We start from the raw sequence: 228,315 nt of genomic DNA on the forward strand, positions 1-228,315 counted from the left end.
TGAAGCTCGCCGACACCCCCTACTCCTACCTGCTGGAGTCCGTGCAGGGCGGCGAGAAATGGGGCCGTTATTCCATCATCGGCCTGCAGAGCCGTACCGTCCTGCGGGCCCATGGCCTGAAAGTCGGCGTCAGCGTTGATGACGTCGAGGTCGAGTCCCACGACTGCGAAGACCCGCTGGCCTTCGTCGAGGCATTCAAGGAGCGCTACCAGGTGGCGCCGATCGCCGGCCTGCCGCGTTTCAATGGCGGTCTGGTGGGCTACTTTGGCTACGACTGCGTGCGTTACGTGGAAAAACGCCTGGCCAACTGCCCGAATCCCGATCCGCTGGGCACCCCGGATATCCTGCTGATGGTGTCCGATGCGGTGATCGTGTTCGACAACCTGGCCGGCAAGCTGCACGCCATCGTACTGGCCGACCCGAATCAGCCCGATGCGTTCGAACAGGGACAGGCGCGTCTCGCCGAGCTGCGCCAGAAGCTGCGCCAGCCGGTGGTGCCGCGCCTGGGCGTGGACCCGAGCCAGCCGGTGGGCGGCGAGCCGGACTTCCGCTCCAGCTTCACCCGTGAGGACTACGAGCAAGCGGTGCGGGAAATCAAGGAATACATCCTGGCCGGCGACTGCATGCAGGTGGTGATCTCCCAGCGCATGTCGATTCCCTTCAAGGCCGCGCCCATCGATCTCTATCGCGCCCTGCGCTGCTTCAACCCCACCCCCTACATGTACTTCTTCAACTTCGGCGATTTCCACGTGGTGGGGAGTTCGCCGGAGGTGCTGGTGCGGGTCGAGGATGGCCTGGTCACCGTACGCCCCATCGCCGGCACCCGCCCGCGTGGCGCCACCGAGGAGGCCGACCGGGCCCTGGAAGCAGACCTGCTGTCCGATGCCAAGGAACTCGCCGAACACCTGATGCTGATCGACCTCGGCCGCAACGACGTCGGCCGTGTCTCCAGCACCGGCTCGGTGAAAGTCACCGAGAAGATGGTGATCGAGCGTTACTCGAACGTGATGCACATCGTTTCCAACGTCACCGGCCAGCTCAAGGACGGCGTTTCCGCCATGGCGGCACTGCGCGCCATCCTGCCGGCCGGCACCCTCTCCGGTGCGCCGAAGATCCGCGCCATGGAGATCATCGACCAACTCGAACCGGTCAAGCGCGGCGTCTACGGTGGCGCCGTGGGCTACCTGGCCTGGAACGGCAACATGGACACCGCCATCGCGATCCGCACCGCGGTCATCAAGGACGGCGAACTGCACGTGCAAGCCGGCGCCGGCATCGTCGCCGACTCGGTCCCGGCACTGGAATGGGAGGAGACGCTGAACAAGCGCCGCGCCATGTTCCGTGCCGTGGCCCTCGCCGAACAGCCCGCCAAGACCGACGCTTGAGGATTGCACCATGCTGCTGATGATCGATAAGCAGCATTGGCTTCTATTGATGTCCGTAAGAGTCTATTCGCCTTCGTAAGGCCCAGCAAAACCAGTAGCTTAACGTCCCTTGTCGTCCATGGCGTTCGTTGGCATCTACGAATAATGCGGGTATCGTTGCGGGTATCGAAATTCGGATACCCGCAGATATGCCCCTGACAGATGCCAAGGTTCGCAACGCCAAGCCTGCCGAGAAACCGCTCAAGCTGACCGACGGTGGCGGGTTGTATCTTGAGGTGCGTCCTACCGGTGCCAAACTCTGGCGACTCCGCTATCGCATAGATGGCAAGGAGAATGTGTTTGCCATTGGCAGCTACCCGGAGTTCGGACTGGCTGATGCGCGCAGCGAGAGGGAAAAGACCAGGCCACTGATTCGCCAGGGTATCCATCCGTCACACAACAGGCAGGCCGAACGGCTGGCTATCAGCGCTGCGAACGCGAACACCTTCGAGGCGGTTGCACGCGAGTGGATCAAAAAGAAGGCGCCAGGCTGGACGCCTTACTACTTGCGCCAGGTTGAGCGATTCATGGCGGCAGATGTTTTCCCCTTCGTGGGGAGGCTGCCGATACGCAATGTATCTGCCGCGCATCTGTTGGAGATTCTCGATCGAATTGAAGCCCGAGGCGCTTCAACGGTGGCGCTGCTCGTAAGGCAGTGGTCGTCGGCGGTCTTTCGATACGCCGTCGCGACATTACGCGCCGACGCCGATCCGGCGGCAGCCCTGAAAGGCGCTATCCACCGGCCCAAGGTGCAGCATCACAAGCCGCTCAGTCGTGAGCAGGTAGTCGACTTCTCCAGGGCATTGGAACAATACGGCGGCTACAGGACTACAGTGATCGCGCTGCGCCTTATGCTGCTCACCTTTGTTCGCACCGTAGAGCTCCGCAAGGCGGAGTGGAGTGAATTCGATCTGGATCGGGCTGAGTGGCGTATTCCTGCGGAGCGCATGAAGATGCGAGAGCCGCACATCGTTCCGCTATCCAGGCAGGCGGTCGATCTGCTGCGTGAACTGCACACCCACACGGGCGGTCGTCGGCTTCTATTTCCCAACTATCGCAGGCCGAACGAGTGCATGACTGCCACGACGCTGAACCGGGCGCTTGAGCGCATGGGATTCAATGGCAAGGACAGCATCGGCTTTTCGGCGCATGGCTTTCGTGCGACAGCCTCGACCATGCTGAACGAAATGGGATATCGCTCAGACGTGATCGAGCGTCAGTTGGCACATGCCGAGAGAAACAAGGTGCGCGCAAGCTACAACCAGGCTGAGTATCTGGAAGAACGACGCCAGATGATGCAGGCGTGGGCCGACGAAGTTGATGCTCAAGTTGTGGCGAAGGGGTGCTCCTGAGTTTTTCTTAATTCGCTGGTTGTGCTCGAAAATTTATTGCTCTCGCATGGGTATTTGGTAAACCTCTGGCAGCCTTGCTAATAATCTGGATGCCTCTGTGGAATATTTTTGGCGCGGCTATGGATGTATCTTTCTGTCCGCGAAGTGTTTAGCTGTCGATCAGCGGTTTTAGTCTTTCTGGGATGTAAATTCCTTTTTCTTCCTCCATTTGTAGCAATATATCTAGGACTTGAGTTCGCTTCAGGTTATGTTTATCGGCTAGATTGTCAAGTCGCTTGATGGTCTTGTCGGATAGGATGAAATTGTATTGCTTCTTGCCTGTCATTTTGGCGCGGTATTTGTTTTGGCTCCATCGTTTCTTGATGGATTCCATAAGCAGGGTTTTGTCTGATGCTGTGAGGAATTGCGAGTCAAAAAAAATAATAAAGTCGTTTTTTTCTTGAAATGGGGTTTGCTGGAAAAGCAAGGATGAATATTTGTTTTTGGCCATTTCCCATGCGGTATTCAGTTTTTCGCGCTCATCTGCATCATCGAACCATTTGAACATATGGTCTGAGCTTGTATGGAGCTCCCATTCCCATTTTATCTGGCTTACTAGCGCTGACTTTTGAGTCTGATCCGTTTGCCAGGTGTCAATTGTCGCAATGGTTAGATCTCTTCCGGTTAGATTGGCGGGGCTGACTAAGTAGTTATTTCCATTCTTCTCGGCAAGCTTCCTGATTAGAAAAATATTTTGTCTTTTGTCATTTGTTATCCACTGCAGGCTTTGCGCGGGTAGGAGGGAAATAGCACTTTGCGCTTCTATAAAGTCGGCGCGATGGGGGTCCTGGTTGATTACCTCTGCCATTCGGTCACGCATGCCGGGGCTTCTGAATTCTCCTAAGTAGGCTTGCGGGGAGTGGAACTTTATAAAGAACCATAGCCAGGTGGTGAATCGGCTGTCGGCATTTAAGCCGCGAAATGTTCTTTGGAGTTTGTCGTTTATGTGGATTGCCATGTCTGCGGCTCTTACTGGTAGTGATGCAAGTGATGGAATGGGAGTATTTGACCAATCTCTAGTAGATTAATAGATGATAAATAGTCGTTTTCCAGATGTTTTATAGATGTTTTCTAGTGTAATCCTAGCGCTTTCCTAGAATGTCAAAGGTAGCTCTAATGCTAGTATACACGGGGCTTTCATGAGGTAAAACTTGTGCTCAGGGCATGGTGGGATCTGTCACCGGTGCTCCCTGCGAGTGGAAAGGCCTGTGTCTGGTGTCCAAATGAGGTGATCGGCAGGCGACAAGTTGTGACTACGGCTGAGGAGGGTGAGCGTCGAGTGCTCGGTCGTTCATTTATCTGCGAAATGTCCCCTCTTCAGTTGGAGTCGCATGTTGGGTGGTGCGTCTGCATTTCTGCTGTCAGTGCGGGGCGGAGTTGCTGTGAGTGTGCTGGATTGAAGTTTCTGCCCTGTATTCTGGGGTGGACGCTGCTCGCTGAATGTAAAGAATTACGCGCAAGCCAGATCTGATGAGTCAAATTAGGAGCTCATCATGAAAGTAATTCGACTGCAGCAGGTGATGGAAATGACTGGTCTGGGGCGCTCGACGGTTTACAAATATGTCTCCGAAAACTGGTTCCCGAAGCCGATTTCCTTGGGAGGGCGGAGTGTGGGCTGGCTAGAGAGTGAGGTCAAAGAGTGGATCCTAGATCGAATTGAAGAGCGCGACACGCAAAGGGCTGTTTCGGTTTGACTTTAAAGTTTGCTTTGGCTTTGAGGACGGAGGTTGTCACGGTCAGGTTAGCTGGCTGTGGCAATTTTTTTCCAGAGTTTATTTTTGACGTTTTGCATGGTTATTTTTAGGCGTCTACCTGATGGCTCTGGGTGCTTTAATTGTTTGGTCTTTCGGTATTGGTAGTATGCTTTATTGTTGATATATCAAGTGTCGTTAGGAGTGGGTGTGTATAGGTGATGGATTTCAGGCATTCACAGATGCCTGAGTGATGTGTTCGATGGTGTGCTGTTAAAAAGTACTCATCGCTAGAAGGATATGAAACTAGCACTGGAGTATTTGGAAATGCAGCGTCATCCTCAAAACAAAAATCTGATGATTCATGATGCAAGCAGCTATTGTGGAATGCCTATTCAGGTCGATAAAGGGCCTTTTATTCGGCAGTATCTAGAAAGACTCCGCAGCACTACGGAGCGGGCTGTTCAGCAGTATTCTCGTGTGTTCGCATTTAGGGTTGATCTGAGGTTCCCTGCGGGCGTTGATCTACCTGAAAGCCATTGCACGAATCAGGTAATTGATCGATTTGTCGAGTCGTTCAAGGCCAAGATACGGCACAATCGTCGAATGGCGCGCATGCAGAACAAGAATGCGCATGACAGTAACGTCCGGTGCGTCTGGGCTAGGGAGACTGGGCAGCATGGAAGGCCTCACTATCACGTGGCTTTCCTGCTGAACTTCGACGCCTTCAATGCCCTTGGCAAGTTCGAGGCCGGAAGGGACAACATGTTCAACCGTCTTGAGGGGGCATGGGCCAGTGCCTTGGGGCTGTCAGTCGAAGCGGTCAGGGGGCTGGTCGAGATACCGACCAATTCAGCCTACTGTCTGCGTCGCAATGACCCGCAGAGTCAGGCCGACTTTTTCTACAGGGCCAGCTACCTCTGCAAGGCAGCCACCAAGGTTTATGGGGATGGCCAGCATGGCTTCGGTGCGAGCCGGCTCTGACAGCCCTTCGCAATGTCTTACGTGCTGCCCCTCCAGCAGAGTGGTTGTCAGCAAAACGGAACGGGCGGCGGCAGGGGCACCATTGGCTCAGAGAGCGTGGAGACTTCGCTGCTCGTCCCAGCTGGAAGGGGCTATACCACAGAGGTTTTGCTGGGCGACAGCTTTGCTCCCGCAGAACAGGTGGGCATGATGCAGTCATTGAAAATGGAAGCCCTCCTGATCGGGACAAGGAGTGCGGTGTGCTGGATCTGAAGAATGGCGATGGCTTGAAGGAAGCCTGTGAGCATGCAATGGACGCCAAGTACCGTAGCAGTCGGAGTGCGGTGCTGGATGCCATGGCTTCCGCCCACTTATACGGACGATGCCGGGGAGCCTGGTGTCGGAGGAGCTCGTGCGCATGGACGGCAAGTTGAAAGCTGCTCAGTATTTTCTCGGAGGGTAGGTTTTTGGACAGTCCGTCGGGTAATCCACTGGGACTGTCCAAAAGAATGTCCGAAACGCCTGAGAAGGTAGGCAGGCGAAGGAAGTTTTTGGCCAGCAGGCATTGCGCTGGCCATATCGGGGAAGGGAAATGGCTAAAAAGAGTACTCCGAGGATCAACTTATCCAGGCGCCTACCGTCGAACTGCTACAGAAGCAGCTCGGCTGGCAGGGGCTGTCCGCCCAGGACGAGGAAGGCTTTGGATAGGACGGCCTGCTGGGGCGCCGCAGCGACAGCGAGGTGGTGTTCACCCGCGAGGTGCAGGCCGCGCTCAAACGCCTGAACCCCGGTTTGCCGGAAGATGCGTACAGCCAGGCGCTGAGGCAGGTGGTGCAGGACGACATCACCAAGACGCTGCTGCAGCTGGCCGTGACTTGCTGGGACGACAAAAAAATAAGGAGAGGACATGACCAGCGTGAGCAGCTTGGCGTGCTGCTCACGCTGGTCCATGCCATTTTGTCAGTGGGGTGGTTCGTCTGCAGTCTGTTGTAATCGGCTGAAGATCCAGCAGGTCAGCAGCACGGCAATCAGCAGCGGTGGAAAACGGACCATCATAATCACCAGCAGCAGAAGGCCCAGGCAGCCCGCGAGGATGCCGGCGAACATGAACACGGCAGCCAAGGTCCGCAGTAGCTTTTTCATGGCTTTTTCCTCACAGGTAGCCTTGTTCTGCCAGCGACACGCAGCTCTCGTGGCCCACCACGATATGGTCCAGGGTTCGCACACCGACCAGATTCAGGGCCTCTCGCACTTTGTGCGTCAGGTTGAGATCCGCTTGGCTGGGTTCTGGATCACCGGATGGGTGGTTATGAACCAACACGGCTGCTGCGGTGTTGTGTTCCAGCGCGACCTTGACGATTTCTCGAGGATAGACGCTGGCGCCATCGAGCGTGCCTCTGAACATCTCCTGGAAGGTAATCACCCGATGCCGGCTGTCGAGCAGAAGCAGGGCGAATACCTCATGCTCATGGTCGGCGAGCAGCGCCTGCAGGTGGCTGAACACCTCCTTCGGTGAGGTCAGTGCTCGTCCTCGGCGCAGACGCAAATTGGCCAACTGGCGGGCCATCAACAGGATGTCGGTTTCGGTGACCGGTGACTCGACCAGGTAGGTGCCGGTCGATTCACCGGCCTTCAGCTTGTGCAGGCGCATGCTGGGCTCCTTGATGGTCATCAGTCGGTGGGGTATGGCGCTGGGCTTGGGCCTCCAGCTTCTCGGCCAGTCTGGCTTTCGAAGCCCCCTGGATTGTCTGGGGGAATGCCGATGGGCTTTCCTCGGCGGGGTAGAACTCCTCGGCGACGGCACCAGCATCTTCCTCGCTGTCCTCGAACGCGCCATTGCCAAAGCCACGCTGCGCCGCTTCATCCAAGGCGGTCTGGTCGAAGCCTGCGGCCTGTCGCTGCACATCGAGCTCATTGGCCGATAACAGAGCCTCCGTCATGTCCATACCGGCGCGTACCGTCAGATCGACGTAGAAGATCGGTGTGCCATGGCTTTGCCGGGTGGACTTGCCGCGCAGCCGCAGCTCCAGCGGCAGGCACGCCAGGCGGTTGCCGGAGATGGCCTGGAAGTAATGCAGGCGAGCCGCCAGGGTGCGGATGCTGTTGAAACCGGTGGTGCGGAACACGAAGCTGCCCAGCGGATCGTCGTCGCCAATGACCACATTCAGCCGGCCGTAGGGCTTACACAAGCCGCCCCTGGCCAGCGGGCAGGCATCCGGCGAAGGGCAGGACAGCGACTGCATGCCGTCCTGGGTGATGCGCTTGCAGGTCTCGCCATTGCCCACGCAAAGCGGGCGTCCGGACTGCCGGTCGAATAGGGTGTAGTCGGCGCGAAAATTCAGCTCTGGCTCGTTGAACAGCAGGCGCACCGGTATGCTGCGCAGCTTGTCGTCCTTGCCCTGGCGCAATTCGTCGTTGAGTGGGTGCAGCAGCCAGCCGTCCTTGCCTTGTACCTGGGAGGTGATGGTGAACTGGTCATCCTTCTCCGGCAGACGCTTGCCGTTTTTCTCGATGACCTTGCCGATGGAGATGCGCCCGAGCACCGGCGGGGTGATAGCCAAACCTTTGAGCATGGTGGTTCTCCTGGAAATGAAAAAAGCCAGCCACACAGCGCTAACTGCATGGACTGGCCAAGGGGAGGGAGGGGTGAAAGAGATGGAAATCAGCCGACCAGGAAACGCCGCGCACCGGGTTTCAGCAGTGGGTACTTGGCCTGCAGGTAAGGCTTGTCCTGGAGCAGCTGAGCGACATCGAGGCCGACGCTGTCCTTGGCTTTGCGCCAACTGACGTAGCCGCTGGAGAACTCTGCCCGGCTGGCATCGCCCATGGCCTGTTGCAGCATCTGCTTGAGCTCGGCCTCGCGCTTTTCCTTGTCGGCAATCGACTGGCGAACGGCCTTGAGCTCAATGAAGGCAGCGGTCAGTCCGGCGTGGTGGCTGAAGTCGACGACCTGGCCGTTGTCCTCCGGATAGAGGCAACGCAGGGCCGTTTCGGCGGAAGCGGTGCCATCGGCCGGCGGTGGCGTATCGGCCTCCACGTAGTGCCAGAACTTGCGTTCCAACTCGATCAGGCGCGCGATCATCTGCTCGTCCCGTTCGATGCGGTGGATCTCCAGCGTCTGGCCGCCGAGCAGCACGGCCACATCCGCGGCCTGCTTGCCGGTGACCGCTAGCTGGTGCATGACCTGCAACTGCACATACTCAGGCACGCCTTCCTTCCAGAGGCGTGCGCCGTTTATGCCGGCGGTCTTGCATTCGAGGATCTGCACATCGTCGGCCCCGATCACCTCGCGGTCGATGTTGGCCAGCATCCAGGGCAGCGCCGGATCGGGATGCTGCAGCACGGCGTTGATGCGCCGCACCTTGTTCTTCGTGCGCTTGCTGTAATGCCAGGCCACGATGGGCTCCAGGACGTTGCCCCAGTACATCGGGCTTTCCTCATCCTGGGGATCGGCCTTCGGCAGCGTGGTATCCCGGCCGGTCTTCTCCAGCCACAGTTCCAGCTGCGACTTGTAGGGATTCAGGCCGACCGCCGATGCAGCATCCGAACTGCCGATGCCTTGCTTGCGGATCTGCAGCCAGTCCTCGCGCGGCAGCTCCTTGGTGCTGACCAGACGCAGGGCAGGGCGTTTCTTGCTGGTGCTGCCGTTCAATGACGTTGCTTTCATGGTATTCACCTGCAGACATAAAAACGCCCGACCAGCACAAGGCTGACCGGGCGCGAGGGTTGAGGTAATTGAGGGTTAAGCGGCGAGTTGCAGCGCGGCATCCAGGGCGCGTTGCTTGATCTGCGCACCCTGGCCGAACCAGGCCGAGTCCATGCGGTACTCGTTGCTGCGCGCACGGCGCTCGTGGTCGACGTACTCGGTCACGGCATTGAGCAGGCCCCAGGCGGTGCCGCGTGCCGAGTCCAGCTGGCTACCGCGACCACGACCTTCGTACAGCTCCTGGACCTTACGCAGGGCGCGCTCGTTGGGTAGTTGCTCGGGTAGAGCGCCGGTCGGGCTGGTCTCGCACATCACGTTCATGAAGAAGCCCAGCGCCTCATGCCATTGCACCTTGCGTTCGGCCAGCGCACGCATGCGGTACATAAACTCATCCCACTGGGATACCGCGATACCGAGTTGCTTCTTCACCACCTTGGGATCGAAGCGGGTGTTGTGCGGCACCTTGATCGCCCGGCTGGTGCCGTCCAGGGCGATGGTCAGGGTGTTGTTGCAGACCACGCGCACCGTGGTCGGCGTTGCCGTGGTGGCCAGGGTGCCGTCGCAGGAGGTCGCCAGCAGCAGGTAGCCGTTGACCTGGTCGTTGCCCTTGAGCGCTGCGCCTTGCCCGGTACGCGCCAGCGCCCAGAACTTGCGGCCACCCTTGAGTACGCCGGCGGTTTCCAGCTCGTAGCCGGACACCTCGGTAAGGTCTCGGTAAAACTCCAGCACTTCCCTTGGCTGTACGGTGTGGTAGCGCTGCGAGACCACCGACAGCGGGGCCTTGGTGTCCGAACGGAATAGCACCTTTTGCTCGGGGAAGGAATGAATCGCGCCCAGGTGGCCGACGGCATCGGATTTGAAATGGACGGGGCTCTCCAAAATTTGCCAATCCATGCCGGCTTCGTGTTGCCAGACCTCGATGGGCTGTTTCTGAGTGAGCTGGTTGCCCAGGCCGTGCCAGGGGGTGGCGCCGGCGTAGGCCATAGTTTCGATGAAATGAGCCATTGATAACTCCTTGCCCACAGGCAATATGTGACGCCGGCCAACTGATGGTGGCCAGTTCTCGGCGCGTAGAAGATGTAGAGAGGAGAGCTTCAGGGAAGCGGGCTTTGAGCCCAGAATCTGCGACTGCTGGGTGGGGTCAGTCGCGGTTGTGCGAAAACGCTAATCCGCAGTCCTGGCACTCGTAGTTGTCGAGCACACGGGTATCAAACTCTTCACCCATTTTGGCGCCAGCCAGGCCACCGGCTACTCCGCCGGCCAGGCCACCCAAGATCGCACCGGCGAGGCCGCCGAGTGTCATTCCAACTGGACCCGCGAAGGCCCCCAACGCGGCGCCACTTTGCGCGCCAGCCATGGCGCTGGCAGCACCGCTGGCCGTTCCGCCGACGGCCCCGACGACGCCTCCAATCTTGCGGGCATGGTTGCGGGTTGCGATGCGAAGGGAACCACAAGAAGGGCAGCAAACTGTCATCTTTCAGACTCCTGTTCCAAGGGAAGGGCTGAAGAGGGCGATACCTGCCCATCTTCCCTTGAGTAATACAGGTCTGAAATTTTTTTGGATCCGATGTTCTATAGAATTACTACTGTGGTGAGCACGGCAGCTGCGGGGCGTCGACCCGAGCCTGAAGGCCTTTGCCAGCTATGCCCGCCTGAACGTCGGTATAGCAGCTAGGGATTCGGGGTTTGGAGTAGGAGTGGCGTTGGCCTGCCACGAGAGATCCTCCGCAAGGGGCTTTAAATGGTGTCCACCCAGCAGGTGGACACCATACCGCCAGTTGGAGGGACTGGTAGGTGCGTCGGCCGGAGACATACTTACTGTTATTTTTGAAGCATCACACGAGGGAGGGAGTGGCGAATACCTACTAAGAGGCATTCTCTCTACTACGTTGTGACTGCGAATCTGGCGTCTCCGAGGGGCATCCCCTTCACAGGAGGCGCTATGAGATTAAGAACAATAAAGACAATACGGCGACAACCCATATTGCTGTCGCTGATTTCTCTGACCCTGGGCACTCAGGCACAGGCTCTGAACTTTGATGTCGGGGCGATCCAGGGGAGCTTCGACAGCACCCTTTCCGTCGGTGCGAGCTGGGCCCTGCGTGATCCGGATCGGGACTTCGTTGGCGTCGGTAACGGCGGGACGGCATCGACCCTGTCGTCCGACGACGGTCGCTTGAACTTCAAGAAACACGACCTGATCTCCAATACCTTCAAGGGCGTTCACGATCTGGAGCTGAAGTACGGCGACAGCGGTGTATTTCTGCGGGGCAAGTACTGGTACGACTTCGAGCTGAAGGATGGTCACCAGCGGCTTTACGACATTGACGACAGCGGCCGGGCCCGCAGCGCCAAAGCCTCGGGTGCGGAGATTCTCGACGCCTTCGTCTATACCGGCTACGAAATCAACGAGCTGGCCGGCACAGCGCGCCTCGGCAAACAGGTGGTCAGCTGGGGCGAGAACCTGTTCATCCGCGGCGTCAACCAGATCAACCCCATCGACGTGGCCGCCTTCCGCCGCCCAGGCGCGGAGATCAAGGAGGGCCTGATCCCGGTCAACATGTTCTATCTCGGCCAAGACTTGGCCAACAATCTGTCCATGGAGGCCTTCTACCAGCTCGAATGGGACAAGACCGTGGTCGACAACTGCGGCACTTTCTTCTCGGGTACAGATGTGGTGGCCGATGGCTGCAATGATCGCAATCTGATCTTCGGCAGCGACTTCAACCCGAACAATGCCGGCAACCTGTTCATCCCGCGCCTTAAGGACCGTGATGCTCGCGATGGTGGGCAGTACGGTGTGGCGCTGCGCTGGTTCGTGCCTGAGCTGAACGACACCGAAATCGGCCTCTATGCCATGAACCTGCATAGCCGGATGCCCGTTTACAGCGTCGCGAGCAGTTCGGTGCTGGATGTGACCGATCCGGGCTTTGATCCCAACCTGGTCGGCAACTCGCCCAAGGCCGGTTACCTCATCGAGTACCCCGAGGACATGCGCCTGTATGGACTGAGCTTCCAGACCACCCTCGGGAGCACTTCGGTTAGCGGGGAGTTCAGCTACCGGCCGAACATGCCGCTGCAGCTCAATAGCACAGACCTCACATTCGCCGCACTCGGGCTCGACTCGGTGACCGGCCTTCCGCCGGCCTGGGGTGGGGTAGGGCAGCCAATCAGCCCCTCGGTGATCCAGAACGGTCCTCTGCGACCCGGCGCCTACATGGCGGGCTACAAGCGTATGCCGGTCAGCCAGGTGCAACTGGCAGCGATCCACTTCATTGATCAGATCGCGGGTGCGGAGCGTATGTCGCTCCTGGGAGAGGTGGCTTACAACCGCATCAGTGGCCTGAAGAGCGGGCCCGGAGAACTGCGCTTTGGCCGCGACTCCATTTACGGCTACGGGGAAGTGGGTGTCCCGGGTCTCTGCGAGGGGCTTCTGAATACCGACAACTCCGACAACTGTAATGGCCACGGTTTCTATACCAGTGGCTCCTGGGGGTACCGCCTGGCTACCAGCCTGGAATACAGCAACGTCATTGCCGGCATCAACCTCACGCCTGAGATTGCCTGGTCCCACGACGTAGATGGCTATGGCCCCAACTTCAACGAGGGCGCCAAATCGGTGTACCTGGCGCTCAACGCCAGCTACCAGAACCGCTACAGCGCCACGCTTTCCTACACCGATTTCTTCGGTGGCGAGTTCAATCCGACTACTGACCGCGACTATGTCGCAGCCAGCGTCAGTGTCAGCTTCTAACTAGAGGAAAACGCCATGAGAATGCATTTATGGTTGCCTTTCGCCTGGCTGGTCATGGGCGGCTCCAGCCTGCCAGTGGTTGCGGCTGATTTCACTGGCCTCACTCCCCTGGGGGCCGAGAAGGCCGGCAACAAAGAGGGGACTATTCCCGCATGGACCGGAGGTTTGCCAATCGACGCGGCCAGTGTCGATGGCAAGGGCTTTCTTTCCAACCCTTTTGCCGGCGAGAAGCCGCTGTTCGTGATCACTGCACAGAACGCCGATCGATACAGCGAGCACCTCAGCGAAGGGCAGTTGGCGATGCTGCGCCGCTATCCGGAAACCTATCGCCTGCCCGTGTATCCGACCCACCGCACGCTCGCCTTGCCTGAGCGTCTTTATAGGGCTGCCGCCACCAATGCCGAGGTCACCAAACTTGGTTCGAACGGACTGAGCATCGAAAACTTCACCACCAGCTACTACCCGTTCCCGCTACCTAAGACGGGTACCGAGGTGATATGGAACCACCAGGCCCGCTATCACGGAGGCAATTTCCGGCGCTGGATCACCCAGGTAACGCCCCAGGTGAATGGCGACTTCACCACCGTGCATTTCGAGGAGGAAATTGTCGAACCGGCTCAGGCCGAGGGCATCGAGCCTGCGCGAGCACAAAACCTGCTGCAACTGTTCAAGCAGAAGGTGACTGCCCCAGCGCGCCTGGCCGGAAACGTGCTGCTGGTGTACGAGACACTCGACCAGTTGAAGGAGCCGCGTCTTGCCTGGGTCTACAACTCTGGCCAGCGCCGCGTCCGGCGAGCCCCGCAGGTGGCGTACGACGGTCCCGGTACCGCCTCGGATGGACTGCGCACCACCGACAACTTCGACATGTTCGGCGGGGCAATGGATCGTTACGACTGGAAGCTGCTGGGTAAGCGCGAGGTTTACATCCCCTACAACAGCTATGAGTTGGACTCTCCCGCGCTCAAGTACGAGCAGGTCATCAAGGCTGGCCACATCAACCAGGATCTGGCGCGCTACGAGCTGCATCGGGTCTGGGTGGTCGAGGCGACTCTCAAGGAAGGCCAGCGCAATATCTACGCCAAGCGAGTGTTCTACGTCGACGAGGACAGCTGGCAGATCGCTTTGGCCGATCACTTCGACGGGCGGGGGCAACTGTGGCGCGTAGGTGAAGGGCATGCCCAGCAGTACTTCGACCATCAGCACATGGGTTACACCCTCGAAGCCCTCTACGACCTGCAGGCAGGCCGCTATCTGGCGCTGGGCATGAAGAACGAGGAGGCGCGCAACTTCGAATATGGCTTCAAAGCGCGGATGAGCGACTACACCCCTTCGGCGCTGCGCAAGAGCGGCGTGCGCTGAAATCACTCCATCAGGCCGGAGCACTTCGCTTCGGCCAACCAATCGCAATCAGGCAGGAGAGGCCTAATGAAAGTTTTGTCCATCGGTGGCGGCGGCGGCATGGGAAGAACCACGGCCCGCACCGCACTGGGATTCCCGTTCGTCGAGGAGATCGTCCTGGCCGGCATCGACCATGAGCGTGCCGACCGCTTCGCCCGGTCGTTGAACGACCCGCGCATCCGCGCAATCTACCTGGACATCACCGACGAGAACGCCCTGCGCCAGGCGATCCGCCAGTGCGACGTGGTCCTCAACTCCGCCGGCCCGTTCTTCCGGTTTGGCCTGCCGGTGCTGCGTGCAGCCATCGCCGAAGGCAAGAACTACTGCGACATCTGCGATGACTGGGAGCCGACCCTGGACATGCTCGCCCTCGACGAGGAGGCGAGGCGCCAGGGCGTCACAGCGGTCATCGGGCTCGGTGCCAGCCCTGGCATCGCCAACCTGCTGGCAGTCAAGGCTGCCGAGCAACTGGACGAAGTGCACGAACTGTACTCGGCCTGGCGCCTGTCCAATGCCCACAACGAGGATGATGGTTTCTTCGACGAGAACGAGGCCAATACCGACGCGGCGGCAGTGCACCTGGTGCACTGCCTCACCGAGAGGATTCCGCTGGTGCGCGACGGTCGCGTCGAGGACCGCTTGCCGCTGGAGCATTGCGGCTTCGACTACCCGGGCGTCGGCAAACTGGATATCTGGACCATCGGCCACCCGGAGGCGGTCACCCTGCCGCGCCACTACACCGGTCTGCACCACTGCCTGAACGGCATGCTCGGTGTCGAAACCATCATCGACGACCTGCGCCAGTTGGCGGAACAAGTACGCGCCGGCGCGATGAGCTTGGAGCAGGCCGCTGCCCTGCTGACCAGCGACGGTGGCCGCGAGAAGCGCCGACAGCGCCTGCAGGAGCATGAAGGTCCCGACGCGCCGGGCATCCTGGCTTATGCCAGCGGCCTCAAGGACGGCCGGCCGGCGCGCGCCGGAGCGCGCCTGAAGCATGTGCCAAGCGGAGGCATGAGCGCGGTCACCGGTATCCCCCATGCGTTGTTCCTGCCGCTGCTGCATCAGGGAGCGGTGAAGGGAGCTGGGGTATTCTCCCCCGAGCAGGTCGTCGATGCCGATGCCTTCTTCGCCTTGTTGAACGGCTTCGTCGAAGGGCAGGACTGCGGCCTGACCGTGACATTCGCCCACTGACCCCGCGACCGGAGGACGAGCAGTATGACCACGTCAAGCGACACCTCGAGAATGCCGGGCCTGGTCGTGCGCACTCGTCTGCTGGAACGGCTCGAGCCCGAACGTTGTCGGCGCATCCGCCTACTGCATGCGCCGGCCGGCTTCGGCAAGAGCGAACTGGCCCGCCAGTTCGCCGAGAGGGCCCGGCAGCCGCTACTGTGGCTGGACCTGCACAGTTCGACGGACGGGCTCGGGCACCTCTGCAGTCGGCTCGCCGAGCTGCTCGGCCTCGCCGCCGGGGTCTCCCCCGGCCAGGTGGAGGAGGCCCTGCAACGGCATGCCGATGCCCTCGTCGTGCTGGACGGTTACAGCGCCGAGGCCGCTGCGGACAAATGGCTCGAACGCCTGGTCGAGACCTCCCCGCTCAACCTGCAGTGGCTGGTCTGCGCCCGCCGCCGACCCGCCTGGCAGATCGGCCGCTGGCTGCTGGCCGACGACCTGCTCATGCTGGATGGCGATGAGCTGGCTTTTACCGGCGGCGAGACCGAATTGCTGCTGTCGCGGTTGAACATGACCCGCAGCATTTCCGCCGAGGGCCTGCAGCGGCAGAGCGACGGCTGGGTTGCCGGTATCCGTCTGCACCTGCTCTCGTTGCAATCGGCCGGCCAGCGTGCCAGCGGCCTGCTGCACCGAAATGCGCTGATCCAGGACTACCTCGACCACGAAGTGCTGGACGGCCTGTCGGCGCGGGCGCTCGACCTGCTGCGGGTCATCGCCCAGGCACCCTTCGTCGACGGCCCGCTCTGCGCCTTCCTCGCCGACGACCCGCTGGCGCTCAACCGGCTGCTCGAACAGCAGCTGTTCCTGCGCCGCCTGCCCGGCTCCGAGGACCGCTTCACGCTGTACGCGCCACTCAGGCGGATCCTCCGGGAGCGCTACCCGGACCAGGCCGCTCAATTGCTCGCCGCCAGCCACTGGCTGCATCTTGCCGGCGCTCACGTCGAGGCCTTCCGCTATGCGCTGGCCGCTGCGGACACCGCGCGGGCGCTGATTTCCCTGGGGCAGGCCGCCCCGCGCGAGTTGTATACCGGGCAGAACCTCAACTACCTCCTGGAGGGCATCGATCAACTGGGCCCGGACTGGCTCGAACAACACCCGCAGGCCCTGGAGATCATCGCCAGGTCCCTGCTGCTGGGGGGGCGCCTGGATCAGGCCGGAGCCGTCGTCGAACTGCTCGGGCAGCGAGACGGCGACCTATGCCTGGCCCTGGGCGCCGAACTGGCGCTGCAACGTGGCCAGGCGCAGAAGGCCTGCAGCCTGGGCTTGCAGACGCTCGACGGGCTGGCTCAAGACGGCCGCTGGGCGCAGATGATCCTCTGCCTGTCATGTCTGGTCCGCGCCAGCCTTGCCCTCGGCGACATCGTCACGGCCAGGCGGCTGCAGCAGCAGGGGCTCGAATTGTCGCGGCGCAAGGGCGAGGCGCTGTTCGAGTGCCTGCTGATGCTCGACCAGGCGCAGATCGACGAACTCGCCGGCGACCTGCCCCAGGCGCTCAGGGTGCTCGACCAGATCGACCTGCTGCTGGCCCAGAACCCGGGTTCCGCGCTGCTCAAGGGCGGCAAGTCGATCCGCCGCGGCTGGCTGCTGATCCTCACCGGTCAGGAGCAGCAGGCACGCCTGGTGCTCGAGGAGGGACTGCTGCTGACCCAGGCCTGCCGCAGCCCGGTGAGCCTCTACGGCCATGCCCTGCTGGCCCAGCTCGATGGCAACGCCGGCGACTTCGTTGCGGCGCAGCAGCGCCTGGCCAGCGCGCAGCGCCAGATGCATGCGTGGAACGTCGCCGAAGTCATCTACCGTGGCGTCCTGAGCATGAGCACTGCCAGGCTCTGGCTGCGCAGCAACCATTCCGGCCCGGCAGGCCAGCTGCTGTCGCGGCTGCGCGAGCAGTACGAGGGCGAGCGCGCCCTCACGCCGCCCAGTTCGTTCCCCGAGCTGCACGCCCTGCTGGGCTTCCTGCAGGCCGAGGTGCTGTGCTCCAGGGGCTCCTTCGGGGATGCGGGGCGCCTGCTCGATGCGGTTCTGAAGTGGGCCGAGGGAAATGCTTTCGACATCCTCGTCTGTCAGGCCCGCTACGCCCTGGGAGAGGTGCGCCGGATGAAGGGCGACATGCTCCAGGCGGAGCGTCTGCTCGCCTCGGCGGCGGCCATGGCCCTGCATCAGGGGCAGCACAGCCTGCTCACGGGCATTCAGTCCGCAGCGGCCGAGCCCAGGGCTGAAACCGACCCCGACAGCGCACCTGCCGGCATGCCGGCACAGGAAGGGGAGTTGCTCAGTCAGCGCGAACTGGTGGTACTCGGCCTGATAGCCAAGGGTTACTCCAACAGCGAGATTGCCTCAATCCTTTCGCTGTCCCTGCACACCGTGAAAACCCACGCCAAGCACATCAACGCGAAGCTGAAGGTCGGCAACCGGACGATGGCGGCGGCTCGAGCCAAAGCCCTTGGCTTGCTGTTGTGACTCTTTAAGGAAACGCCATGCCCAGCACTTCTGATCTCCCGTCGCGCTACTTCGCCCCAGCCTATGGCCTGGGTAGTTTCGGCCCGGCCATCTTCATCCTGACGCCCCAGGTACTGCTGCTGTTCTTCATGACCGAAACCCTGGGCATTCCCGCCGGCATGGCGGGCGGGGGGCTGTTGATACCCAAGCTGTGGGAGCTGCTCAGCGATCCGCTGATCGGTCGCTGGTCCGATCGCCTGCATACTCGCTGGGGGCGCCGCCGGCCGCTGATGGCCGTCGGCAGCCTGATGTTCCTGGCCGCCTTTGCCCTTACGTTTGCCCCGCCGAGTTTCAATGACTGGCGGTATTCGCTGGCCTGGGTGATCGCCTTCTATACCCTGACCTCCACCGCCTACTCGCTGTTCACCGTGCCCTATGCGACGCTGCTGGCCGAGGCAACCGAAGACCCGCACGCCAGAACCCGGGTCGCCGCCTGGCGCAGTGGCTTCCTGGCCGTCGGCTTCGTGCTCGCGGGGAGCCTGGCGCCCTGGCTGGTGGGAGCGAGCGGAGGCGGGGAGCAGGGCTATGCACAGATGGGAGTCCTGATCGGCCTGATCGCGTTCGCCGGCATGGCCGGGGCGGTCGCCGGCACCGGCGGCGTCCCCACTCATCGCCCAGTCGCCCATCCGCCGAGGAACATGCTGGCGCCGTTTCGCAACCGGGCATTCACCTGGCTGTGGCTGGGCTTCATCGTCCAGATGGTCTCCGTGAGTATTGCCACGGCGATGTTGCCGTTCTACGACAAGTACTGGCTGGGCAATAAGGACAGCACCATTCCCAGCATCTTCGCCGGCATGGCCCTGCTCACGGTCGCCACCACCTGGTGCTGGACCCTGCTGTCCAGGCGCGTAGGCAAGCATCGCGCCTTCGTCCTGGCGACCGTGCTCTACGCGGTGGCCACCGCCTCCCTGTGGCTGGTGATGTACGGCCCCCTCGGCCTGGCCGTCGCCATCATCCTGTTCGGCATCGCCAATGCCGGCCAGCAACTGTTCTGCTTCGCCATAGTCCCCGACATCATCGCCCTGCAACGCGCGGAGACCGGGATCGCCGAGGAAGGTGCCTTCACCGGGCTGTGGATCTGGGGCGAAAAGATCGGCCTGGCTATCGGTGCCGGGCTCAGCGGCCTCGTCCTGCAACTGGCCGGGTTCCGCCAGGGGGCGGGCACCCAACTGCTGGAGCAAAGCGATAGCGCGCTGCAGAGCGTGCTGCTGATGGCGACACTGGTGCCCGCGCTGGTCTGCCTCCTGTCGATTCCGGCGCTGCTGCGCTCGGCCAGGGCCATGGCCAGACGGAGCCAGCCCGGGCACCCTTTGGGGGCGGCAACGAACACCTCGGTGGCGAATAGCTAACCGGGTACGGCAGTCGTCATCTGCGGCGCGGGCAGCGCGTGCCGCGCAAGGCCTGCACGAAGCGCCGCAGGCGTAGCCGTCGCGGCAGAGGCGTGCTCAAGCCTGCAACGCCGCCTCGATGGTCAGGTTTTCCAGATCCCGTCCAACCGAGGCTGCCGCGACTAGTACTCCTGCACGGAAGTAGCGGGCGGTGAAATCCCGCTGCGTCAGCGTACCGTCGATGCGGACTTCGTCCCAGCCGTGCGCGTATCCGCTGTAACGAAGGTCCAGTCCGTAGTGGTGAGTCCAGAAGTACGGCACATCCGTGAACGCCTGTGCGGCTCCCAGCATGTTGGCTGCGGCAGCCTGGCCCTGGCGCTGGGCATGGACCCAGTGCTCGACCCGGATCAGGTCGGCGCCGTACCGATAGCGCGCGACATCGCCCGCGGCGAAGTGGCCGGCAACCGAGGTCTGCAGGTAGGTGTCGACGAGGATGCCGTCCTGCACTGCCAATCCGGCTGTAGCGGCGAGCTCGGTACGCGGCACGACACCCGCGCCGACGATCAGCAGGTCCGCTGATATCCGCGCCCCGTCGGCCAGGGTGAGCGTCTTGCCGTCGAAGCCTTTGGCCGCCGCGCGAAGGTGGAACAGCACGCCCTGCTCTTGGTGCAGGCCGGTGATGAAGCCCCCCACTTCTCGACCCAGCACACGCTCCAGCGGCACTTCCTCGGGTGCCACCACATGTACCCGGAGACCACGAGCACGCAGGGCTGCAGCCACCTCCATACCAATGAATCCGGCACCCACCAGGGCCACCGACGTCGCGCCCTGGCTAGCGTCGATGATTGACCGGGCATCGGCCAGCGAGCGGAGCACGAATACGTTGGGCAGCTCGAATCCGGGGATGGGCAGCCGCCGCGGCTCCGCGCCGGTGGCGATGAGCAGAGCGTCATAAGCCAACTGTTCGCCTGATCGGGTTAGCACCCTTCGTGCGCCGGTATCAATCGCACTGACGTCGCAGCCGAGGCGCAGGTCAATCTCACGATCGGCATAGAACTTCGGATCTCTCAGCGGAATCCAGTCTTCCGGGGCTGTTCCGGCCAAATAGTCCTTAGACAGATTGGGCCGGTCATAGGGCGCCGAAGCGTCGGCGCTCAGCATCGACAATGCGCCGCAGTAGCCCAGTTCGCGCAGCCGCTCGGCGGCCGCGAACCCTGCGGCGCCGCCACCGATAATCAGGATGCGCCCGGGCTGGTTGGATGCTGCATGGGGTCGCGCGGGGCGCACGGTCGTTTCCTCCTCTCGCACGAAGGCAGATTCGCCGACGATCTCCACTCGCCACCTCGCCAGTGCCGCGAAGGCGGGCGCCCGCAGCGCGGCCCCCGTACGCAGGCTGAAACAGGCGTGGTGCCACGGGCAGCGAATCTCGTCATTGACCACCAGGCCATCGGCCAATGGCGCGCCGTAATGAGTGCAGAGTCCGCTGACTGCATGCAGGCCATCGTCCAGTCGCACTAGCAAGACGGGACTGCCTTCGACGTGGCCGACAAGCACGCCGTCGGCCGGCACCCTCGACAAGGGCACGCCCTTTGTCAGGTCGGGGCCGGCGGGTCGAATATCGCTTTGAGCCATGATGCGACTCCTCTGGTGTGGGCTATCTGCCTGGGCGCAACCATTTGGCAAGGGGGCAACCTGAAGATCTCGGCTCTCGGCAGGTTGTGCGGGAGACCCCGCATGCCACGCACCGGCTACCTCGAGTCGCTCGCCCCTGCCTTGGAGGCGCGAGGCGTCCGCCTTAACGAGGCCGCTGCTCGGGCAGATCCAAACTTCATTGGCGTTGTCCGCTGCGGATCATGGCGGTGCGGCCCCAGATTTTTCCAGTTCCCGCGCGGTCAGCCCGCGAACGCCGCGACGACGATCAAGACGGCTACAACCAACAGGAAGCCTATCAACACGATCGCAATGCTGCGCAGGGATTGTCGATCTTCGGAACTCAGTAGATGCATTTTGACCTCCTCGGCCGGGGCCGTTTTTGGCTGTCACTTCCGACGTTACGCCGCCCCAATGAATTTGAATAACGATAAAAAATGGCCATAAATATCGAAGATACCGAATCTATTTGGTAAACGATGGCACGCCGCCCGGTGGGGGCTGGGGCGAGCCAAAAGGCCGGTGTGACGGTCTGGCCCCCGACGGGAGGTATAGGTCTGATGGATACGGAACTTGCCCGAACCTTTCTAACGGTCATTGCGGCAGGCAACTTTCGCAACGCCGCCGCGCGGCTGTTCGTTACGCAATCGACCGTTAGTGCCAGAATTGCCGCCCTGGAGGAGCAGCTCGGCTGCCGCCTGTTTGTGCGCAATAAGGCCGGCACTGTGCTGACCCCGGCAGGTCGCAACTTTCAACCTTACGCAACCACGCTCGTACGTACCGTCGAACGTGCCCGCCAGGACATTGGGGTAGCCTTGGGTTTTCGGGCATCGGTGACAATCGGCGGACGTTTCGGGCTGTGGGATGAACTGCTGTTTGCTTGTCTGCCGCGGATTCGAAGGGCGGTGCCTGACATTGCCATCCGCGCCGAGATGGGTTTTGAAGATGAACTCATCCAAGGTCTGATCGAGGGGCGCACCAGCCTCGCGGTGATGTACACGCCGCAAAGCCGGCCGGGCCTGATAATTGAGGCGCTGCTCGAAGAGCAACTGGTTTACGTGAGCACGAGCGACGAGATGCTCACCCCGCCAGATGAGAGCTATGTGTATGTCGACTGGGGGCCGGAGTTCGCCAGCAGGCACAGTGCCGCGTTCCCCGACTTCCTCGGGGCGGGGTTAAGCGCCAATATCGGCTGGCTGGGGCTGACGCATATCCTGGCTTATGGCGGCTCCGGGTATTTCCCATTGCGCCTGGTCAGGCGTGAGCTGGACGCAAGGCGACTGCATCGGCACCCGGGTGCGCCGGACTTCCGGCTGCCAGCCTATCTGGTGTATCCAGCCGATCCGCCATCGGAGGAGCTGAGCCTGGTACTGCAAGTCGTACGTGAGGTCACGGCAGAAATACTGGGTCAGCATGTGTAACACGTCGATGCCAGGACGCGATCCAGATGGCATTGCGGCGGCGCAACCCATGACGGTCGCGCTGCCTATCCCGTCCCGATGGCTCAACTCACCCGCTGATAGCCTCCAATTACTCCTTGCTTGGCCAACACCCACTGCCAGAGTTGAATATCCCGGGCACGGAAGGCTCCGGCGCAGGACAACAGGTAGTAGCGCCACATGCGTCGGAAGCGCTCACCCAGCTCCACTGCGAAGCGCGGCCAGGCTTCTTCGAAGTGCCGGTGCCAGGCCATCAGTGTCTTGTCGTAGTCGGCGCCGAAATTGTGCAGATCCTCGACCACGAAGAGTCCGTCTACGGCGTCTCCGATCTGGCCGATGGACGGCAGGTCCCCATTGGGGAATATGTACTTGTCGATCCAGCGGTCGGGTGTGCTGTGCCGGTTGTTCTTGCCAATGGTGTGGAGCAGGAACAGGCCCTCGTCATCCAGGCACCGCTCGACAGTTTCCATGTAGACGCGATGATTCTTGCGTCCGACGTGTTCGAACATGCCGATGCTGACGATTCGCTCGAAGCGCTCGTCGAGCTCGCGATAGTCCTGTAGGCGGAACTCCAGCGGTAATCCGGCATGACGTGTCTTCGCCCACTCGCATTGCTCCCGCGAGATGGTCACGCCCACGCACTCGACCTCGTAATGTTTCGCCGCGTAGGCCATGAAACTGCCCCAGCCGCAGCCGATGTCCAGCACGCGCATTCCGGGCCGCAGATTAAGCTTGCGACAGACAAGGTCGAGTTTGGCCTCCTGAGCCTGGGCAAGATTCTCGGCGTCTTTCCAGTATCCGCAGGTGTAGGTCATGAGCGGATCCAGCATGGCCGCATAGAAGTCGTTGCCCAGATCGTAGTGCCGCGTGCCAACGTCCCAGGCCCGCCGCCCGGTTTGTCGGTTGAGCAGGCGTGCCTGCAGGGCATGGAAGATCAGCGCGGCGGGGCTGACCCGATCGGCTACGCCCGAGCGAAGCAGGCGGGAGAAGAATTCGTCGAGTTGATCGCAATCCCAGTCACCATCCATGTAGGCTTCGCCCAGGCCGAGGTTGCCTTCGGCTAGAGCTCGCTGCGGAACATCCGGGTTGTTCAGGCGCATATCCCAGTGCGCCTGTCCCTCTAGGCTGAGGCCGGCCTGATTGAGCAGGGTTTCAGCGAAGCGGTGCGCGCGGCTCACTCCCATTGCAGAACCGGACGGCGTGGAAAGTTCGGAAGGCATGGTAATCCCTTTGTTGTCGTCAGAAACTCGGTGTGCTCAGGCGTCGTCGGTACCCTGATGCAGGCGCAGTACGAGCTGCAGCTCTTGGCGCAACCAGGGTTGACGGATGTGCGGCAGGCGTTCGGTCAGTTGGCGTGCAACCCAGCGTTGGCCGCGAGCGATAAAGCGCAGGCGTTCGGCGAGATCATCGATGGCCATGGCCTTTTGGTAGAAGTCTCCCACCCCGTTGCCTGGCTCTGCGCCCAAGCCCTGCAGGCAAATGCGCAAGCGCCGGCAGCTTTCCGCCTCGTCACGGTGCAATTCGTTCAAGCGCTGCAGCAGGGTTGGATCAAGGGTCTGGCGAGCGCTATCGAGCATCAGGCGAGCGCCGGCCCGCTCGGCCCGTAGCAGTTCTTGCAGCCATTCGATCAGACCGGGGGCGGTAGTGGTCGAGGGGCGCGTCTCACGCTGCAGGCGTTGCAGGCACTCCTGGGCCTCGTCGACCAGCTGTGCGACACGTTCTCCTGCGGTACAGATGTCGTTGATCTGTCCGCAGGATTGCCCAGCATAGATCGGCATGTCGCCCAGCGCGCCGTGCGCATCGCGCAGGGGCGAGTCAGTGGAGAACAGGTAAATCGGCCCGCCATCCTGCTCGCCAATCACGGGGGTGCTGCGCGAGGCCTGCAACTCGGCGTATTCGCCGCGTGTTACCGCGTTGGGTAATACGCGTGCCGGAGCTGCCATCGGCCAGTTGCGGAAGAACGCGACGCTCAGCACGGGGTCGTCGGCGTGCGCCGTGACCACCTGTGCCTTGTGAAAGTCGTGGGCATAGGACTCGTGGGTTGCGAGGAACGCCGAGCCACAGGCGACGCCCTGGGCTCCCAAGGCCAGGGCCGCCACGAGCGCCTGGCCACTGGCGATACCTCCGCAAGCCACCACCGGAACCGCGGATAGCGCGACCAGCTCCGGGACCAGCGTCAGTGTCGAGACCTCGCCCCAGACATGTCCGCCCGCTTCGATGCCCTGGGCAACCAGTACATCGGCTCCAGCCTCCAGGGCTTCCTCCGCATGGCTGCGCCGACCGACCTGCTGCAGGACAAGCACCCCGGCATCCTTCAGGCGCCGGATGAGATCTTGTTGCACATCCCAGAACAGCGCTATTGCCGGTACCTGCAGTTGCAGGCAGACGCGCACCTGTTCGGTGAGCAATTCGGTTGGAGTGGCAGCGGGAATCAGATTGACCGCGAAAGGTCGCTCACTCAAGGCGCGGTAAGCCCGCACCTCGTGCCGAATCAGCGCCACCGGTTCACGCACCATTCCCAGGCAACCGAAGCCGCCAGCGTTGCTCACCGCGGCAGCCAGTTCATGGCGGGCGACACCGCCCATTCCGGCGGAGATGATCGGGACACTGCAACCCAGCAGGTCGACCAGTGGAGTGTGCAGGGCAGCATGCATGGCGTTCTCCTCGGCGCCGCGATGCGATGTGCACGACAGCGACAGGGGAAATACTAGGCATGCCCGCCAATTGAAATTAAATGAATTTTAATGGCCGAATGGCTCATTATTTTTTATCTAAAAGCCACTCTCAGCCAACTGATCGGAGCGATCAAGGCTCGAAAACTCTGGTGGTGATATCAGGGCATCAGCCATGCGGTCAGAGTGTTCGACCATTTTGTATAAAAATAAATGCACTGATGCTTCATTATTATTAGTTTGTTGCATTCATTCCGGCTCTGCAGACTGTTACGGCTCCCTTCGATGCCGTCGTGATTCTCACTCCTCACGGTGCTCGTTCCTGTCGCCACCTTTCACGGCGACGGGAGGGGGCTGTTCGCAAACCAGGAGTACGACGGAACCAAGATGGCCAGTGCGATTCCCCCTGCAACTTCCGACCTCTACAACTACGAGATCGTTCGCCGCTTTACGCTCACCACCCTGTTCTGGGGCATTTTCGGTATGGGCATGGGTGTATTCATCGCAGCCCAACTGGTCTGGCCCGAACTGAACTTTGGCGTTCCCTGGCTCAGTTTCGGGCGTATCCGCCCCGTGCATACCAACCTGGTGATCTTCGCCTTCGGCGGCGGTGCGCTGTTCGCCACCTCCTTCTACGTGGTGCAACGGACTTGCCGGGTCAGGGTAATCTCGGACGGGTTGGCGAACTTCGTGTTTTGGGGGTGGCAGGCGAGTGTGGTGGCTATGATCGTCAGCTATCCGCTGGGCATCACCACCTCGAAAGAGTACGCCGAGATGGAGTGGCCAATCGCCCTCTGGGTGACCCTGGTCTGGTTGGTCTACTCCTACCTGTTCTTCGGCACCATCGCCCGGCGCAAGGTCAAGCACATCTACGTCGGCAACTGGTTCTACGGGGCCTTCATCATCGTCACCGGGATGGTTCACGTGATCAATCACGTCTCGGTCCCGGTCAGCTTGCTCAAGTCCTACTCGGCATATTCCGGCGCCACCGACGCCATGATCCAGTGGTGGTACGGCCACAGTGTGGTGGGATTCATCCTCTCCGTGGGCTTTCTCGGGATGATGTATTACTACGTGCCCAAGCAGGCGGAGAAGCCCATTTACTCCTACCGCCTGTCCATCGTGCATTTCTGGGCCATCATCAGCCTCTACATCTGGGCCGGTCCGCACCATCTGCACTACACCGCCCTGCCGGACTGGGCCCAGTCGCTCGGCATGGCCATGTCGGTCATCCTCCTGGCTCCGAGCTGGGGCGGCATGATCAACGGCATGATGACCCTGTCCGGCGCCTGGCATAAGCTGCGCTCTGACCCCATCCTGCGCTTTCTGGTGGTGTCCCTGGCCTTCTACGGCATGTCCACCTTCGAAGGTCCGATGATGGCCATCAAGACGGTCAACTCGCTGTCGCACTACACCGACTGGACCATCGGTCATGTTCATGCCGGCGCGCTAGGTTGGGTGGCGATGATCTCCATCGGAGCCCTGTACCACATGATTCCCAAGCTCTATGGGCGCAGTCAGATGCACAGCGTCGGGCTGATCAATGCGCACTTTTGGATGGCCACCATCGGCACGGTGCTCTATATCGCTGCCATGTGGGTCAACGGCATTACCCAGGGACTGATGTGGCGTGCGGTGAACGAGGACGGCACGCTGACCTACTCCTTCGTTGAGGCGCTGGAGGCCAGTCATCCGGGCTATCTGGTACGCCTACTTGGCGGCGCGACCTTTGCTTTCGGCATGCTGTTGATGGCCTGGAATGCCTGGTTGACCATCCGTGCCGGTGAGCGTGTCAACGAGCTTCACGTCGCTGCCGAGGCCTGAGGAGTTGCCGATGTCCATCTTCCCTATTCTGGCTGCTCTCGCCAGCCTCGTTTGTATCCTCGGTTGCTGGTGGTGCTGCAGGCAACCGCGGAACCTGGAGCAGGCGGCGCTGCTGCCGTTCGCCGACGACCCGGAGGCCGCCGCCCGGATGACGGCGGCTACCGGCCGGCGCTGCGAGAGTGTGATTAGGCCGATACCCGAAGCACTCGAAGAGTCGCCGCTGGACCGCTTCGAGGCCTGAGTGCTCCTCATCCAGGGATGGATGCTCCCGCGTGCCGTTAGCGGCACCTTGCTGGGCTCTTCAGACAATGTCGAGCCCGCTTTTTTTGCCGGATCCTTATGACGCTTCTAATTCACCTGCCACGACGGATCGTCGCGCTTCTTCCGGAAGCCCCACATACCCGGCCGCGCGAATGGTTACGTGCCGCGCTTGGCGCCTCTCTGGGTTTCCTGTTCAGTACCTGGCTGTGCGTCCAGTTTTTCGGGCCGCAAACGGCGCTCCATTTCGCCGGCCCTCTGGCTGCTTCTGCCATCCTCCTGTTTGCCGTATCGTCCGGCGCCCTGGCGCAGCCCTGGTCGATACTCGGCAGCTATCTGTGCGCATCACTCGTGGCGCTCCCGGTCAGTCAGCTGCTTGGCCACAACCTGAGCGGGGCGGGACTGGCCCTCGGCCTGAGCCTGTTGCTGATGTACCCGCTACGCTGCCTTCATCCGCCTGGCGGGGCCCTCGCTTTCTGTATGGTGTTCGCCGCCCCGCAACCGGGAGATCCGGCCTGGTTGTCTGTACTGCCGGCACTGGCGGGAAGCACTGGCCTGCTGGGCTGCGCGCTGCTGTACAACAATCTGACGCGGGTTCGTTATCCTCGCCAGCGCACCGTTTCGGCGGTTCCGGAACCCTACTAACTATTAGCTGAGATTTATCTGTTATAAATTAACCACTTACCTAATTTAACTTTTTTCCGTTTTTTTGTGCGGAGCGGATGAGTGGCAGTCAACCTGGCCAGTTGCGATCCGGCCACGAGAAGCTGTCGCTTGAAGTGCTGGATAACGACCCCAAGAGCCGGGCTTTTGCGCTAGTGATTTTGAAGATGCTAACGATGGCCACCCTGGCCAGGGTCGTGTACGTAGCTGAGTTGAGGATCTCGAATTTCCGAGAACCGGAGGGTCTTAGAGGGGCTGGCCATACAGTCAGCTGGCTGTGCCGAGCTTGCGGCCGGCTCGACCCCATGAAATTCTCCCCACATCCCTCTGCGGTGGAGGTCGCTCATGCAACCTAAGGATCGTCACGCTCTACCCTTGGCAATCGAGCTGTATGAAGCTGAAGCCCGCCGTTTGGCCGGACAAGTTTCCGCCAATCAGCGTCGTTTCCTTAAGGTCGGTTTGGAGAAGGGCAAGGAGTGTGAACCCACTGGGCGGTTGGCTGGCCCATACGCCTAAACGTCTACTCAAAAGGGCTTCTTGAGCACCGCTCTCGATCAGATGCTGGGCTACAGCTCTGACATTTGAGGCAGAAGGCAGGACGGTTCGCAGGCGAGCTGGCTTGCGATCAGATACAGTTTCTCGACGGTGATGCTGACTTCACCACGCTCGATCCGGCCCATGTAGCTGCGGTCGATACTGCAGGCCAGCGCTAGAGCTTCTTGCGAAATCCGGCAGGCCTTCCTCTGCGTTCGGATGCGTTTCCCTAACGCCTTCGCCAAGTTATCCATGACCGTCTCAATTTCACTTGAGGCGGCACTATCGTGCGTTTGCGGACGCACAGACCACGGATTATAATCCGCATTTCTTCCGCGTTAACTCTTCTGGTGCCGCAATGAAATCGGCCTCGTTTATCTTCGACAGGCGACTGTATGAGCTGCTTCAGGAGGAAGGGCGCGTACGGTTCACGACTCGTGAACTGCGTGATGCCTATGCCAAGCGCCTGGAAGGCATGACTTTCCGTATCGGCGATGTGCGTCGCTACGTGTATGACCAGATTCGCCGAATGCTGCGCACGGGGTGGGTTGTACTCGATGACGAGCGACGTTCGCGGGGACAGGTCTACCGCCTGCAACCCACACCGGCTCATCTGCAACTGGAGCTGATCGATAACGGGTTCGAGAACAGTTTCCAAACTGCATCCGAGCCAAAGCAGCAGTCTTCAGTTCTGGATGATGCGACCGTGCCGCTCGAACCGTCATCCGATGCGGAGCAGCACTTGGAAGCGCTCCATAACGAAGTCCGGTTGGACTTCCTGTCGTCGATGGGCGAGGCGGAGCGATACAAGCTGCTCCTGGATGATATGCCGCATCTGCGTGACAAGGTCGAAGCCGAGTATCTGGAGGCTAGAGACCGCAGTTCACGCCTGCTGGGACATCTCCGCGCTATCGAGAAGACCCTCAAGACGCTTGCCGCTGCACGATGACCCGATCGCTACGAGACTGGCAATTCAGCTGCATCAACATGGCGTTGGAGCACTTTACCGTCACGCCGCACTTCTTTTGTCAGGCAACGCCAGGGGCCGGCAAGACGCGTATGGCGGCAGAGCTGGCCCGCAGACTGCTTGAGCAGGACAAGATCGATCTGGTGTTGTGCTTTGCACCATCTTGCCAGGTTGTTGAGGGCTTTCGCTCGACCTTTGCGGCGGTGCTCGGCAGACGTCTGGACGGCCAAATAGGCGCAGTGGGAGCGGCGTTCACCTACCAGGCCATGGAATACCGAGATGAGGGGTTCTGGCAGCTTCTCGATGACTATCGAGTGCTCGTGGTCTTCGACGAAATTCACCACTGCGCCGGTCATGACCTACTGCTCAGCAACGCCTGGGGTCAACAGATACTGCACCGAATTCAAGACCGGGCTGCCTTCACCTTGGCGCTCTCCGGCACACCTTGGCGTTCGGACGACAGGGCCATTGCCTTGGCACGTTATTCAATGCCCGAGAGGCAGCTGATCTGCGACTACCGTTACGGCCTGAAAGAATCCATTGCCGACGGCGTGTGCCGTTCTCCTCGCATTGTCCTGCTCGACAATCAGAAGGTGAAACTCACCGAGGAGCTGGGCACTGATAGCACCGTGACGATGTTTCCCAGCATTGCGAAGCTGTTGGGGGAGTCCCCCGTCACCTACGAAGAACTGCTGAGGCACGACGAGGTGATCGATCAACTGCTCGACCTCAGTTGCAGCAAACTGGATGAGCTTCGCCAGATCAAACCTGATGCGGCTGGCTTGGTGGTTGCCACCGACATTGAGCACGCCCAACAAATTGCTCAAGCCCTGGGCGTCAGGGGGGAGGCTTGCCGCATCGTGACCAACAAAACCCCCGATGCGCAGCAGGTGATCAATGCATTCAGACATGGCGTCTGCCGGTGGATTGTGGCGGTTGGAATGATCAGCGAAGGCACGGACATCCCCCGGCTGCAAGTGTGCTGCTACCTCAGCCGCATCCGCACCGAATTGCATTACCGGCAAGTGCTGGGACGAGTGCTCCGACGCACCGGCGAATCCGATGATCAGGCATGGTTGTTCATGCTGGCGGAACTGACCTTACAGGGTTTTGCCGAGCGCATTGCGGATGACCTGCCGGATGACCTGGCGGTACTAAACGCGGTACAGGCCCCAGCCTTCACTGCCGATGCCAAGCCTGGTTTGGTTGATCCTGTCGGCAATCTCAATGGGCTGGATTTCAATCCTGGAAGTAACACGGATCAGACGATTGCAGCAGTCGCTACCAGCATGATTTCGCTTGGGGGCGTTACAACCGAGCCAAGTTATCAGGTGAGCTTTTCCCAGCATTACAGGCAGCAGTTACTAGCTTGTTTTTAACGCTGCGACGCCATGCTCACTTCCCGTCCTGTTCACATTGCGATCGGACAGGATCGACTGCTTCATTGGCTAGTACACCAGGGGCAATGCATGGAAATCAAAATTCAGGCGTCGTCAGCCGTTGAGCCAGGAGATAACTGAATTGACCGTTTCATGATGCCTGCCCTCCGACGATTGCGTGGTGTGTTGTGGAGTATGGAAGTACGACGGTATCGACCGCGGGCTTCCGCGCGGAGAGTCAGCCGAATTAGCGCTTGAGAAGCGGGCATTCTCAAACCTCAGCGTCAGTGGCGCCCAAAATGGGCGGTTTTTCCGGTACGCCGGAGGGCAGTGCGATGACAGAGAAGGTGGATCACTATCGGCAGGCCGCCCGGCGCGCGAGTACCCAGCGTCGCTATCAGCAGGCGCTCGAGCATTTCGAGGGCACCTGGGGCGGCTTCTTGCCCTCCTACAGTGCCGGCGGGATCGCGCTCTGATCCTGCTGGGCTTCTGGCGCGCCTTTCGCAGCGATGACCTGTGCCGGCTCCGGGTGGAGTTTGTCCAGGCGCGGCCGGGGGAGGGGATGGAGCTGTTCCTACCCAGTGGCAAGGGCGACCGTGACAACCGCGGTCGTTCGTTCTCGGTGCCGGCGTTAACGCGGCTGTGCCCGGTGGAGGCGTACCTCGACTGGATCGCCGCGTCGGGCTTGCGCCAGGGCCCGGTGTTTCGCGCGGTGGATCGCTGGGGCAACCTGGCGGAGGAGGGGCTGCACGCGTACAGCGTCTCGCGCATCCTCCGTCGGGTCATGTTGTGCAGTGGCTTGGAAAGCGAGCGGTTCAGCAGCCACTCATTGCGCCGGGGGTTTGCGACCTGGGCCAGTCGCAACCAGTGGAGTGCCAAGGCCTTGATGAGTTATGTCGGCTGGCGCGATGCCAAGGCCGCCCTGCGCTATATCGAACCGGACATGCCGTTCGGCGAACTGCGCCGCTCCTAGCGACGCAGTTCGCCTCGGCCCACATGTCCTGCCTCACTGCCTCAGCGGCTTCGGATGGGCGGGGGCTAGGTTGGACTCACGAGGAGAGAAGACCACCATGACTAGCAGCTACGACGTGCAATACGCCCACATCTTGGAACATGCAGAGCGGGTCTTTGGGAGTCGGGAGAAAGCTGAGCGCTGGATGACCACGCCGGCGCTCGGGCTGGATGGGCGGCGACCCGTCGACCTGCTTGCCAACGCAGATGACCTGGAACTGCTCGAGGTGTTTCTCACGCGTATCGAGTATGGGGTCTACCACTGACGTGGGCGATTGGTGTCCCCTCCACGCCCACGCGTGGAGGGCCCCAAATTTGCGGCCGATTGGCCGACCTGGACGCGTACCGAACGAATAGGGGCTTCGACTGCCCTGAGGAGGTATCAGGATGCGTGAACGTTCCGATCCATCGTCATCCGTACTGCTAGTCCGTCCAGTCGATCGCGCGCTGCTCGATGCGGTGACCGCTTTGGTGCTGGAGGCGGGACACCGGATCGTTGCGGAACTGCTGCGACCGGGTGGGCCGAGGGGGGCCGGGGACAAGGCCGAGATCGACGTCGAGGTTGAGGTCATGCTGCGCCAGGGACTGACCCGGTTGCTGGCCTGCGACTTTGTCGGTGAGGAAACTGGCGTCCTTCTGACGGGCCATCGTTATTGCTGGGTGGTGGATCCCAATGATGGCACCCGCGACTTCCTGCAAGGGCACCCGGGCTCGGCAATCTCGGTGGGGCTGCTGGATGACTGTGTGCCGGTACTGGGTGTGGTCTATGCCCCCAGGACGGACCGCGGACCGGATTGCATCGCCTGGTCCCGGGGGCTGCCCTCCCTGCTGCGCAATGGCGCATTGACTGCGCCGAACGCATCAGCAGGCGGCTTGAAGGAGGGGGGCCAGGTCTTTGTCAGCCTCGCGGCGCGTGCTCGACCGATCGAGAACGCCGCGCTCTGTGCGCCTGCGACTTTCCACCCGATGCCGAGCATTGCTTATCGCCTCGCCCGCGTGGCCGCTGGGGATGGGATAGCCGCGGTGTCCTTGTACGCGGTGTCGCCCCACGACGTGGTGGCGGGCCACGCGCTGCTGCGGGCCTGTGGAGGCGGTCTGTGGAACGAACAGGGACAGGCCGTGGGTTACGCAACACCCACCGCATTCAATCAACCAGTCAGGTTTTGCTTCGGCGGCACAGAGGCTGCTTGCCGGGAGCTGGTCGCGCGCCCGTGGCAGCTCGCTCTTCGTGCCTGCGATTGACTGCGACCAAGCCCTCTCTTTCCTTCCGTTGGTAGTTGGGGCCAATCGTACTGCTGGATTTGTAAGGGGTGGCAGGGGGCGGTGAAGCGCCTCGATCGGGGCTGCATCACCTGACCGGAGCTTGAACACTTAACTCCTCGCGGAGCAGTTCCACTGATCTTTCGGCGACTCCGCTTGAGATGACGAGGAATGGAATTCGTCTTCCTTCAGCGCACCCTATCCAGGCGAAATGCAGGCAGGTTAGAGTCAATTCAATGTTGTAGTGATATCAACTTTGGGCGACGTGCGCGCGAGGTTCCTTTCCTCGGTGATGAGTACCGCACGTTCCGGCTGTGCGTCAGGTCAGTAGCAAGGAGGCAGGGTGAGCGATTACCAGGGCATGCGTTGGTTCAAAACGGATTTTCAGGTCCAAACGCCCGAGGACAACAAGCATTGGGCGGATGATGATCTGCGCCTGTTGAGCCCTCGACATCCAATAGTCAACGGCGAGCCTGACGAAGCGGATATCCAGGGCAAAGCCAAGTGTTTTCTACGCCGCTGCCATGAGCTGGAGCTGGAAGTCATTGGTATCACCGATCACAACTTCTCCGAGAAAACGGAGCCGCGTGATTGGTTCCTCACCCATCTCGTTGAGCAGAACAAGACTGTTGCCCGGGAGCTTGGACGCCCCCCGCTGTACATCTTGCCGGGCTTTGAAGTGGATATTGGCTACCACGTTCTCTGCCTGTTTGATCCTGCCACCAAGGTGAGTCACCTGCGGCGCGTCAACATGATCTTGATCAAGCTGGGCTTGGCAGAGAATCAGCGTTTTCGTGGTGGGATACCCACCGCACTTCGTCGCGGCGACGAGTCGATCAGCCTGAAGACGTTGTTGGACACGGTGCAGAAGGAGCATGGCGGTATCGTAATCGCTGCGCATGCCGACCAACAGGATGGTTTGCTGTCGGCTCCACGCAACATTGACGATTACAAGTTGCCGGGTCTGTTGGCCCTGGAGCTGACTGGCTATCCGATGTCAGAGAAGTATCGCGCCATCCTGGAAGGGCGTAACAAGGACTGGTCGCGTGTTGGACGACAACCGGCCTATGTGCAGTCATCGGATGCGAAGTCGTTAAAAACTGATGCAGAGGGCCGCCCGTTGCAAAATGCGCTGGGCTACCGACACACCTGGGTCAAATCGTCGAAGCCTTCGATCACATCACTCCGGCAGGCTTTCCTTGATGGCAAGTCTCGCCTTCGGCTGCAGACCGTCCGACCTTCGGACGAGCAGACACATCCTCGGATCGTCTTTCTGAGGTGTCGCGGACTCAAGTTCCTCGACGACCAGGAAATTCACTTCTCGCCCAACCTCAATACGCTGATCGGCGGGCGGGGTACGGGTAAATCCACAGCGTTGGAACTGCTGCGGTTTGCGTTCAGTCGCGATCACGGCGACGCGATTTCCGACTCAACCCGGTCGAAGTTCGATCGGGTGAAGGCCACCTATACCGACAATGCGGAGATACAGGTCGGGTGGGAGAGTCTGCCGGGTCAGGTAGATATCATTTCGCTGAAGCCACACGAGGGCCATGCCCTGCTGCAAGGAGAGGTACACGACCTTGCCGTCTATCTCCGACAGCTACCAGTGCAGTTCTACAGTCAACAGCAGCTCAGTGAACTTACCGACGCGCATGGCGGTGGCCGACTTCTGGCCATGATCGACGAATCGTGTGCGGCAGAACTGCAGGGACTGAAGGGACAAGAAGACACACTGCGGGCCGAGATCCAGCAACTGTTTGCGGCCATGGATCAGCTCGGAGCTCTACACGAGGAAGTCACGGTTCTGAAGCAGGAGATCCAGGAGCTGGATCGACAGTGGCAGGCGCGAAGTGAGGTTCAGGATGAGGCCCAGCGATATCAGCGTGCAGAGGGGGCCCGGCGGTACTTTGATCAGGTTCAGACTCAAGTATCGGAGGACATCAATCGGCTGATCAAGGTGGTCGGTGAACTGTCGTCGCAGGGCGTGCTCAACGATGGAAAAGTTGAGGTGTGGCCTAGGGCTTCTTGGTTCAACGAGTTGACGCTAGGGGCGTCGCAGCTGCGAGACGTTTACAAAACCAAGGTCGAGGCGTTGGTGGTTGAAATGCGCCAGGATGCGGCGGAGCTTCTGGCACAAGGCGATGGTTGGGAACAGGTACTGAAGGATCTGGAAGGTACCAAAGAGGCGTTTCTCGTGGCCTGCCGTGAGCGTGGTCTACAGCCACAGGATGTCACGCGCCTCCAAGAGATCGACAAGGTACGCCAGACAAAGCTCCATTCGCTCAAGGAAAAAGAAGCGCGGCTGAACGTTCTCAGGCCGCAGCGTGATCGCTTGAATACAGCTTTGAATGACATGAACCTGTTGTGGGAACAGCAGTGTGCGGTTCGGCAGCTTGCTGCGGCAGAAATCAGTGAAAAGGCTGACGGTTCTATTCGAGTGTTGGTCCAACCTATGGCTGAAGGTCGGGACTATTTCAACGCTTGGGACGAGATGATTCCTGATGGACGCAGTCGATTGGGGCGAGCGTGGGATCACATTGGCAAGCTGCTGTTCGCGGATTTTCTTCGGTACCAGCACGAGGTTCAACCAAAGGCGGACTCACCTTGGCTTCACATCCAACATGTGGTGGCTGGCACCCGTGAGTTGCCATTGGCACTTCTGGAATACAAGGCTGAGCTGGTCACCTACTTCAACGAGCAGAAGGCAGCGTGGCGGGTAGCAAGGTTGACCCGAGTGGAAGAGCGCGTAGACATTGAATTGTACCGGGCGGACCGGACTCTGGTCGGGAGCGTGCTGAGCAATGCTCTGTCGGAAGGACAGCGCAATACAGCGGTGTTGAATTTGCTGCTGGCCAAGGGAGAGGGGCCCATTATCATCGACCAGCCGGAAGATGAACTGGATTCGAACTTCATCTATCGCGAGTTGGTACCCCTGCTGCGGAAGGTGAAGAACCAGCGACAGCTAATTCTTGCCACGCACAATGCCAACCTTCCTGTAAACGCCGATACTGACCTGGTATATGCCCTGGAGGTAGCTCAGGGCCGAGGCGTGAAACTTGCGGTAGGGGGGCTCGATCGGGCAGACACGTCGACTGCTGTACTGGATATCATGGAAGGATCCGCCGAAGCCTTTAAGCGTCGATTCGACAAGTACCATTTTTAACATCCCAGACCGGCGACTTAGGAGGGGCGAGTAGTACCCGATCACGTCAGGCAGAAGCTTCGTGATAGGGTTACTTGGAAGGCCCCACCAAGGTCGACGAGATCACTGGAGCCAGGACTTAACTGCCTCAGCGCCGTATTCGGCTTTCCAGGCGTTCAGAACCTTGTTGTTGCCACCTTTGGTCTCGACCACTTCGTTGGTGTGTGGATTCTTGTAGACCTTGACAGTGCGCTCGCGCCGTCGGCCTTTCTGAGCAGGCATTGGCGCTCGTGCACGACCTGGATCAAGGATATTGATTACCACCTTGAGCCCGAAGCCGTACTCATTCAGCAGTGCTCTGAGTTTGGTTTCGAACTCAATTTCGCGCTTGAGTTCTGCATCGTTCTTGAGGCTGTTCAGCGCGGCCAGTTGTTCCGCGAGCTGCGCTTCAAGACGTTTGAATTCCGCTAGTTTGCTCATCGTGTTCTCCGTGATGTCATGTAGGGCAGCCGTACGGTTTACCAATAGTGCTTGGTTACCATTGCGCTCGTCATTTATGAGGATAGCCTTATCCCCGACCTGCTCAGTCCAGGTTCTCCGCTATGTACCTGACAAGCTGGAGTGGCTCTGAGCTGTCGATGATCGAGAACATCAAATCTCGCTTGCTGCGGGGCAGGCGCTTGGCGCAGCGTTTGGCAGTGGCCTTGATGGCGCTATCCGAACAGTGAATCTGGGCAGCGAGCAACAGGGCGAGTGTGGCGTCCAATAAAGTCAAACTGCAGTGCCTTGTATCAGTAAGCACTCCAGTATTCGGCATTAAGTGAATGGGTTCAAGTCCGTCAGTTGGACCACAAAAGCAATCTCGTTTCACTATTCTGCCCACATGCCTCCCCGCGTCTACCGAACGTTTCGGTTGCCCAGTGATGGCGATATGATTCTGCTTCGGTTATTCGGACACGAGCGACTGATAGGGAATCGACAAGGGGGTCAAAATCATGGGCTGGAAGGGAACATTGCGCTCCATGCAGGCTGCATCTCGCCGAGCAGAACGGAATGCGCAGCGTAAGCAGAGAGAGTTGGAGAAGCGCGGCAAGGAATACGCCAAGATGGAGGCGCTTGAGCAGGCGGCTTACGAAGTGGAGGTCTACGACAACTACATCGAAGTCCTGCAGTCGGTCCACAAGGAATGCTCTGAGCAGGTCGATTGGGCTAGTTATCTGGCACGACCTGAACCACGAGAACCAGAGCGGGTTGCCTCTTCGGAAGTGGCGGCACAATCGCGCTTGGACAGCTACCAGCCTGGCTTCTTTGCGCGCTTGTTCGGCTTACAGCAGCGCCAGCTAGCGTCGCTGCGAAATGCCGTCGATAAGGGCCGTGCGGAAGACTCCGATCGCTTCAAGAAGGAGAGGGAGGCCTGGCACACCGAATACTCAGAATGGCAAACGGATTACGCATTGGCCCAGCGATTGTTGAGAGGGGAGGGCCAAGCCAAGTTGGATGCGATCGAACTGCTGAACCCGTTCGAAGACATTTCCATGCTGGGCACCTCAGTCAAATTTGTCATCCAGGAGGGCGGGCTGGTTGAGGTTTTCCTCAGTGTCCACGGGGATCGCGTCATCCCGGCAGAGAGCAAGAGCCTGCTGCAGAGTGGCAAGCTATCCACGAAGAAGCTCCCGGCGGGGAAATACAACGAGTTGCTGCAGGACTACGTCTGCAGTTGCGTATTGCGGGTTGGTCGAGAACTCCTGGCGATACTCACTGATGAGCTGGTCATCGTCACCGCTACCGACCGGCTCCTCAACACGTCCTCGGGGCATCTGGAAGAGTTGCCCTTGCTCAGTGTGGCGATCTCCCGGCGGACGATCGTGTCGCTCAATCTTGATGCGATTGACCCGTCGGACTCGATGAGGAATTTCGTTCACAACATGTCGTTCAAGAAGACCGCGGGATTCGCGCCGGTTAAGGCTCTTCAGGCGAAGGATTTTCTCACCGCGACACTTTAACGGCGAATCAGCACGCGGATTTCTCTAGTTGTGCTTAGCCGGCCTTCGCTGGTAAGCAAGGACCTTCTCCTGGGGCTTGGTCCCTGCAGTTTGGATACGCATGGCACTGAGGCGGCGGAGGGAACTCCCTCCGCCTCGATTCCTACAGAGCGGCGGCCTGGTTCACGTTGGCAATGACCTGTTCAAGTCGCTGCTTGCTCTGAGCAGAGACTTTCTGCAGCCCTATAGCACGTGCCATGGCGTAAAGCAGATTGTCGGCGAGTTCGCCTCGAGCCAAGACCTCACGCGCCAGAGCCTCAAGCTCTTTCTGGCTGATCTCATCCACGCCGCGCAGGCTGTCACTATCGGCCGCCTTTCGGAACGATACTGCGCTGTCATCTTCGAGATGGGATGGCCAATAGAAGTCGCCGACATCTTCTGCCGTCTTGCGGTGGGTCTGCTCCGCCAGTCGGCTGACGCGATCACGAATGCGGTTGCCGGTGCGTACCCAGCCATGCGCTCGCGCAATTCGCTGGGCCAGGATAACGTCGAGCACCGGGCCTTCGTGAACCACGACGTGAGCAATCATGGAGGTCAGGACGTTGTTGTAATGGTCCTCGAAGAACGCCTCTGGGTCGACGGTCTCAACCGCGGCAAGCGGGTCCACCTTACGGTACACAGCCGACTGCTGTTCGGGGACGGCAGTAGCCTCTGGCGTGAATGCCCTCGCGTACTGGCCGCTGACCTGTGGGGCGTCAGTCATACGGCCAACAGGTAAGGCAATTTCCTCCATCGGTTGCACGTCGTCGCTGGCGACTTCTACTGCTTCTTTCACCTCTTCAACCGGGTAGGTCAAATCGGCTTGCGCACTGGCTTGGCGGGCACGGCTTTCAGCCAGCAGCGTTTCCAGGCGTTCGTGAAGTTTTTCGGCGGTTCCGATGGGGTTGATCCACCAGTCGGTTGACCAAACGCGCAGAATCTCCCAGCCGAGGCCACGCAGCACCTGTTCGCGGAGCTTGTCGCGGTCTCGGGCAGTGGCGCTGCGATGGTAAGTGGCGCCGTCACATTCAACGCCCGCGAGGTAGCGGCCCGGAGCGTCCGGGTGAACCACGGCAAGGTCGATCCGAAACGCAGAGACGCCAATCTGCGTCGCGACATGCCAGCCCTTGCGACCCAACGCTTTGGCGACCTGTTCCTCGAAGGGGCTGTCGAAGCTCCCAAGGCTGTTAGCAGTTGCCTCGACGATTGCCCGCGGTCCGCGCTCGGCGAACTCGAGGAAGTGCTTCATGTCTCGCACGCCAATGGACTGGGTGCGGGCCAGATCGATGAGGTCCGGACTCATGGTGGAGAAAACCAGTAGCTCATGGCGAGCACGGGTAACCGCTACGTTCAAGCGACGTTCACCGCCTGGACGGTTCATCGGCCCGAAGCTCATCGTCATATGGCCTGCGGCATCTCGGCCATAGGTGATGGAGAAGTAGATGATGTCCCGCTCGTCGCCCTGGACGCTTTCCAGGTTCTTAACGAAGACCGGTTCCAACTGCGTGTCAGCGAAGTAGCTTTCGAGTGACGGGTCGTTGCGGCGCTCGGCATCGAGCAAGTCTTCAATGAGGCGTTGCTGTTCGCCGTTGAAAGTAACGACGCCGAAGGTCAGCTTGTTCTCCTTCACCTCGCGGGTGCGCAGGCGCGCCACGAGATGTGCCACAAGGGCTTTGGCTTCGCCCAGGTTGGTGCGCGAGCCACCCCTGTCGTAGACGCCTTGAACGAGGTTCAGGCTTACCGCGCGATCGGATGTGACCGGTGCCGGGAAGGTAACCAGATTGCCTTTGTAGTAACGATGGTTGGAGAAAGTGATCAGGCTCTCGTGCCGACTGCGGTAGTGCCAATTCAGGTCGAGGGTAGGCAGGTTGGCACTCAGGCACTCGTCCAGGATGCTCTCCAGATCCGGCTCGACATCATCGTCTTCGTTCGTCGTTTCGGCGCGGTCGAAGAAGGAGGTGGGCGGCATCTGTTTCGGGTCGCCAACCATGATCACCTGGCGCCCCCGTGCGATGGCGCCAATGGCATCCCACACGGGGATTTGCGAGGACTCGTCAAAGATGACCACGTCGAACACGGTCGATGTTGTCGACAAATACTGGGCGATGGACAGCGGACTCATCAGCATGCACGGCGTGAGCTTTGCCAAGGCTGCCGGAATGGTCGACATCAATTCGCGAAGTGGCTTGTGTCGGGTTTTCTTCGAAAGCTCGTGGCGCAGCACGCCCCACTCCGAGGCTTGAGTGACACTGTCGGGCGTCGGCAGGCCTGCACACAAACGGGCCCGCAGCAAATCTCGGGTGAGGGCAGTGAGCTTCTCATCGAGGGCGCGGAAATCCCGGATACGTTGCTCATGCTCGACGCTGACGAAGTTGCGAATAGTCGGCTCCTGATCGACCGTTGCGTTCAACCACCAGCGAGCGTAATTGGCTTGGAACACCTTCTTGATCGTGCCCTGAGCCAGGAGCCCATTCTCAAGAGCTTGAATGAGAGGCCGGAGTCCGAGGCCGGATGCCTCGTCACGGACTTTGCACCATGCGCTCCAATCATGCAGGTTGTGTTCAGCCTGAATGATGCCTTCACACTGCTGACGTTGCTCATCAAGGGACAGGCCGCCAACACGTTCGCTGCCGTCGTTGCTGAAGTGTCCCGTAGAGGCCAGCCGGTCCAAGCTGTTTTTGAGTTGGGCCACGGACGCCAGGTACTGCCGACCATATTGGTTCACCAGACCTTGTGACTCGAGGAGGGCGTTGCCATCACCCAGTAGCTGCGTCAGCGCCGACTTGAGTGAGGTGATTTCATCCGGAGTACGTGCCAACTGGGAGACGGCAGTAGCGATGTGTCCTTGGAAATTCACTGCGGCCAAAGCCACGTCGGTCTTGGTGTGTAAACCTGTCCAGAGCCCGGCGGCGAGGTCGCGTAGGTCAGCGAACTCCTTCAGCGTCCGCTCGTTGTTTGCCCGCTGTTCGAGCAGGTTGTGCTCTGCCCGCAGGGTCGGTCCACATTTGCCGGTGGCGATCAGTTCATGGTCTTGCTCGAGGCGGCCTTCCTCGACTATTGCACGACGTTCTTTCTGAAACGCAATCGCGGCAGCAAGGTTGGTTTTGCTTGTGCTGAGATCCTGCCACAGGCCAGCAGCGGCTGATTTCAGAGGCTCACCGTGGGCAGTAATCTTCCGATGAAGCACACGTTGTTCACGCATGGCGTCAAGCGTGCCTTTCAATGCGGAGCCGGCCGCGCCCTGAGCGATCAGTTCAAAACCTTCATCCTCCCAGCCACGGTTCTCCTTGGCTGCTTGAATGGCGACTTGGAGTGTTTTCACCTGGAGCAGTACGGCAGGATCCGAGTTCGCTCCTCGCCAGAATTCGGCGGTGTCGGAACCGAGTCCCAAGCCCTCTATGTGCTGACGCACGGTTCGAATCGAAACCAGATTCTGGAGGTCGACGGGGATGTTGGGTTCGGCGTTGCCGTCGATGAGCTGACTCAGTTGCTGCCTGATTCGTCGTTTCCCCAGCCAGGACTTAGGCCAAAACGACTGCTCGGCCCGGTCCCACTCTCCAAGCAAGGCGGCGACATCCAGATCTTCAATGCCAGGGGTGTAGGAAACCGATAGGCATTGGCGCAAGGCTGCAATTTCGTCAAACAGCTTGATTGCTTGCGACAGCACGACCATGTTCGACACCGCGAGTGGCTCCGGTAACGACTGCGTCAGCTGGGCGTGCTGTTCGAGTAGCTCCAAGCCATCCTGGCAGGCAGTGATTGTGGTTTGCGACCAAGGCGCGGGAAGCTTGCCGTTGATCTCGCGATGCACCTTAACCAGTTCACAGCCTTGTTGTAGGCGTTGCGCGATGAGGCGGGCATCTGGCCGAAGGACGAATCTCCAATCCTGGCCGGCCGCCTGGGGCAGGGTTGCGGCAAGCGTCGAGAGACCCTCGCGCGTCGTACGAGTGAGCTCGATATTGGGGAGGTTAGCCGCTTCGATGAAGTGCGCTGCGTCTTTCCCCATCGAATTGATTGCTGGGATAACGTCGCGCGCGGCCTGGATCACCTGTTGCTGCCAAGTTGGCGACCAGTCGTGCTGACTAATCGCGCCTAGGGGGTGTTCGGTAAGCTTGGAATACCCAACTGATTGCGCATTGACTTCCAGGCGATCCGTGAGCTCCAGCAGGCGATGCAACGCCTCACGGTCGTGCATCAGTGGTGTCGGCCATGACAACGAGACGACAGGCAAGTCTTGGCCGGCGATGGTGGCGCCGATCGCATCGTAGATGCTCAGCCCATTTGGATAACGGTGGTGCAGTCGATCGACGTAGACGTTAAGGCTCTTGCGCAGTGACTCAAGGCGCTCGGCTTCAGTTTTCCAGGTTTCTGCGTCCACCTCGCCACGAGCTTGCCAAGCGGCATTGAGTTGCGACAGCACATCCGTCTTGCTCGCCTTGTTGGAGTGGACTTCCAGGCAGAACTCGCCCAGGCCCACTTCCCGTAGGCGGCGGTACACGACATTGAGCGCCGCGATTTTCTCCGAGACGAAAAGCACGCGCTTATCCTCGGCGATGAACTGGGCGATCATGTTCACGATGGTTTGGCTCTTGCCAGTCCCCGGCGGACCGATCAGCACGAAGTCCTTCTGCTGTGAGGCAGCTAGCACCGCCGACAGCTGTGAAGAGTCATAGGGGAGGGGGCAGAACACCTGCTTCGGGCTGTACTCAGCGTCGAGTTTGTTGCTGGCGGGGAATGGGGTATTAGTGGCCGAGCTGTACGCATCGCGGGGCGTGTCCAGCAGATGACGCACTACGGGGTTATCCCGCAGGGCATCGGTGCGCTCGCTGAGATCCTTCCACATCAGGTATTTGGCGAAGGAGAACATTGAGAGGACAACGTCCTCACTCACTTCCCAGCCTTTGATGTCCTTCACCGCGTGCGCGACATTGCGCCAGATCGCGTCGATGTCCAGGCCCGATTCGTCCCGCGGCAACTCACCTTCCGCCACGCCAAGGTTCAGTTCGTAGTCCTGGCGCAGCATCTCAATGAGTGTCGGGTTAAAGCGTGGCTCGTCATCATGCAGGAGGATCGTAAAGCCCGAGCGCGCACTCTTACGCTCCAGGGTTACCGGAACCAGGATCAGCGGTGCACGATAGCGTTGGTTGTCACGGTCTTCCCGTGTCCACGAAAGGAATCCAAGGGCGAGGAACAGGGTGTTGGCACCCCCTTCCTGGAGGTTGGTTCTGGCGCCGCGGTACAACTCGATCAGGCGGCTGTCGAGTTCTGTTTGCGACAGGGCGATGAACACCTCGTTGCGCTTGAGCGCATCGAGGGCATGCTGTCGCCGGACGTTTTCGCGTTCGCGGGATTCGTAGAGCTCCTTGTCGCGCGGATCAGCACCATCCATCAGATCCGGCCGTGTCATCAGCTTGATTTGCTTGCCGGTGGCCAGCAGATCTTCGAGCGCACTGGGATTAGGCGCCTCGAGTTTCAGCGCTTTCTTGCCCGTCTTGAAGTTGAGCAGGTTGTTGCGCAGGGACAGGTCCAGCAGCTTGCGCTGCCAGCGGCCTAGGCGATCCTTGGGATCAAGGCTCGCGACATCGACTGTGTCCGCGACATCGCTCGGCAACGCCATCGGCGCTTCGATCTCGGGTGCAAGCGCTGCGGAGGCTTCTTCTTGAGCTGTACCGCTGCCAACTGCCTGGGCTTCCCCGCTGGCCATCGGCTTGATTCGCTGAAGGCGTGCCCGACGGATATCCAGCGCCATTTCGAACGTGGCTTCCTTACCTTCGGCAAGGTGTTCCGCACCGCGCTCGATGGCGTAGCGCAAACCCACGGATGGGCGCTGGGTGACAAGTGTGGTTTCGAACAGCACGAGTTCGTTGAGCTTCATGCGCTTCCGCAGCGCAGTGATATCGTCGACGACCGTTGTCGTGAACTCTTCGTTTTTTAGCCATAGGCCAACAAATGCGTGGCCACGGGTAAAGATGATCAGCGGATTAAGGCCTGCTTGCTCAAGCAGTGCACAGAACAGCATGGTGGTGTCGAAGCAGGTTGCAAGGCCGTGTTCAGCCAGGTGGCTGGGGCTGCGCACCTTCTGACCATCTCGCTCGAAACTTGCCGGCGGCAGGGCATAGTCCAGCCCCATGGACACCACCGTACTCCAGATGGCGGAAACGATTTCCCAGGCATGCTCGGAGCCACTGGAGTAACCGTCCAGAGCTGCATTTTTCCCATGCTTGCGCAGCAGTTCGGCCGCTTTCTTAAGCAGGGTCTCCACGGCTAGATCATTGGGCTGTACGAACGCAGCCGTTAACTCCGGAAGGTGGGCCAGTCCTCCCCACTGATTCCGCGGCAGCACCTCCAGCGGGAGATCAGTCTGAGCAATGACTTCGCGGCGCGCCTCGGGGGATTCCCCTCTACAGGTCAGAACGAAGTTGAGTGTCGAGTGCTCGGCCTCGGTCAGTTTGGCGAGCATGCTCCCATCAACGGCTAGATCGAGCCCCGGGATTTGCCGAAAAACCTCCGCGCTGAGCTCAGAGATGTGCCAGGTCTTCGGCTTGAATACGGCCGGATCGGAAGACAGCGTAAGTTCGAGATCGCTGTACTTTGTCGCGGTCTCGTTGATGACTCGCAGCTCACGGATCAGCGGGACAGCATTCTGGTAATCAGCGAGGTTGAGCTTGGCAACGACGGTGGCTTGGATCTTAACGGCTTTGACTGGCACCGGCTCGGTCGATTCGTCGGGCGATTTGTCCTCGGCAATCAGGGGCTCGGACGTGGTCGGAACCATCTCAATGCTGAGCAGACCGGTGCTGCCTTTTTCAACTGCGTCGTCGCTCATCTGAGCCTCCCTGCTGTCTTGGTTGTTGCGTGGAGTCAGCCTTTGCCAAGCCAAATTCACTGGGGTCGATTTTCAATGCGTTCCTGTGACAACGCTGTCGGTGATTCCGCTCATTTGGCCGTGAACATATAAGCTAGCTGGCGGATCATTAGAGTGCTTGACCGTAGGTCAAGCGTGTAGGTATGGAAATCCTGCTGCTGCCCCTGGGGCTATTGCACAACAAGAATGGCCGTTCCGGCCTGATGGTACCTGCTTGCTGGGGTAAATGGCCATGTGCCACACAGGGCGGGCATTTCCGCTTTACCGTCGCGCGTTAGCGCGTAATCACTCTACGCCAGCGCCATGATCTCTGCGGCTCAGCTGGCCCGAAGCCTGGCTCGCCAAGCAATTCTGCGATAGCTCTTGCTTGTCTCGGCAAAATTCACCACAAAAACCTCAAAATCGCAGTGTAATTTCATGGTTAATGCCGCGAGAATCATCAAATTAGCGCGCTCTTCACCCGAACAATCGGTGTTAAACAGTGAATTTCACTGCTGGCGGGTACCTATACTGCGCTCCCTGATAATCAATAAAAGATCCGTCGGCTTCGCCGAGGACAAAGGGGTGAAAGCTATGCGTGTTCTGGTGCTCGGCAGCGGTGTAGTCGGTACGACAAGTGCGTACTACCTGGCTCGTGCAGGTTTCGAGGTAGTCGTAATCGATCGTCAGAATGGCCCTGCTGAAGAGACCAGTTTCGGAAATGCCGGTCAGGTTTCCCCCGGATACGCTTCACCGTGGGCGGCGCCCGGTGTGCCGCTGAAAGCCATGAAATGGATGGTCCAGCAGCATGCGCCGTTGGCGATCAAGCTGACCTCCAATATGGATCAGTACATTTGGATGACCCAGATGCTGCTGAACTGCACTGCTGCGCGCTACGCCGTGAACAAGGAGCGCATGGTCCGCCTGTCCGAGTACAGCCGGGACTGCCTCGATGAACTCCGCACTGAAACCGGCATCGCCTACGAAGGCCGCCAGCTCGGCACCACTCAACTGTTCCGCACCCAGGCCCAGGTTGACGCTGCCGTCAAGGACACCGCCGTGCTCGAAGCTTCGGGCGTGCCCTACGAGCTGCTCGACCGCGATGGCATCGCCCGTGTGGAACCCGCGCTGGCCAACGTCAAACACAAGCTGGCGGGTGCGTTGCGCCTACCCAACGACCAGACCGGCGACTGCCAGATGTTCACTACCCGCCTCGCCGAGATGGCAGTGCAGCTGGGTGTGGAATTCCGCTTCGGTCGGAACATCGAGCGCCTGGACTTCGCCGGCGACCAAATTACCGGCGTATGGGTCGATGGGAAGCTCGAGAAAGCTGATCGCTATGTCCTGGCCCTTGGCAGCTACAGCCCGCAGATGTTGGCGCCGTTGGGGCTCAAGGTGCCAATCTATCCGCTTAAAGGTTACTCCCTGACGGTACCAATCATCGATCCGGCCATGTCACCGACCTCGACCATCCTCGACGAGACCTACAAGGTTGCCATTACCCGTTTCGATAACCGCATTCGCGTAGGAGGCATGGCCGAGATCGCTGGTTTCGACCTGTCGCTGAACCCGGCCCGTCGCGACACCTTGGAAATGGTCACCGCTGACCTCTATCCGAAGGGTGGCGATCTTAGTCAGGCAACCTTCTGGACAGGGCTGCGTCCCGCGACTCCGGATGGCACGCCGATTGTGGGCGCCACGCCTTACCGAAACCTGTATCTCAATACCGGGCATGGCACCCTCGGCTGGACCATGTCCTGCGGGTCCGGCCGCGTCCTCGCTGACGTGATGTCGGCGAAGAAGGCTCAAATCAGCATCGCTGGGCTCGACATTTCTCGCTACGACACTACGAGTGCCTAGCTCATTCACTGCACGCTAAAGGGCCCACGTCCGTTCACGAGGCCTTGAAGGGCTCAGCGCCGGGAAAGTGCCGGACAGCTTGCGCGACGTGCTGCTAACTCTCATCGAGAAGGCAGAGGCCCCAAGGCACAGATTCCGTCATTTTGGGCGGCACAGAAATTTGCCTGATTCTCGATGCCGACAAATTGCCGTTGCCCGGTTCGACTTCCCGTGGGTTCAGCGGTGAAGTGCGCATCGGGTGATGGTTTCTGGTTAACAACCCGCAATTAAAGGTGCATCACGATGAAAAAGATTGAAAGCGTCGAAGCTCCCGCAGCCATCGGTCCATACTCGCAGGCGATTGCCCATGGAGGCTTCCTCTTCATCTCCGGGCAACTCCCGTTGGACCCTGCTACCGGTGCCATCGCTGGTGACGACGCTGCGCAGCAAATCCACCAGTGTCTGACCAATCTGCGCGCCATTGCGGAAGCTGCTGGAACCAGCATCACCAGGACGGTTAAGACCACCGTGCTGCTTACTGATCTCAGTGAGTTTGCTGCTGTGAACGAGGTTTATAGCGGGTTCTTCGCAGATCCATATCCTGCGCGTGCTTGCTATCAAGTGTCCGCCATTCCGAAGGGCGCGCGTGTAGAAGTTGAAGCAGTAGTTGCTCTGGATTGAGTCCCATCTGAAACGGGGCGGAATGGTACGAATGCATGTCACCGGCCCGCCCTTAGAAGGGAAAGCACCTGATGCTACTGCCTCAAGATGTGAGTCGCCCCGGGTTGGGAATACCTAGTGGGCGCATAAATTAGCGTCACATCAACGATGGCGCCTTGGCGCAGCGACAGACCGCGATCACTCAGGTAGCCATTAATCACGGCCAGAATCCTTACGGCCAGTTCGTGCTTCTCCAGCAAACGACGGAAGTTGAGGATGACAATCTCGTCGGGAATGCGCTGCAGGCTCAGCCCGGAAAACTGGCGCAAGAGGGGCTTCTCGTACAGCGCTTCCTCCATCGCCAGATCGCTGTGGCCGAACCAGTTCTGCATCAGATGCTCGCGCAGCATCGCCATCAGCAAATATGCCGGACGACCACCTTCGCCCTTCGGGTAACGCGGCTTGATCGGGGCGATCAAGCCCTACCACGGCACCACCTGATCCATTTCGATCAGAAACAACTCCTTGCGGGTCTGCTTGCCTTGCCGGCGTACTCGGCGTCGGCAAAGGGCATCTGCTTCATGAGGCAAGGGGATCGGCGTATTGCACCAGAGACGGGAAGTCTTCATCAGGGTTTCCCCAAGGTGCCTTACATGGCCGAAAACTGGATCAGTGAGCCTGACTCGGCGCTACCTCACTCGCTTTGATGTTGGCTATTGGGCCCAGGATTGTCGGGTCGAAATCGGCAATTGGGTGATTCTCTGCGAGGCGATTCGGAAAGTCAGGGTTTGCCAAGGCCGCCTTTCCGAGGGCGATGATGTCTGCGCCATCTCTTAGAGCGCGTTCGGCGTGCTGGATGTCGTGCAATCCGCCATTGGCGATCACGGAAACACTTGGAGCGTATCGGCGCGCCAAAGTTACCAGACTGGTATCTCCCTGCCTGAATGCTGGCTTCCACGCTTCAAACTCGGTGACATGGATGAAATTGACACCTGCGTCGGCCAGCGAGCCGAAAATTACTTCTGCGGCCGCTTCTCCCTCCGCCCATTTGTGCTCGTAGTCGTTGACCTTGCTCTGCGAAATCCGAACACCTACAGGAACGCTCTCTGCCACAGCTCTCACGGCCTTGATCACCTCAAGTGTCAGGGCAATTCGATTTTGCACATTACCCCCCCAGCGGTCGCTACGTTGGTTGGTGTAGTCAGTGATGAATTGATCGAGCAGATAGCCGTTCGCGCCGTGTATCTCGATACCGTCGAATCCCGAGGTGTTTATGGCCAGTTGCGCGGTATGAGCGAACCCTGCGATGGCGTCAGCGATGTCTTCATCCGTCATTGCTTTCGGTATCGGGTACTCGCCCTGGCCGTAGTAGAAATTCATTTGTGTTCCCTTGGGGCGAATCGTCGATGGCGCGGCAGAATTGCCCAGAAAGCGATTCCCTTGGCTTAGCGCTCCTGCATGCATGATCTGCGCGAACACTGCGCCCTGATGGCTGTGAATCAGGTCAGTGATTGCTCGCCACGCTGTGGCTTGCGCTTGATCGGTGATGCCGGGCTGGAAAGGATAGCCCTGAGAGAATTTTTGGTCCGTGTAGATGCCTTCTGTGATGACCAGCCCGAAGCCACCTTTGGCGAAGCGCTCGTAGTAGCGGGCCATTTCCGTCGTGGCGCTCCCACTTTCCGTAGCACTGACACGGGTCATCGGGGCGACGGCTAGCCTGTTACTCAATTGGACGCCGCCAATATCGTATCGAGTTAGAATCTGGAGGGGGGATGTCTTCATGCTCTGATGTCCTGGTCCCGAAGGGGGCTGATTTTCAGGAATGAGCGAGGAAGATAAGCCCTTGCTGGGCGAGCCAGAAGACGGTGAGATGGATAAGCCGCTTTAACCGAATGAGATATAAAGCATGCAAATCCCTGAGGTGGAGGTATTTTCCGCGATAGCTGCCAGCGGCAGTCTTTCCGGCGCGGCGCGACGGCTGGGGTTGTCTCCCATGACAGTTTCACGGCGGTTGGCTTCTCTGGAGCGAGAGCTGGGTGTGCGCCTTGTTCACCGGACCACCCGCTCGGTGTCGCTCACATCAGAGGGGGAAGTGTTCCTCCCCTATGCGAATACGATTCTGGAGGCTGAAGAGTCGGCCAGGACAATGCTGAAGGCTAATGCAGGAACGGCTAGCGGTGTATTGCGAGTCACGGCGCCAACGGTGTTTGGTCAGGCTGTGATCATGCCTCTGATTCCCTCGTTGCTGGCCGATAATCCGGCGCTGGAAGTAGACCTGACGCTGTCGGATAGCATCGTCGATATTGTTGGCATGGGGATTGACTTGGCCATTCGGATCGCGACTCTGCAGGATTCAGAATTAGTAGCTCGCCCCTTGGCACCCAATCCGCGCGTGCTTTGTGCCAGTCCCGACTATCTGGCCCGCCATGGTAGGCCGAGCACGCTCGACGAGCTTAAGACGCACCAGTGCATCGCTCTGCACGGTATGCCTTGTTGGTCATTTGTGCAGCGAGGAGAGGTTGTCGCTATCCGAGCAGAGGGGGCCTTTTCCGCAAATAGTGTCGAAGCGGTTCGCGCAGCCAGCAAGAACGGCTTGGGGCTGGCGATGCTGACCTACTGGGATATCCGCAACGAGTTGAGCGACGGCAGCCTGGTTCAGGTTGAGTTAGATGATGCTGTTTCCGAACAGCTTTCTATCACTGCTGTATTACCCACGCGCCGGCAGATACCTTACCGAGTACAAGCTTTTTTGGAGCGTCTCGAAGTTGCTCTAGATCGCCAGGCGCAGTGAACGGTTTTTACTTCTGTGCCAATACGTCCGCTTCGACTGCGGATTCAGCCGGTCGGCCATCGATCTCGCGGCTTCGGGGTTCACAATGCAAGTGCAAAGCTACCGACCACCTCCCCCCACCGCGGGGATTGATCCCGGCATTGTTGAGCAGGATGTCGATGCCGCTGAAGACTACGACCGCGCGAACGATGACACCGCTTCATCGTATCCTTCACCCGCCGATTGCCCGCCAGTTGGCCAGCGTGGGCACCAGACTCGCGGGCTTTATCGGTCATGGCCTAAGCCGGCAGAGTTGATGACTGAGAGCATCAGGCGCGCAGCTTCTGCGATGAAAAGCCGGACCAGGGACCGACCGGCGCCTCCAGAAATGACGGCAACTTTGTTGTTGAACCTCATGGCTTCGCTTTGCTACCTCTGGGGGGATTTGAGGTCAATGATCGATAGTCCGCGAACCGATGGCGAACGAGTTTTCGCGGCCTTCACTTAGCTTTTGGTGAAGTGGGTTCCGGTCGCGTTCACCGAAATATTCACAAGTCCAGCCGGCTCCTATCATTTCCAGTTGCGCTTTGGTTAACTGCTTGAAGTGTCCGGCTCAGACGTACCCAATGACTAACCTCAGGCAGCTACTCCCGCCATTGAACGCACTGCGCACTTTCGAAGCGGCGGCTCGCCATGGCAGTTTCAAGATGGCGGCGGAGGAGCTCTGTGTGACTCAGGCGGCGGTCAGTCGCCAGATCCAAACGCTGGAAGACTTTTATGGCTTGAATTTGTTCCTGCGCAGCAACCGCAAGGTCCAGCTCACCAGCGACGGACATGCGTTGTACCTCGCGGCATCTTCCGCCTTGCATCACATTGCTACGGCGTCCCGCGAGCTGCTGCGACGCAACAGTCTGGATTACCTGGCCCTGACAACCACTACCGCTTTCGCTCAGCTATGGCTGATGCCGAGGCTGAAGCAACTGCGAGCCCTGCACCCTGAACTGCACTTGCATCTGATTAGCTGCGAGGAAAACCCCGACTATCAGGTGAGTTTCAGTGCTGCGGTGACTCTGGGACTCGAAGAGCATCCGCACTATGTGGCCGAGTACCTCTTCACTGAAGAGATATTCCCAGTCTGTACACCCGGTTTTCTCCAGCAGAACCCCCAGATCACCACCCTGGAAGGGCTGATGAGCGTCACGCTACTGAACCTCAGGGCCGACAATTGGAAAGCCAGGCTTTGCGTGCCCGTCGATTGGTCGTTCTGGCTGAAGCAGTTTGGCTTCGATGCTGCGATGTGTCGGGAGACGATGGATTTCAGCCATTTCTCCAAGCTGCTGGATGCGGTCCAGAAGGAGGTGGGTGTCGGCCTGGTCTGGCGTCATTTGGTCCAGCCGCAGTTGGACGCGGGCAAGCTGGTAAGGCCGTTCAGCGAGACTTATCTCGCCGAAGATCGAAAGCACTACTTTGTCTGTCGTCGCGATCTGGCCGAGTCGGTGGAAATGCAGGTGCTCCGCGATTGGTTGGTTGAACAGACTCAGGATTTGAGGGCGCGGTCCATTCGCGGTTAGGTCACGGCCTTACGCATCCACGCCTCCAGGGGCGTTCCGGTTTGCTCGGTGATTTCAGATTGTACTTGCCGCTGCGTGTTCTGCTGCATCGCGATGGCTCGTGACGACACATGTTTTCCATGGGCTATGTCCCGCACACGGAGCTTGGTTAGGTCACAGGCTCGCAGCTTGCTGTTGATAGCCAAATTGAAGAGCGCCAGATCGCGACTCCTCTCCGTGAGCTGAGGTCTTACTCGAATGGCCCAAATTTCTTTAAGCCGGAGCGGGGCTTTCTGCCCGACAAGATTTCTCTTGTTCCAGGGTTGATGGCTGCACGTAGCAATGATGTTCATGACCTGTCCTCCGCGTTGAGGGAGGGCAGGGGGCATTAGCTATGGTGCGCGGTCGCTAAGGAAACTCCGAACAAGCCAGCGCCAATCCGCCAATAGCCTGTTCAATGTGTTCTCAGTACAGCCGCAACGAGCCGATTCGTCCGGAAACCCGGTTTTGTCGGGGTTTCTGCGATTTACAGGCGCACCACTCCTGCATCAGCCAGTAACTGTCGGCGGGCCATCCACAGGTTCGAAAGGGCGAACAAGGTGACAAGTTGCGCAGTGTTCTTGGCCAGTCCTCGGAAGTCCGCGCTCACTCAGGTGGTCATTGATCACCGCCAGAATGCCCGCTGCCAGATCGTGCTGCTCCAGCAGGTGGCGGAAACTCATGATCGTCGTGTCTTCCGGGATACGGCCCTGGGTCAGCGACAGCTTGGCGAACTGACGCAACGAGGTGATCTCGTACAGCGCTTCCTCCATCGCCGGATCGCTGAGGGCGAACCAGTTTTGCAGCAGGTGGATGCGCAACATGGTGTCCAGCGGATACGGAGGACGGCCATTGCCAGCCTTGGGGTAGAACGGCTCGATCAGTGCCAACAGCCCGGCCCAGGGCACCACCCGTTCCATCTCCGCCAGAAAGCGCTCGCGCCGGGTCTGTTTGCGTTTGCCGGCGTACTCGGCATCGGAAAAGCTCATCTGGTTCATGCGGCAGGGCTCAGGTTCAGTGAGAACGCCATTTCAGCAGATCGCCCAGGACTCTTCCGGAGTTTCCCTAACTGGCGATTGACCCTGCCCTAGAGCCGCATGGACCTTTCTTGCTGCTATTTGGAAAAGAAGCACTTGGCGCATTTGGACCACGGTTATAGGGAAATTAGCAAAATTATCGATTTTACATAAACAATAATAAGAATCCTTATCGCGCATGCTCTTGCCGCTGACACCACCGCTGAATCTCTGGACGGTGCGTCGACAGTTGCTGGCGATGCGGGCCAGGTGCGTCCGTAACCGCTGAAGCCTGTGCAAAACCCTGGTTCTTGGTGAAGTCAGCCCCCGAAGATATAGGCTGATAAGCGATCAGGTCGCCATTCGGCTGCGCGTTGCTGACTTATTCGGAGTTTCCCTAACCGACCCGAAGTGGACATTGGCAACTTTGCATCTGTACCGCATGCTTAGCTGATGCGAAAGTTGATTGCTTTGGGAGACAAGCATTGCAGACTGTAAGAGCTATTCGCCGGGCTCATCAGGACGATGCCGAATGTATCGCCTCGCTGGTCAGCGAGGCAAACACACCCTACATCTCCAGAATTGGCAAAAGACCGGCCCCTATGCTTGATGACTATCGGCAGGTGGTAATTGATACCCCTACGTTCGTGCTGACAGAGCGTACGGATATCGTGGGGGTGATTGTAATGAGCCAGGAGAACACAGAACTGCTCCTTATCAATATCGCTGTGTTGCCTCGCTGCAAAGGCAAAGGTTTTGGGAAAATGCTGATGACGTTCTGTGAGAACTATGCGCTGCGTACTGGATGCGATGCTATACGGCTATACACTCATGAACTGATGAGTGAAAACATTGAAATCTACAAAAAACTTGGTTACCAAGAAACCCATAGAGCCGCAGAAAATGGGTTCGCTCGGGTGTTCATGCGCAAGGTGCTTCAGGTTCGGTGAACGGGGGGGGGGGCGGAACTGGATTATTTGCTGTGTCACGCTCGACAACGCCGTTTCCTGTTGAGCGAAATCGGTCGAGAGCATTGGTAGAAAATGGCGGCATACGTTATCGCGTGGGCCATTACCAGTGCTTCTAATCGTAGAGTCCGATGAGCAGTTCCCGCCAATCTCAAACGTGAAATTGATAAATTCGCAATTTCATCGAGTCTGAGAATGGCGAGCACCTGTTTATTTATTGGTAGACTTATTTGTTCAGGTAGCTTTGCACAGTATCAAGATACCAGTTCACAAAATCCACGACCTTTTTCTCATCGCTCGAGGAATAAGGGCCTGGAACATATCCTGCGCCTTGAACGCCGAGGAAGTTGTTTTCTGCCAGCCATTTGTCCTGATCGTTGGTGGCATTCCAGAGTGCCGTCAAGTGTGGAAGTTCGTAGTCCTGACCTTCGACTGCATCTTTATGGACAAGCCATTTCGCCTTTACATGTGTGATCCCAACACTGATTGGCCAGCTCTCAAAGGTAAAGGCATGGTCTCTCAGCGCGTGGCTGAATGCGCTTGGCTCCGTGGCCCAGCGAAGGGTTCCGATATTACCTTCGCCAGAAGGAATCAGCAGTTTGGAGCAACCGTATCTTCCGTCCAGGGTTAGGGAGTTAACTCCTTCTTTAATCGGGAAGCGTAAGATATCGAACCAAGCCCCCTCCGCAGGACCATTGATCAGCCCGTTGTTTTTGCAGACGTCCTCAAAGGTTTTCATCCACTCAGGCTGACCTTCGAAGTAATCGTCTTCAGTTGGGTCACGGAAGGAAGACAATAGTTCAGGATGCCTTGCACTGCAGTGATAGCACTCACGGCCATTCTCCATGACCAGCTTCCAGTTGGCATACTCAGGAAGAACAGCCGAATGAGCGATCTTGGCATTTTCCAGGTCATGAGGCGCCAGCATCGGCTCAATGTGCCTGCGGAACTCGGAAAAATCAGGTACATCGTCGGACAGCGCAATAAAAATGACGCCGGCCACCACTTCGCAGTGAACTGGAATCAATCCGTGCTGGCTCGAGTCAAAATCAGACGGCATATTCTTGGCAAAAATAAGATTGCCCGTCAGGTCATAGGTCCACTGGTGGTATGGGCACACCAGTCGCCGCGCTGATCCTTTTTCGCTTGTACAGATGATGGCGCCGCGGTGCCTGCACGAATTGAAGTACGAGCGAACCGAACTTTCCGACTCCCTGATTATCACGACGGAAGTTTTCGCCAACTGGACGGTTATGTAATCACCGACCTTTGGGATTTCGGCCAAATGACCTGCCTGCAGCCAGGAACGACCGAATACGGCTTTCATTTCAAAATCAAAAACTTCCTCAGAAGTGTAGAGCTCCTGAGGCAGGGTGTACCCCCGCTTGCACTGGCTATATATATCGGCCAATGCACAAAAATTGATGCCGCTTTTGTTGTTGTGGCTGCAGGCTGTCATTTATTTTTCCTCATCAATTATTCGTCAGTGGCGAGAGCCAGCGCGAGCGTTCAATATTTTTATGAGCCTAACCTTAAGCTGCTCGCAATGAGCGAGTCGGTTTTCGTCTTGCGCTCATGTTTTATAAGACAAATCAATCTCGGCACCAAACGAAAGTCAGGAATGACCAGTATTCCTTTTTTCATGGGCTCGACGAGGCATTCCGTCAGGGAATCGGCGCATGACAAAACATCCATTGCGATGATCGGGGCGCAAATTACTATTGGTCTTGTAGAGCAACCGCAATGGCTGGCACATCAGGCAAGAAATGGCAGGTGAGTGCTGCCGCATCTGCCTGGAAATTTTGTCCGTGTGTGAAAGTGCTGGTCACCATGAAAACAACAAAGAGCAGAGCGGAATAGAGATGAATACCTTCGCGCAATCCATCAATACGCAAACGTGGACCAATGGCCGTCACCTCGTTCGTTGCGTCAAGACGGTCCAGGAAACCTCGGACGTGCGCACATTCTGTTTCATGGCTGACCAGCCCATGGTGTTCTTCTTCAAGCCGGGGCAGTTCGTGACCCTGGAACTGGAGATCGACGGCCAGCCGATCATGCGCTCCTACACCATTTCCAGTTCGCCCTCGGTGCCTTACAGCTTCTCCCTGACCATCAAGCGCGTGCCGGGCGGCAAGGTGTCCAACTGGCTGCACGACAATCTCAAGGAAGGCGACGTACTGCCGGTGCACGGTCCGGTGGGCCGGTTCAATGCCATCGATTTCCCGGCGGACAAGGTGCTGTTCCTGTCCGGCGGCGTCGGCATCACCCCGGTGATGTCCATGGCGCGCTGGTTCTTCGACACCAATGGCGCCGTCGACATGGTGTTCGTGCATAGCGCGCGTACGCCGAAGGACATCATCTACCATCGCGAGCTGCGCCATATGGCCTCGCGCATCAACAACTTCAAGCTGCACCTGATCTGCGAGAAGTACGAGATCGGCGAGACCTGGTCCGGCTACCGCGGCTACCTCGGCCGGGCGATGCTCGACCTGATCGCCTCGGACTTCATGGAGCGCGAGGTCTTCTGCTGTGGTCCCACGCCCTACATGTCGGCGATCAAGCGACTGCTGGAAGCCGCCGGCTTCGACATGAAGCGCTACCACGAAGAGGCCTTCGGCCCGACCCCGCCGGAGGTCAGCGAGGAGGTGCGCGAACACGCCGCCGAGGCGGCCGAAGCCGCTGCCGAGGTGCCGGCCGGCGCGATGAACCTGGTGGAATTCACCGGCACCGGCAAGAGCATCCGGGTCGCTCCTGGCGAGACCGTGCACGCCGCCGCTGCCAAGCTCGGCCTGCACATTCCCAAGGCCTGCGGCATGGGCATCTGCGGCACCTGCAAGGTGATGAAGACCGCCGGCGACGTGGAGATGGAGCACAACGGCGGTATCACCGACGAAGACGTGGCCGAGGGCTACATCCTGTCCTGCTGTAGCATTCCCAAAGGCGACGTGGCCATCGACTACTGATGGTCCTCTGAAGACTTGCTTTAGGTGCTTCAGTTGCACTCAACCGGTGCCAAGAGGTTGAGCCCAATGCTGTTCGGTTACGTCTGAGCGGGTCGATTGGGGCCGACAATCCCTGCCAGAGCGGCAGTAGCCACCAGGCGTCATCAGAAGGTGGCGCTTCGGTCCCCTCCGGTAAGAAGGCCTAGGCTCGGAATCCTTCGGTGCAAAAAGACGAGGATCCCAAGCTCGAAACGAAGGCTCATTCAAAGCACACATGCAGGATATTTTCTCAAGCGCTGCCTCCACTTTCCTGCAACGTGAATCTCCTCGCATTCCTTCCTCAACAACGGTATACCGTCGCGTCCTGCGGCAAATTGCGCCATAAACGGTTTGAATGTACCCTGAAGTGCATAAGGTCTATAGCGCTTAACAAAAGCATTCGTTCAAGACGGTACTACTCCATGAGCTCGAAAAAGCTGCCACCCTTAAGCGCCATCGTGGCATTTGATGCAGTTGTACGGCTCGGAACTTTTACCAAGGCGGCAAGCGAGCTTCATTTAACGCAAAGCGCTATCAGTAAACAAATTAAGCGACTTGAGTTGAGTCTAGGTGCGCCTCTTTTTGAAAGAAAAGGGAATGAAGTTATTCTGACCAATAGTGGGTCTATTCTTTACAGGGCAGTCACCCAGAGTTTGCAGTGTATTAAAGAAGCAGTCCTGCAAATAGATGGTTCCTTGGTGCCCACTTTGTCAATAAGTGCCACTTCGGGGATAGCCAGCTATCTCGTAATACCGCTAATTTCACGTTTCAGGAAGCTTCACCCTAAAATCAATGTTCGAGTTATTGGGGCAGAGGACAGGTCAAGCATAGACTTTGCTGATGCGGATTTTGCAATTTTATACGGAGATGGCAATTGGAAGGATCTCAGAATTCATCGGATTGCTGAAGAAGAGATATTTCCGATCTGTACTTCCAGTTACAAGAAAGAACATAATATCGAACGCCTCTCAGATCTGGCCAACTGTGATCTGATAGAGCTTGAATCCAACGACCCAGCGACGATTTCCACTCGGCAATGGATGCGACAGGTTGGGTTTCAGGGGCAACACAGTGGTTCGATAATTAAAGTTTCAAGCTACGATTTAGCGATCAAGGCCGCGCTTGCCGGCGAAGGAGTCGCCCTGGCTTGGGCAGAAGCGCTCCCTGACGAGTTCAGAACAAATAAGTTATGCAGGGCGTGTGATGAGACTTACAAGACGGGGCACGGTCAGTACATCGCCTACCCTATGTCTCGGGATCTCTCTCCGATGGCAAAAACCTTATGGGACTGGGTGCTTGCCATTTCATCTGGACAGCCAGCCCAAGCTCACTCCTCCTGAATGCGATTAGCTTTCACCCTGCCTGGACTGGGGCCAGGGTACTTCTCATTCGCAATCGTCTTCTAGCTGCCTCCGTCGTTCGCCGGCTAGCGCTTGGACTGACGAGGCTAGGCGCCTTGCAGGCTATCTACAACTGTCCCGCTAGCTTATCTGGCATTAGAGACCACGAAGTAATGCCAGTCCGCTTCAGTGGGATCGGACGGGGCGTTTCAAACTGCGCACTGACTGCCATTTTTTCAAGCAAACGTCGGAGCAACCGCGGTCCAGTCGGTCGTGCATGCGCCCGCTGCATGCATGGCAGAAAGAAAATGCGCTTTTGCCCGCCTGGTGCAGGGCGTATTTTTAGAACCGCAACCGGACTACTTCGTCCATCCCTTCAAACAAAAACAAGTCCGAGGGAACGCCATGACTGCTCAATACCACCCCATCAAAGCTCCATCCGACCGCCATAAACGATCTGGGTAATTCCGGCGTTTCTACTGCTACCCCTTCCACCCCAAAAACAATAAAGAAGCTGGCGGAACCGCCGAGTGCGCCCATCAGCAACTGGAGGTTAAGATGTCAGTGCAGTCGACTAGCATTGGTGGTTCGTTGTCACCAACCACTTCTTCCGTAGTAGCAAGTTCCGGCGCCTGGACCACGCTACTTATTCTCATGGCGGTATACGCAATTAATATTGCGGACCGCTATGTTCTTTCGACGCTGATTGAGCCGATTAAGCATGAGTTTCAGCTCAGTGACGCATCTGTTGGATTTCTGACCGGTGTTGCGCTGGCAATCTTCTATGTGAGCGCCGGGCTGCCGCTGGGCGCATTGGCGGATAAGACCAACCGCAAGCGCATGATCGGAACTGCGGTGGCGGTATGGTCCGCCATGACAATATTGTGTGGCTTGAGCACGGGCTTCTGGCAGTTACTGCTTGCCCGCATTGGCGTCGGTATTGGCGAGGCCGGTGGCACCCCTCCTAGCCATTCCATTGTTGCAGACAAGTTCCGTCCAAAATTGCGAGCCTTCGCCCTCTCGGTATACGGGATTGGTGCAAGTGTGGGGGCTTGGTTCGGCGCATCGGGTGCGGGGTATCTGAACGATGCATATGGCTGGAGAACTACCCTGATTGTGTTCGGGCTTTGCGGATTGCCATTCGCCCTCTTGGTGTGGCTGTGCATCCGAGAGCCCAAACGCGTCCATGACGATGTGCATGGCAAGTCCAGTGAAAATGCAGCGTTCAAAGATACTGTCAAATATGTCCTCCAGCACAAAGCTTTGTTTCATCTGATAGCCGGCGCAACCGTCATTACCTTCTGGGGCTGGGGCATTCTGTGGTGGACAACTTCATTCCTCGTGCGCACCTACTCACTTTCTGTGGGTGAGGCTGGCGCAATTCTTGGTCCGATTCACGGTATTGCCGGCACAGCAATGATGCTGATTACCGTATTCGTGATGCTTCAGTTGAGAAATAAAGAGATGTCCAATCAGTCAGGCTTCATTGCTTGGACTACGCTGCTTGGTACTGCATTCTCAATTGCACTGTTCGCCACCACTAATTTGGATGTTGCCCATATTCTGCTGTGGCTCTTTATTCCGATTACTTATATCTACATCGGTCCCTCGATTGGCATATTGCAAAACCTTTTCCCTGCAGGTATGCGTGCCAAAGGTTCGGCAATTCTACTGTTCACGGCCAATATCGCTAACCTTGCAATTGCGCCGCAACTTATTGGCTTGCTGTCAGACTTTGTTGCGCCCCGTATCAGTAATCCAGACGAGTCACTTCGATATGTACTGCTTGGCTGTGCCTTCACTGGTCTCTGGGCTACTTATCACTACTGGGCTTGCGCTCGACATATGAAAAGTGAAGCACGATGACTAATGAAATTGTCCCGCTGAGCGTTAAAGAGTCGCAGGTCGTCCTAAGTCAGCGCCCACTTTCCGGAGGTTCGGCGGTGGAAATGGGCTGGAGCATCCCGGAATCGGATGAAGGGCCTCTCCTGGCAGGGTTTGCCAAATGGGATGGTGATAACTCCCCCTATAAAACGCTGAATTATGACGAGGTCCTGTTGGTACTGGAGGGGACTTTCGGATTCCAGGTTGAAGACGGAGAGCGCTTCGAAGGTGGGCCCAATACGACTTTGCGTATTCCGAAGTATACCCGCGTGAAGTACTTCGGATCGAACGCGAAAGTCTTCTTTGTCATCACGCCTCCATGCGAGTGAACGAAATTATGGAAGCACAGCAAATGGACATCAAACTTAGACCTCACGATGACCATACCAATGGCTGGTCAGCCATTCTTCCACCACGTCGCCCGCATGCGACCTTGCGCCAACTCATAAATGCCGACTGGCTGATCATTGGGGCTGGCTATGCAGGGCTTGCTGCTGCTAGGCGCTTGGCTCACAACCGGCCGGACGACAAGATTGTCGTGCTTGAAGCCGGTGAAGCAGGGGACAACGCTTCTGGCCGGAACTCCGGCTTCGCAATTGATGTCCCCCACAATGTTGGGAGCTCCACGGCAGAACTGGAAAAGGCCGCTAACTATAAGCGGCTGATGAAAGCAGGTATCGCCTACCTAGACGGTATCGTTAACGAGCACCAGATCAAGTGCGATTGGAGCGTAAAGGGTAAGTACCACTGTGCTGCTGCTCCACACCTGGCTGATACCTTGCTTAAGCAGCATGCGCATGAGCTTGAAACGCTAGGTGAACCCTACGAATGGCTGGAGCAAGCACAGCTTAGAGCGCGTCTGGGAACCTCTTTCTTCCATGCTGGAATTTATACACCAGGGTGCATACTCCTGAATCCATCAGCATTGACCAGGGGGCTGGCTGACTCCTTGCCTCAGAACGTTTTGATATTCGAAAACAGTGCTGTGACAAATTTGGAGTACGGAAAGCTTATATTGGCAAGTACTGCGCATGGTTCTGTCAGTGCGCGTAAGCTGATTTTGGCAAACAATGGGAGCGCGTCCCAGTTACCTGGGTTCGAGCGGCAGATGTTCAATGTTGCGTCCTATGGCAGTCTGACTCGCCCATTGACGCCGGAGCAGCGTTCTCGCCTCGGCGACATTGAGGAGTGGGGGGTGACGCCTGCGAATGCAGTTAGTGGCGCGACGATGCGATACACGCAGGACCATCGCATCTTGATACGTCAGCAATTCGATTTCACGCCGAACCTGCAGGTCACTGAATCTGTTCGATCTCGCGTCCGAGAGCAGCACAGGGACGTGTTTCTTGCGCGATTCCCCGAACTCTACGATGTATCGATGGATCACTTCTGGATGGGCTTTTTCAGCATCACCCGGAATGGTGCGCCGTGTTGGGGGAAAATCGACAAAAACGTATACGCCGCGGTCGGCTGTAACGGTGTAGGTATTGCGAAGCAAACAATCGCAGGTTTGACGCTTGCTGATCTTGCTTGCGGCGTGGAAAACAGCTTGATTGACGATATGCTGGAGTTGGGAAAACCAGAAAAATTGCCTCCAAGGCCGTTCTTGGATATTGGTGTGAAGGCTTACCTGGCGAAGGAGCGCTGGGTTGGGAGGCAGGAGTACTAACAGTAGGAGTCCGTGGGGCGGCCATGAGCATTTTACGTAAACGTCTTCCTCCTTTGCAGAATCTTGAAGCTTTTGAAGCTGCGGCCAGACATCTCAGCTTCACTAAAGCGGCCGAGGAGATAAATCTTTCGCAAAGTGCTGTCAGCCGCCAAATCAAACACCTGGAAGACTGCATGGGTGTCCAGTTGTTCACGCGGACGCACAAGACTCTTGATCTAACCAAAGCAGGAAGAATGCTGTTAGGTGGGATTGAGAGAAGTTTGTCCGAACTGCGTAGGACAGTAGAGACCATTGAAAATGAAAAGAGTCCGACTGTCACCATTAGTGCGAGCATGGCGATTGCCAGTTTTTGGCTTCTACCCGGTATAGCTGAATTCAAGGAGCAGCACCCGGACATAAGAGTCAGAGTCATCGCTGGTGACGGCGAAGACTATGCTGCCATACAGAATAATGAAACGGATTTTACTATTCTGTATGACCAGGGTCAGCGAGGAGGCTATGTCTCCATCGGGCTATTCGAAGAGGTCATCTTTCCGGCCTGCACTCCGGACTATTTAAAAGGTCGAGCAATTGGCAGTATTGAGGACCTTTCTCGTGAAAGCTTAATTGATTTTGAAGTTAAGCACTTGCGTACCGTGAAAGGATGGCCGGATTGGTTTAGTCGGGTTGGCTGCGAAACTAGAGGTATTAATTATACTATTTCGGTTTCGAATTACGATCTTGCTTGCCGTGCTGCCTTTGCTGGGCAGGGGGTCGTACTCATGTGGGCTTATGTTGCACCACTCGCCGAGCTTAAAAATGGCGCTCTCGTTAGACCCGTCAAGGAGGTGGTGAATACCGGGCACGTTGAGCACCTCGTGTATAGCAAGCCACTTGAAGAGTCTCGCGCGCATATGGTTTTCAAAGACTGGATTTTGGATTATGCGAGAAGGACTAATGAAGCAACCCAGGATTATCTGAAACAGGTTTAATCCAACCAGTCAGTTATCTCTAAACTGGATAGATCCGCAAGTTTCAACGCAACAAAAACTTCTCATGGCCTTTACGAGAGGCTCGCGGCTGTCCGCTTCGGCAATAAACGCATGACACAATCGAGCGTAGATAAACTATGAATCGACAAGAACCGCTACGTCTGCATGTCCCCGAACCACCTGCTCGTCCAGGATGTACTTCCGACTTTTCCTACTTGCATTTATCGGATGCAGGTACAGCTCGAATGCCAGCACTCGATGTCACCGCCGTAGAGACTACTGACTTGGCCTATGGCTTGGTGCGCATCCTCAACGAACAAGGCGAGGCCGTAGGGCCTTGGGCTGAATCCCCCATAGCGCCAGAGGTCCTGCGTGAAGGTCTGCGCGTCATGCTGAAGACCCGCATCTTCGATGCGCGGATGGTCATGGCCCAACGTCAGAAAAAGATCTCGTTTTATGTCCAGTGCCTGGGCGAAGAAGCCATCGGCAGTGGTCAAGCCCTGGCTTTGAATCGCGATGACATGTTCTTTCCCACCTACCGTCAGCAAAACATCCTGATGGCGCGGCAGTTCCCGCTCACGGACATGATTTGCCAATTGCTCTCGAATGAACGCGACTCCCTGAAGGGACGTCAGCTGCCTGGTATGTATTCGTCGCGGGACGCGGGTTTTTTCAGTATCTCAGGCAATCTGGGTACGCAGTTTGTTCAAGCTGTTGGATGGGGAATGGCGTCGGCCATCAAGGGCGATACAAGGATCGCCTCTGGCTGGATTGGTGACGGTTCAACCGCCGAAACGGACTTTCAAACGGCCCTGACATTTGCTCACGTGTATCGCGCTCCAGTCATTCTGAACGTCGTCAACAACCAGTGGGCAATCTCTACTTTCCAAGCAATTGCCGGTGGAGAATCCACGACATTCGCTAATCGCGGCGTTGGCTGCGGCATCGTTTCTCTCCGCGTAGATGGCAACGATTTCCTGGCGGTTTACGCGGTATCTCGGTGGGCGGCTGAGCGCGCGCGTCGAAACCTCGGGCCGACATTGATTGAGTGGGTGACCTACCGGGCTGGCCCGCACTCCACCTCGGATGATCCGTCCAAATACCGCCCTGCTGACGATTGGTCGAACTTCCCGCTGGGGGATCCAATTGAGCGCCTCAAACAGCATCTGGTTCGAATCGGCCATTGGTCCGAAGAAGAACATCAGCAACTCTCCGTGGCGCTGGAGGCTGAGGTTATCGCTGCTCAGAAGGAAGCTGAACGCTACGGTTCGCTCAACGATGGCCACATGTCCAGCCCTGCCACGATCTTCGAGGACGTTTACAAAGAAATGCCAGATCACCTGCGTCGTCAGCGCCAGGAACTAGGAGTGTGACTCGATGAATGCTACTAACAACAACCTTCAGACAGATCACGCCAATGCGACCAGCACGATGACCATGATCCAGGCCCTGCGGTCGGGCATGGAAACGATGTTGGAGCGCGACGAGAACGTGGTGGTCTACGGCGAGGATGTCGGCTATTTCGGTGGGGTCTTCCGTTGTACCGAAGGGCTTCAGAACAAGTTCGGCACCTCGCGAGTTTTCGATGCACCGATCTCGGAAAGTGGCATTGTGGGAACCTCCGTTGGCATGTGCGCCTACGGTCTTCGCCCCGTCATAGAAATCCAGTTCGCCGACTACGTTTACCCCGCCTTCGACCAGATTGCTTCAGAGGTTGCCCGTATACGGCATCGGTCAGCCGGCGAGTTCACGGCCCCTCTGACCATCCGTATGCCCACTGGTGGTGGTATCTACGGCGGCCAGACGCATAGCCAAAGTCCAGAGGCGATCTTTACTCACGTGTGTGGTCTGCGCACGGTGATGCCATCGAACCCCTATGACGCGAAAGGGCTACTGATCTCTGCCATCGAATGTGATGACCCAGTGATTTTTCTCGAACCAAAGCGCCTGTACAACGGCCCGTTCGATGGGCATCACGATCGCCCGGTCGTGCCCTGGTCGAAGCACGCGGCCAGTGCAGTCCCGGAAGGCTACTACACGGTACCGCTCGACAAGGCCGCCATTGTCAGGCCGGGCGAAGCCGTCACTGTCATTACGTACGGCACTACTGTTTATGTCGCTCTCGCAGCAGCAGCGGAGACTGGAATCGACGCTGAAGTGATCGACCTGCGCAGCCTCTGGCCCCTGGATTTGGACACGCTGGTCGAGTCGGTCAAAAAGACCGGCCGCTGTGTTGTGGTGCATGAGGCCACTCGTACCTGCGGCTTCGGTTCCGAACTGATATCGCTAATCCAAGAGCATTGCTTCCACCACCTGGAAGCTCCTATCGGGCGTGTTGCGGGCTGGGACACTCCCTATCCCCATGCACAAGAGTGGGCGTATTTCCCCGGGCCGAGTCGGGTTGGGGCGGCACTGAAGCGGGTGATGGAGGTTTAAATGGGCACCTATGTGATCAAGATGCCGGACATCGGCGAAGGCATTGCCGAAGTTGAGCTGGTTACCTGGAATGTGGCGGTTGGCGACATCGTCACGGAAGACCAGCCTCTGGTAGACGTGATGACCGATAAAGCCACGGTGGAAATCCCTTCGCCGGTGAACGGCAAGATTCTTGCGCTAGGCGGCAAACCCGGTGATGTCTTGGCTGTTGGCAGTGAGCTGATTCGCTTGGAGGTAGAGGGTGCGGGCAATACTCAGGGTGATCTACCACCTCCCGCTCCAGAAGCCGAGCCGGCTCCGGCTCCGGCACAAAACCCAGTGGCAGCCGCGCCTGCTCCGGCGGCGCCAGAGCAGCCAAAGGCTGCTGGGGCACCGGTGAAGGCAGCATCTTGCCAGGCCTCCAATCCCAAGCCCTTTGTGCCACGCAATGAGAATGAGTGCCCGCTGGCATCTCCTGCTGTGCGAAAGCGTGCCTGGGATGCCGGTATTGAGCTGCGCTTCGTCCAAGGCAGCGGTCCAGCCGGAAGAATTCTGCACGAAGACCTCGATGCTTATGTGAGCCAGGCTGGACTGCCATCCACTTCACTCGGCATCTATACCGCTCGCACGGATGAGACCCAGATCCCGGTGATCGGACTGCGCAGAAAAATCGCCCAGCGCATGCAGGACTCGAAGCGGCGCATTCCGCATTTCACTTATGTGGAAGAAGTCGACGTCACTGCCTTGGAAGAGCTGCGCATTCACCTGAATGGCAAGTACGGAAACAGCCGCGCGAAGCTGACGCTCCTGCCCTTTATTGCCCGGGCCATGGTGGTCGCCTTGCGCGATTTCCCGCAGATCAACGCTCGCTACGACGATGACGCGGACGTGGTGACACGTTTCGGTGGCATACACCTGGGTATTGCCACACAAAGCGACGCCGGGCTGATGGTGCCTGTGGTGAGGCATTCCGAAGCCATGGATATCTGGGCTTTTGCCCAGGAGGTCGTTCGCTTGGCCGACGCTGCTCGCAGCGGCAAAGCTCTACGCGAGGAACTTTCGGGCTCCACCATCACGCTTACCAGTTTGGGATCCCTGGGTGGCATCGTTTCGACCCCGGTGATCAATGCTCCCGAGGTAGCCATCGTTGGGGTGAATCGAATCGTGGAGAAGCCTGTAGTGCTGAAAGGGCAGATAGTAGTTCGCAAGACCATGAATCTCTCCAGTTCGTTTGACCATCGTGTGGTCGATGGAATGGATGCCGCCCAGTTCATCCAGGCTATCCGCAGTCTGCTGGAGCAGCCGGCCACCTTGTTTCTGGAGTAAGTCATGCAATCGAATCAACGAACCACACTGCTGATCATCGGCGGCGGGCCTGGCGGCTATGTTGCGGCAATTCGTGCAGGACAACTCGGCATTCCTACGATACTGATCGAGGGCCGAGCACTGGGTGGAACCTGCCTGAACATCGGCTGCATTCCTTCAAAGGCACTGATCCACGTCGCAGAAACCTACCACGCGACCCAGCATGCTCAGTCGTTGGGGATCTCCGTGCCGCAAGTGAGCCTGGACATCAGCCAGAGCATCAGTTGGAAGGATGGCATCGTAGATCGTCTTACCAGCGGGGTTGCCGCTCTGCTTAAGAAGAATGGCGTTTCCGTGATTCACGGATGGGCCAAGGTGCTAGATGGCAAGACCGTTGAGGTGAACGGACAACGGATCGAGTGTGAGCATCTTCTGCTGGCAACTGGCTCGACCAGTGTTGCGCTTCCGATGCTGCCATTCGGCGACGGAGTGATCTCTTCCACTGAGGCTCTCTCTCCCAGCAAGTTGCCCAAGCGCCTGGCCGTAGTGGGCGCCGGTTACATTGGTCTGGAACTGGGTACGGTGTATCGCAAGCTCGGCGTTGAAGTGCTGGTCGTTGAGGCCAAGGAGCGAATCCTCCCCGCCTATGATGCGGAACTGACTGCACCGGTTGCGCAATCGCTCAAAGCACTGGGTATCGAGGTCTATCTACAGCACAGCGTGGAAGGATACGACCCTGTAAGCCAGCAACTGAAGGTCAAAAACAACAGCGGCGAGGTTGTGGTGCTTGAGGCGGATCAGGTTCTGGTCGCAGTTGGACGCAAACCCAATACGCAAGGCTGGAATCTTGAAACGCTAGATCTTGCACGACAGGGTTCAGCAGTTGCAGTCGATGATCAGTGCCGGACGAGTATGCGCAATGTCTGGGCGATTGGTGACCTGACGGGCGAGCCTATGCTTGCGCACCGCGCCATGGCCCAGGGCGAAATGGTGGCGGAACTTATTGCCGGCAAGACGCGGCATTTCCAGCCTGCCGCTATCGCAGCTGTTTGCTTCACCGATCCTGAGTTGGTGGTTGCAGGGTTAACACCTGAGCAGGCCAAGGTACAAGGACTGGACGTCATCACCGCGACCTTCCCGTTTGCAGCGAACGGTCGGGCGATGACACTTGAGTCGAAATCAGGCTTCGTGCGAGTCGTCGCTCGTAAAGACAATCACCTGATCTTGGGCTGGCAAGCCGTGGGAACCCAGGTGTCGGAACTGTCCACCGCGTTTGGGCAATCGCTCGAGATGAATGCTCGACTGGAAGACGTAGCCGGGACAATCCACGCGCATCCGACCCTTGGCGAAGCCATTCAGGAAGCCGCGCTCAAGGCCCTGGGACACGCACTGCACATCTGACGGGAAGTTTCGGCACCAGCAGATAGGGGCGGAAAACACCTATCTGGATGTTGTGCCGAACCTATCTGCGAACCCGCCCTCGCTGACTTCGTGAAGCAGGGCGGTAATTCGCAGTAGCAATGTCCGAGGAGTGCCGTCGTTTGCCTTGGGCGGTTGGACAACGGCTCTTCTCGTACTCACGGATCACGTCAGTGCTCCGTGCGCTTCCATGCTTTGGCTGCGAGTTGAAGCATGGGGTTACCCTCCTAGTCGACGGCTCAGTGCCTGAGACCTCGCCGCCGCATGCCGGCGGTTTTTTTATGTCTCGCGATCGCTCAGCTGCAGGGTTTAGTCCATTGAGAAACACTACGCCCTGGCAAAGTTCAGCATGCAAATTCAACATGCAGTGCCCTAAAAATGATCGTTTGTTCGGCCTGCCCGCGAAAGCAACACTGGCGCCTCCTCATACAAAAACAATAGAGGTTTGCCAAAGTGTCCCACCGTACCTGCGCCCTGACCGGGCTATCCGCGACCGCACTGATCCTGCTCAGTCTGCCTCTCATGGCAGCCACTGATGCCAAGCCGGCGGAGGGCTTCGTCGAAGGCAGCTCGCTGAAACTGATCAACCGCAACTTCTACTTCAATCGTGATTTCCGCAGCCGCGGCGACGGCCTGTTCAATGGCCGCCAGCAAAGCTATCGCGAGGAATGGGCCCAAGGTTTCCAGGGGTTCTTCAGCTCAGGATACACTCAAGGGTCGGTCGGAGTCGGGGTCGACGCCCACGCTCTGCTCGGTGTGAAGCTGGACAGCGGCGGCGGTACCTCGGGCACCAACCTGCTGCCGCTGGACAGCCAACGCCGTGCTGAGGACAACTATTCCGCAGCCGGCGGCGCCCTCAAGCTGCGTGCTTTCGACACTGAGCTGAAACTGGGCGACCTGTTCCCGGTCACTCCGGTTTTCCAGCATGGCGATGGCCGCCTGCTGCCCCAGAGCTTTCGTGGCGTGTCGATCCAGAATACCTCCATCGACGGCCTGGTGCTCCAGGGCGGTCGTCTGCATTCGGCGCGCAACAAGGCCAGCAGCAACCACGACGGCGAGTTGACCACCGAGTACGGCGGCACCACCTATGACTCCGCCAGCTATCTCGGTGGGGACTACGAGTTCGCCGACGGCACACTGCTGAGCCTCTATCAGGCACAGTTCGAGGACGTTTGGAACCAGACCTACGTCAGTCTGGGCAAGACCTTCACCTTCGACGATGCCCGCGCCCTGTCCCTCGGGGCCACCCTCTACAGCACCCGCGACGAAGGCAGTGCCCGGGCTGGTGAAATCGATAACGACAGCTGGAGTGCATATGCCCGTCTCCGTGTCGGCGCCCACTCAGTCATGCTGGCCCACCAGCGCATCAACGGTGACCAGCCCTTCGACTACCTGGGAGACGGGGATTCCATCTACCTTGCCAATTCGGTGTTGTACTCCGACTTCAACTCCCCCAACGAGCGTTCCTGGCAACTGCGCTACGACTTCGACATGGCTGCCATTGGCCTGCCCGGCCTGAACTTCATGACGCGTTACCTGCGCGGCACTGACATCGACAACTCGAAGGTCGACCCCAACGGCGCCTACGCCTACTACGCCGTGCTGGGTGATGGTGGCAAGCACTGGGAGCGCGACTTCCAGCTCCAGTACGTGGTCCAGAGCGGCCCGGCGAAGGACCTTTCCATCACCCTGCAGCAGACCATCCACCGATCCAACTCGGCCCAGGCCGACGGCGATGTTGATCAGGTACGAATCATTACCCAGTACCCGCTGGACTTGCTGTGATGGGGCATGACCCGGCTCTTCCGGGTCAGGAGGCTGGCCACTGCTCGGCAGGTTATCGCGAGCATGCTTCATTCAGCTTCCGCCCGGACACCGGCACCAAGTGCCTGTTGGGCCACGCTCAGGCTCGGTCCGATGTCGCACAACCAACCACAAGAAAGGAGATGGTTTCACATGTCAGGTAATCGCGGTGTCGTTTATCTCGGTTCGGGCAAGGTCGAAGTCCAGAAGATCGACTACCCCAAAATGCAGGACCCTCGTGGCAAGAAGATCGAGCACGGGGTCATCCTGAAAGTCGTCTCCACCAACATCTGCGGCTCGGACCAGCACATGGTGCGCGGCCGTACCACCGCCCAGGTCGGCCTGGTACTCGGCCACGAGATCACCGGCGAGGTGATCGAGAAGGGCAGTGACGTGGAGAACCTGAAGATCGGCGACCTGGTTTCCGTACCCTTCAACGTCGCTTGCGGCCGCTGCCGCTCCTGCAAGGAAATGCACACCGGCGTGTGCCTGACCGTCAACCCGGCCCGCGCCGGCGGCGCCTACGGTTATGTCGACATGGGCGACTGGACCGGCGGCCAGGCCGAGTACGTGCTGGTACCCTACGCCGACTTCAACCTGCTCAAACTGCCGGATCGCGACAAGGCCATGGAGAAGATCCGTGACCTGACCTGCCTCTCCGACATCCTGCCCACCGGCTACCACGGCGCCGTCACCGCTGGCGTTGGCCCGGGTAGCACCGTATACGTGGCCGGCGCCGGTCCCGTCGGCCTGGCCGCTGCCGCCTCCGCCCGCCTGCTGGGCGCTGCCGTGGTCATCGTCGGCGACCTCAACCCCGCCCGCCTGGCCCACGCCAAGGCCCAGGGCTTCGAGATCGCCGACCTGTCGCTGGACACCCCGCTGCACGAGCAGATCGCCGCGCTGCTGGGCGAGCCGGAAGTGGACTGCGCCGTCGACGCGGTGGGCTTCGAAGCCCGTGGCCACGGCCATGAAGGCGCCAAGCACGAAGCCCCGGCCACCGTGCTGAACTCGCTGATGCAGGTCACCCGCGTGGCTGGCAAGATCGGTATCCCCGGCCTCTACGTCACCGAAGACCCGGGTGCGGTGGATGCCGCCGCCAAGATCGGCGCCCTGAGCATCCGCTTCGGCCTCGGCTGGGCGAAATCCCACAGCTTCCACACCGGCCAGACCCCGGTGATGAAGTACAACCGCGCGCTGATGCAGGCCATCATGTGGGACCGCATCAACATCGCCGAAGTGGTGGGCGTGCAGGTCATCAGCCTGGACGACGCGCCGCGTGGCTACGGCGAGTTCGATGCCGGCGTGCCGAAGAAATTCGTCATCGACCCGCACAAGACCTTCAGCGCCGCCTGAGTCGCCGTCCTACCCCGACGCCGTGGGTGTGTCAGCCGCGGCGTCTGTCCCTCAAGGAGCCTTCGGGCTCCTTTTTTTCTTGTCGAGAAGAGCTTTCCTGTAGGGCGAATTCATTCGCCAAGGGCAGCGCAGGTGCCCCCAGGGGTGTCCCGGCAATGGCAGACCTTCGGCCTGCTTGGCGAATGAATTCGCCCCTGCAGGTTATCTCGCCCCGCATTACTCCTCCTCCAACTCCACGAACCGCTCCAGGTCAACCACATCCAGCTTGATCCGCCCGACAAAGGCGGAAAAGGCCAAGGCGGCGGCCACGCGGCGCAGGTCGGCGGCCCAGGGCGGCACGTAGCGCGGCTGCTCCAGCCAACCGGAGTCGAACAGCGGCGCCAGGCGCACCACGTCGCCCGCGCTCATGCCCCCGGCGAACAACTGGCGCAGCAATTCCAGCTGGTTGTCGCGCCTCGCCACCCGCAGCAGAGTGTGCACGCCGAGCATGCCGATCATGTAGCAGGCGTCCTTGTTCGAGCTCAACTACCCGAAGAGCGAAAGTACGCGTCCGTCGTATCCGCTGATAGCGATGCTGCGTGTGCATCTGATGCAGAACTGATTCGGCTACACCGATCCTGCGATGGAGGAGGGCTGTTCGAGGCACCCATCCTTCGCCAGTTCGCGGGGCTAAGCCTGGAGCACATTCCCGACGAAATAATCATCCTGAACTTCCGTCGTTTGCTGGAAAAGCACGAACTGGCTGCAGGGATTCTGGCCGTGATCAATGGCTACCTGGGGGATCGCGGCCTGTCGTTGCGCCAAGGCGTCATTGTGGATGCGACGCTTATTCACGCGCCGTGTTCGACTAAGAACAAGGACGGTATGACGCGCTGGAGCCGGAATCGATGCGCGCTGGCTAAACTACTGCATGTATCCATCGGACAAGATCCATGGACAAGATTCGCACCTTGGCATTCGTTGCACTCTGGCTCGCGATTGGTGTTGCTGTGCCGGAGGAACTGCGCCTGGTTGCAAATAGCTGGCCGCCATTCACCGACCAACGCTTGCTTAACAATGGCCTGGCGGTTGATCTGGTAAACAGCGCGCTGCAGCGCGCCGGTTATACGGTCACGTACACTGAGGTACCCGGAGCGCGCGCCCTGCGTGGCTTACAAGACGGTACCTATGATGTATTGGTCGGAGCTTGGTATAGCAGCGAGCGCGCCCAATTTGGCCGGTTCTCTGAACCCTATCTGATCAACCGCATCCTCTTTGTCCAGCGCAAGGGAAGAAAAATTGGTTTTGAGCGCCTGGAAGACTTGCGCCACTACAGCATCGCGGTGGCGCGCGGCTATGCCTATGACGCCCGCTTCGACAGCGACCCGCTGCTGCACAAGCAAAAAGTGCTCGACTTTCGGATGGGCGCGCGGATGTTGGCGGCCGGGCGGGTCGACCTAACCTTGGAAGACGAATATGTGGCGCGCTATTACCTCAATCGCGAGCTAGTCGACTTGCGTGACCAGTTGGAGTTTCTGCACAAGCCGCTCAGTGAGAATGGCCTGCATATCCTGGTGCGCCGCAGCCACCCTCAGAACACGGCTATTGCCGCGGCCTTCAACCAGGCAATCCGAGCCATGCGCGACGACGGGAGCTACGCGGAAATCTTCAAGCGCCACGGGTTTTAGGTCCAGTTACCCGAAAGCAGCCGAAGTCACCATTGGGGGACTGGCCCACAGGCTTGGGCAACGCTCTACTGCAAGATGAGAGTGGATGGTCTTGGTGTTTGGGGTCGATTGGCTGCTTTCAACGATCGACGAGGGCTGAAGTTAGCCAGAAGGTATGACTACTTCAGACGATTCTTAGCCGCGTACATACCCCCAGCAAGCACTAAGGCTGCGCCTGTTAGCGTCCAAATGTCGGGAAACTCTCCGAACACGATCAAGCCAACTAACGTAGCAAAAACAAGAAGTGAGTAGTTGAACGGCTGAAGGAGCGCAGCAGGTGCATACTCCAGCGCCTTAATTAAAAGCAGATGCCCAATCATCCCGGCTACTGAAAGAGCACTGAGTAGCACCCATTCTTTAGGTGATGGCGGCAGCCAAGCAGGAATGCCGAAGCAAGTGGATGCAATTGCTCCGACCAACGCCATGTAAAGCATGTTTGTGGAAAATGAATCAGTCTGACTGGTCTTACGGGAAAGCAGGTTGTAAACGGCGAAAGTAAAAGCAGCCAGTAGTGGTATCAACGCTGCAGAATCAAAAACGCCGAAGCCGGGGCGCAGGATCACCAGAGTACCGGAAAAGCCCACCATAGCGGCAATCCAATGGCGTAGCCCAACAGTTTCGCCGAGGAAAGCTCTCGCTAATGCTAGTGTTATCAGTGGAAATATCGCCAAGAGAGCGTGGCTCTCAGCTAGTCCAAGATAGTGAAGGCCCCAACCGAACAGTGCCGACTCCCCGACGGCCAATAGGGAGCGTAGAATCTGCGTCCAAGGCAGTGAACTGCGCACTGCAGTCCTCAAAGAACTTTTCCACACAGCGAAGCCAACGGAAACTAAAAGAAAAACCCAATAGCGCATCATCACCAGTTGTGCGATTGAGAAGTCTTTAACGAGATATTTTGTTATTCCATCCTGGGAAGCAAATACCAACATTGCCAATAAGCAAAAAAATACCCCGCGACGAGTCTTGTCAGCCTCCGATGTGCATTCTGATTTCACCTGGGTATTCATAAATTAGGTGACCTTGGGATGGAGTATGTGTGCCGGTGTAGTTTTCTTAGGAAGGTTGACCCTCCCTGGTCTTCGATAGAGATGAAAGAGTTACTGAGTAGTTCGCCACTACCTTTTGGTGGTGTGCGTTACCGAACGCTGAACTGAGAACGAGCGCGAAATTGACCTGGGGCGATGTCAAATTTCTCGCGGAAACAGCGGCTGAAATGCGGGAGGGTAGCAAATCCACTTGCTACAGCTATTTCGGTCAAAGACTTGTTGGTGTGCTGCAACAACTGGCGCGCGTGGGTGAGCCGCAATTCCATGTAGTAGCGTGGTGGTGTGGCCTTCACGTATCGGCGGAACAATCGCTCAAGGTGTCGCCGGGATATGCGAGCGTAACGGGCTATCTCACCGATATCTATCGGATCCTCGATATTGCTGTGCATCAGCTCTAAGGCAAGCTTAAGGGTTCTCGGCAACGTTGGGTCAAAGTCTATCGACACAACTGAAACATCAACAGCCTCCCGCATTTTATCGCAGCCCAAAACCTCCTCGACAGCATTCAGAAGTTCCTGGCCGCCACTATGCCCAACCACTTCAAGCATCATACCCAGCGAGCTGTTTGCGCCGGCACAGCTCATTCTCTTGCGATCCAGCACATGGGAGTGAGTAGTCACACTTACTTTTGGAAAAAGCTCGGTCATCATAGCCCGGCCGTCCGGATGAAAAGCACATTCGTGGCCATCCAATAATCCAGCCTCGGCAAGGAAGTAAGCACCGTTCCAGAGTCCGCCAAGCACTGAGCCGGCAGCATCGGCGTGGCGTAATTTCGATCGTAATAAAGGATCGCTTTCAAGGCGGACCCGGAAACCACCGCACACCACGATGATGTCTTCGTGTCTTTCATCCAGTTCAGCCAGCGAGCAGTCTGTGGAGATAGCGATACCCAGGTCGCTCACGACCAGGTTACTCTGGCCGCCAACCACCTGGACTTCGAATACGGGCATCGAACTCATGAGGTTGGCAGTCACCAAGGCATCTACCGCCCCAGTAAATGCCATCATTGAAAAATGCTCGCGCAGAACGAAGGACACTCGACGTACGGGAGTCGTCAGGCCAGCTCGACTAGCCCTGTCCAGATGCACTAAGTTCTTGCACTTCAAGACACTTTCGAATGAAGTTCTCATATCTCAGCTCATTGGCAATGAATACCATTAATAATCTATTTATTCATGCGCGCGTGACTGGAATTTGGTCCTGGTCACGCGAATATGCTCGGTTAGTCGATTAAAAATGAGTCCTCAAATGGGTAAGAAGTTAGATTTTCAAATCCATCATCAGTGACGAGGATTTGATTCTCAAGCTTTATGCCATCCCTACCACCGACAGCTCCCACATAAGCCTCAACGCATAATGCCATTCCGGCTTGAAGCTCCCCTTCGTAACCATACGATTCAAAGTCTTCTGGGTATCGAATGGAGGGATACTCGTCGCACAATCCAACTCCATGGAAAATCACGCCATAGCGCTGCGCCCGGAACTCTTCTGGTAGGCGATGGGCTTTTTCAGTTAGCTCGGAGAATCTAACGCCAGGTTTCACCAGGGTCGCATTGGTCGTGATATGTTCGTATGCGATTCGATACAATCGTTTCTGCTCTGCAGTAGGCTCACCACCACCGCAAATCCAGCTACGAGAAATATCCACGCACACTCCATAGACACTGATGAGATCTGTGTCGAATGAGAGCAAATCACCATCACTGATGACCCTAGGTCCCGACTCTTGGAACCAGGGATTCGTACGTGGGCCTGAGCTGAGAATTCGAGTCTCGATCCACTCACCACCGCGTCGTATGTTTTCTGCGTGCAGAACGGCCCAAACATCATTTTCAGTAGCGCCCGCACGAAGCTCTTTGCGCATCACGGCAATGGATGCCTCACATGATGCAATCGCACAGCGCATTGCTTTTATCTCATCTGGCCCCTTTATTGATCGCGCGAACTCTGTAACTTCTTGTCCATTTAAGACTTCAATACCCAGACCTTGTAGAGCGCGAAGCCCCGCCATCTCGATCTTATCAACTGCTAAGCGACGATTACTTCCGGCATGCTGACGAAGTAAATCATCAACTTGAGCCGCAAATTTACGAGCGTGCTCTTCAGTTCGATCGCCTGACTCAAAGTAGAAAAAAGAAGCTCCGCTACGCAGTTCGTTGATAAGTGGCAGATGGGCAGATAAGTGATCACAACCATGAAAATCCCACAGCACCACGTATCCAGCAGCCGAGACAAAGCAAGCCCTGGCAGGGTTATGAGCAGTCCAAACCTGCATATTCGTGGTGTCAGTCACATAACGAATATTCAAAGGGTCAAAGATGAGAGCGCCGCCCAAGTCGCGTGCTACAAGCTGCTCGCGAATCCGTCGCAAACGATATTCGCGCATGGCGTGCAGATTTGGCACTTCCAGATTCAGGCTTGCCCATTCAGAGAAAGCCAGTGGGGTAGGGCCAATTTCAACACGATCATTATTGTCTTCAGAGCCATCCGCCTTGACTGCTGAAATTCGCCGCTTGGCAGGATCTATTTTTCGCGCGTCTGGATGAATCGAGTACGGAGAAGTAGTCATGATTATTTTATGTTCCTGGGCTAGAGGAAAATCACGGACGAGCGGGTAGAGTGATCAACACTCCACAGACAGGATCAGGTAAGGAAAAAGGTGCCCGCGTTGCGGGCACCTTGAACATGAACTACTTGGAGGCGTGATTTGCTGCTGCGGCACGGGAGGCCTGCAGCCACTGATCCCACTGCTGGCGGTGAGCAGCGATCCACTCCTGAGCATGGCGGCGGATATCGGCTGGCTTGTTTTCGCCTTGCTGCATCTTCAAGTTCTGTGCGCTTTCGTCAGCGGCGGAGATCTGCACCAGCGAGAAGAACTTCAGCGCAACTGGATTCTTCTCGGCGAATTCCCTGTTCAGGGTTGACTCGACCGTGTCGATGGCAAAACCGAGGTTCTTGCCTTCGTACATGGTGTTGGCATCGTTATTGCCATCCGGGAGGTCAGTTTTTGGTACTTCCAGCCAGACCACGTCACGCCCCTCGACCAGTACGTTGGAAATCCATTGTGGCGTCCAGGTGTAGTACAGGACCGGCTTGCCTTCCTTGTAGCGGCTGATGGTGTCGGCCATTAGGGCGAAGTACGAGCCCTGGTTGACGTGCACGGTCTTGTCCAAGTCGTAGGCCTTCATATGGTGCTCGATGACCAGCTCACAGCCCCAGCCGGGGTTGCAGCCGGTCAGGTCAGCCTTACCGTCGCCGTCGGTGTCGAACAGCTTGGCGATCTCGGGCTTCTGCAGGTCGGTGACGTACTTGATGTTATGGGCTTCGGCGGTCTTCTTGTCGATCATGTAGCCTTGGAGGATTCCTGGCATGAACACCCCGGCCTTAATCAGATTGGTGTCGCCGCCTGCTTTTTTGTAGAAGCTAGCATGTAGGATGTCATCCAAATGCACGGTGAAGTCGGCATCACCATAAGCAACCGCCAGAATGACGGTGGCGTATTCGGCCTCCTTGGGCTCTTGGACGTTGTAGCCAAGCTCTTCCAAGCCGGCCATGGCGATTTCGCCACGGAAGCGCTCTTCGGCAACCGTAGAGAACATTGGTGTGACCTTGACACCATCTCCCGGCTTTTCAGCGGATGCGTTGCCATGCAAAGACATCACCGTGAACGCCAAAGCCGAGGCGCATTGCATGAATTTGCGGGAAAAACTGAACTGATGCATTGTCACATACCCTCTTCTGGTTTTTGTATTCAAGTACGGCAGATCAAGATGGGTTTGGAATTAGGCGGTCTTGCGCCGCCCGGCTGATTGCCCGGCACCGCACAGACGCAGCAGCACGCCAACGGGGCCGGTGTGGTACCAACGCAGGCTCGGGTCGGCGCTGGAACGTTTGCCCATGGCCTGGGTCAGGCGGTCCAGGAAGATCGCCAGCAACACCAGGCCGACACCACCGACCGTGGCCAGGCCCATGTCCAGACGGCCGATGCCACGCAGCACCATCTGCCCCAGGCCACCGACGGAGATCATCGAGGCGATCACCACCATCGACAGTGACAGCATCAGGGTCTGGTTCATGCCAGCCATGATGGTCGAGGTGGCCAGCGGCAGTTGCACGCGGGTCAGCATCTGCCGCGGGGTGCAGCCGAAGGCGCGGGCGGCCTCGATCTTGTCTTCGGGTACCTGGCGAATCCCTAAGTTGGTCAGGCGCACCAGCGGTGGCAGGGCGAACACGATGGTTACCAGCACACCCGGCACGTTGCCGATGCCGAACAGCATCACCACGGGCACCAGGTAGACGAACGCAGGCAGGGTCTGCATGGCGTCGAGCACCGGCCGCACCATCCGTTCCAGGTGGTCGCTGCGGGCGCAGAGAATGCCCAGCGGGATACCGATCACGGCGCAGAAGAACACCGAGGTCAGCACCAGCGCTAGGGTGGTCATGGACTCCGACCACACGCCGATGAAGCCGAGCAGGGTCAAGGTGACGAAGCACAACAATGCCATGCGCTTGCCGGCCAGCTGCCAGCCCAGCAACGAGGACAGGATGATGCCGATGGTTGGCGGGATACTCTGCAGGACGAACTCGATGCCATTGAGCACCTGATCGATCGGCCAACGGATGGCACGGAACACATCGCGGAAGTTGTGCACCAGGAAATTGAGGGTGGTTTCCACCCAGTCACCCAGGGGAATGACTGCGCTCTGGAAAGGATCGAGAAGACTGAACTCTGACATGCTGGTTACCTATTCTCCGAAGTTGCGGCTGTTGCGTGATCGAGGGGGCTCAATGGCGGCTCAGAGTGTGCAACAGCTGATTCTTGGAAATGGTGCCTTTCAAGGCACCGTCACGGTCCAGAACGGGCACGGGGTAAGGCAGTGCCGCAACGATATCCAGCACGTCATGCAAGGGCGTGTCGGTGTAGACGGGGCTCTGCTTGTGCAGGCTGAACTGCTCCTCCGGCTGGCCGATCGCCACGCCACCGGACTCATCCGCGCCCACCACGGCCAGGAGCTGGTCACGCTCGTCGATCAGGTAGCCGTAGGGCACACCCGCTTGAAAGTGTGGGGCTTTGCCATTCACTCGGCAGACCATCGCCGGGTCGAGTTGGGCGACGTCGCCGGCCTTGAGCACCCGGGAGCTGTCGAAGCCCTTGAAGAAGGTTTCGACGTACTCGTTGGCGGGCTGGTTGATCAGTTCCTGCGGGGTACCGATCTGCACCACCCGGCCGCCCTCCATGATCGCGATGCGATGACCGATGCGGATCGCTTCCTCAATGTCATGGGAGATGAAAATGATCGTGCGCTGCTGCTCGGCCTGAAGGCGGATCAGTTCGCCTTGCATCTCGCTGCGAATCAGCGGATCGAGGGCGGAGAAGGCTTCGTCCATCAGCAGGATGGTCGGGTCGTTCGCCAGGGCCCGGGCTAGGCCGACGCGCTGCTGCATCCCGCCGGACAGCTGGTGGGGGTAGCTGTGCTCATGGCCGGCCAGGCCCACCTGCCGCAGGGCTTCGGCGGCTCGGGCGTGGCGTTCGCGCTCGCTGACACCGGAGATTTCCAAGCCGAAGGCGGTGTTTTCCAGGACGCTCATGTGCGGCATCAGCGCGAAGGACTGGAACACCATGCCCATTTCCTTGCGGCGCACGTCCAGCAATGCCTTGTCCGAGAGGCCGGTGATCTCGCGTCCGTTCAGGTGGATACTGCCCGAGGTGGGTTCGATCAGACGGTTGAACAGCCGCACCATGGTGGACTTGCCCGAACCGGACAGCCCCATGATCACGAAGATCTCACCGCGCTTGACTGAAAAGCTGGCGTCGAACACCCCGACGACATGACCGGTCTTGCGGAAGATCTCGTTCTTGTCGGCGCCTTTGCGCAGCATCTCCATGGCAATATCCGGATTAGGTCCGAATACCTTGAAGATGTTCTTTACCGAAAGAATCTCATCGGCCTGACTCATACAAACCTCATTCTTATGTTTATAACCAATCAGTCAACTTTTCACTGTTCATGATCGGACGGTGATCAGTGCGAAAAAAATGCCGGAGATCCGTTCAAACTCGAACATCGGTAAGCCGGCGCGCAGAAATTCCTGCTCCATAAATGCGGCATCGTTTTTAGATGCCACGCGATAGCTAAAAATTAGGTTTTAGCTGTCTCAGCGTCCAACTACATTTACAAGGATCTTGTAATAACCTCATGTTATCGATTTGAGGCGGTTTCGGTCTGCGCGTCGCTCAAGCCTTGATCAACGACTCCCCGGCGCGCCAACAGCAAAGCCGCCAGAACTACCATTCCGCCTCCGCAGATCATTGCAGAGGTTAGCTGCTCGCCCATGAGTGCAACCGCAATGGCCACTACCGGCTCTAGCGTTGAAACAGTTGCCGCTGACGACGGGCCGATTCGCGAGGCCCCGGCCAGGAATGCTGTGAGCGGTATCAGGGTCGAAAACAAGGCTAAGCCCACTGTTGACCACCAGCCAAGGGCTGAAGACGGTAGGGACGCGCCCCGAAAAAGGGCGACCAGAACGAATACAGTTCCGCAACCTAGGAGCACTATTACGGCTGAGGCCAGCGGATGTTCATGCAAGATGCGATGGGTTCCATACAGGACGGCGATGCTGTAGCAAATTGCGGAGAACAACGCCCAAAGCACCCCTGTCGGTGATCCAGATATCGTGAGCCCAGTCGCCATAAGGACCCCGCCCAGCGCCAATGTCAGGCTCACTAGCTTGAGGGAGTTGGTGCGCTCACCCAGAAGCGCGATGGATCCTGCTGTGACGAAGGTTGGAAAGGTGAACACCAGAATCACCGCCAAGCCTACGGATACATAGCGGCTGGCGACGTAGTAACCGAGTGCCGATACCCCATATCCAGCGCCCAGCAGAAAATTCTGTATTGCCAGGTGCCGACTCGGAAGCGGAATTCCTCGGCGGCGGAGGATCAGCAGCAATACTCCAGCGGCAATTGAGTAGCGCGCTAGCAGTAGCCCTACAGGATCGGCGCCGCCTACGTATGCGTACTTGGCGAAGAGGGGTTGCAGTCCGTAGCAAAGCGCGGCCAAGAGCACCAGGAGTAATCCCTTGCCATGACCGCTATGGCGAGAAGCGGATTTTATGGGCTGCGTACGAGCTCTTGAGCAATTGGTCCTTCAAATAAAAGAAACCCCGTTTCACCAACAAAATGAAACGGGGTTCAGCCGAAGCGCTACGAGCAGGAGTCAGTCAGCAAGTCGACTAATCATTTTTGAGCAGTACCAATCCACGAATTGACTGACCCCAATCTCGACGAGCGACGAGAATGGGCCGGGCTCGTATGCGGGAGATGTCACGCCAACCTGAGTGCCTTCAACTAGGCGCCGATCCTGGTCGTTGGTGGCAGTCCAGACACGGGTCAGGCGATCGAGGTCGTAGTCGATGCCTTCCTGAGCGTCTTTGTGTACCAGCCACTTTGTAGTCACCAGGGTCTCGCCGGGCCCCAGGGGCAGCACTCGGAAACTCAGGGCGTGATCACCGAGGAAGTGGTTCCAGGTGGAGGGATAGTTGAAGTACAGGAGCGCGCCGATGTTGTCTTCGCCACTTCGGTCCAGGCGACTGGTTACCGCAGGTCTGCCGTCCATTGTGTAGCTGACGGCTCCGTTGGTGAGTGGAATGCGTGTCATCCGGAACTGCCCGGCTTCATCCATCACCAAGCGGCTAGGCAGGCCGGCTGCCTCACAACGATTCCAGTATTCCGTTAGTTCGGGGGGCTCCTCACCGCCAACGCCCTGTACTGAAGGATCTTCAACATAGGATTTGAGCAGCTCAGGATGGCTGCCATCGCAGTGGTAGCACTCGCGGTTGTTCTCGAAGACCAGCTTCCAATTGCCCCGTTCCACCAGGTTGGACTCGAATGCTACCTTGCAGTGATCCAGGTTGTGCGGACCGATGAAGGGCGATACGGCGCTTCGGAATTTATCAAAGTCCGGTGCCTTGTCGGCCACGCAGACGTAGATATAGCTGTTCACCACCTGACAATGGGCGGGCTTCAGGCCATGGTCGGCAACGTTGAAGTCGGGCCCCATGTTCCCGGCGAACAGCAACTTACCATCCAGATCGAAAGTCCATTTGTGGTAGGGGCAAACCAGCTTGGCTACCTTACCGCTGTTTTCAGTACAAACCTTGGAGCCTCGATGCCGGCAAGCATTGTGGAACGCACGGACTTGGCCGTCGCCGCCACGGACCACTGCAATCGGATAGTCGCCGATTTGCAGGGTCAGGTACTGCCCGGGTTTTTCCAGCTCGAAGGTATGACCTGCGAAGATCCATTCCTTGTGCCAGATTTGCTCAAGATCCTGACGATAAACCTCCGGATCTTTATACGCCGCGGAAGGAAGTCCATGTTGCTCTTTGCGTTGGCGAATCAAGGCCAATACATCGGTACGGTTGTTCATTGTTATATGCACTCCTAAGCTGGCGCGGGATTTGTTGGTGCGTCCTTGAGTCAGAAAGCATTGGAATCTCGGACTCAGGGCCCTGCGCACGACAAGGCTAGGGCTTTTGTGTTGATGCCCTTTCGGATAACCTCGGGTTATCTAAAGCTACCGAGCTACGGTGGCCATTGGTGGCAGCTGGATGCAGTCTAAATTGCGCACGCCAGGGGCCAAACCTACTTTTTATTCAGGAATCTGATGACTTGTAGTTATGGTTAAGCACAGCGAACCCGATCAAAGCCTAATCAAGATGCCATCGCTTCGAGCCGTAAAGGCTTTTGTCGCGGCGGCCAAATACCAGAATTTCACTCGTGCCGCCGAGGCCTTGTGCGTGAGTCAGGCGGCCATCAGCCGACAGATTCGCGAGCTGGAAATCTATCTCGGCGACGAGCTGTTCACGCGCGTGGGGCGAACCGTAGAGCTTACGAATGCCGGCTCGATATTCTTCGATGCGGTGCAGCTGTCTTTCGCCAACATCTCTCAGGCTGCTGAGCGAATTCGCAGAAAGAGCACCTCAAAGCGCGTTCTCACTCTCTGCTGTTCACCCGCATTTTCCGCACTCTGGCTGGCCCGTCGGCTGCCCAGTTTCTTCAGCGCGAACCCGGACGTTGATCTGAACCTCATCACTACGCAGAACTTCCTCTCCATGGAGCCCGGCGTGAGTCCCGACATCTTCGTCACCAAGATTGCCAAGGTTCGTGAGGGTTATCGCAACTACCCGCTGGTGCACGATGTGATCTACCCAGTGTGTACGCCCAAGTATCTAGAAGAGCACCCGGAGATAAGCAGCCTGGAAGGTCTTCGCGACAGTGTGCTGCTGAACCTCAGTCCCTACGGCCGTTCCCAGGTAGCCGAGCATGTCGACTGGAATCTTTGGCTGGCCTACCACGACATCGATCTGGGGACGCGTCCCCCCAACGCACCTCATTTCTTCAATGCTAACGACTACAACCTGCTGATACAGATGGTTCTCAGCCACCAGGGCGTCTCTCTCGGCTGGCATTACCTGGTCAACCATCTGATCAATGAAGGATTACTTGTTCGTCCGGTCGAGCAGGAGCTGGTGCACACGAACAGCGTGCACTACCTCGCTTTCGATGAAGAAAAAGACTTTGATGATGCGTGTTGCCGCCTGCGGGACTGGCTAATCAATCAGTTCTGATAACCACACGTTATTGTTTGATCGGCTTTTTTGTTGGTTATCGCCAGAAATTGAATTTGATAAAATACTTTGTGAACTTGTGCTATTAAAGCTCGTCGACGACGGGCTTTTTATTTGTGAGCATCTGTTGGGCGGAATCCATAACTTCCGTTTATCAATTGATCTCCCTAAATGTTGCTTGTTGGTGACAACACCTCGTCATTAACCTTCACGTCGAAATCCACAACAAATACAAATTGTTCGACGTGGTGATTACATGAACTTTGATGGCGTCTGGACCCCTGTCGTAACTCCTTTCACCCAAGAGGGTTCCATTGACTTCCCTGCCTTGACCCCGGTGATCGACAGCCTGATCGGTCATGGCATTCGCGGTCTGATTGTCGGCGGTACTACCGGTGAGTACTACGCGCTGAGCAACGGCGACCGCAAAAAACTCTTCGATGTGATTGCAGAGTTGGCCGGGGGGGCGCATCACCTTGATGGCGGGGATCAACGCCACCACCACGGAAGAGAGCCTGGACCTTGGCCGCAACGCCAAGGCCGCCGGCTTCGACTGCAGCCTCCTAGCCGATCCCCACTACTGTCAGCCGACCCAGGACGAGCTGCTATCCCACGCTTGCGCCGTGGACGACGCCCTCGACCTGCCGTAACCCGCCCGGGCTCTTGCTGCGACTTGGCATGCGTTTGTCCATCGCCTGAACGGAGTGGACTGCAGGCGCAGAGCTTTGAGCAGCGCCTATTAGCGAAAAACTTATGCGTGCGCACCTCGATCTCGGCAAGCGCCAGATGACCATGGGCGCCATGCCAAAGGGAACTGAAGTTCAGCTCGATAAGTACGAGGCCGACTCGGCCAGGAGAACAAGATGACCGAAATGCTGACAAAAACTGACTACGAGAAGATCGCCCGGCATCTGAAGCTGCCAAGTGCGGCCATTATCGACGGCGAGCCGTACCTCGCAAAATCCGGGGATACATTCGCCACTACCAATCCTGCGACTGGCGAGGTTCTTGTTGAGCTCACGGCATGCTCGGCAGCCGATGTGGACGTCGCCGTCGCGAGCGCGCGTGCAGCCTGGGCCGACGGTCGCTGGGCGAAGCTTCATCCTTCCAGCCGGAAGCAGGCGCTTCTGCGGTTGGCTGCACTTATCGAAAAGAATGCTCTCGAACTGGCCGTTATGGAGAGCCTAGATAGCGGGAAAACGATCCTTGATTGCCAGACGGTTGATGTTCCCGAAACGATCAACTGCCTCAAGTGGCACGCAGAAGCCATCGACAAGATCTACGACCAGGTGTCTCCACCGTCGGACAGCCACATCGCTCTGATCGTACGCGAGCCGGTGGGCGTCGTCGGTTTGGTATTACCGTGGAACTTTCCGCTTCTAATGCTGGCCTGGAAGATTGGCCCGGCACTGGCCGCAGGCTGCTCTCTGGTGGTCAAACCGGCCGAAGAGACTTCTCTTACCGCACTTCGTGTTGCTGAGCTTGCTCTCGAAGCAGGTATCCCTGCAGGCGTCTTCAACGTAATCACCGGCACGGGGCCGGGCGTGGGTGAACCTATCGGTCGGCACCCGGATATCGATGTCATCTCCTTTACCGGTTCGACCGAAACTGGTCGTCGATTCCTGAAGTACTCCGCTGAAAGCAATCTCAAGGAAGTCGTCCTGGAGATGGGCGGCAAGAATCCCTGCATCGTCCTGGATGACGTTGGTGATATCGATGCAGCCGCCGCTCACATCGTGAACGGCGCGTTCTGGAACATGGGGGAGAACTGCTCCGCAATTTCCAGGCTGATCGTTCACAAGGACATCAAGGCACAGCTTCTCCAGCGCATCAGCGAGCTCGCTGATGATTGGCACGTTGGTGATCCACTCGATCCGGCCAACCGCATTGGTCCGCTGGTGTCTCGGGACCATTTCAACAAGGTCAGCTCCTATCTGGGCAATGGCGAAAAGGTGCTCTACGGCGGGGAAACCAGCAACGAGCGCTACGTTCACCCAACCATCCTTGATGTCGCGAGCAATGATGCCAAGCCTGCCCGGGAAGAGATCTTTGGTCCGATCCTGTCGGTCATCACCGTTGACAGCCTGCAAGAGGCCGTGGCTGTGGCGAACGATACGGACTATGGCCTCGCAGCTTCCGTGTTCACTGCCGACGGCAAGCGTGCCATGCGAGTTGCACGTGCATTGCGAGCCGGCACCGTCACCGTGAACTCTTTCGGCGAGGGAGACATCACCACGCCGTTTGGCGGCTTCAAGCAGTCAGGTTTTGGCGGTCGCGACAACTCCCTCCATGCCCATGACCAATACACACAACTGAAAACCATCTGGCTGGATCTGTCCGGCGAAGAATAAGAAGGAGATCAAATCAATGTCCGCTTTTGCCTTTTCTGGTGTGAACCTTGCGATCACCACTCCGTTTGATAGCGCGGGGAAAATCGACTTCGGTCGACTGGAACAGTTGATCGAGCGCTACCTTGCTGCCGGCGTTCACGGGTTCGTTCTGAGCTCCGGGACCGGGATGCATGTTTACCTCTCGAAAGAGGAATCCAAGGAACTTGTCGCCTTCGGCGCCAAGGTGATAGGTGGCCGCGCCAAAGTCATTGCGCAGACATCTGCCTTGCTGGTCGACGAAGTCGTTGAACGGACACGTCATGCCGCCGACTGCGGCGCAGACGGTGTGATGGTGTTGCCTCCGTTCTTTGAAGGTCCTACCGACGATCAGGGGATCATCGATTTCTATACTACCGTCGCCTCGGCGGGCCTGCCCGTCATCGGCTACAACGTGCCCCAGGCTGTCGGCGTCGAAATTACCCCTTCGCTTCTGCGCCAGCTCTGCGAAATCCCCAACTTCGTTGCGGTCAAGGACAGCAGTGGTGATCTGGGCAGACAGGCCTCTCTGATTCGCACCGGACTCTCGGCAATGAACGGCGCCGACCCGCTTGTGCCGTACGCGCTCTACGCTGGCTGCGCCGGTCTGATCTGGGGCGGGGCGAACATGGCACCCAAGACCTGTGTCGCTCTGGTCAACGCAGCAATGGAGCGCAAGTGGGACGAAGCCCGCGAAATCTGGAAGGTGCTGGAGCCGGTCATGTCCCTCATCTGGGAGGGTGACTACGTCCAGTCCGTCTACGCGGGTGCGGAGATCACTGGCTACGGCGCTGGCAATCCGCGGCGCCCGCTTTCCCGCCTGGCGCCCCAACGAGTTGAAGTTTTGCGCGCCGCGCTTGGCCAACTCGTAGAACTAGAAGCTGACGCATCCTGATCCCGGAGAGCAGAGAAATGTTCGTAGCCTCCAAATTACCTAAGAACACCGGGGTATCCGGCTGGGTCGCGATGCTGCCTGCCCGAGCTCCGAAACCGCCCCTCGAAGGATCCATTACGGCGGACATCGCGATCATTGGGGGCGGCTTTGCAGGTCTATCCGCAGCCCGAAGACTTTCTCAGCTCGATCCTGGATTACGCGTAGCAGTGCTGGAAGCAGGTGTTATCGGTGAAGGTGCGACCGGGCGCAACTCCGGTTTCATCATCGATCTGCCGCACGAGGTGTCGTCGGATGATTACGGCGGCACCTCGGCCGACCGCGCCAGACGCGACATCACGATGTACCGGACGGCGATCGGTCTAGCGACCGAGATGGCCGAAGAGCAAGGTTGGGGACGTGACGTATTTGACCCTTGTGGAAGGTACAGCGTCGCGATTAGCTCACAGGGAGATGAGCACATACGGTCCTATGCCAAGCAGCTCGAATCCTTGGACGAGGCCCATCACCTGCTCAGCACAAAGGAAATCTTCGATGTTACGGGTAGCCACGCCTACACCTCTGGGCTGTACATGCCGGGAACCGTGATGGTGCAACCCGCGGCCTACATCCGTTCATTTGCGGACGGATTGCGAGATCCCGTGAAGGTTTTCGAAAGGACGCCCGCTCTGTCCTTCGAGAAAGTCTCTGGCACCTGGTTGATCAAGACCCCGAATGGCTCCGTCAATGCGAAGAAGATTATTCTCGCCAACAACGGACATGCGCAGAGCTTTGGATTCTTCAAGGGGGTTTTCCTGCACATCTTCACCTATGCCTCCATGACAGAGGAGTTCGATCCGAAGCTTCTTTCAGGCCACCGGAATTGGGCCGCGACACCGGCGCTTCCGATGGGAACCACCGTGCGCCGTATCAGCGGAAGCAAAGGGGATCGTGTTCTCATTCGCTCGAGATACACCTATCAGTCCAATATTGAAATCACTGAGGGTGATATCAAAAGTGCCGGGCGGGTTCATGATCGCAAATTTGCCGATCGCTTCCCTGGGCTGAAAGGCACCCGTATGCAGTACCGGTGGGGCGGAGCAATGGCTCTTACCTGGAACGGCGTCCCCGCATTCGGTGAAATTGAGCCGGGCATCATTGCCGCTTGTGCGTGTAACGGGCTTGGTGCATCCAAATCATCTGCAGCAGGAATTGCCGCCGCAGAGTCGGCACTGGGCTTGAGAACTCAGCTCGTGGAAATCTTCAACAGCTATGCCCCGCCCAAGAACTTGCCGCCGCAACCATTTCTCAGTATCGGTGCGAAGGCAAACCTGAGCATTCGCGAGTGGAGTGCAGGACGCGAGTAATAGACTGGCGGCCGCAGTAAAGCAACTAATTACTGCGGTCGCCCCAACAGGCACGCTCGATCTCGCCGATGCGGTGGGTGACGCTGCCCAGGCGTTCGCTGGCCTGGTTGGCGATCTCCACTCTCTGCTCGCTGTAGCGCTGGCTCTCGGTCATGGTGGTGACCGTCTCGCGGGCGCCGACCTGCAGTTTCTCGATCATCTGCTGGATTTCCTGCGCCGACTCCTGGTTACGGTGGGGGAGGTTGCGCACCTCGCCGGCCACCACGGCGAAGCCGCGACCGTCTTCCCCGATGCAGGTGGGGTCGCAGCGTTGGTGCTAGGTAGTTCGTAAAAGTAATTACCCAATAAGAAATAATCGCTTTACCGAGCTCCGCTAGATCGAAGGACAATAGCGCGTTAGGTATCCGGCAGTTTTGATCAGTTGGCTGCGCAGCGGAACAAATGAGGTTTTCTCATGAAGTACATTCTGCCGGCAGTTGCATCAGCTCGCGCTTGCATCAGGTACTTATCGGCTCGAAAAGCCTTGATCATGCCGGTCAGCAGCCGCTTGAACTCTATGTCCAAGAGAAGCCTGAAAACGGCGATAGCATCGTCGACTAAGTCTTCTCCAAGGATGCTCTTCACGAATTGATTGCGAGGGGGATGCCGCCGATCAGGATGGATTGCAAGGTGCAAGTGATCCCCCTGACTTCCTGGCTATGCCCTTCAAGGATTTATATGTCTGTCGCGCAATTTTCAGGATCCATTCCTGCCCTCATTACGCCTTTGTTGGATGGTCAGTACCACCAGCCGACCTTGCAACGCTTGGTAGATTGGCATACGGATCAGGGGTCATCGGGGCTTGTGATTTGCGGCACCACTGGTGAGTGCCCCACCTTGAGCCATGAAGAGCATGTGCAGGTGATTGCGGACGCAGTGCGCTTTGCCGCCGGCCGGATCCCCATCATTGCCGGGGCTGGCTCGAATAGTACCCAGGAAGCGATCGCGCTCACACTTGCCTCTGAGGAGGCGGGCGCGGATGGCGTGTTGCATGTCACAGGCTATTACAACAAGCCAACCCAGCAGCAGGTTGTGCAGCACTTCGCGGCGATTGATCGCGTCACTCGACTTCCGATTCTTGTCTACAACATCCCTGGGCGTACTGGCCAAGAGCTTACCGTCGACACCATCGTGGAACTTGCGCAGCTCGAACATGTGGCCGGCGTGAAAGACTCGACCGGCAACGTGGCTCGCGTCACCATGGAGCGGGCAAGAATTCGCAAGCCATTCGCGTTTTTGTCTGGTGATGACAGCACGAGCTTGGGATACATCGCCCATGGGGGAGACGGATGCATCTCGGTCACGGCGAACGTCGCACCAGCACTATTCGCGCGAATGATTGCCGCCGCACGTACCAATGACTTGCCAGCGGCCCGCGATTTACAGGATCGCCTCATGGCATTGCATATGTCTCTGTTTCTTGAGCCCAGCCCTGCAGGCATCAAGTACGCAATGTGGCGATTGGGTCTATGTGCCAATGAATTGCGCGCTCCATTGTCGACAGCTACCGCTGCTGCTTGCGCGGCCATAGATGAGGCGATGGCAACCGCTGACCTTGGCTGACTATGTAGTTTTTCCCTCACGAGCCGACCTTCTACGTCCGACTTGGTGACCTGTTCATCACTGTCATGTTCCAACAGCGGCTCGCTCTTCTTCTCGTCTGCGGGCGGCGCATCTGCCGCCTGGTGGCTCCCCTGCAATGGATCCGTCTTCTTCCGCTCGTGGTCTGGCCGCGCTGGCCTTTGCTCTGGTGCTGAGCCAGTTCTTTCGTAGCTGCCTGGCTGTAATGGCGCCGGAGCTGCAGCACGACCTGCAACTCTCGCCAGCCGGTTTTGGATCCCTCTCATCATGCTTTTTCCTGGCCTTCGGATTGGCGCAGATTCCGGTGGGCATGGCCTTCGACCGATTCGGCGTGGGGGTACCGACGCGCCTACTACTGATGCTCGGCGTGGCTTCGGCTGCGCTCTTCGTCTGCGCGCCCGACGGCCTCAACGCGATGCTGGCACAGGCGGGGCTGGGCCTGGCCTGCGCACCGGTTTTTATGGGGCTGATGCACTATGCCTCCGAGCAATTGCCACCGCAGCGCGCTGCCGCCTTCATCAGCCGAGCCAATGCGGTCGGCATGCTCGGTTCGCTGTGTGCGACGGCGCCACTGGGCTGGGCGGTGCAAGCGTTGGGCTGGCGGCCGGCGATCGCGGTTGGGGCACTGTGCATGGCGCTGGCCTGCGTGGGAGTTTGGCGCACCGTGCGCGACCACGGACATGCCCAGGTGCTGCAGGAAAGCCCAGCGGCCATGCTGAACGCTAGCGCCCGCCTACTGGCCATTCCTGCGCTGTGGACGCTGATTCCTATGTGCATGGCGATGGCGGCAGGTACTTCCTTCCGCAATGCTTGGGGTGGTCCCTACCTGGCCAGTGTGTTTGGGCTTCAGGCCGGTCCGCGCGGCCTAGCTCTGGCCGCACTGAGTCTGGGCGCGTTCTGTGCTGCGATGGCGCTGCCTTGGTTAGTGCACCGTTACTCGATACGGGGTACCGTGCTGGGCTGGTCTTGCGTGACGCTCGTCGCAGGCGTTGCGCTGGCGGCCTTGCCCGGTGCCGGGCTACTGCCCGATGTGGCATTGCTTACCATGCTGGCCACCTTGGGTGTGCTGCACCCACTGGTCATGGCGCATGGGCGCTTGTTGCTCGCACCCGCGATGAGGGGACGTGGATTGGGCTTTCTCAATACCTTTGTCTTCCTGGGCTTCGCGCTTACGACCTGGGCCTTTGGCCTGATTGCTGATGCCGGCCAGCGTGCGAACACTCCGGCTCCAGCCGTCTACGCTTACATCTTTGCCTGCGCGGCAGCGATGGTGCTGGTTGGTTTGCTGGCCTATGCGTTCAGTCCAAGTATGCCGTCTGCTGAGCCGCGCGATGCCCTGAGATCGTCAACACGCATTCAAGAAGAGTAGGCCTGCGGACAACGGCCGTATGAGCTGTATTACGCGTGACGGGGGCCGCTGTTCACTCGGAGGCCTTGGAAGAGCTGCCGCTCCGACTGCTCGACTGGATCTGGGAACTGTTGGTCGTTCGCACAGTGCCGTGCCGCTGGATATGGTGGTGCCGTCCGTTATTTAAGGCGAGCTATCGAGCTTAGCGGCAGGTGCCGGTGTTACGGCTGCCGAAAGGGCAGTGGTATTCGAAGCTTTCGTTGCGGCTGTGAGAGCGGGGTTGCATCTCTCACAGCTTTTGGTGCTAACACTGCAACGACCGCGGCTTCGGCACCTTGGCGGGCGAGAGACGGTTTGGTCAAGTCTCTCGCCGTATTCATCAAAGGTGCGGAATGCTTCTAATCAGATGCGGAAACTGCCTACCAGCTGCTGCAGGCGTGCAGCCTGCTGGTCTAGGTCGGCACAGGCGCGCAGGGTCGCCTGGAGGTTTCCCACGCCTTCCTGATTGAGGGTGTTGATCTCGGTGATGTCCATGTTCAGCGAGTCGACCACGGCGGTCTGTTCCTCGGTGGCGGTGGCCACCGACTGGTTCATGCCGTCGATCTCGCCGATGCGGTGGGTCACGCTGCCCAGGCGCTCGCCGGCCTGGTTGGCGATTTCCACGCTCTGTTCGCTGTAGCGCTGGCTCTCGGTCATGGTGGTGACAGCCTCGCGGGCGCCGACCTGCAGCTCCTCGATCATCTGCTGGATTTCCTGCGCCGATTCCTGGGTGCGGTGGGCCAGGTTGCGCACCTCGTCGGCCACCACGGCGAAACCACGGCCGGCTTCACCGGCGCGGGCGGCCTCGATGGCGGCGTTGAGGGCGAGCAGGTTGGTCTGTTCGGAGATGCCTTTGATCACTTCGAGGATCTGGCCGATGTTCACCGTCTTGCTGTTCAGCGTCTCGATGTTGCCGCAAGAGGCGCGGATCTTGCCGGACAGCTCGTTCATCGCCTGGATGGTGCGCTCTACCACCTGGCGGCCGTCTTCGGCCAGGGTGCGGGCGGAGGAGGCCTGGTGCGAGGCATCGGCGGCGTTGCGGGCGATTTCCTGGGCGGCGGCGCCCAGTTCGTTGATCGCGGCGGCGACGCTGTTGGTGCGGTTGGCCTGCTCGTCGGAGTTGCTCATGGACGAGTTGGAGGCATTCAGCACCAGGCGCGCCACCTGGTTGACCTGGGCGGTGGCCGAGGACACTTCGCTGATGGAGCCGTGGATACGCTCGACGAAGCGGTTGAAGGCGCCGGCTAGCTCGCCGAACTCGTCCTGGGCGTGGATCACCAGGCGGCGGGTGAGGTCGCCTTCGCCCTGGGCAATGTCCTGCATGGCGCGACCCATGGTGTGCAGCGGTTGCATCAGCACGCGGATCAGCATGCCCAGCAGCATGATGATGATCACCACAGCGATCACCGTGGCGACGATGGCCGAGGCTCGGAACTCGCTGAGCATCCCGTAGGCCTTGGCTTTGTCCACCGACACGCCGATGTACCAGTTCACCGAGGGCAGGCCCTTGATCGGCGCGAAGGTGAGGATGCGGGTAGCGCCGTCCTGCTCTACTTCGCTGAAATTGGCACTGATGGCCGGGGTGTTCTGCGGGAACACATCCTGCAGGCTCTTCATCACCAGGTCCTTGTCCGGGTGGACCAGGATCTTGCCGTCCGCGCTGACCAGGAAGGCGTAACCCATGCCGTCGAAGTCCAGGGCGTTGATGATCTTCACCAGAGTATCCAGGCCCAGGTCGCCGCCGGCCACACCCTGGGTCTGCACCGGCGTGGCGATGGTCACGGTTAATTGGCCGGTGCTAGCGTCGACGTAGGGTTCGGTGAGGGTGGTGCCGCCGGCGCTTTTGGCGCCTTGGTACCAGGGGCGGGTGCGCGGGTCGTAGCCTTCGGGCATGGGGTCATCGGAGCCTGGGATGAACTGCCCCTCCTGGCCGCCGAAATAGGTGGCGGTGAAGGTGGAGACCTGCGTCCGCTGTTTGAGCAAGGTCTTAACCGCGTCAGGTGAAGGGTTGACTGCAATGGATTCGGCCACGCTTTCCACCAGCAGAATCCGACCCGAAAGCCAGTTCTGGATATTGCTGGCGGTGACATCGCTCATCTCCTGCAAATAGTTCCCCAGGTCGTCGCGGAGCGCATTCCTTTGCAAGTAATCGTTGTACAGGGTGAACAGTGAGAAGGCCGCAATTACCACCAGTGAGGCGGCAAGCAGAATCTTGTGGCTGAACCGTAGGTTTTTGATCATGTTTGCTTGCCCCCGTCAGATGTTCACGGAATGGAAGACAATGCGAGCGACCTTCCTGACGCCACACTGTTTGATGCCAATTTCGTTTTTGTATTTGTTGTTCGTATTCATGGTCTTGGCCCAAATTGCACAGCAATATGCTCAGTCGTGACACCTGCTCAGCAGGCAGTGACGGAATAGGAGCGACATTCCCCCTGAAATCCAGAGGATTTCCGAAATAGGTGCTGTAGAAGTCCAGAACTCGTTGAGGCTGTGCGCCGACACATAGTGAAACCTCAACGAGCCCCGAACGCTCTGGGAGCGCGCACCTGCGTTGCCTATTGGCCGGGCGCCTAGTAGGCGCAACCAAACGACAGTTATGCCTAACCAGAGGCCGCAAAGTGCACCTCCAACGAACCTGGCTACATGACTGCGCCCTTTACAGCAGCTGGCGGCCTTTGCCTGAAGCAATGCGCATGCGCAGGGCATTGAGCTTGATGAAGCCCGCTGCGTCGGCCTGGTTGTAGGCGCCGGCATCGTCCTCGAAGGTGGCGATGTTGGCGTCGAACAGGGAGTCGTCGGACTTGCGGCCGACCACGATGACGTTGCCCTTGTACAGCTTCAGGCGCACGACACCGTTCACGTTGGTCTGGGAGGCGTCGATCATCTGTTGCAGCATCAGACGCTCCGGGCTCCACCAGTAACCGGTATAGATCAGGCTGGCGTATTTCGGCATCAGCTCGTCTTTCAGGTGCGCCACTTCGCGGTCCAGGGTGATGGACTCGATGGCGCGGTGGGCCCTGAGCATGATGGTGCCGCCGGGGGTTTCGTAGCAGCCGCGGGACTTCATGCCGACATAGCGGTTCTCGACGATATCGAGGCGGCCGATGCCGTTCTCGCCGCCGATGCGGTTCAGCTCGGCCAGCACCTGCGCCGGGGTCATGTCCTTGCCGTCGATGGCGACGATGTCACCGTTACGGTAGGTCAGCTCGATGTAGGTCGGAGTGTTCGGCGCGGCTTCCGGGGACTTGGTCCACTTCCACATGTCCTCTTCGTGCTCGGTCCAGGTGTCCTCCAGCACGCCACCTTCATAGGAGATGTGCAGCAGGTTGGCGTCCATGGAGTACGGGGACTTCTTCTTGCCGTGGCGCTCGATCGGGATACCGTGCTTCTCGGCATAGTCCATCAGCTTCTCGCGGGACAGCAGGTCCCACTCGCGCCAGGGAGCGATCACCTTGACGCCCGGCTTCAGGGCGTAGGCGCCCAGTTCGAAGCGAACCTGGTCGTTGCCCTTGCCGGTAGCACCGTGGGAGATGGCGTCGGCGCCGGTCTCGTTGGCGATCTCGATCAGGCGCTTGGCGATCAGCGGACGGGCGATGGAAGTACCCAGCAGGTACTCGCCTTCATAGATGGTGTTGGCGCGGAACATCGGGTAGACGAAGTCGCGGACGAACTCTTCGCGCAGGTCATCGATGTAGATTTCCTTGACGCCCATGGCCTTGGCCTTGGCGCGGGCCGGCTCGACCTCCTCGCCCTGGCCGAGGTCGGCGGTGAAGGTCACCACTTCGCAGTTATAGGTATCTTGCAGCCACTTGAGGATCACCGAGGTGTCCAGGCCACCGGAATAAGCCAGGACAACCTTCTTTACGTCCGCCATGCCATCAACTCCACGCGAGTGTAGGAAAGAGAGAGAAACCAAGCGTCTGCTTGAAATTCTCCTGTTGCTGTTCAGAGCACCTGGACGATGGCGCGGGTAACGCGTTCCAGGTTGCTGTTGTTGAGAGTGGCTACGCAGATGCGGCCGGTGCTGACGGCGTAGATGCCGAACTCGTTCTTCAGGCGTTCCACCTGCTCGGCGGTCAGGCCGGAGTAGGAGAACATGCCGCGCTGGCGGGCCACGAAGCTGAAGTCACGCTTGGCGCCTTGGCTAGCCAATTGCTCGACCATGGCCAGGCGCATGCTGTGGATACGGCTGCGCATTTCGCCCAGTTCTTCTTCCCACATGGCGCGCAGTTCGGGGCTGTTCAGCACCGCAGCGACCACGGTGGCGCCGTGGGTCGGCGGCTTGGAGTAGTTGGTGCGAATCACGCGTTTGACCTGGGACAGCACGCGGCCGGCTTCTTCCTTGGAGCTGGTCACCACGGAGAGGGCGCCGACGCGCTCGCCATAGAGGGAGAAGGACTTGGAGAAAGAGCTGGAAACGAAGAGCTGCAGGCCGGATTCAGCGAGCAGGCGCACTGCGAAAGCGTCTTCGTCGATACCAGCGCCAAAGCCCTGGTAGGCGATGTCGAGGAAGGGCACGTGCTCACGCTCGCGCAGGACTTCCAGGACAGCTTTCCAATCGTCCAGTTCCAGATCCACGCCGGTGGGGTTGTGGCAGCAGGCATGCAGGACCACGATGGAACGGGCGGGCAGGGCCTTGAGGTCTTCCAGGAGGCCGGCACGGTTCACGCCATTGGTGGCGGCGTCGTAGTAGCGATAGTTCTGCACCGGGAAGCCGGCGGACTCGAACAGGGCACGGTGGTTCTCCCAGCTCGGGTCGCTGATGGCGACGACGGCGTTCGGCAGCAGGCGCTTGAGGAAGTCGGCGCCGGTCTTCAGCGCGCCGGTACCGCCCACTGCCTGGGTGGTGACCACGCGGCCTTGTGCCAGGAGTTCGGAATCAGCACCGAACAGCAGCTTCTGCACGGCCTGGTCGTAGGCGGCGATGCCTTCGATCGGCAGGTAGCCACGGGGTGCGTGGGCTTCGATGCGGACATTTTCCGCTTCCGCTACAGCGTGCAGGAGCGGCATATGGCCTTGCTCGTTGTGATAGACGCCCACGCCCAGGTTGATCTTGGTGGCCCGGGGGTCGGCGTTGAACGCTTCGTTGAGACCCAGGATGGGGTCGCGCGGAGCCATTTCGACGGCAGAAAACAGACTCATGATGCGGCAGCTCGAAGTAGGGAAGTTTGGATGGCCGCCGGAGAGCGGCGACATTCTAGGCGGGTTATTCGGATGCGAAGCCTGTCAATGTCGCTTGCGGATCACGCGCTTTCCTCCGGCCATAATCCCGACCCGTAGAGTTATCCAATACCGGGCAGGACAAGGCTCGGCAGAGGCATCGAAGAGCAAAGGAGATGTGGCTGCGCATGGCGCCGCAGCCCTGGCCGAGAGATACGAGACGCCCCAGTCCTAGGCTTAAGGACGAAACTCGACCCGATCCAGAGCCCGCTAGGCCACAAACATCGGTCCTCACTTTGCGGCGTTCCACGCCTGCTGCACAGCTCGTGCACGCCGCTAACGATGTCCGCCAATATGGTCAGTGCAGGATCTTGTTGAGGAAGTCGCGTGCACGCTCCGAACGAGGGGTGCTAAAGAACGTGTCGCACTTTGCATCCTCAACGATCACCCCGCTGTCCATGAACAGCACGCGATTCGCCACCTTGCGCGCAAAGCCCATCTCGTGAGTAACGCAAACCATGGTCATCCCGTCGCGCGCAAGCTCAACCATTACATCAAGCACCTCATTGATCATTTCCGGATCCAGTGCAGACGTAGGCTCGTCGAAAAGCATCGCAACCGGGTTCATCGACAAGGCGCGGGCGATTGCCACACGCTGTTGCTGGCCGCCAGACAACTGTCCCGGGTGCTTGTGTGCATGGGCCCTCATCCCGACACGGTCGAGGAGACGCATGCCAATCTCATGCGCTTCATCGCGGCTTCGTCGCAGCACCTTGATTTGAGGAAGCGTGAGGTTTTCTGTCACGGAAAGGTGCGGGAACAGCTCAAAGTGCTGAAATACCATACCAACACGCATGCGCAGCTTATTCAGCTCGGCGGGAGAGGTACTCAGGGGAATGCCGTCGACCGTGATGCGGCCTTTCTGGATTGGCTCCAGCCCATTAATCGTTTTGATCAGTGTCGACTTGCCGGAACCCGAAGGGCCGCAGACGACCACTACCTCACCCTTGGTAACAGCAGCATTGCAATCGGTGAGAACCTGATGATTGCCGTACCATTTCGACACGCTTTCGAGAGTAATCATTTTTTGATCTTCAGCAGTATTTGTTTTCATGGGCGTTCAGGGTGAGTGCAGTTCTCAATGATTCGCGACGAGTGCGCACCGCTTCTCGACCCGTTCCTGTAGCCATGAAAGAGCGGTACTCAGAATCCAATAGATCGCGGCAGCTGCCACATACAGAGGCAGGGGCTGGAACGACGAGGCGATAGCCTCCTGGGTAGTGCGCAGCAGCTCGGTCACAGTGATGACAGACACGAGCGAAGTATCTTTGATGAGACCAATAAGGGTGTTGCCCAGACTCGGTACGGCGAGACGCAAGGCTTGCGGGCACACGACGTAGCGCAATGTTTGAACGTGCGTGAAACCGAGGCTATTAGATGCAGCCCACTGGCCGCGGCTGATGCCAAGGATCGCGCCGCGCATACTCTCGGACAGATAGGCACCGGTATTCAGCGTTAAGGTAAAGATACCGGCAGCCACCGGCTCTAATGAAATTCCAATGCTCGGAAGTCCATAATAAACGACGAAAATTTGGACAAGTAGGGGAGTTCCACGCATCAGGCTGACATATACCCGTGCGATGCCGGAAAGGAATAGGTTGTCACTGATCCGCATGATCGCGACAACCAGTCCTACGATTAGGCCCAGCACCATCGACGCCACGGCGAATTCCAACGTAATCAACGCCCCGTTCAGCATGATGGGAAGCGTGTTAACAACAAGCGCTAGGCTGTCCATGGTTATCTCCAACTTATTGTCAGGCTCGCCTTTGCGGCGAGCCCCTTACTTTGATCTGGCAGGCTTCAGCGGGTAACGGGGACAGATGTGTCAGTACCGAACCACTTCATTGCGATGTTCTTGAGCGTTCCGTCCTGTCTCATCGAATCGAGGGCGGAATTGATTGCCTCCGCGAACTTCGGATTACCCTTGCGGAATGGGATGCCGAGTTCTTGGCCGCCATCCGGCAGGGAAGCACCCGAGCGGAGCGGAAGTCCGGAGGTTTGGATCAGATACGGGTTCATCAGGCGGTCATTGAGCACCGCGTCGATTCGGCCAGACACCAGATCGCTCAGTCCTTCCGGGGTGCCCGAATAGGTCTTAACTACGACTCCGGGCTGTGCCTTGACTACATCAGCAAACACACTGCCAATCGTCACGCCAACCTTGTGCTCCTTCAGATCAGCCAGGGACTTGAACTCCCGCTCGTCACCCTTGCGTTGCAGAAGCTGAACGGAGGAATAGACATAGGGTTGGCTGAAATCGAGCGCCTTCTGACGCTCCGGTGTGATCGTGACCTGGTTGATGATTACGTCGAACTTGCCTGCTTGAAGCCCCCCGAGAATGCCGGCCCATTCAGTGGTTATGAACTGGGGTTTCACCTGGAGGCGCTCTGCAAGAGCCTTCGCAACGTCCACGTCGAAACCCTCGAGTTCGCCTTTCGAGTTTCGATAGTCAAAGGGCGGGTAGGTGCCTTCCATTGCGATCTTTAGGACTCCGGCTTGCTTGACCGTGTCGAACAAATCTTCGGCACTTGCAAAAGCTGCAGCCAGGGAAAGCAACACTGCAGCGAGTCCGGTCACGAGAGTCGGTTTGAGTTTTTTCATTTTTGTCTTTTCTCCACAAATGGAATTGCAAAGCCGATGATTTCCCGGCAATTCGAGGGGAATCGAGCGTGGTTGGCCGGGGCCGCGCCGTTCCGGGGCCTTACGCCAGTAGTTTGCCGATGCGGTAAACAGCTTCTTGGAGTTCATCCATGCTGGTGCAGTAGGAAAGCCGCATGGAGTGACTGCTTTGGGGGGCGGAACCGAACTCCACGCCGGGAAGGGTGGAGACGCCAGCTTCGCGCAGGAGTCGATAAGCAAGGCTGACGCCATCGGTCCCGAGCTCGCTAATATCCGCGTAGATGTAGAAGGCGCCGTCAGGCTTGACCGGGATGGAGAAGCCCAGCTTCTCCAGGGCGGGAACCAGATAGTCCCGTCTCTGGCGGAAGGCGTCACGACGCTGCTCGTAGATGGACATTGCCTCGGGCTCGAAGCATGCAAGTGCGGCATGCTGGGCCAGGGTCGGGGCGCAAATTGCCATGCTGGAGGCGATGGGTTCGACCACGCTCACCATATTCTGGGGCACGATCATCCAGCCAAGACGCCAACCGGTCATGTGGAAGAACTTGGAGAAGCTGCTGATGACGATGATGTCGTCATCATAGGTGAGCGCCGACTTCGCTTGGCCGTCGTAGGAGAGACCCAGGTAAATCTCATCCATGATGGTGAAGCCATCCTGGGCTCGGACCTCACCAAGCAGATCGCGTAGCTCGGAGCCCGTGATCGAGGTTCCGGTCGGGTTGCTAGGTGAGGCAATCAAGACACCTCGCGTAGCGGGGCCCCAGTTGTTCCGTACATCCTGTGCCGAGAGCTGGAAGCGATTTGCTGCGCTGGTTGGTACGAATTTGGGTTTGCCGCCGGATGCGATGATGAAACTGCCATTACCCGAGTAACACGGATCCGGCAGCAGCACTTCCGATCCGCTGTCGACCAGGACAGAGCAGGCGAGGATCAACGCGCTGGATGCTCCTGCGGTAAGAATGACGCGGGAGGGATCGAGCTGGGTGCCGAAGTTCTCGTCGTAATAGCGGGCGATTGCTTCGCGTAGCTGCATGATGCCGGCAGGCGCGGTGTAGCCGCTCAGACCATTTCGAGCAGCTCGCTCCAGTGCTTCGACAACTGTCGGCGGGGCGGTGAAGTCAGGCTCACCAATACCCATGTTGATGATATGCCGGCCAGCGGCGGCCAATGCCATTCGCTCCCTAAATAAAGGAACGGAATGAGAAGTCGGATATGTTGTGGAGCGAGTTGCAAGCCGGGGCATGATACTCTCACCTAGGTTGTTGTTGTTTGGGCAGATTCCTAGGAGGCCAGACTGCACATTAAAATGCTTTGGCCTAGCGGTTTATCCCGCATGCGACATCTTGGAAACACTGGTAGTGGGTCATGTTAAGTTGCACTAAATGATCAGTGCAGCTTTTGCTTGATTGATCCGTTCCCTATGTCGCCGAGCTGGTTTCAGGCTTATTTAAACCTTTTTCCTTTGTCACCAGAGTCGCATTAACTATTAAATCGTTTGATCCAGCGATTTCGAATTTATGACCAGAGATCAGGGTTTCGTCTCAGGCGTACATTCGCTTCGCTGAGTCACAGTCAGGAGATACATACGATCACCTGATGGGCACAGTATTTTTCTTTACCAAGGTCCGGTAAAGCGATTAATAGTGGCTACATGATGAGTTTTGCGAACAAAGCAGCCCATGGCTACGATGCTTGGCAGGAGCAGCCTTTGACTCTGGTTCATCAAGCGCGTTTAGAACGGTGAAATAGGGGGGGCATGGATCAACCCGCCAGAACCTGCGTTGCCTCGGGCGCTTGTACCAGGCGCAGAACCTCGGCGGGAGAAGTGAATCGAAAGCACCCAGGTTGCGTGTCCCGGACGGGGAGACGACTGCCCTTTGCGGCAGCCAAAAATAGCGGGGGTGCCCCAAACCATTGGAGCTATGCCAACAGCTTGCCCGTCGATATGGGAAATGGATATGAGAAGTGAGCGCTGGTTGCCGCTGCGAGGGAGGATTGGAATGCACTACCTTGGCCGCATTCTGAGGGCGTAGTAACGTTCCTAGCAGGAGGGCAGGGTGGTGACTTTCAAGAATGGCTCAGCGCCCCGCCAGAGCAACCCGCCAATTCGGCATGTCCCGGTTCAGCGTTTCAACTTGTTGCGCTAATTGAACCAGCATCGAGACGGTCCACCATCGGGACGTAACAGAGGGCGTGGCTAGCAACGACTGGCTGTTCATAGGGTCCGGCTTGCGATTGAGGGCGTAATCCAGGGAAAGCAAGCGATAGGCTTGTTTCGTGGGATTCCCCTTACGAGATGCGCGATCACTGGTGCTAGCCGATGTGGGCGGAGAGTTTGCCGAGGAGCGATAGGGAGAAAGACTTGTCTCCATGTTGCATTTCAGTGTTTGAGGCTTCAAGCAGAGGCCTCTGCGTTTTGGGCGCAGAGACCTTGCTTTTCAGCATGAGCTTTGCACTGGTGACTGAAGACCCGATGCCGGGCTGTCACCAGTGCAAGCAAGGGACTCAGCAGTTCCTTACCACGACAGAGCGGACGTTCAGGTAGGCCTCGAGAGCCTCCGGGCCGCCCTCGGACCCGTATCCGGAATCCTTGATGCCTCCAAAAGGTAGTTCGGGACTGGTCGAGGCCGGCATGTTCATCCACAACATGCCCACTTCAACCCGACGAGAGATCAGGTCGGCATTCTTCAGGGAGCTGGTGAAGGCATACCCGGCCAGGCCGAACGACAGTCGATTCGCTTCCGAAATGGCGTCATTCAAGTCGGTAAAGCTGCGAATCGGCGCAATGGGTCCGAAAGGCTCTTCATTGAAGATCTTGGCGTCGAGTGGCACGTTCATCAGTACGGTAGGGGCCCAGAAGTTGCCTTCTTCGCCGATTCGTGAGCCCCCCGCCAGGATTTGCGCGCCCTTGGTCTCGGCGTCCTGCAGGAATTCCTCCATCGCGGTCACCCGGCGGGAGTTGGCAAGGGGGCCCATTTCGGTCCCTTCCTCAAGGCCGTTGCCTACCTTCAGGTTCTGCGCATGTTTGCTCAGCGCCTTCGCAAAGGTATCCGCGACACTCTCGTGGACCAGGAACCGCGTCGGCGAGATGCAGACCTGGCCAGCATTTCGGAACTTGGCGAATGCTGCGGATTTGGCGGCCAGCTCGATGTCCGCGTCCTCACAGATGATGACCGGGGCGTGGCCGCCCAGCTCCATCGTGCAGCGCTTCATATGGGTGCCTGCCAGCGCCGCCAGGTGTTTGCCAACGGGGGTCGAGCCAGTGAAAGTGACTTTGCGGATTGCCGGATGGGCGATCAGATAGCTGGAAATCTCGCCTGGATCGCCATACACCAGGCCAAGAACGCCCGGCGGAAGACCTGCATCGGCGAAAGCGGCCACCAGGGCAGCGGGTGCCGCTGGCGTTTCCTCAGCAGCTTTGGCGACGACGGAGCACCCCGCAGCCAATGCCGCGCTGACCTTCAGCACCAGTTGGTTGATGGGGAAGTTCCAGGGCGTGAAGGCTGCTACCGGGCCTACCGGGTCTCTGACCACGGTTTGGCGAATTGCCGGGTCATTTCGAGAAGGTACAACCCGCCCATAAACTCGGAAGCCCTCTTCTGCGAACCATTCGATGATGTCCGCACCGGCGAGCACCTCGCCCTTCGCTTCGCGAACGGGTTTGCCTTGTTCCTGGGTCAGGACCTGCGCGATGGTTTCGGCACGCTCGCGAAGCAGGCCGGCTGCGCGGCGCATGATCTGGCTGCGCGCAGCCGCGGTCATGTCGCGCCATACCTTGAAGCCTTCAAGTGTTGTGGCCGTCGCCCTGTCGAGGTCGGTCCTGCTGGCGTGGGCTACGCGGCCAATTTCCTTGCCCGTGGCCGGATTGAGGACGGCTATGGTCCGGCCGTCTGCAGCATCCTGCCACTTGCCGTTGATGAAGAGTTGAGTATTTGGATATGTCATTGGTTTACGCTCCCAAATGGACGTCGCACTGAAGGCATGCCCCCAGTGGTTGTTGCAAAAAAGAAAAAATTCCGGCCTGCCGAAGGCAGGCCGGAACTGGTCTCCAGTAGTCTTAAACCATCAACTCGATCAAGAAGGGACCTTTGCGATTGAAGCTGCTCTTCATGAGGTCAGCGCACTCGTCGAGCGTCGTGGCACGTGCAGCTTCGACGCCCATGCCGTTGGCCAGCTTGACCCAGCTGAGGAATGGATTGCCAAGGTCCAGCATGCTCATTGCGGTGTCACCCGGAACCGCGCCCACATTCTTGTACTCGCCGATCAGAATGTTGTACTTGCTGTTGTTGAGAATGATGGTCGTGACCGGGAGCTGTTCGCGCGCCTGGGTCCAGAGGGACTGCAGGGAATACATGGCGGAACCATCCGCTTGCAGGTTGATCACGCGACGCTGCTTGCCGGCACCGAGCGCAGCACCAGTAGCTACTGGCATCCCGTCGCCAATGGCGCCGCCGGCCAGGTGGAGCCAGTCGTGTGCGGGGGCGGAATGAGTGAATTTGTAGAACCCACGACCGTAAGAGATGCTTTCATCAGAGATGATTGCATTCTCGGGCATCAGCGCCGCCAGCGTTTGAGCCAGGCCTTCTGGAGTGGGATTCCCGCTGACAGCTTCCGGGCGGGGACCGGCATTGGGAATCGCAGCCTCGGGGGCGCCCAGGGCATCAACCAGCGCTTTCAGAGCACCCACCGCATCCTGGTCGGGCCGCGTGAGCACATGCAGTTGGGCGGTGGGGGAGTACTGCTTCGAGGGCAGATCCGGATATCCGAAGAAGCCTACCGGCGCCTTGGCGTTCACCAGGATGATGTGCTCGTAGGGCTTAAGGGCGGTGATGGCTGCATCCATCCCATAGGGGACCCGTTCCAGTTGCAACCGGCCGTGGCCCCGGGCCAGGTGGGAGGTAACGTAGTCGGCCATGACTTTCGCGCCGGTCGCGCTTGCGATGCGCCATGCAAGAGCCTGTGCCTCGCTGAGGACTCCGTGGCCTGCAAGCAGAATTAGCACGTTCTGGCTGTTGTTACGCAGGATGCGGGCAGCGTTCTCAATCGCATGCCCGTCGACTGCGGGAGGCGTCGGTGGAGTCATCGGCGCGCCTACCACGCCACCTTCCTCCCAAGAAACGTCGGCAGGCAGGATCAGCGTCGCAATTTGACCGGGATAGGTCTTTGCAGCGCGCACAGCCAAAGCGGCATCGCGACCGAGATCAGCAGAATGGGTGCTTGTGTGAACCCATTGGGAGACAGTCCGAGCCATGCCGTCGGTATCCGCAGTGAGCGGTGCATCGAAGGGGCGATGGTAGGTGGCTTGATCACCAACGATATTCACAATACCGCTGCGTGCGCGGCGAGCGTTGTGGAGGTTTCCCATGCCGTTTGCCAGGCCGGGGCCGCAATGAAGAAGCGTACAAGCGGGCTTGCGGGCGATACGGAAGTAGCCGTCGGCCATCCCGGTCACAATGTTTTCCTGCAGGCCCAGCACGCATTTCATTCCAGGAATTTGGTCGAGCGCGGCGACAAAGTGCATTTCACTGGTCCCGGGATTTGCAAAGCAAGTATCCACACCCGAGGCCAGCAATGTCTCAACCAAACTCTTAGCACCGTTCATCTTTCATTACTCCGCAGTTCAATCTTTTTGATTGCTGAATGACATATATCCAGTCGAAGGAAGTGCACAAACCCTGTGTACTATTTAGTTCACTACCGCTCTTCAATTCGTTCGGGCAGTTGCATGAACCGCATTGATCGCTTTCGCCAGCCTGCGAACCCCTTCGGAAATGTCATCCAGGCTTGGCGCGGCGAACGAGAGTCGCAGCGTTGACGGATCAGGGTTCTCTGCATGGAAACCTGTTCCGGGGACGAAAATGACTTTGCGAGGAATCGCTTCTTTGAGCAGGTCCGCCGCTTTGTAGCCACCGGCGAGCTTGGCCCAAATGAACATGCCACCCGCTGGCTCGTGGAAAGAAATCGCATCCCCTACCAGCTCTTTCAGCCCGTGGCTCAGGGCACGGCATTTCGCCCCGTAGGCCTGGCGGATCTTGTCGAGATGCACCTCGAGCTTGCCGCTGGCGAGGTACTCGGCAGCAATACCCTGAGTCCAGGGCGAACTGCCCACGTCAGCGCTCTGCTTCGCAACATAGAGGCGGCGGGCGATTTCGCTCGGCGCAATTGCCCAGCCGATGCGGATGCCGGGAGCAACAATCTTCGAAAGGCTCGCGAGGTGAACGATCCAGTCGGAGGCACCAGGCACTTGTTCCGCCAGCGCAAGCAAGGAAGGTACGGGCTCACCCGAAAAGCGCAGATCGCCGTACGGGTCGTCTTCCACGATCACGAACTTGTATTGAACTGCGAGCTCGAGCAGTCGGCGACGACGCTCCACCGAAAGAGTTGCTCCCGAGGGATTGCCGAAGGTCGGAACTGTGTAGACCAGCTTAGGCAAGTCGGCAGCAGCCTCTGCGGACTCGAGGAGGCGCTCGAGCGACGTGACATCCAATCCGTCCGCATCCACAGGCACGGGCGTCATTCGCGCCTGGTGGGTACGCAGCGCTTGGATATTGGTTGTGTAGGTGGGTTGCTCGACAAACACGTGATCACCAATGTCCAGAAGCACCCGCAGGAGCAAGTCGAATGCCTGTTGCGAACCCGTCGTGACGATGACGTTCTCCGGCTGGGCGCTCACGCCTCTACCCTGCATGAGTCGGACGATTTGGGCCTTTATCTCCGGACCTCCATCAGTGCTGCCATATTGGAGGCAGGTGCGGCTGTTTGCGAACGCTCGTACCGAAGCCTCTTGTAGGCCTTCCACGTCGAACAGAGCCGGATCTGGGTATCCGCCCGCAAAGGAAATCATCCCTGGCTCGCTGAGATACTTGAACAGCTCCCGAATGGGAGAGCTCATGGGGTTAACGAAGGCAGGGGAAAAGCTGTACATGAGCAGTCCTCTCGGGCCGAAGTAGGGGCAATGGCCGTATTGGTTTTATTGGGCAGGCAGGAAACATCTGTTTGGCGGTGTCGGACTTGCGATCCTGTGGTGCTATGTCAGATGCATCCTTTGCTTTGTCTACCCTGTACCGCTTGGCGCGAGATCGCGTCCTCAAGGAGAGGTCGTCCTGGTGACATGGAAGCTGTTGCCACCAGGACGTCTTGCGAAAAACTCATCTTGCGCTGTTGGTTCGCGGTGTTAGGGTTACGCCGATCGGGACATCGCTGCCTGCGGTGTACGGGCCAAGTTTTTCGATCTACCCTCTTCGCGTAAAGCGATTTAAAATTGCTACTTGATGACTTTTTGGAACAGAGCCATGCAGCGCACACGAATTCCACCTATGTCCGCATTGATCGCTTTCGAAGCCGCAGCTCGTCACGAGAGCTTCACCCTCGCTGCCCGGGAGTTGTCATTGACCGAAAGCGCAGTGTCTCGGCAGGTCAATGGACTCGAGGCGAATCTCAACATTCGGCTGTTTGTACGAGTCAAGCAGCGGGTAATGCTGACCAAACCTGGAAGGCTGTATAGCGAGCAGGTGCGAGCCGCGCTGCGAAAAATCGAACGAGACACTCTGTCTATCGCCGCCCACGGCACGGGAGAGGGGAGTCTCGAGTTAGCAGTGTTGCCAACCTTTGCCACGGAATGGCTGATACCACGACTTCCAAGCTTTTACGCACAACATCCGGGAATGAAAGTGAATATGGGGGTACGGACGAACCCATTTTCTTTTGATGAAGAGCACTTTGAGGCTGCTATACACCATGGCAAGCCTGTCTGGCCACGCGCGACTTCAGATCTCTTGTTCGGCGAAACAATGATTGTAATCGCTCGGAGTGATCTAATCGGCGATAGCATCAAGGAGCCAGCTGACGTTCTAAAGTTTCCACTTCTATATTCAACAACTCGCCCTGAGTCATGGCGGCAGTGGTTCGATGCAGCGCAAATTCCAGAGGATGCAGTTCCCGTGCAGAGCGTTGGATTCGAGCTACATTCAATGGTGATCCGAGCGGCAGAGGCTGGCTTGGGTATAGCATTGGTGCCGGAGTTTTTTATCTCTGACGCTGTTTGGGCGAGTGGTGTTGTTCGTGCGCACCAATTATCCATCCCCGCTGCTTATTCTTACTATTTGGTCTATCCGAACGACATGCGGCATAGCGGCCCGTTAGAGGCTTTCCGGGAGTGGCTTCTCGATGAGGCTAAGATATTTGACGAGAAGCTAAAAGGTCACTGATCAAGTTTGTTACCGGGTACATGTTTAAACGAGGGAGTGCGATGTCCTCGCGCAAGGCTGATAGTGCTCAAAGTGGCAACTGATTCTGAGCTTGAATGCTGGCGCCCTGCACATTAGTCCAATGATATTTGGCCACTTCGAATGAAAGACGCATCCATGTAAAAAAGGCCAGTCAACCGATAAGTCTTCCGGCCTTGAGGGAACCAATACAAGCGAACAGCTAAGTCCATCAAAGAGAGAGCTATCTCAATTTGACCAGGTACCAGCGGCCCATCAATCACTCCTGTTGCGGATCATATTACGTGCAGTGATCGTTCATGGGCCGGGACTTCCGGTACATCGGTAAGCTTCTTGAGCACCTTCGCAGGCATGAGCTGGTGCGCCGAATTGGCGACCGGCTCTAGCCAGAAGCGATGGTGGTTATAGCTGAGCGTCGCGAATCATATTGCGAGCGATGACGACCTGCTGGATCTGCGTGGTGCCTTCGTAGATTCGGAACAAACGTACGTCGCGATAGAAGCGTTCGATAGCGTATTCGCTTACGTAGCCGGCGCCACCATGGATCTGTACGCAGCGATCAGCTACGCGGCCGCACATCTCGGTGGCGAACATCTTGGCACAGGAGGCCTCAGTGCTGACATTGCGGCCGTCGTCACGCTTGCGCGCTGCATCCAGAACCATGCAGCGAGCGGCGTAGAGTTCGGCTTTGCTGTCGGCCAGCATGGCCTGGATCAGCTGGAACTCGGCGATCGGCTTGCCGAACTGTTTACGCTCGACGGCATACCGGAGTGCATCGTCAAGCATGCGCTCAGCTGCGCCTACACTAAGCGCGGCAATGTGCAGGCGCCCTTTGTCGAGTACTTTCATGGCGGTTTTGAATCCGACACCTTCGACGCCACCGATGAGCTGGCTGGCAGGGACACGTACGTTGTCGAAAATCACATCGCAAGTGTGCGCACCTTTCTGGCCCATCTTGTGGTCGGGCTTGCCCAGCGAGATGCCTGGGGTGCCGCGCTCGACAATGAACGCGCTGATACCGCCAGCGCCCTTGATTTCAGGGTTGGTGCGCGCCATCACAGTGTAGATGCCTGCGTGCGGTGCATTGGTGATGAAGCGTTTGGTGCCGTTGAGTACGTAGCTATCGCCGTCGCGTACTGCCGTGGTCTTCAGCGAGGCTGCGTCGGAACCAGCGTCCGGCTCGGTGAGGCAGAAGGAACTGAGCAGCTCGCCGCTGGCCAGCTTCGGCAGGAAGTGGCGCTTCTGTTCTTCGGTACCGTCGACCAGGATGCCAATCGAGCCGATCCCATTGTTGGTACCGATGTAGGAGCGGAAGGCCGGAGAGGTGCGCCCAAGTTCGAAGGCAATGTTCACCTCCTCTTCCATGGTAACGCCAAGGCCACCGAATTCTTCGGGGATGGTCAGGCCAAACAGACCCATTTCCCGCATCTGATCGACGATGTCTTGTGGAATGGCGTCGGTTTCCGCCACTTCGTTTTCGCGAGGGATCAGTTCCTGGTCGACGAACTGGCGAATGGAGTCCAGCAGTATCTGCAGGGTTTCGGGGTCACGGATCATGTGCTCTCCTCAAGGCCCAAAATCGGGCCGGTGTGGCTGGGCACCGTCACCCCTTGGGGTCAGCGAGCGGCGGCGCCAATGTTGTTAACCATGTTGATCAGGCGAGGCCCGATATCGTCTTCGAGCTTCTCGCGTGGTAGCTGGAAGCTCGGTCCGCCGCAGTTGAAGGCCAGCAGCCCATACTGCGGATGTACCAAGGGCACAGCGACAGAGTTGACGTCGCGGTGCCACTCGCCGATCGACAGGCAATAGCCGTAATCGGCGTAATCCCTGAGCGCGCGCTCCAGCCCTTTGCGCAGGGCTGGCCACTGTTCAACTTCGCGCTGACGCATATGTTCAAGCAGGAATTCCCGCTCGTTCTCCGGCATCGCGGCCAGGCATGCTCGGCCTACCGAGCTCTGCGCTAGCGGCAGGTAGGTTCCGATCTGCCTGCGCATCGTCATGTTTCCCTGGCCCTGTACTACATCCAGGTAAACCATCTGCAATCTGTCGCGGGCTGCCATGGCAACGGCAGCCTGCGCATGGTTTGCCAGCTGTTCCATCAGTGGATGCGCGACAGTCCTGATCGACAGGTTGGAGAGCATCGCGTAGCCAAATCCGAGCACGCCTACATCCAGCTGATACTTGCCCGAGTGCAGCTCTCGCTTCAGACAGCCCAAGCGCATCAGCGTGTTGGTCAGCCGCGTCACGGTCGGCTTGGGTAGGCCGGTCATACGAGCCAATTCCTGATTTCCGAGCACGTTTTCGCGTGGGCTGAAGCAACGCATCAGTTCAAGACCACGGGCTAGCGCAGTGACGAACTGACCACTGTTCTCCTCCTCGTTCATCGCTGTGATGGGGTCAAGCAGGCCCTTTTCCAGGAGGGCAAGTTCGCTCTCATGGCTAGATTGCCCGCCGTCATCCCGATCCACCCTGTTGCGACGCATGGTAGAACCCTCCTTTTCAAGAAATCAAGAAAATAAAATTGAGTTTCGTCAGGCGAAATTCTAACGTTTTCTGCTGATTGCGCCAATCGCTCATTCAGATATTTGTTTAAGTTATTGATATATATGAAATTTATATTTTGTCAGACGCTTGGCGTTTACATCCAGGTTGACCTGTCTCTATGATGATCACAAATACGAAATCGCGTTTCGTCTGACGAAACTTGGTTGGAGGCAGTATGAGTTCCCAAGAAGACACCCTCGTCCATGTGCAGATTCAAGAGAACGGCGTGGCGATTGTCCGCATTGACCGTCCTGAGGCGCGTAACGCGCTTAACACCCGCGTGCGTCAGCAGTTGGCCGAGCATTTCCGTGCTCTTGCCAGCGACTCGCGAGTGCGGGCAATCGTCCTGACCGGTGGCGAGAGTTGCTTCGTCGCCGGAGCTGACATTCGCGAGTTCGCCCAGGCTACCCCGATCGAGATGTACCTTCGGCATACCGAGTACTTGTGGGAGGCGATCAGCCGCTGCCCGAAGCCAGTCATTGCAGCAGTGAATGGCTTCGCCTTGGGCGGAGGCTGCGAACTTGCCATGCATTGCGATCTCATCGTTGCCGGTGAGTCGGCCCGATTCGGTCAGCCTGAGGTGAAGCTGGGGCTCATGCCCGGGGCCGGTGGCACCCAGCGCTTGATTCGCGCGGTAGGCAAATTCCATGCGATGCGAATCGCCCTGACCGGCTGCTTAGTTAAGGCCCCTGAAGCGTTGGCCATCGGCATGGTCAGTGAAGTTGTGAGCGATGATCGGACATTGTCGCGAGCGCTTGAGCTCGCCTCGGAGATTGCAGCACTACCGCCGTTGGCAGTAGCGCAGATCAAAGAGGTGCTGCTGTGCGGTGCCGATCTGCCGTTGGACAGCGCGCTGACGCTGGAGCGCAAGGCTTTCCAGCTGCTGTTTGACTCGCAAGACCAAAAGGAAGGCGCAGCCGCCTTCCTGGAAAAACGTGAAGCCATCTTCAAGGGGGAGTGACATGACACGCAGTATCGAGCGTATGGCCATCGTCGGTACCGGTGTCATGGGCACCGGCATTGCCCAGATCGCCGTACAGGCTGGCATCCAGGTTCAACTATTCGATGCCCGGGAGGGCGCTGCACAGGCTGCCTGCGACAACCTCAAGAGGACCTTCGACAAGTTGGTGGAGAAGGGCAAGATTCCGGCTGACGAAGCACAGGCAGCAGTGGAGCGACTACAGGTCGCGACCGCCTTGGAGCGACTGAGCGATGCCCAATTGGTGGTGGAAGCCATCATCGAGCGGTTGGACATAAAGCAGAAACTCCTCGCTGAGCTGGAGGTAGTAGTTGCCGCCGAATGCATTTTGGCTACCAATACATCGTCGCTGTCGGTGACCAGTATTGCCCGAAACTGCCGTCATCCCGAGCGCGTGGCTGGTTTCCATTTCTTCAACCCGGTACCGCTGATGAAAGTCGTCGAAGTGATTGACGGCTTAGCTACCGATCCGGCCGTAGGTGATTGCTTGCAGGCGCTTGCGACGCGCATGGGGCACCGTGGCATCCGCGCGAAGGATACTCCCGGATTCATCATCAACCACGCTGGCCGCGCCTACAGCACAGAGGCGCTGCAGATCCTCAAGGAGGGCGTGGCTGAGCCAGCCGATATCGATCGCATCCTGCGCGAGGGTATGGGCTTCCGTATGGGGCCGCTGGAGCTCTTCGATCTCACTGCTCTTGATGTCTCGCATCCAGTAATCGAGTCGATCTACAACCAGTTCTATCAGGATCCTCGCTATCGGCCGGCCGCGCTTACACGCCTGATGCTTGAGGCAGGGCACGTAGGGCGCAAGGTTGGACGCGGCTTCTACCGCTATCAGGATGGGCAGATGATCGATGCTCCCGCCCCGCAGTTGGTGCCGACGGTGCAGGTTCTACCACCGGTTTGGATCGGGGCAGAGAATGAGCAAGATGGCGTCACCCTGGGCGCGTTGGTGCAGAGATTGGGCGGGCGTTTGGAGCGGGGCGAGCACCCCTCCGAGGAAGCACTCTGCTTGTTGGCGCCTTATGGCCGTGATGCAAGCAGCGCCTGTCTGCGCTTCGGCACCGATCCGGCACGCACTATATGCATCGACATGCTGCTGGACCTACAGCGCCACCGCTGCCTGATGCAGACGCCCGCGACTGCACCAATCATGCGTGAAGCTGCTCATGCATTGTTGGCTGGGGACGGCGTCGGCGTGACCGTTATCAACGACAGTGTTGGTTTCGTCGCCCAGCGCGTAATGGCCATGATCGTTAACTTGGCTGGCGACATCGTTCAGCAAAGGATCTCCACCGTGGATGACCTGGATGAGGGGGTGCGTCGTGGTCTGGGGTATCCGCATGGGCCACTTGCTTGGGGTGATGAGTTGGGCGCGAAGCGCCTGCTGGAAATTCTTGAGCGCATGTCCTACCTGACTGGTGATCCGCGCTATCGCCCCGGACCCTGGCTGCGGCGCCGAGCTGAGCTGGGACTTTCCCTGCGCCAACCCGAACCGGCGCTTGCCTAAACCTTCATTCAACTGACCTGGGAACATTTCATGCTCAATGCATTTCTGTATGCCGGCCTGCGTACACCCTTTGGGCGCCATGGCGGTGCACTTGCTCCGGTTCGTCCGGACGATCTCGCTGCTCTTGTGATTCGTGAACTGCTGGCCCGAAATGGCGTGCCGGGTGACGCTGTTGAGGATGTGATCCTCGGCAACACCAACCAGGCCGGCGAAGACAGCCGAAACATTGCCCGTCATGCCGCCTTGCTGGCCGGCCTGCCAGTGACTGTGCCGGGGCAGACGGTTAACCGCCTGTGCGCCAGCGGCTTGGCGGCGGTAATCGATGCCGCGCGGGCGGTGACCTGCGGTGAGGGCGATCTGTTTGTCGCCGGTGGCGTGGAAAGCATGTCTCGCGCGCCATTCGTGATTGCCAAGGCCGAAGCGGCCTACAGCCGTGACTTCACAGCGTTCGACAGTACGATCGGTGCACGCTTTCCCAACCCGCGAATCGTTGAGGCTTTTGGCAACGACAGCATGCCGCAGACTGGCGACAACGTGGCTCATGAATATGGCATCAGCCGCGAGGAGGCCGACCGTTTCGCCGCAGCTTCCCAAGCGCGCTACGAAGCGGCTCGAAGTCTCGGTTTCTTCGCCGACGAGATTATGCCTGTCAGTGTGCCCACCGGCCGTAAGACGCCGCCCAGAATCGTCGAGCATGACGAGCATCCTCGTCCCGAGTCCGACCAGGCTGCCCTGGCACGGCTGCGGCCACTGTTCGACGGTGGGGTTGTCACCGCAGGCAATGCATCTGGTGTGAACGATGGTGCAGCAGCTTTGCTGATCGGTTCTGCTGCAGCAGGTGAGCGCTTCGGCCTTAAACCAATGGCCCGCATTCTCTCCGCAGCCGCGGTCGGTGTAGAGCCGCGCATCATGGGCGTCGGACCGGTTGAGGCGATCAACAAGGCGCTTCAGCGCGCCGGGCTGAGTCTGGCAGACATGGACATCATTGAGATCAACGAGGCCTTCGCCTCCCAGGTACTGGTTTGCCTGCGCGGACTCGGCGTTGCCTTCGACGATATTCGCGTAAATCCCAATGGTGGTGCAATTGCAGTGGGGCACCCGCTGGGTGCTTCCGGTGCGCGGCTTGCCCTAAGTGCAGCACGAGAGTTGCAGTGCAGTGGTGGGCGCTATGCGGTTGTGAGTCTGTGCATCGGTGTCGGCCAGGGGCTGGCGATGGTGATCGAGCGTGTGTAAGCGCGCAGTAGCGAGGGTGTAAAAAATGGGTGCACTAACCGGATACCGCGTACTGGACCTGAGTCGAGTTTTGGCCGGCCCCTGGTGTGGCCAGCTGCTGGCTGACCTGGGAGCGGAAGTCATCAAAATCGAACGGCCTGGCGTGGGGGACGACACCCGAGGGTGGGGGCCTCCCTACATGAAGAACGCTGACGGTTCTGACAGCTCCGAGGCGTCCTACTACCAGTCCGCCAACCGCAATAAGCTTTCGGTAGCACTGAATCTCGCCACGCCTGAAGGGCAAGAGTTGGTTCGTGCGATGGTTTGTGAGTGCGATGTACTGATCGAAAACTATAAGGCTGGTTCACTGGCGAAGTACGGACTCGACTACGACAGTCTGTCGAAGCTCAATCCGCGGCTGGTGTACTGCTCGATCACCGGTTTTGGTCAGACCGGCCCGCGTTCGGAAGAGCCTGGCTATGACTTCATCATCCAGGGCATGGGTGGGCTGATGAGCATCACCGGCGAGAAGGATGGGATACCGGGCGCCGGTCCCCAGAAGGTCGGGGTTGCCGTGGCTGATTTGATGACTGGTCTGTATTCCACCATCGCGATTCAGGCTGCATTGCTCGCGCGTCAGAAGACTGGCCGTGGGCAGCACTGTGACATGGCACTGTTGGACGTGCAGGTCGCAGCACTGGGTAATCAGAGCCAGAACTACCTGAGCACCGAGCGTTCCCCCGGGCGTCAGGGCAATGCGCACGTCAACATTGTCCCTTACCAAGTATTTTCCGCCCAGGACCGGGACTTCATCATCGCTTGCGGTAACGACGGCCAGTTCGTTGCCTTGTGCAATGTCATCGGCCTTCCTGACCTGCCGAGTGATCCGCGCTTCGCGAAAAATGCCGATCGAGTACGAAACCGCGAGGCGATCGTCAGCATGCTTGCCGAACACTTCCTTAGTGATACCGCCGACAGCTGGGTAGCCAAAATTCACGCGGCCAAGGTACCGGTAGGAGTCATCAACGATATCGGTCGGGCACTGGCCGAACCACAAGTGGTGGCTCGTGAAATGCTGGTCGATATCCCCCATGCGCTGAATCCCGAGTTCAGGATGGTTGGTAGTCCGGTGAAGCTGTCCGATACGCCCGTCCAGTACGTGCGCCCAGCACCACGTCTTGGTGAGCACACCGACGTAGTACTGAAGCGTCAGCTTGGTCTCAGCGATGCCCGTCTGAGTGAGCTCAAGGCGGCTGGGGTGATCGAACAGCTCGGGGAGCTCTGACTTCCCCCTATTGTTAGAGCACATCTCCGGGTTTGCTCCGCTCATATTGTTTTTGGAGACTCTTATGAAAGTCCTCGTTGCCGTTAAACGAGTGGTCGACTACAACGTCAAAGTCCGCGTCAAGGCGGATAACTCCGGCGTCGACCTCGCCAACGTGAAGATGTCGATGAACCCCTTCTGCGAAATTGCCGTGGAAGAAGCCGTTCGTCTGAAAGAAAAAGGCGTAGCGAGTGAAATCGTCGTCGTCACCATCGGCCCGAACACCGCTCAGGAGCAGCTGCGTACTGCCCTGGCCCTGGGCGCCGATCGCGCCATCCTGGTCGAGTCCGCCGACGAGCTGAACTCCCTGGCCGTGGCCAAGCTGCTCAAGGCCGTGGTCGACAAGGAGCAGCCGCAACTGGTCATCCTCGGCAAGCAGGCCATCGACAGCGACAACAACCAGACCGGCCAGATGCTGGGCGCCCTCACTGGCTACGCCCAGGGCACCTTCGCCTCCAAGGTCGAAGTGGCTAGCGACAAGGCCAACGTCACCCGTGAAATCGACGGCGGCCTGCAGACCGTGGCGCTGAACCTGCCGGCGATCGTCACCACCGACCTGCGCCTGAACGAGCCGCGCTACGCGTCGCTGCCGAACATCATGAAAGCCAAGAAGAAGCCGCTGGACGTGGTGACCCCGGACGCCCTGGGCGTTTCCACCGCGTCCACCGTGAAGACCCTGAAAGTCGAAGCACCGGCCGCCCGCCAGGCCGGTATCAAGGTCAAGTCCGTGGCCGAGCTGGTCGAGAAACTGAAGAATGAAGCGAAGGTGATCTGAGATGGCCGTCCTTGTAATCGCTGAACACACCAATGCCGCGCTGGCGGCCGCCACCCTCAACACCGTTGCCGCCGCCCAGAAGATCGGTGGTGACATCCACGTGCTGGTCGCGGGTGCTGGTGTAGGTGCTGCCGCTGAAGCCGCTGCCAAGATTGCCGGTGTGGCCAAGGTCCTGGTTGCCGATAACGCAGCCTACGCGCACCAGTTGCCGGAAAACGTCGCGCCGCTGATCGCTGAGCTGGGCAAGGGCTACAGCCACGTGCTGGCACCCGCCACCACCAACGGCAAGAACTACCTGCCGCGCGTGGCCGCCCTGCTGGACGTCGATCAGATCTCCGAGATCATCGCCGTTGAAAGCGTCGACACCTTCAAACGCCCGATCTACGCCGGTAACGCCATCGCCACCGTGCAGTCCTCGGCTGCCGTGAAGGTGATCACCGTGCGTACCACCGGTTTCGACGCCGCTTCCGCTGAAGGCGGTGCCGCTGCCGTTGAAGCGGTGGGTGGTGCTGCCGATGCGGGCAAATCCGCTTTCGTTGGTGAAGAACTGGCCAAGTCCGATCGTCCGGAACTGACCGCTGCCAAGATCGTCGTCTCCGGCGGTCGCGGCATGCAGAACGGCGACAACTTCAAGCACCTGTACGCCCTGGCCGACAAGCTGGGTGCTGCCGTCGGTGCTTCCCGTGCCGCGGTCGACGCCGGTTTCGTACCGAACGACATGCAGGTCGGCCAGACCGGCAAGATCGTTGCCCCGCAGCTGTACATCGCCGTGGGCATCTCCGGTGCCATCCAGCACCTGGCCGGTATGAAAGACTCCAAGGTCATCGTCGCGATCAACAAGGACGAAGAAGCCCCGATCTTCCAGGTGGCTGACTACGGCCTGGTGGCTGACCTGTTCGAAGCCATCCCGGAACTGGAAAAGCTGCTGTAACAGCGCTTCCCGGCCGGCCGTACAGAAACCCGCTCCTCGAAGCGGGTTTTTTTATTGCACGATGACTCCGACATTGAAGCACGCTGAGCTACGTGTCGATGCGATGCAGCGCTAGGTGCAAGACGTCGAGTTCCGGGACATTTTATGTGCCCGCCAACAATCCTTCTATCAACAGGGATCCACTTCAGACCGGCAGCAGCGACGTGAGAAGAAACCGTTCCGTTATAGCGAGGCTGGACTCACGCGTCAGAGTGCGCCTGCAAAGGCAGTGGAGCCGGTGGCGACGACGTCCCGCTCATTGCGTCATAGTTCGATCGCGCGCCCTGAATGACCACCTTGTTCTGTTCTGCCCAGGCAACGAGGGCGAGCACCGGTTCCAACAGGGTCTGACCAAGATCAGTCAGTTCGTAATCCACTCGCGGCGGGATCGTTGGGTACATCTTGCGCTTAATTAATCCGTCGCGCTCCAGTCCACGAAGTGTGAGAGTCAGCATGCGCTGAGAAATGCCCTCGACGGCGCGCTTGAGCTCATTGAAGCGTTTGGGCCCCGCTCGCAAGGCGCCCACGATGCAAAGACTCCACTTGTCACCGACCCGGTCGAGGATTTCGCGTACGAAAAGGCACTCGTCCGGCATTTGGGTGTTTCTCGGTGACATGGATGTGCCTTCTTGTGGGTAGCGCGACAGTGCCAATATTATCCTAAGGAACAAAAGAGAACTAAGTCCCTTTTCTACTCTTGGATTGAAGTTGTCCGAAGCACCCGCCATCTCGCGGTGTTCCTATGGTCTTCACGTCACCTTGTAGCTCGTAAAGGTAGGGCTGCTGGTGTTCAACGGCAGGGGCGTGAGCAACACGCCATCCCCCCATCAACCCAACCGTCAAGGCAGATCCACCATGTCCCAACGTCTCTTAGTAACCGGCGCTTCCGGCAATCTTGGTCGTCGCGTAGTCGAGTCACTGCTGGAAATAAACGCCGGTCCCATCGTTGCCAGCACGCGCGATCCGTCCAAGTTGGCTGACCTTGCCGCTAAGGGGGTCGAAGTCCGCGCTGCCGACTTCGACCACCCGGAATTCCTGTCTTCGGCTTTTGCTGGTATCGACCGCATGTTGCTGATTAGCACCGATGCCATCCACGTGCCCGGTCGGCGTCTGGCCCAGCACAAGGCTGCTATCGCCGCGGCCGAGAGAGCTGGAGTCAGGCACATCGTCTATACATCGTTGCCGTCGCCGCAACCTAGCAGCGAGAGTGCCGTGGAAGACGATCATTTCTGGACTGAGCAGGCCATCGCCGCAAGCTCGATGAGTTGGACCTTCATGCGCCATGGGCTCTATGCCGAAAACATGCTGTGGATGCTGACGCAGGCAATTGCCAGTGGCGTATTGACCACCGCGACGGCCAACCGAGGGCGTCACTGGGTTACGCGTGAAGACTGCGCCCGGGCCGATGCGGCGGTACTAGCTTCGGGCGACAGCTCTAACCGGATTATCGAGGTCACCGGACCGGCAGCCGTGACCGCAGAAGAAATTGCCGCGTTCGTGTCAGAGCTGACGGGTAAGCAGTTGGTGCATGAGGAAGTCACGGCGGCTGCACTGCGTGATGTCATGGCTGGAACTGGCCTGCCACGTACGTTAATTGGTGCGCTGGTCGGGTTCGATCAGGCCACGGCCATTGGCTTCCATGCCACTGTCACGCAGGCCGTCGAAGAGTTGACGGGCCGCAAGCCTACGACCATGCGAGATTTCCTTTCTGCCAACAAGGTAGCGCTGCAAGCCACGAGGGAGTCTGCGTAAGGGCTATGCCACGAAAGGTTGCGTTAGTCTCTGGCGTCAACTTCGCAGTTGGTGTCGGAACCTTAAGCTAGGGCAGCTGCTCGGGACTACTTTCAGATGGTCTGTTTGGATGTGGTGCAAAGACAAGGGAGCGTCATCACGCTTCGGCAAATTGGTAGCGATCCGCGAATAGCTCAGAGCCCGGTTGGGAGAGCACGTCTCGCTGCTCTGCCGGAGAACGAGAGGGCGTCTTTGCTCATGCGCATCCGCCGGTGCGATCCGGAGCAGTGACCTGCAGCGCGAGGCCCTTTGGTCTGCGCGGCTATCCATTGTTGGCGTCAGTTCTGTCGAGCCAGGAATTCGTAGAGTCGCGCGTCCAATGAGTGGCCAACATTGAAGCGCATCCAAGGTACATTGCGGCCATCAGGCATAAACAGCTGGCCAGGGAACAGAAGGATCTTCGCTTCCTTGGCTTGCCGGGCGAGTTGCGTCGCGTCAGCCACTGCCCTGTGGCGGGCCCAGAGGAACATGCCGGCGTGCGGTTCGTGGAAAAGCTCCAGACCGGCCGCCTCAAGGCGCCGCGCCACGCTTTCGTGAGCCTCGCTGAGCTGTTCGCGCAGCTGGCGCACGTGTTTGCGTTGGCGGCCCTGGAGCAGAATGTCCAGAGCCAGAGTCTCGGTGAGCTCCGAACTGGTCAGGCCGCTAACGATCTTCAGCGGCACCAATTCCTCAATCAGCTCCGGGTGCGCTGCTATGAAGCCAACCCGCAGCGCAGGGGCAATTACCTTGGACAGGCTGCTGATGTAGATCACCCGTGCCAACTGATCGAGGTTAGCCAGCACCAATTGACCGGAGGGATCGAGGTCAGCGTAGATGTCATTCTCGACAATCAGGAAATCGTATTTCTCCGCCAATTGCAGCAAGCGATGGCTTGCAGCAAGGGACAGGCTGGTCCCGGTAGGGCTATGCAGTCGTGCCTGAGTGAAATAGACCTTCGGCCGGTGCTCGCTTGCCAGTTGCTCCAAACGCTCCAGGTCCAGGCCATCGACGGTGCGAGGAACACCCAGCAGCCGGGCACCCTGCAGGCGCAGGTTGAGGAAGAGGTGCTGGTATCCGGGCTCATCCACCAATACCGGATCGCCGCGTTGCACCAGGTACCGAACTGCCAGATCAAGCGCCTGGCTGGCACCGCTGGTCAGCAGTAGTTGTTCGGGACCGGCGGCAACTCCTGCGTCAGCCAGGCGGTCGGCAAGCTTGCCACGAAGGCGCTGGTTGCCTTTGCTCTGGCCGTAGTTGCCGTACTGAATAGGATTCTCGCGCGCCAGGCTCCGCAGGCCGCGCAACAGACCCTCACTGTCTATCCAGTGCTCGGGCAGAAGGCCAATGCCGGGGCGCAGTTCCATTCCAAGCGGCTGGAACGCCTTGTGCAACAGCAGGTGGGCATCGAAGTCAAACTCCGGAGCATCCTCCGCGTCGCGCGCATCCTCAGCGACCTGGCCGCGCACGTAATAGCCGGCATTGGGCACGGTGTTCAGGCAGCCGCGGGCCACGAGGCGATCGTAGGCCTCGGCAACGGTGAAGTGGCTAACGCCGTGGCTCTCGGCGAACTTGCGGATGGAAGGCAGCTTGGCCCCCGGACGTAAGCGCTGCTCCTGGATGGCCAGCGCTATCCCCTCCACGATCTGAGACACCAGAGGAGTGACCGAGGTGGGATCAAGCATTAACAACATAAAAACGTCCGTCGGCTGAATGTCAGAACTGTACAGGCTTGGCGACATGACAGCTCTGCTAGCAGTCCATCGTCGCTGTACATGGCGCGCCACGAGAGGTGGCAGCATTATCCAAGTCGTGCAGCGGCCTTACCGCAAGCTTGAGATGGAGGATCTGCCATGCGCGACACAGCTTACATTTTCGCTAAAGAATGGCCGGTCCACCATAACCTGGTCGCGTTGGGCTGCGCGATCTCACGCTGTCGCCGGATTGACCAGTTCTCTGCTTGGTTCCCGGGCGAGGTGTCGCGCCTGGTTCGCGGCTTCATTCCGCACCTGGCAATGATTCTGCGTAATCGAGGCGAGCCCGTCACCTAGCTTCGAATCGCCAAAGCCTTAAACAAGGCCCCCCTTCTCGAGCGTAAGCGCCCGGCTCAAATCCACGCCCAGTCACGGCCAGTTATGCCTCCGGCAGGAGGTGGTGCATCTGCTCGTGGCAGTGCGGGAAGGAGGATCTGAGGGACTACATCGCTGGCCCGGAAAGTCAGCGTCAAGGATGAACACCAGCGGCAACGTCAGCAACCTCGGCTGAGCCGTTTTCTATGTCCTGACCCAAATGGGTTGGGGTGATTGCAATCTGCCGACAACAATATCTAGAGGTGGACATGAAAAAAACGCTAATTGCGACCCTGATGATGGGCCTGACTTCTTACGCCTTGGCCGCTGACGTGACGGTGATTTCGTTTGGCGGCACCGCCAAGGAAACGCAGACCGAGGCGTACTACAAGCCTTTTGAAAAGGCCTCCGGCAACAAGGTGATCGCCGGCGAATACAACGGTGAGATGGGCATGATCAAGGCCATGGTCGATGTCGGCAACGTCTCCTGGGATGTGGTCCAAGTCGAGGGATCAGAGGTGCTCCGTGGCTGCGACGAGGGGTTGTTCGAGCAACTGGATCAGAAGCGGCTGGGCAACTCCAGCGACTTTATTCAAGGAACCTTTTCCGACTGCGGTGCTGGCCTGTTGGTCTGGTCGATGGTCATGGCCTACGACGCCAAGCGCCTACCCACCGCACCGACCGGTTGGGCAGATTTCTGGGACACGCAGAAATTCCCTGGCAAGCGTGCGCTGCGCAAGGGTGCCAAGTACAACCTAGAGATCGCCTTGTTGGCTGATGGCGTGCCAAAGGAAGACTTGTACAAGGTGCTGTCCACTCCCGCAGGCATAGATCGTGCCTTCCGCAAGCTGGACCAAATCAAGTCGTCGGTCCAGTGGTGGGAATCTGGCGCACAACCCTTGCAGTTCCTGGCCAGCGGCGACGTGGTAATGAGTGCAGCCTACAACGGCCGGGTGTTTGCTGCGCAGGGGGAAGGTGCGCCAATGAAGATGGTGTGGAACGGCAGCATCTACGCCATCGACTATTGGGCAATCCCCAAAGGTAGTCCGGACAAGCAAGCGGCCGAGGATTTCATAGCCTTATCGTTGCGTCCTGAGCAGCAGAAGATCTTCACCACGAAAATGGGCTACGGCTCAACCAACCTGAAAACCACTGCGCTACTCGATCCAGCTCTACAGGAACGTCTGAATACTTCCCCGGAGAACTTGGAGCAGGCGGTGCCGCTGGACTTCGCCTTCTGGGTTGACCACGGCGAGGACTTGGAAGAGCGCTTCAACGCTTGGGCTGCCAGGTAATACCAACGTCATGTAATGCCCTGCTGAGTTGCCGATAAGAGGTGACTCGGCGGGGTACTAGTCCGACCTTCTCGTTTTCAGCCGCTTAATCACCTTTTTGCAGGGCGGCCGCACGGCTCTGATCTTGCCTACCGGCATAAGCGTGAAACTCGGATGGCCATTTTTATGAAGCCCCCTGAATCAAGCAGCATGGAGAGAACATAATGCTCAGCAATCCGATCTTGTTTCGTCAGCAGGCCTATATTGATGGCGCCTGGGTTGATTCGAGCAATGGTCTAACCATCAAGGTCAATAACCCTGCCACTGGCGAATTCATCGGTACTGTTCCCAGGCTGGGGGCTGCAGAAACTCGTTTGGCAATTGAGGCCGCGGATCGCGCATTACCTGCTTGGCGAGCCTTGACGGCCAAGGAGCGGGCAGCAAAATTGCGCCGCTGGTTTGAGTTGCTGATGACAAACCTTGAGGATCTTGCGCGTCTGATGACGATGGAGCAGGGGAAGCCTCTTGTTGAGTCCCGAAGCGAGATTGCATACGCGGCCTCATTCATTGAGTGGTTTGCTGAGGAAGGTAAGCGCATTTACGGTGACACCATTCCTGCGCATCAGTCCGATAAGCGTCTGCTTGTCCTTAAGCAGCCAATAGGTGTTACCGCAGCTATTACGCCGTGGAACTTCCCGGCTGCGATGATTACCCGAAAGGCAGGGCCAGCATTAGCGGCCGGTTGCACTATGGTCATCAAACCCGCATCCCAGACGCCTTTCTCTGCACTGGCGATGGCTGCTTTGGCTGAACAGGCCGGAATTCCGCGCGGTGTACTGAGTGTGGTGACTGGCAGCGCTGGTGAGGTTGGCGGTGAGCTGACCAGTAATCCCATCGTGCGCAAGTTGTCTTTCACTGGCTCCACCGAGATCGGTCGGCAGCTTATGGCTGAGTGCGCGAAAGACATCAAAAAGGTGTCCCTGGAGCTTGGCGGAAACGCGCCCTTCATCGTTTTTGAGGATGCGGATCTGGATGCGGCGGTGGAGGGGGCTCTAGCGTCGAAATATCGCAATGCTGGCCAGACATGTGTATGCGCCAATCGTTTGTACATCCATGATGGTGTTTATGACGCATTCACTGACAAACTCAAACTCGCTGTGGCAAAGCTGAAGATTGGCAATGGCCTCGATGAAGGTATAACAACTGGCCCTCTTATTGATGAGAAAGCCATTGCCAAAGTGGAAGAGCACATTGTGGATGCAGTCGCTCTGGGAGCATGTGTCGTCGCTGGTGGCAACAGGATTGGCGGGAATTTCTTCGAGCCTACGATCCTTGTAAATGTCCCCGCCAATGCAAAGGTTGCCAAAGAGGAAACCTTTGGGCCGCTCGCGCCGTTGTTCCGCTTCACTAATGAGGCCGATTTAATCGCTCAAGCGAATGACACCGAATATGGCTTGGCTGCGTATTTTTACTCGCGCGATCTGGGTCGAGTTTTCCGCGTTGGTGAAGCCTTGGAGTACGGAATTGTCGGGGTTAATACCGGGATAATTTCATCTGAAACAGCACCCTTTGGCGGTATTAAGGCATCTGGTATTGGGCGTGAGGGATCCAAGTATGGGATTGAAGATTATCTAGAGATCAAATATCTCTGCCTTGGCGGAATTTGATTTTACGCTTCACCATAGCCGAAGGAACTAGGTTGTCCCGGCTTCCGGGGTAACCTCGGTATTCCTAAAAAGCTGCCGCGAACAGATTAAATAATTTATTTTGAGTTGCCACTTGTGGGCTTTGGTTCGTCAAAGTCCCGTGAATAGAGTAGTTGATAATGAGCCAATCAAATATTTTGCTTGCTAAAAAGGACGTACAACATCATCTCCATCCTTACACCGATGCACGCCTGCACCAGGACGTGGGTCCGCTGATCATTGATCGCGGTGAAGGTGTTTATGTCTTTGATGTCGAGGGTAAACGCTACATCGAGGCTATGTCTGGCCTGTGGAGTGTTGCGCTAGGTTTCAGCAATGAGCGCTTGGTTAAGGCTGCCGAGCAGCAAATGCGTAAGTTGCCCTTCTATCATATCTTTACCCATAAGGGACATGGTCCAAGTATCGAGCTTGCGGAGAAGCTGATAGAGATCGCTCCTGTGCCAATGAGTAAAGTGTTCTTCACAAACTCTGGCTCTGAAGCGAATGATACCGTCGTGAAAATGATCTGGTATCGAAACAATGCTCTTGGTAAGCCTGAGAAGAAAAAATTCATCAGCCGACTGAATGCATATCACGGCATCACCGCTGTTAGCGCCAGTCTGACAGGGCTTCCGGTTAATCAGCGTGGCTTTGATGTGCCGCTGCCTGGTTTTCATCATGTTAGTTGCCCGCATTTTTATCGTAATGGCCAACCAGGTGAAACTGAAGAGCAGTTTGCAGATCGTATGGCTGCTGAACTGGAGAGCGTCATTCTCCGAGAAGGACCGGAAACTATCGCTGCCTTCTACGGCGAGCCGCTTATGGGGGCGGGTGGTGTCATTGTGCCGCCGCGTACCTATTGGGAGAAGATGCAGGCTGTTTGCAGAAAATATGACATTTTGATCGTTGCGGACGAGGTTATCTGTGGCTTCGGTCGTACAGGAAAAATGTTTGGCTGCGAGACATTCGGGATCCAGCCTGATGTTATGGTTATCTCCAAACAGATGTCTTCTTCGTATCAACCGATCGCTGCAATCTTGATTAACGAGAAGGTATTTGAAGGTATCGCCGATCAGAGTCGTGCTCTTGGTACTCTGGGACACGGATTCACGGCTAGTGGCCATCCGGTCGCAAGCGCTGTTGCATTGGAGAATATTAAGATTATCCAAGAGCAAAATCTCGTTGGGCATGCTGCTGAAATGGGCGAGCTGCTACGAGCTAAGTTGGCGGGCTTCGCGGATCATCCGATGGTAGGTGAAGTGCGCGGGTGTGGCTTGATTGCTGCCGTGGAACTTGTCACAGATCGTAAAACTAAAGCTCCATTCGAAACCGTAGGTCGACTGGGTCGCTTCTTGGCCGCTCGTGCTCAGGCGCATGGCATGATTACGCGGCCTATCGGTGATTCGATCGCTTTCTGCCCACCTTTGATTTCGACGAAACAGGAAATCCAAGAGATAGCAGATATCTTTGGCAAAGCGTTTGAGGACACCGAACGCTGGTTCAGTCAAGGTGGCAAGTAAGGAGTTCGTTACAGTGCAGGTGGTGACGAGAGTCTCTTGCTTTTGAGCTGTCCAGACTTGATAGGCTCTGGAATCCTGCTCTCTGTCACCATCTTTTGCCCCGCATTAGCGGGGCTTTTTTACTGGATTCTTGAAATTTTGGAGGCCGAGATAACTTATCCATCTTGCGGGGCATAAATCTCAAAGCGATACGGACATTGATTTGGTAATTAAATAGGGAAGGCCCTGGGGCCTTATTTCACAACGCCCACTGCATCAAACTCGCCGGAAGCATCCTGAAGTAATTCAGGGCGAACAGAAATCGAATGCCCATGAACTGACTGGCAGGCCAACTCCGAGAGTGCCGAAACCCAGTGGAGAGACGAAGTAATACAGTGCTGCACCTAATTGTCATGGGTGAGCTAAAAACCGCTTCATAGTATTAAATCGAAAAAACTAGAGTCCTTTGTAATTATTTGGTAAGAGAGCAAAATTAAATTTTTTATTCTGTCGAACTGCATGTCGAGGCCCGCTGTGACTAATACAGTCAATAGTCTACCAGTCTTATTGCTCGCTTTAACGATTGGCGCCTTTGCAATCGGCCTTGACACTTTCGTAGTTATAGGTTCGTTGGCCGAAATCTCTCGCAGCCTAGCGATTTCTATTGACGCAGCTGGGTGGATAATTTCCACTTACGCCTTTTGTTATGCCGTATTTGCTCCGTTAAACGCATGGCTATTCCGTGGTTGGAAACGCAGAAATGTCCTGCTGCTCTCAACGTGTATCTTTACGATCGGGAACCTTCTGTGCGCAATCGGCCTTAACTTTGAAATGGTTATTCTTGGTCGCGTAGTTTCCGCCTTCGGAGCTGCGATGTTCACGCCGGCTGCAACCACACTTACAACAGTACTTCTGCCTCCTGAACGAAAAGGCTTTGCACTATCGCTAATATTCGGTGGCATGACGGTCTCACAAGCCGTTGGTGTGCCAGTGACGTCCTGGATTGCCGAGGCTTTCGGCTGGCGCTATGCGTTTTACTTTGTCACGCTGTTCGGTTTGATCGCCCTGATGCTCCTCACAATCATCTTGTCCGGAATCTCCCACGCTAGCCCCCAGATCAAAAAGCAGGCCCTACAGATGGATGTTCCGAAGGTGATATACGGATTACTTTCCGTTACCTTCATGATCGTGGCAGCAGAATTCGTCGTTTATTCTTATCTCAGCGTTCTGTTGTCTGATACAAAATTTGGAATCATTCCGGTCTTACCGAGCGTGCTGTTCGCCTATGGTGTCGGCGCCGTGGTTGGTAATATCGCCACCGGCTACCTGACGGACAGGATCGGCCCGGCCAACGTTCTTCTTGGTGCAATCCTGACACAGACCGGTCTGCTGATTGCGCTGGTTACTCTCCGGGACAATGGGCCTTTGGTCATCGGAATCGGCCTCCTATGGGGCATTGTCAGCTACATGTACCTGGTTCCGATTCAGCATCGCTTGTTGAGTTACGCCGGCAAGCAGTCGAGTATTTTTCTAGCGATCAACAGTTCGATCATCTACATCGGCATCGGGGCCGGAGGCTGGATAGGCGGTCTATTGCTCACGAGGCTGGGAATCCCCTTCCTTGCGATATTTACAGGCATTGTCGGGCTGTCGGCCCTGGCAAGCGCTGTCATAGTGATGCGGCGTCCAGTTAACAACTCCGCCACAGGCGACGCTCTGTCGCAAGTATCCTGAACCCTGTTGCGCTTCTGGCTAAATCGCCCGAAGAGTCATGCGCTCTTCACGAGACCTTGTAGCTCGTAAAGGTAGGGCTGCTGGTGTTCAGCGGCAGGGGCGTGAGCAACACGCCAGAGCATGTCTCGCTGCTCTGCCGGAGAACGAGAGGGCGTCTTTGCTCATGCGCATCCGCCGGTGCGATCCGGAGCAGTGACCTGCAGCGCGAGGCCCTTTGGTCTGCGCGGCTATCCATTGTTGGCGTCAGTTCTGTCGAGCCAGGAATTCGTAGAGTCGCGCGTCCAATGAGTGGCCAACATTGAAGCGCATCCAAGGTACATTGCGGCCATCAGGCATAAACAGCTGGCCAGGGAACAGAAGGATCTTCGCTTCCTTGGCTTGCCGGGCGAGTTGCGTCGCGTCAGCCACTGCCCTGTGGCGGGCCCAGAGGAACATGCCGGCGTGCGGTTCGTGGAAAAGCTCCAGACCGGCCGCCTCAAGGCGCCGCGCCACGCTTTCGTGAGCCTCGCTGAGCTGTTCGCGCAGCTGGCGCACGTGTTTGCGTTGGCGGCCCTGGAGCAGAATGTCCAGAGCCAGAGTCTCGGTGAGCTCCGAACTGGTCAGGCCGCTAACGATCTTCAGCGGCACCAATTCCTCAATCAGCTCCGGGTGCGCTGCTATGAAGCCAACCCGCAGCGCAGGGGCAATTACCTTGGACAGGCTGCTGATGTAGATCACCCGTGCCAACTGATCGAGGTTAGCCAGCACCAATTGACCGGAGGGATCGAGGTCAGCGTAGATGTCATTCTCGACAATCAGGAAATCGTATTTCTCCGCCAATTGCAGCAAGCGATGGCTTGCAGCAAGGGACAGGCTGGTCCCGGTAGGGCTATGCAGTCGTGCCTGAGTGAAATAGACCTTCGGCCGGTGCTCGCTTGCCAGTTGCTCCAAACGCTCCAGGTCCAGGCCATCGACGGTGCGAGGAACACCCAGCAGCCGGGCACCCTGCAGGCGCAGGTTGAGGAAGAGGTGCTGGTATCCGGGCTCATCCACCAATACCGGATCGCCGCGTTGCACCAGGTACCGAACTGCCAGATCAAGCGCCTGGCTGGCACCGCTGGTCAGCAGTAGTTGTTCGGGACCGGCGGCAACTCCTGCGTCAGCCAGGCGGTCGGCAAGCTTGCCACGAAGGCGCTGGTTGCCTTTGCTCTGGCCGTAGTTGCCGTACTGAATAGGATTCTCGCGCGCCAGGCTCCGCAGGCCGCGCAACAGACCCTCACTGTCTATCCAGTGCTCGGGCAGAAGGCCAATGCCGGGGCGCAGTTCCATTCCAAGCGGTTGGAACGCCTTGTGCAACAGCAGGTGGGCATCGAAGTCAAACTCCGGAGCATCCTCCGCGTCGCGCGCATCCTCAGCGACCTGGCCGCGCACGTAATAGCCGGCATTGGGCACGGTGTTCAGGCAGCCGCGGGCCACGAGGCGATCGTAGGCCTCGGCAACGGTGAAGTGGCTAACGCCGTGGCTCTCGGCGAACTTGCGGATAGAAGGCAGCTTGGCCCCCGGACGTAAGCGCTGCTCATGGATGGCCAGCGCTATCCCCTCCACTATCTGAGAAACCAGAGGCGTGACCGAGGCGGGATCAAGCATTAACAACATAAAAACGTCCGTCGGCTGAATGTCAGAACTGTACAGGCTTGGCGACATGACAGCTCTGCTAGCAGTCCATCGTCGCTGTACATGGCGCGCCACGAGAAGTGGCAGCATTATCCAAGTCGTGCAGCGGCCTTACCGCAAGCTTGAGATGGAGGATCTGCCATGCGCGACACAGCTTACATTTTCGCTAAAGAATGGCCGGTCCACCATGACCGAGTCGCGTTGGGCTGCCTGATCTCATGCGGTCGCCGGATTGACCAGTTCTCTGCTTGATTCCCGGGCGAGGTGTCGCGCCTGGTTCACGGCTTCATTCCGCACCTGGCAATGATTCTGCGTAATCGAGGCGAGCTCGTCACCTAGCTTCGAATCGCCAAAGCCTTAAACAAGGCCCCTTGCCCTCTCGTGCAGCGGTCTTCTACCTGATTGGAGATAACAATAATGAGCCAGCGTAGAACTTTGGTTCTGTGCGTCTGCCGTTCTTCGGGGGCGCGTCATGTCTGAAGCGGTTGCTCGACCCCAGCTTGCGCGTGCACTGAAGAGTCGCCACATCTTCATGCTGTCTTTAGGGGGGCGTGATCGGTACCGGGCTGTTTATGGGGGCCGGAGTCACTATCAACCAGGGTGGTCCAGCTGGGGCCGTTTTGGCTTATCTGGTAGCTGGCCTATTGATGTACCTGGTGATGGCTTGTCTTGGTGAGTTGTCGGTGGAAATGCCCGTATCCGGGTCATTTCAGGCTCATGCAACGCGCTTTATCGGGCCGGCAACTGGTTTCATGATCGGTTGGGTTTACTGGATGAGTTGGGTTAGCACTGTCGGCTTGGAGTTCACTGCGGCCGGTATGCTCATGACTCGTTGGTTTCCTGATGTGCCTATCTGGGCCTGGTCGGGCTTCTTCGTTGTTGTGTTGTTCTCTCTCAATGCCTTGGCCACTCGCGCCTTCGGTGAGGCCGAGTACTGGTTTGCTGGTGTAAAGGTCGCAGCCATTCTCGCCTTCATTGTGATTGGTGTTCTGGTGATTTTCGGCGGCTTGCCGCTCAAGAGCGGCGAGCCAGCTCCGATGATGACAAACCTCATCGGCGACCAGCTTTTTCCCAATGGGCTGTCCGCTGTGTTCGCGGTGATGATGACCGTCGTATACGCCTTCCAGGGTTGCGAGATCATGGGTGTTGCTGCTGGAGAGACCGACAACCCAGAGAAAAGCATTCCGCGCGCGGTGCGTAATGTGGTTTTCCGCGTATTGATCTTCTACGTTCTGGCTGTTCTGGTATTGGCGGCCATTATCCCTTGGCAGCAGGCAGGGCTTGTGGAAAGCCCCTTCGTCCAGGTATTTGATCTGGTAGGAATTCCCTACGCCGCTGACATCATGAACTTTGTGATTCTCACCGCGATTCTCTCGGTGGGTAACTCCGGCCTGTACGCTTCCACCCGTATCCTTTGGTCCATGTCCAATTCTGGCATGGCCCCGCGCGGACTGTCGAAGCTCACCTCTCGCGGAGTGCCGATTTACGCGCTTCTGATCAGTTTGGCCTTCGCGCTGCTCTCACTGCTGACCAGCGTGGTAGCTGCTGACACATTGTTCATGGTGCTTATGGCGGTGAGTGGCATGGCCGGCACAGTGACTTGGATCGTCATCGCGCTGGCGCAATACCGCTTTCGTCGAGAGCATATGGCCAAGGGTGGAAGTGTCAGCGATCTGAAGTTTGCTTCGCCGCTGTTCCCAGTAATTCCGATAGCGTGCATCGGCCTCTGCAGCGTGCTCTTGATCTTCCTTGCTATCGACCCGGTGCAGCGCACCTCGTTGTACTGGGGCTGCGGCTTCATTGCAGCCTGCTACTTGGCCTACTACCTGCTCCGACGAAAACACTCGCAAGAGCTGGTCGCTGCTGAAGCGTGAGCGGTTACCCGCTCAACGGCGGCAAGCGCATGCCATTGAGCCGACTCTCAATGCAACGAGCTTCTGACCGATTCAGCCAGGCTGCAGCAGCCAAGGCTTGAACATATTCGATTAAACCTCATTCGTCCCCGCTTGGCTGTATAGCAGCATTGGTGGCGGGGGCGCTCTCATGGCTCATCGGAGAGCTGTAACAACAGCCGCGGAGATGTCTTTTTATGCAAATCGATAAGCCCCTCACTGGTGGTCAGGCCTTGGTTCGCCTGTTGGCCAATTACGGTGTCGACACTGTTTTCGGCATTCCCGGCGTGCACACGCTGGAGCTCTATCGCGGACTACCTGGTAGTGGCGTTCGACATGTCTTGACCCGTCACGAGCAGGGAGCTGCCTTTATGGCAGACGGTTATGCGCGTGTTAGCGGGAAACCTGGGGTGTGCTTCGTTATTACCGGTCCGGGTGTAACCAACGCAGCCACTGCTATCGGTCAAGCCTACGCTGACTCGATCCCAATGTTGGTCATTTCAAGCGTCAACCACACCGCCAGCCTCGGAAAGGGCTGAGGATGCTTGCATGAGACGCAAGACCAGCGAGCCATGACCGCACCGATCACTGCCTTTTCCGCAGTTGCGCTGACTCCAGAAGATCTTCCCGAGCTCATTGCTCGAGCTTACGCAGTGTTTGAAAGCGAACGTCCTCGTCCCGTGCATATCTCGGTGCCACTGGACGTGCTCGCAATGCCGATCGCTCGTGACTGGACCTGTGAGGTGGCACGTCGTGCCGAGCGTGGTCAGCCCAGCAGCGCCGCTCTGCGGGAGGCTGCCGAAAAACTTAATGCTGCACGCAGGCCGATGATCATCGCCGGTGGTGGTGCTGTGCACGCGTCCGAGGCGTTGACCGCGCTCAGCGAGCGCCTTGCTGCGCCGCTTTTTACGACTGTCGCGGGGAAAGGCATCGGCGCCTCAGAATCGCCACTCGCTGCCGGTGCAACGTTGTGCATCCAGGCGGGTTGGGACATGGTCGCTGAAGCTGACGTCGTGCTGGCAATCGGCACCGAGATGGCTGACACCGACTGGTGTCGTGATCGCCTGCCGCTTACCGGCGAGGTAATCCGCGTCGATATCGACTCTCGTAAATTCAATGACTTTTACCCAAGCGCAGTGGCTCTTCTGGGGGACGCGAAGGCAACTGCTGAAGCATTGCTCGCCGCTTTGCCTCCGATCGTGCGCGATGCTAGCAGCGCGACCAATCGTGTTGCACAACTGTGGCAGCAACTTGAAGTTGAGCTTGCGCCGTTGCAGCGGATCCATAAGGGAATCATTCAGCGGATCGTCGCCACCGTGCCGGACGAGGCGTTCATTGCCAGTGACATGACCCAGTTGGCCTACACCGCTAATTATCTGTACCCAAGCAAGGCCCCCCGTCGCTGGCTGCACCCCAATGGTTACGGCACCCTGGGCTATGGCGTGCCAGCCGGCATTGGTGCGAAGTTTGGCGCCCCCGACCGTCCAGGTTTGGTTCTGGTCGGCGATGGTGGGTTTCTCTACACCGCCCAGGACCTTGCCACTGCAACCGAGGAGCTGAACAGCCCGTTAGTGGTGTTGCTGTGGAACAACGATGCGCTGGGGCAGATTCGAGACGACATGATCGGTCGGGATATCGAGCCGATCGGCGTGCTGCCTCGCAACCCGGATTTCGCTCTACTCGCCCAGGCATACGGTTGTGTTCTGCGCCAGCCTCGGAACCTTGATGAGCTGGAAAGCTACCTGCGCGACGGCTTTGCCCATCCCGGTGTGACATTGATCGAACTGAGGCACGCCTGCGCTTGCTGAAGCGGTATTTTCCCGCCCCCGTCGAGTGCTTGGGGGGCGGGCAAACGAGAAGGTCGTCAGGTCATCCATAAAGGGCTTTCAACCATGCCTTTCCGTAGCGTCGCCCGGCCTGCCATAAAGTTCCTAGGAGATACCCAATGCGCTATTCAAATCTAACCCAACGCATCGCCGGCGATGGAGCCGCCGCGTGGACTATTCACTATCGTGCTCAAGAGCGTATCGAAAAAGGGGATGACATCCTTCTCCTGTCCCAAGGTGATCCGGACTTCGATACTCCTGCCCCTATCGTACAGGCAGCCATCGACAGCCTGCTGGCGGGTAACACTCATTACCCTGAAGTTCGTGGGCAGCGAAAGTTTCGCGAAGCGATTGCGCGCCGTCACACGTCTCGTAGTGGCCATGCAGTCGAGGCGAACAACGTCGTAGTCCTGGCTGGGGCGCAGTGCGCTCTCTACTGCGTAACGCAGTGCGTACTTAACCCCGGGGACGAGGTAATCGTCGCTGAGCCGATGTACGTCACGTACGAAGCGGTGTTTGGTGCTTGTGGCGCCAAGGTGATCCCAGTTTCGGTGCGTTCAGAGAATGGTTTTCGGGTGCAGGCAGAGGACGTTGCAGCACTGATCACGCCGCGCACCCGCGCAATAGCGCTGAACAGTCCGCATAACCCGTCCGGTGCGAGCTTGCCTCGAGCGACTTGGGAGGCGATAGCCGAACTATGCATCCGTCATGACCTATGGGTGATCTCCGACGAGGTCTATAGCGAGCTGCTTTACGATGGCGAGCACATAAGCCCTGCCAGCCTGCCGGGCATGGCCGAGCGCACAGCGACCATCAATAGCCTTTCGAAGTCTCATGCCATGACTGGTTGGCGGGTTGGTTGGGTCGTTGGGCCGTTGGAGCTTTGCGAGCACCTGGAGAATCTTGCTCTGTGCATGCTCTATGGTTCGCCAGATTTCGTACAAGACGCAGCCTGCACGGCGCTGGAGGCAAACCTGCCGGAAGTAGAGGCAATGCGTGATGCCTATCGTCAACGCCGTGACCTGGTCATCGATTGTCTGAAGGATAGTGCTGGCATTCGAACTGTCCGACCGGATGGGGGGATGTTCGTCATGGTCGACATCCGTGCCACTGGTCTCTCGGCGCAAGAATTCTCCAACCTTTTGCTGGATCACCACGGTGTGTCCGTACTGGCCGGCGAGGCCTTCGGCCCTAGCGCCGCCGGGCATATCCGACTGGGTCTTGTACTTGGCGAAGAGCCACTGCGCGAGGCCTGCCGGCGCATCGCCCTGTGCGCCGCGGATCTGTTGAAGGAGAAACGCTATGCATGATCGTCTGCAGCTATACATTGACGGCGCCTGGGTGGTACCGCAGGGGCCGGGTCTGGCCGAGGTGCAGAATCCAGACACCGAGGAGGTCATTGGCCGCGTGCCGCTGGGCGGTGAAGCCGACGTGAACCGCGCGGTAGATGCCGCTCGGCGAGCTTTCCCAGCCTGGTCGCGGACGCCTTCCAGTGTGCGTGCCGGCTACATCCGAGCCCTGGCCAATAAACTCAAGGCACACGCCGATGAGATGGCTGCACTGATCACCGCAGAGCTGGGCATGCCAGTTCAGTGGTGCCGTATGGTCCAAGTGGACGGGCCCATCCAGGGGTTGGAGAGTTACATTGACCAAGCCGCGCACATGGACAAGGTGCGTGAGGTGGGCAACTCGTTGGTGGTGAAGGAGCCGGTTGGTGTCTGCGCCTTCATCAACCCCTGGAATTACCCCCTGCATCAACTGATCGGTAAGCTCGCCCCGGCTTTGGCCGCCGGCTGTACAGTGGTGGTCAAGCCGAGTCAGGACACTCCGCTGCATGCTTTCTTACTGGCCGACATGATTCACGCCATCGGCCTGCCGGCAGGGGTTTTCAACTTGGTCAGTGGACCAGGCTCGAAAGTCGGCGAAGCCCTGGCGCGGCATCCTGAGGTGGACATGGTGTCCTTCACCGGCTCAACCGGCGCTGGCATCAAGGTGTCGGAAGCTGCAGCGCAGACGGTGAAGCGTGTGTGCTTGGAGCTGGGGGGCAAGTCGCCTTTCCTGATCACTGCGGATGCTGATCTGGACGCTGCCGTGCGCTTCGGTGTGCGGGACGTGATGATCAACTCCGGGCAGACCTGTACTGCGTTGACCCGCATGCTGCTGCCAGCCAGCCGCTATGCCGAAGCGCTGGAAATCGCGCGCGCTGAGGCTGAAGCACTGAAGCTGGGCGACCCGCTTAATGCAGAGAGTTTCCTCGGCCCAATGTGCTCAGCTGGCCAGCGCCGTACTGTCCTGGACTACATTCGGGTGGGCCAGGAAGAGGGCGCACGCATGATCTGCGGTGGTGCTGAACGACCATTCGGCCTCGATCGTGGCCACTACGTGCAGCCAACCCTTTTCGCCGACGTGAACAACCAGATGCGCATAGCCCGCGAGGAAATCTTCGGACCGGTGCTCTGCATGATCCCCTATGCCGATGAGGCCGAAGCGTTGCGCATTGCAAACGACTCGCCGTTCGGCTTGTCCAGTGCCGTCTGGGCTGGCGACCGGGAGCAGGGGCTGCATCTCGCTCGACAGATGCGTGCAGGCCAATGCTTCGTGAACGGCGGTGCCTTCAATTACCGGGCTCCTTTCGGCGGCTACAAGCAGTCCGGTAACGGTCGCGAGTGGGGTGAAGAAGGTCTGGCCGAGTTCGTGGAACACAAGGCCATCCAGCTCTGAGACAACGGAAATGCTCTGCGCAATCGTTCGTGATTGCTGGGCGTATCCATTGGGGCAAGGGCTGCCCCATCTGAAAAGTGGAGTGCTTGGTTCATGTCGGGAACCGAGCGTTTGCCGGCACGGGTCACCCTCATGCCGGCTCTTTGGGGTTCGTCACGGCCCCCCGAAGGTCCGTGACGAACCTTTTTTTTGACCTCAATCAGCAGAAAACAGCCAGGCGATTACCTCTGCATTCAGCTTTGGCTATGAGACGCGTCGTCCCGCGAGAACAACCCCAACAAAAAGAGGCAACACAGATGAAACGACTCACCCGTTTGGCACTGGTTTCCCTTGCATTCTGCGGCTTCGTCTCGAACGCCCAGGCTGAGACCCTGCGCATCGCCATGGATGGGACCTACCCACCCTTCAACTATGTGGACTCGAACAACCAGTTGCACGGCTTCGACGTGGACATCTCCAACGCTCTGTGTGCGAAGTTGAAGGTCGAATGCCAACTGGTAATCCAAGATTGGGACGGCATCATTCCCGCGCTGCTGGCCAAGAAATACGATGCCGTAGTTGCTTCCATGGCAATTACCGAGGAGCGTCAGAAGAAGGTAGCCTTCACCGACCACTACTACCGGACCCGTCTAGCCGTTGCGGTGGCCAAGGGTTCTGAGCTGAAGGACACCCGCCCCGAGAGCTTCAAGGGCCTGGTGGTCGGCGCCCAGTCGTCCACCACCCAGGGTATGTATGCCGAGGATGTGTTAGGTGCCGCCGGTGCTGAGGTGAAGCTCTACCCTAACCAGGATGAGGCACAGGCTGACCTGAATACCGGCCGCCTGGACGCCGTAGTCAACGACAAGTTCCCTCTGATCCACTGGCTGGCTAATGACGGCAAGGACTGCTGCTCCCTACTGGGCGACCTCCAGGGCTCCGACGACGACGTGGCCATCGCTGTGCGCCAGGATGACAACCTCCTGCGCGAGCGTCTGAACAAAGCCCTGGCGGAGATGGTCAAGGACGGCACCTACAAGCAGATCGCCAGCCGCTACTTCCCCTTCGACATCTACTGATCAAACGCCGCGTGCCCGGCTTCGGCCGGGCGCCTCGCGACCTCGATACGAGGCCTGAATTATGTTCGAGCAGTTGGCTCTCCTTTCCCTGGGTGAAGGCGGCTGGGGCATGGCCCTGCTGGCCGGTGCCCTGGTCACTCTTTCCTTGGCGCTGGCTTGCGTTCCGCTGGGGCTTTCACTGGGGCTGATCGTCGCCCTCGGTGCGCGTTCGCCCAGCCGCTGGCGGCGCGCTCTGTCTTCGGCATTCGCCACGGTGTTCCGTGGACTGCCGGAGCTACTGACACTGTTGATCGTCTATTACGGCTGCCAGATTGGCCTGCAGAAACTGCTGGCCCATTTCGGTCATCACACTGAAGTCACCTTCAATGCCTTCCTCGCCGCCATGGTCGCCTTTAGCCTGGTGTTTGCCGCCTTTTCCAGCCAGGTCTGGCTAGGTGCCTTCAAGGTGGTGGGAAAGGGTCAGTACGAGGCAGCCAAGGTGCTGGGGCTTTCGCGTGTGACTACCTTTTTCAAAGTGATCCTGCCGCAGCTGACCCGCATTGCCCTGCCTGGGCTTTCGAATAATTGGCTGAGCTTGCTCAAAGACACGTCTCTGGTGTCGACCATCTCTCTGGTGGACGTGATGCGCCAGACCACGCTAGCGGTGGGCGCCACCAAGGAACCGATGCTGTTCTACGGCTGTGCCTGCCTGATCTACTTGTTCTTCTCCGCCCTTTCCGGTCGCGTCTTCAGCTACGCCGAGAAGCGCTTTAGCCTTGGCCACAGGAGTCAACGCGCATGAGCGAATTCCTGCATTTCTTCGTCGATCCTGAACTGCTCGAGCGCTACGGCCCGGGTCTCCTCAACGGCCTTCTGGTGACCGCCCAACTCGTGGCAATTTCGTTCAGCCTGGGCCTGCTGTTGGGGCTGTTGCTGGCCCTAGCGCGCAACTCCGGCAGTCGCCTTCTGCGTGGCGTGAGCGGCGGCTACATCTACCTGCTCCGGGGAACGCCGCTGCTGGCCCAGTTGTTCCTGCTTTACTACGGTGTCGGCTCGTTCCGCGAGTTCTGGCAGGACGTGGGGCTCTGGTGGTTCTTTCGAGACGCCTGGTACTGCGCACTGCTGGCCTTCACTTTGAACTCCGCCGCCTACCAGGCCGAGATCTTCCGCGGCAGTCTGCTCGCCATCGCCCCCGGTCAGTACGAGGCTTGCTCGGCGCTCGGGCTATCCCGTGCCACCACCTTCTTAAAGGTGGTGCTGCCGCAATCGATGCTGGTGGCCATCCCGCCGCTGGGCAACGAGCTGATCCTGATGATCAAGGCCAGCGCTATTGCCTCCCTGGTGACCATCCACGACTTAATGGGCGTGGCCAAGGCGGGCTTCTCCCGCACCTTCGACTTTCAGCTCTACTTCTGGGCCGCGGTCCTCTATCTGGTGCTGGTCGAACTGATTCGGCGCGGTCTGCTACGGGCCGAGGGGCGCCTGGGCCGCCACCTGCACTAGTCATCACGAAAACGAAGCACCGTCAGGGTGCCAACCGAAGGACCCTTCCATGGACTGCGACATCCTTGTCCTGGGCGCCGGCATCGTCGGCGTCTCCACCGCCCTGCACCTGCAGGCGCGTGGTCGTGACGTCTGCTTGATCGACCGCGCCGAGCCGGGCTCGGGCACCAGCCACGGCAATGCCGGCCTGATCGAGCGCGCCAGTGTGGTGCCTTATGCCTTCCCACGCAGCTTCACGGCGCTGCTGCGCTATGGCCTAAACCGCCAGCCTGATGTGCGCTACAGCCCGGCGTACTTGCCGAAGATCGCTCCTTGGCTCGCGTCCTATTGGCACCACTCATCCGCGCACCGGCTGGAAGAGGCGTCCCGGGCCATGTTGCCGCTGGTAGAGCGCTGCGTGGCGGAGCATGACCAACTGGTGGCCGAGGCTGGGCTCGGCCATCTGATCCGCGCCCGGGGCTGGATGGACGTTTACCGCAGCCCCGAAGCCCTGGGCCAGGCGGCCAACGACGCTCGCGCCCTCGACCGTTTCGGCCTGCGCTTCGATGTGCTGGATGGGACCACTCTGCGCCAACTCGAACCACATCTTGGATCCGTCGCCGCCGGCGGCATCCACTGGCACGACCCGAAGACGGTGCTCGACCCCGGCGCGTTGGTGCGTGGTTACGCCGAGCTCTTCGTGCGTCGGGGGGGGCGCATCCTCAAGGGCGATGCCACTTCCTTGCGCCAGCAGGCCGGCGGCTGGCAGGTGCGTGCCGGCGACCGTGAGCTGCTGGCACGACAGACCGTGGTGGCGATGGGGCCGCAATCGGGTGATCTGTTCCGAGCCCTGGGCTATCGAATCCCGCTGGCGATCAAACGCGGCTACCACATGCACTACGCGCCGGCCGAAGGCGCTGAGCTGGGCCATTCCGTCTGTGATGCCCAAGGCGGCTACGTGTTGGCGCCCATGGCGCGGGGCATTCGCCTGACCACCGGCATTGAGTTTGCCCACCCAGACGATCCGGCCAACGAGATCCAGCTGCGCCGCGCCGAGCGCCTGGCCCGCGAGCTGTTCCCTTTGGGCCAGCGCCGGGACGCTGAGCCCTGGCTGGGGCGCCGTCCCTGCCTGCCGGATATGCGCCCGGTGATAGGCCCGGCGCCGGATCACCCGGGCCTCTGGTTCAACTTCGGTCACGCCCACCACGGCTTGACCCTGGGCCCGGTCAGTGGCCGCCTGCTGGCGGAGATGATGACTGGCGCCCGCCCCTTTACCGACCCGACTCCCTATGGCGCCCAGCGATTCCGCTGAGCGCCCGGGCCCACCGACTTGCCGATACGCAGCAAAGAGGACAAGAAAATGTTATCGAGCATGAAAGCCACCCCCGCCCAACCGCCCCACCTGACCGCCGCGCCACAGACGCCCGCGGTGGTGATTGAGGGCCTCGAGAAAAACTACGGTGACTTCACCGTGCTCAAGGGCATCGACCTAGTGGTCCGGCCGGGTGAGCGCATTGTCCTTTGCGGGCCCTCGGGCTCCGGCAAGTCCACCCTGATCCGCTGCATCAATCAGCTGGAGAGTGCCAGTGGCGGGCGTATTCTCGTCAACGGCTGCGACCTAATGGCCGAGCCCCGGCGCAGCGTCGACGTGCTGCGGGAGGTGGGCATGGTGTTCCAGCACTTCAACCTGTTCCCACACATGAGCGTCTTGGACAACTGCATCCTCGCGCCTATGTCGGTGCGCGGCCTCACGCGCGCCCAGGCGGAAGAGCGCGCCCGCGAGTACTTGCGCAAGGTCGGCATCGAGAACCACGCGCACAAGTACCCCAGTCAGCTTTCAGGCGGCCAACAGCAACGTGTGGCCATCGCCCGGGCACTGTGTATGGAGCCGAAGATCATGCTGTTCGACGAGCCCACCTCGGCACTGGACCCGGAAATGGTCGGCGAAGTGCTGGACGTGATGGTGAAGCTGGCGGGTAGTGGCATGACTATGCTCTGCGTGACTCATGAAATGGGTTTTGCCCGTCAGGTGGCCGAGCGGGTGTTGTTCCTGGAAGGTGGGCGCATCGTTGAGGACAGTCCGCCGGAAACCTTCTTCAGCGCGCCGAAAAGCGAGCGGGCGAAGGCTTTCCTTGCACAGATCCTGCACTGATCGGCATAACAGTGGCTGTTGGATGACTGTGCTGTGGCATTCGCAGAGGGGCGCGTAGCGTCCCCTTTTGACACGTCCGGCCGAGCTTGACAGCTCGGTTAATACGTATGGCTCACGATAGTCCTGGGACGTGCTGCTACCTGCTTGATTGGCTGCATTCAGGTTGGTAGCTCTGGCCAGCACTTCAACTCGTGGCTCTCAGCTACGGAAAGCTTCAAGGGCGGCGCGGCGAGCGATAGCCAGCCATGGCGGTGTTGAGGGGGCGACGGGCTTGGGCCTCAGAAAGAAAAGCCAGCCCCTTTCGCCGGGGCTGGCCGAGACCTAGTTACAACAACCAGTATGGGGGCCTGGGAGAGGATCGCTAGGGCAGCGGAAAGCAGTCTATGCCTAAAGATGCCATGCACGCATTGGCGTTCTCAGTAATGCGTCGTGCATAAGGCACCAGTTGTGGTGCTGCCAAGTTGACCAGGGGCGGGCATCAAACTTAGGAGTGGGCAGGGTATACCGTACCCACTCCTCACAAAACGAAGCGCGCAGAAAATGGCTGCTCGGGCATTGCGCGCCGAGACGGCATCGCCAATTCGAGATAGGAGTAACTAGCCCTCTGGCCCCTCGAGAGTACTGCACGTTCAGGCTTAAGCCTTCTCTGCAGCCATCTCTTCCATATCCTGGAAGCGATCACCGATACGTGGGTGGACACGTCCACCGTCGGCGGCACCGATGGCAATTACGATTTCATCAGGCGCAGGTGCATCTGCAATCTGGAAGGTCGAAGTGATGAAGTGCGAGCGTTTGCCAGACTCCGACTTATGGATCATCGGTACCGACAGCAAAGCACCAGGGCCGACGCGTGTGTTGATGAAGCTGAGGAAAGCGGTGCCTTCCACTGCCTCTCGGAACACATTACCGAAGCGCAGCGTGTGGATCAGCGCCGAAGCGTGCTCAATCTCGCCGTTTACCCCGACCACTGCCGCCTTGCCATAAGCCTGCACTCGATCTGCAGGCATGTGGCTAATCAGCTGTTGAGTCATGATCTCGCCTAACCCGGGCGCCAACCGAAGGATCTGAGGACGCAGATCCTCTACAAAACCTTGACCTGCCCATGGGTTGCGAACGACAGCGGCCACCACGACTGAGGTGATAGGCCGCTCAGCATCCTTGCCGCCCTCGTTGTATGTCGTCTCGATAAATGTGGCGATTTTTCGAATGTCAGCCTTCATTGAAGCCTCCAAGTGCTAGGGGGAAGTCGTTGTGTGCGTCCAGCAACTGGAGCAATGCTATCCACCGATGAATAGGAAATCTTCCGCCGGTTCGGCGGAAGATTCTTTTATTTTTCCTATGTTTTCGGGTAGGTTTCGAAAGAGTCTTGGAGTAAATCGATGCCTGATCAACAACAAAAAATCACGGCCCTGCGCCGCGTCGCGAGTCAAATCAGCTCAGACGAGGACCTAGAAGCTTTGCTGCAGGAGCTGACTAGGTCAGCCTGCCAGCAGGGTGGGTGGGATCTGGGCTCGGTGATGTGCATTGATCTGGCGCACGGCTATGGCCTTGTCTTGGCACGTTACGAGACCAGCATGTTGCCGCAGAAGGTCGAAGATCGATGGGAGCTGGCGACCAGTCCATCGCTGATCGCGCTGCAGAAGGGGGAGCCAGTCTATATTCGCGATGCTCTTGAGACATCGCAATTCCCCGGATACCGGCGTGACGCTCAGGCGAGAAACTACCGCACTGTCCTCACACTACCCATGTCTAGCTGCGATGCTGAGGGGCGGCCGATGGTGCTGACTGTCATCTCGCGTACGGTGCGCGAGGTGAGCGAGGAAGACCAGACGTTCATGTCCGCTGTTGTTGATCTTGGCGCAATTGCTGTCGAGCGGGCACATCGTCGTCGTGCGCAGATGATGGCGAACGAGGAGCTCCAGCGGATACTTGGTTCGCAGCGTTCCTTGCTTCGCGATGTACTCGCAGGCGAATCACTAGAGGCCTTAACCTCGTCGCTTGGTGAACTACTAAACGGCCCAGTTCTAGTAGCCGATTTCTCGGCTAGCCATTTGCTTGGTTCTGGTTCTCCGGCGTCTGCAATTTACGATGACGTCAAATGGCAACGTTGGCTTTCCGGCAGTGGTGGGCGTGAGCTGGTGACTTTCGTGCGGGATGCGATACAGCTGCATCAAAAAACAGCGGTCATGCTGCCCATCGGGCCTGATACTAAAGTGGCTGCAACGATTGAACCGCTTACGGTCGATGAGGAGTTGGTTGGGGCCTTGCTGACTTTTGGCGAAGATCAACCATCAACTCTGCAGAAGCTTCTGCTGGAGAATGCGTGTTTCGCTCTTAGCGTGCAGCTCATGCGGAGCGTGGTCCGTTACCGCTTCGAGACACGCACATTGACCGAGTTGTTTTTCGAGATTGTGGAGCGCCGCTTTCGTGATGAGGAGGATGTGCTCAGTCGAGCGCGTCGCTTAGGGTTGTCGATATCTGCACCCCTACGGATGATCGTGGTGGATTTTTCAGGCCATGTTGGCCAAAGCAGTAATTTAGCCCTTGAATCCCATAGAGCGGTCACCCAGCTTGCCAGGCAGCAGAGTGTCTCGATGCACGTAGTCACGGTAGGTAGTGGTTTTGTTTGCCTAGTGCCTCATGAACACGAACAAGAGGTTGTCGCAGAAGCTCGGCTAGCACGGCGCATTTCGGATGCATTAGGACGCTTGCTTGGCCATGAGCCTATTGTTGTGCTCGGTGAAGTCTTCGAGGGAATAGAACCATTGGCTAGGGAGTGGGAGCGATGCTGGCGGATGATCCGCGTCGCGCGCAATTTTGGGCGAAGTGGCGTTCTGGAAATGCCTGACCTTGGTCCCTTGCCTGTCCTAATCGGTGCTGCGGACTCTGCGGATGTGCGTAGTTTCGTCACCGGAACAATTGGCAAGTTGGTCGAATATGATCAGCGCAACGCCTCTCCCTATCTGGAGACGCTTGCGGCCTACCTGCGTTCAGGCTGCCGCAGTCAACATTGTGCCGATGCCATGGGTTTGCATGTCACGACGCTGCGCTATCGGCTGTCACGTATCCAGGAACTGTTTGGCATTGAGGTGGAGTTACCCGAGCGTCGCTTCGCCCTCGAGCTGGCTATTCACCTTCATCAGCTGACCGGAAACCCCGTGAATCCTGATGCATCCTCCAAAAAGAGACCTTAAGGGGAGGGCAGGGAAGTCTCACTTCAATGTCCACTCTGCTCGGAGTCAGGATCTATGGCCGAACCTCTCCTAGCTGAACCAGATGTGAGCCTAGCTTAGGCATTCCCCTATCAGCTCAGAGCTTGTCAACCATAGGGTTGGGCAACCTCGTCTCGCCGAGCGCTGTCGTTTTTCCGTGAGCCCGACCTAGAGCATTCGGAGCATCGAGAGTGCGATGAAGCCAAATAGGAGGATTGGTCATGCATGGCTACTGGCAGCCCTTAAGGGCTGCATTCGATAGCTGCCGCGGCAACCTCTGCTTGGCTCTGCTGCGGGTGAAGCGGCAGAGTCATTGGCTGGGCTGCATGCTTTCCTTGCTTCACGGGAAGACTTGCTCCGAAGCGGAGAATATTTAATCAATTTTTCCTCCGAAGAGTAGGAAGAAACCCCAAATTTCGGCGCATATAGTTCGCCTCAATGCAATCGCATTTTGAGGTGATTTACATGCAAATTGACGTCGAGGACGACCTGAAGGCCATTGACCCAATGGCTTTGCGTCGGGCATTTGGCACCTTCGTTACGGGGGTGACAGTAGTCACAACAAACGACGAGCAGGGGCGTCCGAGGGGGATGACCGCTAACTCCTTCACGTCGGTTTCGCTTGATCCTGCCTTGCTGCTGGTGTGTATCGGCAAAGGCGCATCTAGCTACCCCGTCTTTCAGGAAACCTCAAACTTTGCCGTCAATCTGCTGCACGACGGGCAAACTGATATCTCCAATCTGTTTGCTTCCAAGGCGATCGATAAGTTCGGGTCGGTAGGGTACGACGCGGTGCACACTGGAGCACCGGTGCTCACTGACTGCCTAACCTGGTTCGACTGCAAGGTTCATAACTGTATCGATGCTGGCGATCACATCATTCTGATCGGACGCATTCTTGCATTCGGTACGAGCCCGGTAGCGCCTCTGGGTTTTTGTCGCGGGAGATACGCCCAGGTCAAGGATCCGCTACCGCCAGGTTGGCTGTCCGCGAACGACATGATTGTGGGCTATCTCATCGAAGCAGAGGGAAGCGTCCTGCTGGCACAGGACGGTAAGGGCGGTTGGGTACTGCCGAGTGCTTCGCGTCGTCTGAGGGAGGATCGACTCCCGCTTGCTGGCGGCAATGAACTCGCACTCGTACCGCACGATACCTTCCTGTATTCCGTTTTCGATATCGCCGACAACGATCCGGGCTACCTGATCTATCGAGCCAAACTTGGGCAAGCACTCTCGGTGTGCGCACTACCTGAACAGTTCCGCTTCTTCCCGCTCGATCAACTTCCCTATGGCGACATCGCATCCCGCGAGGTTCGCGCAATGCTGCGGCGTTATGCCCATGAAACCGAAAGGGGAAGTTTTGGAATTTACATGGATTCTCAAGATGGCGGGCGTGTCGCGATGGTGGGTGATGCGCAGTCGTGGGATCAGGCAAGTAAGGTTTGATATCAGGAGTTAAATAATGAAAACAACTATAGAAAATCTGCAGGGCTCCCGGCAGAAGCTGTTCATCGACGGGAAATTTACGGATTCGCACAGCGGCGAGTTCGTACCGAGTTACGATCCTACAACTGGTGAACCGTGGTACGAATTCTCTCAAGCTGACGCCGTGGATGTTGACGAGGCTGTGCATTCTGCACAAAACGCGCTCAAGAATCCGGCGTGGCGTCGAATGACGCAAACTGAGCGAGGAAAACTTGTTCGCCGACTCGGCGACCTAGTGGCAGCCCATGCGGATGAGCTCGCGCAGATCGAGTGTCGAGACAACGGCAAGCTGCTTAAAGAAATGGTCGCGCAAATGCGCGGACTTCCGGACTCATTTTATTACTTCGCCGGCATGGCAGACAAACTCCAGGGCGACACAATACCGGTCAACAAACTCGATTCGCTAAATTTCAACGTCCGCGAGCCCATCGGCGTTGTCGGCATGATTACCCCATGGAACTCCCCGCTGATGCTGCTCACGGGAACCCTGGCTCCGTGCCTTGCAATTGGCAATACGGTCGTAATCAAACCGTCAGAGCACACCAGTGCCTCTACGCTCGCACTGGCCGAGCTAGCCATCGAGGCCGGAATTCCGCCTGGCGTGATCAACGTGGTAACTGGCGATGGCCCGACCACTGGCGAAGCGCTGAGCCGTCATCCCGGGGTAGCGAAGCTTGTTTTTACCGGCAGCACGGTAACTGGACGCAAGATCGCCACTAATGCCGCCCAGAACTTGGTGTCCTGCCAGATGGAGCTCGGCGGTAAGTCTCCTCACGTAGTGTTTGGCGACGTTGATATTGACCATGCCGTGAACGGCGTCGTAGCCGGTGTGTTCGCCGCCGCCGGTCAAACGTGCGTAGCCGGTTCTCGCTGCTTCGTCGAAGCGTCGGTGTATGAGCAGTTTGTGGAAGCACTGGTCGAGCGCACTAGCCGGATCAAAGTCGGGCACCCGACTCTAGAAGATACCGACATCGGCCCACTCGCATTGGCTGCGCAATTGGACAAGGTTGGCTACTACGTGAATTCCGCTGTCCAGGAGGGGGCTAAAGTCGCCATCGGTGGCAAGCGCCCGGAGCGCAATGAGCTTAGTGGTGGCTGGTACTACGAGCCGACGGTCATAACCCACGCCCGAAACGACATGCGCTTCATGCAAGACGAAATCTTTGGCCCCGTGGTTGGTGTAATTCCGTTTGAAACCGAGGAGGAGCTGATCGAGTTGGCTAATGCGACTGATTACGGCCTGGCAGCTGGAATTTGGACCAAGGATATCAGTCGCGCAATGCGATTTGCGCGTGAGGTCGACGCCGGCACCGTATGGATCAACACATATCGTTCCACAGCGTACATGTCCCCAAATGGTGGGGTGAAACATAGTGGTTACGGCACTCGCGGCGGTTTCGAAGTAATGCGGGAATTCTCACGGTTGAAAAACGTGCTCATCGACTACTCCGGTGCGATGCAGGATCCCTTCGTTATTCGTCTGCGCTAAGAGCTACTTGGCCGATATCCACTTTCCAGGAGAATAAAAATGAAGTTCGCAGTTTCGATCTATATGGAACGATTTTCGCCGCAAGACCTGATGAGCGATAAGGTTAAGAACTTTCTAAAATTGGCTCGCATCGCTGACGAGGGTGGTTTCGAAACTCTCTGGACCGCCGAGCACCATACTCTCGAGTGCTGTGTTTCGCCTAACCCCTTCATGACCCTTACCTGGCTTGCTCAGCATACAGAGAACATTCGCCTGGGAACCGGAACGCTAGTGGCTCCGTATTGGTCGCCACTTCGCCTGGCCGGTGAAGCAGCCATGTGCGATCACCTGACCGGTGGCCGACTGGAGTTCGGTATTGCTCGTGGCGCCTACCAATACGAGTTCGATCGCATGGCTGGCGGCATCCCCCAGCAAGAGGGTGTGGCCTACATGAAGGAGCTGGTTCCCGCGGTGAAAAAACTGTGGGAAGGGGACTACGCTCACGACGGGCATTATTGGAAGTTTCCTGTCGCTACATCCGTACCCAAACCCCTGCAGCAGCCTCATCCACCCATCTGGGTTGCTACTCGCGATCCCGGCAGCTTCGATTGGGCCGTGAGCATAGGGGCAAACATCCTCTCCACTCCGCTGTCCGCGCCTGCGTCCGAAGTTGCGGTGCTGGGTGAGAAATTCCGCAAGGCGGTAGCAGACCACCCCGAAGTCCCCCGTCCTCGCTTCATGATGCAGCGCCGTACCTGCGTCTACGACCGTGAACAAGACTGGGAGGTGGCGGTTCGGCACAGCATCGATTACGGACGCGCGTTCGAGAATCTCATGCAGAACGTCGGGACGGTGACGAATGGTTTCCCGGAAGCGGTGCCCTATGAAAAAGTGGCTAACCGGGATAGCTACAACCCGGCCGCGATTCGCGAAAACCTCATGTTCGGGACTCCGGACGAGGTGATCCGCAAGCTGGAGATTTACGAGGCCCAGGGTGTGGATCAGTTCTGCCTCGGGCTTGCGTTCAACCTGCCGTTTGAACTGCAGGAGAAGACCCTCCGGCTGTTCATTGACGAGGTCATGCCGCATTTCGCCGATCGCGCACGCAAAGCGCGCCACGTCGGCTGACGCACGCTAGGGGAGCTATTAGCATGCTGACTCCAGCCAATTCTGTGCTCTCAACCTGGACGCAGGGCACATTGATCGTAGGAGGCGTCGAGCTCAATTATCGGTTGCAGGGACAAGGTCCACGTCCGCTTATTTGTATTCACGGTGTGGGTTCCTATCTGGAGGCTTGGGACAACGTCGCAAGCCGCCTGAGCGATGACTTCCGTATCTTGAGCTTTGACCTCCGCGGACATGGACGCTCGTCGCGGGTACGCGGTCGATATGAGATTGACGACTTTGTCGGGGATACGCTCGCCCTGGCAGAGCACGTGGGATTCGAAACGTTCAACCTCGCTGGGTTCTCACTGGGCGGTTTAATCGCACAGCGTTTGGTGCTTTCGCATCCGCACCGCCTGCAGCGCCTAGCGCTGCTCGCCACCGTATCCGGCCGTACTCGCGAAGAGCGTGCCCGTGTGATGCAACGTTTGGCGGCTCTGCAGAGTGGCGATCGCGGATCGCATTATGATGCTTCTGTATCGCGTTGGCTGTCCGAGGCTTTCCAGGCCAAAAACCCTGAGTTAATTGCCTATCTGCGGCAACGCAATGCCGAGAATGATCCGGATTGCTACGCCGCTGCGTATCGAGTGCTGGCGGAAACCGACTACGGCGGTTTTATTGATCAGATCAAGGTTCCGACACTGATCGCCACTGGTGAGGAGGACTCCGGATCAAATCCGCGCATGGCGCGCTTCATGCACGAATGCATTACAGACTCGAAACTGGAAGTTCTCCCTGGCCTTAGGCACTCAATATTGCTTGAGGCCCCGGATCTGGTCGCCAACTTAATGCGTAGTTTCTTCACTGAAGATAAGTTGGAGAAATAACAATGATCATCGAAGAACGCATCTATCGAATAAAAAGCGGCTCGATGTCAAGCTACTTGGAACTGGTTCGTGATGAAGGATTGGCTATTCAGCGGCCAATCCTGGGCCGCTTGGTTGGCTACTTCACTACAGAGATTGGTGTTCTAAGCCAAATTACGCATATGTGGGCATATGCGAGTCTTGAGGATAGAGCGAATCGGCGCCGTCAATTGGCTGAAGACCCCCGTTGGCAAGCGTTTATTCCACGGTTAGCTCAGTTTATTGAGCATGCCGAGAACCGGATTCTAACCCCGGCTGATTTTTCCCCGCTGCCAGAGTTCTCTAATTATCCAATTACAAATCAGGAGACGCAGCTATGACTGATCGCTTGGTAGTCGAAAATCTCTATAAAATTTTCAGTGACAAGCCGGGGCCCGCGCTGGAGTTGCTTCGTCATGGAAAGGGCAGGGCCGAAGTGTTTGAAGAGCTCAGCCAAGTTGTTGGCCTGGACAATGTGTCGCTCAAAGTTCCTTCCGGCGCCATTTACATGATCATGGGGCTTTCGGGGTCAGGGAAGTCGACTCTTGCCCGTTGTATCAACCGCCTAAATGAACCAAGCGCAGGGAAAATCCTGCTTGATGGAGAGGATATCTGCGCACTTGGTGAGGCGGCTTTACGCGAAGTTAGAAGAAATAGAATCTCGATGGTTTTTCAGCACTTTGGCCTGCTCCCCAATCGGCGTGTGATCGAGAACGTTGAGTTTGGATTGAAGATGCGAGGCATGCCGGCCGCGCAACGTCGCCAGCGTGCTGAAGAGGTTCTCAGTGTAGTAGGCCTGTCTAAGTGGTCGTATCACATGCCGCATGAGCTCAGTGGCGGCATGCGACAGCGTGTGGGGCTTGCGCGAGCGTTAGCGACCGATGCCGATGTCCTGATTATGGATGAGGCATTCAGCGCGCTGGATCCGCTGATCCGAACCGAAATGCAGGACGAACTCCTTCGCCTCCAACGCACACTCCAGAAGACGATTCTCTTCATCACGCATGATTTTCAAGAGGCGCTGAAACTCGGTACGCGCATCGCGATCATGTCTGAGGGGCAGGTTGTCCGTGAGGGTACCCCGCAATCCATTGTGCTCGACCCAAGAAGCGACTACGTAGCCGGGTTCACGCGAGAGGTTGACCGCGCTCGACTGTTCGATGCGGGCTCTGTGATGACCGTTCTTTCGCCTGTCTGGCAAGGGGCCGGTCAGACCCTGATGGGGGTCGGTCTAGGTGGGGAAGATCCTGGCTTCCTGCTCGATGGGGAACAACGGGTCCTAGGCACCCTAACTGGTCAAGAGGTTGCGATGACCTGTAGTGGTCAGGGAATACCTGTTCCAAACAAGCAATTCGCTTGTGTCCCGACAACGACGCGCCTCGTAGATGTTGCCCTCCAATGCATCCACGGTAACCCCATCGGGGTTACCGATGACAACGGCAGACTCGTTGGGTTCTTGGACGCGGGGCATATCCTCGCACGAATCGGCGCTGGTAGTGGCGCAGAGGTACATCATGCTTAATGCCGACCAACTCGCAGTACTTCCGGTAGCTCAGTGGATTCAAGGCGGTGTTGAATGGATTGCGCAGAACTTTCGTCCATTGTTTTCAACGATTAAGTGGCCAGTTGAGCAGCTGCTGAATTTCATTGATGGAGTGTTCCACGCTACGCCATTTCCAGTCATGGTGGTTATGACGTTCTTGTTCTTCTGGCGCTTGGCCAGTTTGCGCGTCGCGCTTTTCAGTTTCGTTGTCTATCTCTCGATCGCAATGCTGGGTGTGTGGTCGGAAGCAATGACGACGCTATCACTGATCACGACAGCCATCCTGTTCTGCGCGGTCATTGGTATTCCGATTGGCATCTGGTGTGCGCAAAGTCAGCGTGCATGGATGGTAGTTAGGCCGTTGTTGGACATCATGCAGACGACGCCGACCTTCGTATATCTGGTTCCAGTTGTCATGCTGTTCGGTGTCGGTAATGTGCCTGGTGAAGTGGCAGTGGTCACAGCTGCGATGCCGCCTCTTATCCGTTTCACTCAACTCGGTATTTCCATGGTTGAGCCAGAAATTGTCGAAGCAGGCCAGTCGTTCGGCGCGAACAAGTGGCAGCTTCTTTGGGAAGTACAACTTCCGCTCGCGATGCCGACAATCCTCGGAGGTCTTAACCAAACTGTGCTGACAGCGATGGTGATGTCGGTTGTGATTTCAATGATCGGTGCAGAAGGCCTGGGGCTGCTGGTACTTCAGGGTATTGGACGGTTGGACGTTGGTGGCGCAGCGATTGGTGGTATTGCAATTGTGTTGCTAGCAATGATGCTTGATCGGTTTTCCCAGGAGCTGGGAAAAACACGCCCTAAAAAACATATGACTTTCTGCGCAGTGCTTAAACGTTGTTTTCGCGGAGAGAGCGTGATTTCGCAAACGTCTGGAGAGAAACTGAAACAGCTATAGAGAGTGTTGGTCTTGTTCTGCTGCTTTATGCTAGTGCGCGTATAAAAATATTAAATAGCATTAAGAAGGTAAACAGCGATGAAAGTGTTCTCAAAGATTGTAATTTTAGGTGCGGCGGTATTTTCGATAGCAGGCGCGGTGCACGCGCAGGCGCTTCCGGGCGATGGAAAAACGATTCGCTATGCGCAAGATAGTAGTCTGGGCGGGAATTACGTAGTTGCGCAAATTGTTTCCGATGCTTTTAAGGCGCTTGGGTACCAAGTTAGGCTTACGACATTGGATAATACTCTTTTCTTCCCGGCCGTGGCCCAAGGGGACATGGATATCTCCACCGATATCACCCTCCCGCAGCGTGAGCCTGGATTTAAAGCCGTCGCTCAACAGGCCGAGTTGGTCGGCGATGGCATGATTGTCGGTGGAGGAATCAACGGTTACCTCATCGATAAGAAGACTGCACTTGCTCACAACATCACTAGCTTGGAGCAAATGAGTGATCCAAAGATCGCCGGTATTTTTGGACAAAATGGCAAGGCCGATCTGACCAGTTGTGACCCATCGTGGAGTTGCAGTACGGTTATAGATTATCAGATGGATAAATTCGGCCTGAAACAAAACGTCAAGCAGGTGCGCGGCAAATATGAAGCACTGATGGCGGATGTTGTTGGGAAGGTTAGAAGTGGAAAACCAGCATTTTTCTATGCCTGGAGTCCATCTTGGATGACCAACTCCTTGGTACCGGGTGTTGACGTCGTATGGCTGCCAACGCCAAAGGATGCTCTCCCGCCAAATATTCCGAATCAGGGCTCTGCGTTGGTTAACGACGTTCAGGGTTGCGCAGGTGGAGCGAATCCTTGCCGCATGGCGATGGCGTCCTGGAACTATCGCACCGTAGTGAATAAGGAGTTCCTGGCCTCTAACCCAGCAGTCAAAGCACTGATTCAGCAGGTCAATTTTCCCACAAATACCTGGTCGCACTGGGAAAGTACCATTAGCAAAGACGGTGGCTCTGCTGAGGTGATTAGAAAGCTTTCAGATGAGTGGATCGCTAGCAACAAGTCCCAGTTCGATCAATGGGTAGATGTGGCGAAGAAGGCCAATTGACGTAAGGCACGCCGTGTCGCGCTCAGGGTGACACGGAAAATGTGTGCCACACATCAGGGCGTACTACGGTATCGACCGTTAACGCCCCGATGCTCATATTCCGGTATGTAAAGAGTTTCAGTCGGAGGTCTCTATGAATCAGGAATTGTTCGAAAAGGGTATAAAGACTCGGCGCGAGGTTTTGGGTGATGCCTATGTCGATGCTGCTCTCGCCAGCGCAGACGATTTCAATATGCCAATGCAAGAATTGGTCTCCCAATACTGCTGGGGTGACGTCTGGAATCGACCTGGTCTGGATCGGCGGACACGCAGTCTGCTCAATTTGGCACTGATGACTGCTCTAAATCGTCCTCATGAGTTGAAATTGCATATTCGAGGAGCCCTTAATAATGGCGTCACGAAGGAAGAAATTCGTGAAGTTTTTCTGCAGGCAGCAATATATGCGGGGGTCCCTGCAGCGATCGATAGTTTCCGTTGCGCTCGTGAAGTATTTGAGCAAAATCGGTAATTACCGAAATAAGGATGCTCAAGTGGCTGCTTTGGTTTGATTTTAATCTATGTTTTATGTGAGGGCGTGGGTGAATTTTATCCTTGTGGTTTCTTGATTTCATGGTTGTGCGTTTTGCCTCTTGCTGTTAGTTGCCAGCCTACGGGCTGGCAATTCTATTTATATATTTGATTTTTCCAGGTTTTTGAGGTGGGCAAAATGGAATACCGTTACCTAGGCCGAAGTGCCTTAAAAGTATCCCCGCTATGCCTTGGTACTATGATGTTCGGTGGTGTGACTGACGAGCTGACCTCCCAGCGCATCATCGACAAGGCATATGATCAGGGGGTTAATTTCATTGACACCGCCGATGTTTACACCGGCGGGCGCTCGGAAGAGATCGTTGGCCGGTCCATCGCTGCGCATCGCGACAACTGGGTGCTTGCTACCAAGTTCGGTTCCCCTTCTTCCGTGGGGCCCAACGCTCAGGGGCAGTCGCGCAAATGGATCTATCAGGCCGTTGAAGCCAGTCTGAAACGACTGGGCACCGACTATATCGACATCCTCTATTTTCACCGAGCAGTACCCGGCGTGACCCTGGAAGAGGGCGTTCGGGCTGTCGGCGACCTCATTCGTCAGGGCAAGGTCCGTTACTTCGCTGTCTCTAACTTCCGCGGCTGGTACATCGCCGAGGTGGCGCGTTTGGCGGATCAGATAGGTATTGACCGCCCCGTGGCTAGTCAGCCCTTGTATAACATTGTGAACCGCACTGTTGAGGTTGAGCAGTTGCCTGCGGCGTACCACTACGGCCTCGGTGTGGTGCCTTACAGCCCGTTGGCACGCGGAGTTCTAACTGGAAAGTATGATGCTGAATTGACGCCGCCCGCAGACAGTCGAGTCGGTCGTGGTGATAAGCGCATCCAGCAGACCGAGTGGCGATTAGAATCGCTTCACATCGCGCAAGCTATTGCCTCGCACGCCGCAGCGCGCGGCACTTCTTCCGTTGCTTTCGCCTTGGCCTGGGTGCTTAACAACCAGATGGTCAGTTCAACTATCGCTGGACCGCGCACTGAGTCGCAATGGGACAGCTATATGGACGCGCTGGAGGTGAAGATCAGCACCGACGACGAAAAGCTGGTTGATAACTTGGTGCCCCCGGGCCACTGTTCCACGCCGGGTTACACGGACCCAAGTTATCCCGTCGAGGGCAGGCTGCCGCGCTAAACTCATCTTCTTGTTGCTAACGAATTCCTTTTCCTGGCCCTGAGCAGCCAGGCAGCGGGATTTGCTGGTCTTTACCAAAGGCGAGCCAACCAGGTCTTTTCGCAACCTTTATTGCTGTTGGCTATTGGTCGTTACAAAGGAATGTCCAATACCCGATCCCCCAGTCGCTCAGCCATAGTCCTGACTGTGTGTTAGCTGTCCATTGGCTCGATCGGAATCATAAAGCCAGCCTTGACCCGGTCCATTACCACCAGAGTCTTGAAGCTCTTGATATCGCGGTTTTCGTAGAAGAATCGGCGTGTGAATTGTTCGTAGTCCTCCATGTTCTTAGCGGTGATCACCAGGACGAAGTCTGCGTCGCCGGTGACATAGAAGCCGTTCATCACCTCCGGCGTACTTCGAATCGCGCTCTTGAAGCGGTCGATGATGTCGGCGCGCTCGCGCTCCAGCGACACCAACACCAACATGAATACGTGCCGCCCCACTGCCTTAGGCGACACGATCGACACGTCACCCTCGATCACCCCAGTGCCTCGCAATGATTTGAGGCGACGCTGGCATGCCGTGGGCGAAAGCCCCACCAGTTCGCTGAGCTCGTCGGAAGTCATGCGGTTATTGCGTTGTACGGCATTGAGAATGCTGACGTCGATGCGATCCAAAGCCATGATGCAGATTTCCTTCGTATTGCTAAAAAAAACGCAGGATAACGGCGTGTACGCGCAGAGCAACGCTGAATCCAGATGTGACCACACACATATAGTGTGCCCATCAGCCTGTCAACAAGATGGTGGGAACATAAATCATGAAGAACTTTGCTCAAGCTGCGCTGGCAAAGCTGAGCCGTCCTGATTTGCTCGAAACGCGTGCCTATGTCGATGGCCAGTGGGTCGCTGGCGAAGGACGCCTACCGGTGTTCGATCCGGCCACCGGCGGGACAATCGCCCAGGTCGCACATTGCGATGTGCGCTGGATCGATGCTGCCGTGGAAGCTGCTACCCAGGCTTTCCATACCTGGCGCGACCGCCTACCAGTCGAGCGTGGCACCATCCTGCGCCGCTGGGGAGCTCTGATGCGCTCACACAGCGAAGATCTCGCAGTGATCATGACTGCGGAGCAGGGCAAACCGCTCAAAGAGGCACGGGGCGAAATCGCTTATGCGGCTGCTTTCCTCGACTGGTTCGCAGCAGAGGGCGAACGTTGCTATGGGGAGACCATTCCGAGCCATCTGAGCGGCAGTCAATTAGCCGTACGCCAGCAGCCAATCGGTGTGACCGCAGCCATTACACCGTGGAACTTCCCTAGCGCAATGATTACCCGTAAGGCGGGCGCGGCGCTGGCGGCTGGCTGCACAATGGTGGTCAAGCCAGCGCCGGAAACCCCTTTGTCTGCACTTGCGCTGGCCAAGCTGGCTGAGGAAGCCGGTATTCCCAAAGGAGTATTCCAAGTGGTTACCGGCGATGCGCCCAAGCTTTCGGCGCGGCTGATGCAGCGATCTGAGGTCCGCGCCTTCAGCTTTACGGGCTCGACAGAGGTAGGCCGAATTCTGCTTCGGCAGTCTGCGGATACCGTTAAGAAGGTGTCCCTCGAACTCGGCGGGCATGCGCCCTTCATCGTGTTCGAGGATGCCTCGATCGATGAGGCAGTGGCCGGCTGCATCGGTGCCAAGTTTGCCACCTCGGGGCAGGACTGCCTGGCGGCCAACCGCATCTACGTTCACCGCTCGCTTTATGAGTCCTTCGTTACTGCATTTGCTAAGGCTACTACCGAGCTGCAGGTCGGCCACGGATTAGCGGAAAACGTCGACATCGGTCCGATGACACGCGTAACGGTTGCCAACAAGTGCCGCGATCACATCGGCAATGCCATTTCTCTTGGCGCGCGCGTAGTGACCGGCGGTATGGATAACGCCCTAGGCAATTGCTTCGTCACCCCGACTGTCCTGGCTGACGTGACTGAAGAAATGGACATCGCCACTGAGGAAACTTTCGGTCCAGTAGCCGCTGTGATGCCGTTCGATACCGAAGACGAAGTTATTCGTCGTGCAAACAACACAGAGTTCGGCCTCGCTGCCTACGTGTACACCAATGACCTGCGTCGTGCTTCGCGAATGTCTGATCGCCTTGAGTACGGAATGGTGGCGCTGAACACCCCCAAATTTACCGGCGCGCCGATTCCTTTTGGCGGCTGGAAACAATCCGGCCTCGGCCGGGAAGGCTCCACGCACGGTTTGGCGGAGTACATGGAGCTTAAATACGTCTGCGTCGGCGGCCTTTAATCCCAGGAGACCCATCATGGATAAGCAAACTCAAGATCTGATCGCAGCTCAGGACCGCGGCGCGGTACTGCACCCTTTTACTCACTTGAAGGATTTCGCGAGCGGAAAGCTCGGTGATCCAACCATCGTGGAGACTGGTAAAGGCATTTGCATCACCGATGCGACTGGCCGTGAGTACATCGACGGCTTTGCAGGCTTGTACTGCATGAACGTGGGATATGGTCGTACCGAAGTGGCGGAAGCAATTTCCCGCCAGGCCCACAAGCTCGCCTACTACCACTCCTATGCTGCCCACACTACGGAGGAGTTGGCTCGCCTCTCCGATCGTCTGGTGCGCATGGCGCCCGGCAAGATGAGCAAGGTGTTTTACGGCCTGTCCGGTTCTGACGCCAACGAAACCCAAGCGAAGATCGTCTGGTACTACAACAATCTGCGCGGCTTGCCAAAGAAGAAGAAAATCATCGCTCGTGATCGCGGCTACCACGGTTGCTCCGTAGTGTCCGGCTCGATGACCGGCATGAGCTTCTATCACGACTACATGGACCTGCCGGTGTCGGGCATCCTGCGTACAGGTGTTCCGCACTATTACTGGGGCGCGGAGCCGGGCGAGACCGAAGAGCAATTCTCCGCTCGCCGCGCCCAAGAATTGGAAGAGCTGATCCTGCGCGAAGGCCCGGACACCATCGGCGCCTTCATCGCCGAACCTGTCCTGGGTACCGGCGGCATTACCCCGCCGCCGGCTGGCTACTGGGCTGCGATTCAGCCGGTACTGAAGAAGTATGACATCCTCCTGATTGCCGACGAAGTCATCACCGGCTTCGGCCGCACCGGCGCCATGTTCGGTTGCGAGAAGTATGGCATCGAGCCGGACCTGATAACCGTCGCAAAAGGGCTGACCTCGGCTTATGCTCCGCTCTCCGCGTCGATCGTTGGCGAGAAGGTGTACCAGGTGATGGAAGAGGGCGCCGATCGCGTGGGCGCCTTCTCCCATGGTTACACCTACTCGGGCCACCCCATCGGTGTCGCCGCGGCCAACGCGGTCTTGGACATTGTCGAACAGGAAGACATTCCCGGTCACGTCAGCCGTGTTGGTGCGTACTTCCAAAAATCGATGCAGGAAACCTTCGCCGGCCTGCCGATCGTGGGTGAAGTCCGCGGTGTAGGCATGATGGCGGCAATCGAGTTCGTCGCGGATCCGGCAACCAAGAAGCGATTCGATCCTGCACTCAAGATCGGCGCCCGTGTCTCCAAAGCCGCTCGGGATCGCAGCCTCATAGCTCGAGCCATGCCGCACGGCGACATCCTTGGCTTCGCTCCGCCGCTGGTTACTTCCGAGAAGGAAGTCGATCGGATTGTAGATATTGCCTATAAAGCTGTTCTCAGTGTTATGGACGAACTGAAGGCCTAATCTCACCATTAGCTTGCCCAGTGCTTGTGACTTAACGGCCGGTCCTCACCGGCCGTTTTTCTGCTCCAGAAAAGTCCCCCGTTAGGGAAACTCCGAACAAGTTAGCCACGCGCAGCCGATTGGGGACCTGATCGCTTTTCAGCCCGGACTTCGGGGGGCAGACTTCACCAGAAACCAGGGTTTCGCCCTGGTTTCAGCGATTTACAGGCTTGCTTCGCCCGCATCAGCCAGCAATTGTCGAGGCACCATCCAGAGATTCGACAGGGCGAACAAGGTGACCATCGGCGCGGTTTTCTTGGCCAGGTCCTGGAAGCGTACCTTCACGTACCCAAGCTGGCGCTTGATCACCCGAAACGGGTGTTCGACCTTGGCCCGTGCCTGCGCCTTGGTCTTCTCGATTTTGCGCTTGGCCTTGTACAGGGCACTGCGTTTGCTCAACTGCTTGTAGGGGCTGCACCGGGCCGCCATCTGCCAGATGGCCTCACGCCGTGCAGCAACTGGTCGACCTAGGTGACATCGGCCACGTTGGCTGCCGTACCCACGATGCTGTGTACCAGGCCGGACTCGGCATCGGCGCCGATATGCACTTTCATGCCGAAGTTGCACTGGTTACCCTTCTTCGTCTGGTGCATCTGCGGATCACGCTGGCCTTCCCGGTTCTTGGTCTAGCTCGGCGCAAGGATGATGGGGGCATCGACAGTGGTGCTCTGGCTCAGCAACAGCCCGCGCTCACCCAGGCGGTCATTGATTACTGCCAGAATGCCCGCCGCCAATCCGTGCTGCTCCAGCAGGTGGCGGAAATTCATGATCGTTGTGTCGTCCGGGATGCTCCCGTGGGTCAGCAACAGCTTGGCAAACTGACGCAACGAGGTGATCTCGTACAGCGCTTCCTCCATCGCCGGATCGCTGAGGGCGAACCAGTTTCGCGGCAGGTGAATGCGCAGCGTGGTGTCCTGCGGATACGGCGGACGGCCAGTGCCCGCCTTGGGGTAGAACGGCTCGATCAGTGTCAACAGCCCTGCCTAGGGCACCACCCGTTCCATCTCCGCCAGAAAGCGCTCGCGCCGGGTCTGCTTGCGTTTGCCGCGGAAAACCTCATCTGGGTCATGAAACAGGGCTTAGGTTCAGTGGGGGCTATTTCAACTGATCGGCCAGGACTTTTCCGGAGTTTCCTTAGAGATAGCTGTTGAGGATCTCGTCGACGTAGCCTTCCGCGCGCATCTGGTCCAAAGCGCCCTGCAGTTTCTGCACGATCTCATCCGGCACGTCGCGGTTCAACGCCAAGTAAAGCTCTGACTGATTGAAGCGCAGTACAGTCTTCAGGCCCTCTACGCCTTCCTGCTTGGCCAGGTAGCGGCCGGCCGGGTCGCCAGTGGCCCAGAGGTCGATCTGGCCCTTCTCCAGCTTTCGGGCATTTTCCTGGTCGCGCAGGGCGGTGATCGGCTCCAGCTTCTGTTGTACTAGGTACTCGGCGGTGGCGTCGCCCTTGTAGGCTCCCACCTTGTATTTGCGCGCCTCGTCTAGGTTTGAGAGGGCAATTGAGCTGTCAGCGCGGGCCAGCATCACCCAGTCATCCACACCAATAGGGCCGACCCACTTGAAGGACTGCTCGCGCTCGGGCAGCCGCGCGGTGACGAAGACACCGTAGTCCGGCTTCTCCAGCGCCAGCTTGTAGATGCGGTCCCAGGGGAAGCGCAGAGTCAGGCTGTACTTGACCCCGGCGCGCTTGAACATCTCGCGGACGATGTCGACGGCGATGCCATCGATGTTGTCTTCCTGGGCGAAATTCTTCCCGTTGATCGCCATGTTGTAGGGCGGGTAGTTCTCCGTCAGCAGGACCACACTGTAGTTTTCATCAACCCCGGCGCGGGCGATTCCGGCGACCAGCAGCAGGGGGGCAGCTAGGGCTAGCAGCAAGCATTTTTGCATGGACGACTACCTTGCACAGTGGAAAGGAAACAGGCTGGGCGTTACGGGCGTCATTCGCGCTTGATAGGCACTTAGGACTTGGATGTTGGTCGTGTAGATGGTTTGTTCAATGAGCACGCGATTGCCAGCGCTAACGAGCACGCGCATGAGAAGGTCGAACGCTTGCAGTGAGCCTGGCGTAACAATGACGTTTTCTGGTTCGCGGCTAGCTCCTTTGCTCTGCATTAGCCGATTAACCTGAGCTTTCATTTCCGGGACTCCATCTGTCTCACAATGCTGCAGCCAAGCTCGGCTGTTACGGAATGCTCGTAACCTCATCTCGCGCTAGTCGCTTACGATGTTAGGCTTACGCTGGCTGGCAGATGGCTACCTACGACATGAAGGCCATGTTTTTCGATCTACACTCCTTGCGTAAAGCAATTTAAAGTTGCTACTTGATGACTTTTGAGAACAGGCATATGCAGCAATACGCATAGGGCTATGGGGTGCATTGAGTAGTATCGCCGAGCGCCTCCGAAGGTCGTTTCTGGCACGAAATTAGACGTGCTCGATGCTCTGCTTCGGCCAATCTTTAGGTCAGCGATGTTCCATGTAACATTGCGAGCCTCGTGTACTGGATACGATGTCCATGTCCTCAGGAGGTCTGGTTTGCAACTTGTGACAACCATTCGACGGGCGACTGTGGCGGACGTCGACGCCATCACCGCGCTGGTCAGCGAAGCCTACACGCCTTACATTGCCAGGATCGGCAAGAAGCCAGCTCCGATGCTTGATGACTATCGGCAAGTCATCGCCGACGCGGATGTCTACGTCGTCCTGCACGACTCGGTATTGGTCGGGGTAGTGGTGATGTGCAAGGAAGACAATGAGATGCTGCTGGTCAATGTCGCCGTTCTGCCACGCTGCAAAGGTCAAGGCATCGGGAAAATGCTGATGACGTTCTGCGAGGATTACACGCAGCGCGCCGGATGTACTGCGGTTCGGCTCTACACCCATGAGCAGATGACCGAAAACATCGAGATCTACAAAAAGCTGGGATACCTGGAAGCCCATCGAGCGATGGAAAACGGTTTCGCCCGAGTCTTCATGCGCAAGGCGATTCCGGTGGTTTGACCCTTTCTGTTACCCGGCTTTCCCGGTGGGCCGGCAACGGTACCCCGTCGCAAAATGCATAATTAACGTCTTGATTGTAAGTCCAGGCGAGTATTGGTGGGGTGTCCAGTGGCGCTTCTGGCTGAAAACGGAACTACCCGCCAATAGAAAGGGCCGGCAAGCATTGCTTACCGGCCCTTTCGTTTACTCCTGAACGCCCCCATTCCCTGGGGGCGATGGTCTTGCCCGCCCTGCTAGAGCCACCCTCAGATGGCTGGCGCCGCTGCCTCCCCAGGCAGCGGCCTTGCACCGTATCGGTGCATCCGTTTCAACATTCAGTGAAAAAGTTTCAATGTTTGCTGAAAAACTACGGGACCCGGACTCAATCCCAGCTCAGCGCACCGCAGGTCTGGTATTCAATGACGCGAGTTTCGAAGAAGTTCTTCTCTTTCTTTAGGTCCATGATCTCGGACCCTGGGAAGTGTGCCCGGGTATTCTTTTGGGCTTAGGCTTTCACTGATCCCTCAATATGCAGGACGAAGGACTGGTCACACCGACACGCGGAGCCGACTCTCTAGCTACCCTGTCAGCGGTGATCGAAGACGCTATTCCTCAGCTGGGTGCAATTGCGCACCAAGCAATTCGACCTATCCATGCGGCTTCCTTGAAGCCAGTTCGACGACTTTGCGGTCGTTCATCTTCTCCTTCAGAACACGGTTATCTTCCAACAGCACCTCATTGATGGAGGCGAGATTGGCGACCTTCGCTCGCAGCTCCTCGATTTCCTTACGGTAGCCAGCGGATTTTTTGCGCTCGGCAAGCAAGTCTTGGTGCTTCACATCTCGCATGGCGCGACTGGAGCGTCCCTGAACCTGGCGGATAGCTTCGGCAATGCTTGGGTAGTAGTTGTGGATCAGTGCCGTCGATACGCCCGCTTCGCGGGCGACTGCGGCGATGGTAACCTTCGTTTCCCCTGTTTTGGCACGGCCTTTCTGGATACGGAGGAGGGCGAACTTCAGATCCTTCTCCCGATCCTCGGCTGGTTTGTAGTTGGCCGCCTTTTCCTTGGGTTTCATGCGATCAGGATCTCCGGGTCGATGCCCAACTGGGTCAGTACGTCACGGCAGCGCTTCAGATCGCGCTCAACGCGCTGGCGGCCGCCCTCGCCAATATCCGAGCAGTGCAGCAGCTCTTTCAGATCCTCGTAGAGCCGTTTGTAAAAGGGCGTGTGGGGGCGTCCGATAACGGCATTGTTGCAGCCGTTGCCGCAGCGGGTGCGCTCAAGGGTATTACCGATGCAGCCGCCATCGTCCGCTGTACACCAGGCATGGCCATTGCTGCGAATCGCGGTGCTCTCGGCAATGGACTTCAGCATCGAGGCGTGATCTTTGAAGATCAGCAGGTTCTGCGGTTCCCGCTGCCACTGCTTGAACGCACGGCCATAGCCGCCAGCCAGGCGGGCGTCACCCAGCCAGCTATCGACGACGTCGAGCTTGATGTCGTCCAGCTCGGCCTGAATCTCGTCGTACAACTCGAGGTCCAGGTGCTGTCCCCAGCTGTCATCCATGGCATAACTCAAGGTCATGTCCAGCGACCAATGCGCGTAATGCTCCTTCAGATAGCGCAGGTCACCGAAGCGGCTGTGTGCGGCGTAGTTGGCGAACTTGCGGCGAAACTGGTGGCTGGCGAGATTCCAGCTCAGCCCACACCCCTTGGCGAATGCCCTGAGGTTGTTGTTCCAAGCATTATTGGAAAGCGTGTGTATCTGATTGCCCTCATTCCGACATACGCCCAGAAAGAGCGCATGACGGTGCTTTTGCGCCTCGGCAATCTGCGGATCATGCGGGTTGGCACGGCGGCGCTGCACAATCTCGGCGGCGATCATGGCCTGGTAGGGTGCGGCCCAACGTTCCATCAGGCGCAGAGCGCGCACGGCTGCCTCGGGGATCATCCAGTCATGCGCACCTGCATCGGTCTTCTCCGATCGTGAGCTCATCCAGTGGTAGATGCTGCCCTCATCGTCCTGAGTGCGATGGTGCGCACCCGCCTGCAAGTTGGCCAGTTCGTGGTTGCGACAGCCGGAGGTGCTGGCCAGAATGATGTAGCAGGCCGTGCGCAGGTTGATGAGCGCCTTGTGGAATAGCTTCAGACCGCCCTCCCACCCAAGGGCGTCCAGGTGGCGGTTCTTGGCATTAGTGAGAGCCACATTACTTTGCCCCATTCGCAGTTCCTTTCGCTGAGCCGTCAGGGCATCCAGTGCATCGCGCTGGTCAAGCAGATGCTGGCCGCATTCAACCTGCTGGTAAGCGCGCTGGAAAAGAATGCAGAACGCCTCATCGGGGATTAGCGGAGTCTGGCTGCCTTGAGCGCCGCGACCGGTGAGCCCCGCCATCGCCATCGCGGAAGTATCGAGCCAGGGATGCTGTCGTATCGGGTCGTCGGTGTACTGGCTCAGTTCATGAAGCGCTTCGATGGCACCGAATCGAACTTGCAACGCACGCGGCGATAGCGGTTTACCCTTGTTTCGGTGGGTTTGCCGGTGCGCTTTGCAGGCATCTACATAGGCCTTGCAGATCTGGGGTGTCGCCGCACCCAAGTGGTCAAGTTTGAGCGCTTCCAGGTGGCGTAGAAATGGCCTCGCATTAGAGAAACATTGATGCAGCGCGACGCCTTTAGGCCGCTTCGCCCCAAGACGTCCACGCCGTAGGTAGCGGTACAGCATCGCCTTCATCACCGCCCGAAACGCGGGCGGCACAGTGCCGAAGTCTAGCCGTTTACCGCTGGCCTTCACGTTGCTGGTGAAGCCCTCGAGGTGCCAGATGTCGTCACCGTAGCGGCTGCGGATGACCCACTGCCCATCGACCTGAATAGCGCTGATGATCAGGGCGTCGCGTTCAGACTCGGGGAGCCCACGCACATCGCCCGGCTGGGCTGCAAGAGGTGCCCAGAGGAGCGTCGCCAGGGGGGTGTCGCTCATGCAAAGACCTCCAGACTGTCGATCAGATCAACCGACCAGAACGGATGCGGCTGGGTACGAGCGCGCTCACGGGCGGCTTCCACGGCTGCGGCCTTGAAGGTTCCCTGTCGCAGCCCCTCGGCAACGATGTAGTGGTCGATCAAGCGGGGGATGTGGGCGTACTCCCGCGCCCAGCGCCGTTTGTCCATGCGCGAGCGCTCGGCCAGCACTCGAAAGTAGAAGCTGAACAGTTTGTACAGATCCTCAGCAGTTACCGCGTAGTGCTTGCAGCGCACGCAGTTCATGAAGTTCATGCAAGTTGCGCCCTCGAGCTTCGGGGCGTATTGGCCGTGCTCCTGGTCGGCGCAGTGGCCCAAAGGGGTGTCCTTGTGGGTCGCACCGATGGTCTGGGTCAGCAACTCCTGCACCAGTATCTCGCCCATGAACCTCCAGTTGCGACGGGCATCCTCGCCGGGCGCCACGTAGTGTTGGTCGGCCACTTGCAGGGTATTGCCAAGGGCCGCGGCGGTGGTCGCCAGGTCGCCGTCGGTCAGCTCGAAGATGCGATTAGCGAAGGTCTTGCGCAGGCGCGAGACATTGATGCGCAGTGGCTGTCCGTCGCTGTCAGTAAGGCCATGCTCGGCTACGAGACGGATTGACGCTTGAAGTAACATTGCTGCACTCAACGCTGTGACTTGACCGGCAGCCGTGCCGTGGCGATTGCGATACAGCCACACACGGCCTCTGAGGTCGTCCGGGGCTTCAACATCCAGAGGCTCGGTCAGTGCCATCACACGGCGGATGAGGCGTTCCACGTTGGTTCGCACGCTCGGTGTAGACTCCAGAACGCGCCCGGTGTCTGAGTTGGCGCGCAGCGCCACTTTGCTGCTGGTGTAGCCGCGCCGCTTCCACAGCACCAGGAACACGGTGTTGTCCTTGGGGTGCGGGCGCAGGCAGTTGCGGCCCATTTCCAGCAGTGGCGTGGCATTGCGTCCGGTATGCAGCGCCACGACCAGCAGGGCGAAGGCCAGCAGATCGCCGGTCACAGGCACATCGTCGGCCCAGATCGGCTTGATGGCCTGCCTGAGCGCCACGGCGAATGCTTGCCGCTCGCGCTTGGACAGCGCCGTCTCTCCCTTGGCCTTGGACTTGCTGTTCGGGAAGGGATTGGTCGGGAAGGTGGCCGCATCGCCGGAGGTGACTAGGGGGATCAGCCCACGCCGTCCCAAGGCGAGCAGCACGGGCTTGGTTTTCGAGTATTGGCTTCTTTGACTGTTGGTCTCCAAGCCCAGCCCGGCCAGATGGGTGAGATAACCGTCGATCAGGTCCCGATTCACATCGGCCAGGGCCAGGTCACGTTCCAAAGCCGTCGCCCGCAATACGCAGCAGTCGAGGAAATGGCGCAGCCCACCTGTGCAGTAGCAAGCTACGGTGGTGGTCGTGACGGTGTCGTCCTGGCCGGCGAGGAAGCGCTCGATCTGGCGTTGGCAGGCGTAGGTGATGGGGTCGATGCCGGCGCCGTACCAACGGGAAAAGTCGAAACTCCGACTGTTTGACGTGTTACGCCCGAACTTGACCGTGGTGTTCGTCGGCGGAATGGCCTCAGGCAGAATGACCACATTGCCAGTTGCGTCGAGTCTGTGCTCGATTAGCGGGACGCTGAGGTCGGTCTTGGCAAATACCTTGCGCTTACCCATTAGGCCGCCTCCGCCAGGGCGTTCAACTCGTCGTCATAGGCCAACACCGCCTGGTCGGCCATTTCGTTGACCAGATGCAGGTACACCATGGTCGTCTGAATCGAGCTGTGGCCGAGTTGCCGCTGAACGAATACCAGAGGATCCAGCCCGCTCTCAGGGTTGCGTTGAAGGCTGACGAGCATCTGGGTGGCGTAGGTATGTCGGAGCATGTGCGTATGGACCTTGATTCCAGCGCGCTTACCAGTCTCACTGATGATCCGGTTGAGGCTCTTGCCGTCCTCGCTATAGGGTTCCCCGAACTGGTTGAGGAACAGCGGCCTTTGCGGGGCCTCGCTCAGCGAGGCACGTTCGCCTCGCACCTTCGTCACATAGCGATAGAGTTCGGCCATGAACTTGCGGCTGACGCGGATGTCTCGCGGCTTGCTGCCCTTGGTCGCCATGCCGCTCCCGTCGAACGGATCGAGGTGAAGGAGGTGGTTCCGCTCGGTTCCTCCCTTCTTGTCGGGGTCGAAGACATAGGCCAGCGGGAACGTGGCGATTTCCTCGCGGCGCAGGCCCGTATGGAGCGTCAGACGCATCATCATCCGGTGATGGGGGTTCTCCACTGCAGCCAGGAGCGCCTTGACCTCGGCCATGCTCAGGTACTTGGGCAGGACCTTGGGTTTACGCGGCATCACATCGTTCGCCATGGCCTTGCCGCCGCTGGCATCGGTATGCGCAAGGAAACCTGTTTGGCGCCTCACGGTGCGTTCTTCATAGGTGAAGGGCAGGCGCCTCACCCACCCCTGCTCTAGTGCGAATTCGTAGAACTCGCAGATGTAATGCAGGCGCTGGTAGGTGGTGTTCGATGCCAGTTCGCATGAGTCCAGGCAGTAGTCCCGATAGGCAGCCACAAGGGACTTGGCCTCGCCTCGATCAACGTCGTGCCAGTCTAGGTCATGGGCCTGGATGAAGCTAAAGAAGTCGTACAGAGCGCGTCCTGTGCTGGGCCAGGATCGCTTGGAGCGAATGGCTCCGCGAAGCAGGTAGTGACGAAAAAATTGATTGGCTGGTATGCAACTCTCCATTGAGTCCCAAAGCAGAATAGGGAACTCCGGATAGGGTTGCCCAGCGATCACCAAATCCTCAGTAGCCCAGACAAGCTCCATCTGCTGTCCCCTGCATTGACCAGTCATCCCATCCCTTTTTCTGCTGTCGCAGAAATAGGGCCATTAGATCGCCCCTCAAGCACCACCTCAGGAACAAAGAGCTCGTCAGGGACGATTTCTTAATAGAACAGGAATCTAACCTTTGTAAAGTACCAGATCGTCGCCCGAAACCCCGGTGGAGCAAGGGCTGCACCTACTCACCCGGCATCACTTGAAAGCGTTGCCCATCCTCGATGAAGAACGCCGGCTCGTCGGCATCGTCAGCTTGATCGATCTGGTCGGCGCCTCGCCGCCGACGCGTTCGACGAGCCTGCTCGACTTGTTGGGCTGGCGCCGGGACCGGGTCCTCGGACAGCTGATGAGTAGCCCAGTCAGTACCGTGGATGCGGACACCCATGCAGTGGAACTTATCCCGTTACTCTCCGATCACGGCCTACACTGTCTGCCAGTGCTGGAACAAGGGGAACTGGTCGGGGTGATCACGCAAACGGATCTGGTCGCAGCCCTGCACCGTGACCTGCTGGCTCATCTGGGCTGATCGACTGCCTTGGCGCCGAAGCGGACCGAGCCGGCGCCGAATTTCACATCTGTCATTCAAAAGGAGGCTTTCGGACGCGGTTGAACCCGGCTTCAATCACTTCCCCGCTTGTCGTACCGATGGACATTGACCTTACTCGTACCTTCCTGGAAATCGTTCGTTACGGCAGTTTCGTCTCTGCTGCCGAACATCTGCACCTGACTCAGACGGCCATCACCGCGCGTATCCAGAAACTGGAGAGCCAGCTCAGCAGCACACTGTTCGTCCGCAACCGGGCGGGCGCAAGATTGACCGCCGATGGCGAGGCGTTCGTTCCATACGCCAACCAGATCGTCCAGACCTGGGAGGCTGCGCAACGCGACCTGCCGTTGCCGGACGGGTATCACAATATCCTGCACATCGGCGGTGAGGTGAGCCTCTGTAACCCGTTGATGCTGCGCTGGGTGAGTCGCATTCGAGAAACCATAGGCGACCACGCGGTGCGTGCTGAAATCGGTGATGGCCAGGCCCTGTTGCGTCAGCTGGAGCTCGGTGCGCTGGATGCGGTGCTGGTTTACCAGCCGAACTACTGGCCAGGCATGCAGGTGGAGCAGTTGCTGGAGGAGAAGCTGATCCTGGTGCGGGCGAAGAACCCGGAGCCCTATGTCTACATCGACTGGGGCGAGGGATTTCGTCGTCAACACGACAGAGCCTTACCCGAGCGGGCCAAGGCAGCGGTTTCCTTCAACCTTGGGCCGCTGGCGCTGCAGTACATCCTGGAGAACGGCGGCTCCGGCTACTTCCGTACGCGAGTGGTGCAGAGCTACCTCGACAAGAAGGTGTTAAAGCGGGTTCCCAAGGCGCCGGAGTTCAGCTATCCGACCTACCTGGTGTATTCCCGGAATCGCGATTCGACGACGCTGCAACAGGCGCTTGCACTGCTCCGCGATGTAGTCAGTCAGGATACCGACTGGTCCCAGCGTTGGGATCCGATGATCTAGCGATGGCTGCTCGGATGCCTGCGCTTGCAAAATCAGAGCGGCCGGAACACTACTCCTCTAACACAGGCACATGGGTAGTCACTGCCGCCAGTAATACCCCGAGCACTCGTGCTGAAGTGCGTCTGGAAAGTCCCAATTCCTGACGAGGAAGCGCTCGGAACCTTCCATCGCGCAATCGATGTGCACACGGTTCAGTGCAGGCATGTGGGCTGCAATCAAAATTGATTCTACGAGACGGACGTCCTGAGGCAGGAGCTTCTGGTTGCCGTCTGGGATGCCAAGCGCGATAGACAGGTTGGCGTGGTACCAAAATCGCCCTTTCAGGTGTTCTCCCAGACGATCCCGAAAGGACCGCCCACTCTCCGCTTCTTTCGTTTCGCCGATGTACAGCAGGACGTCAGGGCCATAAACGGGATGGCGGCCATAGATGCAATAGAACCCGTTTCCGTCCATTCCGCGGGTACTGGGAGGTATGTATATCTGCCTTTTCGCGTCATATAGGAGCTTGGTCCGTTCGGCCCAGTAGATATCGACAATGGACAACTCGGTCATCGGGCCCTCTCGGTAGACAGCAGCTGCATGGCTGCGAGTTGGTCACCGACGAGGCGTTTCAACCATCTTTGAGCAGGCTGAACCACAGCTGAAAGACTCCTGCTGTTTGCAATATGGAAAGCGTCCAAATACCGTGGATCGACTTCCTCGACTACATCAAGCGTTCGCAAGCGATTTCTGGCTGACGATGCCTTCTGAGCAAGGCGTAAACCAAGGTCGAGAACATTGATAGCTGCTTTCTGCATGAGTTTGCATTGCCAGTCAGCCTGTGGTGTTGCTCCGACGGCCGAGCGGCCCTTGTCAGGCTCGATGATCGGGCTGGCTGGTTGGGATTGCTGACGCGTGTCGGAGCAAGAAGCGGCAAGACCATTGCCAGGTCCGTTCCTCATGCTTGCAGATGCGGCTTCATCAGCTCCTCGAACCAGTCCATGAACACTGCCAGCCGCCGTGAACGCTGGCGCCGGTGTGGATAGAGTAGCGACACCGGCATTGGCGCTGCGCAGTGTGCGGGCATGACCTCCACCAGTTTTCCCATGTCGAGCAGGTGTTGCACGTCGAAGCGAGGTATCTGGATCAGTCCCAAACCCGCGAGGCAGCAAGCGATGTAGTTCTCGGCGTTGTTCGTCACCACCTGGCTGGGCACGGGCACACTGTGTTCGATACCGTCGTCGGAGAGATAGTCCCACGGCATCTCGCGTCCGGTGGTGGGCGATGCGTAACCCACCATCCAGTGCCCGCAGCAGAGGTCGCTAGGCTGTTCAGGCATGCCCTGCGCCTGCAGGTAGGCGAGGCTGGCGCAGTTGATCAGTCCGACTTTTCCCAGCGGCCGAACGGCAAGAGAGTTGCTCTGCAACGCGCCGACACGCACCACACAATCGACGCCCTCCCGCACCAAATCAACGGCGCGATCGCTGGACCCCAGGATGAGCCGCAGCCGGGGGTGCTGCCGCAACAGTGTCGGAAGTGCCGGTGCGATCAGCCTGCGCGCAATGCGGCTGGGCACATCGACCCGCAATTGGCCTGATACCTGGCGCTGGCTGGCTTGGAACATCGTGTCAATGTTTTCCACGTCGGCCAGCAACGGGCGCACGTGCTCGAGTAGTTGCACGCCATCGGCGGTCAAATGCACCTGGCGCGTGGTCCGGTGCAGCAGGCGGGTGCCCACCTGCGTTTCCAGTTGCTGGATGCCCGCCGACACTGAGGCGCGCGGCAGCTCCAGTGCATGCGCCGCTTTGATGAAGCTGCCCATCTCCGCGACCTGAGCGAAGATGCGGTACTGATCGAATCTGTCCATCGTCCTCCTCAAGGCGCTGGCGTGGCTTGCCGCGTCCGGTTCAGCCGGCAAACCCTCCCTGGTCCAGGAATGCCTGCTCCGCCGCCGTGGTAGAGCGCCCCAGCAGGATGTTGCGATGTGGAAACCGGCCGAACCGTTCGACGATCGCCTGGTGGCCCAGCGCATGATCCAGCCAGGGCTGGCCTAGGCGGCGGTTGAGCATGACCGACAGTCGCTGGTCGGCCGGGTCTTCCGAATGTGCGAACGGCAGATAGAAGAATAGCCGCAATGCGGGATCGACCTGAGCATCCAGTCCCGCATTCACGGCCGCCCGCGCCACGTTTCTGGCGAGGAAATCCGTTGCATACATGTGCGCTGTTCCCCGAAACGCATTGCGCGGGAACTGGTCCAGCAGAACCAGCAGGGCAAGCGCGCCTTCGGCGGTGCTGGACCAATGGTTCAGCTCGCCTGCGGCGGCACGGTGGTGCGCACGCAGGAATCGCGCCCGAAATCGACGATCGAAGTCCGGGGCGTGGCTGAACCAGTCTCGCTGGGCGGCCGACCACCACTGAACCACCTGCGATGCCGTCGTGGCCTCCGTGGCCGCTGCCGAATTCGGTCTAGGTGTCATCCCTGCTTCCAGATCACCAGGCCGGCCAGCGCCGCCGGCACCAGAAAGACGAGCAGCAGGATCGGCAGCTCCTCGCGTACGGTGTAACCGGCATGAATGACGCCAACCCAGAGGTTGGCAATTGAGAGCGCCAGCCATACTGGGATGAAGGCCTTTGCCGACAGGGCCAAAGCAGCCGCGTCACCACCCCATAATTTGCCAAACAGCAGGAATACGCCCAACAGCACCGTGCCTCCCGCAATGACCAACAGCATGTGCATGTTCGATGCTCCTTTAGCGTCAGTAGTCGAGGTGCTGCCTGCACTGGGCAGGCCGTGAGTGCGCTCGGCCTCAGAGGTTCAGGTTCCGATGCAGGCAAGGCCGCAAGCCTCCTGCTCCCAGTTTGAAGAGCATGGGAGCAGGAGGCAGTGTGCGGCAGCGACTACTTCGTCGTGTAACCTCCGTTGATCAGGATGGTCTGGCCGGTAATCCACCAGCCGTCGCTGACCAGATGACGAATGAAGGGCACGACGTCCTCGATGTCGGTCAGACCGGTCTTGCTAAACGGGGAAAGCGCTGCGGCCGTCTTGTGGTAGGCCACCGCATCGGCACCCTCGGCCGGGTAGAAGAAAGGCGTGTCCATCGGGCCCGGCCCGACCGCCGTCACCGAAATTCCTCGCGCGCCGAACTCCTTGGCTGCTGCACGAGTGAAGTGCTCCACCGGCGCCTTGGTGCCGGCATACGAGGCATAGAACGGGGTGAAGGCGCCGAGCAGCGAGGTTACCAGGGTCAGCACCTTACCGTTGTCATTGACGTGCTTGCCGGCTTCCTTGAGGAAAAAGAACGCGCTCTTGGCGTTGACCGCCGACATCTCATCGTACTCGGCCTCGCTGATCTCGATCATCGGCTTCTTCAGCACCTTGCCCACAGTGTTGATCGCGATGTCGGGCCGGCCCACGGCGGCGATGGCGTCGGCGAACAGCTTCTCGACGGCCCCAGCCGTGGTGAGGTCGGCCTGGAGCGCCACCGCTTGCGCTCCAGTCGCCTTGATGGCCGCGACCGTGGCGTCCGCATCGGCCCGGCTGGCCGCGCTGTTGTAGTGGATCGCCACTGCCTTGGCGCCGTGCTGGGCCAAGTCGCGGGCGATCAGGCCACCGAGATTCTTGGCGCCGCCAGTGATGAGGGCGACTTTGCCATTGATGGAATGGTCTGCCATGGGGGGCTCCTTTGCGAATGGGTGCACCCTCAGTTTAGGCAGAGGACGATCGGAGATAATCCGCCCGACTCTGGATAGATCATCCAGAAAATCAACCCAATCGACATCAACTGAATCTTGGGGGGGGCGAGGGGTGAGCATGGCGGCACGCGATAGTGCTTTCAGGCTATTTCGGATCAAAATGATCTTCAAGTTTTCTTTTTGTGATTTTTATTTGCCGGTACTTTGATCGCCGTTTATCGTGTGCGCTGTTCTGTTCAAGACTGGCCAAGCCATGACCATTGAGGCTCTCTCGCAATTGACCCAGGCCCAGCGCGACCGCCTGGCTTACCTCGAATTGCGTCTGCGGTTTGTCGGCGAGATCGGGCGTCAGGACCTGATTCAGCGTTTCGGCATTCAAACGGCTGCCGCCACCCGCGACCTCACCACCTATCGTGAGCTCGCCGGCAACAATCTGGCCTATGACCGCAGCAGCAAGATCTATACGCCGACCAAGGAGTTTCGCCCGCTCTTCACCTTTTCTGCTGACCGAGTGCTGGCCTGGTTGGCCGAGGGCTTTGGCGATGGCGAGCCTGCAAGCAGTGCGCCGGGGATTTCCTGCGTAACGCCAGGACGCCTGACCCAGCCTGACCTGGAAACCCTGGGTGTGGTAACCCGCGCCATCTATCACCGCTGTCCTCTGCGAGTGGACTACTACTCCCTGGGCAGCGGTAAGACCCAGCGGGAGATCGTGCCCTTCGCGCTGATCGATACGGGCTTGCGCTGGCACGTGCGCGGCTACGACCGCAGGCGCGAGGCATTTCGAGACTTCGTGATCACCCGCATCAGGCGGCCAAAGCTACTAAAGGAGTCTCCTGTCGCCGAACACGAACGCCCTGAACAGGACGTTCAGTGGAGCCGGATACTGGAGGTCGAACTGGTGCCTCACCCGGATCAACCGCACCCCGAAATCACCATCATGGATTACGGCATGAGCGACGGGGTGCTGCGCCTGCGCCTGCGCGGTGCCACTGCTGGCTACGTGCTGCGCAAGTGGAGCATCGACTGCTCGCCGGATCACCGATTGCGTGACCCGGAGTACCGCCTCTGGCTGAAAGATCCGCTGCTGCTCTACGGCGTGGAAACGGCGGTGCTGGCGCCCGGCTACCGAGCGGCCTGAGCGAACGATTACATACCCGCCGTGATGCGTTAGGCATCCGGCGACACGAAAACTGAGAGTGATTACCGCCCCATGAGCAATACCAGAGATCTTGAACGCGCCGAACTGCACAAAACCATCTGGCGCATCGCCAACGACCTGCGTGGCAGCGTCGATGGCTGGGACTTCAAGACCTACGTTCTTGGCATGCTGTTCTACCGCTTTATCTCGGAGAACCTGACCAACTACCTCAACGAACAGGAGCGCCGCGCGGGCAGTGCGGATTTTGACTACATCGATTTGGCAGACGCCCACGCTATCGTGGGCCGTTACGAAACGGTTCAGGAAAAGGGCTTCTACATCCTGCCTTCGCAACTGTTCGCCAATGTGCGCAAGCGCGCCCGCCATGACCCGAACCTCAACGAAACCCTGTCGAAAGTGTTCAAGGACATCGAGGCCTCGGCGTTGGGCGCTGGTAGTGAGGACGACTTCAAGGGGCTGTTCGATGACCTGGACGTCAACAGCAGCAAGCTCGGCCCCACCGTGGCCAAGCGCAACGAAAAACTGGTCAAGCTGCTCGACGCCATCGGCGATCTGCCGCTGGGCAACAGCTCGGGCAATTTTGCCGACAACAGCATCGACCTGTTCGGCGACGCCTACGAATACCTGATGCAGATGTATGCCTCCACCGCCGGCAAGTCCGGTGGCGAGTTCTACACCCCGCAGGAGGTCTCCGAACTGCTGGCCCGCATCACGGTGGTAGGCAAGAAGGAGGTCAACAAGGTTTATGACCCAGCCTGCGGCTCCGGCTCGCTGTTGCTCAGCTTCTCCAAGGTGCTGGGGCACAACAAGGTGCGTCAGGGCTTCTACGGCCAGGAAATCAACCTCACCACCTACAACCTGTGCCGGATCAACATGTTCCTGCACAACGTGAACTACGAGAAGTTCAACATCGCCCACGGCGACACCCTGACCGACCCGGCGCACTGGGACGACGAGCCTTTCGAGGCCATCGTCTCCAACCCGCCCTACTCGATCAAATGGGAGGGCGATGCCAACCCGCTGCTGATCAACGACCCGCGCTTCGCTCCGGCCGGCGTGCTCGCGCCCAAGAGCAAGGCCGACCTGGCATTCACCCTGCACATCCTCAGCTGGCTGGCGGTCAACGGTACGGCTGCCATTGTCGAGTTCCCCGGCGTGCTCTATCGCGGCGGTGCGGAAGCCAAGATTCGCAAGTACCTGATCGACAACAACTACGTCGATGCCGTCATCCAGTTGCCGCCGGATCTGTTCTTCGGCACCACCATCGCCACCTGCATCATCGTGCTGAAGAAGTCCAAGCACGACAACGCCACGCTGTTCATCGACGCCTCCAGCCTGTTTGTGCGCAGCGGCAACAAGAACAAGCTGCTGCTCGATCACCAGCGGAAAATCCTCGACGCATTCACCGCTCGCCAGAACATCGACCATTTCGCTCGCATGGTGGAGAACGGCGACATCGCCGCCAACGGCTACAACATCGCCGTCTCCAGCTATGTCGAGCAGGCCGACACCAGCGAAGCGGTGGATATTCGTGAGCTCAACGAGAAAATCAGCGGCATCGTTGCCCGGCAGACGGAGCTGCGAAAGCAGATCGATGCCATCGTTGCGGATCTGGAAGGAGCCCTGGCATGAGCGAGCAACCAGCAGGGGAAATCATTCTTTACCAACGTGGCGATGCAACCGCCATCGATGTGCGGCTAGACGGCGATACGGTCTGGCTGACCCAGGAGCAGATGGCGGAGCTGTTCGGCAAGGCCAAGTCGACCATCAACGAGCACATCAAGAACGTCTTCGAGGAAGGCGAGCTGGTGCCGGAGCAGGTGATGAGAAAAATCGGGATTTCCGAATTTTCTACCAAGCCGACCAACTTCTATAACCTCGACGTCATCATCTCGGTCGGTTACCGGGTCAAGTCGCAGCAGGGCACGCGCTTTCGCATCTGGGCCACCGAGCGCCTGCGTGAATACCTGGTCAAGGGCTTCACCATGGATGACGCGCGCCTGAAGAATCTGGGCGGCGGCAGCTACTGGAAAGAGCTGCTGGATCGCATCCGCGACATTCGTTCCAGCGAGAAGGTGCTCTACCGTCAGGTGCTCGACCTGTACGCCACCAGCCTGGATTACGACCCCAAGGCCGAAGCCAGCGTGGTGTTCTTCAAGGCCGTACAGAACAAGCTGCATTACGCGGCCCACGGTCAGACGGCGGCGGAAGTGGTCAGGCAACGTGCCGATGCCGGTAAGCCCTTCATGGGGCTGTTGTCCTTCAGCGGCAAGCAGCCCACCAAGGCCGAAGTCAGCAACGCCAAGAACTACCTCAACGCCGACGAGCTTAAACGCCTGAATACGCTGGTCTCGGCCTATTTCGACGCCGCCGAGTTCCGTGCCATGAACCATGAGCCGACCTATATGAAGGACTGGCTCGCGCACCTGGAGCAACTGATCCTGGCCATGGGCGGCAAGGCCCTGGAAGGTGCCGGTAAAGTCAGCCATCAGCAGGCCATTGCTCACGCCGAATCGGAGTACGCCAAGTTCCGTGCCCAGTTGGCCGAGCAGCCGAGCGAGGTGGAAGCGGCCTATCTGGAAACCGTAAAGACGGTGCAGAAGAAAATCACCGGGAAGAAAAAGCCATGAGCCGGATCGATGCGCTGATCGCTGAGCTTTGTCCGGAGGGCGTGGAGTTCCTGGAGCTCCAGGAGCTTTTTGACACGAAGAATGGCTATACACCCTCGACGACCAATAAGTCCTACTGGACTGAGGGAACCGTACCCTGGTTCCGAATGGAAGACATCCGTGAAAACGGTCGAATCTTGGGTGAGTCGCTCCAGCAAATCACCGAAGAGGCAGTGAAAGGTGGGAGGCTCTTTCCTGCCGACTCCATCATCATCGCGACCTCAGCTACCATTGGTGAGCATGCGCTCATCACTGTTCCACATCTCTCGAACCAAAGGTTCACTTCGCTCGCGCTGAAGCCTGAACTCTCTTCTCTCCTGGACATGAAGTTTGCTTTTTACTACTGCTTCGTACTCAGTGAGTGGTGTCGCAACAACACGACGACATCGAGTTTTGCATCGGTCGAAATGAATGGGTTCAAGAGATTTCGGTTTCCGGTACCGCCGCTCGAAATTCAACGCGAGATCGTAAAAGTTCTTGACGCTTTCACGGAGCTGGAGGCGGAGCTGGAGGCGGAGCTGGAGGCGGAGCTGGAGGCGCGTCGCGGCCAGTACCAGTACTACCGCGACGCCTTGCTCGCTTTCAGCGATCAGGATATTCGCTGGGCCGCGATGGCCGAGGTCGGCGAGTTCTTCCGAGGTCGCCGCTTCACCAAGGCTGACTATGTGGATGCCGGCGTGCCGTGCGTTCACTATGGCGACATCTACACGCAGTACGGCACCGCCACCGAGACAACCGTTTCACACGTGCGCACCGATATGGCGCCGACGCTCCGCTTTGCGCAGCCTGGCGATTTGATAATCGCTGGCGTGGGCGAGACGGTTGAGGATGTAGGTAAAGCCGTGGCGTGGCTCGGCAGTGGCGAGGTGGCGATTCATGACGACTGCTTTGCCTTTCGGCATTCGCTGAACCCACGGTTCGTTTCCTATTACTTCCAGACCACGGCGTTTCACGCTGAGAAGAACAAATTTGTCGCCCGAGCCAAGGTGAAGCGCTTGTCCTCAGAGAGCCTGGCCAAGCTGACCATCCCTGTTCCCTCGCTTGAGGAGCAGGCACGCATCGTCGCCATCCTCGACAAGTTCGATGCGCTGGTAAATGACATCTCCGTCGGCCTGCCCGCCGAGATTGTCGCTCGCCGCCAGCAGTACGCGTATTACCGCGACCGTTTGCTCACCTTCAAGGAAGCCCTATGAGCATCGAGATCCAGCCCTACCGCTACGAGGCCATTGCCCTGTCCAACGAGAGCACGGTGGTTGCCGAGTTTGTGCCCGAGGGGGTCAAGGAAACCGGCTACCAGAGCGAGGCAGCGCTGGAGCAAGCCCTTATCGAGCAATTGCAGCGGCAGGCCTACGAGTACCTGCCGATCAGCTCGGAGACCGAGCTGGTTGCCAACCTGCGGGCCCGGCTGGAGCAGCTCAACAAGACGGTGTTTTCCGATGCCGAGTGGCAGAAGTTTTTCACTACGAGCATTGCGGGTGCCAATGACGGCATTCTGGAAAAAACCGCGCGCCTGCAGGAAGACCACGTTCAGGTCCTGAAGCGCGATGACGGCAGCAGCAAGAACATCTACCTGATCGACAAGGCCAATATCCACAACAACGTCTTGCAGGTGATCAATCAGTACGAAACGCCAACCGGCGAGCAGGGCGGTAAGCACGCCACGCGCTTCGATGTGACGGTACTGGTCAACGGCCTGCCGATGGTGCATATCGAGCTCAAGCGCCGTGGCGTGGACATTCGCGAAGCCTTCAACCAGATCAACCGCTACCAGCGCGACAGCTTCTGGGCGGGCTGCGGTTTGTTCGAGTACGTGCAGCTGTTCGTGATCAGCAATGGCACGCTGACCAAGTACTACAGCAACACCGTGCGCGACGGCCACTTGAAGGAGCAGTCCGGCAAGCGCAGCAAAAGCAAAACCTCCAACAGCTTTTCCTTCACCAGTTGGTGGGCCGACGCGCGCAACCAGCCCATCACCGAGCTGGTGGGCTTTACCAAGACTTTCTTCGCCAAGCATTCGCTGCTGAACGTGCTCACCAAGTACTGCGTGTTCGATGTGGATCGCAAGCTGCTGGTGATGCGGCCCTACCAGATCGTGGCCGCCGAGCGCATCCTGCAACGTATTGCCACCTCAACCAATCACCGCCAGCTGGGCACCGTGGCGGCGGGTGGCTACATCTGGCACACCACGGGCTCGGGCAAGACGCTGACCAGCTTCAAGGCCGCCCAGCTCGCCCGTGGCCTGCCGGACATCGACAAGGTGCTGTTCGTGGTCGATCGCAAGGATCTGGACTACCAGACCATGCGCGAATACGAGCGCTTCGAGAAAGGTGCGGCCAACTCCAATACCTCCACCGCGGTGCTGCAGAAGCAGCTGGAAGACCAGAACGCGCGGATCATCATCACCACCATTCAGAAGCTCTCGCGCTTCGTGGCCAAGAATAAGAAGCACCCGGTGTACGACGCGCATGTGGTGGTGATTTTCGACGAGTGTCACCGCAGCCAGTTCGGTGATATGCACGGTGAAATCACCCGCGTGTTCAAGCGCTACCATCTGTTCGGTTTCACCGGCACGCCGATTTTCGCGAAGAACTCGGGAAGCGGCGGCAACCCGTTGCGCCGCACCACCGAGCAGGCCTTTGGCGACAAGCTGCATACCTACACCATCGTCGATGCGATCAACGACAAGAACGTGCTGCCGTTTCGCATCGACTACATCAATACCCTCAAGATGCAGGCGCGGATCAAGGACAAGCAGGTTTCGGCCATCGACACGGAGCGCGCCCTGCTGGCGCCGGAGCGCATCAGCCAGATCGTCGGTTATATCCGCGAGCATTTTGATCAGAAGACCAAGCGCGCCAGCACCTATCGCCATGACGGCAAGCGGGTGGCAGGCTTCAACTCGCTGTTTGCCTGTGCCTCAATTGATGCGGCCAAGCGTTACTACGCCGAATTTGCCGCGCAGCAGCAGGCACTGCCCGAGGCCCAGCGGCTCAAGGTTGGGCTGATCTACAGCTTTGCCGCCAACGAGGACGACGAAGACGGCCTGCTTGGCGAGGAGGAGTTCGAGGCCGAGGGGCTGGATCAAAGCTCGCGGGATTTTCTGGATGCCGCGATCAAGGATTACAACGCGCTGTTCGCCACCAGCTTCGACACATCGGCGGACAAGTTCCAGAACTACTACAAGGATCTGTCGCAGCGCTTGAAGAAGCGCGAGCTGGACCTGGTCATCGTGGTCAACATGTTCCTGACCGGCTTCGACGCCACCACGCTGAACACGCTGTGGGTGGACAAGAACCTCAAGGCGCATGGCCTGATCCAGGCGTATTCGCGCACCAACCGTATCCTCAACTCGGTGAAGACCTACGGCAACATCGTCTCCTTCCGCAACCTGGAGCAGGAAACCAACGATGCGCTGGCCCTGTTCGGCAACAAGGACGCCAAGGGTATCGTGCTGCTGAAGCCTTACGCCGAGTATTACGCTGAATACCAAGCCCGAGTCGGCGAGCTGCTAGACAAATTCCCGCTGGGGCAGGCCATCGTCGGCGAAGCGGCGCAGAAATCCTTCATCAAGCTGTTTGGCTCGATCCTGCGGCTGAAAAACATCCTGACGGCCTTCGACGATTTTGCCGGGCACGAGATTCTCAGTGAGCGCCAGTTCCAGGATTACCAGAGCATTTATCTCAACCTGTATGCCGAGTTCCGGGCGACATCGGCGGCGGAGAAGGAGTCGATCAACGACGACGTGGTCTTCGAGATCGAGCTCATCAAGCAGGTGGAAATCAACGTCGACTACATCCTGCTGCTGGTCGAGCAGTACCTGAAGAAAAAAGGCTCGGGCGAAGACAAGGAAATCCGCGCCACCATCGAGCGCGCCATCAATGCCAGCCCCAGCCTGCGCAACAAGAAGGATCTCATCGTTCAGTTCGTGGAGTCGGTGAACACCAGGGCCAAGGTGGACGCGCAGTGGCAGAGCTTCATGGCGGCCAAGAAGACCGAGGAGCTGGAGCGCATCATCATGGAGGAAAACCTCAACGCCGAGGCGGCGCGCGAGTTCGTTGAACAAGCGTTCCGTGATGGCTCAATCCCCACGGCCGGCACGGCTATCACCAAGATTCTGCCGCCGGTATCGCGGTTCTCCCAGGGCAACGGGCATGCGGTCAAGAAGCAGACAGTGCTGGGCAAGCTGGCGTTGTTCTTCGAGCGCTATTTCGGGTTGGTTTGAGGCTCGAGATAAAAATGCCCTCTCGGAAACAGGTGGATTCGGGTATTCCCGATTACATGGGCCCGCCATGCTACGAGGTCAGCGGTAGGGGCCAATGGGTCGTTGGTGCCGTCGGATGCGGTTTATCCACCTCTATTTTTGCAAAACACACAGGGATGTATTCCATCACTAGATCTAAGATTTCCTGAATCAAACGCTCAAGCAATGTGAAGCGGTTATTCTCGACAAATTGGATAACAGCCTTGCTGATTGTGCGGTAGTTTAGTGCGTAGTTAATGTTATTATCTCGCGCTGCATCTGTTGCTCTGTACAGAATGCTTAAGTTAATCAGTATGTTCTGTTTGTTTCTTATCTCCTCTTCTTTGGTGCCAATGTAAGTGCGTAGGTGGAGATCTTTAATTCGAATTCTGGCTATCCTGGGGCCAGTTCAGTCATGCTTAATTACTCCGTCCAATAAGCTGTAAAAATTCCTGGCGAGTGTTGCTCGATTCTCGGAAGGTCCCTAGGGATGGTCTGAAGTAGTCAGGTATTTCTGGCTGACTCCAGCCCTTGCCGATTTCAAAACGGTGATTCGGCTAAAAAACGATCAAATCATCCCCTCTTTCCGGATTTATAGCCGGCGCGAGCACCTCGCGCCGGCCATTTCCCGCATTACAGACGCACCTCTCCTGCATTCGTCAGCAAATGTCGGCGCGCCATCCACAGGTTCGACAGCGCGAACAGTGTCACCAACTGCGCGGTGTTCTTCGCCAGGCCACGGAAGCGTGTCTTCACGTAGCCGAATTGGCGCTTGATCACCCGGAACGGGTGCTCGACTTTGGCGCGCACCTGGGCCTTGGATTTCTCGATCTTGCGCTTGGCTTTGTACAGCGCACTGCGCTTACTCAGCTTCTTGTACGTACTGCGGCGGGCCGCAATCTGCCAGATCACCTCCCGGCCTTCATGTTCCGGGCGTTTCTCTACGCCGGTGTAACCCGCGTCGGCGCCGACCATGTTTTCCTTTCCATGCAGCAGTTTGTCGACCTGGGTAACGTCAGCAACGTTGGCTGCCGTCCCCACCACGCTGTGCACCAGGCCAGACTCGGCATCCGCGCCGATGTGGGCCTTCATGCCGAAGTAATACTGATTGCCCTTCTTGGTCTGGTGCATTTCCGGGTCACGCTTACCGTCCTTGTTCTTGGTCGAACTCGGCGCATGGATCAGCGTGGCATCGACGATGGTGCCCTGGCGCAGCGACAGGCCCCGATCGCCCAGGTAACCATTGATCACCGCCAGAATCCCGGCCGCCAACTCGTGCTTCTCCAGCAGGCGACGGAAATTGAGGATGGTGGTTTCGTCGGGAATACGCTCTAGGTTCAGCCCGGCAAACTGGCGCAAGATTGTGGTCTCGTACAGCGCCTCCTCCATCGCTGGATCGCTGTAGCCGAACCAGTTCTGCATCAAATGTACGCGCAGCATCGCCATCAGCTGATACGCCGGACGACCACCTTCACCCTTGGGGTAGTGCGGCTCGATCAGGGCAATCAAACCCTTCCACGGCACCACCTGATCCATCTCGATCAGGAACAACTCTTTGCGGGTCTGCTTGCGCTTGCCGGCGTACTCGGCGTCGGCGAAGGTCATTTGCTTCATCGGGAAACTCGGGCAACGGGATCGGCGTATTTCACCAGATTCGGGAAGTCTTTTTCAGACCATCCCTAGCATTACAGAGGTGCTCATTACGGAATTTTGTTTCTCAACTCCACGCATCATCATGCACATGTGCCTGGCCTCAATAACTACGGCTACGCCGCTTGCATTAGTTATTTCTTGGATGGCCTCGGCGATTTGTCGGGTGAATCGCCCCTAGTTTCGTAGACACCTCCAAGCCTCATAATGAGGCCCGTTAGGAGGTGCCATGAGCAACCAGCGTTACCCTGAAGAATTCAAAATCGAAGCGGTCAAGCAAGTGACCGAGCGCGGCCTCCCCGTTGCCGAGGTGGCGGCGCGGTTGGGCATGTCGGTGCATAGCCTGTATGCCTGGATCAAGCGCTACGGCAAACCCCAGGAACAGCGGCAGCAGGAAGACGAGCAGCAGGCCGAACTGCGTCGTCTGCGCGCCGAACTCAAGCGGGTGACCGAAGAGCGAGACATCCTAAAAAACCGCCTCCCCGGCGCACCGCGGCCCATGGGATTAGAAACACGCCCACTACACTGACTCCGCCGGACAGTGGTCGTTTGCTTTTTGGAGGCTGAGTCCCCGTCAAAAAACCTGACCCAGGGGAAGCTGCGGACCCGTGAGTGGCGGCGCGTTTCGTGACCCCGTTTAGGAAGGTGATCTGATCCGAGTCCCCGTCCGGCCTGTCCTGTGTGGAGGGTGCTCATGAGCAAGCTCAAATCAGCGCGCGGCTTGCCGGTCATTCATGATCGTGCCGCCGGCATCGATATCGGTTCGCGCTTCCATGTGGTCGCGGTGCCCGGCGACCTCACCGAGGAACCGGTGCGGACCTTCCAGGCCTTCACGGCTGACCTGGAGAAGATGGCGGCCTGGTTGGTTGACCTCGGAATCACCACGGTGGCGATGGAGTCGACCGGGGTGTATTGGATTGCGGTCTACGAGATTCTGGAGAGTCGCGGGCTGCAGGTCGTGTTGGCCAACGCCCGCGATGCCCGAGCGGTGCCCGGGCGCAAGACCGACGTCAACGATGCGCAGTGGATCCAGCGCCTGCACGCCTGTGGCTTGCTGCGGGCCAGCTTTCATCCAGCCCGCGCGATTGCGGCGTTACGCAGCTATCTGCGTTTGCGCGAGCGGCATCTCGACTACGCCGCGGCGCATATCCAGCACATGCAGAAGGCGCTCACCCACATGAATTTGCAGTTGCACCATGTGGTCACCGACATCACCGGGGCCACGGGCATGCGAATCATCCGGGCGATTGTCGCCGGCGAGCGCAACGCGGCGAAACTGGCCACCCTGCGCGACACCCGCTGTAAGTCGAGCACTGAGACCATCCAAAGTGCCCTGGTGGGCAACTACCAACCGGAGCACGTGTTTGCCCTGGCCCAGGCGCTGGCCATGTACGACGCCTATCAGGCACAACTCGAATTGTGCGACCAGCAGATTGCCCAGAGCCTGCAAGGGCTCGCCCAGCAGCAGCCGCGTCCCAGCGAGCCGCTACCCAAACCACGCCACCGCACCCGACAGCCGAATGCCCTCAACTTCGACGTCCGCGCCATGCTCTATCAACTGGTCGGCGTGGATCTGACCCAGATCCACGGTATCGGCCCTTACCTGGCACTGCGCTTGGTCGCCGAGTGCGGCACTGACCTCAGTCGTTGGCGTACCGCCCAGCACTTCACCTCCTGGCTGACCCTGGCACCCGGCTGCCGCATCAGCGGCGGCAAGGTGCTGTCGGCGCATACGCGCAAGACCAAGAATCGGGTGACCGCCCTCCTGCGCCTGGCCGCGGTGACCATTGGCAAAACCAACACGGCCCTCGGGGCCTTCTACCGACGCTTGTCGACACGCATCGGCAAGGCCAAGGCGGTGACCGCCACGGCCCGCAAGATCGCCATCCTGTTCTACAACGCCATGCGTTTCGGCATCGCCTATCAGGATCCCGGTGCCGATCACTATGAGCAAAAGTACCGCGAGCGCGTGCTGAAGGGGTTACACCGCCGAGCAGCCGAGCTCGGCTTCACGCTCCAGGCGGTCGAAGGTGTTTCTTAGGAAGGCCGCCGCGTACTTTGCCAAGGAGTCCGGCTGAAGTACGCCTTCATCAGCAAGCTGTCGGTGGAGTACCCGGTGCGGCGTCTCTGCCAGACCCTGAAAGTGCATCCCAGCGGTTACTACGCCTGGCTGGCCGAGCCGAAATCCGTACGCGCCAAGGAAGATCAGCGCCTGCTCGGGTTGATCAAACATGCCTGGCTGGAAAGCGGTGGGGTCTACGGCTATCGCAAGATTCACGACGACCTGCGTGAGCTGGGAGAGTCCTGTGGCCGGCACCGCGTGGCTCGCCTGATGCGGGGAGAAGGGCTGCGCTCGCAGACCGGCTATCGTCGGCGCCCCGGCTATTACAGCGGCCGGCCAACGGTAGCTTCGCCCAATCGCCTGGAGCGGCAGTTCAACGTCAGTGAACCGAACAAGGTCTGGGTCACCGACATCACCTACATCCGCACCTATGAGGGTTGGTTGTATTTGGCGGTGGTGCTGGATCTGTTTTCACGCCAGGTGATCGGCTGGTCGATGAAGCCACGGATGTGCAGCGACCTGGCCATCGATGCCCTGTTGATGGCGGTGTGGCGGCGCAAGCCCAAGCAGGAAGTGATGATCCACTCCGACCAGGGCAGCCAGTTCAGCAGCTCGGACTGGCAGAGCTTCCTCAAGGCCAACAACCTGATCAGCAGCATGAGTCGACGCGGTAACTGCCACGACAACGCGGTGGCGGAAAGCTTTTTCCAGTTGCTGAAGCGGGAACGCATCCGACGAAAAACCTACGGCACCCGCGAAGAAGCCCGCAGCGATGTGTTCGATTACATCGAGATGTTTTATAACCCCAAACGCCGGCACAGCAGCGCTATGCAGCTATCGCCAGTGGAGTTTGAAAAGCGTTATTTCCAGAGCTTGGAGAGTGTCTAGGAAAGCCGGGGCGATTCACTCGTGTGATGAGAGCCAAAAGATAATAAAAACATAAAAAGATGTCAAATATGAATTTAACGCTCTTTTGTGGATCTTGTTCATTTTCTATGTGACTGAATGTAAAGGATATTTTCCTTGGATTTGGTTTCGGGGCTGTTCTTCCCTGACCTGCTCCTCGGGGTTTTTCCTGTCTAAGACCTGACGACTTGGGGGTGTAGGCTTCACGTTGGATTTTTTGCAGGCATGAGGTGTGCGGGAGACCCGTCTCGGTGGCCTCAGAGAACCCTTCAAGCTGTCCGCGAATGTGCCGTGCTCAGTGTCGATCAGGTAATTCGTGGAGTAGGCAAAGAAGGCCGGGCCGCCTGGCGCGGCAGTCCAACGGGACAGCGGATCAGTGAGTGAGACTTTCTTGGGAAGAGCTTCAGCCAGCGCCTCTTCATCAAGGGCTTCAAGGTACTCGCGCACAGCGCGGCTGCATCTGACCGACGAACTCAAAGGGCTGCGTTTGCACGGCATGGCCAATGCCTGGACGGAACTGGCGGCTCAGGGCGAATCCACCACAGCGTCATCCAAATGGCTGCTCGAACATCTCCTGGAACAGGAGCATGCCGACCGGGCTGTGCGCTCAGTAAGCCACCAGATGCACATGGCCAAGCTCCCCATGCACCGTGACCTGGCGGGCTTCGATTTCAGCGTCTCCAGTGCCGACGCTCGCCTGATCAAGGAGCTGTCCAGCTTGGCGTTTACGGAGACCGCGCAGAACGTGGTGTTCATCGGTGGCCCGGGGACGGGGAAAACGCACCTGGCGACGGCCCTGGCCGTGTCCGGCATCACGCAGCACAACAAGCGGGTGCGCTTCTACTCCACGGTCGACCTGGTCAACCTGCTGGAGCGCGAAAAACACGAGGGCAAGACGGGACGGATCACCCGGGGGCTGCTGCGAGCGGATCTGGTGATCCTCAATGAGCTGGAGTATTTGCCCTTCAGCCAAAGCGGTGGCGCGCTGCTGTTTCACCTGCTCTCCAAGCTGTACGAGCACACCAGCGTGATCATCACCACCAACCTCAGCTTCGCGGAATGGTCGAGTGTGTTTGGCGACGCCAAGATGACCACCGCGCTGCTGGATCGACTGACGCACCACTGTCATATCGTCGAAACCGGCAACGAGTCCTACCGCCTGCAAAACAGCAGTCTGGCGGCACAGACCAAGATCCAGGCCCGGGAGCGCAAGCGGCAGCATGGGGAAGAAACGGAGGACGACCCGTTCTGATCTCGCCGGGCTGACCCTGCCACAGGATCGGAGGTGGGGTCAGCTTCGTTTGCAGGTTTGTCGGCTGCTAGGCTTATCCACAATTGCCGAGGTGAAAATCGGCAAGCCGCCCTGGGTCATTTTTCAATCGGCAGGGTGGGTCAATTTTCAATCAGCGCCGACACTCGAACTGCAACCTGCTTCAGCTCAGTTCGAAATGGTCGTGGCTTCGTTTGAGGCCGAACCATTAACCGCCGCAAGCTGGATGTCGGGGGAGGACGGGAACTGCTCCCGCCTCACCCTGTCTTTCAGCGTCATCCAACATGGCAGTAGCCGAGCGTCGCCAGCAACAATCAAGCGGTGGTGGTCAAATCGATACAGGTGATCTATATCGAAGGCGAATTGCAGGTGTAGATCCGGCCGTTGGGCGATCGGCTGGATATCGGGGTGGAGGTTATCCAGTATCAGCGGCCCATCCCCGACATCCCCCCAGTAACCCAAGACCATGTGGGCTTGCTGAGTCGACCCAATGCCGGTTGGCGCGATCCGAGACGAACTGGCGATCCAGGTGATTAGGGACAATCGGTAGATCGTGGCGACTACTGGAAACCAGCCGCCAGCGCTTGCGCGAACGAACGCGCAGACCGGCTTCGCGCATCAGTCGAGCGACCCGATGCCGGCCACACGCATGCCCCATGGCCGTCAATTCTGCCTTGATGCGGCGATGGCCATCGATCCCATTTACCTCATGGTGGATGGTGCGGATCGCCTTGCTCAGGCGCCGATTCGCCATCTCTCTCGCCGAAGGAGGTCGCTGTTGCCAGGCATAGAAACCGCTGCGCGATACCCGTAGCAGCCGGCACATCGGCGCTACGGGGTAACGACCGGCCAACGCCTCGATGGCGCGGAACCTCACTTCGTGGGCTGCGAGAAGATGGCGAGCGCCTTTTTAAAACATCACGCTCCATGGTGACCTGGGCCAGCTGCTGGCGCAGCCGACGCAGCTCCGCACTCTCGCCACGCTGCTTGCCGTTGCCCGGAAAAGCATCGTTACCTTGCTGCTCGTACTGGCGCTTCCATTTGCCCAGCAGGCTTTCAGCGATGCCGAGCGTCTCAGCCACATGACGAAGCGGCGTACCGGCAAGCACCTGCTCTACCGCCTCGCGTTTGAAGGATTCGGGAAAACGTCGTCTGGTCTGGCTCATGAACACTCCTTGCGGCGGACATTATCCACCTTAAGTCAGTGTCCACTCAGCCCGGGACAGACCACTAACCGGTGAGACTGCTTCCGGCATGTCGGGCGCGCATGGAAGAGGTGTCACTCATGCGAGAATGAAGTAAACCTTCCGCACATCGCTGAGATTTTCCCAAACACCCTTGAACCCTTTCTGCACCAGGAACGAATCCCCTGGCCCAAAAGTTTTTGCGACGCCATTACTGTCCGTGAGTCGAACGTCCCCTTTCAGCAGATGGCAGAGTTCCGCGTAGGCGAATTCACAGCGGTGAAGGTGGGCAGGTGCTTCCCAGAATCCGGCCGCGGCTTTTTGATCGTCCGAGGTGAAATGTCTCCAGCTGCTGCTGCTGTAAGGCGTGTCCACCAGCGCGGGATCGCTGATCTCTCGACGAGCCTCCGCAATGGTGGGGTTCGCGAAATCGATGACGCCAGCGGGCAGTAGTTGCTCCATGGTTCTTTCTCCAGTTTGATGGGTTAACGCCGTTGAGGAAGCCACCTGTGAGGCCTCCCTGTCTCTTCGCCGCTGCTTACGGCGTGCCGTAGCCAACGATCCCCTTGATCTCCACGAAGTCGTGTAGCGCGAAATCGGCGTATTCGCGACCATTACCCGACTGCTTGTAGCCGCCGAACGGAGCAGCAGGATCCCAGGCGGGATAGTTGATGTAGACCGTGCCCGCCCGCAGTTGCCCAGCTACCTCACGCGCGAGTTCTTGGTTAGTCCCTTGGACGTATCCCGCCAGGCCGAAAACGCTGTCGTTTGCAATGGCGATAGCCTGCTCAATGGATTCGTAGGGAATGATCGCCAGCACCGGTCCGAAGACTTCCTCACGTGCGATGGTCATACTCGGCTGGACATTGCCGAAGATGGTTGGCCTCACGAAATATCCGTGCTCCACCAAGTCGGGGCGGCCCAGGCCCCCGCTGATCAGTTCCGCACCTTCGGCGATGCCGGTGGCGATCAGGTCCTGGATTTTCAGGAACTGCACCTCGCTGATGACCGGGCCCATATCCGTGCCCGCGGCATGAGGATCACCGACGCTGACATGCTCGGCGACCTGTCGTGCGATTTCGAGGACCTCGGCATGCCGATCAGCAGGCACCAGCATGCGAGTAGGCGCGTTACAGGATTGACCTGCGTTAGAGAAGCAACCCAGCACGCCCAGCTCCACGGCTCTGGGTAAATCGCAGTCGGGCAGCAGGATGTTCGCTGACTTGCCGCCTAGCTCCTGGTGGACACGCTTTACGGTGTCCGCGGCGGTCTTCGCAACCATCACGCCGGCACGGGTCGAGCCGGTGAACGACACCATGTCCACATCAGGATGGCTCGCCAGCGGCTGCCCAACGGACGGGCCATCGCCTTGCACCAGGTTGAAGACTCCAGGAGGGACTCCTGCCTCGTGCAGCGCCTCGGTGAAGAGCACCGCATTGAACGGGGCGAGCTCGCTCGGCTTGAGTACCATAGTGCAGCCCACGGCCAGAGCAGGTAGAACCTTGCAGGCGATCTGGTTGATCGGCCAGTTCCACGGTGTGATAAGCGCGACCACCCCGACAGGTTCCTTCACGACTCGTGTCGTCCCGCGTTGCGCGGTGAACTCGAATTGCTCCAGCGAGCGGATCATCTGCTTGATGTGCGCAGTGCCTATGCCTGCTTGCCACTCCAGCGCGAACTTGGCCGGTGCTCCCATTTCCAGCGTCAGGGCCTCGGCGACAGCCACCAACCGCGTCTGGTAGGACTCGAGCACCCGTTGCAGCAGCGTTAGTCGCTCTTCCTTGCTGGTACGCGAAAAAATTGGAAAGGCTGCCTTGGCGGCCGCGACTGCCCGCTCGACGTCGGCACCCGCCCCCATCGCTACCAGGCCGATGGATTGCTCGGTGGCGGGGTTGATGACGTCAAGCGTTGCCTTGCTCTGCGGTTCGATCCATTCGCCATTGATATAGAACCGCTGTGCGTTTTTCAGGGTGTAGGTATCCATGCGATCAAACTCTCGCTCTTGAAGGTTGGGCGGTCAGCCGCGAGTCAGTTGGAGGCGCCGCTCAGCAGGTCAGAACTGAATTGCGCATCCAGCCGTGCCATAAACCGAGCAGCGCAATGCATGTGCTCTTCCATCAATTTCTCGACGGCCTTCCCATCGCCCTTGCGGTACGCATCCAAAAGTTGACGGTGGCTGTCAATGTTGTGGTTGCCGAAGGCTTCGTGGTCGTCGTACTGGTCGCTGCGATACTCGACCAGGTCGCGCAGTAGGCCGTTGATGAAGCGACAGATGAAGGCCAGGATCGGGTTATCGCAGGCCAGGGTGAGGATGTCGTGGAACTCCAGCTCGGTGCGCCGCGCGCCCTGGCGATCGCCCTGGGCGCGCAGGAGCTCGTATTCGGTGATGTTCGCCTGGAGTTTCGCCAGGTGCTGCTCGTCGAGACGGCCCACCACGCTTTTCGCCAGCATGACCTCCAGACTCTGACGCAGGCTGTAGACCTGCTGGAAGTCGAACTTCTGAAAGTGCAGGAAGGTCCGCAGCTGCTGCATGATGACGTCCAGCGAGACAGTGCAGACCTCAGGGCCGCCGTTGGGGCCGGTGACCATCTTCACCAGGCCCTGGACTTCCAGCGACTTGAGTGCTTCACGAATCGTGCCCTTGGAGCAGCTGTAGTGTTCAAGCAGGGCACGCTCGTTGGGCAGACGGTCGCCTGGTTGCAGGTTTTCCTGGGCGATCCAGCGCCGCAGGTCGTCGGCGACCATGTCAGAGATCTTGCGGCGACGGAAGTTCGTGGGGGGTGTCTTTGGGCTCATGGTCTCAGGCGTCGGCATCCCAACGAGTGCCGGGTTCGATCGGAAACACCGGTCGCGGAACGTGTCGGTAGGGGAACAGGGTGTAATCCGAGCTGGTAACGCCAGGACTGGCGCAATGCACCGTGGCTCGGGATATTGGCTGGAACACCGGACGATAGTACATGCGTGACTTGAGGATGAGGTAACGGCAGCGGGTCGGATCGAGTTCGACGCTGTGGAACACACCGAGGTCCCAAGGCTCGTGGGGCTCCTCACTGACAAGCACCTGCGCGGTACCCAGATCGATCACCGCCGCCCGCCCCATAGAGCAGCGCATTCCGGTGTAGGTCGGGCCGCTGACCACATACTGTCCATCGCTCACGGCAACCACCTTGCCGGTCACGGCAATCGGCGACACCGTGCCGTTCGGGCGCAGCATCTGATTACCGAGCTGCAGTTCCACCTGCGCACCGATGCCGGCGTCGTGCATCACGGCAACCGCGGTGGGATCGCAGATAGGGCCAGTGATGATTTCGGTCAGCCCCCGATCCAGCGCTGCGGCAAGCACATCCATGGTGTCGCAGGTTCCGCCGGACATGCAGTTATCGCCGTGGTCCAGCAGGAGCACCGGGCCGTTGCCCGAACTATCGGCCAGCTGCTGCGCGTGAGCTAACGAGTCAGACAGCTCGTCCTCATGGAACACGAATGCCTCTCGGGTTTGCCAGAGCTGCCGTGCGATCTTTCTGGCGGTTTCATCTGCCAATCGCTGCTCCTGGGCGACGACCAGAACCGACATGCCGGCATCGGCTATATCCGCGAGGGGGAAACCGCCGAACACGCTCACCGCCAGAACGCCGGGCTGGGCTTCAGCGGCCCGCGCAGCTGCTATGGCATCACGCATTGCGCCCGGCACCTCGGTGTTCATTTGCAGGGTATGCGCCAGCAAAGGCGGATGTACCTTCGATTTGTAGGTGCCGCATCCATCCTCGAGCATACCCTCGATCACCCGGACCACATGCTCCCCGGTCTCGACCATGTCGATGTGCGGGTAGGTCTTGAACCCCACCAGCACATCCGCGTTGTCGACCATCAACTGGCTCAGGTTGGTATGCAGGTCCAGTGCAACGCCGATTTTCGCGTGCGGGGCGGCCGCTCTGACCCTGGCCAGTAGCGCGCCCTCGCCATCGCCACCGTCGGTGGTGACCATCGCTCCGTGAAGATCTAGCAGAACGACCTCGCAGCCCTTGGCGACCTCGTCCACGATGGCGGCGGCCATGCGTTCCCATGCGGCCAGTTCGACCGGGCCGCTAGGGTTTGCATGTGCGAAGACCGGCGTCCTGATCGAAGCGCCAACGCGCTCGGCGAATGCGATGAAAGCCCCCATGGCCGTAGCCGATCCGATACCTGCAATCAGGGCCTCATCCCCCCAGCGTGGATTGAACGCCGAGAGGGGAGTAGGAACCGGCGAGAAACTGTTGGTCTCGTGGTTCATACGAGCAATCACAATGCGCATGGCGCCTCCGTTCACTGCAAATTTTCCAGTTGGATCAACGCGACGCCCAGGCGGTGAAGCGCACTTCTAGGTCCTCGGCATGGTCCAGCCAGAAGACGTTGTCGGTAGCCAGCGCGGCATCGAGGTTCGCCGGCGCGGTCGGCAGGTCGTGCAACTCTGCGGCGGAGAGGCCCTTCACGGCGTTCACGTTCGTCGGTCCGTAGGCGATGGTGCGGGCGAAGACCCGCTGGTTCTCCGTGTTGCTGGCGAACTCGATGAACGCGTAGGCCTGGTCGAGATTTTTCGCGCCGTGGACCACTGCCCAATGGTCAAGATCGAACAGGCTCTGGTTCCAGACGAACTTCAGGTTCGTGCCTTCCTGCTGGGCGTCCTTGATCCGGCCGTTATAGGCGCTGGTCATGACCACGTCGCCTGCCGCCAGCCATTGTTGGGGCTGGGCGCCGGACTCCCACCACTGGATGTTGGGCTTGATCTGGTCAAGCTTGGCGAAGGCCCGGTCGACGCCTTGGGGCGTGCTGAGTACTTCGTAAACCTCGTCCTTCGGCACCCCGTCCGCGAGCAGCGCGAACTCTAGGGTGTGCACCGCGCTCTTGCGCAGCCCGCGCTTGCCCGGGAATTTCTTCACGTCCCAGAAATCCGCCCAGGTGGCCGGTGCCCCATTCAGCTTGTCCGCGTTGTAGGCAATGCCGGCGGACCAGGCCAGGGTACCGACGCCACAATCGCTGACGGCTTCGGGCATCAGGTCTGCCTTGGATGGAATCTTTGACCAGTCCAGCTGGGTGATCAGCCCCTCGTCGCAGGCGCGCGCAAGGGAGTTTCCATCCATCTCGACGACATCCCAGGTGGCATGTTGGGTGTCCACCATGGTTTTGATCTTGGCCAGGTCGCCGTTGTATTCCCCGGCGATTACACGGGTCCCGGCGCTTTTCTCGAAGGGACCGTAGTAGGCAATCTTCTGTGCTTTCTGAATAGCGCCGCCGAAGGAAATGACCGTGACCGATTCGGCGTTGGCCAAAGTCGACATGATGGACGAGGAGATCAGCAAGCTGGAAAGCGCGATGCGTTTGAAGGTGAAGGTCATGGCATTGTCTCTATTGTTTGTGCATGGACGCAGTATGGCGAGGGGCTCGAACTGATCAGGGTCGCCGATCCTGATAGCGGTAGAGGTGGTAGGCGAAGTACTGGCCAAGCCGCAGGAAGCGAGCGAACGGGAAGCGCGGCAAAGGGCTTGATGTGACCTGGGTGGGAGGCGTCTCCGGAGTGCCTACGGCCATCGCCGCTAAGCGCCTGCCCGCCAGGGTGGCGTAGGAGATTCCGCTTCCCGAGTAACCCAGAGCTGCAAAGACGCCTGGACTTTGCTCCAGTTCATGGATGTGCGGAACCCCGTCTTGGCTCATGCACACCCAGCCACCCCAGTCGTATTCGACGGCGATACCGGCCAGTTCGGGGAATTTGCGGGTGAGGCCTTCCAGCAGTGCGTCGCGATGGCGGGGATGTTCGGCATCGTTGCCGGATACGGCGCCAGGGCCGCCGAACAGCAGTCTGTTGTCGGGAAGACGGCGGTAGTAATACAGCAGATTCCTCGTGTCGATCATGCTGTCCATACTGGGCAAGGTCAGCCCGATCTCGTGCTCGGTGAGCGGGCGTGTAACCAGGATCCTTGAGTGGACCGGCATGTAGCGTCCGCGCAGGAACGGGTGGAGCCCGGGGGCGGTATAGCCGTTGGTGGCGATGATGACCTTGCGTGCCCGCATGGCGCCCTCGGGCGTTTCAAGCAGGTAGTGCCCTGCTTTACGTTCCAGCGAGATCACCGGCGAGGACGAATGCACTCTGGCTCCAGCGTTGCGCGCCATGCGCAGCAGCCCCATCGCGAGCTTCATCGGGTGAAGACCGAATCCCTCCGGAAGCCGGATGCCTCCGTGGACTTCGCCGCCGCGGTGATAATCGTGCAGCTCCTTGGCGGAAAGAATCTCTACTGGGAAATTGAAGTGGCGGTTGAACAGATTCGCTTCGCTTTCCAACCCCGCCAGTCGACTGGGGTGGTGAGCGAGCTTGATTACACCATCGAGTTGCGGATCGCAGTCGATCGAGCCCTCGGTGATTAGCCTGCGGAGCTGGGCCAGGGCTTCGCGGGTGTCGTCGAAATAGCGACGCGCGACATCCAGGCCGTAGTGGGAGATCAACTCGGAAGGCCACAAGTGCCCGCCCGATACCCGTGCGAACCCACCGTTGCGACTGCTGCAGCCCCAGGCAACTTGATTGGCCTCCAGCACGATCGCCTTGATCCCATGCTGATGGGCGAGAAAGTACGCCGCGCACAGACCGGTATACCCCGAGCCGATGATGGCTACGTCTTCCTCGGCTGTCCCTTTCAGGGGGCCGTCGTCCGGCGTGGGGTTGCCAGCGCTGGCCACCCAATAGGAGGGCGCGTGTGGCGCTCCATGACCGGGGTGAAGCGATTGCAGCGGATCGTACATCTTGAAATCTCTTTTATAGTATTTATGCTGATAAATACGATAGATCGAAAAAAAGCTGCCTGTCAAACCGTTTCAAGGGGTTTGGAGGCGAGAGGCGATGGGTGGCTGGGCCGAAAGGAATGCCGCGACTTTCTTTGACACCGTAGCTACCAGAGATCGCCTCGGAGATCGTGGCTGGAGACACAAGAGATTGCCTGACCAGCTCCGCGCAGAGCCCCAGACTTGCAACGCAGGGCACTCGGAGCGTCCCTCGCTTCGCCAAACACTTTCACTGCTCTTGAGTTGAGGCAGCCGGTGACTTGTAGCCTTCCGAGTGATAGCGCTCTTCCATCACCCGAGTCATGGTGGTTTCCGTTAGAGGAGTGAATCGCCCGGAGGCGTGTCTTTTCGTTGAGCTCGAAGTAGCCCGTAATGTTGTTCACTTAGGGAAACCCTGAAGAAGACTTCCCGAATCTGGTGAAATTCGCCGATCCCGTTGCCCGAGTATCCCGATGAAGCAGATGACCTTCGCCGACGCCGAGTACGCCGGCAAGCGCAAGCAGACCCGCAAGGAGTTGTTCCTGATCGAGATGGATCAGGTTGTTCCATGGAAGGGGTTGATCGGCCTGATCAAGCCGCACTACCCCAAAGGCGAAGGTGGTCGTCTGGCCTATCCGCTGATGGCGATGCTGCGCGTGCATCTGCTGCAGAACTGGTTCGGCTACAGTGATCCGGCGATGGAGGAGGCGCTGTACGAGACGACCATCCTGCGCCAGTTCGCGGGGCTGGGTCTGGAGCGCATCCCTGACGAAACCACCATCCTTAATTTCCGCCGTCTGCTGGAGGAGCATGAGCTGGCGGCTGGGATTCTGGCGGTGATCAACGGCTATCTGGGAGATCGCGGCCTGTCGCTGCGCCAGGGCACCATCGTCGATGCCACGCTGATCCACGCACCGAGTTCAACCAAGAACCAGGACGGCAAGCGCGATCCGGAAATGCACCAGGCCAAGAAAGGCAATCAATGGTACTTCGGCATGAAGGCGCACATCGGCGCCGATGCTGAATCGGGCCTGGTGCACAGCGTGGTGGGCACGGCAGCCAACGTGGCGGACGTTACCCAGGTCGGCCAGTTGCTGCATGGCGTCGAGAACGTGGTGTGTACGGACGCAGGTTACACCGGTGTTGAAAAACGCCCAGAGCATGAGGGACGGAAGGTTATCTGGCAGGTGGCGGCACGCCGCAGCACCTACAAGAAGCTCGATAAGCGCAGCGCGCTATATAAGGCTAAGCGCAAGATCGAGAAGGCCAAGGCCCAGGTGCGTGCCAAAGTCGAGCACCCGTTCCGGGTGATCAAGCGGCAGTTTGGCTATACCAAGGTGCGCTTCCGCGGGCTGGTGAAGAACACCGCACAACTGGTGACGCTGTTCGCCTTGTCAAACCTGTGGATGGCGCGTCGTCATTTGCTGGCCACCGCAGGAGAGGTGCGCCTGTAGTGCAGAAAATGGTCGTCGCGAGCTGCTCGCGATGGACAAAACTGGATAAGTGAGCGAGCCATCTGGTCGATTTTGATCGACGGCCCGCTTTCAAAAAACGACGGAGGCTGAAGTCGGCGAGAAATACCGGGCTACTTCAGACCTTCCTTAGGCATTTGAGTCGCTGCCGGGCTTCCTTGAAAATCCGATGCTAGATCTTCTGGCATCGGATTTTTTATGTCCTTCCAACAACAGTTGCTGGATCTGGGCGAGCTGTTCAACTTCTCTGACTTGAGCACCTTTACCCAGAACATCCCGATCGAATGGGTGGCGTTCGCGCTGGATCTTTCCACCCAAGCAACCATTCGTCGTCGCCGGCTACCGACCGATCCGGTGCTCTGGCTGGTACTGGGCATGGCCTTGTTCCGCGATGAACCGGTCCATGAGGTAGCCAGACGGCTGAACATCTGTGCGAAGGGGCTGGCCTCTCACGATCTTTTGGCCAGGAGTGGCATCAGCGAAGCCCGCAAGCGGCTGGGTGCCGAGCCAGCCGGGCGATCAGTGGGGGAGTGAGTGCTATGACGGTGATACCTGGCAGGACCTGTGGGTGTTCGCGGTGGACGGTGCCCTCCTGCGCACCCCGGATACGCCGGAGCTACGGGAGCACTTCGGCTCCGGCAATGCCGCCACCGAGCGGCAGACGCCGTTTCCCATGATGCGCCTGGTGGCTTTGATGAATGTGCGCTCCCACCTGATTCTGGATGCCCAACTGAGCCCCTACCGGCGTAGCGAAATGCGTCTGGCCGATGCCTTTCTTCAGCAAATTCCCGACCACTCGATCTCGCTGTTCGACAAGGGCTTCTGGAGTGCCGATCTGCTGCTGACCCTGGCCCTTCACGGCGAGCAGCGCCACTGGTTGATCCCGGCCCGCAAAGGCCCTGTCAGCGAAGAGGTGATCCGTTACGGCAAGCAGGATCGCTTGCTGCGCATGAAAGTTTCGCCGCAGGCGCGAAATTGTAACCCGGTGCTACCGGGCTACTGGGAGGCGCGTGAAGTCGGCTACGAACGGCAGGGCAAAGTCAATACCGTCCTGACCTCGCTGCCGGCCGATCGCCACAGTGCCAAGGCCGTTGCCGAGCTGTACCAGGAGCGTTGGGAGATCGAGCTGGGCTTCCGAGATATCAAGAGCCCCATGCAGCAGAATGCAGTGACCCTGCGCAGCAAGAAGACCGACTTGATCTACCAGGAAGTCTGGGGACTGCTCCTGGCCTACAACATCATCCGCCGCGAGGCGAGTCAGGCGGCTGTGGCCTTTGGTCGCTCGCGATCCGAGAGACGCTTCAAGCCGGCCTGCCAATACATCACCGTGCAACTGATCGTCATGGCAGCGGCCAACCCGATCTCGGCAACCGGCAGACGCTTGTCGGAACTGAGCGCGGGAGTTGGAGGGCTGGTCCTCGATCACCACCCAAGGCCCACAAGGCCAAGGGCGGTGAAGATTTCAAAAACCCGCTATCCGGTGAACCGTAATGCTGCTCCGCTTAAGTGAACAGCATTACGAAGTGAGCCGGGGCTTCAGCCCTGGGCGCTGCGCAACGCCGCCCCACCCTGCACTTCCCGCGAGCGACGGCGGGTGATGAGCAGGCCGGAGCAGACCACTAACGTGGCCAGCACCATGGTGGACACGACCTCGACGCGGTGGTCCGGGCGGAACAGCATGAGCACCAGCACGCTGCTGATGAACAGGATCACGCCCCAGGTGAGCCAGGGGAACAGCCACATGCGGTAACTCAGGGCCTTGCCTTCGGCCATCAGGCGTTTGCGCAGGCGCAGTTGGGAAACCGCGATGACCAGGTACACCAGCAGGGCGATGGCGCCAGAGCTGGCCATCAGGAAGCCGAACACCTTGGAGGGCACCAGGTAGTTGGCGATTACGGTGAGGAAGGCGGCGCCGGTGGACAGCAGTACGGCGTAGATGGGGGTGCCGCTGCGGGTGGTCACCTGGGCGCAGGCCGGGGCGTCGCCACGGCGGCTCAGGGAATAGAGCATGCGCGAGGCGGTGTAGAGGGAGGAGTTGAGGCAGCTGGTGACCGAGGTGAGTACCACGAAGTCAATGATGGCCTTGGCGTGGGGCACGCCGAGGGTGTCCAGCACGGTGACGTAGGAGCCTTCAGTGGCCAGGCGCGGGTCGGTCCAGGGCACCAGGGCGACGACGATGAATATTGACAGGATGTAGAACAGGGTGATCCGCCAGATCACCGAGTTGGTGGCCTTGGAAATCTGCTTGCCGGCGGCGTCGGACTCGGCGGCGGCGATGGTGACCACCTCGGCGCCGAGGAAGGAAAACATGGTGATCAGCATGGCGCTGAGCACGGCGCCGAAGCCGTTGGGCATGAAACCGCCGTTGTCCCACAGGCGCGAGACGCCGCTGACACCGGTGCTGGGCAGCAGGCCGAGGATGGCGCAGGCGCCAAGGATGATGAAGCCGACGATGGCGGCCACCTTGACCAGGGCCAGCCAGAACTCGAACTCGCCGTAGTTCTTCACGCTGAACAGGTTGGTGGCGGTGAGCAGCAGGGTGATCACCAGGGAGAGCACCCAGATCTCCATCTGCGGCACGTAGGTGTTGATGATGGTGGCGGCGATGTTGGCTTCGATGGGGATGATGAGCACCCAGAACCACCAGTAGAGCCAACCGATGGTGTAGCCGGCCCATTTGCCAATGGCCTGGTCGGCGTAGGTGGAGAAGGAGCCGGTGTCCGGAGAGGCGACGGCCATTTCGGCCAGCATGCGCATCACCAGCACCACCAGCACGCCGGCGAAGATGTAGGCCAGGATGGTGGCCGGGCCGGCTTCGGCGATGGCGCGGCCAGAGCCGACGAAGAGGCCGGCGCCGATCACGCCGGCAATGGAAAGCATGGTCACGTGGCGGGACTTCAACCCATGACTCAGGTTGTTCTTATCTGCTTGCATGGCATTACCTTTGTTCTTGTCGTGCCCCCTGGGCAGCGTCGGTTTCCGCGCTCACCAGAGCCGCGGGAGCAAAAAAAGCCCGCGCTGCCCCGGACGGTGTGACGGGGCAGGCGCGGGTGAGCAGGGACCAGGGTGACGCTCTAAATCGTGCGGCCCGCTGGGCCGCTGTCTGGGTGTCCTCAGGCGAGCTCGTCGAAGCACTCGCCGATCAGAGCCAAACCACGCTCCAGGTCCGCATCGCTGACGGTCAGCGGCACGAGGATGCGCAGGACGTTGTAGTGGGTGCCGCAAGACAGCAGGATCAGGCCTTTTTCCCGGGCCTTGGCGACGACTTTTCCGGTCAGCTCGGCGGCAGGCTTGGCGGTGTCGCCGCCTTCGAACAGTTCCACGGCGACCATGGCGCCGAGGTTGCGCACATCCACCAGGCTGTTGTGGCGCTCGCCGATCTTGCGCAGGCCGGCAGTAAGGATTTCACCCACAGACTTGGCGCGATCCAGCAGTTTCTCGCTCTCGAAGGCTTCGATCACCGCCAGGGCAGCAGCGCAGGAGATGGGGCTGCCGGCATAGGTGCCGCCCAGGCCGCCCGGGGCCACGGCGTCCATCAACTCGGCGCGGCCAGCCACGCCCGCCAGGGGGAAGCCACCGGCGATGGATTTGGCGAAGGTGGTCAGGTCGGCGGCGACGCCCATCTGCTCCATGGCGAAGAAGGTGCCGGTGCGGCCAGCGCCGGTTTGCACTTCGTCGGCGATGAGGACGATGCCGTGCTGGTCGCACAGGGCGCGCAGGCGGGCCATGAAGTCTTTCGGCGCGACATTGAAGCCGCCTTCGCCCTGTACGGGCTCGAGGATGATGGCGGCGATGTCGCTGGGAGCGGCGTCGTTCTTGAAGATGCGTTCGATGCTGGCGATGGCGTCATCACTGGACACGCCATGCACCGGGTTCGGGTACTGGGCGCGGTAGATGCCGCCCGGCATCAGGCCCATGCCGGCGGAGTACGGCACTACCTTGCCAGTCAGGGACAGGGTGTAGTGGGTGCGGCCGTGGTAGGCGCCGGTGAAGGCGATTACACCAGCGCGGCCGGTGGCAGCGCGGGCGATCTTGATGGCGTTCTCGACGGCTTCGGCGCCGGTGGTCACCAGCAGGGTTTTCTTCTCGAAATCGCCCGGCACCCGTTGGTTGAGCTTTTCCGCCAGGGCCACGTAGGGCTCGTAGCCGAAGACGTGGAAGCAGGTGTGGGTCAGCTTGGCCAGTTGCTCCTGGACTGCCGCCATGATCTTCGGGTGCAGGTGGCCGGTGTTGAGCACGGCGATACCGCCGGCGAAGTCCAGGTATTCACGGCCTTCCACGTCCCAGACGGTGGCGTTCTCGGCACGCTCGGCATAGATCTGGTGGATCTGGCCGACGCCACGGGGGATGGCGGCCATACGGCGTTGTTGCAGGCTCTGGTTGGTGTTCATGCTTGCTCCCAGGTTACGTGTTTCGCTGGACGAAACGGTCCTCGTGCCGAGGTGCCGGCCCGTCCGAGGTGAATAGTGAGTCACGCCCCCTCTGGCGCGGGTGGGCGCTCCAGAGGGGCCGGTTGTCGCTCTGCCGCGCTTACACGCCGATGCAGAGGTATTTGATCTCCAGGTAGTCATCGATGCCGTACTTGGAGCCTTCACGGCCCAGGCCCGATGCCTTGACGCCGCCGAAGGGCGCCACTTCGTTGGAGATGATCCCGGTGTTGATGCCGACGATGCCGTACTCCAGGGACTCGGCCACGCGGAATACGCGGCCCAGGTCGCGGGCATAGAAGTAGGCGGCGAGGCCGTATTCGGTGTCGTTGGAGAAGGCGATGACCTCGTCTTCGTCCTTGAAGCGGAACAGCGGCGCCAGAGGGCCGAAGGTCTCTTCCTTGGCCACGGCAGCGTTTTTCGGCACGTCTACCAGCACGGTAGGCTCGAAGAAGGTGCCGCCCAGGGCATGGGGCTTGCCGCCGGAAACGACGCGGGCGCCCTTGGAGACGGCGTCTTCAATGTGCTCCTGTACCTTGGCCACCGCCTTGGCGTCGATCAGCGGGCCGGTGGTGATGCCATCCTCCAGGCCGTTGCCGATTTTCAGCTTGGCCACGGCGGCGGTGAGCTTGTCGACGAAGGCGTCGTACACGCCGTCCTGCACGTACAGGCGGTTGGCGCAGACGCAGGTCTGGCCGTTGTTGCGGTACTTGGAGATGAGCGCACCTTCCACGGCCGCGTCCAGGTCCGCATCATCGAAGACGATGAAGGGCGCGTTGCCGCCCAGCTCCAGGGACACTTTTTTGATGTCCTTGGCGCACTCGGCCATCAGTTGGCGGCCAATTTCGGTGGAGCCGGTGAAGGTCAGCTTGCGCACGATGGGGTTGCTGGTCAGTTCGCCGCCCACTTCGCCAGCGGAGCCGGTGACCACGCTGAGCACGCCCTTGGGAATGCCGGCGCGTTCGGCCAGCTCGGCCAGGGCCAGGGCGGAGTACGGGGTCTGGGAGGCGGGCTTGAGCACCATGGTGCAGCCGGCGGCCAGGGCCGGTCCGGCCTTGCGGGTGATCATCGCGGAAGGGAAGTTCCACGGGGTAATGGCCGCGGTGACGCCGATGGGCTGCTTGATCACCATCAGGCGCTTGTCGGCCTGGTGGCCGGGGATCATGTCGCCATAGACGCGCTTGGCTTCTTCGCCGAACCATTCGAGGAAGGAGGCCGCGTAGGCGATTTCGCCGCGGGATTCCACCAGGGGTTTGCCCTGCTCCAGGGTCATCAGGCGGGCCAGGTCTTCCTGGTTCTGCATCATCAGCTCGAACCAGCGGCGCAGGCGGTTGGCGCGGTCTTTGGCGGTGAGCGCACGCCAGGCCGGCAGTGCGCGCTCGGCGGCCTCAATGGCGCGGCGGGTTTCGGCGACGCCCATTTTCGGCACGCTGCCGATCAGCTCGCCGGTGGCGGGGTTGTTCACCTTGAGGGTCTGGCCGTTGTCGGCATCGACCCAGGCACCGTCTACATAGGCCTGCTGGCGGAACAGGCTGGAGTCTTTCAGTTGCACGCTTGTCATCCTCAATGGGGGCGGCGGTGGCGACGGCTCAGCCGGCGGCCCGCTGCTCGTTGTCGGTGGCTTTGATGCTGAATTTTCCGCCGGTCGCGGCGATCTGCTCGCGGACCTTGTCGACGATGTGGGCGCCGATGGGAATCGCGGAGGTGGCGGCGGGAGACGGCGCGTTGCACACGTTCACGCTGCGCGGGGTGTTGACGAAGAGGAAGTCGTCGATGAGCTTGCCGTCGCGAGAAACCGCCTGGGCACGCACGCCGGCCGGGTACTCGGTGAGGTCAGCCTTGGTGATGCTGGGGCAATACTTCTGCACTTCCTTGAGGTAACCGCCCTTGAACAGGGAGTTCTTCATTTCGATCAGGCCGGGACGCAGGTTCTTCGCCAGCACCTTGAGGATGCCGGGGGACGTCAGGGTCTCGAACAGGTCGGAGACAGAGATATCGGACTTGCGGTAGCCCTCGCGTTTCATCGCCAGTACGGCGTTGGGGCCGACGGTGACGGTGCCGTCGATCATCCGGGTCAGGTGCACGCCGAGGAACGGCATGGACGGGTCCGGGATCGGGTAGATCAGGTGGTTGACGATCTGGTTGTGCTGCTTGGGCAGCAGGTAGTACTCGCCACGGAACGGGCAGATGATGAAATTCGGCTCGATACCGAGCATGCGCACTACGCGGTCGGCCATCAGCCCCGAGCAAGTGATCAGATAGCGGCTGCGGAACTCGTCGGTGCGGGTGCGCACGACGACTTCATCGGCACGCTCGTCGAGGCCGGTGACTTCGGCGCTGTAGTGGATCTCGCCACCGGCGCCCTGGAACTCGCGGCCCATGGCGGCGGTGACTTCGGCATAACTGACGATGCCGCTGGAAGGCACGAAGATGCCGCCCATGCCGACGATGTTCGGCTCACGCTCGCGCAGTTCGGCGGTGGACAGCCAGTAACGCTCCAGGCCGTTGGCTGCGGTGCGTTCCCAAAGCGCCTTCATGCGCTCCATTTCCAGCTCGTTGGTGGCCACCAGCAGCTTGCCGCACTCGTCATAGCGGATGCCGTGCTTGCTGCAGAAGGCCTTGGTGGCCTTGTTGCCTTCCAAGCAGAACTTCGCCTTGAGGCTGCCGGGGGTGTAGTAGACGCCGGCGTGAATCACGCCGCTGTTGTGGCCGGTCTGGTGCCGGGCCGGGCCGGATTCCTTCTCCAGGAGGAGAACCTTGGCGTCCGGGTAAACCTGCATCAGCTGCATAGCCGTGGACATGCCCACGATGCCGCCGCCGACGATGATGAAATCGTACACAGTCGCTACCTCACGCAAAGGCGCTGAAAATCGTTATTCGGTCGAACCCTTGTAGCGGGTACACCGAAGGGCTGCCCGCGGCAGCCCCCGTCGCGTTTCATGGATTATTGACCACGCTGGTAACGCGGCTTCTCGTAGCTGATGTAGCCACGCTGGCGCATCAGTTCGCGACGCAGGCCCTCGTGGGGGATGAAGCGGTCGCGGCCATGGAGCCAGAAGAGGTTGTTGATCAGGAGGAAGCTGCCCACCGGCACCGGCACGGAGAGCTTCTGCGGGCTGGCCTCCAGAGACTCGGACAGGGCGTTCAGCCAGATTCCTTCCTCGAAGTTCTCCGGCTGCACGAACTGGTCGATGTAACGCATGGTCGGACGGCCCACGGCATCGGTGTCGAACACCGGGTGGAACACGTCCTCGGTGACCTTCTTGCTCGGCGGCGCGGTCCAGCGCATTTCACGGCGGGCCAGGGGGTGGCTGAAGAAAGCGTCGCACTGCTCCCAATCGTCCAGGTGCAGGATCAGGGAGTTGCCACCCTCCATGTTCTTCTCGTCGATCTTCAGCATCAGCACGTAGTCGGTGATCTGGTTCACGAAGGTGCCGTCGTTGTGCAGCTCCATTACGCGGTGGGGCTGACGCAGGTAGCTGTCGGAGTTGTCGGTATTGACCACCACGAAGCGGGCGTAGAACTGGCCACTCATGGCGTCGTAGTTGGAGCGGCCAATCAGGTGGGCGCAGGCGGTGGTGAATTTCACCATGTCCTCGGCCTGGCTCACGTCATCCAGCCCCATCGGGGTGATCAGCATGCCGCCGGTGCCACGGTCAAGGATGGTGTTCAGCAGCACCGGGCGCAGGGTGCCTTCGCAGAGGTCGTCGAGAATCTGGCCAAAGCGAAACCGCAGGAAGGATTTGTACTCCAGAGCCTGCACCGGCCACTCGCTCACGGTCTTGACGAAGGCTTCGACGGTTTCCCGGGCGAAGGTGATCTCGAGCAGGCGCGGCGACTGCTGGGACGGTTCGACGGTGAACCCACGGGTCTCCAGCGGCAACGGCATCACAAGGTTCTCGATCTTCGTAAAGGCGTTCATGGCGGTTTCCTGGCAAAGAGGGGGGGGCGACAGGCCCGTTGGGTGGCGGGCGAGCAAAAAATATCGCCACAACATAAGAATGTCTACATTTTTTAAAAACGAAAATAAAACGCTCGTTTGCCCACTATTTCTCGACAAAAAGACGTTTGGGTATGATTCGCAAAACGATTTGAGGAACTGCACCTTGGAAGCACTCGCCCCTCGCCAGAACTCGGCATTCAGTGGGTACGAGCGACTCAAGCAGGACATCATCCGTGGCGTGTTCAAACCCGGTGAGAAGCTGCTGATGAGTACCCTGAAGGATCGCTACGATCTGGGCGTGGGCCCTCTGCGGGAAGCCCTTTCGCAACTGGTGGCGGAGAAGCTGGTGGTCGCCATCAGCCAGAAGGGCTACCGCGTGGCGCCCATGTCTCTGGAAGAGCTGAAGGACATCTACGACGCCCGCGCCAACCTGGAAGCGATGATCGTCAGCCTGGCCATCGAGCGCGGCGACGATGCCTGGGAAGCCCAGGTCCTGGCCCACTCTCACACCCTGGCCAAGGTGATGGAAGTGAAGACCCGCGAACAGCGCCTGGATATCTGGGACCAGCGTCATAAGGCCTTTCACACCGCCATCGCTGCCGGGTGCGGCTCCAAGCACCTGCTTCAGGCCCGCACCTACCTGTTCGATCAGGCGGAACGCTACCGCCACCTCTGGCTGACCCAGACGGTGTTCTCCGAAGAGGCCCTGGAGCGCAAGCGGCAGGAGCACGCCGCCCTGGTGGACGCCATCCTCGCCCGCAACGCCGCCCGCGCCAGCGAAATGATGCGCAACCACCTGATGACCCCCGTGCCGATCATCGCCGATATCATGCAGGCCGACGCCGGGCACTGAGTAGGGTGCGTTACCGAGATACAAGGCAACGCACCAAAGCACCAATGCCGGTGCGTTGCCCTGCGGGTAACGGCACCCTACATGCCCGCCGGATCACGTAGGGTGCGTTACCGAGCACCGAGGCAACGCACCAAAGCACCAATGCCAATGCGCTGCCCTTCGGGTAACGGCACCCGACATGCCCGCCGGACTACGTAGGGTGCGTTACCGAGGTACGAGGCAACGCACCATAACCGTCAATGCCGGTGCGTTGCCCTGCGGGTAACGGCACCCGACATGCCCGCCGGACTACGTAGGGTGCGTTACCGAGGCACGAGGCAACGCACCGAGGCAACGCACCAAACCGTCAATGCCAGGGCACTGCCCTTCGGGTAACGGCACCCGGCATGCCTCCACGCCCACGCCAAGTAGGCATCAACGCCCTCGCCTTGCCTTCCGGATCAGCACCGATCGGCGCTGATGTACACCAAAGCGCAAAAACACGTGCGCCAAACGCCAATCCTGCCAGCCGGCTTTTCCTTACCGTTTCAGGGGGCTTCCCCCTCAACACAACAAGAGAAACGGTCATGGCTGGAACACTTTCGAACGATCATTCATCCCCCGGACAATCCGTGCCGGAGGCCCAGCGCCTCGGTCGCGGCTCCCTCACCATGGCCTGGTGGGGCATCTGCAGCGCGATGTTCTACCTGGTGGTGGCCGCCGCCCTGGCCATGGGTTACGGCACCTGGAACGCACTGATCGGCCTGGTGTTGTCGGTGGTCAGTTACGGCGCCATCAACGCCGTGCTGTCCCGTCACGCCATCGCTAGCGGACTGTCGGTGGCGCAGTTTTCCCAGGTGCTGTTCGGACGCAGCGGCGCGGCCCTGGCCACGCTGATCTTCAGCGCCACAGCCATTTACTACGGCGTGTTCGAAGGCTCGGTGATGGCGGTCGCCCTGCATCACTACCTGCCCTCCGTTTCGCTGCCCCTGGCCTTCCTGCTGGTGGTGACCTACAGCATTCTGCTGATCTTCGGTAACGCCATGCGCTGGCTGGACAAGCTCAACGGTCTACTGCTGCCCTTCTACCTGCTGGGCCTGGCCGCGGCGGTGGTCATGGCCATCGATGAGTACGGCTACTCCTCCGCCTGGCTGGAACTGGCTCCGGCTGGCGGCCCGGTGCCCAACGGCTGGTGGAACTGCTTCACCTATTTCATGGGCATCTGGGTGCTGATGATGTTCACCTGGGACTACGCCCGCTACGGCAAGCAGGAGGACAGCTGCTACCACGCGCGGATCAACTTCGGCATGCCCTTCTACGCTGTCGCCTTCCTGCTCAATGGCCTGGTGGGAATCTTCCTTGCCGCCACCATTCCCACCGAGGGCGGGCTGTCGGAAGTCTCAGTAGTGCTGGCCATCGTGCAACTGATGGGGTTGTCCGGGCTGCTCTTCGTGTGGATCAGCCAAACCCGCATCAATACCGGCAACTTCTACCTCGCCGTCACCAACCTCCAGGCCTTCTCCGGCCATCTGGGACTGGGCCGCGTGCCCTACGCGGCCTGGGCCGTGGCGACCGGGGTGCTGGCCTACCTGCTGATGCGCTTCGACGTCTTCAGCTATCTCCTCCAGGCCCTGTCCTATCAAAGCCTGTTCATCGTCGGCTGGGTGGCCATCGCTCTCGCCCACCTGCTGGCGACCCGAGGCCCACGCTACGGCCAGGGCGAGTTGCCGGCCTTCCGCGCCCGAGGCCTGCTGGCGTGGCTCGTCTCGGCCCTGGCAGGCATCGGCCTGCACCTCTCCGATGACAGCACCCTGGCCACCGCCTCTGCGCCTGCTGCCTTCGTCATCGCCTTCCTCGGCTACCTGGCCGTCCCCGTGCTGATGCGTCGCAACCATCCCCAGAGCGACTTCGGCTGATTCCCGGCCGCCCCGGCGGCGGCCCTCCTCACCTCAAACGACAAGAACCACCCGGAGCGGTCCATGCACCTGCAACGCACTCGGCTTACCTCGATTTTCACCATCCTGCTCGCTACCGGCCTGGCCCAGCCTGCCGCCGCCGTACCGATCACCGACAACCTCGACCTCGGCGGCGCGCTGCGCGGTCGGTTGGACTACGATCCCGACCGGGACATCTCCAAGTTCAGCTTCGACACCTTCTTCCTCACCGCCGACTACCGGTCGGACACCTGGATCGCCGCCGCCAAGTACCGCTTCTACGGCGACGCCTACCCCTACGAGTACACCGACGACGTGGGCGACATCGCCTTTGCCGAGTACGCCTGGGTCGGCTACCGCTTCACCCCCGAGCAGCAACTGCAGGTGGGCCAGACTGCCGTGCCCTTCGGCCTCGCGCCGTATTTCGGCAGCACCTTCTTCGAGACTCTGGGCAACGTGATCGGCCTGGAGGACACCCAGAGCATCGGCTTCAAGTACCTCGCCAGACGCGGCGAGTGGGACCTGCAAGCCGCGTACTACCCCATTCCCGCCGAGCAGGGCCGGGGCACCAGCCGCGGCGGACGCACCTACGGCACCAGCGTCGCCACGGCGGACGACTACGTGGTGGACGGCAGCGACAACCATGAACAGGACATGCTCGTCGGCCGCCTCGCCCATCACTACGACGCGGGGGACTGGAGCGGGGAGCTGGGTGCGTCGCTGTTGGCTTCCTCCCTGGAGAACCAGGACACCGATCGCGACGGCCGGCGCCTCGCCGCCGCCCTCCATGTCACCGCCCAGAACGGCCCCTGGGGTGTTCAGCTCCAGGCGGCACGGCAACGGATGACTCCGGAGAACCCCGGCGACGATCGCCTGGTGAGCTTCGGCGCTTTCGACGGCACCTTCAACGTCGCGGCCAAAGGCAACCTCTACGTGGCGGACCTGAGCTACAGCGTACCGGGCCGTTACGGCTGGTTCTCAGGCATCAAGCTCTATGGCAACTACAGCCTGTTCGACAAGGACGAGCGAGAGTTCCGCGACTCCCAGCGCTTCATCGCCGGCACCTCCTTCACCCTCGGGCCACTGTGGATCGCCCTGGAGTGGTTGCACGGCAAGAACGACCCCTACATCGGTGGCGGCAGCTACACCCAGAGCCTGGGCGCGGGCGGTACCGATCACTGGGAAAACCAGCTCTACAGCAACATTGGTTACTACTTCTGAGGGCTTCCAGGTGGCGCAATCGGTATCGCACCGCTCCCGTACGTTGGCGTAGAGCACAGCGAAACCCAACGATTTTCCGGCTGGACTGAAAATCCCGAGACATTGGGAACGATTTCAATCGCGATGGCGGACCACAGGTCCGCTCCAACCCCCTGTGCGCCCAAACGCAACAAGGGGTACACCCAGCGACAAGCCAGCCACCCCGCCCCAGCCGTAGCCTTTCCCCCACGGGCCGCCCCAGCGGCGGCCCTCACCCGAAGCACAAGAAGAAGCATTGGTGCCTTATGAAGACAGTTGATCCGATTACCCTCGCGGTTGTCCGAGGTGCGCTGGAAACCGCGCAACGGGAGATGACCCTGACCCTGGAAAAGACCGGCCGCTCCAGCGTATTCAACCTGGCCCACGACTATTCCAACTCCCTGTTCGATCACCTCCCGGAGATGATCCTCCAGGGCCAGGACATTCCCATCCACCTGGGTTCGCTGATCCCCGCCATGAAGTGCGTGGCCGAATTTTTCGGCGACGACATCGCCGAAGGCGACGTGATCTATCACAACGACCCGGCCTACAAGGGCAGCCACATCCTCGACTGCTGCATGTACAAGCCGGTGTTCTACGAGGGCGAGCTGGTGTTCTGGACCGTCTGCAAGGGCCACCTCACCGATGTCGGCGGCCCGGTGCCGGCGGGTTACAACCCGGACGCCAAGGAGATCTACGCCGAAGGCCTGCGCATCCCGCCGGTGAAGCTCTGGGAGCAGGGCAAGCGCCGCGAGGACGTGATCAATTTCATGCTCACCAACATGCGCGCCCGCCCCTACCAGGAAGGCGACCTCAACGCCCAGTACGGCGCCTGCTCCGTGGGCGAGCGCCACCTGTTGGAGCTGCTGGACAAGTACGGTGTGGACGAAGTGCGCGCCTGCATCGCCGAGCTGAAGAACATGGCCGACCGCCACATGCGCGCGCTGCTGCGGGACGTGCCGGACGGCCACTACAGTGGCACCGCCGTGCTGGAGGACTCCGGCCACGGGCTGGGCGAACTGGCCATCACCGCCCATGTGGAAATCCGTGGCGACGAGGCCCATATCCGCATCGAGAGCCCACCCCAGGTGCCCTATTTCATCAACTCCTACGAGGGCAACTCGGTCTCCGGGGTGTACCTCGGGCTGATGATGTTCGCCCAGGTGGCGCCGCCCTATAACGAAGGGCTGTACCGTTGCGTGACGGTGGACGTTGGCCCCCGCGGGACGCTCTGCAACGCCGAGGAACCGGCGCCCCACGTCAACTGCACCACCACCCCCATGGAAACCCTGGCCGACGCCGTGCGCCAGGCCCTGGAACAAGCCTCGCCCAACCGCGTCACCGCGTCCTGGGGCCACGCCAGTGGCATCAACATCGCCGGCCACGACCCGCGCAATGGCGGCAGCGAGTACGTCACCATGGTGCTCGCCTCGGTCATCGCCGGGGCCGGCGCCAACAAAGTGATGGACGGCTGGCACGCCTGCGGGCCGCTGTGCTGCTTCGGCGCCCTGATGAGCGGTGACATCGAACTGCTGGAACACGCCTACCCCGTGCTGATTCACCGCTACAGCCTGATGGCCGACAGCGGTGGCGCCGGTGAATTCCGCGGTGGCTCGGGCACTCGCCTGGAGATCGAACCCCTGGAGCATGCGATGACCGTGGTCGGCTTCGGTGAAGGCCGCCAATTGCCGACCGCCGGAGCTGCCGGCGCCCGCAACGCCCTGCTGGCCCCCAAGCTCGGCCGCCTGATCCACCGCCATGCCGACGGCGAGGAAGACCACTACATCCAGAACCCGATGCTCACCGTGCAGCCGGGCGAGCGGATCATCAACGTCAACCCCGGTGGCGGCGGCTACGGCGACCCCTTGCGCCGTCCAGTGGCGGCGGTGCTGCAAGACGTACGCAACGGACTGGTTTCGCCTCAAGGCGCGGCACTGGAATACGGCGTGACCCTCGACGCCGACGGCCACCTCGACGAAGCCGCCACCCGCGCCGCCCGCGCCCAGTTCTGACCCGGAGATCCGACATGCGTAACCAATATCGCCTGGGCATCGATGCCGGCGGCACCTTCACCGATTTCATCCTGGCCGACCGCGACGGCGGCGTGCAGTTGTTCAAGGCCCCCTCCACGCCGCAAGACGGCACCCTGGCCATCCGCGCCGGCCTCGCGCAAATCGCCGACGCCACGGGCCGCACCCCGGCGGACATCATTGCCAACTGCGACCTGTGCATCAACGGCACCACCGTGGCCCTCAACGCGCTGATCGAGCGCACTGGCGTCAAGGTCGGCCTGCTCTGCACTGACGGCCACGAAGACAGCCTGGAAATCCGCCTCGGCCATAAGGAAGAAGGTCACCGCTACGACGCGCATTATCCGCCGGCCCACATGCTGGTGCCGCGTCACCTGCGTCGCCCCATCGGCGGCCGCATTCTCGGCGACGGCCGTGAGCACAGCCCGCTGGACGAGCGCGCGGTGCGCGAAGCCATCGAGTACTTCCGCGCCGAAGGCGTGGAGGCCGTGGCCATCTCCTTCGTCTGGTCGGTACGCAATCCCAGCCACGAAAAGCGCGCCGCCGAACTGGTCCGCGCCGCCCTGCCAGGGGTGTTCGTCTGCACCGGGGTCGACGTGTTCCCGCAGATCCGCGAGTACACCCGCACCTCCACTACCGTGGTCAACGCCTACCTGAGCCCGGTGATGGCCCGCTACGTCGAGCGCATCGACATGCTCTTCGAGGAACTTGGCGCCCAGCAACCCGTGCGCTACTTCCAGTCCAACGGCGGCCTGGCGCCAGGCCATGTGATGCGCGACCGCGCGGTGAACGCCATCAACTCCGGCCCGGCCTCGGCGCCCCAGGCCGGACTTTCCGTGGCGCGCCCCTTCGGCATCGACAACGTCATCACCGTGGACATGGGCGGTACCTCGTTTGACATCACCCTGACCAACGCCGGCCGCACCAACTTCAGCAAGGACGTGGACTTCCTCCGTCAGCGCATCGGCGTGCCAATGATCCAGGTGGAAACCCTCGGCGCCGGCGGCGGCTCCATCGCTCATCTGGATGAGTTCGGCATGCTCCAGGTCGGTCCCCGCAGCGCCGGCGCCAAGCCGGGCCCGGTGTGCTATGGCAAGGGTGGCACCGAACCCACTGTCACCGACGCCAACCTGGCCTTGGGCTACCTGCCCGACGGCGCCCTGCTGGGCGGCAGTATCCGCCTCAACCGCCAAGCGGCGTTGGACGCCATCCGCAGCCGGATCGCCGATCCCCTGGGCATCAGCGTCGAGCGCGCGGCCTTCGGTATCACCACCCTGGTGAATCTGAACATGGTCAACGGTATCCGCCGCGTCTCCATCGAGCGCGGCCATGACCCCCGCGACTTTGCCCTGATTGGCGCGGGCGGTGCGGCCGGAATGCACGTGGTACGTCTGGCGGAAGAGATCGGCATGCAGACCGTGCTGATCCCCAAGGTGGCCTCGGGCCTCTGCGCCTTCGGCCAGATCCTCTCGGACGTGCGCTACGACCAGCTCACCAGCCTGCCCATGCGCCTGGACACCGGCCATGTGGACCTGCCGCAACTCAACCGCGCCCTGACCGAACTGCGCCAGCAAGGCCTGGTGAACCTGCGGGACGATGGCTTTGGTGACGAAGCCAGCAGTTGCCACTACACCCTGGAAATGCGCTACCTCGGGCAGATCCACGAATGCAGCGTGGAACTGGAACGCCATCAACTGGACGAAGCGAGCCTGGCAGAGCTGATCGAGTCCTTCCACAGCCGCCATCGCACCCTCTACTCCTACGCGGAACCGGAAAACCCGGTGGAGCTGGTGAACCTGGAGTGCTCGGTGATCGGCCACCTGCCACGTCCGCCGCAGCCGGAGTTGCAAGGTCCGCCCCACCCGCCGGCGCCCGTACCGGACAGCCTGCGCCCGATGCTCTTCAGCGCCGATGGCGACTGGCAGTCCACCGCAGTGTTCAACGGCAACCGCCTGCTGCCGGGCCAGACCGTGCAGGGCCCCTGCGTGATCGAGGAAGACACCACCAATATCGTGGTGCCTCCGGGTTGGCAGGCGACCCTGGAGCCGTCGGCTACCTACCGGGTGACGCGCGGCGCTTGATGTTACGTACCACCACGTCGATCATCGGCGTGTTCCCAGCCCGGCAGCCTTGCGCTGCCGGGCTGTTCGACAATAACAAGAGCTGCTTGAGTAGCTTGCTTGCAGTTCCTTTTTTCAATGCTGCCCTCTTTGAAAAAGGACAAACCATGCCCACAGAACTATCGACCCACGGCTGGTCGCTGCCTGAACGCCAGGCGCGCTGGGCCGAGGCCATCAGCGATACCTATTTCGCCCTGAGCCTCGAGTTCGCCCCCGAACAGCCCTTCGACGGCCACCTACAACGCTGGAGCACTCCCAGCACCGCCCTCAGCCTGTCGCGCCTGCGTTCCAGCCAACTGGGCTATTCCCGCAGCAAGGCGCAGATCGACCAGGACCACGACGCCTTCTACTTGGTGACCGTGCCCCGCTGTGCCGACGTGCACTTCGAGCAGGACGGCCGCGAGCTGAGTTGCAGCCCCGGCGGGTTCATCATCGAACGGGGCGACGCGCCCTACCGATTCCACTACGGCGCGGACAACGATCTCTGGGTGCTCAAGCTGCCAGAGCGCGCCCTCAAGGGACATCTGCGCGGCCCGGAGCGTTACACCCGCTACTGCTTCGACGCGACCCAGGGCTTGGGCCGCATCTTCGTCGAACAACTGGACCTCTGCGCTCGCCACTTCGAAGGCTGCCCGACGGCCGCCCGCCACCTGCTGCTTGAACAGGCCATGTCCACCCTGTTGCTGGCACTGCAGCAGGACGAGCGGGTGCTCGGCAGCGAAGGCTCCAACCTCAGCACCCTGCACCTGACGCGCGTCGAGCAGTACGTGCGACAGAACCTCGGCGACCCCGACCTCTCGCCCCAGTCCATCGCCAGCGCCTGCGGCCTGTCCCTGCGCTACCTCCACAAGCTGTTCGCCAGCACCCCCTACTCCCTGGGCGAATGGGTACGCCAGCAACGTCTGGAGGCGGTCCACCGCCAACTGCGCGACCCTCATTGCCACCAGTCCATCGGCGAACTGGCCTTCCGCTGGGGCTTCAGCGACCAGGCCCAGTTCACCCGTGCCTTCCGTCAGCAATTTGGTTGTACGGCTCGCGAAGTTCGCGGCACCCGCCCTCACTGATCCCCAGGGAATCGCTCTGATAACGAGGCGGTCCATCCCTTGTGGGAGGTGAACTTATTCGCCAAGGATGGCGGAGCGAGCGAGGCGGGTAGACATCGTTAGTTTGCCAATACCCTCTTATTGCGTCGTATAGCTCGCTCCGCTACTGTGGCCAGATCGCAACGCGAGATATCGCCGTGAACTCCAGCAGCACCCTCCAGATGCGCGTCATCAAGGCCCACGCCCGTTGGCGCTGGCGCGTCTGACGTCCCCCTCGCCGGCTTGGCCGGTCCGTCTTTGTTCGCTCCTGTTTTGCCTGGCCGACGGCCCTATCCCCAACCCCATGTAGCGACAGAAAAAGTGGGTACATATGCGGGTATTGAAGCAGGAAGAATTGATTGAAGTACAGTAATATCAAGAGGTTAAGCTTGAAATGCTGCTGATGATCGACAACTATGACTCCTTTACCTACAACGTGGTGCAGTACTTGGGCGAACTGGGTGCCGACGTTCATGTGATCCGCAACGACGAGCTGTCCATCGCCGAGATCGAGGCGCTGAACCCGGAGCGCATCGTCGTCTCCCCCGGCCCCTGTACGCCCAACGAAGCCGGTGTGTCGCTGGATGTGATTCGCCATTTCGCCGGCAAGCTGCCGATCCTCGGCGTTTGCCTGGGCCACCAGAGCATCGGCCAGGCCTTCGGCGGCGATGTGGTTCGCGCCCGCCAGGCCATGCACGGCAAGACCAGCCCGGTGTTCCACAAGGACCAGGGCGTTTTCGCGGGCCTGAACCACCCGTTGACCGTCACCCGCTACCACTCCCTGGTGGTGAAGCTGGAAACCCTGCCCGACGAGCTGGAAATCACGGCCTGGACCCAGCATGAAGACGGCTCGGTGGACGAGATCATGGGGCTGCGTCACAAAACCCTGAACGTCGAGGGCGTGCAGTTCCATCCGGAGTCCATCCTTACCGAACAAGGCCATGAACTTCTGGCCAACTTCCTCAAGCAGACCGGCGGAGTACGCTGATGGACATCAAGGAAGCCCTGAACCGGGTGGTCAACCAACTGGACCTGACCACCGAAGAAATGCAGGACGTGATGCGCCTGATCATGACCGGCCAGTGCACCGACGCGCAGATCGGCGCCTTCCTCATGGGCATGCGCATGAAGAGCGAGACCATCGAGGAAATCGTCGGCGCAGTCGCGGTGATGCGCGAACTGGCCGTCCGCGTGGAGCTTTCCAGCCTCGACCACGTGGTCGATGTTGTAGGCACCGGCGGCGATGGCGCCAACATCTTCAACGTCTCCTCGGCCGCCACCTTCGTGGTGGCGGCGGCGGGAGGCAAAGTAGCCAAGCACGGCAACCGCGCGGTGTCCGGCAAGACCGGCAGCGCCGACGTGCTGGAAGCCGCCGGCATCTACCTGGACCTGAAGCCCGAGCAGGTGGCGCGTTGCATCGAGAGCATCGGCGTCGGCTTCATGTTCGCCCAGGTCCACCACAAGGCCATGAAACATGCCGCCGGGCCGCGCCGCGAGCTGGGCCTGCGTACCCTGTTCAACATGCTCGGCCCGCTTACGAATCCGGCTGGTGTGAAGCATCAGGTGGTCGGCGTGTTCAGTCAGGCGCTGTGCCGCCCATTGGCCGAGGTGCTCAAGCGCCTGGGCAGCGAACACATCCTGGTGGTGCATTCGAAGGACGGTCTGGATGAACTGAGCCTCGCGGCGCCGACCCATATCGCCGAGCTGAAGGACGGCGAAGTGACCGAGTACCAGATCCAGCCCGAGGACTTCGGCATCAAGAGCCAGAGCCTGATCGGCCTGACCGTGGGCAGCCCGCAGGAGTCCCTTGAGCTGATCCGCGACGCCCTGGGCAAACGCAGGACCGAGCAGGGCCAGAAGGCCGCCGACATGATCGTGCTGAACGCCGGGGCGGCCCTGTACGCCGCTGACCTGGCTGGCAGCCTGAAAGAAGGTGTGCGCCTGGCGCAGGACGCCCTGCACACCGGCCTGGCCCGCGAAAAACTGGACGAGCTGGCCTCCTTTACCGCGGTGTTCCGAGTGGAGAATGAAGCGTGAGCATCCCAACCGTTCTTGAGAAGATCCTGGCCCGCAAGGCCGAGGAAGTCGCCGAGCGTCGTGCCCGCGTCTCCCTGGCCGAGGTCGATGCCTTGGCCCGCGCCGCCGACGCGCCTCGTGGTTTCGCCCGTGCGCTGCTGGAGCGCGCCGCGCGCCATGAGCCAGCGGTGATCGCCGAGGTGAAGAAGGCGTCGCCGAGCAAGGGTGTGCTGCGCGAGCACTTCGTCCCCGCGCAGATTGCCAAGAGCTATGAGGCAGGCGGTGCGGCCTGCCTCTCGGTGCTGACCGATGTGGACTTTTTCCAGGGCGCCGACGCCTACCTGCAGGAAGCCCGTGCGGCCTGCTCGCTGCCGGTGATTCGCAAGGACTTCCTGATCGACTCCTACCAGGTGGTCGAAGCCCGCGCCCTCGGCGCCGACTGCATCCTGCTGATCGTTGCCGCGCTGGAAGACGCGCGGATGAAGGAGCTGGCGGCCGCCGCCAAGGACGTCGGCCTCGACGTGCTGGTGGAAGTGCACGACAGCGACGAACTGGATCGCGCGCTGAGCTGCCTGGATACCCCGCTGGTGGGCATCAACAACCGCAACCTGCACAGTTTCGAGGTCAGCCTGGAAACCACCCTTGACCTGCTGCCGCGCATCCCGCGCGACCGCCTGGTGGTCACCGAGAGCGGTATCCTCAATCGCGCCGATGTCGAGCTGATGGAAGTCAGCGGCGTCTACGCGTTCCTGGTGGGGGAGGCCTTCATGCGGGCCGAGGAGCCGGGCAGCGAGCTGGGGCGGCTGTTCTTCCCCGAACGCCATCGCGTGGTGGCGCGCGCCGATCCGGAGTGATCCGGCCGTTTTCCAGGCATGAAAAAGCCGGCTTGCGCCGGCTTTTTCATTCGGGGCTTCAGCGGGTGCCGAAGACCACCATCGTCTTGCCTTTCACGTGCACCAGGCCCTGTTCCTCCAGGCTTTTCAGCACGCGGCCGACCATCTCGCGGGAGCAACCGACGATGCGGCCGATTTCCTGTCGGGTGATCTTGATCTGCATACCGTCGGGGTGGGTCATGGCGTCGGGTTGCTTGCACAGATCGAGCAGCGTCCGCGCCACGCGGCCGGTGACGTCCAGGAAAGCCAGGTCACCCACCTTGCGCGTGGTGTTGCGCAAGCGGTCGGCCATCTGGCTGCCCAGGGCGTAGAGGATTTCAGGGTCCTGCTGGGTGAGCTCGCGGAACTTGGCATAGCTCAGCTCCGCCACTTCGCATTCGGTCTTGGCGCGGACCCAGGCGCTGCGCTCCTTCTCGGAGCCTTCCTTGTCGAACAGGCCCATCTCGCCGAAGAAGTCGCCGGCGTTGAGGTAGGCGATGATCATCTCGCGACCGTCGTCATCCTCAATCAGGATGGTGACGGAGCCTTTGATGATGAAGAACAGCGTTTCGCAACGATCGCCCGCATAGATGATGGTGCTCTTGGCGGTGTAGCGGCGGCGGTGACAATGCGCGAGTAGTTTGTCCAGGCTCTTTATTTTTGGTGTGAGGGTAATTGCGACCATGCCCGAGTCCCGAAAAAGAGAAGGTAAGCCTTTGTCCAACAGGCAATTTTCTAATAGTTGTCCGGCCAAGTGTGCCAGTAATCCGGCGCCAGCTTAACAGACACCCCCGAATCGACAACGTGAATTTGCGACGCAGCTAACACCTGCTTCGGAACTCTACGAGGTCCGGTGAGGAAAATTCGCTGTGATAAGCTACCGCACCTTTTTCCGAGCGGAGTTCCAGGCGATGAAAGCACGCATCCAATGGGCGGGCGAAGCCCTGTTCCTTGGCGAATCCGGCAGCGGCCACGCGGTGGTGATGGACGGCCCGCCCGAGTCCGGTGGCCGCAACCTGGGTGTGCGCCCCATGGAAATGCTGCTGCTCGGCCTGGGTGGCTGCACCAACTTCGATGTGGTGAGCATCCTGAAGAAGTCGCGGCAGCCGGTGGAAAGCTGCGAGGCGTTCCTCGATGCCGAACGCTCCAGCGAGGATCCCAAGGTCTTCACCAGGATCCACGTGCACTTCGTGGTGAAAGGCCGTGGCCTCAAGGACGCCCAGGTCAAGCGCGCGGTGGAGCTGTCCGCCGAGAAGTACTGCTCGGCCTCCATCATGCTCGGTCGCGCCGGTGTCGAGATCACTCACGATTACGAGATCGTCGAACTCGGCGCCTGAGCCGCGTTCCGATGGATGGCCGGGATGCGACATCCGGCCATCATATTTGCGCGTCAAACTCTGGCAGACGGCGCCCGTCGTCTGCATAATTCGCCCCCTTTCAGATTCCGGGGCGCCGGGCCCCGAACCTACGACCACAATCGCCAACGCGAAGAGGTGTAAACCGTCCTACGCAGAAGTGTCGTGCGCTTCTGACGGGCATGCTCAACCACGCGGCGGAGCCGCACATGCACAAGAGAGCTCACAACGGTGAAAAGCAAACTCAAGCTCCACGGGTTCAACAACCTGACGAAGACCTTGAGCTTCAACATCTATGACATCTGCTACGCGGAAACGCCGGAGGACCAGCAGGCCTACGTCCAGTACATCGACGAAGAGTACGACGCCGAGCGCCTGACCCAGATCCTCACCGACGTGGTGGACATCATCGGTGCCAACATCCTCAACATCGCCCGTCAGGACTACGATCCGCAGGGCGCGAGTGTGACTATCCTGATCTCCGAGCAGCCGGTGACCCCCACCGACAGCCAGATCGAGGAGTCGCCCGGCCCGCTGCCGGAAACCATCCTGGCGCACCTCGACAAAAGCCACATCACCGTTCACACCTACCCGGAAATCCATCCGGTGTCGGGCATCGCCACCTTCCGGGTGGACATCGATGTTTCCACCTGCGGTGTGATCTCCCCGCTGAAGGCGCTCAATTACCTGATCCATCAGTTCGACTCGGACATCGTCACCGTGGACTACCGCGTCCGCGGCTTCACCCGTGACGTCGAAGGCAAGAAGCACTTCATCGATCACGAGATCAACTCGATCCAGAACTACCTCTCCGACGACACCCAGGACGCCTACCAGATGACGGACGTCAACGTGTACCAGGAGAACATGTTCCACACCAAGATGCTGCTCAAGGAGTTCGAACTGGACAACTACCTGTTCGGCGACGCGACCAGCAACCTGACCGCCGAGCAGCGCCAGGAAGTCGAGGCGCGCGTGCGCCACGAGATGCTGGAAATCTTCTACGCGCGCAACGTGCCGCACTGAGGCGGTTCCACGCTGGTGTCTAGTCCTGAAATAGGTTTACACCTATCAGGCCAGGATCCAGACCTCAAAACGCCCGATGCACCGCATCGGGCGTTTTGTATTTCAGGGCTTGGTGAGGGCGTTCCCGGTTATAGATGTCCACGGCCTCGCGCACCATCCGGCGGGCTTGTACCAGGTTCGCTGGAGTCTGGGTCAGCAGTTCGTTCTTCAGGATGCCGTTGACCCGCTCGGCCAGGGCGTTCTGGTAGCAGTCATAGCCATCGGTCATCGAGCAGGTAATGCCGTGCTGGGCATGCAGGCGTTGGTAATGCGCCGAGCAGTACTGGATGCCACGGTCCGAGTGATGCACCAGGGGCTGGCGCGTCCGGCGCCGCTGCAAGGCCAGGCTAAAAGCCCGGGCAACCGACTCGGCATGCAGCCCTTCATGGACATGGTGCCCCACGATCTTGCGCGAGTAGGCATCGGTGACCAGGCTCAGGTACAACGGGCCGCTTTGGCTGGGCAGGTAGGTGATGTCGGCGACCCAGACCCGTTCCGGCGCGTCGGGCTGCACTTGCTGCGGGCCGGGCTTGAGCAGATTGGGGTGGCGATAGAAGCGGTGAAAGCTTTGAGTGGTCTTGTGATACGCCCGCTTGGGCAAGATCAGCAGCCGGTGCTCGGCCAGCACGCGAAACAGGCGATCCCGCCCGACCCGCAGCCTCGGGTCGGCCTGACGCTGAAGCACGAAATGCAGTTTCCGTGTGCCCAGGCGCGGCTGACGCATCCGCAGGTGCCGCACGAACTGGGCGACCTGTCGATCCTGATGGCCGCGGCGATCCGCCGTCCGGTTGCGCTGGTAATAGGCCTGGCGACTGATGCCCATGAACTGGCAAGCCCTGCTAACGCTCAGCCCTTGGACTTGCCTTTGCGTGAGGACTTGCCGGTACGCTTTTTACGATGGAAACGCCGTAGTCGTTCTTCAGCACATCCACCACGGCCTCAAAGAACTGGGCCTTCTGGTTGGCTAGCTCCAGCTGCTGCTCCAGTTCCTTGATGCGTTGCTCGGGGGTCAAGGGTCGATCGGGCTCGGACACGGAAAGGCTCCTTGCGGTACGGATGGACGCCCCCTGGCTCCAATCCTGCCGACCGTGCTTGCGTAACCACACCAACACCGTCGACCGACCCTGGATGCCATAACGGGCCTGAGCCTCCTTGTAACTCATTTCGCCCTTTTCGACCTGGTCGACGACCGCCAATTTAAAAGCCAGCGTGTAATCGCGCTGGCTACGTCGTACACCTTGCGCCATGGGACGCTCCTGAAAACAAAGGCCAAGGTGTAAACCTTATTCAGGACGGGACATGGAAACGAAAAAGGGCGCCGGTTGGCGCCCTTTTTCATGTTCTCGACTCAGATCCGGTAGGTGCTCTTGGTCATCACCTTGGACAGCAGGGTCATGCCGAACTTGACCGGTGCCGGGAAGCGCAGGCCACCGGCCTCGATGGCGCTGGTGGCGTGCTGTTCCTCGTCCGTGCGCATCTGCTCGAGGATGGCACGGGACTTGCCATCTTCCGCCGGCAACTGCTCCAGATGCTCGTCGAGGTGCTTGCATACCTGGTCCTCGGTAGCGGCGACGAAGCCGAGGCTGACCCGATCACTGATCAGGCCGGCCACGGCGCCGACGCCGAAGGACAGGCCGTAGAAGATCGGGTTGAGTACGCTCGGACGGCTACCCAGCTCCCGGATGCGTTGTTCGCACCAGGCCAGGTGGTCGACTTCCTCCTCGGCGGCATGCTCCATGGCGACGCGTACTTCCGGCAACTTGGCGGTCAGCGCCTGGCCCTGGTACAGCGCCTGGGCGCAGACCTCGCCGGTGTGGTTGATGCGCATCAGGCCGGCGATGTGGCGGGCGTCTTCGGCCTTGAGTTCGGCATCGGGCTGGCCATCGGCCGGCGATGGTCGGAACGGCTGGCCGGTGAACGGCAGCAAGGTGCGCAGCGCGGCATCGGCCTGCAACAGCAGGCGGTCGGCGGGGGAGTAGGAACGTTCGCTGGCCATGCGGCACCTCCGTGGAATATCGGCGGGCATTCTACCGCAAGGGGATGACCGAGGCTTGACCGGTGTCAGGCCCCGGTCGCTGGCGGGGTCAGCCCGGAGGCCAGTGCATCTGGCGCTGACCCAGTACGTGCATGTGGATATGGAAGACGGTCTGGCCGCCTTGCTCGTTGCAGTTCATCACCAGGCGGAAGCCTTGGTCACATCCCTGCTCCATGGCCAGGCGCTGGGCGGTGTAGGCGATGTGGCCGACCAGAGCCTTGTCCGCCTCGGTGAGGTCGGTGAGGGTAGGGATGTGCCTCTTCGGGATCACCAGGAAGTGCACGGGGGCCTGCGGTCCGATGTCATGGAAGGCGATGACCTGATCGTCCTCGTAGAACTTTCGCGCGGGAATGTCCCCACTCGCGATTTTGCAGAACAGACAGTCCACGGGAATTCTCCAGGCTGTTATAAGAAATCTCGAGTTTAGCGGTGAGCCATTTCCCCGGCCAGCTTCGGCCTGGGCCCACAAGGAGCCTGTGTGAAGAACGATATCCATGACCTCGGTCTGGTGCTGGATTCCCGAGTGAAGTTGATCCTGATCGAGTCCTGGGACGAGCGCCGGGTGCTGGAAACCCTCACCAGCCTGGCGGTCAGGCGTGGCCTCGGACTCTTCACCTGGGCAGTCAGCGAAGGCATGCAGCGCCTGGGGTTCGGGGGCGACAGCCTGGGGCAGGAGGACAGCCGTGAGCCGGAGGCGGCGCTCAAGCTGATCAAGGCCGACCCGCAGCCGAATCTCTACGTGATGTGCGACCTGCATCCCTTCCTCTCTGACAATCCCAAGGTGGTGAGGCTGCTCAAGGAAGTGGCCATGGCCGAGGGCAACCACAAGCCGACGCTGGTACTGGTCTCCCATGCCCTCAAGCTGCCTCCCGAGGTCCAGCGCTACACCGCGCGCTTCGACCTCGCGCTGCCCAGCGAAGACGAATTGTTGAGCATCGTCCGCGAAGAGGCTTCGCGTTGGAGCGAGCGCAATCGCGGCGCGCGGGTTCGTACCGACAACCGCACCCTGCAGCAGGTGGTGAAGAACCTGCGTGGCATGAGCCACGGCGAGGCGCGTGCCCTGGCGCGCAACCTGATCTGCGATGACGGCGCCATTACCCAGGAGGATCTGCCGGAGTTGAACAAGGCCAAGTTCCAGTTGCTGGACCTGGAAGGTGTGCTCAGCTTCGAATACGAAACCGCCCGTTTCGCCGAAGTGGGTGGCCTGGCCAACCTCAAGCGCTGGTTGGCCGATCGCCAGGCCGCACTGGTGGACGACAAGGGGCAGGATCGGCCGAAGGGCGTGCTGCTGGTCGGTGTGCAGGGCGGTGGCAAGAGCATCGCGGCCAAGGCCGTGGCCGGACTCTGGGGGGTACCGCTGCTGCGCCTGGACTTCGCCTGCCTGTACAACAAATTTTTTGGCGAAACCGAACGCAACCTGCGCGAAGCCCTGAAGCTCGCCGAACAGATGGCGCCCTGCGTGCTGTGGATGGACGAGGTGGAGAAGGGCTTGGCCAGCGGCGACCACGATGGCGGCGTCAGCCAGCGCTTGCTGGGGACCCTGCTGACCTGGATGGCCGAACGCAAGGCGCCGGTGTTCATGGTGGCCACCGCCAACAGTATCGACCGCCTGCCACCGGAGTTGTTGCGCAAGGGGCGATTCGACGAACTGTTCTTCGTCGACCTGCCGCAACCGGAGATTCGTGCCGAGATCTTTCGCATTCACCTGGTGCGTCGCGAACTCGACCCGGCGCAATTCGATCTGCACCAACTGGTGGCCGCCAGTGATGGATTCTCCGGCGCCGAGATCGAGCAGGCGGTGGTGGGCATGCTCTACGCGGCCCAGGCCCGCCAATGCCCGGCCGACCAGGCCCTGCTGCTGAGCGAGCTCAAGGGCAGCGCGCCGTTGTCGGTGCTGATGGCCGAGCAGCTGGCAAGCCTGCGGGCCTGGGCCAACGGACGTTGTGTGAAGGCCGACTGAAGCCTTTCAGGGTTGCGCGAAGCGGCGCACGACGCGGCCGACCAAGTGACGCACCAGCCAGCGAGGCGCGAGGCGGGGGAAGAGGGCGGCCAGCCGGTTGCGCCAGCCGGGGATGATGATGGCGCGGTCCTTCTCCAGAGCGCGTACGGTCAGCAGCGCCACTTCCTCGGGGCTCATCATCAGTTTGCTGCCGTCCAGGCCGTCGACCCGCAGGTGCGCGCCGCGGAAAAACGCGGTACGGGTCGGACCGGGGCAGAGCACCGAGACCCTCACCCCGCGAGGGCGGAGTTCTTCGCGTAGGCCTTCGGAGAAATTCAGCACGTAGGCCTTGCTGGCGTAGTAGTTGCTCATCCAGGGGCCGGGCTGGAAACCCGCCACCGAAGCAATATTGAGGATCTGCCCGCCGCCCTGGCGGGCCATCAGGCCGCCGATGCCGTGGCAGAGCCGGGCCAGGGCGAGGATATTCAGTTCGATCAGCTCCTGCTCGCGCGCCCAATCCTGATCGACGAAGGCGCCGGACGTGCCGATGCCTGCATTGTTCACCAGCAGATCGATTTCCCATTCTCCCTGTTCCAGGTCCATCAGCAGACCGGAGAGCTGCAGGGGTTCGGCGAGGTCGCAATAGCGGAACAGCACTTCCACGCCAAAGCGCTGGGTCAGTTCGCAGGCGATGCTCTCCAGCACATCCCGCCGCCGGGCCACCAGCAACAGGTGTCTTCCCCGTCGCGCCAGGGCCTCGGCCAGGGCCAGGCCTATGCCGCTGGAGGCGCCGGTGATCAGGGCATAACGGGGCATCTGGAGGTTCTCCGTGAAGGGGCCGGATTGGACAGCGCCGGCCCCCGGAGGTTGCTTACTCGGCGGGCACGTCGGCGGGTTGTTCGAAGCTGGAGGCGCCGCTCATCTGGGCGCGTTCCACATAGCCCTGGTAGGCCGGTATCGAAATGGCGGCGACTATACCGATAACCGGCACCAGAATAATCAGCCAGGCCAGCACTTTCACCGCACGGCTGTTGGGAGGTGGCGGTGGGCCATAGCGGTTGGGCCCGTCGGTGCCGGGCATGAAGAGCATCAACAGGGCGAATACGCTGCCGACGATGGGCACGAAGTTCAGCAGCCAGAGCCAACCCGACCAGCCCATGTCGTGCAGGCGCTGCACGCCGATGCAGACGCTGACGACCACCAGCGCAACGCAGGCGGCAATGGCGAGCAGGCTGGCCAGCGTTTCGGAGAGCGCGAAGCTGCCGAGGATCACCCCGCCGATCGGCAGGAAGGCCAGCATCAGCGCCATGCTCCAGCCGAGGTAACGTACCCGGCCGATCCGACCGCTGGTGCCCAAAACCTTCAATTCGCCGAACTCCGGCAGTTGCTCGCCCACCTGCGCCTGGGGCGGCGCGTAAGGCGATGAAGGTTCGTTGCTGGTGATGGAGGCTTTCACCTGGGCCGCTTCTTCGGTCTGTTGCGCCTGGCGCGCCAGGTACTTGTCGATGATGATCCCGCACGCCTGGCATTCGGCCGACTTCGGCTGCTCATGGCCGCATTTCGGGCAGCTCATGTTTTCGCTGGCGGGAGCGCCTGCGACGGCGGCTGCGCTGGCGTCCGGATGGTCGTCGGTGGCCACCAGGCTAAGGCCGGACGCCATGTCCTGTTCCTTGCGCACCTTGGCGCCGGCCCGTTGCAGCGCGGCGAGGTACTTGTCGGCCTCGGCTTCCACCAGATCGCGCTTGAGGGCCACGCTGCGGCCGCCGAACAGGCTGTCGATCTTGCTGGAGTCGCTCTTGAACAGGCGGGCGAGGTTTTCCTTCACGGTTTCCAGCGCCACGCCGGGCATGGGTTCACCGTCGAAGACGATCTTGTAGCGTGCTTCGGTCATGCGGGCATCCTTGTCGACGACAGAATGAGATAGTGGCACAGCGTAATTGCGCGCCGGCCCACGGCACAAGCGGCCTGACGCACAAAACGCACAGGCCTCGGGAGCACGTGAGCGGGGGGCTTCGCTTCAGCGGGGCCAGCGTTGGCCCAGTTGCCCGGCCTTGTCACGAGCGGCCCGGTATTCCTGATCGAGGCGGGTAACCAGCTCGTTCACCGTGGGCAGATCGCGAATGTTGCCGACGCCCTGTCCAGCGGACCATACGGTCTTCCAGGCCTTGGCTTCGTCGCTGACGGGTTTCAGCTTCTCACCGTAGTCGATATCGCCCTTGTCGGCGAGACGCTTCATGTCGTAGCCGGCGGCCTCCAGGCTCTGGCGCATGAAGCTGGCCGGTACGCCGGAGACGGCCGGGGTGTGGATGATGTCGGCGGCGCGAGCGTCGAGGATCATCTGCTTGTAGCGGGTTTCGGCGTCGCTCTGTTGGGTGGCGATGAAACGCGTGCCCAGGTAGGCCAGGTCGGCGCCGAGTATCTGTGCGGCGTAGATTTCGTGACCATGGTTGAGGCAGCCGGCGAGCAGCAGGGTCTTGTCGAAGAACTGGCGGATTTCGGCGATCAGCGCAAAGGGGCTCCAGGTGCCGGCGTGGCCACCGGCGCCGGCGGCGACTGCGATCAGGCCATCCACGCCCGCCTCGGCGGCCTTCTCCGCATGGCGACGGGTGGTCACATCGTGGAACACCAGGCCGCCGTAGCTGTGCACCGCGTCCACCACTTCCTTCACTGCCCCGAGGCTGGTAATGACGATGGGGACTCGTTTCTCGACGCAGATGGCCAGGTCGGCCTGCAGGCGCGGGTTGCTGTGATGGACGATGAGGTTGACCGCGAAGGGCGCCGAATCTGCGTCCAGGCCCGCCTCGATCTCGTCCAGCCAGGCTCGGAATCCGCTGCTTTCACGCTGGTTCAGCGCGGGGAAGCTGCCGACGATACCGCTGTTGCAGCAGGCCAGAACCAGTTGGGGGTTGGACACCAGGAACATCGGCGCGGCCACGACCGGCAAGCGCAGGCGTTGTTCGAGCAGTGCGGGCAGGGACATCGGGCTTTCCTCTTGTCGGGTCAGAAGGGCTTGATCACCACCAGGATGACGATGGCGATCAGGAACAGCACGGGTACTTCGTTGAACCAGCGATAGAACACGTGGCCGCGACGGTTCTCGCCACGCGCGAAACGCTTGAGCAATCCGCCGCAGGCATGGTGGTAACCGATCAGCAGGACCACCAGGGTGAGCTTGGCGTGCAGCCAGCCCTGGCTCAGCCAGGCGGGGTTGAGGTAGAGCATCCACAGCCCGAAGACCAGGGTGGCGACCATCGAGGGGCCCATGATGCCGCGATAGAGCTTGCGCTCCATGACCTTGAAACGTTCGCGGCTGGATTCGTCCTCGGCCATGGCGTGGTAGACGAACAGGCGCGGCAGGTAGAACAGGCCGGCGAACCAGCAGATGACGGCGATGATGTGCAGGGCCTTGAGCCACAGATAGAGCATGGGAGGGTTTCCATCAGGCAGATTGCCCGGATAGTAGAGGCTTGACGGGCCGCACGTCACCTCGACGGTTGGCCCCTGACCGATGCGGCCTTATCATCGGCAGCTTTCCAATCGGTTCATTGAGGGGCAAGTGATGGTCAAGGTCGGAATCGTCGGCGGCACGGGCTACACCGGTGTCGAACTGCTGCGTCTGCTGGCTCAGCATCCGCAGGCGGAAGTCGCGGTAATCACCTCGCGATCCGAGGCCGGGGTGAAGGTTGCCGACATGTATCCGAACCTGCGCGGCCACTACGACGACCTGGCTTTCAGCGTGCCGGATGCGAAGACGTTGGGCGCCTGCGACGCGGTCTTCTTCGCGACGCCTCACGGTGTGGCCCATGCGCTGGCCGGCGAATTGCTGGACGCCGGCACCCGTGTGATCGACCTGTCCGCCGACTTCCGCCTGCAGGACGCCGAGGAGTGGGCCAAGTGGTACGGCCAACCCCACGGTGCCCCGGCATTGCTGCCAGAAGCCGTCTACGGTCTGCCGGAAGTGAATCGAGAGGCCATCAAGGGTGCTCGTCTGATCGCCGTCCCCGGGTGCTACCCGACTGCCGCCCAGCTCGGCTTCATCCCGCTGTTGGAGGCCGGTCTGGCCGACACGACCCAACTGATTGCGGACTGCAAATCCGGCGTGAGTGGTGCCGGCCGTGGCGCCAAGGTGGGCTCGCTGTTCTGTGAGGCCGGCGAGAGCATGATGGCCTACTCGGTGAAGGGGCATCGCCATCTGCCGGAAATCAGTCAGGGCCTGCGCCGCGCCGCTGGCGGTCCGGTGGGCCTGACCTTCGTGCCGCACCTGACGCCGATGATACGGGGCATCCATGCGACGCTCTACGCGAACGTTGCGGACCGGGGCGTTGACCTGCAGGCCCTGTTCGAGAAGCGCTACGCCAACGAACCCTTCGTCGATGTGATGCCGGCCGGCAGCCACCCGGAGACCCGCAGCGTGCGCGGCGCCAACGTCTGCCGTATTGCGGTGCACCGTCCCCAGGGCGGTGATCTGGTGGTCGTGCTTTCGGTGATCGACAACCTGGTGAAGGGGGCCTCCGGCCAGGCCGTGCAGAACCTCAACATCATGTTCGGCCTCGAAGAGCGCCTGGGCCTTTCCCACGCGGCGCTGCTGCCTTGATGGAAGCACGGTGCCGGCGATTGACCGCAGGCACCGTGTTTCGACCGCCAGGCCGGATCGAATCGCGTAATAGTTGACCAGTTTTCTAGGGTAAGCGGATAATGCCTCGCCTTAGCGCAGTATGGCGGCGTCGAGCCGGGAGAGTTGCAGCATGAGCGTCGAAACCTTCACCCCTTCAGCCCTGATGTTCACCGAGGGTGCGGCCAGCAAGGTGAAGAACCTGATCGATGAAGAGGGTAACCCGCGCCTGAAGCTTCGTGTTTTCGTAACCGGCGGCGGTTGCTCGGGCTTCCAGTACGGCTTCACCTTTGATGAAGACGTGGCGGATGACGACACCATTGTCGAACGTGACGGCGTCAGCCTGGTGGTCGATCCGATGAGCTTTCAGTACCTGGCGGGTGCCGAAGTGGATTACCAGGAAGGCCTGGAAGGTTCGCGTTTCGTGATCAAGAACCCGAATGCCACCACCACCTGCGGTTGCGGTTCTTCCTTCTCGATCTAACCGTTTTTCGCATGCAGAAACGCCGTGCCCATGGGCACGGCGTTTTCGTTTGGGCCTCAGGCGGGGTAGATGGCGCCGAGAATGCGCAGTCCCCTGGCGCCTGTGACGCTGGGGCGATTGGTGGGGATGCCTTCCAGGCAGCAATGGGCCAGCCACGCAAAGGCCATGGCTTCGACCCAGTCCGGGTCCGCACCGAAGTCCGCCGTGCTGCTAACTCGAGTGCCAGGCAGGAGAGCGGCCAGTCGTAGCATCAACTGTCGGTTGTGGGCGCCGCCGCCGCAGACCAGCAGGTCGTCCGTCCGCGGCTGTGCGGCGCGGAGAGCGTCGGTGATGCTGCGGGCGGTGAGTTCCAGTAGGGTGGCCTGCACGTCCTCGGGCTTGAAGATGGGCAGGCGGGCGAGGTGGGACTGGAGCCAGCCGAGGTTGAACAGCTCGCGGCCAGTGCTCTTGGGGCCCCGGGTGGTGAAGAAGGCGTCGCCGGAGAGGGTGTCCAGCAGGAGCTGTTGCGCGGTGCCGCTGGCCGCCCAGTCGCCATGTCGGTCGTAGCTCTCGCCGCGCTGGAGGTGAATCCACGCGTCCATCAGGACATTGCCGGGGCCGCAGTCGAAGCCGTGCACCGGCTGACCCGGATCGATCAGGCTCAGATTGCTGAAGCCGCCGACATTGAGTACGGCACGGTGACTGCCGGCGTCGCCGAATAGCGACTCGTGGAAGGCGGGAACCAGTGGCGCGCCCTGGCCGCCAGCCGCGACATCGCGCCGCCGGAAGTCGCCCACTACGGTGATGCCAGTGAGCTCGGCCAGCAGAGCGGGGTTGCCGATCTGGATGGTGAAACCACGAGCGGGCTCATGGCGTACGGTCTGGCCGTGGCTACCGATGGCCCGGATATCCCCGGCGCCTAGGTTGTTGCGGACCAGCAGGGCGTTGATTCCCGCAGCAGCCAACTCCACCCAGCCGTTTTCCGCCAGCGCGGCGCGGGCCAGTTCATCCGGACCGGAGGCGCAGAGGGCCAGCAGCTCGCTGCGCAGCGCGCCGGGCATGGGAATGTAGTGGGTGTCGAGAAGGATGATGCGATCGGTCTGCTCAATCAGGGCGATGTCCAGGCCATCGAGGCTGGTCCCGGACATCACTCCCAGGTAGCGCGCCATGGGGTCAGCGCTTGTTCAAGGCGAGCGTGCTGGCCTTTTCCCGGTCCATGCGCGCAAGCAAGGGCTGGCTCAGTTGCAGGAAGCGCTTCTTCTCGGCGACGTTCAGCGGATCGGCCATCGGCAGCTTCACACCCAGCGGGTCGACATGCACGCCGTTCACCTGGAACTCGTAGTGCAGGTGTGGGCCGGTGGACAGCCCAGTCGTCCCCACGTAGCCGATAATCTGTCCCTGCTTCACGCTACCGCCGGTACGAATGCCCTTGGCGAAGCCCTGCATGTGGCCGTAGAGGGTCTTGTACTTGTTGCCGTGCTGAATGATCACTGCGTTGCCGTAACCGCCGCGGCGACCCGCCAGGACGATCCTGCCATCGCCGGTCGCCTTGATCGGCGTGCCGCGGGGGGCCGCATAGTCCACACCCTTGTGGGCGCGAATCTTGTTCAGGACCGGGTGGCGGCGACCATTGGAGAAGCGCGAGCTGATACGGGCGAAGTCGACGGGGGTGCGGATAAAGGCCTTGCGCATGGCCGTGCCGTCGCCGCGCAGATAGGTGGCGGTACCCTGCTTGTCGACATAGCGGATGGCGCTGAAGGTCTTGCCCCGGTTGATGAAGCGCGCGGCGAGGATTTCCCCGCTGCCCACCTTCTTGCCGTCAACTACCTTCTCTTCGTAAATCAGCTCGAACTCGTCGCCTTCGCGGATGTCGAGGGCGAAATCGATGTCGTATCCGAAGATGTTGGCCAGGCCCATCGTCAGGTCATGGGACAGCCCAGCGCGTTTGGCGGACAGAAACAGCGAGCTGCTAATCTCGCCGCGGGCATAGGCTGAGCGCAGCTCCGGTTTGATCAGGTCACGCTTGAAGGCGTAGCCCTTGGAAGTCTTTTCCAGGTGAATGCTCTCGAGGCCGCTCAGCTTGGTACTGATCTTCTCGAGGTCACCGCTGGGGTTCAGCTTGAATTCGATGCTCTGTCCGACCTTCAAGCGGCTGAGCTGCTTGGCGTCCTTGCTGCTGTTCAGGACGTCATGCAGGACATTGGCGGACAGGCCAACCTTGGCAAATACCGTGGACAAGGTATCGCCATTCCCCACGGTCACGATCTTGAGACCGGGATCGGTGGGCGGTTGGGTGGCAGCGAAGCCGGTAGCTTCTACTTTCTTTTTCTTCTGGTCCGCGTCTTTTCCGGCGCTGTTCTGGTTCTCGGCTGGGCTCTCGATCCTGGCGAATGGCGAGAGGCCTTCATCCCCGGTGATGGAGCCTGGTCGGAGATCATCTTTCTCCTGGATCACCATCTCCGAGCCGTTTTCCAGCTCCAGGTTGATGTAGGTCTTCTTCGCCTCGACCTCGCGAGACGGGAACACCAGCAGGGCCAGGCTGAGCAGCGCAGCCACACCGCTAGCAGCCAGCAAATGGCTCTTCGGATATGGCGGCGCTTTGGGTACTGAATGCGTCATGGCGTGTGGTG

At 59.4% G+C, this 228,315-nt stretch carries 180 protein-coding genes and 19 pseudogenes (1 of these 199 only partly in view); 111 read left to right on the forward strand and 88 right to left on the reverse strand.

Going from position 1 to position 228,315, the window contains the following annotated elements:
• On the forward strand, window positions 1–1,385 hold the 3' portion of the coding sequence (gene trpE, locus PJW05_RS02670) for an anthranilate synthase component I (RefSeq protein ID WP_271410401.1). It extends 103 nt beyond the left edge of the window; 1,385 of the gene's 1,488 nt are visible here — the last part of the coding sequence; the start codon falls outside the window, past its left edge; the stop codon is at window positions 1,383–1,385.
• A 188-nt stretch (window positions 1,386–1,573) separates the two neighbouring features.
• Window positions 1,574–2,776 (forward strand): tyrosine-type recombinase/integrase, encoded by a 1,203-nt coding sequence (locus PJW05_RS02675; RefSeq protein ID WP_108240747.1) that lies wholly within the window; start codon window positions 1,574–1,576, stop codon window positions 2,774–2,776.
• A 148-nt stretch (window positions 2,777–2,924) separates the two neighbouring features.
• On the opposite strand, the gene PJW05_RS02680 is transcribed toward PJW05_RS02675, so the two are convergent.
• Window positions 2,925–3,773: a hypothetical protein gene (locus PJW05_RS02680; RefSeq protein WP_226923099.1), complete on the reverse strand. Its 849-nt coding sequence runs from the start codon at window positions 3,771–3,773 to the stop codon at window positions 2,925–2,927.
• A gap of 535 nt (window positions 3,774–4,308) precedes the next feature.
• Between PJW05_RS02680 and PJW05_RS02685 the strand changes: the two genes are divergently transcribed.
• Both PJW05_RS02685 and PJW05_RS02690 read left to right on the forward strand, forming a co-directional pair.
• Window positions 4,309–4,509 carry a helix-turn-helix transcriptional regulator gene (locus tag PJW05_RS02685; protein ID WP_031690312.1) on the forward strand — a complete coding sequence of 67 codons (201 nt, stop codon included), beginning with the start codon at window positions 4,309–4,311 and terminating at the stop codon, window positions 4,507–4,509.
• 324 nt (window positions 4,510–4,833) lie between these two features.
• Entirely contained in the window at window positions 4,834–5,490 is a 657-nt protein-coding gene (locus PJW05_RS02690) for an inovirus Gp2 family protein (RefSeq protein ID WP_108240748.1), read from the forward strand.
• Between the two features lie 627 nt (window positions 5,491–6,117).
• Here the strand turns inward: PJW05_RS02690 and PJW05_RS02695 are convergent.
• From PJW05_RS02695 to PJW05_RS02720, 6 genes are all read right to left on the reverse strand, one after another.
• A complete protein-coding gene (locus tag PJW05_RS02695) occupies window positions 6,118–6,420 on the reverse strand; it encodes a hypothetical protein (protein WP_049951345.1) in 303 nt (100 codons plus the stop codon).
• 9 nt (window positions 6,421–6,429) lie between these two features.
• Complete coding sequence (locus tag PJW05_RS02700) at window positions 6,430–6,612, reverse strand: hypothetical protein (protein WP_031690315.1); 183 nt, start codon at window positions 6,610–6,612, stop codon at window positions 6,430–6,432.
• Window positions 6,613–6,622: 10 nt separating this feature from the next.
• Window positions 6,623–7,120, reverse strand: coding sequence for a RadC family protein (radC, locus tag PJW05_RS02705; protein WP_108240750.1), 498 nt, complete (start codon window positions 7,118–7,120; stop codon window positions 6,623–6,625).
• A complete protein-coding gene (locus tag PJW05_RS02710; protein ID WP_108240751.1) occupies window positions 7,092–8,042 on the reverse strand; it encodes a recombination directionality factor in 951 nt (316 codons plus the stop codon). Before PJW05_RS02710 ends, radC begins: the two co-directional genes overlap by 29 nt.
• An 89-nt stretch (window positions 8,043–8,131) precedes the next feature.
• Window positions 8,132–9,136 (reverse strand): YqaJ viral recombinase family nuclease, encoded by a 1,005-nt coding sequence (locus PJW05_RS02715; RefSeq protein ID WP_108240752.1) that lies wholly within the window; start codon window positions 9,134–9,136, stop codon window positions 8,132–8,134.
• 75 nt (window positions 9,137–9,211) lie between these two features.
• On the reverse strand, window positions 9,212–10,180 hold the full coding sequence (locus tag PJW05_RS02720) for a DUF932 domain-containing protein (RefSeq protein WP_031690319.1): 969 nt from the start codon (window positions 10,178–10,180) through the stop codon (window positions 9,212–9,214).
• Window positions 10,181–11,117: 937 nt separating this feature from the next.
• Between PJW05_RS02720 and PJW05_RS02730 the strand changes: the two genes are divergently transcribed.
• From PJW05_RS02730 to PJW05_RS02750, 5 genes are all read left to right on the forward strand, one after another.
• The gene (locus PJW05_RS02730) at window positions 11,118–12,929 is read left to right on the forward strand and encodes a DUF1302 domain-containing protein (protein WP_108240753.1); all 1,812 of its coding nucleotides are present in this window, start codon (window positions 11,118–11,120) and stop codon (window positions 12,927–12,929) included.
• 54 nt (window positions 12,930–12,983) lie between these two features.
• Window positions 12,984–14,288 (forward strand): DUF1329 domain-containing protein, encoded by a 1,305-nt coding sequence (locus PJW05_RS02735; protein ID WP_226923107.1) that lies wholly within the window; start codon window positions 12,984–12,986, stop codon window positions 14,286–14,288.
• 66 nt (window positions 14,289–14,354) lie between these two features.
• On the forward strand, window positions 14,355–15,518 hold the full coding sequence (locus tag PJW05_RS02740; protein ID WP_108240755.1) for a saccharopine dehydrogenase family protein: 1,164 nt from the start codon (window positions 14,355–14,357) through the stop codon (window positions 15,516–15,518).
• Window positions 15,519–15,542: 24 nt separating this feature from the next.
• Window positions 15,543–18,014 (forward strand): helix-turn-helix transcriptional regulator, encoded by a 2,472-nt coding sequence (locus PJW05_RS02745; protein ID WP_108240756.1) that lies wholly within the window; start codon window positions 15,543–15,545, stop codon window positions 18,012–18,014.
• Between the two features lie 17 nt (window positions 18,015–18,031).
• Window positions 18,032–19,402: an MFS transporter gene (locus PJW05_RS02750; RefSeq protein ID WP_108240757.1), complete on the forward strand. Its 1,371-nt coding sequence runs from the start codon at window positions 18,032–18,034 to the stop codon at window positions 19,400–19,402.
• 96 nt (window positions 19,403–19,498) lie between these two features.
• Here PJW05_RS02750 and PJW05_RS02755 read toward each other — a convergent pair whose 3' ends face one another.
• Window positions 19,499–21,013, reverse strand: coding sequence for an FAD-dependent oxidoreductase (locus PJW05_RS02755; RefSeq protein WP_108240758.1), 1,515 nt, complete (start codon window positions 21,011–21,013; stop codon window positions 19,499–19,501).
• 578 nt (window positions 21,014–21,591) lie between these two features.
• On the opposite strand from PJW05_RS02755, the gene PJW05_RS02760 reads away from it, so the two are divergent.
• Entirely contained in the window at window positions 21,592–22,452 is an 861-nt protein-coding gene (locus PJW05_RS02760) for a LysR family transcriptional regulator (RefSeq protein ID WP_108240759.1), read from the forward strand.
• Window positions 22,453–22,535: 83 nt separating this feature from the next.
• On the opposite strand, the gene cfa is transcribed toward PJW05_RS02760, so the two are convergent.
• Together cfa and PJW05_RS02770 are read right to left on the reverse strand one after the other, a co-directional pair.
• Window positions 22,536–23,690, reverse strand: a complete 1,155-nt coding sequence (gene cfa, locus PJW05_RS02765; protein WP_108240760.1) for a cyclopropane fatty acyl phospholipid synthase — start codon at window positions 23,688–23,690, stop codon at window positions 22,536–22,538.
• Window positions 23,691–23,726: 36 nt separating this feature from the next.
• Entirely contained in the window at window positions 23,727–25,124 is a 1,398-nt protein-coding gene (locus PJW05_RS02770; RefSeq protein WP_108240761.1) for a nitronate monooxygenase, read from the reverse strand.
• A gap of 405 nt (window positions 25,125–25,529) precedes the next feature.
• On the opposite strand from PJW05_RS02770, the gene ccoN reads away from it, so the two are divergent.
• From ccoN to PJW05_RS02785, 3 genes are all read left to right on the forward strand, one after another.
• A complete protein-coding gene (gene ccoN / locus PJW05_RS02775; RefSeq protein WP_108240762.1) occupies window positions 25,530–26,966 on the forward strand; it encodes a cytochrome-c oxidase, cbb3-type subunit I in 1,437 nt (478 codons plus the stop codon).
• A gap of 10 nt (window positions 26,967–26,976) precedes the next feature.
• Window positions 26,977–27,207, forward strand: coding sequence for a hypothetical protein (locus tag PJW05_RS02780; RefSeq protein WP_413465154.1), 231 nt, complete (start codon window positions 26,977–26,979; stop codon window positions 27,205–27,207).
• 98 nt (window positions 27,208–27,305) lie between these two features.
• The gene (locus tag PJW05_RS02785; protein WP_108240764.1) at window positions 27,306–27,869 is read left to right on the forward strand and encodes an HPP family protein; all 564 of its coding nucleotides are present in this window, start codon (window positions 27,306–27,308) and stop codon (window positions 27,867–27,869) included.
• A gap of 584 nt (window positions 27,870–28,453) precedes the next feature.
• Here PJW05_RS02785 and PJW05_RS02790 read toward each other — a convergent pair.
• The gene (locus tag PJW05_RS02790; protein ID WP_108240765.1) at window positions 28,454–28,675 is read right to left on the reverse strand and encodes a helix-turn-helix domain-containing protein; all 222 of its coding nucleotides are present in this window, start codon (window positions 28,673–28,675) and stop codon (window positions 28,454–28,456) included.
• A 104-nt stretch (window positions 28,676–28,779) separates the two neighbouring features.
• Here PJW05_RS02790 and PJW05_RS02795 point away from each other — a divergent pair, with 104 nt between their 5' ends.
• The 7 genes from PJW05_RS02795 to PJW05_RS02825 all read left to right on the forward strand — a co-directional run bounded on the left by PJW05_RS02795 (window position 28,780) and on the right by PJW05_RS02825 (window position 36,201).
• Window positions 28,780–29,370 (forward strand): hypothetical protein, encoded by a 591-nt coding sequence (locus PJW05_RS02795; RefSeq protein ID WP_108240766.1) that lies wholly within the window; start codon window positions 28,780–28,782, stop codon window positions 29,368–29,370.
• Window positions 29,367–30,767, forward strand: coding sequence for a DEAD/DEAH box helicase (locus tag PJW05_RS02800; RefSeq protein WP_108240767.1), 1,401 nt, complete (start codon window positions 29,367–29,369; stop codon window positions 30,765–30,767). The genes PJW05_RS02795 and PJW05_RS02800 overlap by 4 nt, the downstream gene beginning before the upstream one ends.
• Window positions 30,768–31,066: 299 nt before the next feature.
• Window positions 31,067–31,243: a hypothetical protein gene (locus tag PJW05_RS02805; protein ID WP_271412319.1), complete on the forward strand. Its 177-nt coding sequence runs from the start codon at window positions 31,067–31,069 to the stop codon at window positions 31,241–31,243.
• 38 nt (window positions 31,244–31,281) lie between these two features.
• Window positions 31,282–31,740 (forward strand): tyrosine-type recombinase/integrase, encoded by a 459-nt coding sequence (locus tag PJW05_RS02810; RefSeq protein WP_240431981.1) that lies wholly within the window; start codon window positions 31,282–31,284, stop codon window positions 31,738–31,740.
• 97 nt (window positions 31,741–31,837) lie between these two features.
• Window positions 31,838–32,044, forward strand: coding sequence for an MbcA/ParS/Xre antitoxin family protein (locus PJW05_RS02815; RefSeq protein WP_226923102.1), 207 nt, complete (start codon window positions 31,838–31,840; stop codon window positions 32,042–32,044).
• A 121-nt stretch (window positions 32,045–32,165) separates the two neighbouring features.
• Window positions 32,166–33,020, forward strand: coding sequence for an inositol monophosphatase family protein (locus tag PJW05_RS02820; RefSeq protein ID WP_108240769.1), 855 nt, complete (start codon window positions 32,166–32,168; stop codon window positions 33,018–33,020).
• Between the two features lie 361 nt (window positions 33,021–33,381).
• Window positions 33,382–36,201, forward strand: coding sequence for a TrlF family AAA-like ATPase (locus tag PJW05_RS02825; RefSeq protein ID WP_108240770.1), 2,820 nt, complete (start codon window positions 33,382–33,384; stop codon window positions 36,199–36,201).
• 102 nt (window positions 36,202–36,303) lie between these two features.
• On the opposite strand, the gene PJW05_RS02830 is transcribed toward PJW05_RS02825, so the two are convergent.
• Together PJW05_RS02830 and PJW05_RS02835 are read right to left on the reverse strand one after the other, a co-directional pair.
• Window positions 36,304–36,660 carry a histone-like nucleoid-structuring protein, MvaT/MvaU family gene (locus PJW05_RS02830; RefSeq protein ID WP_108240771.1) on the reverse strand — a complete coding sequence of 119 codons (357 nt, stop codon included), beginning with the start codon at window positions 36,658–36,660 and terminating at the stop codon, window positions 36,304–36,306.
• Window positions 36,661–36,763: 103 nt separating this feature from the next.
• A complete protein-coding gene (locus PJW05_RS02835; protein WP_226923109.1) occupies window positions 36,764–36,997 on the reverse strand; it encodes a DUF7740 domain-containing protein in 234 nt (77 codons plus the stop codon).
• Between the two features lie 178 nt (window positions 36,998–37,175).
• Here PJW05_RS02835 and PJW05_RS02840 point away from each other — a divergent pair, with 178 nt between their 5' ends.
• The gene (locus tag PJW05_RS02840) at window positions 37,176–38,183 is read left to right on the forward strand and encodes a hypothetical protein (protein ID WP_108240773.1); all 1,008 of its coding nucleotides are present in this window, start codon (window positions 37,176–37,178) and stop codon (window positions 38,181–38,183) included.
• 142 nt (window positions 38,184–38,325) lie between these two features.
• Here PJW05_RS02840 and PJW05_RS02845 read toward each other — a convergent pair whose 3' ends face one another.
• A complete protein-coding gene (locus PJW05_RS02845) occupies window positions 38,326–45,027 on the reverse strand; it encodes a DUF3320 domain-containing protein (RefSeq protein ID WP_108240774.1) in 6,702 nt (2,233 codons plus the stop codon).
• Window positions 45,028–45,639: 612 nt separating this feature from the next.
• On the opposite strand from PJW05_RS02845, the gene dadA reads away from it, so the two are divergent.
• Both dadA and PJW05_RS02855 read left to right on the forward strand, forming a co-directional pair.
• Window positions 45,640–46,905, forward strand: coding sequence for a D-amino acid dehydrogenase (gene dadA / locus PJW05_RS02850; RefSeq protein WP_108240775.1), 1,266 nt, complete (start codon window positions 45,640–45,642; stop codon window positions 46,903–46,905).
• A 282-nt stretch (window positions 46,906–47,187) separates the two neighbouring features.
• Window positions 47,188–47,565 (forward strand): RidA family protein, encoded by a 378-nt coding sequence (locus PJW05_RS02855; protein ID WP_108240776.1) that lies wholly within the window; start codon window positions 47,188–47,190, stop codon window positions 47,563–47,565.
• Between the two features lie 116 nt (window positions 47,566–47,681).
• Here PJW05_RS02855 and PJW05_RS02860 read toward each other — a convergent pair.
• Together PJW05_RS02860 and PJW05_RS02865 are read right to left on the reverse strand one after the other, a co-directional pair.
• Window positions 47,682–48,127 (reverse strand): annotated as a pseudogene (locus PJW05_RS02860) (transposase); the annotation flags it as partial.
• An 86-nt stretch (window positions 48,128–48,213) separates the two neighbouring features.
• Window positions 48,214–49,326, reverse strand: a complete 1,113-nt coding sequence (locus PJW05_RS02865; protein ID WP_108240777.1) for an oxidoreductase — start codon at window positions 49,324–49,326, stop codon at window positions 48,214–48,216.
• A gap of 124 nt (window positions 49,327–49,450) precedes the next feature.
• Between PJW05_RS02865 and PJW05_RS02870 the strand changes: the two genes are divergently transcribed.
• Together PJW05_RS02870 and PJW05_RS02875 are read left to right on the forward strand one after the other, a co-directional pair.
• The gene (locus tag PJW05_RS02870) at window positions 49,451–50,335 is read left to right on the forward strand and encodes a LysR family transcriptional regulator (protein ID WP_108240778.1); all 885 of its coding nucleotides are present in this window, start codon (window positions 49,451–49,453) and stop codon (window positions 50,333–50,335) included.
• A 635-nt stretch (window positions 50,336–50,970) separates the two neighbouring features.
• On the forward strand, window positions 50,971–51,885 hold the full coding sequence (locus PJW05_RS02875; protein WP_226923104.1) for a LysR substrate-binding domain-containing protein: 915 nt from the start codon (window positions 50,971–50,973) through the stop codon (window positions 51,883–51,885).
• A 5-nt stretch (window positions 51,886–51,890) separates the two neighbouring features.
• On the opposite strand, the pseudogene PJW05_RS02880 reads toward PJW05_RS02875, so the two are convergent.
• Both PJW05_RS02880 and PJW05_RS02885 read right to left on the reverse strand, forming a co-directional pair.
• Window positions 51,891–52,217, reverse strand: a pseudogene (locus PJW05_RS02880) (integrase); the annotation flags it as partial.
• Between the two features lie 282 nt (window positions 52,218–52,499).
• A pseudogene (locus tag PJW05_RS02885) lies at window positions 52,500–52,901 on the reverse strand (transposase); the annotation flags it as partial.
• Between the two features lie 503 nt (window positions 52,902–53,404).
• Here PJW05_RS02885 and PJW05_RS02890 point away from each other — a divergent pair.
• A complete protein-coding gene (locus tag PJW05_RS02890) occupies window positions 53,405–53,869 on the forward strand; it encodes a GNAT family N-acetyltransferase (RefSeq protein WP_108240780.1) in 465 nt (154 codons plus the stop codon).
• A 244-nt stretch (window positions 53,870–54,113) separates the two neighbouring features.
• On the opposite strand, the gene PJW05_RS02895 is transcribed toward PJW05_RS02890, so the two are convergent.
• Window positions 54,114–55,346, reverse strand: coding sequence for an aromatic ring-hydroxylating oxygenase subunit alpha (locus PJW05_RS02895; RefSeq protein WP_108240781.1), 1,233 nt, complete (start codon window positions 55,344–55,346; stop codon window positions 54,114–54,116).
• Between the two features lie 403 nt (window positions 55,347–55,749).
• Here PJW05_RS02895 and gbcB point away from each other — a divergent pair, with 403 nt between their 5' ends.
• From gbcB to fdhA, 12 genes are all read left to right on the forward strand, one after another.
• A complete protein-coding gene (gene gbcB, locus PJW05_RS02900) occupies window positions 55,750–56,850 on the forward strand; it encodes a glycine-betaine demethylase subunit GbcB (protein ID WP_108240782.1) in 1,101 nt (366 codons plus the stop codon).
• 440 nt (window positions 56,851–57,290) lie between these two features.
• On the forward strand, window positions 57,291–58,208 hold the full coding sequence (locus PJW05_RS02905; protein ID WP_108240783.1) for a LysR family transcriptional regulator: 918 nt from the start codon (window positions 57,291–57,293) through the stop codon (window positions 58,206–58,208).
• Window positions 58,209–58,766: 558 nt separating this feature from the next.
• Window positions 58,767–60,074 carry a spinster family MFS transporter gene (locus PJW05_RS02910; protein ID WP_108240784.1) on the forward strand — a complete coding sequence of 436 codons (1,308 nt, stop codon included), beginning with the start codon at window positions 58,767–58,769 and terminating at the stop codon, window positions 60,072–60,074.
• Complete coding sequence (locus PJW05_RS02915) at window positions 60,071–60,421, forward strand: hypothetical protein (protein ID WP_108240785.1); 351 nt, start codon at window positions 60,071–60,073, stop codon at window positions 60,419–60,421. The genes PJW05_RS02910 and PJW05_RS02915 overlap by 4 nt, the downstream gene beginning before the upstream one ends.
• A 23-nt stretch (window positions 60,422–60,444) precedes the next feature.
• Window positions 60,445–61,761: an NAD(P)/FAD-dependent oxidoreductase gene (locus PJW05_RS02920; protein WP_108240786.1), complete on the forward strand. Its 1,317-nt coding sequence runs from the start codon at window positions 60,445–60,447 to the stop codon at window positions 61,759–61,761.
• A gap of 23 nt (window positions 61,762–61,784) precedes the next feature.
• Complete coding sequence (locus tag PJW05_RS02925) at window positions 61,785–62,732, forward strand: LysR substrate-binding domain-containing protein (RefSeq protein ID WP_108240787.1); 948 nt, start codon at window positions 61,785–61,787, stop codon at window positions 62,730–62,732.
• Between the two features lie 137 nt (window positions 62,733–62,869).
• A complete protein-coding gene (locus PJW05_RS02930) occupies window positions 62,870–64,105 on the forward strand; it encodes a thiamine pyrophosphate-dependent enzyme (RefSeq protein WP_108240788.1) in 1,236 nt (411 codons plus the stop codon).
• Window positions 64,106–64,109: 4 nt separating this feature from the next.
• Complete coding sequence (locus PJW05_RS02935) at window positions 64,110–65,168, forward strand: alpha-ketoacid dehydrogenase subunit beta (protein WP_108240789.1); 1,059 nt, start codon at window positions 64,110–64,112, stop codon at window positions 65,166–65,168.
• Entirely contained in the window at window positions 65,169–66,473 is a 1,305-nt protein-coding gene (locus PJW05_RS02940; protein ID WP_108240790.1) for a dihydrolipoamide acetyltransferase family protein, read from the forward strand.
• 3 nt (window positions 66,474–66,476) lie between these two features.
• The gene (lpdA, locus tag PJW05_RS02945; RefSeq protein WP_108240791.1) at window positions 66,477–67,853 is read left to right on the forward strand and encodes a dihydrolipoyl dehydrogenase; all 1,377 of its coding nucleotides are present in this window, start codon (window positions 66,477–66,479) and stop codon (window positions 67,851–67,853) included.
• Window positions 67,854–68,393: 540 nt separating this feature from the next.
• Complete coding sequence (locus tag PJW05_RS02950; RefSeq protein WP_108240933.1) at window positions 68,394–69,656, forward strand: OprD family porin; 1,263 nt, start codon at window positions 68,394–68,396, stop codon at window positions 69,654–69,656.
• A gap of 171 nt (window positions 69,657–69,827) precedes the next feature.
• Window positions 69,828–71,027 (forward strand): formaldehyde dehydrogenase, glutathione-independent, encoded by a 1,200-nt coding sequence (gene fdhA / locus PJW05_RS02955; RefSeq protein ID WP_108240792.1) that lies wholly within the window; start codon window positions 69,828–69,830, stop codon window positions 71,025–71,027.
• A gap of 216 nt (window positions 71,028–71,243) precedes the next feature.
• Here the strand turns inward: fdhA and PJW05_RS02960 are convergent.
• Window positions 71,244–71,540 (reverse strand): annotated as a pseudogene (locus tag PJW05_RS02960) (tyrosine/phenylalanine carboxypeptidase domain-containing protein); the annotation flags it as partial.
• On the opposite strand from PJW05_RS02960, the pseudogene PJW05_RS02965 reads away from it, so the two are divergent.
• Window positions 71,536–71,891: pseudogene (locus PJW05_RS02965) on the forward strand (transposase); the annotation flags it as partial. The pseudogenes PJW05_RS02960 and PJW05_RS02965 sit on opposite strands and share 5 nt — an antisense overlap.
• Window positions 71,892–71,959: 68 nt before the next feature.
• Window positions 71,960–72,694 (forward strand): substrate-binding periplasmic protein, encoded by a 735-nt coding sequence (locus PJW05_RS02970; RefSeq protein ID WP_108240793.1) that lies wholly within the window; start codon window positions 71,960–71,962, stop codon window positions 72,692–72,694.
• 158 nt (window positions 72,695–72,852) lie between these two features.
• Here the strand turns inward: PJW05_RS02970 and PJW05_RS02975 are convergent, their stop codons facing one another.
• The 8 genes from PJW05_RS02975 to PJW05_RS03010 form a co-directional block, all read right to left on the reverse strand.
• Window positions 72,853–73,740, reverse strand: a complete 888-nt coding sequence (locus tag PJW05_RS02975) for a DMT family transporter (RefSeq protein ID WP_108240794.1) — start codon at window positions 73,738–73,740, stop codon at window positions 72,853–72,855.
• A 128-nt stretch (window positions 73,741–73,868) separates the two neighbouring features.
• Window positions 73,869–74,909, reverse strand: coding sequence for a GlxA family transcriptional regulator (locus PJW05_RS02980; RefSeq protein WP_108240795.1), 1,041 nt, complete (start codon window positions 74,907–74,909; stop codon window positions 73,869–73,871).
• 92 nt (window positions 74,910–75,001) lie between these two features.
• Entirely contained in the window at window positions 75,002–76,348 is a 1,347-nt protein-coding gene (dddP, locus tag PJW05_RS02985) for a dimethylsulfonioproprionate lyase DddP (RefSeq protein WP_108240796.1), read from the reverse strand.
• A 121-nt stretch (window positions 76,349–76,469) separates the two neighbouring features.
• The gene (proX, locus tag PJW05_RS02990; protein WP_108240797.1) at window positions 76,470–77,501 is read right to left on the reverse strand and encodes a glycine betaine/L-proline ABC transporter substrate-binding protein ProX; all 1,032 of its coding nucleotides are present in this window, start codon (window positions 77,499–77,501) and stop codon (window positions 76,470–76,472) included.
• A 60-nt stretch (window positions 77,502–77,561) separates the two neighbouring features.
• Window positions 77,562–78,515, reverse strand: a complete 954-nt coding sequence (gene proW / locus PJW05_RS02995; RefSeq protein ID WP_108240798.1) for a glycine betaine/L-proline ABC transporter permease ProW — start codon at window positions 78,513–78,515, stop codon at window positions 77,562–77,564.
• A gap of 49 nt (window positions 78,516–78,564) precedes the next feature.
• The gene (locus PJW05_RS03000; RefSeq protein ID WP_108240799.1) at window positions 78,565–79,737 is read right to left on the reverse strand and encodes a quaternary amine ABC transporter ATP-binding protein; all 1,173 of its coding nucleotides are present in this window, start codon (window positions 79,735–79,737) and stop codon (window positions 78,565–78,567) included.
• A gap of 242 nt (window positions 79,738–79,979) precedes the next feature.
• On the reverse strand, window positions 79,980–80,846 hold the full coding sequence (locus tag PJW05_RS03005; protein ID WP_240431969.1) for a DMT family transporter: 867 nt from the start codon (window positions 80,844–80,846) through the stop codon (window positions 79,980–79,982).
• Window positions 80,847–80,996: 150 nt separating this feature from the next.
• Complete coding sequence (locus PJW05_RS03010) at window positions 80,997–82,208, reverse strand: aromatic ring-hydroxylating oxygenase subunit alpha (RefSeq protein WP_108240801.1); 1,212 nt, start codon at window positions 82,206–82,208, stop codon at window positions 80,997–80,999.
• Window positions 82,209–82,458: 250 nt separating this feature from the next.
• On the opposite strand from PJW05_RS03010, the gene PJW05_RS03015 reads away from it, so the two are divergent.
• From PJW05_RS03015 to PJW05_RS03040, 6 genes and pseudogenes are all read left to right on the forward strand, one after another.
• The gene (locus tag PJW05_RS03015) at window positions 82,459–83,409 is read left to right on the forward strand and encodes a LysR family transcriptional regulator (RefSeq protein ID WP_108240802.1); all 951 of its coding nucleotides are present in this window, start codon (window positions 82,459–82,461) and stop codon (window positions 83,407–83,409) included.
• Between the two features lie 256 nt (window positions 83,410–83,665).
• A pseudogene (locus tag PJW05_RS26655) lies at window positions 83,666–83,809 on the forward strand (dihydrodipicolinate synthase family protein); the annotation flags it as partial.
• A 79-nt stretch (window positions 83,810–83,888) separates the two neighbouring features.
• Entirely contained in the window at window positions 83,889–84,059 is a 171-nt protein-coding gene (locus tag PJW05_RS03025) for a dihydrodipicolinate synthase family protein (protein WP_252126738.1), read from the forward strand.
• A gap of 213 nt (window positions 84,060–84,272) precedes the next feature.
• Entirely contained in the window at window positions 84,273–85,760 is a 1,488-nt protein-coding gene (locus PJW05_RS03030; RefSeq protein WP_108240803.1) for an aldehyde dehydrogenase, read from the forward strand.
• 16 nt (window positions 85,761–85,776) lie between these two features.
• Window positions 85,777–86,670 carry a dihydrodipicolinate synthase family protein gene (locus tag PJW05_RS03035; RefSeq protein WP_108240804.1) on the forward strand — a complete coding sequence of 298 codons (894 nt, stop codon included), beginning with the start codon at window positions 85,777–85,779 and terminating at the stop codon, window positions 86,668–86,670.
• Between the two features lie 17 nt (window positions 86,671–86,687).
• Complete coding sequence (locus PJW05_RS03040) at window positions 86,688–88,013, forward strand: NAD(P)/FAD-dependent oxidoreductase (protein ID WP_205579776.1); 1,326 nt, start codon at window positions 86,688–86,690, stop codon at window positions 88,011–88,013.
• Window positions 88,014–88,068: 55 nt separating this feature from the next.
• Here the strand turns inward: PJW05_RS03040 and PJW05_RS03045 are convergent.
• Both PJW05_RS03045 and PJW05_RS03050 read right to left on the reverse strand, forming a co-directional pair.
• A pseudogene (locus PJW05_RS03045) lies at window positions 88,069–88,302 on the reverse strand (methyl-accepting chemotaxis protein); the annotation flags it as partial.
• Window positions 88,303–88,430: 128 nt separating this feature from the next.
• Entirely contained in the window at window positions 88,431–88,688 is a 258-nt protein-coding gene (locus PJW05_RS03050) for a hypothetical protein (RefSeq protein ID WP_108240806.1), read from the reverse strand.
• A 42-nt stretch (window positions 88,689–88,730) separates the two neighbouring features.
• Between PJW05_RS03050 and dapA the strand changes: the two genes are divergently transcribed.
• Together dapA and PJW05_RS03060 are read left to right on the forward strand one after the other, a co-directional pair.
• Window positions 88,731–89,615, forward strand: a complete 885-nt coding sequence (gene dapA / locus PJW05_RS03055; protein WP_108240807.1) for a 4-hydroxy-tetrahydrodipicolinate synthase — start codon at window positions 88,731–88,733, stop codon at window positions 89,613–89,615.
• A gap of 136 nt (window positions 89,616–89,751) precedes the next feature.
• Window positions 89,752–91,002 (forward strand): MFS transporter, encoded by a 1,251-nt coding sequence (locus PJW05_RS03060; RefSeq protein ID WP_108240808.1) that lies wholly within the window; start codon window positions 89,752–89,754, stop codon window positions 91,000–91,002.
• A 381-nt stretch (window positions 91,003–91,383) separates the two neighbouring features.
• Here PJW05_RS03060 and PJW05_RS26660 read toward each other — a convergent pair whose 3' ends face one another.
• The 11 genes and pseudogenes from PJW05_RS26660 to PJW05_RS03110 all read right to left on the reverse strand — a co-directional run bounded on the left by PJW05_RS26660 (window position 91,384) and on the right by PJW05_RS03110 (window position 105,790).
• Entirely contained in the window at window positions 91,384–92,148 is a 765-nt protein-coding gene (locus PJW05_RS26660) for a methyl-accepting chemotaxis protein (RefSeq protein WP_411303179.1), read from the reverse strand.
• A 141-nt stretch (window positions 92,149–92,289) separates the two neighbouring features.
• Window positions 92,290–93,261: pseudogene (locus PJW05_RS26665) on the reverse strand (cache domain-containing protein); the annotation flags it as partial.
• Window positions 93,262–93,679: 418 nt separating this feature from the next.
• Window positions 93,680–94,897, reverse strand: coding sequence for an argininosuccinate synthase (locus PJW05_RS03070; RefSeq protein WP_108240810.1), 1,218 nt, complete (start codon window positions 94,895–94,897; stop codon window positions 93,680–93,682).
• Between the two features lie 71 nt (window positions 94,898–94,968).
• A complete protein-coding gene (locus PJW05_RS03075) occupies window positions 94,969–96,165 on the reverse strand; it encodes an amino acid aminotransferase (protein WP_108240811.1) in 1,197 nt (398 codons plus the stop codon).
• 376 nt (window positions 96,166–96,541) lie between these two features.
• Window positions 96,542–97,267 (reverse strand): amino acid ABC transporter ATP-binding protein, encoded by a 726-nt coding sequence (locus PJW05_RS03080; RefSeq protein WP_108240812.1) that lies wholly within the window; start codon window positions 97,265–97,267, stop codon window positions 96,542–96,544.
• Between the two features lie 54 nt (window positions 97,268–97,321).
• Window positions 97,322–97,981 (reverse strand): amino acid ABC transporter permease, encoded by a 660-nt coding sequence (locus tag PJW05_RS03085; protein WP_108240813.1) that lies wholly within the window; start codon window positions 97,979–97,981, stop codon window positions 97,322–97,324.
• Between the two features lie 65 nt (window positions 97,982–98,046).
• A complete protein-coding gene (locus PJW05_RS03090) occupies window positions 98,047–98,994 on the reverse strand; it encodes a transporter substrate-binding domain-containing protein (RefSeq protein ID WP_226923105.1) in 948 nt (315 codons plus the stop codon).
• Entirely contained in the window at window positions 98,948–100,108 is a 1,161-nt protein-coding gene (locus PJW05_RS03095) for a pyridoxal phosphate-dependent aminotransferase (protein WP_108240815.1), read from the reverse strand. The genes PJW05_RS03090 and PJW05_RS03095 overlap by 47 nt, the downstream gene beginning before the upstream one ends.
• Before the next feature lie 1,262 nt (window positions 100,109–101,370).
• Window positions 101,371–102,810 (reverse strand): NAD-dependent succinate-semialdehyde dehydrogenase, encoded by a 1,440-nt coding sequence (locus PJW05_RS03100; RefSeq protein WP_023663568.1) that lies wholly within the window; start codon window positions 102,808–102,810, stop codon window positions 101,371–101,373.
• Window positions 102,811–102,922: 112 nt separating this feature from the next.
• Complete coding sequence (locus PJW05_RS03105; RefSeq protein ID WP_108240816.1) at window positions 102,923–104,467, reverse strand: acetolactate synthase large subunit; 1,545 nt, start codon at window positions 104,465–104,467, stop codon at window positions 102,923–102,925.
• Window positions 104,468–104,569: 102 nt separating this feature from the next.
• Entirely contained in the window at window positions 104,570–105,790 is a 1,221-nt protein-coding gene (locus PJW05_RS03110; RefSeq protein ID WP_108240817.1) for an aminotransferase-like domain-containing protein, read from the reverse strand.
• Window positions 105,791–106,181: 391 nt separating this feature from the next.
• Between PJW05_RS03110 and PJW05_RS03115 the strand changes: the two genes are divergently transcribed.
• Entirely contained in the window at window positions 106,182–107,072 is an 891-nt protein-coding gene (locus tag PJW05_RS03115; protein ID WP_205579777.1) for a LysR substrate-binding domain-containing protein, read from the forward strand.
• 420 nt (window positions 107,073–107,492) lie between these two features.
• Here the strand turns inward: PJW05_RS03115 and PJW05_RS03120 are convergent, their stop codons facing one another.
• Window positions 107,493–108,647: an acyl-CoA dehydrogenase family protein gene (locus PJW05_RS03120; RefSeq protein ID WP_031325928.1), complete on the reverse strand. Its 1,155-nt coding sequence runs from the start codon at window positions 108,645–108,647 to the stop codon at window positions 107,493–107,495.
• 59 nt (window positions 108,648–108,706) lie between these two features.
• Complete coding sequence (locus tag PJW05_RS03125) at window positions 108,707–109,573, reverse strand: IclR family transcriptional regulator (RefSeq protein WP_108240819.1); 867 nt, start codon at window positions 109,571–109,573, stop codon at window positions 108,707–108,709.
• 236 nt (window positions 109,574–109,809) lie between these two features.
• On the opposite strand from PJW05_RS03125, the gene PJW05_RS03130 reads away from it, so the two are divergent.
• From PJW05_RS03130 to PJW05_RS03155, 6 genes are all read left to right on the forward strand, one after another.
• A complete protein-coding gene (locus tag PJW05_RS03130) occupies window positions 109,810–110,595 on the forward strand; it encodes an enoyl-CoA hydratase (RefSeq protein WP_023663565.1) in 786 nt (261 codons plus the stop codon).
• Window position 110,596: 1 nt separating this feature from the next.
• Window positions 110,597–112,126: a 3-hydroxyacyl-CoA dehydrogenase gene (locus PJW05_RS03135; protein WP_023663564.1), complete on the forward strand. Its 1,530-nt coding sequence runs from the start codon at window positions 110,597–110,599 to the stop codon at window positions 112,124–112,126.
• A gap of 30 nt (window positions 112,127–112,156) precedes the next feature.
• The gene (locus tag PJW05_RS03140; RefSeq protein ID WP_108240820.1) at window positions 112,157–113,359 is read left to right on the forward strand and encodes a 3-oxoadipyl-CoA thiolase; all 1,203 of its coding nucleotides are present in this window, start codon (window positions 112,157–112,159) and stop codon (window positions 113,357–113,359) included.
• Between the two features lie 25 nt (window positions 113,360–113,384).
• Window positions 113,385–114,623, forward strand: coding sequence for a CaiB/BaiF CoA transferase family protein (locus PJW05_RS03145; protein WP_023663562.1), 1,239 nt, complete (start codon window positions 113,385–113,387; stop codon window positions 114,621–114,623).
• Between the two features lie 64 nt (window positions 114,624–114,687).
• The gene (locus PJW05_RS03150; RefSeq protein ID WP_108240821.1) at window positions 114,688–115,437 is read left to right on the forward strand and encodes an electron transfer flavoprotein subunit beta/FixA family protein; all 750 of its coding nucleotides are present in this window, start codon (window positions 114,688–114,690) and stop codon (window positions 115,435–115,437) included.
• A 1-nt stretch (window position 115,438) separates the two neighbouring features.
• Window positions 115,439–116,368, forward strand: coding sequence for an electron transfer flavoprotein subunit alpha/FixB family protein (locus tag PJW05_RS03155; protein ID WP_108240822.1), 930 nt, complete (start codon window positions 115,439–115,441; stop codon window positions 116,366–116,368).
• Between the two features lie 239 nt (window positions 116,369–116,607).
• Here PJW05_RS03155 and PJW05_RS03160 read toward each other — a convergent pair whose 3' ends face one another.
• Entirely contained in the window at window positions 116,608–117,024 is a 417-nt protein-coding gene (locus PJW05_RS03160) for a winged helix-turn-helix transcriptional regulator (RefSeq protein WP_023663378.1), read from the reverse strand.
• Between the two features lie 238 nt (window positions 117,025–117,262).
• Here PJW05_RS03160 and PJW05_RS03165 point away from each other — a divergent pair, with 238 nt between their 5' ends.
• Window positions 117,263–118,159 carry an SDR family oxidoreductase gene (locus tag PJW05_RS03165; RefSeq protein WP_023663379.1) on the forward strand — a complete coding sequence of 299 codons (897 nt, stop codon included), beginning with the start codon at window positions 117,263–117,265 and terminating at the stop codon, window positions 118,157–118,159.
• Between the two features lie 317 nt (window positions 118,160–118,476).
• Here the strand turns inward: PJW05_RS03165 and PJW05_RS03170 are convergent, their stop codons facing one another.
• Window positions 118,477–119,865, reverse strand: coding sequence for an aminotransferase-like domain-containing protein (locus PJW05_RS03170; protein ID WP_108240934.1), 1,389 nt, complete (start codon window positions 119,863–119,865; stop codon window positions 118,477–118,479).
• Between the two features lie 162 nt (window positions 119,866–120,027).
• On the opposite strand from PJW05_RS03170, the gene PJW05_RS03175 reads away from it, so the two are divergent.
• The 5 genes from PJW05_RS03175 to PJW05_RS03195 all read left to right on the forward strand — a co-directional run bounded on the left by PJW05_RS03175 (window position 120,028) and on the right by PJW05_RS03195 (window position 126,435).
• Window positions 120,028–120,225: a hypothetical protein gene (locus PJW05_RS03175; protein ID WP_023663380.1), complete on the forward strand. Its 198-nt coding sequence runs from the start codon at window positions 120,028–120,030 to the stop codon at window positions 120,223–120,225.
• Between the two features lie 287 nt (window positions 120,226–120,512).
• A complete protein-coding gene (locus tag PJW05_RS03180; protein WP_023663381.1) occupies window positions 120,513–121,538 on the forward strand; it encodes an ABC transporter substrate-binding protein in 1,026 nt (341 codons plus the stop codon).
• A gap of 203 nt (window positions 121,539–121,741) precedes the next feature.
• Complete coding sequence (gene gabD, locus PJW05_RS03185) at window positions 121,742–123,184, forward strand: NADP-dependent succinate-semialdehyde dehydrogenase (RefSeq protein ID WP_023663382.1); 1,443 nt, start codon at window positions 121,742–121,744, stop codon at window positions 123,182–123,184.
• 158 nt (window positions 123,185–123,342) lie between these two features.
• On the forward strand, window positions 123,343–124,722 hold the full coding sequence (locus tag PJW05_RS03190; RefSeq protein ID WP_023663383.1) for an aspartate aminotransferase family protein: 1,380 nt from the start codon (window positions 123,343–123,345) through the stop codon (window positions 124,720–124,722).
• Between the two features lie 498 nt (window positions 124,723–125,220).
• Complete coding sequence (locus PJW05_RS03195; RefSeq protein WP_108240823.1) at window positions 125,221–126,435, forward strand: MFS transporter; 1,215 nt, start codon at window positions 125,221–125,223, stop codon at window positions 126,433–126,435.
• 243 nt (window positions 126,436–126,678) lie between these two features.
• Here PJW05_RS03195 and PJW05_RS03200 read toward each other — a convergent pair whose 3' ends face one another.
• Window positions 126,679–128,067, reverse strand: a complete 1,389-nt coding sequence (locus PJW05_RS03200) for an aminotransferase-like domain-containing protein (RefSeq protein WP_108240935.1) — start codon at window positions 128,065–128,067, stop codon at window positions 126,679–126,681.
• 493 nt (window positions 128,068–128,560) lie between these two features.
• Between PJW05_RS03200 and PJW05_RS03205 the strand changes: the two are divergent.
• The 9 genes and pseudogenes from PJW05_RS03205 to PJW05_RS03245 all read left to right on the forward strand — a co-directional run bounded on the left by PJW05_RS03205 (window position 128,561) and on the right by PJW05_RS03245 (window position 139,195).
• Window positions 128,561–129,962 (forward strand): annotated as a pseudogene (locus tag PJW05_RS03205) (amino acid permease).
• 215 nt (window positions 129,963–130,177) lie between these two features.
• Window positions 130,178–131,788 (forward strand): annotated as a pseudogene (locus PJW05_RS03210) (5-guanidino-2-oxopentanoate decarboxylase).
• 137 nt (window positions 131,789–131,925) lie between these two features.
• Window positions 131,926–133,116, forward strand: coding sequence for a pyridoxal phosphate-dependent aminotransferase (locus tag PJW05_RS03215; RefSeq protein WP_108240824.1), 1,191 nt, complete (start codon window positions 131,926–131,928; stop codon window positions 133,114–133,116).
• A complete protein-coding gene (locus PJW05_RS03220) occupies window positions 133,109–134,527 on the forward strand; it encodes an aldehyde dehydrogenase family protein (RefSeq protein WP_108240825.1) in 1,419 nt (472 codons plus the stop codon). Before PJW05_RS03215 ends, PJW05_RS03220 begins: the two co-directional genes overlap by 8 nt.
• Before the next feature lie 296 nt (window positions 134,528–134,823).
• Window positions 134,824–135,582, forward strand: a complete 759-nt coding sequence (locus PJW05_RS03225; RefSeq protein ID WP_108240826.1) for a transporter substrate-binding domain-containing protein — start codon at window positions 134,824–134,826, stop codon at window positions 135,580–135,582.
• A 61-nt stretch (window positions 135,583–135,643) separates the two neighbouring features.
• Complete coding sequence (locus PJW05_RS03230; protein WP_108240827.1) at window positions 135,644–136,363, forward strand: ABC transporter permease; 720 nt, start codon at window positions 135,644–135,646, stop codon at window positions 136,361–136,363.
• Entirely contained in the window at window positions 136,360–137,064 is a 705-nt protein-coding gene (locus tag PJW05_RS03235; protein ID WP_108240828.1) for an ABC transporter permease, read from the forward strand. The genes PJW05_RS03230 and PJW05_RS03235 overlap by 4 nt, the downstream gene beginning before the upstream one ends.
• Before the next feature lie 49 nt (window positions 137,065–137,113).
• On the forward strand, window positions 137,114–138,355 hold the full coding sequence (locus tag PJW05_RS03240; RefSeq protein ID WP_108240829.1) for an FAD-dependent oxidoreductase: 1,242 nt from the start codon (window positions 137,114–137,116) through the stop codon (window positions 138,353–138,355).
• 60 nt (window positions 138,356–138,415) lie between these two features.
• Window positions 138,416–139,195 carry an amino acid ABC transporter ATP-binding protein gene (locus tag PJW05_RS03245; RefSeq protein WP_108240936.1) on the forward strand — a complete coding sequence of 260 codons (780 nt, stop codon included), beginning with the start codon at window positions 138,416–138,418 and terminating at the stop codon, window positions 139,193–139,195.
• 635 nt (window positions 139,196–139,830) lie between these two features.
• On the opposite strand, the gene PJW05_RS03250 is transcribed toward PJW05_RS03245, so the two are convergent.
• Window positions 139,831–140,415 carry an amino acid synthesis family protein gene (locus PJW05_RS03250; RefSeq protein ID WP_108240830.1) on the reverse strand — a complete coding sequence of 195 codons (585 nt, stop codon included), beginning with the start codon at window positions 140,413–140,415 and terminating at the stop codon, window positions 139,831–139,833.
• A 159-nt stretch (window positions 140,416–140,574) separates the two neighbouring features.
• Here PJW05_RS03250 and PJW05_RS03255 point away from each other — a divergent pair, with 159 nt between their 5' ends.
• The 11 genes from PJW05_RS03255 (at window position 140,575) to PJW05_RS03305 (ending at window position 152,631) form a co-directional block, all read left to right on the forward strand.
• Window positions 140,575–142,389, forward strand: coding sequence for a helix-turn-helix domain-containing protein (locus PJW05_RS03255; protein WP_108240831.1), 1,815 nt, complete (start codon window positions 140,575–140,577; stop codon window positions 142,387–142,389).
• Window positions 142,390–142,872: 483 nt separating this feature from the next.
• Window positions 142,873–143,853 carry a flavin reductase gene (locus PJW05_RS03260; protein ID WP_108240937.1) on the forward strand — a complete coding sequence of 327 codons (981 nt, stop codon included), beginning with the start codon at window positions 142,873–142,875 and terminating at the stop codon, window positions 143,851–143,853.
• Window positions 143,854–143,869: 16 nt separating this feature from the next.
• Window positions 143,870–145,381, forward strand: coding sequence for an aldehyde dehydrogenase (locus PJW05_RS03265; RefSeq protein ID WP_108240832.1), 1,512 nt, complete (start codon window positions 143,870–143,872; stop codon window positions 145,379–145,381).
• A gap of 39 nt (window positions 145,382–145,420) precedes the next feature.
• Window positions 145,421–146,488 carry an LLM class flavin-dependent oxidoreductase gene (locus tag PJW05_RS03270; RefSeq protein ID WP_108240833.1) on the forward strand — a complete coding sequence of 356 codons (1,068 nt, stop codon included), beginning with the start codon at window positions 145,421–145,423 and terminating at the stop codon, window positions 146,486–146,488.
• A 23-nt stretch (window positions 146,489–146,511) separates the two neighbouring features.
• Window positions 146,512–147,351: an alpha/beta fold hydrolase gene (locus tag PJW05_RS03275; RefSeq protein ID WP_108240834.1), complete on the forward strand. Its 840-nt coding sequence runs from the start codon at window positions 146,512–146,514 to the stop codon at window positions 147,349–147,351.
• Between the two features lie 2 nt (window positions 147,352–147,353).
• Entirely contained in the window at window positions 147,354–147,710 is a 357-nt protein-coding gene (locus PJW05_RS03280; RefSeq protein ID WP_108240835.1) for an NIPSNAP family protein, read from the forward strand.
• Window positions 147,707–148,891: a quaternary amine ABC transporter ATP-binding protein gene (locus PJW05_RS03285; RefSeq protein ID WP_108240836.1), complete on the forward strand. Its 1,185-nt coding sequence runs from the start codon at window positions 147,707–147,709 to the stop codon at window positions 148,889–148,891. Before PJW05_RS03280 ends, PJW05_RS03285 begins: the two co-directional genes overlap by 4 nt.
• A complete protein-coding gene (locus PJW05_RS03290) occupies window positions 148,884–149,819 on the forward strand; it encodes an ABC transporter permease (RefSeq protein WP_108240837.1) in 936 nt (311 codons plus the stop codon). Before PJW05_RS03285 ends, PJW05_RS03290 begins: the two co-directional genes overlap by 8 nt.
• Window positions 149,820–149,897: 78 nt before the next feature.
• On the forward strand, window positions 149,898–150,920 hold the full coding sequence (proX, locus tag PJW05_RS03295; protein ID WP_108240838.1) for a glycine betaine/L-proline ABC transporter substrate-binding protein ProX: 1,023 nt from the start codon (window positions 149,898–149,900) through the stop codon (window positions 150,918–150,920).
• 133 nt (window positions 150,921–151,053) lie between these two features.
• A complete protein-coding gene (gene pcaC, locus PJW05_RS03300) occupies window positions 151,054–151,428 on the forward strand; it encodes a 4-carboxymuconolactone decarboxylase (protein WP_108240839.1) in 375 nt (124 codons plus the stop codon).
• Between the two features lie 198 nt (window positions 151,429–151,626).
• The gene (locus tag PJW05_RS03305; RefSeq protein WP_108240840.1) at window positions 151,627–152,631 is read left to right on the forward strand and encodes an aldo/keto reductase; all 1,005 of its coding nucleotides are present in this window, start codon (window positions 151,627–151,629) and stop codon (window positions 152,629–152,631) included.
• 191 nt (window positions 152,632–152,822) lie between these two features.
• On the opposite strand, the gene PJW05_RS03310 is transcribed toward PJW05_RS03305, so the two are convergent.
• Entirely contained in the window at window positions 152,823–153,296 is a 474-nt protein-coding gene (locus PJW05_RS03310; protein WP_205579778.1) for an Lrp/AsnC family transcriptional regulator, read from the reverse strand.
• Window positions 153,297–153,433: 137 nt separating this feature from the next.
• Between PJW05_RS03310 and PJW05_RS03315 the strand changes: the two genes are divergently transcribed.
• Window positions 153,434–154,906, forward strand: a complete 1,473-nt coding sequence (locus PJW05_RS03315) for an NAD-dependent succinate-semialdehyde dehydrogenase (RefSeq protein ID WP_108240841.1) — start codon at window positions 153,434–153,436, stop codon at window positions 154,904–154,906.
• A gap of 16 nt (window positions 154,907–154,922) precedes the next feature.
• A complete protein-coding gene (locus PJW05_RS03320) occupies window positions 154,923–156,314 on the forward strand; it encodes an aspartate aminotransferase family protein (RefSeq protein ID WP_108240842.1) in 1,392 nt (463 codons plus the stop codon).
• Window positions 156,315–156,515: 201 nt separating this feature from the next.
• Here the strand turns inward: PJW05_RS03320 and PJW05_RS03325 are convergent.
• Window positions 156,516–157,429 (reverse strand): annotated as a pseudogene (locus PJW05_RS03325) (IS5 family transposase).
• 58 nt (window positions 157,430–157,487) lie between these two features.
• Window positions 157,488–158,243: a substrate-binding periplasmic protein gene (locus PJW05_RS03330; RefSeq protein WP_108240843.1), complete on the reverse strand. Its 756-nt coding sequence runs from the start codon at window positions 158,241–158,243 to the stop codon at window positions 157,488–157,490.
• A gap of 648 nt (window positions 158,244–158,891) precedes the next feature.
• Between PJW05_RS03330 and PJW05_RS03335 the strand changes: the two genes are divergently transcribed.
• On the forward strand, window positions 158,892–159,356 hold the full coding sequence (locus PJW05_RS03335; protein ID WP_240431971.1) for a GNAT family N-acetyltransferase: 465 nt from the start codon (window positions 158,892–158,894) through the stop codon (window positions 159,354–159,356).
• Window positions 159,357–159,717: 361 nt separating this feature from the next.
• Here PJW05_RS03335 and PJW05_RS26670 read toward each other — a convergent pair.
• The 5 genes and pseudogenes from PJW05_RS26670 to PJW05_RS03355 form a co-directional block, all read right to left on the reverse strand.
• Window positions 159,718–159,807, reverse strand: a pseudogene (locus PJW05_RS26670) (hypothetical protein); the annotation flags it as partial.
• Window positions 159,808–159,982: 175 nt separating this feature from the next.
• Window positions 159,983–160,411 (reverse strand): TetR family transcriptional regulator, encoded by a 429-nt coding sequence (locus tag PJW05_RS03340; RefSeq protein WP_108240844.1) that lies wholly within the window; start codon window positions 160,409–160,411, stop codon window positions 159,983–159,985.
• Window positions 160,408–162,312 carry an integrase gene (locus PJW05_RS03345; RefSeq protein WP_108240845.1) on the reverse strand — a complete coding sequence of 635 codons (1,905 nt, stop codon included), beginning with the start codon at window positions 162,310–162,312 and terminating at the stop codon, window positions 160,408–160,410. Before PJW05_RS03345 ends, PJW05_RS03340 begins: the two co-directional genes overlap by 4 nt.
• Window positions 162,309–163,988: a hypothetical protein gene (locus tag PJW05_RS03350; protein WP_108240846.1), complete on the reverse strand. Its 1,680-nt coding sequence runs from the start codon at window positions 163,986–163,988 to the stop codon at window positions 162,309–162,311. Before PJW05_RS03350 ends, PJW05_RS03345 begins: the two co-directional genes overlap by 4 nt.
• On the reverse strand, window positions 163,988–165,136 hold the full coding sequence (locus PJW05_RS03355) for a tyrosine-type recombinase/integrase (RefSeq protein ID WP_108240940.1): 1,149 nt from the start codon (window positions 165,134–165,136) through the stop codon (window positions 163,988–163,990). The genes PJW05_RS03350 and PJW05_RS03355 overlap by 1 nt, the downstream gene beginning before the upstream one ends.
• A gap of 163 nt (window positions 165,137–165,299) precedes the next feature.
• Here PJW05_RS03355 and PJW05_RS03360 point away from each other — a divergent pair.
• Window positions 165,300–165,674: pseudogene (locus tag PJW05_RS03360) on the forward strand (CBS domain-containing protein); the annotation flags it as partial.
• A gap of 119 nt (window positions 165,675–165,793) precedes the next feature.
• A complete protein-coding gene (locus PJW05_RS03365; protein ID WP_108240848.1) occupies window positions 165,794–166,654 on the forward strand; it encodes a LysR family transcriptional regulator in 861 nt (286 codons plus the stop codon).
• Window positions 166,655–166,732: 78 nt separating this feature from the next.
• On the opposite strand, the gene PJW05_RS03370 is transcribed toward PJW05_RS03365, so the two are convergent.
• From PJW05_RS03370 to PJW05_RS03390, 5 genes are all read right to left on the reverse strand, one after another.
• Window positions 166,733–167,206, reverse strand: a complete 474-nt coding sequence (locus PJW05_RS03370; protein ID WP_108240849.1) for a hypothetical protein — start codon at window positions 167,204–167,206, stop codon at window positions 166,733–166,735.
• 385 nt (window positions 167,207–167,591) lie between these two features.
• Window positions 167,592–168,500, reverse strand: a complete 909-nt coding sequence (locus PJW05_RS03375; protein WP_031690335.1) for a LysR family transcriptional regulator — start codon at window positions 168,498–168,500, stop codon at window positions 167,592–167,594.
• Between the two features lie 40 nt (window positions 168,501–168,540).
• Window positions 168,541–169,110, reverse strand: a complete 570-nt coding sequence (locus tag PJW05_RS03380; protein ID WP_031690336.1) for a DUF924 family protein — start codon at window positions 169,108–169,110, stop codon at window positions 168,541–168,543.
• Window positions 169,107–169,370, reverse strand: coding sequence for a hypothetical protein (locus tag PJW05_RS03385; protein WP_031690337.1), 264 nt, complete (start codon window positions 169,368–169,370; stop codon window positions 169,107–169,109). Before PJW05_RS03385 ends, PJW05_RS03380 begins: the two co-directional genes overlap by 4 nt.
• A 161-nt stretch (window positions 169,371–169,531) precedes the next feature.
• Entirely contained in the window at window positions 169,532–170,305 is a 774-nt protein-coding gene (locus PJW05_RS03390) for an SDR family oxidoreductase (RefSeq protein WP_031690338.1), read from the reverse strand.
• A 274-nt stretch (window positions 170,306–170,579) separates the two neighbouring features.
• Here PJW05_RS03390 and PJW05_RS03395 point away from each other — a divergent pair, with 274 nt between their 5' ends.
• The 5 genes from PJW05_RS03395 to PJW05_RS03415 all read left to right on the forward strand — a co-directional run bounded on the left by PJW05_RS03395 (window position 170,580) and on the right by PJW05_RS03415 (window position 178,376).
• Entirely contained in the window at window positions 170,580–171,464 is an 885-nt protein-coding gene (locus PJW05_RS03395) for a helix-turn-helix transcriptional regulator (RefSeq protein WP_108240850.1), read from the forward strand.
• Window positions 171,465–171,536: 72 nt separating this feature from the next.
• Window positions 171,537–173,117: a type I restriction-modification system subunit M gene (locus tag PJW05_RS03400; protein WP_108240851.1), complete on the forward strand. Its 1,581-nt coding sequence runs from the start codon at window positions 171,537–171,539 to the stop codon at window positions 173,115–173,117.
• Window positions 173,114–174,115, forward strand: coding sequence for a virulence RhuM family protein (locus PJW05_RS03405; RefSeq protein WP_108240852.1), 1,002 nt, complete (start codon window positions 173,114–173,116; stop codon window positions 174,113–174,115). Before PJW05_RS03400 ends, PJW05_RS03405 begins: the two co-directional genes overlap by 4 nt.
• Entirely contained in the window at window positions 174,112–175,347 is a 1,236-nt protein-coding gene (locus PJW05_RS03410) for a restriction endonuclease subunit S (protein WP_108240853.1), read from the forward strand. Before PJW05_RS03405 ends, PJW05_RS03410 begins: the two co-directional genes overlap by 4 nt.
• Window positions 175,344–178,376, forward strand: a complete 3,033-nt coding sequence (locus PJW05_RS03415; RefSeq protein ID WP_108240854.1) for a type I restriction endonuclease subunit R — start codon at window positions 175,344–175,346, stop codon at window positions 178,374–178,376. Before PJW05_RS03410 ends, PJW05_RS03415 begins: the two co-directional genes overlap by 4 nt.
• Before the next feature lie 70 nt (window positions 178,377–178,446).
• On the opposite strand, the gene PJW05_RS03420 is transcribed toward PJW05_RS03415, so the two are convergent.
• The 4 genes and pseudogenes from PJW05_RS03420 to PJW05_RS03435 all read right to left on the reverse strand — a co-directional run.
• Entirely contained in the window at window positions 178,447–178,791 is a 345-nt protein-coding gene (locus tag PJW05_RS03420) for a FolB domain-containing protein (protein ID WP_108240855.1), read from the reverse strand.
• Between the two features lie 22 nt (window positions 178,792–178,813).
• Window positions 178,814–178,882: pseudogene (locus PJW05_RS03425) on the reverse strand (GTP cyclohydrolase I FolE); the annotation flags it as partial.
• Between the two features lie 145 nt (window positions 178,883–179,027).
• Window positions 179,028–180,008: an IS5-like element ISPst5 family transposase gene (locus tag PJW05_RS03430; protein WP_014820685.1), complete on the reverse strand. Its 981-nt coding sequence runs from the start codon at window positions 180,006–180,008 to the stop codon at window positions 179,028–179,030.
• A gap of 54 nt (window positions 180,009–180,062) precedes the next feature.
• A pseudogene (locus PJW05_RS03435) lies at window positions 180,063–180,212 on the reverse strand (GTP cyclohydrolase I); the annotation flags it as partial.
• Between the two features lie 61 nt (window positions 180,213–180,273).
• On the opposite strand from PJW05_RS03435, the pseudogene PJW05_RS03440 reads away from it, so the two are divergent.
• The 3 genes and pseudogenes from PJW05_RS03440 to PJW05_RS03450 all read left to right on the forward strand — a co-directional run.
• Window positions 180,274–180,516 (forward strand): annotated as a pseudogene (locus PJW05_RS03440) (transposase); the annotation flags it as partial.
• 222 nt (window positions 180,517–180,738) lie between these two features.
• Entirely contained in the window at window positions 180,739–182,085 is a 1,347-nt protein-coding gene (locus PJW05_RS03445; RefSeq protein WP_108240856.1) for an IS110 family transposase, read from the forward strand.
• A pseudogene (locus PJW05_RS03450) lies at window positions 182,086–182,994 on the forward strand (IS3 family transposase); the annotation flags it as partial. It lies immediately after the preceding gene.
• 294 nt (window positions 182,995–183,288) lie between these two features.
• On the opposite strand, the pseudogene PJW05_RS03455 reads toward PJW05_RS03450, so the two are convergent.
• Window positions 183,289–183,468 (reverse strand): annotated as a pseudogene (locus tag PJW05_RS03455) (IS5/IS1182 family transposase); the annotation flags it as partial.
• Window positions 183,469–183,508: 40 nt separating this feature from the next.
• On the opposite strand from PJW05_RS03455, the gene istB reads away from it, so the two are divergent.
• Window positions 183,509–184,264: an IS21-like element helper ATPase IstB gene (gene istB / locus PJW05_RS03460; RefSeq protein WP_108240857.1), complete on the forward strand. Its 756-nt coding sequence runs from the start codon at window positions 183,509–183,511 to the stop codon at window positions 184,262–184,264.
• A 433-nt stretch (window positions 184,265–184,697) separates the two neighbouring features.
• Here the strand turns inward: istB and PJW05_RS26675 are convergent, their stop codons facing one another.
• From PJW05_RS26675 to PJW05_RS03500, 8 genes are all read right to left on the reverse strand, one after another.
• Window positions 184,698–185,108: an IS3 family transposase gene (locus PJW05_RS26675; protein WP_108240858.1), complete on the reverse strand. Its 411-nt coding sequence runs from the start codon at window positions 185,106–185,108 to the stop codon at window positions 184,698–184,700.
• Window positions 184,990–185,448 (reverse strand): transposase, encoded by a 459-nt coding sequence (locus tag PJW05_RS03470; protein ID WP_108240859.1) that lies wholly within the window; start codon window positions 185,446–185,448, stop codon window positions 184,990–184,992. The genes PJW05_RS26675 and PJW05_RS03470 overlap by 119 nt, the downstream gene beginning before the upstream one ends.
• Before the next feature lie 117 nt (window positions 185,449–185,565).
• Entirely contained in the window at window positions 185,566–185,928 is a 363-nt protein-coding gene (locus PJW05_RS03475) for a cupin domain-containing protein (RefSeq protein WP_108240860.1), read from the reverse strand.
• Window positions 185,929–186,004: 76 nt separating this feature from the next.
• The gene (locus PJW05_RS03480; protein ID WP_411303178.1) at window positions 186,005–187,435 is read right to left on the reverse strand and encodes an aldehyde dehydrogenase family protein; all 1,431 of its coding nucleotides are present in this window, start codon (window positions 187,433–187,435) and stop codon (window positions 186,005–186,007) included.
• Window positions 187,436–187,494: 59 nt separating this feature from the next.
• A complete protein-coding gene (locus tag PJW05_RS03485) occupies window positions 187,495–188,211 on the reverse strand; it encodes a FadR/GntR family transcriptional regulator (RefSeq protein WP_205579779.1) in 717 nt (238 codons plus the stop codon).
• A 55-nt stretch (window positions 188,212–188,266) separates the two neighbouring features.
• On the reverse strand, window positions 188,267–189,754 hold the full coding sequence (locus PJW05_RS03490; protein WP_108240863.1) for a M81 family metallopeptidase: 1,488 nt from the start codon (window positions 189,752–189,754) through the stop codon (window positions 188,267–188,269).
• 34 nt (window positions 189,755–189,788) lie between these two features.
• A complete protein-coding gene (locus PJW05_RS03495) occupies window positions 189,789–190,835 on the reverse strand; it encodes an ABC transporter substrate-binding protein (protein WP_108240864.1) in 1,047 nt (348 codons plus the stop codon).
• Between the two features lie 55 nt (window positions 190,836–190,890).
• On the reverse strand, window positions 190,891–192,231 hold the full coding sequence (locus tag PJW05_RS03500) for an NAD(P)/FAD-dependent oxidoreductase (protein ID WP_108240865.1): 1,341 nt from the start codon (window positions 192,229–192,231) through the stop codon (window positions 190,891–190,893).
• A gap of 491 nt (window positions 192,232–192,722) precedes the next feature.
• On the opposite strand from PJW05_RS03500, the gene PJW05_RS03505 reads away from it, so the two are divergent.
• Window positions 192,723–193,703, forward strand: a complete 981-nt coding sequence (locus PJW05_RS03505; RefSeq protein ID WP_108240866.1) for an IS5 family transposase — start codon at window positions 192,723–192,725, stop codon at window positions 193,701–193,703.
• Between the two features lie 216 nt (window positions 193,704–193,919).
• Window positions 193,920–195,231, forward strand: a pseudogene (locus tag PJW05_RS03510) (IS4 family transposase).
• Between the two features lie 26 nt (window positions 195,232–195,257).
• Here PJW05_RS03510 and gabP read toward each other — a convergent pair.
• The 5 genes from gabP to glaH all read right to left on the reverse strand — a co-directional run bounded on the left by gabP (window position 195,258) and on the right by glaH (window position 202,070).
• Window positions 195,258–196,655 carry a GABA permease gene (gene gabP, locus PJW05_RS03515; protein WP_108240867.1) on the reverse strand — a complete coding sequence of 466 codons (1,398 nt, stop codon included), beginning with the start codon at window positions 196,653–196,655 and terminating at the stop codon, window positions 195,258–195,260.
• Window positions 196,656–196,834: 179 nt separating this feature from the next.
• On the reverse strand, window positions 196,835–198,112 hold the full coding sequence (gabT, locus tag PJW05_RS03520; RefSeq protein WP_031690347.1) for a 4-aminobutyrate--2-oxoglutarate transaminase: 1,278 nt from the start codon (window positions 198,110–198,112) through the stop codon (window positions 196,835–196,837).
• A gap of 139 nt (window positions 198,113–198,251) precedes the next feature.
• Window positions 198,252–199,700 carry an NADP-dependent succinate-semialdehyde dehydrogenase gene (gene gabD, locus PJW05_RS03525; protein ID WP_108240868.1) on the reverse strand — a complete coding sequence of 483 codons (1,449 nt, stop codon included), beginning with the start codon at window positions 199,698–199,700 and terminating at the stop codon, window positions 198,252–198,254.
• Window positions 199,701–199,737: 37 nt separating this feature from the next.
• Window positions 199,738–200,988 (reverse strand): L-2-hydroxyglutarate oxidase, encoded by a 1,251-nt coding sequence (gene lhgO, locus PJW05_RS03530; RefSeq protein WP_108240869.1) that lies wholly within the window; start codon window positions 200,986–200,988, stop codon window positions 199,738–199,740.
• 104 nt (window positions 200,989–201,092) lie between these two features.
• Window positions 201,093–202,070, reverse strand: coding sequence for a glutarate dioxygenase GlaH (glaH, locus tag PJW05_RS03535; protein ID WP_108240870.1), 978 nt, complete (start codon window positions 202,068–202,070; stop codon window positions 201,093–201,095).
• A 184-nt stretch (window positions 202,071–202,254) separates the two neighbouring features.
• Here glaH and csiR point away from each other — a divergent pair, with 184 nt between their 5' ends.
• The 9 genes from csiR to trpC all read left to right on the forward strand — a co-directional run bounded on the left by csiR (window position 202,255) and on the right by trpC (window position 214,198).
• Window positions 202,255–202,944, forward strand: a complete 690-nt coding sequence (gene csiR / locus PJW05_RS03540; protein ID WP_031690351.1) for a DNA-binding transcriptional regulator CsiR — start codon at window positions 202,255–202,257, stop codon at window positions 202,942–202,944.
• A gap of 566 nt (window positions 202,945–203,510) precedes the next feature.
• Window positions 203,511–204,839 (forward strand): purine-cytosine permease family protein, encoded by a 1,329-nt coding sequence (locus PJW05_RS03545; RefSeq protein WP_108240871.1) that lies wholly within the window; start codon window positions 203,511–203,513, stop codon window positions 204,837–204,839.
• 63 nt (window positions 204,840–204,902) lie between these two features.
• Window positions 204,903–206,078, forward strand: a complete 1,176-nt coding sequence (locus tag PJW05_RS03550) for a porin (protein WP_108240872.1) — start codon at window positions 204,903–204,905, stop codon at window positions 206,076–206,078.
• 350 nt (window positions 206,079–206,428) lie between these two features.
• Window positions 206,429–208,108, forward strand: coding sequence for a caprolactamase subunit beta (gene capB, locus PJW05_RS03555; protein WP_240431982.1), 1,680 nt, complete (start codon window positions 206,429–206,431; stop codon window positions 208,106–208,108).
• 14 nt (window positions 208,109–208,122) lie between these two features.
• Complete coding sequence (capA, locus tag PJW05_RS03560) at window positions 208,123–210,207, forward strand: caprolactamase subunit alpha (protein WP_031690355.1); 2,085 nt, start codon at window positions 208,123–208,125, stop codon at window positions 210,205–210,207.
• Window positions 210,208–210,353: 146 nt separating this feature from the next.
• Window positions 210,354–211,310, forward strand: a complete 957-nt coding sequence (locus tag PJW05_RS03565) for a helix-turn-helix domain-containing protein (protein WP_108240874.1) — start codon at window positions 210,354–210,356, stop codon at window positions 211,308–211,310.
• 412 nt (window positions 211,311–211,722) lie between these two features.
• Window positions 211,723–212,316 carry an aminodeoxychorismate/anthranilate synthase component II gene (locus PJW05_RS03570; protein WP_271410402.1) on the forward strand — a complete coding sequence of 198 codons (594 nt, stop codon included), beginning with the start codon at window positions 211,723–211,725 and terminating at the stop codon, window positions 212,314–212,316.
• The gene (trpD, locus tag PJW05_RS03575; RefSeq protein ID WP_271410403.1) at window positions 212,316–213,365 is read left to right on the forward strand and encodes an anthranilate phosphoribosyltransferase; all 1,050 of its coding nucleotides are present in this window, start codon (window positions 212,316–212,318) and stop codon (window positions 213,363–213,365) included. The genes PJW05_RS03570 and trpD overlap by 1 nt, the downstream gene beginning before the upstream one ends.
• Window positions 213,362–214,198: an indole-3-glycerol phosphate synthase TrpC gene (gene trpC / locus PJW05_RS03580; protein ID WP_271410404.1), complete on the forward strand. Its 837-nt coding sequence runs from the start codon at window positions 213,362–213,364 to the stop codon at window positions 214,196–214,198. Before trpD ends, trpC begins: the two co-directional genes overlap by 4 nt.
• Before the next feature lie 58 nt (window positions 214,199–214,256).
• Here trpC and crp read toward each other — a convergent pair whose 3' ends face one another.
• A complete protein-coding gene (gene crp, locus PJW05_RS03585; protein ID WP_069081944.1) occupies window positions 214,257–214,901 on the reverse strand; it encodes a cAMP-activated global transcriptional regulator CRP in 645 nt (214 codons plus the stop codon).
• A gap of 226 nt (window positions 214,902–215,127) precedes the next feature.
• Between crp and PJW05_RS03590 the strand changes: the two genes are divergently transcribed.
• Window positions 215,128–215,553, forward strand: a complete 426-nt coding sequence (locus tag PJW05_RS03590) for an OsmC family protein (RefSeq protein ID WP_271410405.1) — start codon at window positions 215,128–215,130, stop codon at window positions 215,551–215,553.
• Window positions 215,554–215,802: 249 nt separating this feature from the next.
• A complete protein-coding gene (gene speD, locus PJW05_RS03595) occupies window positions 215,803–216,597 on the forward strand; it encodes an adenosylmethionine decarboxylase (RefSeq protein WP_271410406.1) in 795 nt (264 codons plus the stop codon).
• Window positions 216,598–216,661: 64 nt separating this feature from the next.
• On the opposite strand, the gene PJW05_RS03600 is transcribed toward speD, so the two are convergent.
• From PJW05_RS03600 to PJW05_RS03610, 3 genes are all read right to left on the reverse strand, one after another.
• Window positions 216,662–217,883 (reverse strand): IS3 family transposase gene (locus tag PJW05_RS03600; RefSeq protein ID WP_271408853.1). Its coding sequence is split into 2 segments (ribosomal slippage): window positions 216,662–217,529 and window positions 217,528–217,883, totalling 1,224 coding nucleotides; the frame shifts between segments, so codons are not numbered across the junction.
• Window positions 217,884–217,984: 101 nt separating this feature from the next.
• Window positions 217,985–218,632 carry a 2-polyprenyl-3-methyl-6-methoxy-1,4-benzoquinone monooxygenase gene (gene coq7, locus PJW05_RS03605; protein WP_271410407.1) on the reverse strand — a complete coding sequence of 216 codons (648 nt, stop codon included), beginning with the start codon at window positions 218,630–218,632 and terminating at the stop codon, window positions 217,985–217,987.
• Window positions 218,633–218,720: 88 nt separating this feature from the next.
• The gene (locus tag PJW05_RS03610; RefSeq protein WP_271410408.1) at window positions 218,721–219,059 is read right to left on the reverse strand and encodes a histidine triad nucleotide-binding protein; all 339 of its coding nucleotides are present in this window, start codon (window positions 219,057–219,059) and stop codon (window positions 218,721–218,723) included.
• Window positions 219,060–219,149: 90 nt separating this feature from the next.
• Here PJW05_RS03610 and PJW05_RS03615 point away from each other — a divergent pair, with 90 nt between their 5' ends.
• Window positions 219,150–220,631 carry an AAA family ATPase gene (locus tag PJW05_RS03615; protein ID WP_271410409.1) on the forward strand — a complete coding sequence of 494 codons (1,482 nt, stop codon included), beginning with the start codon at window positions 219,150–219,152 and terminating at the stop codon, window positions 220,629–220,631.
• Window positions 220,632–220,637: 6 nt separating this feature from the next.
• Here PJW05_RS03615 and PJW05_RS03620 read toward each other — a convergent pair whose 3' ends face one another.
• From PJW05_RS03620 to hemJ, 4 genes are all read right to left on the reverse strand, one after another.
• Window positions 220,638–221,426 carry an SDR family NAD(P)-dependent oxidoreductase gene (locus PJW05_RS03620; RefSeq protein WP_271410410.1) on the reverse strand — a complete coding sequence of 263 codons (789 nt, stop codon included), beginning with the start codon at window positions 221,424–221,426 and terminating at the stop codon, window positions 220,638–220,640.
• A gap of 55 nt (window positions 221,427–221,481) precedes the next feature.
• On the reverse strand, window positions 221,482–222,501 hold the full coding sequence (locus PJW05_RS03625; protein ID WP_271410411.1) for a DUF805 domain-containing protein: 1,020 nt from the start codon (window positions 222,499–222,501) through the stop codon (window positions 221,482–221,484).
• Window positions 222,502–222,627: 126 nt separating this feature from the next.
• The gene (locus tag PJW05_RS03630) at window positions 222,628–223,590 is read right to left on the reverse strand and encodes an NAD(P)H-dependent flavin oxidoreductase (RefSeq protein ID WP_271410412.1); all 963 of its coding nucleotides are present in this window, start codon (window positions 223,588–223,590) and stop codon (window positions 222,628–222,630) included.
• Window positions 223,591–223,610: 20 nt separating this feature from the next.
• A complete protein-coding gene (gene hemJ, locus PJW05_RS03635) occupies window positions 223,611–224,036 on the reverse strand; it encodes a protoporphyrinogen oxidase HemJ (RefSeq protein WP_271410413.1) in 426 nt (141 codons plus the stop codon).
• 133 nt (window positions 224,037–224,169) lie between these two features.
• Here hemJ and argC point away from each other — a divergent pair, with 133 nt between their 5' ends.
• Together argC and erpA are read left to right on the forward strand one after the other, a co-directional pair.
• The gene (gene argC, locus PJW05_RS03640) at window positions 224,170–225,204 is read left to right on the forward strand and encodes an N-acetyl-gamma-glutamyl-phosphate reductase (protein ID WP_271410414.1); all 1,035 of its coding nucleotides are present in this window, start codon (window positions 224,170–224,172) and stop codon (window positions 225,202–225,204) included.
• A gap of 151 nt (window positions 225,205–225,355) precedes the next feature.
• Window positions 225,356–225,706: an iron-sulfur cluster insertion protein ErpA gene (erpA, locus tag PJW05_RS03645; protein WP_028631048.1), complete on the forward strand. Its 351-nt coding sequence runs from the start codon at window positions 225,356–225,358 to the stop codon at window positions 225,704–225,706.
• Window positions 225,707–225,762: 56 nt separating this feature from the next.
• Here erpA and PJW05_RS03650 read toward each other — a convergent pair whose 3' ends face one another.
• The gene (locus PJW05_RS03650) at window positions 225,763–226,854 is read right to left on the reverse strand and encodes an anhydro-N-acetylmuramic acid kinase (protein ID WP_271410415.1); all 1,092 of its coding nucleotides are present in this window, start codon (window positions 226,852–226,854) and stop codon (window positions 225,763–225,765) included.
• A 4-nt stretch (window positions 226,855–226,858) separates the two neighbouring features.
• Window positions 226,859–228,304: a peptidoglycan DD-metalloendopeptidase family protein gene (locus tag PJW05_RS03655; RefSeq protein WP_271410416.1), complete on the reverse strand. Its 1,446-nt coding sequence runs from the start codon at window positions 228,302–228,304 to the stop codon at window positions 226,859–226,861.
• Between the last annotated feature and the right edge of the window lie 11 nt (window positions 228,305–228,315).

It is taken from the genome of Pseudomonas sp. Q1-7, assembly GCF_028010285.1.
Classification (GTDB): domain Bacteria; phylum Pseudomonadota; class Gammaproteobacteria; order Pseudomonadales; family Pseudomonadaceae; genus Metapseudomonas.

Coding starts and splice junctions, on each gene's coding strand:
- PJW05_RS02675 (WP_108240747.1), top strand. CDS start 1,574: ATGCCCCTGACAGATGCCAAGGTTCGCAACGCCAAGCCTGCCGAGAAA.
- PJW05_RS02680 (WP_226923099.1), bottom strand. CDS start 3,773: ATGGCAATCCACATAAACGACAAACTCCAAAGAACATTTCGCGGCTTA.
- PJW05_RS02685 (WP_031690312.1), top strand. CDS start 4,309: ATGAAAGTAATTCGACTGCAGCAGGTGATGGAAATGACTGGTCTGGGG.
- PJW05_RS02690 (WP_108240748.1), top strand. CDS start 4,834: ATGCAGCGTCATCCTCAAAACAAAAATCTGATGATTCATGATGCAAGC.
- PJW05_RS02695 (WP_049951345.1), bottom strand. CDS start 6,420: ATGGACCAGCGTGAGCAGCACGCCAAGCTGCTCACGCTGGTCATGTCC.
- PJW05_RS02700 (WP_031690315.1), bottom strand. CDS start 6,612: ATGAAAAAGCTACTGCGGACCTTGGCTGCCGTGTTCATGTTCGCCGGC.
- radC (WP_108240750.1), bottom strand. CDS start 7,120: ATGCGCCTGCACAAGCTGAAGGCCGGTGAATCGACCGGCACCTACCTG.
- PJW05_RS02710 (WP_108240751.1), bottom strand. CDS start 8,042: ATGCTCAAAGGTTTGGCTATCACCCCGCCGGTGCTCGGGCGCATCTCC.
- PJW05_RS02715 (WP_108240752.1), bottom strand. CDS start 9,136: ATGAAAGCAACGTCATTGAACGGCAGCACCAGCAAGAAACGCCCTGCC.
- PJW05_RS02720 (WP_031690319.1), bottom strand. CDS start 10,180: ATGGCTCATTTCATCGAAACTATGGCCTACGCCGGCGCCACCCCCTGG.
- PJW05_RS02730 (WP_108240753.1), top strand. CDS start 11,118: ATGAGATTAAGAACAATAAAGACAATACGGCGACAACCCATATTGCTG.
- PJW05_RS02735 (WP_226923107.1), top strand. CDS start 12,984: ATGGGCGGCTCCAGCCTGCCAGTGGTTGCGGCTGATTTCACTGGCCTC.
- PJW05_RS02740 (WP_108240755.1), top strand. CDS start 14,355: ATGAAAGTTTTGTCCATCGGTGGCGGCGGCGGCATGGGAAGAACCACG.
- PJW05_RS02745 (WP_108240756.1), top strand. CDS start 15,543: ATGACCACGTCAAGCGACACCTCGAGAATGCCGGGCCTGGTCGTGCGC.
- PJW05_RS02750 (WP_108240757.1), top strand. CDS start 18,032: ATGCCCAGCACTTCTGATCTCCCGTCGCGCTACTTCGCCCCAGCCTAT.
- PJW05_RS02755 (WP_108240758.1), bottom strand. CDS start 21,013: ATGGCTCAAAGCGATATTCGACCCGCCGGCCCCGACCTGACAAAGGGC.
- PJW05_RS02760 (WP_108240759.1), top strand. CDS start 21,592: ATGGATACGGAACTTGCCCGAACCTTTCTAACGGTCATTGCGGCAGGC.
- cfa (WP_108240760.1), bottom strand. CDS start 23,690: ATGCCTTCCGAACTTTCCACGCCGTCCGGTTCTGCAATGGGAGTGAGC.
- PJW05_RS02770 (WP_108240761.1), bottom strand. CDS start 25,124: ATGCATGCTGCCCTGCACACTCCACTGGTCGACCTGCTGGGTTGCAGT.
- ccoN (WP_108240762.1), top strand. CDS start 25,530: ATGGCCAGTGCGATTCCCCCTGCAACTTCCGACCTCTACAACTACGAG.
- PJW05_RS02780 (WP_413465154.1), top strand. CDS start 26,977: ATGTCCATCTTCCCTATTCTGGCTGCTCTCGCCAGCCTCGTTTGTATC.
- PJW05_RS02785 (WP_108240764.1), top strand. CDS start 27,306: ATGACGCTTCTAATTCACCTGCCACGACGGATCGTCGCGCTTCTTCCG.
- PJW05_RS02790 (WP_108240765.1), bottom strand. CDS start 28,675: ATGGATAACTTGGCGAAGGCGTTAGGGAAACGCATCCGAACGCAGAGG.
- PJW05_RS02795 (WP_108240766.1), top strand. CDS start 28,780: ATGAAATCGGCCTCGTTTATCTTCGACAGGCGACTGTATGAGCTGCTT.
- PJW05_RS02800 (WP_108240767.1), top strand. CDS start 29,367: ATGACCCGATCGCTACGAGACTGGCAATTCAGCTGCATCAACATGGCG.
- PJW05_RS02805 (WP_271412319.1), top strand. CDS start 31,067: ATGGGCGGTTTTTCCGGTACGCCGGAGGGCAGTGCGATGACAGAGAAG.
- PJW05_RS02815 (WP_226923102.1), top strand. CDS start 31,838: ATGACTAGCAGCTACGACGTGCAATACGCCCACATCTTGGAACATGCA.
- PJW05_RS02820 (WP_108240769.1), top strand. CDS start 32,166: ATGCGTGAACGTTCCGATCCATCGTCATCCGTACTGCTAGTCCGTCCA.
- PJW05_RS02830 (WP_108240771.1), bottom strand. CDS start 36,660: ATGAGCAAACTAGCGGAATTCAAACGTCTTGAAGCGCAGCTCGCGGAA.
- PJW05_RS02835 (WP_226923109.1), bottom strand. CDS start 36,997: ATGCCGAATACTGGAGTGCTTACTGATACAAGGCACTGCAGTTTGACT.
- PJW05_RS02840 (WP_108240773.1), top strand. CDS start 37,176: ATGGGCTGGAAGGGAACATTGCGCTCCATGCAGGCTGCATCTCGCCGA.
- PJW05_RS02845 (WP_108240774.1), bottom strand. CDS start 45,027: ATGAGCGACGACGCAGTTGAAAAAGGCAGCACCGGTCTGCTCAGCATT.
- dadA (WP_108240775.1), top strand. CDS start 45,640: ATGCGTGTTCTGGTGCTCGGCAGCGGTGTAGTCGGTACGACAAGTGCG.
- PJW05_RS02855 (WP_108240776.1), top strand. CDS start 47,188: ATGAAAAAGATTGAAAGCGTCGAAGCTCCCGCAGCCATCGGTCCATAC.
- PJW05_RS02865 (WP_108240777.1), bottom strand. CDS start 49,326: ATGAAGACATCCCCCCTCCAGATTCTAACTCGATACGATATTGGCGGC.
- PJW05_RS02870 (WP_108240778.1), top strand. CDS start 49,451: ATGCAAATCCCTGAGGTGGAGGTATTTTCCGCGATAGCTGCCAGCGGC.
- PJW05_RS02895 (WP_108240781.1), bottom strand. CDS start 55,346: ATGACAGCCTGCAGCCACAACAACAAAAGCGGCATCAATTTTTGTGCA.
- gbcB (WP_108240782.1), top strand. CDS start 55,750: ATGAATACCTTCGCGCAATCCATCAATACGCAAACGTGGACCAATGGC.
- PJW05_RS02905 (WP_108240783.1), top strand. CDS start 57,291: ATGAGCTCGAAAAAGCTGCCACCCTTAAGCGCCATCGTGGCATTTGAT.
- PJW05_RS02910 (WP_108240784.1), top strand. CDS start 58,767: ATGTCAGTGCAGTCGACTAGCATTGGTGGTTCGTTGTCACCAACCACT.
- PJW05_RS02915 (WP_108240785.1), top strand. CDS start 60,071: ATGACTAATGAAATTGTCCCGCTGAGCGTTAAAGAGTCGCAGGTCGTC.
- PJW05_RS02920 (WP_108240786.1), top strand. CDS start 60,445: ATGGACATCAAACTTAGACCTCACGATGACCATACCAATGGCTGGTCA.
- PJW05_RS02925 (WP_108240787.1), top strand. CDS start 61,785: ATGAGCATTTTACGTAAACGTCTTCCTCCTTTGCAGAATCTTGAAGCT.
- PJW05_RS02930 (WP_108240788.1), top strand. CDS start 62,870: ATGAATCGACAAGAACCGCTACGTCTGCATGTCCCCGAACCACCTGCT.
- PJW05_RS02935 (WP_108240789.1), top strand. CDS start 64,110: ATGAATGCTACTAACAACAACCTTCAGACAGATCACGCCAATGCGACC.
- PJW05_RS02940 (WP_108240790.1), top strand. CDS start 65,169: ATGGGCACCTATGTGATCAAGATGCCGGACATCGGCGAAGGCATTGCC.
- lpdA (WP_108240791.1), top strand. CDS start 66,477: ATGCAATCGAATCAACGAACCACACTGCTGATCATCGGCGGCGGGCCT.
- PJW05_RS02950 (WP_108240933.1), top strand. CDS start 68,394: ATGGCAGCCACTGATGCCAAGCCGGCGGAGGGCTTCGTCGAAGGCAGC.
- fdhA (WP_108240792.1), top strand. CDS start 69,828: ATGTCAGGTAATCGCGGTGTCGTTTATCTCGGTTCGGGCAAGGTCGAA.
- PJW05_RS02970 (WP_108240793.1), top strand. CDS start 71,960: ATGGACAAGATTCGCACCTTGGCATTCGTTGCACTCTGGCTCGCGATT.
- PJW05_RS02975 (WP_108240794.1), bottom strand. CDS start 73,740: ATGAATACCCAGGTGAAATCAGAATGCACATCGGAGGCTGACAAGACT.
- PJW05_RS02980 (WP_108240795.1), bottom strand. CDS start 74,909: ATGAGAACTTCATTCGAAAGTGTCTTGAAGTGCAAGAACTTAGTGCAT.
- dddP (WP_108240796.1), bottom strand. CDS start 76,348: ATGACTACTTCTCCGTACTCGATTCATCCAGACGCGCGAAAAATAGAT.
- proX (WP_108240797.1), bottom strand. CDS start 77,501: ATGCATCAGTTCAGTTTTTCCCGCAAATTCATGCAATGCGCCTCGGCT.
- proW (WP_108240798.1), bottom strand. CDS start 78,515: ATGTCAGAGTTCAGTCTTCTCGATCCTTTCCAGAGCGCAGTCATTCCC.
- PJW05_RS03000 (WP_108240799.1), bottom strand. CDS start 79,737: ATGAGTCAGGCCGATGAGATTCTTTCGGTAAAGAACATCTTCAAGGTA.
- PJW05_RS03010 (WP_108240801.1), bottom strand. CDS start 82,208: ATGAACAACCGTACCGATGTATTGGCCTTGATTCGCCAACGCAAAGAG.
- PJW05_RS03015 (WP_108240802.1), top strand. CDS start 82,459: ATGGTTAAGCACAGCGAACCCGATCAAAGCCTAATCAAGATGCCATCG.
- PJW05_RS03025 (WP_252126738.1), top strand. CDS start 83,889: ATGGCGGGGATCAACGCCACCACCACGGAAGAGAGCCTGGACCTTGGC.
- PJW05_RS03030 (WP_108240803.1), top strand. CDS start 84,273: ATGACCGAAATGCTGACAAAAACTGACTACGAGAAGATCGCCCGGCAT.
- PJW05_RS03035 (WP_108240804.1), top strand. CDS start 85,777: ATGTCCGCTTTTGCCTTTTCTGGTGTGAACCTTGCGATCACCACTCCG.
- PJW05_RS03040 (WP_205579776.1), top strand. CDS start 86,688: ATGTTCGTAGCCTCCAAATTACCTAAGAACACCGGGGTATCCGGCTGG.
- dapA (WP_108240807.1), top strand. CDS start 88,731: ATGTCTGTCGCGCAATTTTCAGGATCCATTCCTGCCCTCATTACGCCT.
- PJW05_RS03060 (WP_108240808.1), top strand. CDS start 89,752: ATGGATCCGTCTTCTTCCGCTCGTGGTCTGGCCGCGCTGGCCTTTGCT.
- PJW05_RS26660 (WP_411303179.1), bottom strand. CDS start 92,148: ATGAGCAACTCCGACGAGCAGGCCAACCGCACCAACAGCGTCGCCGCC.
- PJW05_RS03070 (WP_108240810.1), bottom strand. CDS start 94,897: ATGGCGGACGTAAAGAAGGTTGTCCTGGCTTATTCCGGTGGCCTGGAC.
- PJW05_RS03075 (WP_108240811.1), bottom strand. CDS start 96,165: ATGAGTCTGTTTTCTGCCGTCGAAATGGCTCCGCGCGACCCCATCCTG.
- PJW05_RS03080 (WP_108240812.1), bottom strand. CDS start 97,267: ATGATTACTCTCGAAAGCGTGTCGAAATGGTACGGCAATCATCAGGTT.
- PJW05_RS03085 (WP_108240813.1), bottom strand. CDS start 97,981: ATGGACAGCCTAGCGCTTGTTGTTAACACGCTTCCCATCATGCTGAAC.
- PJW05_RS03090 (WP_226923105.1), bottom strand. CDS start 98,994: ATGAACTCCAAGAAGCTGTTTACCGCATCGGCAAACTACTGGCGTAAG.
- PJW05_RS03095 (WP_108240815.1), bottom strand. CDS start 100,108: ATGCCCCGGCTTGCAACTCGCTCCACAACATATCCGACTTCTCATTCC.
- PJW05_RS03100 (WP_023663568.1), bottom strand. CDS start 102,810: ATGACATATCCAAATACTCAACTCTTCATCAACGGCAAGTGGCAGGAT.
- PJW05_RS03105 (WP_108240816.1), bottom strand. CDS start 104,467: ATGAACGGTGCTAAGAGTTTGGTTGAGACATTGCTGGCCTCGGGTGTG.
- PJW05_RS03110 (WP_108240817.1), bottom strand. CDS start 105,790: ATGTACAGCTTTTCCCCTGCCTTCGTTAACCCCATGAGCTCTCCCATT.
- PJW05_RS03115 (WP_205579777.1), top strand. CDS start 106,182: ATGTCCGCATTGATCGCTTTCGAAGCCGCAGCTCGTCACGAGAGCTTC.
- PJW05_RS03120 (WP_031325928.1), bottom strand. CDS start 108,647: ATGATCCGTGACCCCGAAACCCTGCAGATACTGCTGGACTCCATTCGC.
- PJW05_RS03125 (WP_108240819.1), bottom strand. CDS start 109,573: ATGCGTCGCAACAGGGTGGATCGGGATGACGGCGGGCAATCTAGCCAT.
- PJW05_RS03130 (WP_023663565.1), top strand. CDS start 109,810: ATGAGTTCCCAAGAAGACACCCTCGTCCATGTGCAGATTCAAGAGAAC.
- PJW05_RS03135 (WP_023663564.1), top strand. CDS start 110,597: ATGACACGCAGTATCGAGCGTATGGCCATCGTCGGTACCGGTGTCATG.
- PJW05_RS03140 (WP_108240820.1), top strand. CDS start 112,157: ATGCTCAATGCATTTCTGTATGCCGGCCTGCGTACACCCTTTGGGCGC.
- PJW05_RS03145 (WP_023663562.1), top strand. CDS start 113,385: ATGGGTGCACTAACCGGATACCGCGTACTGGACCTGAGTCGAGTTTTG.
- PJW05_RS03150 (WP_108240821.1), top strand. CDS start 114,688: ATGAAAGTCCTCGTTGCCGTTAAACGAGTGGTCGACTACAACGTCAAA.
- PJW05_RS03155 (WP_108240822.1), top strand. CDS start 115,439: ATGGCCGTCCTTGTAATCGCTGAACACACCAATGCCGCGCTGGCGGCC.
- PJW05_RS03160 (WP_023663378.1), bottom strand. CDS start 117,024: ATGTCACCGAGAAACACCCAAATGCCGGACGAGTGCCTTTTCGTACGC.
- PJW05_RS03165 (WP_023663379.1), top strand. CDS start 117,263: ATGTCCCAACGTCTCTTAGTAACCGGCGCTTCCGGCAATCTTGGTCGT.
- PJW05_RS03175 (WP_023663380.1), top strand. CDS start 120,028: ATGCGCGACACAGCTTACATTTTCGCTAAAGAATGGCCGGTCCACCAT.
- PJW05_RS03180 (WP_023663381.1), top strand. CDS start 120,513: ATGAAAAAAACGCTAATTGCGACCCTGATGATGGGCCTGACTTCTTAC.
- gabD (WP_023663382.1), top strand. CDS start 121,742: ATGCTCAGCAATCCGATCTTGTTTCGTCAGCAGGCCTATATTGATGGC.
- PJW05_RS03190 (WP_023663383.1), top strand. CDS start 123,343: ATGAGCCAATCAAATATTTTGCTTGCTAAAAAGGACGTACAACATCAT.
- PJW05_RS03195 (WP_108240823.1), top strand. CDS start 125,221: ATGTCGAGGCCCGCTGTGACTAATACAGTCAATAGTCTACCAGTCTTA.
- PJW05_RS03215 (WP_108240824.1), top strand. CDS start 131,926: ATGCGCTATTCAAATCTAACCCAACGCATCGCCGGCGATGGAGCCGCC.
- PJW05_RS03220 (WP_108240825.1), top strand. CDS start 133,109: ATGCATGATCGTCTGCAGCTATACATTGACGGCGCCTGGGTGGTACCG.
- PJW05_RS03225 (WP_108240826.1), top strand. CDS start 134,824: ATGAAACGACTCACCCGTTTGGCACTGGTTTCCCTTGCATTCTGCGGC.
- PJW05_RS03230 (WP_108240827.1), top strand. CDS start 135,644: ATGTTCGAGCAGTTGGCTCTCCTTTCCCTGGGTGAAGGCGGCTGGGGC.
- PJW05_RS03235 (WP_108240828.1), top strand. CDS start 136,360: ATGAGCGAATTCCTGCATTTCTTCGTCGATCCTGAACTGCTCGAGCGC.
- PJW05_RS03240 (WP_108240829.1), top strand. CDS start 137,114: ATGGACTGCGACATCCTTGTCCTGGGCGCCGGCATCGTCGGCGTCTCC.
- PJW05_RS03245 (WP_108240936.1), top strand. CDS start 138,416: ATGAAAGCCACCCCCGCCCAACCGCCCCACCTGACCGCCGCGCCACAG.
- PJW05_RS03250 (WP_108240830.1), bottom strand. CDS start 140,415: ATGAAGGCTGACATTCGAAAAATCGCCACATTTATCGAGACGACATAC.
- PJW05_RS03255 (WP_108240831.1), top strand. CDS start 140,575: ATGCCTGATCAACAACAAAAAATCACGGCCCTGCGCCGCGTCGCGAGT.
- PJW05_RS03260 (WP_108240937.1), top strand. CDS start 142,873: ATGCAAATTGACGTCGAGGACGACCTGAAGGCCATTGACCCAATGGCT.
- PJW05_RS03265 (WP_108240832.1), top strand. CDS start 143,870: ATGAAAACAACTATAGAAAATCTGCAGGGCTCCCGGCAGAAGCTGTTC.
- PJW05_RS03270 (WP_108240833.1), top strand. CDS start 145,421: ATGAAGTTCGCAGTTTCGATCTATATGGAACGATTTTCGCCGCAAGAC.
- PJW05_RS03275 (WP_108240834.1), top strand. CDS start 146,512: ATGCTGACTCCAGCCAATTCTGTGCTCTCAACCTGGACGCAGGGCACA.
- PJW05_RS03280 (WP_108240835.1), top strand. CDS start 147,354: ATGATCATCGAAGAACGCATCTATCGAATAAAAAGCGGCTCGATGTCA.
- PJW05_RS03285 (WP_108240836.1), top strand. CDS start 147,707: ATGACTGATCGCTTGGTAGTCGAAAATCTCTATAAAATTTTCAGTGAC.
- PJW05_RS03290 (WP_108240837.1), top strand. CDS start 148,884: ATGCTTAATGCCGACCAACTCGCAGTACTTCCGGTAGCTCAGTGGATT.
- proX (WP_108240838.1), top strand. CDS start 149,898: ATGAAAGTGTTCTCAAAGATTGTAATTTTAGGTGCGGCGGTATTTTCG.
- pcaC (WP_108240839.1), top strand. CDS start 151,054: ATGAATCAGGAATTGTTCGAAAAGGGTATAAAGACTCGGCGCGAGGTT.
- PJW05_RS03305 (WP_108240840.1), top strand. CDS start 151,627: ATGGAATACCGTTACCTAGGCCGAAGTGCCTTAAAAGTATCCCCGCTA.
- PJW05_RS03310 (WP_205579778.1), bottom strand. CDS start 153,296: ATGGCTTTGGATCGCATCGACGTCAGCATTCTCAATGCCGTACAACGC.
- PJW05_RS03315 (WP_108240841.1), top strand. CDS start 153,434: ATGAAGAACTTTGCTCAAGCTGCGCTGGCAAAGCTGAGCCGTCCTGAT.
- PJW05_RS03320 (WP_108240842.1), top strand. CDS start 154,923: ATGGATAAGCAAACTCAAGATCTGATCGCAGCTCAGGACCGCGGCGCG.
- PJW05_RS03330 (WP_108240843.1), bottom strand. CDS start 158,243: ATGCAAAAATGCTTGCTGCTAGCCCTAGCTGCCCCCCTGCTGCTGGTC.
- PJW05_RS03340 (WP_108240844.1), bottom strand. CDS start 160,411: ATGAAACCCAAGGAAAAGGCGGCCAACTACAAACCAGCCGAGGATCGG.
- PJW05_RS03345 (WP_108240845.1), bottom strand. CDS start 162,312: ATGAGCGACACCCCCCTGGCGACGCTCCTCTGGGCACCTCTTGCAGCC.
- PJW05_RS03350 (WP_108240846.1), bottom strand. CDS start 163,988: ATGGGTAAGCGCAAGGTATTTGCCAAGACCGACCTCAGCGTCCCGCTA.
- PJW05_RS03355 (WP_108240940.1), bottom strand. CDS start 165,136: ATGGAGCTTGTCTGGGCTACTGAGGATTTGGTGATCGCTGGGCAACCC.
- PJW05_RS03365 (WP_108240848.1), top strand. CDS start 165,794: ATGGACATTGACCTTACTCGTACCTTCCTGGAAATCGTTCGTTACGGC.
- PJW05_RS03370 (WP_108240849.1), bottom strand. CDS start 167,206: ATGACCGAGTTGTCCATTGTCGATATCTACTGGGCCGAACGGACCAAG.
- PJW05_RS03375 (WP_031690335.1), bottom strand. CDS start 168,500: ATGGACAGATTCGATCAGTACCGCATCTTCGCTCAGGTCGCGGAGATG.
- PJW05_RS03380 (WP_031690336.1), bottom strand. CDS start 169,110: ATGACACCTAGACCGAATTCGGCAGCGGCCACGGAGGCCACGACGGCA.
- PJW05_RS03385 (WP_031690337.1), bottom strand. CDS start 169,370: ATGCACATGCTGTTGGTCATTGCGGGAGGCACGGTGCTGTTGGGCGTA.
- PJW05_RS03390 (WP_031690338.1), bottom strand. CDS start 170,305: ATGGCAGACCATTCCATCAATGGCAAAGTCGCCCTCATCACTGGCGGC.
- PJW05_RS03395 (WP_108240850.1), top strand. CDS start 170,580: ATGACCATTGAGGCTCTCTCGCAATTGACCCAGGCCCAGCGCGACCGC.
- PJW05_RS03400 (WP_108240851.1), top strand. CDS start 171,537: ATGAGCAATACCAGAGATCTTGAACGCGCCGAACTGCACAAAACCATC.
- PJW05_RS03405 (WP_108240852.1), top strand. CDS start 173,114: ATGAGCGAGCAACCAGCAGGGGAAATCATTCTTTACCAACGTGGCGAT.
- PJW05_RS03410 (WP_108240853.1), top strand. CDS start 174,112: ATGAGCCGGATCGATGCGCTGATCGCTGAGCTTTGTCCGGAGGGCGTG.
- PJW05_RS03415 (WP_108240854.1), top strand. CDS start 175,344: ATGAGCATCGAGATCCAGCCCTACCGCTACGAGGCCATTGCCCTGTCC.
- PJW05_RS03430 (WP_014820685.1), bottom strand. CDS start 180,008: ATGAAGCAAATGACCTTCGCCGACGCCGAGTACGCCGGCAAGCGCAAG.
- PJW05_RS03445 (WP_108240856.1), top strand. CDS start 180,739: ATGAGCAAGCTCAAATCAGCGCGCGGCTTGCCGGTCATTCATGATCGT.
- istB (WP_108240857.1), top strand. CDS start 183,509: ATGGCCAATGCCTGGACGGAACTGGCGGCTCAGGGCGAATCCACCACA.
- PJW05_RS26675 (WP_108240858.1), bottom strand. CDS start 185,108: ATGTGCCGGCTGCTACGGGTATCGCGCAGCGGTTTCTATGCCTGGCAA.
- PJW05_RS03470 (WP_108240859.1), bottom strand. CDS start 185,448: ATGAGCCAGACCAGACGACGTTTTCCCGAATCCTTCAAACGCGAGGCG.
- PJW05_RS03475 (WP_108240860.1), bottom strand. CDS start 185,928: ATGGAGCAACTACTGCCCGCTGGCGTCATCGATTTCGCGAACCCCACC.
- PJW05_RS03485 (WP_205579779.1), bottom strand. CDS start 188,211: ATGGTCGCCGACGACCTGCGGCGCTGGATCGCCCAGGAAAACCTGCAA.
- PJW05_RS03490 (WP_108240863.1), bottom strand. CDS start 189,754: ATGCGCATTGTGATTGCTCGTATGAACCACGAGACCAACAGTTTCTCG.
- PJW05_RS03495 (WP_108240864.1), bottom strand. CDS start 190,835: ATGACCTTCACCTTCAAACGCATCGCGCTTTCCAGCTTGCTGATCTCC.
- PJW05_RS03500 (WP_108240865.1), bottom strand. CDS start 192,231: ATGTACGATCCGCTGCAATCGCTTCACCCCGGTCATGGAGCGCCACAC.
- PJW05_RS03505 (WP_108240866.1), top strand. CDS start 192,723: ATGAAGCAGATGACCTTCGCCGACGCCGAGTACGCCGGCAAGCGCAAG.
- gabP (WP_108240867.1), bottom strand. CDS start 196,655: ATGCAAGCAGATAAGAACAACCTGAGTCATGGGTTGAAGTCCCGCCAC.
- gabT (WP_031690347.1), bottom strand. CDS start 198,112: ATGAACACCAACCAGAGCCTGCAACAACGCCGTATGGCCGCCATCCCC.
- glaH (WP_108240870.1), bottom strand. CDS start 202,070: ATGAACGCCTTTACGAAGATCGAGAACCTTGTGATGCCGTTGCCGCTG.
- PJW05_RS03545 (WP_108240871.1), top strand. CDS start 203,511: ATGGCTGGAACACTTTCGAACGATCATTCATCCCCCGGACAATCCGTG.
- PJW05_RS03550 (WP_108240872.1), top strand. CDS start 204,903: ATGCACCTGCAACGCACTCGGCTTACCTCGATTTTCACCATCCTGCTC.
- capB (WP_240431982.1), top strand. CDS start 206,429: ATGACCCTGACCCTGGAAAAGACCGGCCGCTCCAGCGTATTCAACCTG.
- capA (WP_031690355.1), top strand. CDS start 208,123: ATGCGTAACCAATATCGCCTGGGCATCGATGCCGGCGGCACCTTCACC.
- PJW05_RS03565 (WP_108240874.1), top strand. CDS start 210,354: ATGCCCACAGAACTATCGACCCACGGCTGGTCGCTGCCTGAACGCCAG.
- PJW05_RS03570 (WP_271410402.1), top strand. CDS start 211,723: ATGCTGCTGATGATCGACAACTATGACTCCTTTACCTACAACGTGGTG.
- trpD (WP_271410403.1), top strand. CDS start 212,316: ATGGACATCAAGGAAGCCCTGAACCGGGTGGTCAACCAACTGGACCTG.
- crp (WP_069081944.1), bottom strand. CDS start 214,901: ATGGTCGCAATTACCCTCACACCAAAAATAAAGAGCCTGGACAAACTA.
- PJW05_RS03590 (WP_271410405.1), top strand. CDS start 215,128: ATGAAAGCACGCATCCAATGGGCGGGCGAAGCCCTGTTCCTTGGCGAA.
- coq7 (WP_271410407.1), bottom strand. CDS start 218,632: ATGGCCAGCGAACGTTCCTACTCCCCCGCCGACCGCCTGCTGTTGCAG.
- PJW05_RS03620 (WP_271410410.1), bottom strand. CDS start 221,426: ATGCCCCGTTATGCCCTGATCACCGGCGCCTCCAGCGGCATAGGCCTG.
- PJW05_RS03625 (WP_271410411.1), bottom strand. CDS start 222,501: ATGACCGAAGCACGCTACAAGATCGTCTTCGACGGTGAACCCATGCCC.
- PJW05_RS03630 (WP_271410412.1), bottom strand. CDS start 223,590: ATGTCCCTGCCCGCACTGCTCGAACAACGCCTGCGCTTGCCGGTCGTG.
- hemJ (WP_271410413.1), bottom strand. CDS start 224,036: ATGCTCTATCTGTGGCTCAAGGCCCTGCACATCATCGCCGTCATCTGC.
- argC (WP_271410414.1), top strand. CDS start 224,170: ATGGTCAAGGTCGGAATCGTCGGCGGCACGGGCTACACCGGTGTCGAA.
- erpA (WP_028631048.1), top strand. CDS start 225,356: ATGAGCGTCGAAACCTTCACCCCTTCAGCCCTGATGTTCACCGAGGGT.
- PJW05_RS03650 (WP_271410415.1), bottom strand. CDS start 226,854: ATGGCGCGCTACCTGGGAGTGATGTCCGGGACCAGCCTCGATGGCCTG.
- PJW05_RS03655 (WP_271410416.1), bottom strand. CDS start 228,304: ATGACGCATTCAGTACCCAAAGCGCCGCCATATCCGAAGAGCCATTTG.